Raw genomic sequence first — 230,686 nt, 5'->3', positions numbered from 1 at the left:
TATTGAAATGTATGCTGAATACGTTGCAAACTTTGGTTGAGTTGTTCACTCACTTGCCGCTGCTGATTGCTCCACAGTACGGTGGCAGCAAGCGACGCTGCGAGGAGAAGTAATAACCCCGATGCTCCTAGCGATAACGTTGATATTTTCATCAATAAAAACTCAAACAATTTCCATTGTGAGTATTTTATGGCACCAATGTTACAGTTTATCGTGTGGGGTAAGACTTATTGCTTAATAATGAGTTTCGGTTTATTTGTCTTATTTATCAGTATGTTGGTTGAGGTTTTTGTTGGTGGTGGCAAAAGCAATAAAAGGCAAAAGTGTGGTAGCTAAGTGTTAAATAGTGCAATTTGATGGTTGATAATCCATCAGATGTCATCTCTTAGTCATATACCCCATCAGCAGCATCTGGTTAACATTAATTGTCGGTGATCTTCGTGTCCATTAATGGCAACCACACTTGCGCTTTTAAGCCGCCTTGGGGGCGGTTCGACAGTTTCACTTTGCCATGGTGGCGGTCAATAATTCGCTTAATAATCGCCAGCCCTAAGCCAGAGCCGACACTGCCGCGCGCCGAATCACCTTGAGTAAAAGGTTGAAATAATTGCTCAACCTTAGTTTCGTCAATACCTGGGCCGTTATCCTCAACCGTAAAGCACACTGCATTGCTTTGATGATAAGAGCTTATTTTTATCCAGCCGTTACCGTACCGAAACGCGTTTTCGACCAGGTTGCTCAGTACACGTTTAATCGCCACGCTGTTCATGGCAATGTCGGGGCAATTGCCGAGCGACAACTCGATGGTTCCATCCCGGTGCGACTCTTGTTGGCTAATTTCTTGGATTAAGCGGTTAATTTGATCTGGCTCGCGCACACCCTCACGATCGTTACGAATATAGGCAATAAATTGGTTAATAATGGCATCCATGTCTTCAATGTCGGTGACTATGCCTTCTTTTAAATATTGGTCTTCTTCGACCATCATTTCAGATGCTAAGCGAATGCGAGTCAATGGCGTGCGTAGGTCGTGAGAGATACCAGCCATTAATAAGGCGCGGTCTTGCTCAAGCTGTTTCATGCTATGCGCCATTTGGTTAAACGCATGGGTTACTTCAACAATCTCAGTGGAGCCACTCAAGGGTAATGTGGGTGGAAAGTCGCCTTGCGATACTGCAACGGCCGCTTTTTGTAAGCGTTTTAATGGCCTGTTTTGTCTGCGGGCAAATAACCAGCCGCCGGCGACACTGAGCGCACCGATGACCAGTAAATACAAGGTTAATGGCGATAAGTCAGACTCGTTAATGCTGGTCAGTGGTACTTTAATCCATAAGCTCGGTGCTTGTGGCGGTTTTATCCACACATCAAGTTTGTCGCCCTGAGAAAAGCGTACTTCAGCTTCACCGCCCAAATACATCGACATTTGTTCAGACAAAAAACTGTAATAAGTGGCCTGACCGAGCCCGGCTTCTTGAGCTTGTTTAAGGTTGTAAACTGTCATGCCATCGTCACGCACTTTGGCATTTAAGGCATCCACCATGGTGAGATGTTCGCGGCCCACATCTACGCCATCAACAAATAATATGTTGATTTGGCGGGCAATCAGTTGGTTAATTTGCTCGTAGCTGGGTTTGATAAAGTAAACGGCAACCGACCAATACGACACTAATTGGTTAATCAGCAATAAGCTGCCAATCAGTAATACCGTTTGGCTAAATGCGCTTCGAGGTAAGAAGCGCTGCCACCATTTTAACTTAAGTTCCATCAATTACTTACGTGTGGTGCCGTCGGGTACAAACACATAACCTAAACCCCAAACCGTTTGAATATAACGTGGGTTGGCGGCATCTTTTTCAATTAAACGGCGTAGGCGAGACACTTGTACATCGATAGAGCGCTCAAGGGCAGAGTAGTCGCGGCCGCGAGCAAGATTCATTAACTTGTCGCGCGATAATGGCTCGCGTGGGTGGTTAACCAACACTTTTAATACGGCAAATTCGCCGCTAGTGAGGGCAATACTTTCGTCACCATGAAACATCTCTCGCGTGGCTAAATTCAGTGAAAACTCACCAAACTCAATCATTTCTTCTTGCTGTGCAGGCGCGCCTGGCACTTCTATGGTTTGACGACGCATTACCGCTTTAATGCGTGCTAATAACTCACGCGGATTAAACGGTTTAGGCAGGTAGTCGTCGGCACCCAGTTCAAGGCCAATAATGCGGTCTACTTCGTCGCCTTTGGCGGTGAGCATCACAATAGGAATGGGGTTTTCTTGCTGGCGTAAACGGCGACATATCGATAGGCCATCTTCACCGGGTAGCATTAAGTCGAGTACTAACAGGTGAAAATTTTCACGCTCAAGTAAGCGGTCCATTTGCTCTGCATTGGCTGCACTTCGCACTTGGAAGCCTTGCTCAATTAGGTAACGTTCTAATAATGAACGTAATCTCATGTCGTCATCGACAACGAGGATTTTAGAGGTTTCTTGGCCCATGAAATATCCTTTAACACTAAATTGATACCAGCAATGGCTCAGTATGAAGTGTAATCACTTGAATTTGAATAGCTGATTGCAGCAGAAATTGTAACTAAATAGCTGTAAAGGCCGCTTTATTGCTTAAAAAGCAGTAAATGGTTAGCTAGATTTCGCTTATCTTTGTTTAACCACAGGGCTAATTGCTGGCTATTAGGGAAATAAGCCACGCTTTGAATAATGCTAGGCAACGCAGATTTGCGTTGTGGATGACTATTAAAAAGCGGGGCTAAATGGAGTTGTTGAGCCAGCAGTTCAAATTGCCCCCATTGTAAGTGAGTAAAGTGGCCATCGGCGTGTGGGTCTTGGTGCAAGTTAATATGCACCGTGGCGTAATAACCGTTATTTAGCAGTATTAGGCTAGTCAAAGCAGGCGTCGACAATTGGTGCCACACGCCATAGACGGGGTGGGTTGTGTTGCGGTTATAACGATATTGTTTATCAGTAACGCTATCAGCATTGCTATCAACATTGAGCAGTAAGGCCGTATTGCTTTTTGTGAGTGTCATTTGGTGTGCGGGGTGGGTAATTTGATACGCCACTAAGCCCAAGTGTGGATTATTGGTATAACTGGCCATAAAGCGCACACCATTAGGCGCAATAGCGAGTCGGCCCCATTCGGCCACGCTTTGATGCGGCGTTAGGTGGTTGAGCTTGATGTATAAATAGCTCAAGTCGCGGTTTAATTGCAGTAAGGTGATGTGCTCTGGGGTGTCGATAATCCAATTGCCGAAAAATGCGTGCTGAACATTTGAGGTTAATGTTTGCGCTGTTGCGTTGACGGGCGCCGTTAGTGCTAGGTGCATGACTACGCACAATATGCAAAAGCGCAATGGTTTGCTAGCACAATTGATAAGGGCAGTAAGCAACAGTGTTGTTAATGCGGTAAACATAATATCCCTTTATGTTTTTAGAATGGGTTTAAGATCAATCCGCATGAACTAGGGTATATGCCGAACCGCATGCGGTAATTTAAATGAACTTTAACCCTAGTCAATATTGCCGATAAATCAAATAAAAAGCCCGCAGCATAGGCTTACGGGCTTGGTATCAAAACAAATAGAGGTGGCAGGTTAAGGTACTAATGTCAGCAGTGGCGCTTGAGCGGCAACCTGGAAATCTAATGCCATGGTTACGCTTAATGCGGTAATGGTAATAATAGAAAATCCAAATACCTGCCGAGCCCAAGACTGCAAATTGATGTCCTGGCGGTAACCTTTAAGTGCCATCGCTAACCACCAAAAACTGGTGGCGCAAGTGACTGCAGTAAAGGCGATGCCTGTGTATCCGGCTAATGGCAGTAATACGCTCACTAAGGCAAATACGGCAATGTATAACACAATATGCAATTTGGCTTTAGCCATGCCTTCTGCAACGGGTAACACCGGGATGTTAGCCGCGGCGTAGTCGTCAAAGCGAAAAATGGCAATTGCATACGAGTGAGGCATTTGCCATAGGCTAAACATCAGCAGCAAGATACCTGCGCCCATGTCCATTTGCCCGGTCACCGCGCAATACCCCACAACCGGTGGCACAGCACCCGAAAAACTGCCCACTAAGGTGCCGTAAACCGAGTTGCGTTTCATGTATAGGCTATACACGCCGACATAAACCCCATAGCCAATGGCAGCAAACAAGACTGCTAGGCTGTTGGTAAATATTGCCAACATAGCAAATCCAATTGCGCCAAGGCCTAACCCAAACATCAATACCGATGAAATGGACAGTTCACCTGTTACGGTAACGCGTTTACAGGTGCGCTGCATTTTTGCGTCGATGTCGCGGTCAATACAGTTATTGATTGCGCAACCCGACGCCACCACTAAAGACAAGCCTAACATGGTGGCTAGCATCAAGGTCACATCAACATTGCCCTGAGCCGCGAGTAAAAAACCGCCCGCGACAGAAATTAAATTGCCCATGATGATGCCAGGTTTAGTGACCTGAACATATCCTCGTAAGCGTGAGGTTAATTGTGCTGACATAGATTGACCTTGATTATTCATTAGCGCTTTGGGTTACATCATCAATTCGTTAGCTGCGTAGATAATCCACACAGACAACCCCACAACCATGACAATAATCAAGGCGGTGAATAAGAACGAGAATGTATTGAGCTTACCTTCTTTAGAAAAATCTAAATGGAGGAAGTATTTAAGGTGCACCACGATTTGCACTATGGCGGTTATCACCACGACCCATATCGTTGTGGCATGGTCAAACTGGTGTGTCATCACCGACCAAAACGGGATTGCGGTTAATACAACCGACAACACAAAACCGACAACATACGATTTGATACTGGCCGCAAAATCGCCAACATCATGGCTTGAATGTGCATGGCTCATTACAAGGCTCCTAACAAATAAACAACGGTAAACACACACACCCAAACGATGTCTAAGAAGTGCCAAAACAAACTTAAGCAGCTCAAACGAGTCACGCTGCGATTGGTTAAACCGGTTGTTAATACCTCAACCATCATAATCAGCATCCAAATTAAGCCAGCGGTGACATGCAAACCATGCATGCCGACTAGGGCAAAAAAGGCCGATAAAAAGGCGCTGCGATCAGGGCCATTACCGTGTTCAATTAAGTGGTGGAATTCGTACACTTCCATGCCAATAAACACACAACCTAACGCAAAGGTGATTAACAGCCAGCCTAAGGTTGCCGCTTTCTTTTGGTGTTTAGCGCAAATCATTGCTACGCCATAGGTAATACTACTGACCAATAGCGCGGCGGTTTCAATAAGTACAAAGTCGAGCTCAAAAATATCTTTACCAGACACGCCACCGTCGGTGTTCATAAACAATACGGCGTAAGTGGCAAAGACCGAGGCAAACAAAATACAGTCGGTCATTAGGTAAATCCAAAAACCGAATAAGGTGTTGCCGCTAGTGTCGTGGTGCTCATGCTCATGAGAATGAGCCATGTGTAAATCTGCTTGAATAGCAATACTCATTATCAGCCCCTTGCTAGGTTAGTGAGGTTTGCAGTGACATTATCTAGGTGTGCATTTTCAATTAATGCAACGTCTTTGGGCTGCACGTAATAGTCAACATCGCTGTCGTAAGCGCGCACCAAAAACAGCACAAATGCACTGATAAAACCGACAATAGCTAACCACCAAATATGCCAAATTGCCGCAAAGCCAACCGCCGTTATACACGCCGCCATAAAAATACCGCTGGCGGTGTTTTTAGGCATGTGGATTGGCTGATACTTTTGCGCACGTTGATACGCCTGGCCTTTTTCTTTCATGTCGGTAAAGGCATCAATGTCAGACACATGGGGTAATGTTGCGAAGTTATAAAACTGCGGTGGTGACGAGGTAGACCACTCTAAAGTATGGCCATTCCACGGGTCGCCAGTGGTGTCTAGATTTTGCTGACGGTCGCGGAAGCTCACATACAATTGCACAAACTGTAAAATGATGCCGGCCAAAATAATAAAGGCGCCCACAGCCGCAAAGTAAATCCAGAAGTTCCAAGCTGGGTTGTCTGTGTGGTTAATACGACGTGTCATACCCATAAAGCCAAGTACATACAGTGGCATAAACGCCACATAGAAACCAATTTGCCAGCACCAGAATGACGCTTTACCTAAGCGCTCATTTAAGTGGAAGCCCATGGCTTTAGGGAACCAAAATGCAAAGCCTGCCATGTACCCAAATACCGCACCACCTAAAATGGTGTTATGAAAATGAGCAATTAAAAATAGGCTGTTGTGTAATACGTAATCCGCCCCAGGTACCGCCAGTAATACGCCGGTCATGCCGCCAATAGTAAAGGTGACCATAAAGCCTAGGGTCCACAATACTGGTACGGTAATGCGTAAACGGCCACGGTAAATGGTAAATAACCAGTTAAACAGTTTTACCCCAGTCGGCACCGCAATCACCATGGTCATTACCCCAAAGAAGGCGTTAACGTTGGCGCTTGAGCCCATGGTGAAAAAGTGGTGTAACCATACAATAAAACCAAGAATAGAAATCGCGCCACTTGCCCACACCATTGAGCTGTAGCCAAATAAGCGTTTTGAGGTAAAGGTTGAGATCACTTCTGAGAAAATACCAAATGCCGGTAAAATCAGAATATACACTTCAGGATGTCCCCAAGCCCAAAACAGGTTGATGTACATCATGGCGTTGCCGCCACCATCATTAGTAAAGAAGTGGAAATCGAGGTAACGATCTAGGGTTAATAAGCCTAACACCGCGGTTAAAATGGGGAACGAGGCAACGATTAAGATATTGGCCCAGGTACAGGTCCAGGTAAAAATGGGCATTTGCATCAGCTTCATGCCTGGCGCGCGCATTTTTAATACTGTGGCAATAAAGTTCACCCCAGTTAAGGTTGTCCCTATGCCCGATATTTGCAAGGCCCAGATATAATAATCGACCCCCACCCCTGGGCTGTAAGCCAGCTCCGATAATGGCGGATAAGCCACCCAACCGGTTTTGGCAAATTCACCGAGCCCAAGTGATATGTTAATTAACACCGCACCTGATGCCGTTAGCCAAAAGCTTAAGTTGTTTAAAAACGGAAACGCCACATCGCGGGCGCCAATTTGCAAGGGTAATACCAAGTTCATTAGACCGATCATAAATGGCATGGCCATAAAGATAATCATGATCACGCCGTGGGCAGTGAAGATTTGGTCGTAATGTTCTGGTGGCAAATATCCTGCAGCACCATTGGTGGCAAGTGCTTGTTGGGTTCGCATCATAATCGCGTCTGAAAAGCCGCGAATAAGCATAATTAACGCAAGTAAAATATACATAATGCCGAGCTTTTTATGATCGACAGAGGTGATCCAGTCGTGCCACAAAATGCCCCACTTTTGATGTTTAGTAATGAGCGCTGCAATAATCAATCCAATCACGCCAACAACCGCAAGGGTGACCATAATAATGGGTTCGTGATACGGAATAGACTCGAGGGTTAATTTTCCAAGAAATGACATAATTACTCCGCCTCCCCAGAGGCAATGGATGATTGCTCAGTAGATGAGTGTGTTTGGTCTGCGTCCATGTCTTTCATATGTTGCATGTGCTGCATATGTTGAGCGTGGTCCATGCCTTTCATATCTTCCATGTTGCCCATGTCGTGCATACCTTCCATATCTTCCATACCGCTCATGCTGCCCATCGATTTCATATTCGAGTCTGGGTGCATGTATTGCATCACAATGTAATTGAACATGCCTTGTTGCACTGAGCCGTAATATTGCACAGGGTTGTTTTCGCTCTTTTTCGCTAATTGCTTGTATTGTTCAACGTTTAAAGGCGAACCTTGCTGCTTAACCTTAGCAACCCAGGCGTCAAAGTCGTCTGCTGTGGGCGTGGCGATGGCATTAAACTTCATGCCCGCAAAACCAGCACCGCTGTAATTAGCTGAAATCCCCTCAAAGGTGCCCGGTTCGTTGGCAATAAGGTGCAACTTAGTCGCCATACCTGCCATTGAGTAAATTTGGCTGCCTAGCTGCGGAATGAAAAATGAGTTCATTGCCGTGTCTGAGGTAATTTTAAAGTTAACCGGTACATTGGCCGGGAAAGCCAATTCATTAACCGATGCAATACCTTGTTCTGGATAGATAAATAACCATTTCCAGTCAAGAGATACCACCTGCACCGTAATGGGTTTTGCCTGGTGTTCAAGGGGTTTGTAGGGGTCAAGCTTGTGGGTTGAGTCCCAGGTGATCACGCCTAAAATGATGACAATAATCACTGGCACTAACCACACTACAATTTCAATGGTTTTAGAGTGGGCCCATTTAGGCGCATAAATTTCGTGATCGCGGCCGTCGCGGTATTTCCACGCAAAGTACAGCGTCATAAAAATAACCGGAATAACCACAATCAACATTAACAATGTCGACACTATGATGAGGTGTTTTTCATCCATGCCAACTTGACCTTTAGGGTCGAGCACACCACCTTCGCAACCAGCTAGCAGTAATGCAATTGCTGCCAGTGCGGCTTTACTTAATTTTCGAATGAACAAAGGAAGATTCCTCTCGCCTTAAAAGCTTACTTCGCTGCCAACCCTAGGGTTGTGCAGATTAAGAGCAACACGAAACACAAGTCACTGACCAAACGCGGCAGCTATTTGCTTTAATACCAAAGCTTTTGTGATAACGAGTTGTTGAGTTTGAGCTAAAACGAAAAGTAACGAGGTGGGGCGCGGCAGCCGTGTGCCGTGTAGTCTAACGACTTAGGAATAATAGGAGATAGAGCGCTTAGCGCATCGCTTAATTCAAGCAGATTGCCAAATTTAGAATTGAGGTGAAACAAACGCCAAAATTGTTCAAGCACCATAGGGTTTAGCACAATTAAGCTGAGTAAACTTGCGCCTAAACATTCTGCTAAAAGGCCGTCGGCGATGGCGATAAACTCGCTGATATCGATAAAGTGACCCACTGAAATCGATAAGGCATCGGCCAAAGGTTGCAGCAATAGTAATCCGAAACACAAAGTTAAATGTGCTTTACTCAGTTTGGATAATCTTGCAATGCGCCTTAGTGGCTTAACAAGATTTTGGCAAAGAGTTGGATTCAAAAAACGTTTCCGCCTGAGCGTAAAAGTTGTGATTGTCGCATTAAAAAACTGCGAGTGATTATACGGCAGGAGAATACCAAGAAGCGGCTATTAATTGAAAGTGGTTAAGGCCAGTAAAACTGCGCAAAGATTAAATAAACCTTAAAAACAACCAAAAACAAACAAATTGATAACAAAATTAACTGTATTTTTACTGTTTGTTGTCTCAATAAAGGTAAAATCGTGATCGTTAGCACATTAAGCGGTCAGTAAAAGGTGAACGAGTGTCATAAATGATTTGTTTCAGCATGATATTCTGTGCCTGTTAGAGAGGCATACAAACAGAGAGTCAGCGTGATGGAAAATGTGGACTATTTTAGTGACAGATTTTGACTTTCAACCAACTGAACTATATTCTTTGTCGCTGCTTTGAAGCGCACTGGCGTTTTTTAAAGCAAAATCTTGCAGGAACTTAGCCGCATTAGTTAAACCCTCCTTTTTTGGATTGCGACAATCCATCTGTAGTGGCTGTTTTGCTTTACCCCATATTTAATAGCATCTCGTTGCGTGACGGATCAACATCTTAGAAGCTGTAGGCGATATGTCAGTTTCGGGAAAGCACGTACTATTGAAATAAATGACTGAATTTTAAACAGAGTGAATAACATGATACAAACCATGAAAAAAGAATGGTTCTCTAACATCCGCGGCGATCTTCTAGCCGGTCTTGTGGTGGCGCTGGCGTTAATTCCAGAGGCCATTGCCTTTTCGATTATTGCCGGTGTCGACCCTAAAGTAGGGTTATATGCTTCGTTCTGTATTGCGGTGGTGATTGCATTTACCGGCGGCCGCCCTGGAATGATCTCTGCGGCAACGGGTGCAATGGCACTGCTAATGGTCACCTTAGTTAAAGAGCATGGCCTTGAATACTTACTGGCCGCCACCTTATTAACCGGTGTATTCCAAATTGTGGCAGGTTATTTAAAGCTGGGTAACTTAATGCGCTTTGTGTCACGCTCGGTGGTGACTGGCTTTGTGAACGCCTTAGCCATTTTAATCTTTATGGCGCAAGTGCCTGAGCTGATTGATGTGACTTGGCATGTATACGCCATGACCGCAACAGGCCTTGGGATTATTTACTTATTCCCGCTTATTCCGGTTATTGGTAAATCATTACCGTCACCGTTAGTGTGTATTGTTGGTTTAACCATTTTTGCGGTATTTATGGGTATTGATGTGCGCACAGTAGGCGATATGGGCCAACTGCCTGACACCTTACCTATCTTCTTGTGGCCAGAAGTGCCATTAACCCTTGAAACCCTGATGATCATTTTCCCTTATTCAGCAGGCCTTGCGGTAGTTGGTTTGTTGGAATCAATGATGACAGCCACTATTGTTGATGACTTAACCGATACCCAAAGTGACAAAAACCGTGAGTGTAAAGGCCAAGGTATTGCCAACATTGGTGCTGGTTTAATGGGCGGTATGGCTGGTTGTGCCATGATTGGTCAGTCGATTATTAACGTTAAATCGGGTGGCCGAGGCAGATTATCTACCTTTTCTGCTGGTGTGTTTTTGCTGATTTTAATCGTCTTTTTAGGTGACTGGTTAAAGCTTATTCCTATGGCGGCCTTAGTGGCGGTGATGATCATGGTGTCTATTGGGACCTTCTCATGGGATTCAATCCGTAACCTAAAGCATCACCCCATGTCGACAAACCTTGTGATGGTGGCCACGGTTGTGGTGGTTGTTGCTACCCATAACCTGGCGATTGGGGTATTTGTAGGGGTGTTATTGGCGTCATTATTTTTTGCCAATAAAGTGGGTCGATTCATGGTGGTGAAAAGTTCAGCCATTACCCCTGAAACCGGTCGCCATTATCAAATTGTGGGCCAGGTGTTTTTTGCCTCGGCAGACAAGTTTAGCCAATCATTTGATTTTAAAGAAGTGGTAGATAAAGTCACCATCGACTTATCACTGGCGCATTTTTGGGATATCACCGCAGTATCGGCACTCGATAAAGTGGTGATTAAATTCCGCCGAGACGGCACCGAGGTTGAGTTAATTGGCTTAAACGAAGCCAGTGCGACCATCGTTGATAAATTTGGTGTGCACGATAAACCTGAAGAAGTCGAAAAAATGATGTCGGGTCACTAACCTGAGCACCACCAAAGGAGAACAATAATGACAAATGTGATTGCTTGTATCGACGGTTCAAAAGCCACCTTAGCGGTATGTGATGCCAGCGTATGGGCGGCCACTCAAATGGCTGCGCCAGTGACCTTGTTACATGTGTTAGATAAATCTGTGTATCCAACACAATTGAATTTATCTGGCAGCATTGGTTTAGGCACGCGTGAACACCTACTCGACGAAATGGTTGAACTTGAAGGGCGCAGAAGCAAACTGGCACTCGAGCAAGGCAAATACATGCTCGACGATGCTAAAAACAGTATTGCAGAGCAACAAGCGAGTGTTACGGTAGACACCTTACAGCGCCATGGCGATTTAATTGAAACCCTGTTAGAGCAAGAGCCCAATGCACGCTTAGTGGTCATGGGGCGTCAAGGTGAGCAGCACCAGGACCACCCTATTGGCAGCCATATTGAGAGTGTTATTCGCACGCTTAAGCAACCCATTTTAGTGGTTATGCCTGAGTTTACTGCACCTAAGCGCTTTATCTTTGCTTATGATGGCAGTGCTACGGCGAAAAAGGCCCTAGCGCGAGTGGCCGCCAGCCCTTTGCTTAAAGGTTTAGCGTGTCACTTAGTGATGGTGTCAGACAATCAAACTCAAGCCAGTGCTGAACTTGCCGCAGCCGCCGATACCTTAAACGGTGCAGACTTTACCGTGAGCACCGCAGTGTGTCAGGGCGAAGTGCAAGCGGCATTAGAAGCCTACCAAATTGAGCATAGCATCGACTTAATGGTCATGGGCGCGTATGGCCATTCGCGTATTCGCGAGTTTTTTGTGGGTAGCAATACCACCAGAATGATCAGCAAAAGCAAAATCCCGTTATTACTATTGCGTTAGTCATAATGACTCGCTGACAGCTAAGAGCTAAGAGCTGATAGCTTAAAAGCCACTTCGGCAGTGTATGTTGGAGTGGCTTTTAGTTTACGGCATGGTTGCGGTGATTTAAGGCCTACGAGCGCTACATCGTCGTGCTTCGAAGACGCCAGAGCATGGACAAAGGTGACTTTGACTCCATTCAATTTCGTTTCATTTCACTAAATTCGACTTCATTAAACCTGTCTTCATAAAACTCGTTCGGGACGGCGATAAATTAGCTCACAAGCTTTGTCAAAAAACGAGTCAGTCTCTGGCGCAGATGAAGCACCACAACCTTAATGCCTGCAGGCTATATCTTGATGCTATTGCTGACTAAGCTTTGCTATTTAACCTGAGTTCGGGATAAGGGGTGAACTTATGCTATTTAAAATCAACATGTTACCCTTTCTCACTTTCAAGCTTGTCATTTGTTCTGCTAACAAGGCGAATTGACGCGTCAATAGCTAGCCTATTGCAAGTCGATTCAACGCAGTTAACAGGGCAAAGGACTGTTTGAAAGGCGTTTATTATCCCGATCTCAGGTTATTTACCACTGTAGCACTGACTCTTTTACGTGTTTGGCTGAGCGTGTAAACGCCGCTAATCACAACGAGTAGGCTGCCAAGTAGCGTCATGACGTCGGGTGATTCACCGAATATCAATATGCCCAACGCCAAGGCAAATAATAAACGGGTGTAACGAAAGGGTGCGATGACTGACACGTCGCCTGCGCGCATGGCAATGGTAAGGGCATGATAAGCCGCGACGCCAAAAATAATTGCGCCGATGATTTGCAGTGATGTGAGGAAGTTAAGCTGTGATGGCTCATTTTGATATAGCGCAATGGCGATCCCTGCAGGGATTAATACAAAAAAACCATATACCCCAAGTTGCATGTTCGATAACACTGGCGGCGCTGCGCGAGTGGCTAAATCGCGGCCGGCAAAGCCTAATGTGGCGATGACCGCAAGTAGTGAGTTAGCTTCAAACCCAGCAAGCCCGGGGCGGATTATCATTAATACCCCAATAAATCCCACCAGTACCGCAAGCCATCGTTTAACCCCTACGTGTTCACCAAATAATAATGCTGCGCCTATCATGGCAATCAAGGGTGTTGCTTGTAATATTGCTGATGCACTAGAGAGTGGTGTGAGCGTAATGGCCAGGGCAAAGCTAAAGCGGCCAATGACTTCACACAATGCGCGGATTAAAATCGGTGCAGTGAGTATGGCCGGATGCAGTATCTTTTGACCTTTACGCCATGCCAGCAGCATAAAAATCAGCATGCCACCGAGGCCAAATAGCGCCAGAATGTAGCCTAAAGAGGCGGTTTCGGCTGCGGATTTAATCAGCATGTCTTCAATGGCAAAAGCGGCCATGGCCACAACCATGTAGAGACTGCCTTTAGTATTGTTCAATGGTGCACCTACTGGAGCGTTCAGCGATAAAAGAGACGGTAAACGCTATTCACCTAGTTTGTATGAATGACAGCGTTTGAGTGTGTTAACTCGCTGATTATTAGCAGCTATCGATTAGGCAACATTAAATGACTTTTAGTCTTTGGTATAGGTAATTTTATTAATGTACCAGGTCTTATCGCCTTGAGGTGTGCTGACCACCGCTTCGTCGTCGACTTCTTTTTTGAGCAGCGCGCGTGCCATGGGCGAGTCGATAGAGATGTAATCTTTGCGTTCGTCGTAGATTTCTTCTGGGCCGACAATTTTAAAGGTTTTAATGTCGCCGTTGTCGTTTTCAATTTCTACTGTGGCACCAAAAAACACTTTGCCTTCTTGCTCTGGGGCGTAATAAACAATTTTTAGTTCTGGCAGCAGTTTGCGTAAATAACGAACACGACGGTCGATTTGTCTTAATAAACGTTTATTGAAAGTGTAGTCAGCGTTTTCTGAACGATCGCCAAGGCTGGCAGCCCAGGCCACAATTTTGGTCACTTCAGGGCGTTTTTCTTTCCAGAGGTAATCATGTTCAAGTCTGAGCTTGTTGTAGCCTTCTAGGGTAATTAACTTGGTTTTCACTTTTGCTACTCTTTCGCATTACATTGTTGATTAAAGCTAGGAAGCATATCACCAGCGCATAGGCGGTGCATTGCTTGTTTTTTGCCGAAGATCATAAAGCCTGTCGTACTAGCAGCCAATTAATAGTCTTTATGGTATCTTTGGCGTAATTTTATTTTAAACCATGCCGAATTCTACTGATTATGCATAATATTGCCCAGATTATCGCTCAAGAACTTAATGTCCGTGAACAACAGGTCACTGCGACCATAGCACTGTTAGATGATGGTGCAACCGTACCGTTTGTGGCGCGCTACCGTAAAGAAGCCACCGGTGGCTTAGATGATACCCAATTGCGTAACTTATTTTCTCGCCTTGGCTATTTACGAGAATTACATGACCGTCGCCAGGTGGTGTTGTCGAGCATTGAAGCCCAGGGGAAGCTGACTCCCGCATTGGCTCAAGCCATTAACGACGCTGACAGTAAAACCCGCCTTGAAGATTTATATCTGCCTTATAAACCTAAGCGCCGCACTAAAGGGCAAATAGCTATCGAAGCGGGTATCGAACCGCTGGTGGATGCCGTATTAGCCGATCGCACATTAGACATTGATAGCAAAGCAGAAGCGTTTTTAAATCCTGAAGCGGGCTTTGCCGATGCCAAAGCTGTGTTAGATGGCGCGCGTTATATTTTAATGGAGCGTTTTGCAGAAGATGCTGAACTATTACGTAAAGTGCGCCAACATCTTAGCCAACAAGCGGTACTTGAAAGCCGAGTAGTTAAAGGCAAAGAAAAAGAAGGCGCTAAGTTCCGTGATTATTTTGAACACAATGAACTGCTGAGCAAAATCCCTTCGCACCGTGCTTTAGCAATTCTGCGTGGACGTAACGAAGGTGTGCTGAGCTTATCGATGAATGCCGACCCCGATACCGAGGCCACACAAGGCAGCTATTGCGAAGTGATCATTAGCGATCATTTCAACTTAGTGTTGACTGACTCTAGCGTTGATAGCTGGCTAAAAACAGTCGTAACCTCAACTTGGCGCATTAAAGTGGCCTTGCAAATGGAAACCGAGTTTATTGCCAAAATGCGTGAAAGTGCCGAAGAAGAGGCCATTAAAGTGTTTGCCCGTAACCTAGGCGACTTATTAATGGCTGCTCCTGCGGGCGCAAAAGCGACTATGGGCCTTGACCCTGGGATCCGTACCGGGGTTAAAGTGGCTATTGTTGATAACACTGGCAAACTGGTGGCACACACAACCATATTCCCACACGCACCGCAAAATTTGTGGGACAAATCAATTCGTACGCTAAGTAACCTTGTCACTATGCACAAGGTAGAGATTATTGCCATTGGTAATGGAACTGGCTCGCGTGAAACCGATAAATTAGCCGGTGAGCTGATTGCGGCAGTAAAAGACTCGCAACCCAACTTAACCAAAGTGATGGTAAGCGAGGCAGGGGCATCTGTGTATTCAGCATCTGAATTTGCCGCTAATGAGTTTCCAGATTTAGATGTGTCTATTCGCGGTGCGGTATCGATTGCCCGCCGCCTGCAAGACCCATTAGCAGAGCTAGTGAAAATTGAGCCTAAAGCCATTGGCGTTGGCCAATATCAACATGATGTGAGTCAAAGCATGTTGTCGCAGTCGCTTGAAGCCGTTGTTGAAGATTGTGTAAATGGTGTGGGTGTCGATTTAAACATGGCGTCAGTGCCGTTGCTCACTCAAGTTGCCGGATTAAATAAAACCCTCGCAAAAAACATTGTTGATTACCGTGATGCCAATGGTCAGTTTACTAACCGTAAGCAAGTATTGAGCGTACCGCGCGTTGGCCCCAAAGCCTTTGAGCAAGCCGCAGGATTTTTGCGCATTCGCAATGGCGACAACCCGCTTGACGCCTCATCGGTTCACCCAGAGGCTTATAGTTTAGTGGAGGCGATTGCATCGGCTAAGCAACAACCAGTAGCCCAGCTTATTGGTAACACGGATCTATTGCGTAGCATTAATGCCGCTGATTTTGTAACGGACAATTTTGGTGTGCCGACCATTAACGACATTTTAGCTGAACTCGACAAACCGGGGCGTGACCCACGTGGCGAGTTTAAAACCGCCAGTTTTAAAGAGGGTGTTGAAGACTTAAATGATCTTAAGCTTGACATGATATTAGAAGGCGTTGTGACTAACGTGACTAATTTTGGCGCCTTTGTGGATATTGGTGTGCATCAAGATGGCTTAGTGCATATTTCATCGTTAACCGACAAGTTTGTGAGCGACCCTCATACTGTGGTGAAAGCCGGTGATGTGGTTAAAGTTAAGGTGATGGAGGTTGACGTTGAGCGTCGTCGTATTGCCCTAAGTATGCGCCTTGATGAAAAACCAGCAGCTGCCAAAATGGGCCAAGCTAAATCTGCCCCGCAAAAAACCTCATTTAGTGGTAAACCTAAGCAAGCTGGGCAACAAAAACAGCCTCATAAACCGGCTAAACCAGTTCAAAATGCCGCAATGGGTAATGCCTTTGCAGATGCCTTTGCCAAACTGAAGAAGTAGATGTAAGCCAGTTAATACCAACGTAATAATCAGCCCTTGCATTATCATGCCGGGGCTTTTTTACGGCCTCAGAAAACTGAATCAACCTGAATTAACACCGTCAGTAATAATTCAGTTTTTATTCAGTGGATCTTAAGTTTTTTGGGTGAATATCAACGCCAGTCGAGTTTAACGCGAGTGGTTATTGTGAAATTTTTAACCCAAACACTTTCACGTATTACCCCAAAAAGCATCAGTTATGAGGCGATGACGCTCATTATTGCTGTGTATTTTGGTTTGGTATTAAACTTCCCTATTATTCGAAAAATATATCAACTGTCGACAGACGGTCATGTCGTGTTTTCACTCTCACCCGCTATTTTACTGAGTGGTTGCTTTATGGTGATCTTCAGTATGTTTGCATTTCGATTTGTGTTTAAGCCCATTATGGTTGTGCTGTTACTAACATCGTCAGCGGCAATGTATGCGATGCTCAAGTACAACGTGATGTTTGATTACAGCATGATTGAAAATATTTTCGAGACCAACTCTGGCGAAGCTTATTCTTATATTAACGCTCATTCTATCGGTTATGTCCTGTTGTTTGGCGTGTTGCCATCGATTTGGTTATTGAGCACCAAGGTGACTGGCCAGCCTTCATTTTCAAAAGCGGTTTTTCATCGTGTTGGTTTGGTGTTATTAGGTTTGGCCATTATTGGCGCGATGGTGCTGTTTTTCTATAAAGATTACGCATCGGTGGGGCGTAACAATAAGTATCTCAATAAGATGATTGTGCCTGCCCATATCTACAATACCGCTAAGTTTGTTAAACAACGTTATTTTACCGACAAGCTGACGTTTAACCCTATAGGTGATGATGCGCAATTGTTGCCTGTGACAAATCAAAAGCCAACGTTAATGGTATTAGTGGTGGGTGAAACCGCCCGCGCTCAAAATATGGCTTATAACGGTTATCAGCGTAATACCAACCCATACACCCAAGACTTAGGCATTATTGCATTGCAAAATGTGTCGTCGTGCGGCACGGCAACGGCGCACTCTCTACCGTGTATGTTTTCTAACTTGACTCACAATAGCTACAACCGCGAAGCCGCAGAGGCGCAAAATAATGTGCTTGATGTCATTAAAGCGGCAGGCGTTGAAGTGACCTGGTTTGACAATGACGGTGGCGATAAAGCGGTGGGTGCACGGATTAACACAATTGACATATCACCTAACGAAAACAACCCATTGTGTGATGGTTTAAGTTGTTATGACGAAATTTTAGTTGAAAAGCTCACGCAAAAATTACAACAAGATGTTCAGGCTGGTGCTGTGTCGGGTACTGGGTTAACTAACCAATTCATTGCGTTACATACCATTGGCAGCCATGGGCCAACTTACTGGCAACGATACCCCGCAGACAAAGCTTCATTTACCCCTGAGTGTAGCCGCAGTGATATTGAAAATTGCAGTGACCAAGAAATCATCAACGTATACGACAATACCATTGCCTATACCGACTTTGTGTTAGCTAAAACCATTAAGGTGCTTGAGCAATACCAAGACAACTATAATGTGGCATTGGTTTACTTGTCTGATCACGGTGAATCGTTAGGTGAAAGTGGCATCTATTTACACGGCACGCCATACAGTATTGCGCCTAGCCAGCAAACACATGTGCCTTGGTTTTTGTGGTTGCCGCAAGAATACACCCAAGCCAAAGGTGTCGACCGAGAATGTATTGCTGAGCATGCCCAAACAGCAAGCTACTCACATGACAATTTGTTTCACAGTTTATTAGGCCTTTATGGCGTTAATACCTCGGTGCGTGATGCTGCATTAGACATCACCAGCAACTGTAAATTAACCTAGGACATCACCATGACATTATCAACCACAGTGAAAAACGTTAACACTAAACCGCCTAAAATAGTGGTTAAGCGTCAAGGGCTTATGCGCTTATTATTTACCTGTAAACATACCTTTAACGGCTTAAAGTGGATGTGTCGTAACGAGGCGGCTTTTCAGCAAGAGTTGATGCTATTTGTGCCATTAACCGTATTTGCGTGTGTGGCCAATATCACTGCGGTGCAATCAGCCATATTGGTGATTGCGTTACTGTTTGTATTGTTTGCCGAACTGGTTAACACTGCTATAGAGGTTGTTGTTGACCGTATTGGCCTAGAATTTAATACGTTATCAGGCTTGGCTAAAGATATTTCATCAGCATTTGTGTTTATAAGCATGCTAATGGCCGCCATTGTCTGGTGGGCAGTGTTATGGCCGTAAGCACCCTGGCAATAACAGAATACATATAAGCATCTGTCGGTTCATCGATAGAGCGTTAATAACAAAGGGCACTCAATGAAAGTGTTGTTGATTGAAGACTCAGAAGCGCTGCGCCGCGGAATAAGAGTTGGGTTAGATCATTTAGGTTATACCGTAGATGAAACCGGAGATGGTTCAGAGGGGTTGAGCATGGCGCTCACTAATCAATATGACTTTATTATTTTGGATTTAATGCTGCCTAATGTTGACGGCATTAGCTTACTGAAAAGTATTCGTAAGCTAGGCAATCAAGCTAAGGTGATTATTTTATCGGCTAAATCCCAGGCAGAAGATCGCGTTAACGGATTATTGTCTGGCGCAGATGACTATTTAACCAAGCCTTTTTCGTTTGATGAACTGCAAGCGCGATTGATTACCATGGGGCGCCGCGGCGAATTAACCCAACAGGCCAACACGATTACGATTGGCAATTTTGTGCTCGACACGGGCAATAAGTCTTTGCGAGCCAATGGCCAATATATCGACTTGACTAAAAACGAATTTAAAATCGTCGAATATTTATTTGCTAATCCTAAACAGGTGTTAAACCCTGAGCAAATCAGCGAGGCTGTGGTGGGGTCGTTTAATCATATTTCTAAAAATACCATTGAAGCGCATTTATCGTCGGTGCGCAAAAAAGCCAAGGCTGTAGGGGCGATGTTACCGATTAAAAATAAACGTGGTTTTGGCTATTTTGTGGATACGCAAGCATGAAGTCTTTAACCACTAAACTAATGAACACCATGACCTATGTGGTGACAGCCATTTTAATTATCGTGTTTTTGGCAATTGATATTAGCATTGATAATTGGGTTGATGTTGAGTTTGACAATGCGCTTACCGATAAATCTAACTATTTAAAAACGTTAGTTAAAGTTACGCCACAAGGGACCGAGTTTGATTTTGCGGGCGAATTTATGCCTGAGTTTGGAACCTCAACTAAAGCCAGCTTTTTCCAGCTATGGCAAGGCAATGCGGTATTTGAACGCTCAGAGTCGTTAAGTCATTTCCCGGGCACCGATTTACTCAAAAAAGACATACCACTTAATAGTACGGTGTTTGCTGACGTTACCTTACCTGATGGGCGCTCCGGCCGAGCTATGGTGGCCCATTTTGAACCCCAGGTACCTAGTTCGATGCGTGAGTTAGTACCACATTCTGTGGAACCCATGTGGTTAACGGTGGCAATTAGTTCTGAAGACTTAACCCAAATTTTGGTGATTATTGATTCCAGTTTAGCCATTGGTTTGTTGCTGGTGATAGTGTTGATGCGCTGGGCCGTAGTGAAGGTGATATCAAGAGGGTTAGTGCCGTTAAATGAGCTTAATAACGCGTTAAAAACGGTGGATGTGACCCAAAAATATATTCCGCTGTCGACAGCGTCTGAGCGTTATCTCGAAATTGAACCAATTCGTAACGAGTTGAATAAGTTTGTCAAAATTAGCCAGCAATATTTACAGACAGAAAAGCGAATTACTGCCGACATAGCCCATGAACTGAAAACGCCCATTAGTGAGCTGATTAATTTAAGTGAGATTTATATTCGTTATCCCAATGATCAGCGTATTGCTGCGAGTTATAAACAAGATGTGCTCAATATTAGTCTGCGGATGAAAACGATAGTGAGTAATTTATTACTGCTGCAGCAGGCATCGTCTGACAACATTCATTTAAATCGACAACCGCTAGACATCACTGAGCAAGTTAATGGCGTCATTGAGGCGTTAACATTTAAATATTCCACCATTGGACAACGCCTCAAGATGGAAAATCAGTTAAGAGGTTGCCATACCTTAGCAGATGAATTTTCGCTAAATCTTATTTTAACCAACTTACTCGATAATGCGCTTTATTACAGCCCGGTGCAGTCTGACATTGTTTTGCGTTTACATCATGACGACAACAGTATTGCCTTGAGTGTAGAAAACCAGTTACTCACAAGCTTAAAAGCTGATGATTTAGAGCGTCTGACTCAGCCTTTGTACCAAGCTGAGCAGTCGCGTACTAACACCGAGCGCCATGGTTTAGGGTTAGCCATTGTGGAAAACATCGCCAAGGTTAACGGCTTTATATTTAGTTTTGGGCTGATAGCAGAAGACAGGATCCAATTTAGTTTACATATTCCCCATGCTGAGCCAGAAAACAATATGCCTAAAACGCATGTTAGCGATTAAATCGACAGGAAATAGGTGTAGCGACCAATGTACTGCCTGAGCATAAGTTGGATTGAAAGAGGTTGACGCATTATTTGAGATGAAAAACACATAATAAGATTGAAATTAACCCAATAAGTTTTGTGTTAACGAACGAAATAAAACTTGTTGGTACTGTTAACGTTTAAGCCCACCTTAAGAATCGCTTGTGAGTCTATCCCAATAATTTTGTTGTTATTTGGGCTGACTTTTTGCGCGAAAAATTTGGCTTAGCACACAAAAGAATAATAAAAACGGAGTGTCAATGATAGCAAGTTTATGTGGTTTTTTTAATAAAAATCAATTACTAAAAAAACAAGCTGGTTCAGCTAATATCGTTAAAGCCCTTTTTGTATTTAGCCTTGTATCACTTATTGTGATGAGCTTAAGCCGAATTGGATTGTCTATCTGGCAAGCCGACCGTGTTAATGATGCTCAAGGGTGGGGTTACATTTTAGGCCAAGGCCTACGCGTAGATATTGCGTCCATTTGCTGGATTTATGGCATTGCAGCATTGGGTACAGTGGTGTTTGCCGGTGAGCATATTGTTGGCCGCGTCTGGTTAGTCATTTTACGTGTGTGGCTCACATTAGGGTTATGGATCCTGGTGTTTTTAGAAGCGTCGACGCCGTCATTTATTGCCGAATACGGCTTTAGGCCAAACCGTTTATATGTTGAATACCTGATTTACCCCAAAGAAGTCTTGTCGATGTTGTGGGCAGGGCGTAAAGCCGAGCTTATTTTGTCTTCACTTATCACAATCGGTACGTTATCAGGTGGTTGGTGGTTAAGTGGTCGTTTAACGCAAAAGATGACATACCCAACATGGTATTGGCGCCCAGTGTTAGCCGTTTTAGTCATCGTTGTGACGTTATTAGGCGCGCGTTCATCTTTAGGGCACCGCCCATTAAACCCATCTTTAGTGGCGTTTTCTAATGACCCACTTGTTAATTCATTGGTGCTTAACTCATCTTTTTCATTAATGTTTGCCATTTCACAAATGAATAACGAAGAAGATGCTTCAAAAGCCTATGGCAAGCTATCTGCCGATAAGATTATTGATATTGTGCGCCGGGAAAGCGGCCGTCCCATGGAGGCGTTTACCTCAACCGAAATACCGACGTTGTCTTTCAATCAAGCCAGCTATAGCGGTAAACCTAAAAATTTAGTGATTATTTTACAAGAGAGTTTAGGGGCGCGTTTTGTCGGCAGCTTAGGTGGGTTACCGCTAACGCCCAATATTGATGAGTTGGCGCAGCAAGGCTGGTTTTTTGAAAACCTCTACGCTACAGGCACGCGCTCTGTGCGGGGTATTGAAGCCATCACCACAGGCTTTACGCCAACGCCTGCACGTGCTGTTGTGAAATTAGGTAAGAGTCAAACAGGCTTTTTTACCATTGCTGATTTGCTCAAGCAGCATGGTTATGAAACTCAATTTATTTATGGTGGCGAAAGTCATTTCGATAATATGCGCAGTTTCTTTTTAGGTAACGGCTTTACCAATATTGTTGACCAAGGAGACTATAAAAACCCTGCATTTATTGCGTCCTGGGGCGTGTCAGATGAAGACTTGCTGATGAGAGCGGATGAAGAGTTTTCGCGGATGCATAAACAAGGTCAGCCTTTCTTTAGCTTGGTGTTTAGCTCAAGCAATCATGATCCATTTGAATTTCCTGATAATCGAATCGAGCTGTATGAACAACCGCAATACACCATGCATAACGCAGTAAAATATGCCGATTATGCGGTAGGCGAGTTTTTTAAAAAGGCAAAACAGTCTCAATACTGGCAAGATACTATTTTTTTGCTGGTGGCCGATCACGACAGTCGTGTGAGTGGCTCAGATTTAGTGCCAGTGTCTCGCTTTAGGATCCCTGGGCTGATTTTAGGTGAAGGCATTGACGCTAAACGTGACTCTCGGGTGACGAGCCAAATCGATATGGCACCAACCTTGTTGTCGCTGATGGGCATATCTGACCGCTACCCAATGCTAGGTCGCGACTTAACCCAGGTTCCAAGCGATTGGAAGGGGCGGGCGATGATGCAATATGACAAAAACTTTGGTTTGCTAGAGGGTAACCAGGTCACCATTTTACAACCGGAATTACCCGCAGAAAGCTTTACGTATGATTTTGCCAGTGAGCATCTAATCCCCAGAACACTGGATGAAAAGCAAGCTGAAACTGCCCTGGGTTGGGCATTGTGGGGCAGTTTGGCGTACAACAAAATGTTATTTAAAACAGGTGATAACACACCTGTAGCAGACAATAATGTAAAGAAAGTGTCACGCTAATATTTGTAATTGCGACTCGAGATTGGGTGCGGATTGTTGCTGATAAAACTGGCCAATTCGCATACCAAACTGTTGAGCGGTAGCACTGGACATGTTGTTATCGGTTTGGCGTTGCTTAGACTCGATTTGATTTTTTACAGGTGTAGACTGCGACTTAATTTGAATGTCTTTGCGCTGTAATGCTGGCGTGTTACTGGCCATTACACGCACGGTTTGTGGCCGAGTGGACTGTTGCAATAACGCTTTAGGGTCGACAGACTGTTGAGTTAAGTTTTGCTGTTGACGTAGTGATTGGCCTTGCTGTTGTTTTTTTTCTGCAATCACGTAGGTTTGAGCGCGTTCGTTTTGTGGATTAAACGCCCGCTCTTCATGGCCTTTGCTGGGTTCTTGCGGTGGAATAATCGGTGGTTTTTGTTGATTGTCCACTCGTGCAAGGTCCGTCGCAACATTGGATGTTGCTAGAGGCACTTGCGGATAATGAGTGGTGATAATCATCAAAGGTCGCTTCGCAATTAAACCGTGGCTAAATTATAGCCAAACTCGTTGATTAGCTAAAGTGCTATTGCTGATATTTTATGATCCAAGGCAATAAGTTGTGCAAAAATTCGTCTGGATGTGAAATAAACGGCGCATGTGAGGCTTTGTTTAGCACTATGTCAGTAATGTGTTGCGCTTGTGGCATTTGTTCAATGACACGCCGAGGCACTAATCCATCGAGTTTGCCCCACACTCGCAACCAGGGTTGTGTTATTTGGCTTAGTTGCCCACGTAAATCGACGTCTTCCAACATGGCTAATCCCTGAGAAAGTGCTTGCTTGCTTGGTAGTGGTTTACTCAGTACCAGTTGTTTTATTTGATTAATGTCGGCTTTCGCATTATCGCTTCCCATGGCCTGAATCGCTAAAAATCGTTCAACGGTGCGTGACAAGTCGCGAGTCAGTTGGGTTGAAAATTGCGTGAGTACGGCGGGCAACATTCCGGGCCAAGCCGGGCTTGTTTGGGTCGCGTCTCTGGCCATGAAGCAGGGAGATGAGGCGAGGGTCACTAACGCTGAAACGGAATCTGGAAAATCTATTGCCACTTTGCTGGCCAGTAAGCCACCTAAAGACCAACCTATCCAGATTGCATTTTTGGGTAGCTGCTGCGCCAACGCTTGCACCCACTGATTAATATTACCGTCAATATTAGGGCTTAAGCCAAAACCCGGCAGGTCAACATAATGCACTCTATACTGGTGTAGTGCGTTTTTTAATGGGCCAAATACGGCATTATTGACTCCCCAACCATGTAAAAGAATGACATCTGGCCCTTGGGTGCCAACAATGTCGATATGCAGTGCAGGAAAGCTCACATTAATCTCTCTTATTTGACTATTTAATGGAATGAATAGCCCGTGTCTAAATTAGTTTTCGCGAACAAAATATCTGACTTAGTGAAAAGCAGTAAATCACTTTATCAACATGCTAGCGTGGCGTTGTTAGGCAGTTTACCTAACCGATGTCAGCTGTGCCAGCATCGAATTGAACAGCTTGATTATCAACAGCTATTTCCACGGCAGGTATTAAGCGGAATTTGCCAGGCGTGCTTGGCTGCAAGCTTATACCAACATGAAGTGTGTTTAGGTTGCGGTTGTAGCATCCCACAATTGCAAGCTTATTGTGGAAAATGTTTAAAGCATACACCCATGTTGGTGATAGCACCTTGCAGTTACCATCAGGGGCTTGGGCCTTTAATTGCCGCGATAAAATACCAACAACAGTGCGCGCCGCTTAATGCGATTACCCAACAATTGGCCATAAGAGTGAGTCAGTTGATTGAACATAAATTGATTCGCGCGCCGCAAGTATTGATCCCTGTGCCTTTACACCCTAATCGTTTGCGTCAGCGTGGGTTTAATCAGGCGTGGCTGATTGCACATCGCCTTAGCAAGCTACTTAATATTCCGATAGATGACACCTGCTTAACTCGGGTTGTAGATACTGTGCCGCAAGCGGAATTGTCGGGTAAACAGCGCCGTGAAAACTGCCATAATGCATTTCAACTGAGCAAGGCTGTGTCGTATCAGCGAGTCGCATTAATTGATGATGTGGTTACAACCGGCACGACAGTCGATGAAATTGCGAGACTATTCAGTCAGCAATTTACTTATGTGCAAACCTGGTGTTTAGCTCGCGCAGAAGCGCCGGGATTATTAGATTAATTCGATTTGACTAATAACAATAATATTTAACAACTAAAACAATTGATTAGTTATTTGGTTGCGGTGTGCTTTCGGTGTTATGGAACGCTTAGTGGTGTCAAAAAACGTTGCTCTGGATCATTTTTTCAAGATCAAATCATCCAGAGACTACAAAGCAAATCCAAGTCAGAGTATCATGTGCTTAATTCTTACTAAATTACTCAGGTATATCTTGAGGGAGCAGGTTTTCATGATCACCATTTCCGATACAGCTCAGGCCCATTTCGTTAAATTATTGGCCGATCAGCCAGAAGGCACACACATTCGTGTTTTTGTTATCAGCCCAGGCACAGCACAAGCTGAGTGTGGTGTGTCGTACTGCCCACCAGATGCGGTAGAAGCGGACGATATTGAGCTACCATTTAATGGTTTTAGTGCCATGGTTGATGAAAAAAGCGCACCATTTTTAGATGATGCCAGTATTGACTTTGTTACTGACCAATTAGGTTCACAATTAACCCTAAAAGCACCTAACGCCAAAATGCGTAAAGTGGCAGGTGATGCGCCATTGGTTGAACGTATTGAATACGTTATTCAATCAGAAATTAACCCACAACTTGCCAGCCACGGCGGTAACATTATGTTGGTTGAAATTACCGATGCGGGTGTTGCTGTGCTGCAGTTTGGTGGTGGATGTAACGGTTGTTCGCAAGTTGATATCACCCTAAAAGATGGTATCGAAAAGCAGTTATTAGATATGTTCCCTGGTGAGCTAACGGGCGTACGTGACGTGACAGATCACCAACATGGTGAGCATTCTTACGCTTAATCGCGTTGAATGTAAGCCAATAAAAACGCGACTGTTGAGTCGCGTTTTTAGTTTAATTAATCGTCTCGGGTGAGCACTTCAAGTAATTCAATTTCAAAAAACAAATCTGAGTTAGCCGGAATACGTTCGCCAATTTGTCGCTCGCCGTAAGCAAGGTGCGCAGGTACAGATAACTGACGTTTTCCGCCCACATTCATGCCAATAATGCCCTGTTCCCAGCCTTTAATCACTCGGCCAGTGCCAATAACACATTGAAAGGCATCAGATGCATCAAACTGTGTTCCATCGGCTAAATACCCACTATAGCGGGTGGTTATGAGCGCACCTTTGACTGCGGTTTTGCCTGTGCCGACGTGAAGGTCGGTGATAACTAATTCTTGGGTCATTCTATTCTCTTATCTTGTCAACTTGAGCCTATTTTACCCCAAGATTGGCCGCCAAGAAGCGCTCTATTTCAATAAATGTGGTAAGGCGGTGCTTATTGTTACTGAGATAATGGTCGCCATTTTCTAATTCAACGTATTTAACGGATTTATGTAAATCGTTGAGTGTGTCGTACATTTCTTCGCTGTGCCGCGCACCTACAACTCTGTCTTTAGTGCCGTGTATCAGTAATACTGGTACTTTGATATTGGCAGCTTTACTGATTGGCGAGCGTTGATATAAATCGTCATAGTCATCGCCAATTTGTTTTTTAACAATTTTACTGTTGTCGTATCCGCGTGATGATTTAACTAAATATTCAAGGTCTGTCACACCTGCTACGCTAATGGCACATCGATACAAATCAGGTGTTTTAGCTACCCCCATTAATGCCGCATAGCCACCATAACTGGCACCTACAATGCACATACGTTTAGGGTCTGCAATACCTTGTTCAATAAGCCAGTGCGCACCATCTTCAACGTCATTTTGCATTTCAAGGCCCCAGTTTTTAAGCCCTGAGGTCATAAACTGATAACCGTAGCCTGCTGAGCCGCGAAAGTTCATTTGTAAGACGGCATAGCCGCGATTGGCGAAAAACTGCGCCCAATAATCAAATGAGGTCGAGTCGTAAGAGATTGGGCCACCATGCGGGAAAATAATGGTTGGGAGGTGTTTGGCTTCGGTGTTTTTGGGCGTGGTTAAAAACGCTTCGATAGCCAAACCGTCACGGGCGTTGTAATTCACTTTTTTAGGTCGAGATAAGACCTCTGGTGGCAATTGGCTATAGCGATAAGCTATTGGATAAAGCTCTCCTTTGTCCCGGTCGCCATAAAAGTAGGTGCCAGATTCAATGGGGCCTGTGCTATAAACGAGGTAACGACGCTCATCATCGCTGAGTTGATTGATGACATTATGTGACTCTAATAATACTTGGTTTAAGCCATTATTGAGCTTGATGTAGTCTTGGTCCCAAAATAAGAATTCACCTTCAATATTGGTATCAATACCGATGACTTTTTGTTTTAACGTGGAATAAATGAGCTGGCCTTCGACGTCATAATGCTCGTTTTGATATACCAATTCTTTGGTGAGATCAGGGTCGGTTAAATTGACTTTAAAAATGGCTTTTAAGCCTTGATGATAGGCGTTGACATAAAGGATGTTGGGGTCATGGTCAAAGCCGATTGGCCAAATGGCGTTTTCATCAAAAATCTCAAACTCCCATAATAAACGCATGTCACCATTGGCTTGTGGTTGTTCATAAATACGGTAGCTTGTATCGTCGCGATAAATGCCAATGCGTACCTGATGTTGCCTATCGGTTATCCAATCTTCAATGTATTTTTCTGCGTATTGCTTTAGCTTGACCCCACCACTTTTTAAGCTGACTTGAATCACGCTTTCATATTGTGATTGTGAGCTTAAGCCACTGATAGACATCAAGATGTGGTCAGGGTCGTTATCTAGGTAATCTACAATAGACGATTGTATTTGCGGCACAAATTGAAAGCGAGAAAAGGTGCGCTTAGAAAACACACTAGAGATTTTATCGTCGCTTAAACTGTATTTCATTAAGCGAGTTTCTGTTGTGGGTACGCCGCGACGGATAGCAGGGTATTTGGCTTTGATTAAGACAATATCGTTGTTTGCCCAAGTGAGCGACAAGATAACAAATTTTTGATTGTCGGTTTGTACCGGGAAGATATCTTTATTGGTGTTAATGTCGCGAATGCCCAATATTTGCCCGTCGACTTTGTCACTGCGAATCCTAATTAACGATGCGATTTTTGTACCATCAGGCGATAAGGTCACAAAGCTGACATCAGGTAGGCTGGCAAAAGCGTCAACAGGTAGGGCGTTAGCTTGGGCAATATTTGGGAGTTGCACAAACATAAAGGCGATGAGCCATAAAATCCGTTTCATTAAAAGTCCGTAAAGAATAATGTTGCCAGTATGTTATATTTATGGGGCGTCGTGTTCAATGATTATTTAGTTGTAGCCAATTTATGTTTAAGCTTATAAACATAGTGCCAGCCTAATGTTGCACTGCGGCACAACATAAAGACTGACATTGCCGCCCACAAGCTGTGATTCCCCCATGTTTGCAATAGGTACCAGCACGGAAAATACACCCCAAAAGTTGCAATAATCATACTGTTACGCATAACTTGGCCTTGTGCTGCGCCAATATAAACACCGTCAAATAGGTAACAGCAAAATGCCAAAATAGGCATGAAAATCAGCCAAGCAAGATACTGGTTTGCAGCTTGTTGCACGGTTTCTACATTGGTGAGCAATTGAATGATCCCACTACCTGCGCCCCAAAATAACAGGCTAAATAACACGGCAATGGCGGCCGACCAATAAAATGCAAGTTGCACGCTGTCGTGCAGTAATAACGGATTTTTTTGTCCAAAAGCACGGCCTACCTCGGCTTCGGCGTAATAGGCAATGCCGTCGAGGGCATACGATATCAACATTAATAAATTAAGTAATACCGCATTAGCTGCAATGATGTTGTCGCCTAATCCTGCGCCATGGAAGGTCATAAAGCTAAATGCGGCTTGCAGGCACAAACTGCGAATAAAAATATCACGATTTAACGACAATAAACGGCCGTAACCACGCAGCGTCAACTGGCTAAGACAGTGCTTTAAATTAAAGTCGCCCATTTTAGTCAGTTGGCGATTAACCATGATTAAGGCAACTGAAAATGCGCAAATATCAGCAATTACAGAGGCGAATGCAGCCCCTTGTACGTCCCATTTAAAGCCTATCACAAACACCACATCGAGAATGATATTGACACTATTGGCTAAAATAAGCTGCCACATAGCAGCTTTAGGGGCTTGGCGTCCAAGTAGCCAACCTAGTAGCACTAAATTGACCAACGCAAATGGCAGTGACCAAATACGAATATCAACATATTGACGACAGTAAAACATCACTTGTTCACTGGCATCACTGAGATCGAGTGCAAAATTTACGATGGGAGACTGCAACATAACGCAGGCAAACCCTAAGGTTAATGCTAAGATACAACCTTGTAACAATAGCTGCTGTTGCGTTATTTTATCGTTTGCACCAAAAGCTTGTGCGACGAGTCCGGTTGTCGACATGCGTAAAAAGCCGAGCAACCAAATTATCAAGGTGATCATTGTGCTACCTAGCGCAACACCGCCAAGATAATAAGCTTGACCTAAATGACCGATCACCGCGGTATCGACTAATCCTAAAAGAGGAATAGTGATATTAGACAGTATCATTGGGGTCGCTAATGCCAATAACTGACGGTGCTTATGCTGATTTAATAGTAATGCGCTAACTGACATAGGTATGAGTAATCATGGTTAAAATAATCGTTTTAGGCTTGATGGTTTTGTGTTTGAGTTGTTTTCACTCTAACGCCAATGCGGTGGTGATTTTACAGTATCATCATGTATCAGACAGCATGCCTAAAAGCACGAGTGTGACACCTGCTCAATTTTCTGAGCAGATGCAGTATTTAGCGGACAACAATTTTACCGTCATGGCGTTAACGGATGCTGTAGATGCTATCAAGAATAACACGGCAATGGCCAATAACAGTATTGTCATTACCTTTGATGATGGCTACGAAAGTATCATTGAAAATGCAGCGCCTATTTTAGCCTCTCACCAATTTCCATTTACTGTGTTTATATCACCCGCCCCTATTATTGCAGGTTATGATGGCATGATGAGTTGGGAAGAGATCAACAAGTTAGCCGAACAAGGCGCAACCATTGCAAACCACAGTTGGGGGCATGAACACCTTATTCGTCGTTTACCCAAAGAAACCAGCGCTCAATGGCTGCAGAGAGTTGAAACTAACATCTTAACGACAGAGGCTGAAATTCTGAAACAAACCGGCCAGAGTGCCAAAATGTTTGCCTACCCTTATGGCGAATACACTACAGAGCTTGAAGCAATATTGGTTAAGCACGGTTTTGTGGGGTTTGGGCAGCAATCTGGTGCGGCGGGAGAGTACTCGTCTATTACGGCATTACCACGGTTTCCGGTTGCTAATGCCTATGCCGACTTAGCTAGTTTGACGGTAAAATTTTCGAGCTTACCTATGCCTGTGTTGAAGCAAAATATTAGCGATCCTCTTTTAACGTCAGGTAAATTTAGACCTAAGCTGGTGGTAAAGTTAGACACTGCCGATTTATACCCTCATCAGCTGATGTGCTTTATCCAAGGGCAAGGCGCGAAAAAGCCAATCTGGTTAGAAGAAGATACCTTTAGTATTCAGGCTCCTGCTGATATGGCGCCAGGTCGTTCACGCTATAATTGCACTGTGCCGAGCAAGACTCGTACTGGCTATTACTGGTTTTCACAAATGTGGATCCGGCCAAAAGATGATGGTAAGTGGCCACAAGAATAAACGCCATTGCGGTCAGATAAATTTTCCTATTTTAGCGCCAGGCGCTAACAATTTTATTCACATCATTTATCAGTTCACTGTTAATAATTTGCGGCAGTTGTCCCGGTGTCGGTTTGGTTTTAAACACGGCGGTTTTCTCGCCTCGTGGTGACACCAGCACATACGATGCACTGTGGTCTACCTGATAGTCACTGTCTTCGCCTACCATGGCATAGACAAAACCTAGGTCACGACTAAACGGAAACAATGCTTTGTGATCTGCACTGACGGCTTTAAATTCTTTATTAAAAAAATTAATGTAATCGAGCCGTTTAATTTGCGTGTCTCGCTCAGGGTCGGCAGACACAAACACAATTTGAAACGTATCGGATATTGCTTGCAACTTAGGGTAAGCCGCAGCGAGTTTGTTTAAGGTTGTTGGACATACATCTGGGCACGCAGTGTAGCCAATAAAAAACAAACTCCATTTGCCTTGTAAGGATTGGTTGGTAAAAGGATTGCCGTATTGGTCTGCAAGGGTAAAAGGCGCTAATGTCCTTGGCTGTTCAAATACATAACTTGTTGCCAAGTCAAGCGTTTTACCTTGCATAGCGTTAAAGGTTACCCCGCCAGCAACGGCGAGCAGTAATAAACCAGCCACAATGAGTATTTTCAATACAATATCCTTTCTATGGGCTAACCCAAAAATAATGATCGACCAAGAGCACAATAAATAACACCATCAAATGGTAGATAGAAAAGGTAAACACCTTCATCGCTAAACCAGGATAATCATGGTATTTAAGCTGCCAGGCTTTATAAATAAATCCGCAACTGAGCATCGTTGAACCGACTAAATAGATGGGGCCACACATGCCAACTAATACCGGTAATAAGCACGCAATGGCCAATAAAATGGTGTAAAGCAAAATGCAGGTTTTAGTAAATTCTACCCCATGAGTGACGGGGAGCATAGGAATGTCGACTTTAGCGTATTCTTTACGGCGATGTATTGCTAAGGCCCAAAAGTGCGGTGGTGTCCAGGTAAAGATAATAATCACTAACAGTAATGCGTAGCCATGTAGCTCATTAGTGACGGCTGTCCAGCCAAGTAGCGGAGGCATGGCGCCGGCTAACCCGCCAATCACAATATTTTGTGACGTAGCACGTTTAAGGTAAGCGGTATAAACAAGTGCATAACCAATTAGGCTGGCAAAGGTGAGCCAGGCAGTGAGTGGATTAACTAAGATATACAATACCACAAAGCCAATTAAGCCTAGCATTACGGCAAACACTGCCGCTTTGGTGGTTGACACTTTGCCCTTAGGTAAGGGTCTGTTGTAGGTACGTGCCATTAACCCATCAATTTTACGATCGATTAAATGATTAAAAGCAGCTGCTGCGCCAGCCATCATAGCAATGCCGGCCATTCCAGCTATTAACGGTTGTAAAGGCACAACTCCAGGTACAGATAAACACATACCCACCAAAACGGTTAGCAGCATTAATGCCACGACTTTGGGTTTTGTCATTTCAAAATAGGCGCGCCAGGAGAGTGTTATTTTTTGTTGTGGTTGGCTTAGGGTAAGAGGTTTTGTCATGATCAATCCTCGTTTATGCTTTACGCCATAAGGCGTAATTAATAAAAACTACAGTGAGCAGCAATAGTGACGCTCCTGCGTTATGAGATACCGCAATGCCTAGGGGTAAATTCATTACTACATTGCTAATCCCCAGGCCGACTTGAACAATCACGAGCAGGAGTAATAAATAACCACTATTACGCATAATGTGTGAGTGTGAATAACGTAATTTTATCGCAAGCCAAATCAGCATTACTGCTGTAACTAGTGCCCAAACCCGGTGGCTGATGTGAATGGTCATTCGTGTGGGGTAGTCTAATACGCCAAATTCAAAACTAGGGTGTTCGCCTTGAAAGGGCGAAAATGCATCGGAAAAACGGAGGTTATCGACCCAGTTGCCCTCGCAAATCGGCAGTGTGGTGCAAGCCAGTGCCGCATAGTTTGCTGATGTCCAGCCGCCTAATACAATTTGAATAACCAACACCCCTAAACACACCAGTGCTAGTGGCATTAATTTACGTGCATGACTATCACCACCGGGGATCCGCAGTGGTTTAAGGCGCAAATACAGCAGTAACAATAAGGCAAATAAACTAAAGCCACCGATAAGGTGCGCCATTACCACGATTGGCATGAGCTTCATAGTGACAGTCCACATGCCAAGGGCGGCCTGAAAAATAATAAGTACGGCAATAAAGCTAGGCAATTTTTTTGGGGCATGGGTTTGCCTAACACACATGATAAGAATTGCTAACACCATCAATCCTAATGTGCCAGCAATGTAGCGGTGGATCATTTCAAGCCAGGCTTTTTCTGGCTCTATGGTCATATCTGGGAAATGCTGTTCTACCTTTGCTAGTTCATGACTTGCAGTGGGTACGGCTAAATGACCATAACATCCTGGCCAATCTGGGCAGCCTAAGCCTGCATCGGATAAGCGGGTATACGCGCCCATTAAAATCACCGCGAGGGTAAAGACTAAAGTAAATTTAATGAGTCTTTGCAATGCCATTAGCCCACCCTCGATAACTTAAGCATTTTGCGCAAATCAGCAATCATGGCTTTGCCTTGAGCGATATTGGCATCACGGCCAATCACTTGGTCATATTGCATAATTAAGCTGCCTAATGGGTCAACAATCACCAGTTGCTGTTGGGTCAATAATGCCGCAAGTGCGTTGTTGGCTGGTACTTGTTGGAAAGAAATATCCAGTTGTTTTAACGTGTTAATGTCGCTGTTACGGCTCACTAAAATGATTGGGCTGACTCGGTCGCGATCTTTTCCTAAAGCGATATAACTTTGGTGTAGCACGTACAGCCTGTCTTTGCATACTTGTTCACACGTGTCAGGCAATAAGTACAGCATTTGCCACGAATGGGGCTTGGGATTGGTCATGGCTAAATTGGAATAGTTAATGTCGTTTACGAGCAACACTCCTTGGTTTGTAGCACCTGCCTGATAGAGATCAAAACTTAATACTAGTTTAGCCACCGCGACAGGTAACACGAAAACAATCAGTAATAAAATGAGTGCTTTGTTATTTTTTTTAGGTTGGGAGTTCATTGTATCTCCTCGTCATTTTAATTGTTTTGTTGTCATTATGATTGATGTCTAAATTGCCTTAAGGCTATCCAGCCCATCAGCCCTAAAAATACCGCTGCCATAGTGAACCACTGTAAGGCGTAGCCCTGATGTTTTTGTGCCGACAGCGGAATAGGTACCCAAGGCTGTGGCAGTGAGTGCTGGGGTACGTTATCTGGCTGTAATACCACTGCGGCAATGTCATGTTGTAATAATTGGCCTAACGCAGGCATGGTTAAGTTTTGAAACCGTATCGCTTGGTCTGGACGTATTTCTGGCAGTAGTTCATCACTGAGCGGATTGGCTTGTTTTTGATAAACCCGACCCGTTAATTGATATTGCCCCGCCTGAATAGGTGTTAACGCGGGGAGTTCGCGGCGGTCGTGACCTGCACCCACAAAGCCTAATTCGACCAATATCCATGGTTGCTCTGCCGTGACTTCAAATAGTTGGTAGGCAAGGTATCCGACCTGGCCTTGATACACCTGATTATCGAGTAGTAATAATGGTTGTTTAACAGGGGTTGCGTGTATGTTCAGGCGATATCCAGTCAGTAAGTTGGTTTCATTACGAGTTGATGGCTCCGTTTTTGTAAGAGAAAGCAATTGCGGGTAGTCAAGATCGGCTTGTTGTTCACGTAATGCTAAGGTGTGTTGCCATTGTTGCTTAAATTCTGCCCGCGACAATTGCCACAGTCCTAACTTGACCAAAAGGGCAAACACGACCACAGTAATGAGTACCAATAACACACGAGACACACTCACACCGCCAAAAGGATTGCCTGTGACAACACCATTGTTTGTTAAGTTAGTTTTAGTCTCGTTGCTTGTATTCATCATTTTTAACCTAGGTAGAGCATTGTTTATTATGGTTAAAGGACAGCATCAGCAATCAATGAGTCAGTATTTAGGACGTCGTGTTTTATTTTCTGTTGTCGTGATAGTCGTGTTGCTGGTGGCTTTAGGGTTGGGCTATATTCAGCCCAACACACGGCCTTACTAATCTGCAATTACAACACGTATACAAAGATGAATAAGCATAGCCACACCACATCGACAAAGTGCCAATACCAACTCCCAGCTTGAAAGGCAAAATGCTTGTCTGGGGTAAAATGACCTTTGATGATCCTGAGTAACAAAATAATCAAAAACAGCGTCCCTATGGTGACGTGCATGCCATGAAACCCAGTGAGTAAAAAGAACGTATTTCCGTAAACACCGGAGGTTAGCGTGAGGCCCATGTCTTGGTAAGCATAGCTGTATTCTTCTACCTGTAATCCAAGAAACACCGCACCTAATATCACCGTTATACTGAGCCAAATAATTAATGGTGTACGCTTGGTTTTTTCTAAACTGATATGTGCAAAGTGTAAGGTGACTGAAGATGTCAGCAAGATAATGGTATTAATGAGTGGTAGGCCAGTCCATGGCATGGCTTCGGTGATGGTACCATCTGGAGTTTTGAGTAATGGCCATGCGGCTTCAAAGGCTGGCCATAATACTTCTTGCGTCATGGCGTTATTTGAGGCGCCACCCAACCAGGGCACTGAAATCATCCGCGCATAAAACAAGGCACCAAAAAAGGCCCCAAAAAACATAATTTCAGAAAAAATAAACCAGCTCATTCCTTGTCTAAACGACCGGTCCATTTGTGGCGAATAGAGGCCAGCCATTGACTCGTCTATTACGGCTTTAAACCAGCCAAAAATCATAAAGATAATCACTGCGATACCGGCCAGTAATATGTAGCCACCAGAGGTTTTTTCGGTGGCCAATTGCTGAATATAATTACCCGCACCAAAGGCAATTAAAAATAAACCGATGGCGCCAATAATTGGCCAACCACTTTGGGCTGGTACGTAATAGGTTTGATGCTTTGTTGTCATCTTGCTGCTCCTTGCTTTGCCGAGACCACCAGTTTGTCTGTGATGTCGTAAAGGGTATAAGAGAGAGTCAATGTATTAATGGACGCCGGTAAATCTGGGTCCACGTAAAAAATCAAAGGTAGTTCAGCGCTTGCTGCTGCTGCGAGTGGTTGTTGATTAAAGCAAAAGCATTCAGTTTTGTTAAAATATTCCGCTCCTTGGCCTGGCGAAACTGATGGGATCGCTTGGCCAATAATGTTTTTTGCCGACAGGTTTTTAACCAGAAATTTAGCGTGGGTAAGCGCTCCAGGATGAACAGTAATTTGGTTCACTTTAGGGGCAAACTCCCATGGCATCCCAGATTGCACCTGGGTCACAAATTCGATGGTGACAGTACGATTTGGGTCAACAACGACCGCGTCATAACTGCTGGCAGTATTTTGGGGTTTGCCGTTAATTCCCAAGGCGTCGCATAGCACGTCATATAGTGGTACCAAGGCAAAGCCAAACCCAAACATACCTATTGAGCCTAAGATAAGCATAATGAGTAATTTACGGTTTGATTTTGGCGTTTGGCTCATATCATTTAATCTCCGGCGGAGTCGTAAATGAATGGTAGGGTGCAGGGCTTGGTATTGACCACTCTAAGCCCTCAGCGGCTTGCCATGGATTATCTCCGGCAGGCTTGCCACCTTTAATGCACTTAAGTACCACAGCCAAAAAAATCAATTGCGATAAACCAAAGGCAAAACCACCAATGGAGACAATTTGGTTCACATCAGCAAATTGAATCGCATAATCTGGAATGCGGCGTGGCATACCGGCTAACCCCAAAAAGTGCATCGGAAAAAACAACACGTTGACCGAAATAACCGAGCACCAAAAATGCCACTTACCTAAGGTTTCGCTATACATATTGCCTGTCCATTTAGGCAGCCAGTAATACGCCGCGGCCATAATGGAGAAGATGGCACCCGTTACCAGCACATAATGGAAATGTGCCACCACAAAATAGGTGTCGTGGTATTGGAAATCCGCAGGAGTAATGGCGAGCATCAGCCCAGAAAATCCACCAATGGTGAATAAAATAATAAAGGCAACGGCAAATAGCATTGGCGTTTCAAAGGTCATTGACCCTCGCCACATGGTGGCAACCCAGTTAAATACTTTTACGCCCGTCGGTACGGCAATAAGCATGGTGCAGTACATAAAAAACAATTCGGCAAATACTGGCATACCCGTAGTAAACATATGGTGCGCCCAAACCAAAAACGACAAAATAGCGATACTGGCTGTGGCGTAAACCATAGATGAGTAGCCAAATAATGGTTTGCGGCTAAAGGTTGGAACAATCGCCGAGATGATGCCAAAAGACGGTAAAATCATGATGTACACTTCAGGGTGGCCAAAAAACCAGAAGATATGCTGGAACATTACTGGGTCGCCGCCACCTGCGGCATCAAAAAAACTGGTGCCAAAAAACTTATCGGTTAGCACCATGGTAACGACCCCAGCGAGCACAGGCATGACTGCAATTAATAAAAATGCGGTGATTAACCAGGTCCACACAAACAGCGGTAACTTCATCCATGTCATACCCGGTGCACGCATATTAACAATAGTGACCACCACGTTAATTGCTCCCATGATAGAGCTAATGCCCATAATATGAATTGAAAAAACAAACAATGCTGTAGAGTCTGGGCTATAGGTTGTCGATAACGGTGCGTAGAATGTCCAACCAAAATTGGGGCCGCCACCTTCCATAAATAACGAACCTAGCAACATGGCAAATGCAAAAGGTAAAATCCAAAAACTCCAGTTATTCATTCGGGGTAAGGCCATATCTGGCGCCCCTATCATCATAGGGATTAACCAGTTAGCGAGCCCGGTAAAGGCTGGCATTACTGCACCAAACACCATAATCAACCCATGTACAGTGGTCATTTGATTAAAAAAGTTTGGTTCAACTAACTGTAAACCTGGTTGAAAAAGTTCGGCGCGGATGACCATTGCCATGGCTCCGCCTGTTAAAAACATGATGAAACTAAACCATAAATACAAGGTGCCAATGTCTTTATGATTGGTGGTGAGAACCCAGCGCATTAGCCCTTTTGGGGCACCGTGATGATGCTCATCATGCGCAGTGTCGATAGTATCGTGCGTTGTTGTGCTCATTGGTTTTCCCCTACTGTCCTTGGCGAGCAACATCTGCCGCTTGTACTGCATCGCCAGAATTATTGCCCCACGCATTACGTTCATAAGTAATTACTGCGGCCATTTGTTGTGGGCTGAGTTGCCCACTGAAGGCCTGCATTGCAGTGCCCGGTTTACCATGCATAACCATCTCGATATGCCCGCTAACCGGCCCTGTGACTACTGGGCTGCCAATGAGTGAAGGGAAAGCGCCAGGTATTCCTGCGCCAGTGGCTTGGTGACAAGCTGCACATGTTGCGGCATAAACTTGTTCACCTTCTGCCATGAGCTGCTCCATGGTGAGTGTGGGTAAATCTTCTGGCGCCACAACTTTTGTAACGGCTTCGACAGCTTGGTTCGCCGTATCAGTTACCGTTTCAGTGCCATGATTAACGTCAGCCGTTGCAGTCTCTGTAACTTGTGCTGCGACAGTTGGCTGAGGCGTTGCAGCGTCATTACTTGTAAAATGGCCTACGTCTGCTGCTTGCACTGCATCGCCACTGTTATTACCCCATGCATTACGCTCGTAGGTGATAACAGCGGCAATTTCTTGAGCCGAAAGTTGCTTTGCAAAGGCTTGCATAGCAGTGCCGGGCTTACCGTTAATCACAATATCAAGGTGGCCTTCGACAGCGCCTTTGATGATTGGGCTGCCAATAAGCGATGGGAAAACACCTGGTAGACCTGCGCCATTAGGTTGATGGCACGCAGCGCAGCGGGCTAGATAAACTTGCTCGCCTTGTTTGTTTAAGTCTTCGAGGGATAAGGTTTGTGACATGGATGCAGCCGCGGCTGCGGCTTCGGTTTCAGCCAGTTGTTTTTGCTCTACTAGCCAGTTATCAAAATCCGCTTCAGGTAGTGCATTAACTACAATGGGCATAAAGCCATGATCTTTGCCACACAGTTCAGCGCATTGACCGCGATAAATGCCTGGTTTGTCGATGCGAGTCCAGGCTTCGTTTATAAACCCAGGGTTTGCATCTTTTTTAACCGCAAAGGCGGGTACCCACCAAGAATGGATAACATCATCTGAGGTCATCAAAAAACGTACTTTGCGATTAATCGGCAATACCAGTGGCTTGTCTACTTCAAGGAGGTAATTGTCGCCTTTGGTTTGGTCGCCATCGATTTGTTCTCTGGGGGTTGAGAGGGTGCTGTAAAACTCGATGTTTTTATCGAAATAGCTGTAATGCCATTTCCATTGCGAGCCAGTAATTTTAATGGTCAAATCCGCATTGCTGGGATCTTCCATTGCAATAAGGGTTTTTGTGGCAGGAATTGCCATCGCAATTAAGATGATAAACGGAATGACGGTCCAGGCTATTTCCACTTTGGTACTTTCGTGAAAATTGGCCGCGACAGCGCCTTTAGATTTACGGTGGTAGATCATCGAGTAAATCATGATCCCAAATACCACCAACCCAATAGCACAACAAATATACAAAATCGTCATGTGCAGGTTATAAACCTGTCCACTAATATCTGTTACGCCTTGAGTCATATTGAGGGGCATTTCTGCAGCCCCTAGTGGCAGTGCACAAAGCACCACCAATAAACAATACCACCATTGTTTCACAAGACTTCTCCTCTGCTAATTGCAAATAGCAACTACAAAGAAGAGCCACACAGTAAGTCTCTGCTCTATGCAAACTCTTCGGTACCCAAAAAAGTTTGATAACCTCAAAGTACCTCGGTGGTTGTAAACTGGCAGCCTACATTTTTGTTGTTAGCTGATGACCACGCTTGTACCTACGACTGAACTAATCAATCTATGTTGACGTGTTCCCATCGATGGCCATAGTGTCTGCCAAATCACGTCATAATTAGGATTAATATGTTTCATCCTTGTTAACAACATTACTTGTAGATCACATATTGATCAAGATCACTTTGTTGTGTAATAGGCTGAAAAAGTTTGAAAAAAAAGCCCTGAATTGAGTGCAGGGCTTGGTATTATTGAGTTTGTGCTTAATGAAATCCTGCAAAATTACTTGTTGCAGAAGGCGAGGTTGGATTAATTAGATGGTGTTTTTCAGGTGAGTGAGTATTCACATCTTCAATTACCACACCTAAAGCGCGAGCGCTTTTTGCAACGATTTCTAATCGGCGGCTGTCGCGAGCATCGAGTGAGCTAGTCCAGGTAATAACAGCGCTTGAGGTACCGCTGGTTAATGCCTTTTCCATAGCCCAAAGGGTTTCCACTTCATCTTTAGTATGCACTAATAAGATGCGATCCATTCTGACACCTGCATTGGCAAGCATGTGCTTATAACCAATGTGGGGTGGGCTAATGAGTACTATCCAGCGCCCTTGCTGGCTTAAACTGGCTAATTGGCTGCACAACTGCCCGAGTTCGGATTCACCTTGAGTGACAGTTTGTAATGTTTGAATGGTTTGGCTGCTATACATATCAGCTTCTGTTACATCTACCCATAAGCCTGGGTGGCGTGGGGCGGTGCCCATTAGTTTGTTCATAACCAATCTCCATTACGGATAACGCCAACGGCAAGCCCTTCAATAGTGAGGCTTTGGCAACTTAAGTCTACTTTAATTGGGTTATATGCTTCGTTTTCAGCATGCAGGTACACCACATTGCCTTTTTTCTCGAAACGCTTAACCGTAACATCATCTTCAACGCGGGCCACAACAACTTGGCCATTGCGTGCTTGTTGCATTTTATGAACGGCCAGTAAATCGCCTTCTAAAATGCCAATATCTTTCATACTGTCGCCACGTACCCGTAATAAAAAATCAGCGGCGGGTTTAAACATGCTCGGGTCAACTTGATAATATTGTTCTACATGTTCTTGGGCTAATATAGGCTCACCAGCAGCGACTTGGCCAATCAGTGGTAAGCCTGTTTCTTGTTCGTCTTCTTGAGGTAATCTGATCCCTCTTGAAGTGCCTGGCATGATCTCGATAAAGCCTTTTTTGGCGAGTGCTTTTAAGTGCTCCTCGGCAGCATTTGCACTTTTAAAACCAAGACGATTGGCAATTTCAGCACGAGTCGGTGGCATACCGGTTTCAGCGATATTGTTTTTAATTAGGTCTAAAATTTCTGCTTGGCGCGGCGTTAACGGTCTCATGATGATTCCTGTCTTTTTATACAGTGACTGTCATTATATACAGTGTTTTTGTTCGCGCAAGTATTAACCAACTGTTTTTTGATATTTGTTACATTGATGTTATTTATCGCTCTGTTTTATATGGTTTTTGTCTTTGTTTTTATTTAAGTTGCGCCGTTTAAGTTTGTTCACAAAGTAAAGATAAAACAGCCAGATAGTGTATCAAGGGTGGTTTCTGGTATCCTATGCAGCAATATTACAGTGGCTTATATTGCGAAAGTAACCATGTCAAAACCAAATTCAATATTTTTACGAGCATTAAAGTGGGTACAGAAATGGATGGTGCATACCATTGTTGTACCACATGACCCGTTTGATGATCTTAATTTAGATCCGACTAAACCCCTGGTTTATGTTATGAAAACAGAATCTATCAGTGATGCCGCTGCGCTAAGCGAAATCACTGAAGGTTTTGGAATGCCAAGTCCTTATGACCCGCTCATAGTTGATGGCTTAAAAGTGCCTCGTATTGTGTGTTTAGAAGGTCGTAAACCTCTTTTTGGTCAGCGTGAAAGTGGCGAAAAGTTTATCAACTGTTTCACCAGTTTATTAGCGCTTCATCGCCAGCGTCCTGATTTAGATATTCAATTAGTGCCAGTCAGTTTGTATTGGGGGCGTACCCCTGGTAAAGAAGATGACAGCATGAAAGCCGCGGTGCTTGAACGTGAAAGCCCAACCTGGTTACGCAAATGGCTAATGATTTTGTTTCTTGGTCGACATAATTTTGTACAGTTTTCTAATGCGTTATCGCTTCGGTACATGGCCGATGAGCATGGGTTTGATAAAAGTATCGCCCATAAATTAACCCGAGTCGCTCGCGTACACTTTAGCCGTCAACGTAAAGTAATGACTGGCCCACAATTACCTAATAGACAAATGTTTTTTGCTTCATTGCTTAAGTCTGATGCAATTAAAAAAGCGATCGAAGAAGAAGCCATCAACAAAAAAGTGTCTCCTGAAAAAGCCCGCGAAACGGCAATTGAATATTTAGATGAAATTGCCGCGGATTATTCTGACAGTTTAGTGCGCATTGCCGAGCGCTTTTTAACTTGGCTTTGGAACAAGTTATACAGTGGTATCAACATTAAAGGCGCTGAGCAAATTCGTCAGCTTCACCATGATGGCCATGAAATTGTGTATGTGCCTTGTCATCGTAGCCACATGGACTACTTGTTGCTGTCGTACATTTTGTATTATCAGGGTATGGTTCCGCCGCATATTGCCGCAGGCATTAACCTTAACTTCTGGCCAGCAGGCCCTATGTTCCGTCGTGGCGGTGCATTCTTTATTCGCCGTAGTTTTAACGGTAACAAGCTTTATACCGCAGTATTTCGTGAATATTTGGACCAATTGTTTGCTAAAGGTTATTCGGTTGAATACTTCACCGAAGGTGGCCGTTCGCGTACAGGGCGTTTACTTGCGCCTAAAACCGGCATGTTGGCCATGACCATTAATAGCGTATTGCGCGGGATTGAGCGTCCGGTCACTTTAGTGCCTGTGTATTTAGGGTACGACCATGTTATGGAGGTTGCGACTTATCACAAAGAACTCAGCGGTAAGAAAAAGCAAAAAGAGTCTGTGTGGCAAGTGTTTGGGGCTATTCGTAAGTTAGGCAATTTTGGCCAAGGTTATGTGAACTTTGGTGAGCCGATTAATTTGCAAACCTTTTTAAACCAGCAAGCGCCTGATTGGCGCGACGAAGTGGCCAACGATCCTGAGCAAAAACCAACCTGGTTTACACCGTCTGTTAATTTGTTGGCTAACCGTGTGATGACGAATATTAACGGGGCTGCCGCTGCAAGCTCGGTCACGTTAACCAGCTTAGTGTTGCTTGCCTCTGAGCGTAATGCATTAGAGCGCAGTTTATTAGAGCGACAATTAGATTTGTATTTAGCGATGCTAAAAACCGTGCCTTATACCAACTATGCCTCAGTTGCTGAAGGAGATGGTAAATCGATTGTTGACCATTGTTTGTCTTTGAACAAATTTGTTAGCACTAAAGATGCCATTGGCGAAATTATTTCTGTTGACGAAAAAATCGCCATTACCATGAGCTACTATCGCAATAATATCATCCACTTAATGGCAGTTCCGTCTTTAATAGCCAGTTGTTTAGTGCAGTATGATATTTGCGACCGTGAAAAAATTCATGCCATTGTGTTGGACTTTTACCCATTGCTAAAAGCTGAGTTATTTATGGGTATTGACGATGTACCACAGCACGTTGACAATATTTTAGACTTTATGGTGGCCCAAGGCTTGCTCAGTGGCGATGCACATTTTGATGTCACGCCAAAGTACACTGCCCAACTATTACTACTAGCTGAAACCATCAGCGAAACCTTACAGCGTTATGCCATTATTTTTAACTTGTTGGCGATAAAGCCTGATCTAGAGCGGTCAGATCTTGAAACAGATAGCCATTTATTAGCACAGCGCTTAGGTGCGCTACATGGTATTACGGCGCCAGAGTTTTATGACAAAAAACTGTATAACACTCTCAGTGTTAAGCTTAAAGAATTAGGCTATTTATGCAGTGTGGAGCATCGAGCTGAAGTGATTCGAATTCGCGACCATGCTAATCAATTATTGAGCTCATCTGTAAGACAAACCATTGTTGATAGTGTGCAAGCGGAGCATGGACAATAATGGCCAATCACATGAATGCAGCAAAGCACCGCCCACAAGGTAAATCTTTATTGGGTGGCGCCATGATTATTGCCGGAACCACAGTGGGGGCGGGTATGTTTTCATTGCCTGTTGTGGGCTCTGGAATGTGGTTTGGCTATTCGATAGCCATGCTATTAGGTGTTTGGTTTTGTATGCTAATGTCGGGTTTACTCCTGCTTGAAGCCAACTTGCATTTTGAGCCAGGCGCCAGTTTTGATACCTTAACCCGCGAAACATTAGGCCAATTTTGGCGAGTGATTAACGGCGTTTCCATTGCGTTTGTATTGTACATTTTAACCTACGCCTATATCAGTGGTGGCAGCTCCATTGTTAATCATAGCCTGTCGGCCATTGGGGTCACTTTACCTCAAAGTGTTGCCGGTTTGGTGTTTGCCATTGTGTTGGCCTTAATTGTATTAATTAGCACAAAAGCCGTTGATCGTATTACCACCATTATGCTCGGCGGCATGGTGATAACTTTCTTTTTGGCTATCGGTAATCTGTTGATTGAAATCGATACCACCAAGTTAATGTCGCCAGACGGCGAAAGCCGTTATTTGCCCTATTTATTTGCCGCGATCCCCTTTGGTTTAGCCAGTTTTGGTTACCATGGTAACGTGCCAAGCTTGGTGAAATACTATGGCAAAGATGCTAGTACCATCGTTAAAGCCATTGTTGTAGGGACTAGCATTGCACTGGTTATTTATGTGTGTTGGCTTATTGCCACCATGGGTAATATTCCACGTAGCCAATTTGCTGATGTGATTGCCAAGGGCGGCAACATTGGTGTGTTGGTTGAGGCGTTATCTGGCGTTATGGCCAGTCAGTGGCTCAATAGTATGTTGACGTTATTTGCTAATTTAGCGGTCGCGTCATCATTTTTAGGGGTAACCCTAGGGTTGTTTGATTATCTTGCCGACTTATTTGGGTTTGATGATTCAGGTACCGGCCGAATGAAAACCGCTGCAGTAACCTTTATTCCACCAACCATTTTGGGTTTGTTGTTTCCTAATGGTTTTATTATTGCCATTGGTTTTGCGGCATTAGCGGCAACCGTTTGGGCGGTGATAGTCCCAGCCCTGTTAGCCCATAAAGTGCGACAGCTGTACCCAAACACAAATAGCTTTAAAGTTCCTGGTGGTACACCACTGATTACTGTCGTCGTGCTGTTTGGTGTTATCACTGCGACTTGTCATTTATTGGCGATGGCCGATATTTTGCCAGTATTTAAATAACCTCGTTGACGGTAAATGAAGCAAAAAGCCTTCAATTTTTGAAGGCTTTTTGCTTTTTGGGTGATATCAACTTAACTTATACACATTACCCACCAGTCACTGCAACTACAGGACAATAATAATGAAAGTACAACAATATCAACAGGGACAGCCATGCTGGCTTGAGTTAGCAACCCACGATTGGGCCGCGGGTAAGGCGTTTTATCAGGCATTATTTGGTTGGGGAGCCGACGATATGCCAATGCCTGAAGGGCATTACACTATGCTGCAAATTGAGGGTGACGATATTGCTGCCATGTATCCTATGCCCCAAGAGATGCAAGCGTTACCGACACACTGGATGGTTTACTTTGCTGTGGATGATGTCGATGTTACCGCAGACATCGTTAAGCAGGCTGGCGGGCAGGTGGTCGCTGGGCCACATTCTGTTGGTGATGCTGGCCGTATGGCGCTTTGTACTGACCCTGAAGGTAGCCGTTTTGCGCTGTGGCAAGGCCAAGATCATATTGGTATTAAACGTACTCAAGAGCCAAATACTTTGTGCTGGGTTGAGTTGGCATGCCGTGATACCGCAGGCGCAAAACAATTTTATAGCCAAGTCTTAGGTTATCAAACCAAACTGGCGGATATGGCCGACTTTGAGTACACCGAATGGTATGTCGGTGAGCAAGCCGTGGGCGGCATGATGGCAATGACTGAAGAGTGGGGCGATGCGCCAGCACATTGGATGAACTATTTTGCCGTTGAAGATTGCGATGCCTCGGTCGTAAAAGCCAAAAATTTGGGTGCGACCGTGTGCGTACCGGCGACTGACATTCCTAATGTGGGGCGTTTTTCGGTACTCAATGATCCTCAAGGCGGATTTTTCTCGATTATTTCGCTAGTAGACCCAACTGCATAGTGATTATCCCTGTTAGGGGCACGGTTGAACTTAAAATAACCATTGATGTTACAGTGATTAACCTCAACTCTGGATAAGAGATGTATTGATAACGATATAAATCAATAGATTGACTAAAATCCACTGTCAAGCTTGTGATTTGTTTTGCTAACAAGGCGAATTAACGCGTCAATAGCTAGCCTATTGCAAGTTAATTCAACGCAGTGAGGAAGGCAAAGGACTGCTTGAAAGGCGTTTGTTATCCAGAGCTGAGGTTGATTAGCAATACGCAAGGAATACACCCAAGGATGAGTCTATGACTGAAGAAACTACTCAAGCCGCATTAGCGCGAATTAATCGCAGTATGTTGATGGTGGCTATTATCGATTTTCCCGGCACATTGTTGTTTGGTTTAGGGCTTTATGGCATTTTTGCCGGTTTTGACCAAGGCTTTTTACCTATGCTGGCTCACCCAATGATCATCAATGCAATGTTGGTTATTGGTGGCGCGATTATGGCTTGGGGAATGTTTAGGATGATGGGGTTGGCGCGTGAAAAACAAAGGATCACTCAATAATGTAAAAGCCGCTTGTATTATCAACTTTCTTATCGAGTCTGGTGTTGTTTAGTTTGCTGTTGCTAACGGCCTGTAGTGGTACCTCGCCTTATCGTTTAGGCAACGCTGGCAATGCTGACGATAATAAAAATGATACAGATTATATGATACTCAATCTGCCTCGGGCGATTGTGGCTAGCGATCCTTGTCAATATGGTCATCCTGATGACATCGCGGCATGCCGCAAGAAGAAACAAGATGAAGCTAATCAACTTAATGAGTCACTTAAGCGCAACTAACCCCAGTTCAACTTAGGTTATAAAGTGATAATAACAATCCCAAACAATGTATTGTTTGGGATTGTTTGTTTATGGCGTCAATATGAATGTATTACTGCCAATGATTATGCGGGCAGTCGACGGCCATAAATCAGCAAGTAAATCGCCGGTATCACAAATAGCGATAATAAAGGCGCGGTGACCATACCGCCCACCATAGGTGCAGCAATTTTTTGCATCACATCGTTACCCGTGCCGCTGCCCCACATGATGGGTAATAACCCGAAAAATATGGTGGCGACGGTCATGGCTTTAGGGCGTATGCGCATGACAGCGCCTTCAATCAACGCAGCGGTTAAGTCGGCTTTTGTTTGGTATCGGTCTTGTCGTTTATAGGCGGCAATGCTGTTGTTGAGGTACACCTGCATGACTACCCCAAACTCAGCGGCAACCCCTGCCAGTGCTATCATGCCAACTGACACGGCAACCGAAAAATTAAACTCGAGCGAATAGAGTAACCAAGCGCTGCCGACCAGTGAAAATGGCAAGCTGAGCATAATGACCAGTGCTTGAGTCATAGAGTTAAAGGTCATCATTAATAAGATAAAAATGACCGCAATCATGAGTGGGATCACCAGGGTCATTTTAGCTTCAACCCGCTGCATATATTCATATTGGCCAGCAAAGCTGTAGCTATAACGTGCCGGCAAACTAATTTGTTCATCGAGCGCGGTTTGAGCCTGAGCAATATACTCACCAATGGAAATATCTTTTAAGTCGACAAACACCCATGAAATAAGGCGGCCATTTTCACTGGCAAGCATGGGGGCGCCGTCACTAATACTGAGCTCTGCTAGGTAGCTTAAAGGTAAGTATTTACCGGTTTTAGTGAGCACGGGGAGGTCTTTGAGCTTTTCAATGTTATCGCGTAGTTCCCGTGGGTAACGAATGTTAATCGGATAGCGTTCCTGGCCTTGGATCGACTCGCCAAGCGACATACCGCCAATGGCAATTTGCACCACATCTTGAATGTCTTTTAGTGTCATGCCATAGCGGGCAGCGTTTTTTAAGTTAGGGGTTATATCAATATAACGGCCACCGCTGCTGCGTTGGGCAAATGCCGATAAGGTACCGGGTAATTGGCTTACTACGGCTTCGATTTCGCTGCCAATTCGTTGCAGTTCCTCAACATTTGAGCCTGATATTTTGATGCCGACAGGAGTTCTTACGCCAGTAGATAACATATCAATACGGGTTTTAATTGGTTGTACCCAGGCGTTAGTCATACCCGGTATACGCACGGTTTTTTGCAGTTGGGCAATGATGCTTTCTAAGGTCGTGCCTGCACGCCACTCGCTGCTAGGTTTAAGCATTATGGTGGTTTCGAGCATGGTTAATGGCGCAGGGTCGGTGGCGGTTTGTGCCCGGCCAACCTTACCAAATACCCGCTTAACCTCAGGCACGGTTTTAATCAGCCTATCTGTTTGCTGTAAAATCTCCGCCGCTTTGCCTGCGCTGACGCCGGGCAAGGTGGTGGGCATATACAGTAAATCACCTTCTTCGAGCGTGGGCATAAATTCAGAGCCCATTTTAGTTAATGGGTAATAGGCGCTGAGTAACGCCACAATTGCCATCATTATGGTGATTTTAGGAAAACGTAACACCCAGGTTAATAGCGGGTGATATAGCGCGATTAATATACGGCTGAGTGGGTTTTTACGCTCGTCAGGGATGTTTCCGCGAACAAAATAGCCCATTAAAACCGGAATTAAGGTGATGGCTAATATCGCCGATGCCGCCATGGCAAACGTTTTAGTAAACGCTAAAGGATGAAATAAGCGACCTTCTTGTGCTTCTAATGCAAACACAGGGATAAAGCTTAAAGTAATAATTAATAAACTAAAAAACAGCGCTGGGCCTACTTCAATAGAGGCGTCTTTTACTAGCTGCCAATGTGCTTCACCCTCTGGGGCACAGCCATGTTGTTGGCGGAAATGTTCTAAGTGTTTGTGGGTGTTTTCCACCATGACGATAGACGCATCAACGACCGCACCAATGGCGATGGCAATCCCGCCTAGGCTCATAATGTTGGCGTTGACACCGATAAAATGCATGGCGATAAAGCTAATTAAAATTGAAATGGGCAAGGTGATAATAGCCACTAATGTCGAGCGCGCATGCAGCAAGAACAATAAACAAATCAGCCCAACAACGAGCATTTCTTCAAGCACTTTATGTTTGAGGTTGTCGACAGAGCGCACAATTAACTCAGAGCGATCGTAAGTGGTGACTAACTCGACCCCGTCAGGCAGGCCATTGCTGATTTGTTCGAGCTTGAGTTTGACATTGTTAATGGTTTCAAGGGCATTTTCGCCATAGCGCATCACCACAATGCCACCCACGACTTCACCTTGGCCATCAAGCTCTGCAATACCGCGTCTTGCAGCAGGGCCAGTGCGCAACTGGGCGACGTCTTTCATTAAAATCGGCGTGCCAGTTTCAGACAAAATGCCCAATGGGATTTCGGCAAAGTCGGCAATGGTTTGGCGATAACCACTTGAGGTTATCATGTATTCGGCTTCGGCCATTTCAATCACCGAGCCGCCCGTTGAACTATTGGCATTATCGAGGGCGTTTTTAATGGTCATTAAATCAATTTGATATAACGCCAACTTGTGTGGGTCGACCACAATTTGATAGGTTTGCTCCATTCCGCCAACGGTTGCGACTTCAGATACGCCTGACACACTTTGCAGCTCTAGTTTTAAAAACCAGTCTTGCAAAGAGCGTAATTGCGCCAAATCGTATTGGCCTTTGCGGTCTACAAGTGCATATTGGAATACCCAACCAACACCTGACGCATCTGGCCCTAGGCTTGGTGTTACCCCTGCTGGTAGTAGGTCTTGTGTTTGCGAAAGGTACTCAAGCACCCGTGAACGTGCCCAGTAAATGTCGGTGCCGTCCTCAAAAATGACATACACAAACGAGTCGCCAAACATGGAGAACCCGCGTACGGTTTTTGCTCCCGGAACGGCCAACATGGCCGAAGACAATGGGTAGGTGATTTGATCTTCTACCAATTGTGGCGCTTGGCCCGGATAACTGGTTTTCACTATCACCTGTACGTCCGATAAGTCGGGCAACGCATCCAGTGGTGTGGTGCGCATGGCTTGATAACCAACCAGCGCAATGATGGCGGTAAACAACAACACCATAATGCGGTTTTTAATTGAAGCATTGATAATTTGCGCTAGCATAGCAAGGCTCCTTAGTGTTGATGTGCGTCAGTGTTGGTTTGTTTACCAACACCACTTAACCGCTGCAAGCTGCCTTGAATACTGGCTTCAGAATCCAGTAAAAACTGACCTGATACCACCACTTTGTCGTGCTCGTTTAGGCCGTCTAAGACTTCGGCTTTGCCTTGAGCCATCATGCCTATCTTGACTGGAACCGAAGCAAAACTTGTGTCGCTGCGCTGTACTACTACCCGGTTTTCTCTGCCCGTTAAAATCAATGCTTCGGTTGGCACTGTTAATACATCTTGTTTGGGTTGGCCGTATAAGGTGACATCTACTAAGGTGCCGGGCCTAAGCTTGTCCTGCATATTGTTTAGTTTAATTCTGACCCGCATAGCGCGAGTAACGGGATCGAGTTCTGGGTAGATGTAATCAATGTTTGAATCAATATCAAACAAGCCTTGTGCTGCAGCGCTCACACTGACTTTTCGGCCTTCGGTTAACCAACTTTGTTCGTTTTCAAACACGTCGGCAATAACCCATACACTGTCTAAGTTGACGATTTCAAAAAGCGTGTCACCCGGTTGAATGTACATGCCATGACGTATGGTTAACTCACTAATAAAGCCACTTTGCGGTGCATAAAACGGTACGCGGTAAATGGTTTCTCCGGTTTTTTCAAGGCGATGAATGACCTCTTCATCAACGCCTAATAATGCTAAGCGTTTACGGGCTTTGCTGAGTAAAACACGGCCTCGCTGTTTATCTTGCTTTAGGTAATCCAATGCTTGAGTGTAATCGTCTTGAGCGTTGACCAGTTCAGGCGAATATAGCTCATACAAAAGCTGGCCCTTTTTAACCTGTTGACCAACATTATGTACAGTCAGGGTTTCAATCCATCCGGTAGCACGAGTATGAACATGGCCTATGGTATTTTCGTTATACTGCACCGTGCCAATGGTATTAACTTGGCGCGATAAACTGCTTTTAGTCACTACATGGCTGCGCATTCCAAGTGCTTGCTGCATCCCGCCTGATACACCGACAACAACGTCTTGATGTGGATCGGCAACTGCCACTTTTTCTAGATTCATGCCACAAATTGGGCAATTTCCTGGCTCATCAGAGACCACATGAGGGTGCATAGGGCAAATGTACTTAGTGGTTTGCAGGGGCGTTTTACTGGTAACGCTTGGGTCAACCACTGATTCTAGTGAAGCAATAGGCTGCTCAAATATTTTTTGGGCAGCCGGAGGAATGTGTACGTCAGTATGCTGTTTATGCTCAGTTTCTGGCTCGGCAGTATCTGGTTCTTTTGTGATTAAAAACATGCCACATTTAGGGCAGCTCCCAGGTGTGGCGCTGGTGACTTCTGGGTGCATGGGGCAGTAATAATGGTGTTGATGCTCTGCTGGTTCAATCGCTGCATAAGCGGGTAACACAAAGGCATAACTTAATAGGCTTGCTGCCACAAGTAGTGCAACATAAAGAGAGTGTTTCATATTAACCTCAAACCATGGAAGAACGAAACGTACAATGCGTATTGCCATTACGTTGATAAACCATGGGTATTATTAAAATATAATCGAGTTTACGCAGTCGACTCTAGGCCGACACAATGGGGTTGAGGTTAAACAATAGGGGGGCGAAACGCTGGAGGGCTATCAATAGAAAATAATTGAGCAATGAGTAGTGTGACCGCGGTATCGGCAAGAGCAGGGCTTATTGCAACATCGGTATTGAAAACCGTACCCGTAAAAGTAATGCTAAAGCAATGGCTGCAATCATTTTTGCAATTACCTGTGTTATCACAACAATGACTTGTGCTGGTTGGCGTCGTGACTTGCTCTTGCATCATGCTATGACAGTCACTGTGATTGAGTGTGTCTTTAGGCATCATTGTCGTGTTAGCTTGCGGGGTCATATCGTTAGGCATAATCATCGTATACCCATTAGCTAATACACCTTGTCCGATTAAAGACAACAAAGTGCAAATAGCAATCAGATAATGGCGAAGAGATTTACGCATAACATCCTAAAAGTGAACCAACATTAAGAGCATTCGGATAACCGTATTTGTGCTCAGTCTCAATATAAACGTATATGCTGTGGCAAACAATGCGCCAGCACACATTTTTAGCCTTAAAAAAGTCAATAAAACGCTTATAAACACCAAACTATTTGCGTATTTAGACCGTGTATAGATGGCCAATAATCATTGAGTAGCGATCTAGCTCGCATTTTAGATATTTTTCGATAATGAATCATAAAAACAGCGACTAGAATCAATTTTATAATTTCAAAAAATCCTAAACTAAATAAACAAATATTAGAAATGTCGTTTTAGGTATTATGGAGATTGAACAATGAACTGGCGTGCACTATTTAAACCAAGCGCGAAATACTCGATTATTGCACTGATTGTGGTTGGTGTAATTGTGGGTGTCGTAGGCTATTTCGCAACACAACAAACATTACATGCAACAAGTAGCGATACTTTTTGTATGACGTGTCACCGAGATCACTCATTAAGAGATGAAGTCATGGCATCTGCTCACGGTGGTGGCAGTGCTGGTGTGACAGTGCAATGTCAAGATTGTCACTTACCTCATGGTCCAGTTGATTACTTGATCAAGAAAATCATCGTGTCTAAAGACTTGATTGGCTTAATGACTATCGATGGCTTTATGACTCAAGAATGGTTAGATGAAAACCGTAAACAGCAAGCGGACTTGGCCTTAGAATACTTCCGTAGCAATGACTCTGCTAACTGTCAGCACTGCCATACACGTATTTATGAAAACCAACCAGAAACAATGAAGAAAATGGCTGTGAGAATGCACAGCAATAACTTCAAAAAAGCACCTGAAGACAGAAAAACCTGTGTTGATTGTCATAAAGGTGTTGCTCATCCTTACCCTAAAAAGTAATTAGCACATCATGTTAAATAGGGCCTCGTTAAATTAACGGGGCTTTTTGTTAATGTGATTAACAAGTGAGGTGCGGCTTAGATCGCCTATAGCAAATATCCCCCATACTAAAATGGCTGCGTATTTTATGCAGGGTTGGTTTTGACCTTTAGGGCTAACACGAACCGCTAAAATTAATAACAGGTGCATGACTGCAGTAAATGCAGCCAAAAGCGTCAGCAAAGTGGCAACATCTTGACTAAATACAAAAAATCCATAGACAAATAATACCCACATCGACAATGTTGCGGTTTTACCGATTAATATCAGATCATTTCGTGCGGTATCGTTTAGCGCCTGCTTAAAGAGCATGATTATTGCGCCGAAGTGTCAGGCGTTTGATATTGATAAAGGCGGTAAGTCACCTGGCCTGCTTGTTTCTCTTTGAGTGGGACCCAAGAGGCGGGTACAGGCAGCGCCGTGATTTCAGACTCGGTTTCAACGTAAATTAAGGCGTTGTTGTTGAGCCAATGGTGAGTCATTAATAGATCAATGGCTTTGGCTGCGAGTTCTTTGCGAAATGGCGGGTCAATAAACACGATGTCAAAACCGTTTTGAGTGCCTTTTGCTAGCACTTGCAAGCTGTCACCATTGATAACATCAGCATGTTGGCATTGTAGGGTGGTAAGGTTTTGTTTTAACTGGTTCGCCGCATCTTTTTGCAGTTCAATCATGGTGGCAAATTCAGCATAACGCGATAATGCTTCAAGTGACAACGCACCACTGCCTGCAAAACAGTCAAGCACTCGCGCACCACGAACATCACTGGCAATCCAGTTAAATAGGGTTTCACGAACTCGGTCGGTTGTAGGGCGCAAGCCTTCTAAATCGTGGATTGGTAGCTTACGTGAGCGCCATTGACCTGAAATAATTCGCACCTGACCGCTGCTGGTGTTTTTTTTAGCCATCTCACCCTCGTGATTTTGCCTGAACAAAGAAAAAAGAAAGTGGTAGACTATGCCACAATCTGAACCGTCGTTATTTTATATCAAACTCGTGATTAAATGTGAGTATTCATCATTTTACTGCACAGAGATGCAACAAACGGCTTCAACCGAATTTTTAAACCTATAAATACTGGTAGCAAACATGGCAAAGAAAGGTTTTTTTTCCTGGTTTCGTAAAGATAAGCCCGCCCCTGAAGTTGAAGAGCAGCAACAAACTGATGCACACATTGCGCAAGATGCTGCCACCGATAGCACCGAACAATCGCAACAGGCTGAGCAACAAAAGCAAGCTGCTGAAGCGGCGCAATTAGAAACGGCACGTCTTGATGCTGAGCGCATTGCAGCAGAAGAGCAGGCAATCGCTGCCGAAAAGCTTGCAGCAGAGCAATTAGCCGCGCAGCAGGCAGCACAAGAGGCTGAGCGCTTAGCCGCTGAACGTGCAGAGCAACAGCGTATTGACAATGAACGTGCAGAGCAACAGCGTATTGACAATGAACGTGCAGAGCAGGCAATCGCTGCTGAAAAGCTTGCTGCAGAGCAATTAGCCGCGCAGCAGGCAGCACAAGAGGCTGAGCGTTTAGCCGCTGAACGTGTAGAGCAACAGCGCATTGACAATGAACGTGCAGAGCAGGCTCGTCTTGACGCTGAGCGCATTGCAGCAGAAGAGCAGGCAATCGCCGCTGAAAAGCTTGCAGCAGAGCAATTAGCCGCACAGCAGGCAGCACAAGAGGCTGAAACTCAAGCTCTTGCGGAGCAAGTTCCAATTGAATCCATTGAGCTAGAAGTCCAAGACGAGCCACAAGAGAAGCCTAAAAAAGAAGGCATGTTTGCTCGTTTAAAGCGTGGTTTAATGCGCACCAGTGAAAACATCGGTTCTGGCTTTATTGGCTTATTTAGCGGTAAAAAAATCGATGATGACTTATTTGAAGAGCTAGAAGAGCAGTTGTTAATAGCCGATGTTGGGGTGGAAACCACCACCAAATTAATTAAAAGCCTAACTGAACACGCCTCACGTAAACAGCTAAAAAATGCAGAAGCACTTTATGAGTTAATGCGTGACGAAATGCAAAAAATGCTCGAACCAGTTGCGATTCCATTGGTGCCCGATAATGCCAATGGTCCCTTTGTTATTTTGATGGTTGGTGTTAATGGTGTTGGTAAAACCACGACTATCGGAAAATTAGCAAAACAGTACCAAAATCAAGGTAAATCTGTCATGTTAGCGGCGGGTGACACCTTTCGTGCCGCAGCGGTAGAACAACTACAGGTGTGGGGTCAGCGCAACAATATCCCTGTGGTGGCTCAACACACAGGGGCAGACAGTGCCTCGGTGCTATTTGACGCCTTACAAGCCGCAAAAGCACGTAAAGTGGATGTATTAATTGCCGACACAGCTGGACGTTTACAAAACAAAAGCCACTTAATGGAAGAGCTTAAAAAAGTGGTGCGAGTGATGAAAAAGCTCGACCCAGAAACCCCGCATGAAGTGATGCTAACCCTAGATGCAAGCACCGGCCAAAATGCGATTAGTCAGGCGCAGTTATTCCAAGAAGCGGTTGGCGTGACCGGCTTAACCATCAGTAAGCTTGATGGCACGGCTAAAGGTGGGGTGGTCTTTGCCATTGCAGATAAGTTTAACATTCCTATTCGTCATATTGGCGTGGGCGAACAAATTGATGATTTACGTACCTTTAACGCAGATGACTTCATCGAAGCGTTATTCAGTCAGGAAAAAACGGACCAATAATTTATGATCCAATTTGAGCAGGTTAGTAAAATCTATCCAGGTGGCCAAAAAGCGCTGATGGATGTCAATTTTCACCTTAGACAAGGTGAAATGGCTTTTTTAACTGGCCATTCAGGTGCAGGTAAAAGTACCTTGCTCAAATTGATCACCGTCATTGAGCGTGCAACTGCAGGTAAAGTGTCTATTAATGGTCATAACATTGCCAATGTCGGCCCTAAGCATGTGCCTTATTTGCGCCGTAATATTGGTATGATTTTTCAAAACCATCATCTTTTGATGGATAAAAGTGTGTTTGACAACATTGCCTTACCATTAGTGATTGAAGGCTTTTCTCATGGCGAAATTCGCAAGCGGGTTGCGGGCGCTCTCGATATGGTGGGCTTATACGGAAAAGAGCGTCACTTACCGATAATGTTGTCTGGTGGTGAGCAGCAGCGTGTGGGTATTGCTCGGGCGATTGTTAATAAACCTCCTTTATTACTTGCCGATGAGCCAACGGGTAACTTAGATCCTAAATTGTCGATGGACATTTTACGTTTATTTGAGACCTTTAATGACTCTGGCACCAGTGTATTAATTGCAACTCACGACCTTGGATTAATTGCGCGGATGAAGTATCGCACCTTTACCTTACGTCAAGGCCGTATGTTGGGTGGTGAAAGCAGTGGCAGGGAGACAATGCGATGAGCAAGAAACCCAATATTACCCAAAGCAAACTTCCCTTAAGTGGTCGTATTGTGATGTTTTTTATTCGGCATGTGCAGCAAGGCATGTCGAGTATGGGGGAGTTGTGGCGCAGCCCTGTGTCATCGGTTATGACCATGGCCGTACTCGGGGTCAGCTTAAGTTTGCCTGCGGCGTTACAAGTATTAGTCAAAAATGCTGAAAATATTACTCAGTCGTGGAATAGCGCAGCTGAAATATCATTATTTATTAATAAAGGTCGCAGCGAGCAATCGATTCAAAGTTTATTATCGCGTATTAAAGCATTTCGTGAAGTGGAAACGGTCAGTTATATCAGCCGCGACCAAGCATTAGAAGAATTTCAGCGCCTATCAGGGTTTGGCGAAGCGTTATCTTACCTTGATGACAATCCACTGCCTGCTGTCGTGACAGTAACGCCGTCGGTTAAGTATTCAAGCCCAACGGGCGCGCGCGAATTACTGACAAAGCTGGAACGTGAGCCCGAGGTCAACTTTGGCCGACTTGATATTGAGTGGTTAGAGCGCTTGCAAGCATTACTTAAATTACTCGAAAAAACGGTCCTCGCCATTGCCGCGTTATTGGTGTTAGCTGTGGTATTGGTTATCGGTAACACTATTCGTTTAGCCATTATGAACCGTCGCACCGAAATAGAAGTGATGAAGCTGGTAGGCGCCACCGAGTCCTTTATTCAGCGCCCATTTTTATATACTGGTATCTGGTATGGCGTAATAGGGGGCATTTTAGCCTGGCTTATCATTAATGCGTTAGTGTGGTATCTCGACGGAGCATTAGCGGAACTTTTGGGATTATATGGCAGTCAATTAACCATACAATCGTTAACGTTTACTGAATTATTGAAACTAATGCTATTGGCATCATTTTTAGGTTGGTTGGGCTCATATTTATCTGTGCGACAACATTTACGTAATATTGAGCCTTCATAATTACAGGCATATAATAGTGTTATTGGGACTATTAATGAACGATTGTTCACTTGCATTCTGACTGGCCAACAGTAAAAATATCAGCAGAGTGAACGCTAATTTGACATATGTTGTCATTTAGTTGATAGTTCATCAGCTAAATCGAGTCGTGAAGTAGATGAACCTTTGGGTTTCATAAAGCGTATTTAGCAAGCAGAAGTAAATTTTTTGAATGTAGTAGGAGAGCGAATGACTTATCAAACGCAATCAATGGCACTGACTGTCCCACAAGGCAGTAGTAGTTTAGAAGCGTATATCCAGTCTGTGACCAGCATTGAGATGCTGGACGCCGATACCGAGTACGATATTGCCAAGCGTTTACAAGAAACAGGCGATCTGCAGGCTGCAAAGCAATTAATTATGTCGCACCTTCGTTTCGTCGTTCATGTTGCCAAAGGCTATTCTGGCTACGGTTTACCACAAGCTGATCTTATTCAAGAGGGTAATATCGGTTTGATGAAAGCAGTAAAACGCTTTGATCCTGACGTGGGTGTCCGCTTGGTCTCTTTTGCAGTGCATTGGATTAAAGCTGAAATTCATGAATACGTGCTTAAAAACTGGCGTATCGTTAAAGTGGCGACCACTAAAGCGCAACGTAAGTTATTTTTTAATATTCGTAAATCTAAAAAGCGCTTAGGTTGGTTCAGCGACGCTGAAGTCACGATGGTGGCAGAAAACCTAGGTGTGTCTAAAGCTGATGTGACTGAAATGGAGTCACGGATGGCGGCGCAAGATCCTGCGTTTGATCTTGCTAGTGATAATGATGACGACCAACATGACTTTGCCCCAGCATTGTATTTAGAAGACCATTCTTCTGACCTAGCTGAGCAGGTTGAAAACGATAACTGGGAAGCCGATTCGCAAGCGCGTTTGTTGTCAGCAATCAAAACCCTAGATGAACGCAGCCAACATATTCTTCGTGCCCGTTGGTTAGACGATGACAAAACTACGTTGCAAGAATTAGCCGCAACGTATCAAGTGTCAGCCGAGCGGATCAGGCAGTTAGAAAAAAATGCCATGAACAAGCTTAAAGCGTGTATGGAATAATTATCCCCTACATGTTAATGAAACAAAAAACCTGCCGCGGCAGGTTTTTTGGTATTTGGCGTTAATGCTATTCTGCTTGCGGCTGTTGCACAGCAGCAATAATCAATTTTCTCGGCGCTTTAATGCCGCTTGAGACGACCTGCTTGGGCCAACTAAAATAGTGCCTTGGGCGCATAAATCGGGCTAGCTTTTGTGCTATTAACTGGCTTAACTGGGCGTTTATGAGGTCAATGCTCGCGCTATTTAATGGCACAGCGTCATTCGCCGCAACATAGTCGATAATTGCTGCGGGTAAGTGTCCAAAAACGGGATCTGGCATGGCAAATACTATCGCTTGAGCCACGTTTGGATGTGTTATTAGCACGGCTTCAAGTTGTTCTGGATGGACATTTTCGCCGCCACAAATAAACATGTTATCTGCACGACCTAAAATCATTAGCTGACCTTTGTCATTAAGCTGACCTTTATCTTGCGTACAAAACCAACCTTGCTCATCAACTGGCAATGAAACCCCTTGGGGGGTTAAATACCCTAAAAATAAACACTCTCCTTTAACCCAAATAAGCCCGTCTACTAGCTTGAGCTGCCGTGCAGGCAAAGGGCGGCCATGATGACCAGCGAGGTTCGCTTTTGCCGTAGTGATTTGCGAGCTCATTTCAGTCATGCCATAGCTGGTATACGCTTTGATATTGAGTGCGTTTAGGCTGTCAATGAGTTGCGGCTCTATCATGCCACCGCCTAATAGTAACGCCTTCACTTGGGTTAATGCGTTAGGCTGCTGAGTTAAGATTTGCAATGCCTGTGTTGGCACTAGCGACACATGGCTAATAGTGCTTTGTTGTAATTGTGCTGCCAGGGATGTGGCCAAGTGACGTAATACAATGCGCGCGCCAGCTAGGGTACATCGATGTAATATGGCTAAACCACCAATGTGGAATAACGGCAAAGACAGTAACCAACTGTCATTGGGGCTAACGGGGATATAGCTTGCTGCACCCTGGGCGCTGGCAATATGGTTAAGTAGGCAGTGAACAGCTGCTTTAGGGGCACCACTTGAGCCAGATGTTAAGATGATGTTTGACGCGATATGAGGTGATATTTTAACGGCAGCTGGCGATGCATTGGCTTGTATACAAAGAGACAGATCCAACCCTTGTACACCATCAATATCACTGTATCGGCTTGGGTTGTCTGTCCATAGCCAGGCGACTTGGTATGTGTCAATAAGCTGATTAATTTGCTGGTTAGACAATCGTGGCGATAACGGTAAAAACACCCAACCAGAGTCGATACAGGCCCAGTATAAACAAATCATTTCGAGGTTGTTGTGCGACAAAAACCCTACAATATCACCACGTTGCAGCCCTTGTGTTTGTAGTGACATGGCCAAGTTGCTCACCATTGTGCTCAGGGTTGAGTAGCTGTATGTGTCTTGGCCATCTTCAATGGCAATGGCATCTGGTGTCGTTAAAGCGCTTTGATGTAATGGCGAAATCATCATAAAGACGTCGCTACCTTATTTGCTTCACCCGCGTGAATTATTAACGACAGTGCGCTTTGGTTAAGTTGAGGTAAAGTCGGTGTGGTGAGCTGTAATGTTTGGCTAAATGCGCTTAATGTATCTAAGCCCGGAGTTTCATTAGGTGTTAATGCTTGGCTAACAAGCCTTAAGTCATCAATGCCGATATCGGATTCTAAACTTGAACTTATAATACAACGTACGCCATAACTGTGGGCTGCTTCGATCATATCCTGTAACCTGGCAAGAGAGCCTAGCAGCATAGGTTTAACGATAAGTGCACCTATGCCGGGTTGTTGAGTGATTGCGTTAATCACATCAAATGTGGGCGAGTTAAGTGACTCATCTAAAGCGTAACGCAGTCCTAATTGTTGATAGATAATAGGGTTGTCTGCAGGGTTAATGCAGGGTTCTTCAATGTATTCTATTTTGTCCTTGGGTAAACACGCCAAAAAATCGATGGCCTGTTCTGGGGTAAAACCGCGATTGGCATCAAGGCGCAAACTCACTTGCGGTGCAAGCGCTAGCACTCGATAAATAAAGGTGACTTCTTCTGCCATTGTGGTTTGGGCCACTTTCACTTTTACGCTGTATAGCGTGCCATTTTGCAGCAGTTTGGTGTGCAGTTGCTGCTCGCTCATACCAACATAAACAAGGGGCACCGTGACCGATTGCGTATACGGAGTGTCTATGCGGCAGGGTAACTGATCATTCAATTTTGCATGCAATAAGCTCAATCCAAATGCAACAGATGCAAAAGAAGATGTCGCGGCTAAATCTAATAATACATTTGATGACTTACCAATGAGTAACTCAGCGTAATTAGACAAAGATGTTATCACATCATCGAGTGACTCCTGGCTAAAACCTTCAATGGCTAGGCCTTCAACATCAATACCTGACAGGGGCGCTATTTCAACCCAAACTTGTTGCCTATGTTGCTGCTCATTGGTTAGCGTTACGGCTAGCACAGCTCCTTTGCGGTGATCGATACGTTGCTTTGCCACAGGCAAGGTTGGCTTGAGAGTAATATGATATCGATATACTGAAACACTGCTAATGGTGTGTGCGTCGACAGCTTGCATAGCAACTCCTAAGCAGAGGTGGTGGGATTAAGTAAAGCCAATAAGGTGTCACTAAATAACCTTGGGTGCAGGCTATGGATGTTGTGCCCTGCGGCAGTTAATGGCTGTAAGGTTAATTGATCGTTTCCATATTCAGCCTGCCAGTCTTTAGCGATTTGAGCAAACTTTCTGTCGTCTTCGCCATAAAGATAGAAACAGGGGCACCTTAGTTGATGTAATACCGGTTTGCAGTCCTGCTGCAGACTAAGTGAGGTCGCAAGATAGCAGTTGCTCAGGCGCTGAGGGTCGTTATGGCGGCGTAATGTGATTAACTGCTGTTTTTGCTGTTTGCTCAGGTCGTTAAATACTGCTTGTTGATACCACAGCGACAAAAAGTCCGGCATGGCTAACTGTTGCAGCTTTTTAGCCCATAAGTTGTCGCTTTTAGCGCGTTCGTCACGTTGATGATTGTCTATTAGCCCAGGATGTGCCGACTCTAGAGTTAAGCTCAGTAGAGCGTTAGGGAAGTCTTTCGCAACATGCAATGCAATACGCCCGCCCAATGAATATCCAAGCAGATGAAACTGCTTAATACCAAGTCCGCTGACTTTATCAACAATATGCGCGGCAACCTGGCTAAATCCCGGGGAGGCTAATGCCAAGTGGTTAGCCCCATGGCCGGGTAAGTCGATACAAATACAGTGAAAGTACTGGCTTAATTTGGGCATTAAAATAGACCAGTCGTCTTTGCTGCCCAAAAAACCATGCAGCATGACGAGTGCAGGTAAATTGGGGTGGCCAAAACGACGGATGATGAGCATTAGTGTTGTTTCACCCATTGATTAATTTGTGCAATTTGATCGCTAGCCTGATTAGGGGCAACATTGACTTCAATGACCGATGCACAGTTAAACTCAAACGCTTCTTGATATGCTTGCTGGAACGACTCAATGTCATCTACCTGACGATACGCCAAGCCAAACATCGCTGCTCCGTAACCAAATTCTAGCCCATGGCTTAAGCGATAAAAGTCATTGCGCAAGTTTTCATTGGGCACAGGTAATAAGTTAAAAATATTGCCGCCATCATTATTAATAATCACCAGCACAAATGGCCGGGAAACCTGCTTTAACAGTGCCATCGAATTGAAGTCATGTAAGCAAGATAGATCGCCAATGAGTAACGTAGTAGGGGCTTTTTTGTCTGCCGCGACACCACAAGCGGTTGCTATGAGACCGTCGATGCCAGATGCGCCACGGTTGGTATAAATAGCGGGAGTATTGGTGGCGATGGGGGCATACATATCAAAGAGGCGTATGGGTAAGCTATTGCCAATAAATAAGATATGTTGCTCAGTTTGGCTTGCCGCTACAGCGCGCACCACTTGTGCCTCACCAAAGCTGGTGTTGTCAATTTGCTGCTTAAGCAGTGACTCTAATGATTCATTATAATGCAACAATTGCAGGGCCCAATTGGCGTCGGACGAGCGAGGCCAAGGTAATTGACATACTGCTTGCACACTGGCTTGCCATATGTGTTTATTTTGGTGTGTTGGGTCCAAGCGATCGCTGTGATTTAATATTTGCCAGTAGCTGTGCCAGGCCTGTTGAGCCAAATACTGGATTAAACGTTTTGACACAAAGCGGCCACCAAAGACTATTACGCGCTCTGCCTGTTCAAGCAATTTGCTGGCTTTTGGATTAAGTAATAGCTGGTCTGTATGGCCTATGACACCGGGGTGTTGACGCAATTGTGATTGCGCGTCTACTAATACTGGCCAGCCGAGTTTTTGTGCCAAGGCCACAATTAATTGAGGATTATCTGCTGGTGATAAAGTCCCGACCACAATGACGCCTTTACCATGCACAAAGCGCATTAAAGTGTCGGTTGATGGCAGTTCGGCACTGTTTAGCGCCGCGTAGCGCGTTAGCGGTTTATTATTGTCAAACCATGTATTTAATGGTGCTAAATAAGTTGCGGTTGTGACACTGGCGGTTTTTTTGACATGCGTCAGGGTAACAAGCTCTGCCGGGTACAATGGCTCACGATACATGCAGTTGATATGCACGGGCTGATGCTGGTTAGCAACGGCATGATCAATAGCACTGAGTAACGCGCTGGCAGAATAGGCAATATCGGGTGTCGGTAAATTTAATTGTTTGGCATAACCGGCAAAAATGGCGGGCTGAATAATGGCTTGGTTAGCTCCGCAGTCAATTAATTCACTTGGGCGATCGCCAGATAATACAATTAAAGGGACATGGGTTAGCCAGGCCTCAACGATTGCCGGATATAAGTTTGCTACCGCTGTCCCAGAGGTTGTGATGATAGCAACAGGGGCATTGCTTGCTTTAGCAAGTCCAAGTGCCATAAAGCCTAAGCCCCGCTCATCAAAATGAATATGCCGAGTGATTTGAGTTTGGCTAGCTGCAGCTAATGTTAATGGCGTTGAACGAGACCCCGGTGCCATGCACACATGTTTAACGCCTAAGCGCGCGAGTTCTTCAAGGATTAATTGGCCCCACAATAAATTCATATCAGCACTAGTCTGTTGTTGCATATTGGCTCATGTAGAAGATAAGTAACGCATATAAGTGTAACGCCAAGTGCGTATGATATCTAAGGTTAAACGTAGACTTTTTTAATCCAACAGATAAATACTAAGCTGATATTAATATTAATCATTTTGCGCTTTTGTAAATGTTTAATTTATGTTGTGCTAAGGTTGTAAAAATGATTTAGTTATATCTCAGCTAACTTAAGGACCCAAACCTATGCCATCAGCAGCACTATTAAAAAGAGTCGATGAATTACCGCGTTTACCCAAAGCCGTGAGTGAATTACTTGATGCTGTTAACAATGACAACACGTCGATAAAAAGTATTTCTGCTAAAGTCGCGCAGGACCCCATCATTAGCGCGAGAGTATTGCGCCTGGCCAACTCGGCGCATTTTGGCCGAAGCCGTGAAGTGGGATCGATTGAAGATGCTGTAGTCCGTTTAGGTATGCAAACATTACGAACCTTAGTGATTGCCTCTGCTGTTGTTGGAGCGATACCCAAAACAGAGGGTATTGATTTAGCAGAGTTTTGGGGAGAAACGTTTGAAATAGCCCTGTATTCTCAAGAACTGGCTAAAGTGTGCGGTGTTGCGCCTGATGAAGCCTTTACCTGTGCGATTTTGCATAACATAGGTGATTTGTTAATTGCAGTTGTTGAGCCTGCTATTGCAGCTCAAATTCGTGCAGCAGCGGCTGACGGTGGAGATAAACAGCAACTTGAATTAAGTTTGTTAGGGTTTGACTCTCCTTCTGTGGGGGCGTTATTGGCGACAAACTGGAAATTTGCCCCGTCGTTAGTGCAGGGTATAGCGTTTCAACGTGCGCCGCTTAACGCTAAACCTGCCTCGAAATTGGCTTCAGTTATGTATTTGTCTCATGCTGTGTTTTCTCACTGGGATGATCAGCGAGACGATGATTCATTTACCGCTTGGCTAGCTGATATAGCTAATCATAAAGCCGGGATCATTAAAATGGATATGTCTGGTCTGGCCGAAAAATTTATTGCATTACATGGCAAAGGTTTAGAGATGGGTAAGCAGTTAGCCTAGCTGGGGGCTGTTGATCTTGCTAGATTGTTTTTACAGCGAATTGTTGGCCCTAATTACGTGAAATGATGCCATACTCGCGCAGCAATAAGCTCTGTTATGACAGAGCTTATTTTAAACCTTTTATGCCTGATTATTAATCCACTCACTCATTACCACATGGGTTTTAATTTTCACTATATCGGCTTGAGCATCAATAAATTCGCGAATTTCATGTAAACGCTGCATTGAACTGGCATGGACATAAACCAATAGATCCATGTCACCTGTGATCCCTTGGCAGGTAATGACTTCTGGAATGGTGGTGAAAATATGAATCACTTCTGCACAGCGCGCGCAGCGATGTTGAATTTCAAAATATGCTGACACCCCAGACTTTTGCGATTCGCTGAGTAACACCTGATAACCACGAATAACGCCACTTTGTTCCAATTTTTTAATGCGCTCTGTGACTGCGCTGCGCGACAAATTCACTTGTTCGGCAATAAACGAAATACTCTGTCGAGCATTAAGGCGTAATTCGCTTATAATCGCTTTATCAAATTTATCCAATACGGTATTCCTGAGTTGTTGTTCATATTAGCGCTCCAGCATTATGATGGTAAAGCGCAATAATTCCGTCATTTTGTTGGTTTGTCTATACAACTTGCGTTAATTAACCAGCAGAATGTTAAGTCAATGCCACTTATAATATCGCAATATATCACAGCAAGAATAACAATATGAATCAAATAGCAGGAACAATAGGTCGCTGGCAAGGTGCTGGATTAATGGCCACCACATTGCTGGGCACAGGTGTGTTTATTTTGCCGCAAATGACCATAGCGGTGGCAGATTCAGGGGCACTATTAGCCTGGTTAATCTTAACCTTGGCTATTATTCCAGTGGCATTAGTCTTTGGTTTGTTGGCCAGTCGATTTCCTCATGCTGCGGGGCCTGCATATTTTGTTGAAAAAGCCTTTGGCCGCACGGCAGGGCGCACAATAGGCTTAATCTTTTTATTGGTGATCCCCATTGGTGCGCCAGCAGCGATTTTAATGACCTTCCAGTTTATGAATGCCTTAATACCGCTTTATGGTGGCTGGCAACTGGTTGCAGAATTAATTGTGGTGTTGATACTACTGGGGTTGAATATTCGTGGTATTCAGGTGTCGGCTAAGCTGCAGTTTGCGCTTACGTTAGCCATTGTTACGGTTGTTGCATTGCTATTTGGCGCCAGCGGGCTTAATTCTGAGCAGCTTGAGTCGTTTAATCAAGCGAGTCACCCGCAAGTCAGCACGGTTATGGTGGCCATGGGGATTGGGTTTTGGAGCTTTTTAGGTATTGAGGCGATGACCCATTTGGCCAGTGATTTTCGTCGCCCAGACAAAGACATGTTACCCGCCATATTGATGGGTACAGTGCTTGTTGGGGTGATTTACCTGGCCTGTACTTTTTTACTTTTAATGGTACCGACAGACAAAGCTGGTGTGGCGATGATAAGCGCGTTTGATTACCTATTCAGTGACAGCTTTTTACAGGGCTATGGTGCACAGGTGATTGGGATTTTAGGCATTGCCAGTGGTTTGGCTACTGTAAACGTGTATGCCGCCAGCGCAGCACGGTTATTGTGGAGTTTTAGTAATGAGGGCATTTTGCCCAAATATTTTGTTAAATTAAATCGTCATGGTGTGCCGTTTAGGGCGCTGTTTGGCATTCTCGGCAGTATGGCGCTTGTGATTGTGCTGACCTTTTATTCTGGTCAAGACTTAGAAAAACTGATTGCCTGGAGCAATGGTGTGTTTGTGGTTATCTACTTATTGGCGATGTTATCTGCCGCAAAGTTACTGAGTAAGCGCTATTTACCATTAGTGGCTGCAGGCTGTGTTTTTTGTATTGGGCTTGGCATTGCACTGGCAGATAATATGATTTACGTGTTGATACTAATTATAGTGATTGCGCCATTTTTATGGTGGCAAAAAAATCACTTACAACGCAAGCGGCTACAACCTCATAAACAACCGTCTAATAGTTAAGTTGATTGCTCAATCGCAATATTACGCATTTGAATTAATTCGCTGTGCTTAAGATACAACAAGTCTGCAGTGCGGCGAATAATTTGATCTTCAAACTGAGATAATTCACCATCGGCATAGGCTAAACGCCACATAGACAGTAATAAGCTTTGTTTATCTTCGAGACTAAATTGAGCATTAATCTCAGCTGTAAACTCAAACAATGAAATGGCATCGTGGCGAGCTTGCTTGGCTTCATCAATCAAACTTTTGGCTTGTTCTGGGTTAATGCTTAAGGTGTTGATGAGTATTTCAGGGAGTAAAGCGGCTTCGGCATCGGCTAAACTTTCGTCGGCATATACAACTTCTAATAGCAAGGTTGCTGCAGCTAAATTAAGATGTTGAGCTTTTTCTTCTGGGCTGCTTGATTGAGTATGAGATTGGATGAATTGTTTTAGTTTGGCGATCATATTGACTCCACTGCAGAGGTTAGCTCAATTTGATGCTAGCAAAAATGATAATCCCAAGCGAATGGCTTGGGATTAATTAATGTTAACGCAGGTTTGAATTTACAGTAATGAACCTAAACCTTTGGTTAATAAATCTACCGTGCCTTCGTTGCCGCTTTGCTCTAAATAGTTTTTAGCGATATCAACCATAGGCACAATGTATTCTTTTGAAATGCCAAGCTTTTCAAACGCATCGTAAACCATAGCGCTACCTTGCAATGATGAACCTAAATCGCCTGCTTTGGAGAGTAAACCTGATACACCACTGTTTGACGATAAAGACGGTACCGCGGCTAACAAGCTGTCTGTATTTGGAATGCTGCTGGTTAATTGACTAAAATCGTTATCGCCTAAATTAGTTTGCGCCAAGCTTAATAATGACCCTAAACCACCTTCTGCTTGCGTTTGGCTTAAACCAAGTTGAGACATCACGCTGCCTACCAGTTCGGTTGATTGCACGGCTGTGGCGGTTTCTGCCGCCGTTGTGGTGGTGGCGGCAGGTGTTTCAACGGCTTTTTTAGCCGCTTCTGTTGCTTTGTCTAACCAACCTGCTGATGCAGGTGTTGAGATAGCGAAGACAGTAAATAGTACCGGTAATGCGGATGCTAATTTCATAATGCGTGTCCTTTATAGAGTGGGAAATGGTTAAACTCGGTCGTTATTTTACCTTGATTTATCTAAATGCGACAGGTAATCAATTTTTTAGCCATTTCACTTGTGCAAATTGACGCTTTTTTGGGTATCCTAAGCGCCATATTTATTGTTAATCGATTATTGGAATTTACATGTCATTGTTTGCTATTTTGACTGAAGCATTAAACTTTTTTCGAAACCACATTCGTCAGTTGGCAGCACTGACTTTACCTCTGCTATTGATCCAAGTTGCTGTACAACTCTGGCTTGGCAATGAAATGTTAACTGCCGATCCTGAAAACCCGCAATTTGGTGTGTCTCATGCCGCGGTGATGATGTTGCTATTATTAGTTTTTTCGGTGTTGATAGCCGCACTAACGTTATTTTTAGAACTGCGCTCGCAAGGTCATGAGTTATTACCTGGCCAAATTTTAAAAGCCAGCCTACCGTTTGTGCCACCACTATTACTGGCTGGCGTATTTTCTGGGTTAGCGATTCTTGCGCCAGTGATGATTTTTGCCGCATTTGGCCCGTTGTGGTTAATAGGATTAGTGGTGAGTTTGTATTTATTTGCCCGTCTAGCTTATGTCAATTTTATGGTGGTCGTTGAGCGTTTAACGCCATTAGAAGCGATTAAAAAGAGCTTTAGCTTTAGTGCAGGCTCAATTGCATTTAAAACCATTGCTGTATTGATGTTATATGTTCCTTTGTCATTATTTGCTGGTGTGTTTACTCAATTGGCAACGCAAGTTGGATACCCTTTACAGTTAATTGTTGAAACCCTATTCGCGTTTATTGGCTTATTTGTCAATATTGCTTTGTTTAGATTGTATATGGTAAATCGTCAGCCTATTGATTTAGAAAAATAACCAGTAAACAAGGAGAAACCATTGTTAAATGATAGTGCGTTTATTGATGGTTTCTCTAAACTGTTAAGTGAAGATTATCGCTTAGCAAAAAGTTATGTTCGAGACATTCCCACTCAAGCGTTAGTGTATATCCGCAGTTTTACTCATAAATTAACGAGTGAATTAGGCGCGTTGCAAGGGCTCACATTTACCAGCCCTAATTTATATGATCGCATTGAACAATTACACAGCGCAAAGTTAATTGAGCCGCCTGCAGTGCGGGTATTGCATCGTTTACGAAGTGACGGTAACCGTGGCGCCCATCCTGAAAAATATCACTTAACCCAAGCGCAATTGGTCACAGTAGCAGAGAAGTCGATTGAGCATATTTTACGTTTGGTCGACAAACTCTACCCATTAGTGCACCAACAGCTTGCACCTGACTATATTTTTGAACCTTTTGATTCATTTGCCGGTCGTGATTTGTGTTACCGCGCGGTGATGAATAATGACGCACAAGCACAGTATTTAGTTGGGATGTCGTTAAAAGCCAAAGGTTTAATGTTACAAGAACAAGAGCAAGCATTAGCTCGCACTAGGGCAGATGTGCCAGCAGAAAATCAGCAGCCAGCCAAGGGAGAGTTCAGTACAGCGGCACAGGCATTTGCTCAGGCGGGTTATTGGTTTGAGTTAGCTTCAGTAGAGCACCAAGCTGCAGTGTTCGAGCATGGTGTGAGTTTATTACACGGCTATCGTGGGCAGCCTAATCCTGATAAGGCCGAGCAACTTATTGCACAGGCTGCAGAAAAAGGCATAGTAGATGCGCAAGCATTATTGGGCTTTTTTTATCTTGTTGGTAGCCACAGGTTTGCAGTTGATATGATGCAAGCTGAGCGCTTATTAACGCTGGCAGCTAATGCTGAACACGCTGAGGCGATGTCGAATCTTGGTGTGTTGTATTATCAAACACAGCAGTTTGAACATGCTTTTGTGTGGATTAATAAAGCGGCGCAAGCGGGTTACCCCAATGCCCAATATCATTTAGCCTTGATGTTGGCGGATGGCCTGGGCTGTATAGCTGACTTGGCCGCCAGTGAGCAATGGATGCTTGAGGCGGCAGAGCAAGGGCAAATTGATGCCATGTTGCATTGTGGTAGCCGTATTTTGCATGACGACAATGCTAGCCAATCACAGCGCGTTAATGCTGAATTCTATCTGCATCAAGCGATAAAATATGGTCACAATGTGACTGCAATGATAGAGCTTAGTGTGGCGTTAGCCGACGGTATTTTGGGGCGTATTGATGTGGTACAAGCGGCGTATTTACTGACTTTAGCTAAGGCTCACGGAAATGATCAACATTTAGAAGTGATTGAACCATTATGGCAGTCGCTAGCAATGCAAATCGACAATGTTATCGGACTTAATCCAAGTGACGATGAAATGATTGCGTTGCAACAAGCCAAGATGCTACTGACTTCATTAAATTAACCTGAGCTCGGGATAAGGGATGAACTTATACTATTTAAAATCAACATGTTACCCATTTTTACTTTCAAGCTTGTCATTTGTTCTGCTAACAAGGCGAATTGACGCGTCAATAGCTAGCCTATTGTAAGTCGATTCAACGCAGTGAGCAGGGCAAAGGACTGTTTGAAAGGCATTTATTATCCCGAGATCAGGTTAAATTAAGGTGTGATGACCATGAAAAGTGCAGACCCTCGCGAAAGCGGGTTAGTTAATTGGCTGTCTTTCTTTGTTGCCCTGTGTATTGCTCACAGTGTTTTTTGGTACTTAGCTATTGATGTTGAGATCGGCCTAAGTATTGAGTACATCGGAACGTTAGTTGTTAAAGGCAGCTTAATCGCATTGTTCTATTATTTATGCTTAAAAACCTGTTGTTGGTTGTATCGATAACCGCAGTCACGGGTTTTTAGCCCCGTAACAAGCATGGTTCTGCAGCCGTATTCGCTCAAAAAGCAAAGCCTCTGATTATGTCACAACCTTTTTCTTTAGCGCTTCGATAATGTATCACTTAGATAACTCTGCACTTTAATAAAATGGCACTTTGAACAATGGCACTTCGAAAGCCCTCAACACTGAAGCAAACAATCCATGAGCTTTTTTGCCGGGTTAATCTGCCTGGTGTTCGAATGTTCTACCTGTCCTTGAGCCCTGGCTTGTCCCTGAGTGCTTAAACATATCTGCATAAGGTGCAGCGGGTTCGCGTTGTACATTGGCGTAGTGTGGGTACGCACGTGCTTGTTCAGCTTGTTGACGACGCAGCATTTTTTTACCCAAAAATCGCAAGGTAAGAAAACTGATTAAGCCAAACAATAATAAAAACGGCAGTAAAGTAATGGCAACTAAAGTCATAGCAAACACCATGAGCAAAGCTAGAATGGGGTTCATGCTTGTCATGTGATGTTTAAAATGGGCACTGTTAAATGTTTGATTAACGTTCATGTTGGCTCCTCAATGCGGTTTACCTTGTGTCGGCGAGCGTGTTTATTCGCTCATCAATTGCACGACTCTACAGCGGCTCCGCGGCTGAAATAGGTATGATTGTTGAGCATGCAGTGTGCTATATCGAGACATAATATGTCACGTTAAACTGAGTTAATGTTTTAGGAAAGCAATAACGATGACAATGACTTTGGTAGAGGTACAGTGACTTAGTGGTTGATGGTTTTGTGATGCTGGCTGGGATTGGCTGAGCATTCTCTTTCAATATTTGGGTATTGTTGGTACCTGTCTTTATTTGGCATTGCAGTTGAACATACGCGTGATGCTGTACCTTGTTTTCCCAAATACTGACGGCTTAGTAATGTCATGCCAATAAAGCCGACCACTAAAAACAACAATATCAACGGCAGTAAAATTAGGCTACCAACAATGATCAGCAGGACGCTTAATAGGGCGGTTAGCGGGCGCATTTGGCGCAAGTGTTGAGTAATATGTCGTAAATTAAGTGAACTGAACATCGTGGTTCCTTTTTGGCAAACAAGTGTTGCTAATAGCGTATGTCATAAAGCTGACATTTTGAGTCTAGTTGGCCACAAAAGTTCACGTTTTGCTCGCGTTTTTATTGCTACAGTATTGGTGTTTGGGCAATGCGATTATTGGCTATGGCAATATCAACACTGCTAAAAATAATATTTCGCAGCCATTGGTGGCCTGGTTCTTGGTTGTTGCGCTCGTGCCATAAGAATACGTATGCCATTGGGATAAAATCGAAGGGAAGTGGGATTGACTCAAGGCCATAGAGTTTTTGTGCATGCAAAGCAAAACTTGACGGTAAAGTAAAAATGAGGTCAGTGTGGGCACATACACTAGCAGCACCGTAAAAGTCTGGCACTGTGGTTGACAAGTTGCGATGCAACCCTAAGTTAGCTAAGTGATAATCAAGCGCCCACCAGTCATTACCTTCACATCTTACCTGCACATGAGACATTGCTAAGTAGTGAGACTGCTCCCATTCTCCCGACTTGACAAGCGATAAAATAGGGTGGTTTTTGCGCACTAAGCACACTTGATGATCGTTAAACAGTGTTTGGTGTTCGATCCCTTCGGGGACGTGCTCAACTTTAAAGTCGCTTTGTGGGTGTATATCTCGACCTGCGATACCAAAATCGATTTGACCTTGCTGTAAGTCTTGCATCGATTTTTCTGTCCACACGTATGAGTCTAATTTTATGGCAGGTGCTTGTTGTAACAAAGGTCCGATAAAATAGGGGATTAATGTCTCGTAGGCACTTTCGACCATTGAAAATGTAAAATGACGCTGGCTACTTGCAGGATGGAATGTAGGCGGCTGAGTTAACTGATATAAATTTTGCAGTACCGGAGAGAGCTTTTGTCTGAGTGTTAAGGCATGGGCTGTGGGTTTTAATCCATGAGCGGTGCGTTGAAATAGTGGGTCATCTAATGTCTCGCGTAGGCGATTTAAACTTTTACTTACGGCAGATTGGCTAAGGTGCAAACGATGGGCCGCACGAGTGACGCTTTGCTCCTCAAGCAGCACCTGTAAGATAACGAGTAAGTTTAGGTCAACACGAGCTAGGTTATCTAGATTCATTAGATATTCTCAAATGGAAATTCACTTTGGATTTTATATCATTTCTGTTCATACCACCATTTGACTTATTATAGCGCTCCATTAAGGGTGACCTATGATCCGAACAATACCAAGAGAAAGAGAGTTATGCATCGTAACCTATTGCCAATATTGATGTTTATGGTTCTGCTAAGCCCGTTAGCTATCGATATCTATTTGCCATCAATGCCGACAATGGCATCAGAGTATGGTGTGTCTAACAGCGAAGTGCAGTCGACATTAGTGTTATTTTTATTTGCAATGGGAATTGGGCAGATATTAATTGGTCCGTTAGCTGACCGTTTTGGCCGCAGACCCGTCGCCTTGTTTGGTATTGTGTTATACGGCATTAGCAGTTTATTAGGTGCTTACGCCGTTGAATTTGAGTTACTGCAAATTGCTCGTGTATTTCAGGGGTTAGCTGCATGTTCTACCTCAATTGTGGTGTTTAGTGCCGTTCGCGATTGCTATGATCGTAAGCAAAGTGTGTCGATGTACAGTTACTTAAATGGGGCTATTTGTGTGGTACCTGCATTGGCACCAACCTTAGGTGGTTTATTAGCCTTGCAGTTTGGTTGGCGTTCAACCTTTATCTTTATGGCTATTTATGCGGTATTAGTGTTGTTTATCGTGGGTTTTCGTTTCCCAGAAACGCGCCCACTGAATACTGACAGTAAAGGTCCGCTATATCGCTGGGGACGCTACAAACCTGTGCTTGGCGATCCGCATTTTATGTTTTATGCCTCATGTTGCATGATCGCCATGGCTTCTATTTTATGTTACGTGTCTTATTCGCCTGTGTGGTTAATTGGCCATTTAGGTATGTCAGAGTTGATGTTTAGCGGCTTATTTGGGCTAAATGCATTGGTTAATGTCGCGGCCTGTTTTGCTGCACCAGTATTGATAAAACGCATTGGTAATCGTCCTGGTGTGGTTGTGGCGTTATCGCTAATGGTGCTTGCTGCTGTTGTTGAGGTTGCTCTGCAACTTGTTGGCCCAGATAAGGGAATTGCTGCGGGCATCGCCTTTATGGCTCCTATGATGTTGCTGTGTGTAGGCTTTGCAATTTTGCTAGGCCCTGCAACCAGTATGGCGTTATCGGCCTTTGGTGAACGCGCAGGGACTGCAACGGCAATGTTAGGCTGTATTCAAATGAGCGGCGCATCGATGTTAACCGCATTAATTCAACTAACAGACATACCCGCACCTTATGCCATTGCGATAGTGATGGGTGGTTTTTGTAGCGTGTTGCTCGCCATGATGGCAATGAACCGTTTAAGCCATTTACACCAAGAACAACTACAACACGATTAATTGCGCTTTAATTTTTCTATTAAGTTTTAGTATCACCTTTACCCGTTGAATGTTGACCACATTCTGCGGGTATTTTTTTATCGTAAAACATCGATATAATCCCAATATTATCAATTTTTGAGATGACTTTTGAAAAGAGAATATTGCTCTAATTGCCAATACCCACAGTCAGCTTGCATTTGTCATGCAGTAAAACCGACAACCGCGGTTACTGAGGTGATTATTATGCAGCATCCCTCTGAGGTGGAGCATGCTAAAAATACCGTTAGGTTACTCAAGCTGGCGTTGCCGCAAACCCAGATTTATGTCGGTGAAACCGCAGAGGATTTTGCTGAGTTGCAAGGGTATTTAGCTGCGCAAACTCGACCTGTGTTGATTGTGTACCCAAATGATCACAGCAACGCGGCGAGTGAGGTTGAAGCCGATAATAAAGCGATTATTGTGCTAATTGATGGCACCTGGCGTAAAGCGTACCGTATGTTGCAGCTCAACCCCTGGTTACTTAATTATCCGTCACTGCACCTTGAGTGTGACGATGAGTCGCAATATGTTATCCGCAAAGCCAAACGCAGTGACAGTTTATCTACCCTTGAGGCTGCGGCTTATACCTTAGCAAGCCTAGAGCCGAGCGCCGATATTGCGCCAATATTTGCAGTGTTTCACGCAATGGTGCACCATAAGTTAACCGCTATGCCTGCGGCAGTTCGTCAGCGCTATCATAGCGATAAGATTAAGGGATAGGACTCAACGATGAATACTCGCCTTGTTGGAACAGTTATTTTAATGTGTGCTGCCAGCCTGCTTACGGTCAATGCTTATGCGACAGACAAGCCGCATAAAAAAATGACTCTGGCAGAAAAGGGCGAGCAAGCGCGCATTGAGTCAGCCGAGCTTGAGCAAACTCAGTTGCAAAAAGCCCGTGATGCCGCCAATGCCACCGCGGAGCGTGAACAAAAAGTGTTAGCCAAACAAAAGGTAAATGATTGGGAAGCACAGCAGCTCGAAAAAGCGCGCGCCCAATCTGAGCAGCGCCTAAGCCGCGAGCAAAAATACTTACAGCAAGCGCAAGAAGCTGCGGCGCAAACCCGTAAAATCCCGAAAGAAACCAGCGACCCAGCGCAGTCTGAGTAGTACCATATTTGTCGTGTTTTGGAGTATTGTCTTTGTCGTCCTGCCCATTGTGTCACCAGCAAACCTTTGCTTTTCATCAAGATAAAAAACGTCAGTATGTACGTTGTCCGAGCTGTCATTTAGTGTCGGTACCCGCGCAGTTTTATTTAGATGCGACAGCTGAAAAAGCCCAATATGACTTACACGATAATGACTTTGCCGATACAGGTTACCAACGGTTTTTGTCACGAACCCTCACCCCATTACTTGCTCGCACCGGGCTTAATGCCAAAGGCTTAGATTTTGGCTGCGGCGAAGGTGCTGTGCTCAGTCAAATGGCTGCAGCGCAAGGGGTTAGTGTGGCAAATTATGATTTGTTTTATCATCCAGATACTGATGTGCTTAATCAGCGATATGATTTTGTGTGTTTAACCGAGGTAATAGAACACATTGCCGATGCCCATCAGTTAATAGAACGCTTAAGCCAACTGTTGTTACCCGGCGGCATTTTAGCCATTATGACCAAAAGAGTATTGAGTTTAGAGGCTTTTACTCATTGGCACTACAAAAGTGACCCAACCCATATTAACTTTTACTCAGTTGAGACCTTTGAATGGCTGGCGCAGCAACGGGGCTGGCAACTTGAAATCATCGACAATGACGTCGTTTTTTTACAGCTACCCTAGATGTGGATTGAGTATGTTAATAAATAGATACAATTGTCTGTAGGGTAAATCGGTAAAAGGGTTAACAAAAGGGGCGTTTCAGGGTAGTTTTGTTGCTCAAATAACAACAAAAATGGACCTTACATGCGCCTGACCTCCCTCGCTTTCATGCTTGCTAGTGTATTTACTTGCAGTGCTTACAGTTCATCTACCGTGGCCAGTGTGCCTACTGCCGCAGAATTAACCGCTCAAGTGGAGAGCAAAGTCATTGCCTGGCGCCGTGATTTACACCAACACCCTGAGCTATCAAATCGTGAATTTCGCACCAGTAAAGTCATTGAAAAACATCTTAAATCACTCGGGCTTGAGGTGCAGACCGGTATTGCACATACCGGTGTGGTGGCGATACTGAAAGGCGGCAAGCCAGGGCCATTAATAGGTTTACGCGCTGACATGGATGCATTGCCTGTGACCGAAGTGGTTGATTTACCGTTTGCCTCTAAAGCAACTGACACTTATCGTAATCAAACTGTCGGTGTGATGCATGCCTGCGGCCACGATACCCATGTGGCGATGTTGATGGGTGTGGCTGAAAACTTAGTGAAAGTAAAAGACAGCTTGGCCGGCGATGTGATGTTTATCTTCCAGCCGGCTGAAGAGGGCGCGCCAGAAGGTGAGCAAGGCGGCGCTGAGTTAATGCTTAAACAAGGCCTATTTGCTAAGCGCAAGCCTGAGCAAGTGTTTGGTATGCACGTTACCTCAAGCATGCCAACTGGGGTGATTGGTTTACGCTCTGGCCCAGCGATGGCGAGTGAAGATTCATTTAGTATTAAAGTCACCGGTAGGCAAACTCATGGCTCACGCCCTTGGGGTGGTGTCGATCCTATCGTGGCATCTGCGCAAATTATTAATAGCGTGCAAACCATTATTAGTCGTCAGGTGGATATTACTAAAGCACCTGCGGTAGTCAGCTTTGGTGCCATTAATGGTGGCATTCGCTCTAATATTATTCCTGACGAAGTTGAATTAATCGGTACCATTCGCACCTTCGATCAAGCCATGCGAGCCGATATAAAAGTTAAATTGGCTGAAATCGCATCTAATGCGGCTAAAACCCTTGGTGCCACCGCTACAACAGAAATTCAGCCGGGTTATCCGGTTACCGTAAATAACCCTGAGTTAGTCAGTAAAATGCGCCCGGTGATTGCCTCTGTGGTGGGGGACAATAAATTGATTGAACCGGGATTAATTACCGGCGCAGAAGACTTTTCTTACTATGCGTTAGAAACCCCTGGGATGTTTTTCTTTTTGGGAGTAACGCCAACAGACAAAGACCCAAGCCAGGTGGCGAGTAATCATTCGCCCGAATTTTATGTTGATGAAAGCGCGCTAAAAGTGGGCGTGCAAACCATGACTCAGGTTGCATTAACCGCACTGGGCGCGACACAATAACCCAAAATATTGGACAACAGCTCAAAGGAGCGAGATATGACACGCAAGTTAATTGCCTTGTTGATGACGCTTGGCGTATTAAGTACACCATCAGTGTCGGCTACACAAGCAGAAGATATTAATAGTTTTACCTTAGACAATGGCATGAAAATTATGGTACTTGAGGATAGCTCTATCCCTAATGCCAACATGTACATTTTTTGGAAAGTCGGTTCGCGCAACGAAGTGCCAGGCATAACGGGTATTTCGCACTTTTTTGAACACATGATGTTCAACGGCTCAAAAAAGTTTGGCCCTAAAATGTTCGACCGCACCATGGAAGCTGCTGGTGGCGCTAATAATGCCTATACCAGTGAAGACTTAACCGTGTATACCGATTGGTTTCCTGCCAGTGGTATTGAAACGATTTTTGATCTTGAATCAGACCGTATTGCCAACTTAGACATTAACCCTGAAATGGTTGAAAGTGAGCGTGGCGTTGTGCAATCAGAGCGCACAACCGGGCTTGAGAACTCTAACTGGCGCACCATTCAAGAAGCCCTTAAAAGTGTGGCGTTTTCAGCGCATCCTTATAGTTGGTCAGTTATTGGTTATGAGTCAGACATTGCCGCATGGACTCTGGAAGATTTACAGCAATACCACAAAACCTATTACGCACCTAACAATGCATTGGTGGTGATAGCCGGTGATGTAAAACTTGCTCAGGTAAAAGCCTTAGCTGAGCAATACTTTGCGCCTATTCCTGCCCAGGCACCGCCAAAAGCTGTGCGTACGGTTGAGCCTGAGCAAAAAGGTGAGCGCCGGGTATTTGTTAAAAAAGAATCGGTCAGTACCCCTAATGTAATGTTGGCTTATCACGTACCTGCCACTAGCCATGCAGACTACTATGCATTGGATTTATTAGCGTCAATGTTAAGCGAGGGCAATAGCTCGCGTTTTTATCAGGCGTTGGTTGATAAACAAGTGGCTGTGGCTGCTGACACCTATATGCCCATGTCATTTGACCCTAACCTATTTTATGTTTTAGGTGTTGCCAATCAAGGTGTCAGTGCTGACATCTTAGAGAAGGCGCTGATTGAGCAAATTAATCTTATTGCCAGTCAAGGCGTGACTCAGCAAGAGCTTGAAAAAGTGAAAAACATCAAGTTAATGGATTTTTATCGCACCATGGAAACCATTAACGGTAAAGCGAACACTCTAGGCACCTATGAGTTGTATTTTGGTGATTATACCAAGCTGTTTAATGCGCCAGAAGCCTATAACAAAGTGACTCCAGCTGACATTCAGCGCGTGGCACAAACCTATTTAATTAAAGCAAATCGCACTGTCGGTGTGCTCGCTGCGACTGAGGAGTCAGACAAATGAAAACCAGTACTCATTCAACAATGACTTTGTCGTTATCAGCCATAGCGTTAGCTTGTAGTTTAAGCCTGGCAGGTTGCGCTGCAACACCACACATCACCACAGAGCCCGTCGCGGCAGCGCCTAGTTTTGTGATGCCAAGTTATCAAAAAATCACCTTGGATAACGGGTTAACCGTTAACCTTATGGTGCAAAAAGAAGTGCCGCTAGTTACCCTCGATGCCGTAGTTCGGGCTGGTGCGGTTAACGACACGACATCAGGTTTAGCCTACTTAACTTCGCAAAGCTTAATGTTAGGTGCTGCGGGTCAATCTAAAGCCGATATTGAACAACAACTGGACTTTATTGGCGCGAGCGTGAACACCAATGCTGACGCAGAAGGCACTTACGTACGCGCAAACATGATGACCAAAGACATCGATACCGTGTTAGCCATTTTCAGTAATGTTATTCGCCAACCCGACTTTGACTCTGCCGAGTTTGATAAGCTTAAACAGCGCGAAGTTGTGGGGTTGTCGCAACAAAAAGAAAGTCCACGTGCTGTGATTAGCCGTTACTTTAACAAGTTGGTTTTTGGTCAGCACCCTTATGCCAATCCGGCTTCGGGTAGCAGTGAGTCAATCGCTACCATTAACGTTAATGAGCTGCGTGCATTTCATAAAGGTTATTATCAACCCAATAACATGACCATTAATGTGGTGGGGGATTTTGATGTTAATGGCATGAAAGCCAAGCTCAATAAAGCGTTTGGCGATTGGCAAGTGACCGAAACCGTGATGCAACCCGATCTTAGCCAAGACTTACCAACACTAACCAAGCCAAGAGTGTTGTTAGTCGACAAGCCTGACGCCATTGAAACCACATTTTTAATTGGTGGTGTTGGTATTCGATATGACAATCCTGATTATGTCGGGTTAACGGTAGTGAACACTATTTTAGGTGGCCGTTTTACCTCATGGTTAAATGATGAGTTACGTGTCAATGCAGGGTTAACCTATGGTGCTCGCTCAGGTTTTAGCCCTTATTCGCAGTCGGGGTTATTCCAAATTAGTACTTTTACTAAGTCATCGACAACCAAAGAAGCCATCGATTTAGCCTTGCTCACCTATTCGCGTTTATGGGAAAAGGGCATCGACCAGGCCACGTTAGACTCAGCCAAAGCGTATGTTAAAGGGCAGTTCCCGCCTCAGTACGAAACCAGTGGTCAGCTTGCTGGATTACTGTCTGACATGTATTTATATGGCATGAATGATGATTTTATTAACCAATTCCAGGCAAAAGTGGATGGCCTCACATTAGCTGAAACTCAACGCTTAGTGACGCAATATTTCCCACAGCAAAACCTGCAGTTTGTGTTAATTGGTAATGCTGCGGAAATTGCTGATATTGCCACACAATACGGTGAAGTGACTCAGGTGAATATTACCGATACCGGTTTTGGTCAGTAAAATAATTGACCTCAATATGAGGTAATCAATAAACTTCAAATGGCTCACTGGTTTTTAGTGGGCCATTTTTTTATCTTGAAGTTAGGTTACACTGCCATGCTAATGTAGATGGGTATTAGTAAGGGATTATGATGAAAAAACGCCTGTTGTTATTACTGGGAGTATTGTGTGTTATCCAGTCTTTGAGTGCGTTTGCTGATAAGGTTGTACTGGCTGAGTTATGCCCGTTATTGGTGGGTGAATGGCAAGGATCTGCAGCTAATCCTTCATTAGACCCAATGGCCGTGACGACCTCAGTGATGTGCTCGGCCGATCAACGTAATTTATACATTAGTGTCAGCCGTGGAAGCCGGTTTTCAAATAGCGAAACTTGGTGGTTTAGGCAGCAACAAGATAAAGTGTTATTGCTGTATGGTAATGGGGTTACTGCTGATGTAACCCAGCAGCTGACCCTGTATCGGCAGTCAGGCAGTTATTCATTTTTAGGGAAAGGGGAGATTAATCAGCGCCCGGCATTAGTGCAATTGCAATTTGACCCGATCAAGGCCACAGCAGACAAGCCACAAGGTGGTTGGCAATGGCAACAAAGTGCTCATTATCTTGATGATGATAGTGAGCAATATCAAGTAGTAAGAGCGCTAAGTTTATATCCGCAGTAACACGGGATTACGCCATCACACCATAAATGGCAAACCCAAGCCAACTTAACACTAGTAATCCTAACAACCCCCATGCAGCAGGGGTCATTTGTGAATAGGACTCGTCAGTGCTTGTGTCATTGCTATCAAGCTGATTGGCATTGTTTTTAGCTTTAATCTGCTGTTTACGCGCTTTATCTCTGTCGCGCGCTTTGGCTTTTTCACGCTTTTTATATTCGGCGATACCTTTTTCAATTCCGGCAGCAATTAGCTTGGTTTGTTCTTTTGTTTGCCCCGGTTTTTGCGTAGCTTTCGCCATAGCAAGAGCATTATGTTGAGTTTCTGGTGAAGGTGCTTGTTTCATTACTCTGCGCCTACAAACCCAAGTTGTCGCCATGCCTCGTAGCTAATAATTGCCACTGAGTTAGACAGGTTTAAGCTGCGGCTATTGGCTGTCATGGGGATACGCAAACGTTGCTCTAGAGGTGTGGCGTTAATGATGTCCATTGGCAACCCGCGGGTTTCTGGCCCAAATAGCAATACATCATCTTCTTGGAAGGCAATTTGAGTGTGAGGTCTGCTGCCTTTTGTGGTGCAGGCCATGATGCGTTTTCCAGGCATTGCCGCTAAAAAACTCGCATAGTCTTTATGGCGTGTAACGCGGGTTAAGTCTGCGTAGTCTAGACCAGCACGACGGAGTTTTTTTTCTTCTAAATCAAATCCTAATGGTTCAATTAAATGCAGTTGCGTACCATTGTTTGCGCATAAACGGATAATATTACCTGTGTTTGGGGCGATTTCGGGTTCGTAGAGTGCAATATGAAACATAGTAACCTTAAGATTGAACGAGACAGACAAACGGAAACGAATTATACCTCAGCAGCGCCTGATCGTCATCAGCAGGCTAGCGTGAGCACTATTGTCAGCTAAAAGTGATAAATGGAATAGCGCTGCTGAGTAAAATGATCGCGCAGTTGTTGTGCATTTTGACATTGAGTGTTTAACCATACCGAGATGGGAAAATGGTAAAATACCGTGGCAGAGTCTTGTAATAACATGGCTGGAAAGTTGAGTTTTTGACTAGCAAAATCGATGGCCTGTTGATCGCCATACACATAATCTACCTCTTGGTTTAGCAATAACGAAATACCTTGCTCTATTGTTTCTACAGGCGCTAGTTGAGCGCCAGAATCAACAAATGCACGTACTTTATTATCGCCTAGAGAAATAGGTAAGTGAGCAATCACTTTGTCTTTAAGTTCGTTACCAATAAATACTTGTGGTTCAGCAAGGCGAAATAATGTCAGAGGCAAGGTAATATCTGCCAATATCACTTGTAAATGTTGCTTAGTAGGAGATTGTGGCGGAATAAAGCTTAAGCACCATTTACGGTTGTTGATGTATTGTTGCGCATCACGATTATTGATAAATCTTATTTTAGGGCTAAACGCACTATAAGCAAAAGCGTGCTGCAACAATGCCACCGCTTCACCTTGGTCTGTGCTGTGTTGTGTTAAATAAGGCGGGTACTCAAACGCAATGACCTCAATGTCCTGGGCGTGACTAGTCACAAGATAACAGCTTAATAAACCAATGATGATTCGATACATATGGAGATCGTTAATGTGATGTTACTGTTAAGCATAGCATCACTTCGCGACGGTTTTTACACTAATTTGAGTTATACCATTCCGCATTAATAAGTGACCACTCAGAATGCGTCCAGCGGTTTTTGATTAAGGCGTCGCTATGTAGTAATGGTTGTTCCCTTTCAAATAGCGAGAACGCAGAGCAAAAGCCGCTGGGGCATTCCTTTCAGGCGAGTTTTAAAAGGGCTTATACTGCGTTGCATGACTTCGAAAGAGAATAACTATTCATTCAGTCATTCGCCTTGTTTAAGCCCTTTTAAATTCTCGCTGAGAGATCACTTGCTAACGCGGAATGGTATTAATTAGTTGGCAAATCAATTGTCACCATGAGCCCATGTGGTAAATCATTTTGGGCGACAATTTTACCATTGTGAGCATAAATAGCTGCTTGAGTAATGGCCAGTCCTAATCCCCAGCCACCCGATTCACGATCGCGCGCACTATCAGGGCGGTAAAATGGCGTAAAAATCGCCTCTAACTCTTCAGTTGGCAGCCCTGGGCCATCATCTTTAACCACAATACTCACTTTATGTTTAGTTTGTTGGCTTTCGATGTAGATATTTTTTTCTGCATAGCGAATTGCATTGCGCAACAAGTTTTCAATGGCACGAGACAAGGTCTTTGGTAAATGCTCAAAGCATATTGATTCATCAATGTTGATGTGTAGTTGTTTACCTTGTTGTTCAGCTTCAAATTCAGCATCGTCGAGCACTTGGCTTAAGGTTTCTGTTAGCTCGGCAGTTAAGCGTTTTTCTGTGGCGTTTAGCCTCACACGTGACAAGGTGAGTAGTTCACTAATGAGTGCTTCTTGTTGAAGAGCCTCATATTCAATGCGATCAAGCTCTGTGCTTTGTTGGCCTTTTTTACGTGCAAGTGCTAGTGACAATTGCAGGCGTGTTAGGGGAGTGCGCAGCTCATGAGATATGTCGCCCATTAACCGTTGCTGGTTATTTACCATGGTTTCAATGGCATCTGCCATGCCATTAAAGGCTACAGCAAGTTGGCCCATTTCATCACGTCGACTGGCGGTTGCGGCATCAACACGATTGGCTAAGTCACCTTTAGCTAGCGCATTGGCGCTGTGTTTTAATGAACGTAATGGTTTTCCTAAATACCAGGCCAGTAAACCACACAGTAAGCCTGATAATAAAATAGCTAAGCCCGCGGTAAGTAATTTGTTATCGGCAAAAAAGAAAAACCATGGTCTTGGATGATTGTCAGGTAAACGCCCAAATAACTGATAGTTTTTACCGTTAACGGAGAATTCAAGCGGTCCAAAAATCAATTCATCTCTAAATTGGTGGCTAATGGGCTGATTTGCTTCTTCTGCCATTAATTGAAAACGCCTAAATTCTCGAGACACTCGCTTACTGTTTAATACTTTACCTTCGTCGTCGGTTAAATATAGCCGAATAGGGCCGCCCTTGTGATTGCGGCCACGGTGAAAACGTTGCAGGTTATTACTTTCAAGTAATTGCGGTTGTGCCTGAATTCGGTCAGCAACATTTTGAAGCACCTGTTCAAGCCTTGGCGGAAGCTTTGAGCGGTCATGGTTTTGTTGTAGCAAGGGCAATAAAGAAATAAGGGCAATAATTAATGAGCTACACAGCCAAAAGCCCAGCAGTAACTTAAAAAAGAGTCGATTAAACGGGTTGTGCTTTAACATTAAGGTATCCAGATATAACCTTTACCACGTAAGGTTTTAACCCGAGGGCGACCGTCTTGGCGCTCAGGAAGTTTTTTACGTAAATTTGATAGGTGCATGTCTAGGCTACGATCAAACGGCATTAACTTTTTGCCCAGCACATTTTCACTCAATGATTCTTTGGTGACAAGCTCACCACTTTTTTCGAGTAAATGAAACAAGAGTAAAAACTCGGTGCCGGTCAAGATGATCAATTGTTCATTGCAATAGGTTTCTTGACGCGTAGGATCGAGGCGCAAATCACCAAACTGCATCATGTCGTCGACTTGGGTTTCTTGCTGACGGGTTTGAGCTCTGCGTAAAATAGCTCGAATACGCGCAACCAATTCGCGGTCGTTAAATGGTTTGGGTAAGTAATCATCGGCTCCAATTTCTAACCCGACAACACGATCGATCTCGTCACCGCGAGCGGTCAGCATAAGAACAGGGGTTTGCTTGCGTTGACGTAATGCACGCAATACTTCAAAACCATTTAATTTTGGCAGCATTACGTCAAGTAGAATTAAATCGAAGTCTTGTTGTTGCGCGAGGGATAGCCCTTGCTCGCCATCAAAGGCTTGAGTTAATGCAAAGCCTTCAAGCTCAAGCAACTGGCTGAGTAAATCCGATAAACCAACGTCATCATCTATTAATAAAATGCGATTCATAACTGTCCTCTAGCACAAGTAAAATCGGTACAAAATACCGATTTTTAATTAAAAGGGTATCTTATACTAGGGAGAATTTACATTAACATTGCATAGTTTTACATTTTAGCGCGTTGTTTTCTTACATAACGGGTTATGTTAACCACAATAAATGTCACTAAAATTGCCCCGAGGATTAAGCCAACCGAAAACACAGCATTTTGTAATGCAACAGGATTGAAGACTAGCATTCCCCCCAAGCCCAGCATCATTATGCCAGACATCAGTTTAAGGACTTCCCCTTCTTTTTCGGTGAGCTTTCGCTTACCTAATGTCATTGAGAATACAATAACAATAGCGGCTAAAGGAATGACATACACGATATTATAGGCAATTAAATACATATAGCGCTGCATGGTATCAATATCTGATAACGACAACACTGAGGTGTAAATCATTGGAAATCCTGCGGTGCACAGTAGCTCATAGGCATTGGCTAAAATAGCCAAAATCGTTGAGCCTAAAATCATGGTCGGCAATGAGCTGGCTTTAGACAACTTCCCCATACGCTTGATGAGTGAGCCGCGGTTTTCGACCGACATTGATAAACTTACATCACCACGGCCGTAAAAATAGTCTTTAATATTGACCAGTGCGGCAGTAAGTGCCAGCAAACCTGCACAGGTAATGATAATGCCACCATCGCCGCCACCGAGTAGCTGGAATAAATTGAGCCATGCACTCATAAAAATAAAGTAAATAAACCCCGAGAAAAACACGAAAATACCGCCGACTAACAGCATGCGTTTACGGCTACCCGCATTAACCATAATACTGAGTAAAAACAGCAACACGAAAAAGGCACAGGGATTAAAGGCGTCAACACCTGCTAACACTAAGGTCAGTACTGGTAACGACATCTGTTCAGGATGAACCGCACCAATTAAGGGGATCTCAACAGGTTGAATCTGAGGTTTTTGCTCAATTTGACTCGCGCTGTCAAATGACATGCCGCAACTGCCTTGTGCACTTGGATTGTCACTGGTGTCGGCACAGGTTTCAAAAAGTGGTGCATCTTTGAGTGTTACAGTACCTAAAAAGTCGTCTAATTTGTTGCCAATATCAGCCTGCCCCCCTCGGCGTTGATAACAATCAATGAGCCGGTCTAGAATATAGCGCCCGGTGACATTATGGCTGTTGTAACCAACAACGGCTTCACCACAAATGGCAAAATAGGGCACTGACTTAGGTTCTACGCCCGTTTGTTTGCCCATTTGCATCAATTTATCGACATTGCCTGGGGCGCTGATGACGTAATCGTGTAATTCAATCCATTCAACGCGTTCTCCTAGTGCATCGATAAAGGGGTGTGCTTCTCGGCAATGCGGGCAGGTTTTAGACCAAAAAAAGTGCAACTTTATAACAGGTTGCTGGTCTTTTTGGCTGTACCAAATCTCATCATCTGCAGTTGAGGATGTATTGGCGACAACGCCTGGCGCGAGCAAAAAAATACTGATCAGTAATAGGAGTGGGCCAATCAATCGGTTCATAATCTATTCCATTAAAACGCTAATAAGATGATTTTATGCCCTTATAAGTTTGCTGTAAGGATCAAGTCTATTTTTCGTTAACTGGCTCTCATTACAATGATTTTTATGTTCGAATATGCCGAGTTGATCATGAATTATTGCCCATAACATGATATGAAAATGCTCTTTACATAGGTTTACTCACTCGTCACCCTAATTGACATTGCATTGGTTAAACTGAGTATCAAATCTGCTAAGGCAGAAAACGAACACTCATTTTTACCGAGGAACTTAGCAATGAAAACATCATCGATTATCAAAACCAGTTTAGTTGCCTTAGTGGCAAGTTCGGCATTATTGGCTGGCCAGTTGTATGCTGTGGATTCGGCAGATGCAAAAGTGAAAACAGAACAGACATGCAAAAAGGGCAATAAGCGCCATGGCCCTCAAGATGGCATGCAGAGAATGTTACGCAAGTTGGATTTAACGGATGCCCAAAAGGAGCAAGTTAACGCGATTGTTGAAAAATACAAAGCCGATCGCCCTGAACGCCCAACTAAAGAGCAACGTGAAGCACAACGTGAAGCACAACGTACAGAAATGTTAGCTCTAGTGACTAGCGCCTCTTTTGACGAAGCCAAAGCAACCGAAATGGCTGAAGCACAGCATCAAAAGAAACTACAAGGTATGTTGTCACATTTAAAAATGCAAAACGAAATTTATCAATTGTTGACTCCTGAGCAACAAGTGCAATTTCAAGAAAAATTTGCCAAAGGTAAAGGTCATAAATCTCGTCGTTAACCACAGCCTTGTGCTAAATCAAAGCCGTTGCCTTGGTAACGGCTTTTTTGTTTATGCAAGTTTGCTAATGGTCACACTTTGAGTAAAGGTATCGATGTTGTCAGTAAACTTTGTCCTAATATCGTATTGAACTTGCTATAGTAACCCCAGATAACTTAGCTAATAGAATCGATAACCGTCTTATGTCTACCTCTTCTGATTATGATTTTTGGGTCAAGCTTGCAAGCCGTGCGTCGGTAGCGACCGCATTGTGTCTTATCGTGATTAAGTTATTGGCGTGGTTGTATTCAGGATCGGCCAGTATGCTGGGTTCACTAACAGACTCATTTGCAGATGCATTAGCGTCAATTGTTAACTTTATTGCCATCCGTTATGCCATAGTTCCTGCAGATAAAGATCATCGCTATGGTCATGGCAAAGCTGAACCACTGGCGTCTTTGGCTCAGGCGGCATTTATTTTAGGGTCTGCATCGCTTTTATTGCTTTATGGCGCAGAGCGGTTAATTAATCCTGTGCCGATTACAGAGGCAGGTGTGGGGATCATAGTGTCTATTATTTCGATACTGTTGACCCTTGCATTGGTTTTTGTGCAGCAGCGAGCGCTAGAAAACACCAATAGCACTGTGGTTGAGGCAGACTCTTTACATTATAAATCGGACTTGTTACTCAATGGAGCAGTATTACTGGCATTGGTATTAGCCCTGTACGGTTGGTGGTGGGCCGATGGGTTGTTTGCGGTGCTGATTGCTGTGTTTATTGGGCAACAATCACTAGATTTAGGCTACCGTTCGATACAAAGTTTACTGGATCGTGAGCTAGACGATGACACCCGCGAGCACATTAAAGCGTTGGCAAAACAGGACCCTCGTGTAAGAGGTATTCATGATTTACGCACTCGCCAAGCCGGTAAAACGACGTTTATTCAATTACACATGGAATTACCCAGAGAATTGTCGTTAGAGGTGGCGCATGATATTGCTGATAAAGCTGGGCTTGCAATTAAAGCCGCTTTTGATGATGCTGAAGTGATTATCCATCAAGACCCAGTCTAGGCAAAGACTAATTGTTCAGTGATTTGCGAACGTGCAAGCTCTAAAGCAGAGTCCGCACGTAATATTAATGTGTCTAGTTCTTCATCTTCTTGCCATTGAGCATAGCCAATACTGGTACTGAAATTGATTGGTTTTTTTGTCTCAGGGTCAACCAATTCAGTATCATTAAAGAAGTGGCGTATGTGTTCAGCAACTTGACGAGCTGCTTTGTGATTTGTTGCTTGGATCATCGCGATGAACTCATCGCCGCTCCAGCGCGAAATTAAATCCGTTTCAGCAAGCTTCTTTTTACAGTGTTTAGCAAACTGCACCAAGGCGATATCACCTACGCTATACCCATAAAGATGATTGATTTGTTTTAAGTCATCCATGCCAATAATCAAACAGTAGAAGCATTTATTTTTGGGCTGATCTTGGGGGTCAAGCTGACGTGCAAAATGCATAAATCCACGTCGATTAAGCACATTGGTTAAAAAGTCTTGATAGATTAGCTGATCGAGTTTTTCTTTTAATCGATAAGATTCTGTCATATCGAATACTGACACTTGTACCGCATCTTCACCCTGCCATGAAATCAGGCTTTCCACTAATTTTAACCGCAAGCTAGTTCCATTTTGGTGCAAACAGTGTATTTCAATCGGTTCAGGTGTGTTTTTACTCTGCAGTAAGCGGGTTGTGGCCTCGATGAGACGCTGTTGATCTTCAGTTGCAACTATCTGCAACATTGATTGTTGAGAAAGAAAAGCGTTCTGATTGGGGAAACCTAGGAGCTCACAGAGGGCTTTATTACAAAATAAAGGAGTAAAATCTCGATGGATAAAGACACCTTCAAACACATTATTAATTAGCTGTTGGTAGCGTTGTTCACTTTGTTGTAGTGAGCATTTAAGTTCATGCGATTCAGTGACATCGACAATGGTGATTTGTAATGCAGGACGACCTTGCCATTCAACAATATGTTCAATGGCCAATACATTCATCAATATACCCGAACGATTGCGGTTAACGTAATTACGCACTTGAGGTTTTTCCATTCCGCTCATTAATGCGTAGTAAGTGTGTGCTGCAACATCTTGTTGTTCAGGATCAATTAATTGCAAAATACTGTCTAAAGCTAATATCTCCTTTGCATTATGATAACCAAAAATTTTAGCGTATTTGTCATCGGCATATAAGGGAATAAAATCCTGGTGAATAACCACGCCATAATTTGCATCAAAATCCAAAATCAGTCCTTTGCTTGTGCTAAAGCGAGTATTGTTAAGTGTCCATATTTTATTCTAGCATCCTTAATCAAATTTACATGTAAAACTCATTAAGTGATTTGGGCTAGGTAATAAATTAGCCAGAGCTAAACCGGCTAGTCCATTGATAATTCTTTTAATTTACGGGTTAATGTATTTCGTCCCCAGCCTAAGCGTTTCGCGGCTTCCTGTTTGTGCCCTTGTGTGTGTTTTAATGCCGTTTTAAGTAATATACGCTCAAATTGAGGTTGCACTTCGGTTAACAAATCGTTTTCTCCAGCGGCAAGCTTTTCGTCTATCCAATCTGTTAGTGCAGTTTGCCAGTCGCTGGTACCAGCATGCTTTTGCTGGCTCTCAGTGGGCGTTTTGAGTAACTCTGGTGGTAAATCTTGTGGCAAAATCTCTTGCCCTGAAGCCATTACGGTCAACCAGCGACAGGTATTCTCAAGTTGTCTGACATTGCCAGGCCAAGGTAAGTTTGCCAGCTTTATTGCGGTCTCTTTAGTGAGTATTTTTGGCTCGACACCAATCTCTTTTGCTGCAGTCGATAAAAAATGTGTGGCTAATTGAGCAATATCTTCCCGGCGTTGTGATAACGGGGGTAAGTGCACCCTAATCACGTTTAAACGGTGGAATAAATCTTCACGGAAAGTGCCTTTTTGGACCAAAATTTCTAAATCTTGATGGGTTGCTGCAATGATCCGCACATCAACTTGTACAGATTGATGCCCGCCCACGCGATAAAATTGCCCATCTGCTAATACGCGTAATAACCGAGTTTGAACATCTAATGGCATGTCACCTATTTCGTCTAAAAATAGTGTGCCGCCATTTGCCTGTTCAAAACGACCTTGGCGCACATTAGCAGCACCCGTGAATGCGCCTTTTTCATGGCCAAACAGTTCAGACTCGATCAAGTCTTTTGGAATTGCAGCCATATTGAGTGCAATAAAGGGTTTGTCTTTTCGAGGGCTGTGTTTGTGTAATGCTCCAGCGACTAATTCTTTACCTGTACCTGACTGACCATTGATAAGCACACTGATTGATGAACGTGATAAGCGACCTATGGCACGAAACACTTCTTGCATTGCAGGAGCTTCGCCGATGATTTCTGGGGTCTTGACCGCGGTGTCGACGGCAGCGGCAGGAATTTGTTCGGTTGCATGTGTCAGTGCACGTTCAACGAGGTTGATGGCTTCGTCTATATCAAACGGTTTTGGTAAATATTCAAAAGCACCTGCCTGATAAGCACTTACCGCACTGTCTAAATCTGAATGCGCCGTCATAATGATGACAGGAATATGAGGGTAGTGCAGTTGTAACCGGTCTAATAAGGTTAATCCATCAGTGCCAGGCATACGTATGTCAGACACAATAACCTGCGGCTGTGATGACTCTAATGCTTGCCACAGCGACTCGGCGGCGGCAAAGCTTGCACTGGTCAAAGAGGCCCCTTGCAGGGCTTTCTCTAACACCCAACGAATAGAGCTATCATCATCTAGGATCCAAACTTGTTCGCTTATGTTCATGTTAAACCTCGTTGCATCATTACTGCTCACAGTAATGGCAGGTTAATAATAAATTCTGTGTGTCCCGGTACTGAAACACAATCAATTCGGCCGCCATGTAAACGGGCAATATTATGGGCGATAGATAAACCTAAACCTGACCCTTCTTCTCGGCCTGTGACCATGGGGTAAAACAGTGTGTCCACCAAATCGGGAGGGATCCCGGGGCCGTTATCGATAATAGATAGCGCTAAAACTAATTTGTAGCGTTGCGTACCAATGGTGACTTGGTGCTGAGTGCGCGTTTTTATCAAAATTTCACCACCACAAGGTTCCAGAGCTTGAATGGCATTTTGCACAATATTGAGTACAGCCTGTTGCATTTGATCTGAGTCCATTTTGATATCAGGGATAGATGGATCATAATCACGCTTGAGTTTTACATTTTCAGGTAAGGCCATTTGAACCAGTTTTAATACTTTTTGCACCACTTGATGAATATTATGCACAGTATGTTGAGTGGGGCGTTGTGGTCCTAAAAGGCGGTCGACTAAATTACGCAGCCTATCAGCCTGTTCGATAATTAAACTGGTAAATTCTTTCAAATCGGGAGAGGTTAGCTCTCTAGAAAGTAGCTGTGCTGCACCCCGCAAACCGCCGAGTGGGTTTTTGATTTCATGTGCTAGATTACGCACTAAAAATTGTGCCGCCTGTTGTTGCGCATCCATATTTAATTGTTGATGAATGCGACGTTGTTGATCGACCTGGCGTAATTCTAAGATGCTCAAATTGGTGTCATCTTCGATAGGCATTAACGTGATGTCAATCGTATGATGCTGTCCATCTAGGGTAATTAGTGCCGCTGTGTTAACGGTAAGGCCTTGGCCTGCGGTAATGGCATCGCGTAATAACTGCGGTTCAACTCCCATTAATTGGTAAAGTTCGGGTAATGTTTGCTCAAGTAGCTTGTGATTACCCACTCCAAGTAACTGTGCCGCTGCGGCATTGGCATAGCAGGGCCTTAGCTCGTTATTGATAACCAGCACTGCTGTGACTAAATGATTGAGTAGGTTATTTGTATCCATTAGCTATCCTGATGTGGGGTTGCACTAGTATGATGCACCAACTTGGTGCGCTCAGCAACCGGTTCTACACAAGCAACAGTTAGGCTAATAAAAATACTAAATAATTATAAGCTTATGATTATATTCTATTTTTATTTATTGTCTAGCTTTGTTCGCTGGACTGAATACTGAAGCTTGGTGCAGAAATATCTTTCTTGGAGAGCTAGATGCAAGTACTTTGCCGTTTTGTGTTACTACATTCACAACTAGGTTATGTTCGCCGCGATAAATACCGGTCAGTTTAAAAATCGGAGAGGTTTGTGGTTCTAGTGCCGCCACCCCATCAACAAGTAATATCATTTTTACGCCACGTGGCAGTTGCGGGCTTACACTCACATTAACGGTGAACTCGCCATTGTTGTCACGTATGGTTGCTTCTTCTTGCGGAGAGACAATGCTAATTTTGTAGCTAATTTGAGTGTCTTCTTTGGGGGCGATGGTGGCTTTAGGAGGGGTTTTTATGGCAATACTATTTTGGGTCTCTTCATTAATTTCAATTACTTCAGCATTGGCTTTGGGTTCGTCTGAATAATGTACTTTACCATTCTCATCTACCCAGCGATATACCGTTGCTAAGCAATTAGTACTCAAAATAAGTAAAGCAATCATTAAAATAGTACGCATGTTAACCCCGTTGAAAACCAATATTTTCATAGAGTAGACGCTTTTTATTAAAAAATCAGCTTAATCGCTTACGATTAAGCTGATTTTCAATGTTAGATATAATGACAGCAATATTCAGATATTTGCGTGGTGCGAATGCTAAAGCTCACATTTGGTGCAAGCTCAAATTGACTACCAGCAGGGTAGGTTGCCCATTCAGTTGTTTCGGGAAGCAACACATCAAACTCACCAGACGTGATTTGCATAATTTCACCTTCGGCAGTTGAAAACTCATATTCACCAGGTAAAACAACACCCAACGTTTGTCTGCTGCCATCGGCAAACAAAACGCTTCTGCTGGTGACTTTACCATTAAAATAGACGTTGGCCTGCTTTGCCACACTAACATTTTGCAACATACTCATAACAACTCCCAATAAATGTAAATGTTTTACTCTTTCAGAGTATTGCAGATATTCAATTTAACTTCCTAGTTAAATGTTTTCATGTTGTCACAGGCATAAAAAAGCCCAGATGTTTATCTGGGCTAATGATACTGACGTTTATGACTTAAGCGCGGTTATTACGCTTACGCTCGTTTTCAGTTAAGAACTTTTTACGAACACGGATGTTCTTAGGCGTTACTTCAACTAATTCGTCATCGTCAATGAACTCAAGCGCCTGCTCAAGTGTCATGATGATTGGCGGGGTCAGTACTTGCGCTTCATCAGTACCAGATGCGCGCATGTTGGTTAACTGTTTGCCTTTTAGACAGTTAACAGTTAAATCGTTTGAACGAGCATGAATACCAATTACTTGGCCTTCATATACTTCAACCGCATGGCCAATAAACAAACGACCACGGTCTTGTAAACCGTATAGTGCGAATGTTAATGCTTTACCCGTCGCGTTTGAAATTAATACGCCGTTAGCACGTTGACCAATGTCACCGCCTTTGTGTGGTGCATAGTGATCGAACGAGTGGTAAATCAAACCAGTGCCAGACGTTGCCGTTAAGAATTCAGTTTGGAAACCAATTAAACCACGGCTTGGGATAACAAAATCGATACGCACACGGCCTTTACCGTCAAGCTGCATGTCTTTCATTTCAGCTTTACGAGTACCTAGTTTTTCAATTACTGTGCCTTGGTGTTCTTCTTCAACGTCAACCGTTACGGTTTCGAATGGCTCACATAGTTCACCATCGATTGTTTTTAGAATAACTTCTGGACGTGATACTGCTAACTCGTAGCCTTCACGACGCATGTTTTCAATTAAGATAGATAAGTGTAATTCACCACGGCCAGATACGCGGAAACGGTCTGGACTGTCAGTTTCTTCAACACGTAATGCCACGTTGTGCACTAATTCTTGTTGTAAACGCTCAAGGATATTACGTGACGTCACGTATTTACCTTCTTTACCCGCAAACGGAGAAGTGTTTACTTGGAATGTCATGGTTAATGTTGGTTCATCAACAGACAAAGGTGGTAATGCTTCAACTTCAGTCACGGCACACACAGTATCTGAAATTTTTAGTTCGCCTAAGCCGGTAATTGCAACGATGTCGCCCGCGTTTGCTACTGCAACTTCAGTACGCTCAAGGCCCATGTAACCTAATACTTGGCCCATTTTGCCGTTACGTTTTTTACCATCAGCACCAATAACAGTCACTTGTTGGCCTGTTTTAACGCTACCGCGTTTGATACGACCAACACCGATTACACCCACATAAGAGTTGTAATCTAGCTGTGAAATTTGCATCTGGAATGCACCTTCCGCATCGGCATCAGGGAAAGATACTTTCTCAATGATGGTTTGGAAAAGTGGTGTCATGTCTTCACTTGTTTCGTCTGGATCTAGCGTCGCGAAACCGTTTAATGCAGAAGCGTAAACAATAGGGAAATCTAACTGCTCGTCAGTTGCCCCTAAGTTGTCGAACAAATCGAATACTTGGTCGATAACCCAATCAGGACGTGCGCCTGGGCGGTCAATTTTGTTGATAACAACAATCGGCTTTAAGCCTTGAGCGAATGCTTTTTTGGTTACAAAGCGAGTTTGTGGCATTGGGCCATCAACCGCGTCAACCAATAATAAAACCGAATCTACCATAGATAGAACACGCTCTACTTCACCACCGAAGTCGGCGTGACCTGGGGTGTCTACGATGTTAATACGGTAGTCATTCCACTTGATGGCAGTGTTCTTTGCCAGAATGGTGATCCCACGCTCTTTTTCAAGATCGTTAGAATCCATAACCCGCTCAGTAGCTTCTCCACGAGATGCAAGGGTTCCTGACTGCGCCAACAACTTGTCTACCAAGGTTGTTTTACCATGGTCAACGTGGGCAATAATGGCGATGTTACGTAAATTCTCTAGCACGGATAAACCTCTAAACCATCAATAAAAAAAGGGGGCTTTACAGCGTCATATCATTATAGACACTATAAAAAAGCGTGCCATTCTACTTCAGAGCGGCTTTTGTAGATAGGATTATTTTTGAACACATGGCATTTTTCATCTAGTTGTTATAAAAAATTATCAAAAGTGATCTAAAAATCGTACATTTGCTATGGTAACAAGCTTGTCATGCAAAAATGTGACAATGACCAAAATCGATGATTTAACACTCGCACCACCATGGACTTTTGCACCATACTGGAACATAGTGGCGCACTATGTTGGTGCTAAATGTCTTTTGGTACCAGTGTGAATATTTCCAAGATAAGCAAAATCAATTAGTTAACTAGTTGGCATGAATATCGCTTTGTTGATGGCAATCGGATAAATGCAAATTCGTTTTCCAGATTAACTGTCTGGCTAAAAACCAAATTATTTTAAGGGATAACCCTTTACCCTACCGGAGGCTTAAGAATGTCAGTTGAATCAGTTTTAAAGCAACTTGAAGAGTTAGAAGTTAAGTTTGTTGACTTACGTTTTACCGATACCAAAGGTAAAGAGCAGCATGTTTCTATTCCCGCTCATCAAGTAAATGAAGATTTTTTTGAAGACGGTAAAATGTTTGACGGTTCTTCAATTTCTGGCTGGAAAGGCATTAATGAATCAGACATGGTACTTATGCCTGATCCAACAACGTTTGTTTTAGATCCATTTACTGAAGAAACGACTGCACTTATCCGTTGTGATATTTTAGAGCCAGGCACCATGACGGGTTATGACCGTGACCCACGTTCAATTGCAAAAAAAGCAGAAGAATATTTAAAGTCTACTGGTATTGCTGACACAGTATTAATTGGTCCAGAGCCAGAGTTCTTCATTTTTGATGACGTCCGTTTTGGCACTGATATGTCAGGCACTTTTGTGAAAATTGATGCAAAAGAAGCGGCATGGAACTCATCTAAGAGTTATGAAGAAGGTAACACTGGTCACCGTCCAATGGTCAAAGGTGGTTATTTCCCTGTTGCACCAGTTGACTCATCACAAGACTTACGTTCTGCAATGTGTTTAGTGTTAGAAGAAATGGGCCAAGTTGTTGAAGCGCATCACCATGAAGTGGCGACTGCGGGTCAAAACGAAATCGCAACCCGCTTTAACACCCTAACTAAGAAAGCAGACGAAATCCAAATTCTTAAGTATGTTGTGCACAACATGGCACATGCTTATGGCAAAACAGCGACCTTTATGCCAAAACCAATCGTTGGCGACAACGGTAGCGGTATGCACGTTCACCAGTCTTTAGCAAAAGACGGTGTTAACTTGTTCGCGGGTGACAAGTACGCTGGTTTAAGTGAAACAGCGCTTTACTACATTGGTGGTATTATCAAGCACGCTCGTGCATTGAACGCATTCACTAACCCAAGCACTAACTCTTACAAGCGTTTAGTGCCTCACTTTGAAGCGCCTGTGATGCTAGCTTACTCAGCACGTAACCGCAGTGCGTCAATTCGTATTCCAGTGGTACCAAGCCCTAAAGGCCGCCGTATCGAAACGCGTTTCCCTGATCCACATGCAAACCCATACTTAGGTTTTGCTGCATTGTTAATGGCAGGTCTTGACGGTATTCAAAACAAGATCCACCCAGGTGAAGCAATGGATAAAGACTTGTATGATCTTCCAGCTGAAGAAGCTGCTGAGATCCCACAAGTTGCAACATCATTAGAAAATGCACTTGAATGCTTAAAAGCTGATCATGACTTCCTACTAAAAGGTGGCGTGTTCAGTAAAGACTTTATTGATTCTTACATCACTCTTAAGTCAGCTGAAGCAGAGCGTGTTGCGCGTACAACTCACCCATTAGAATTTGAGATGTACTACAGCCTGTAATGAGTCTGTCTTAACAGACAACGTTACATTGCCAAATAAAACCCTCGATAAGCAGTTATCGGGGGTTTTTATTGTGCACTTATGTTGCAAATGTAAATAGATGTGTCTAAGGTGTTGCCTTCTGGTTTTTATTTTGAATTTTAATGAATTAAGCGCTGTTGAATTTGCATTAAGCACTAGATTTAATACAAATATTTAACATTAAAAGCCGTGGTTTAAGTAACGTTTTTAAGAATTATAATTAGATGACATTATCCTTTCGCTATTTATTACTGATTGCCATGACCTTAGTGTCGCTCATACCGATTTGCATCCTGGCATTGTGGACCAGCCATAATGTGTTAGATAATGAATATCAAACGGTGCACGACAAACATTTATTACTTGCAAAAAACCTGTCGCAGGCGCTAGACCGCTATAGTGTTGACGCTTTATCAATATTTACCCATGCGACAGATTCAGTTACACGGCAACATATCTCTGCTAATTTTGTCACGCTATTACAAGATATTGATGTTGAGTCTATTGGTGAGTATGACGCTCAAGGGCAACTCGTTAATGTGTTGTTTGGCCCTGAAAAATTACAACCTCAGTCACTCACACATGGCAAAAATGTGTTTGACTTATCAGCTGTATCAATGGCTACTTTTACAGATGTACACAAAATGGGTGTACAAAAGCCAACCTTGTACATGATCCGCAAAGACTCACAACAACGCATTTGGCTAGCGGTTATGAACCCCGAATTTATTACTTTACTGCAATCGGCGGTTAAATTTGGTAAAGAAGGGCATGCTGCAATTGTTGACCGACAAGGCAATGTGTTAGCTCACCCAAATAAGCAGTGGCAAACGAGCAGTAAAAGCTTGGCGCAAGTCAGTATTGTGCAACAGATGATGGCAGGTAATACTGGCGTGATGGAGTTTTATTCACCTGCAGTAAAACAGGATATGATAGCGGCATACACTGTTGTACCAGCGACGGGTTGGGGGGTGATGATCCCGCAACCACTGGAGGAATTGTTTGCTCGAGCACAATCTGAAGTTGACTCCATTATGTTGATAGCATTCTTGTCTTTTTGTGCTTGTTTATTGCTGAGTTGGTGGGTGACAGGCTTAATTACTCGACCCATTGCTGTGTTAACCGCTCAGGTATGTGATTTAACTCAACAGCAAACGCAATTGGGCCAGTATCCTAAACAAAAATTTGAAACAAAAGAATTTGTTGCCTTGTTCGAACGTTTTCATCAAATGTCTATGCAGGTGCTTAAAAGCCAAAAAGACTTAGCTCAAAGAGTGAAAGACAAAACACTTGATTTAGCAAAAGCTCAAGCCGAAGCGTTGTATTTGGCCAATCATGATCAGGTCACGGGCCTTGCGAACCGTATGTCAATTAGAAATACTATTGAGCAAAGGATTGATGAAAAGCAGCCGTTTTCGCTATTATTTATTGATTTAGATGGCTTTAAAAATATAAATGACACTTACGGTCACGGTGTGGGAGATAGTTTACTCAGAAATATCGGCCAGCAAGTGTCGGTCAATATAGAATATAATGACATCTTTGCCCGCTATGGCGGAGATGAATTTGTGCTGTTGTTACAAAATAATCTGCAATCCAGTCATGTTAACCATAAGGCAAATCGTGTGCTGGAGTTAATTAAACAACCTTATAAAATAGGCCAACATACATTACAAGTGAGTGCTTGTATTGGTGTAGCAAGGTATGATGGAGCCTCTGCAGCTAATGTTGATAGGCTTATTCATGAGGCTGATGTGGCGATGTATCAAGCCAAAAATGCCGGTAAAGACCAAGTTGTGCTTGCAGGCTAGCTGAGTTTTTTTACGTCAATCAAGGACTCGTAACAAGTCATGAAGCGACTCGAACAGATTTCTCACTATTCAAATGTTAAACCAAATGGTTTTACACTTATTGAGTTAGTGGTGGTGATTATTATTTTAGGTGTATTGGCTGTGGTGGCGGCGCCTAAATTTATTAGCTTAAAAAACGATGCCTATGCCAGCTCAATGCAAGGTGTTGCAGCGGCAATTAATAGCGCTAAAACCATGGTGTACTCGGCTTGTGTGATCAGTACTAGTTGCGATGAAACTGCGGCTGCCGGAACGGGGAATGGTCTAGGTAACAGTATTACGGTACAAGGCCAATCGATTACACTCGCTTTTGGTTACCCACGTCACACTGATGCAGGTATTGCAAGGATGATTAATATTACCAACGGTGTGGACTTTGAAATAACCACTTATACCTCTTCAGGTCGTACTGGCTTACGAATTCGTCCTAACGCCGACTATGCTGCAAACAAGTGCGAAATTCGTTATTCGCACCCGTTAGCCGCAGGTGAGCCACCGCTTGTTGAAGTGGATATTGATGAGTGCTAATCCGCCCTTGAGAGTGATTAACATGCCATGGAGAACACTTCATGGCATTTTTGTTTGTGGTGACCAATAATACGCAATGGTATAACTTGATTTTTTTGTGATTAAGTAAAAATTGTAGAGGATTTCACTCACAAATATGATATTTTCACTGAAAATCACTCTATACAAAGCGACACGCGCAATGGATAAAAAAGATTTAAAGCTATTAGAAATATTACAGCGTAATGGCCGGATGGCAGTGTCTGAACTAGCCGATAAGGTTAATATGTCAGACACTCCTTGCCTGCGCCGCGTTAAAAAGCTAGAGCTTGATAAAGTGATTTTAGGTTACGGTGCAAGGGTTGATCCGGCAAAAGTCGGTTTAAGTGTTGTTGTGTATGCGTCGGTGCGTTTAAGCGAGCATTCGGATGATTCTACAGCATTATTTGAAAGTACCGTGGCACAACTGCCTGCAGTGACAGAGTGTTCTGTGGTTACCGGTTCGCATGATTATTTACTCAAAATCGTTGCCAAAGATTTGGTCGCTTACGAGCAATTTATCAAAAAGTCATTAGGTAATTTAAAGTACGTGTCAAATATTGAAACCACTGTGGTGCTCAAACAAATCTTTAGCCATAACGTATTGCCGGTCGATGCATCACCCATAGAGTAGTCAGTCGTGGAATATATTGGCTATGCTCAACGAGTTTACATAGCCAATACTCAAATCGATTGTTATCTCATTTCCAGTATGTGCGACTAGCCTTGTTCCATAGACGCAATAAACTTGTTCGACTCTTCTATCGACTTATTCATTTCATTAATTAAGCTTGATATGTCAGCTTGTAAGCTGGCAAATTCACCTTTAATGGCGCCAATTGCTTGGGCATTTAGATTATGCTTTAGGTAAAGCATATTATCTTTCATGGCAGTTAAAATGGGCGGCATTTTCGCTTCTGCGCGGCGCATACTTTTGACTAATGATGAGTAAGCTCGTTTGGTTTCGTTCAGTTTATTTGTGCTATTACGACGTAAGCTGGCTTTGCTTATTTCAGTGATTTCATCTTGCCATTCGGCAAAGAGGGCGTCGGCAACATCTTCTACTTTATCAATACGATTTGTCACTTCATCTGCCGCGGTTTGGGCTGACTCATATTCGTCTTTAGCTTTGTTGTAGGCATCTTCTAAATCGCCGCCGTCAAATGCCAGTAAAGCCTGCATTTCTTCTAATGCCGAGCTAAATTGCTCTTGGGCTTCTTGTTGAGATTCTTTGGCATTTTGAACACGGTCAACCATAATGTCGCGCTTATGGTAACCGACTTTTTCCATGGCACCGTAATAGGCGCTTTGACAACCGCTCAACAGTAAACTGCTACTTAAGAGTGCCAGTGATATCCATTTTTTCATCAATGTGTCTCTTTGTATGTGTGAGTTTAACCTAACCCTTAAGAGATTAAGCCTCTGGTTTGCTTAGCTGGCAGATTTAAACTTTGCAGCGTCGATAATGCTCCATAAATGAAACAAGCCACCAATAATGGCGGGGATCACCAAAACAAAAAAGAAGTAGCATGTGGCGGTGATACAGAAAAATAATAACGCAGCTAAAATGCGCCCTTGTAACAGTTGCCCAAGACCTGGGAAAAATAAACTGGCTACCGCTGCGAGGACATTACCCGCTGATCCTTGTTGAGACATCAATTTGCTCCATTTGTTTAGCATTAATATGTTATAACATTGTACGAAGTTAGTGGCTTATTACAAATGTTATCTCCACTAACGGACTATGAAATAAGGATTATTATGCCCAAGAAGTTTGATTTCAGACCCTTTATTGAGTTTTTTACTGGTATTGGCCAGTTTTTATTGCACCTTAAGCAACGCCTTGCCGACGACCAAATAAACATTCGCGCTGGTCACTTAGCCTATGTGACTTTGTTGTCGTTGGTGCCTATGGTGGCCGTGACCATGTCGATGTTATCGGCATTTCCCGTTTTTGAAGGCATTCGGGGGAAGATTGAAGGGTTTATTTATAATAATTTTATTCCGGCAGCGGGCGACACGGTGCAAGTGTATATTAATGAGTTTGTTGCTAATGCCTCTAAAGGCACCTTTGTCGGTATTATTGCGCTCGTGTTTGTGGCGATTATGCTGATATCGGCCATCGACAAAGCATTGAATAATATTTGGCGAATTACCGAAAAACGCTCTTACGTGGTGTCATTTTCAATGTACTGGATGGTGCTCACCCTTGGCCCGGTATTGATTGGGGCAAGCCTAGTCGCGACATCTTATGTGGTGTCGTTAGAAGTGGTCACAGGAACTGAATTGTCAGGCATTGTGCCCTGGATTGTTGAGCGTATACCGCTGATGTTTTCTGTAGCGTCTATATTGTTGTTATATATGGTGGTGCCTAACCAAAAGGTGCACTTTTTACATGCGCTACTGGGCGCGGTTGTTGCTGCGATACTGTTTGAGGCAGGCAAAAAAGGCTTTGCATTTTATGTGACACAATTTCCAAGCTATGAAGCCATTTACGGCGCGTTAGCGGTAATACCTATCCTATTTGTGTGGGTATATTTATCGTGGATGATCGTATTATTAGGAGCAGAAATTACCGCCGCATTGCCAGAATATTTAGATGAGTTAGCTGTGATTGCTGAAGAGATGAAAGCCGAGATTTTCACTGAAGGTGAATCATCAAGTACAGCAGATGAAGCCCCAAAGATGAATGTGCATGATCCTGTCGCGACGCCATCGCAGTCACATGCCAAACCTGCGAGCGATTCATCAATTGAAAAGTCTTAATTGATTGTTATATATAATATTATAGGTTGTTATGATTGCATTAATTCAACGCGTCAAGCGTGCTTCTGTCACGGTTGAAGGCGTAGTGGTCGGGAAAATTGATCAAGGTTTACTTGTGTTATTGGGTGTCGAGCGTGAAGACAATGCCGAAAAATTAGCTAAACTTGCTACTAAGGTCATTAACTATCGCGTGTTTAGCGATGATAACGGCAAAATGAACCTTAATTTGTCACAAGTGGGCGGTAAGTTGTTGGTTGTGTCGCAATTTACCTTAGCAGCAGATACTGCAAAAGGCTTAAGACCAAGCTTTTCGTGCGCCGCATCGCCTGAACAAGCTAAGCAGCTGTATCTTGATTTTGTGGCTTTTTGCCGTCAACAAGGCATTGAAACTCAAACCGGTCAGTTTGCTGCAGATATGCAAGTTGAACTGCTCAACGACGGCCCTGTGACCTTTAATTTGCAGGTTTAGCGTTAAGTAAGCCATAGGTGATAAGGAATCGTAATGTCACAAGACAATGTAGTGCCAATCGGTAGTAGTTTTAGCGATCTGTTATTTCAATTACAAAATACATGGCATAGTACGATTCCTTTAAGCCAGTTTATGCAGGTTAAACCACTGGGTTTTAGTGGCACTGAATTACAGGTATCTGCACCTTTATCACCAAATATCAATCTACATAACACCATGTTTGCCGGCAGCATTTACACCTTAATGACATTAACAGGTTGGGGGATGGTGTGGTTACAACAACAGCGTTTAGCGGTTCATGGAGACATTGTGTTGGCAGATGCCAATATAAAATACCTCAAGCCCATTATTGCTGATCCCGTGGCGAGAGTCATTTGGCCAAATACGGATATGTCGGGACTGACCGAGGGTAAACGAATTAAGGTTACCTTAGAGGTGGGGCTGTATTGTAACGAACAATTGTGTGCCGCATTTACCGGACATTATGTGTCATTACCCAAGGTTTTACCTCAGTGAACCTTTCTATTTTATCGAACTTTATTGCTACATTTATCCGCTATTTTTCTTTTTTATCGTTAAATATACTGATCTCATCGGTCGGATAAGTCACGACCCCATAAATAAACTTAACCAGACAGGTGAATCGGCAATGAAAAAAGTACTAATGTTAAAATCGAGCATTTTAGGTGAATACTCACAATCTTCTGCACTGATTGATTATGCTAAGCAGCAGTGGAGCAAGCAAGGTGTTGAGATAACAACGCGCGACTTAGGCCGTGATCCTGTGCCCATGTTAGATGGCGAAATTGCTGCCGGTTTACGTGGCGGCGATAATTTATCAGAGCGTCAACAAGCAGCTTTGGCATTGTCGGATGAATTAGTGGCAGAAATTAAAGCGCACGACACCATTGTGATAGCTGCGCCTATGTATAACTTTAGCATCCCGACGACCTTAAAAAGCTGGATTGACTTTATTGCTCGTGCTGGGGTGACATTTACCTATACAGATACTGGGCCTGTGGGATTAATTGAAGGTAAACGAGCCATTATTGTGACCACTCGAGGCGGTGCTCACAAAGGGGGCTCTACTGATCATGTGGTGCCTTACTTAACGACCGTTTTGGGCTTTATTGGAATTACACAGGTTGACACTGTATATGCAGAAGCGCTGAATATGGGACCGGATGCCGCGGCGGCGGGTATTGATCTTGCTAAACAGGCAATTGATGCGATTGCGTTATAATACCATTGCGCGTGAGTAAATGATCTCTTCGGGAGAATTTAAAAGGGCTTAAACAAGGCGAATGACTGAATAAATAGTTGTTCTCATTCGAAGTCATGCAGCCCTTTTAACACTCGCCAAAAAGGAATGCCCCAGCCGCTTTTACTCTGCGCTTTCGCTATTGAAAGGGCTATATAGTGACGCCTTAATCAACAACCGCTGGACGCATTTACAGTGGTCACTTATTAATCAACCTCAGCTCTGGATAACAAACGCCTTTCAAGCAGTCCTTTGCCTTCCTCACTGCGTTGAATTAACTTGCAATAGGCTAGCTATTGACACGTTAATTCGCCTTGTTAGCAAAACAAATCACAAGCTTGACAGTGGATTTTAGTCAATCTATTGATTTATATCGTTATCAATACATCTCTTATCCAGAGTTGAGGTTAATCTGCAATGGTATCACTCTCCCAAACTGTGTAAATAAATGCCCAAACCGCCAAGTTTGGGCGTTTGTTATTAATAGCATGAAACCCTACCTCTTGCGGTGATCAAATGTATTTTTGTATCGTATTACCGTGTCTGTTTACATTTCGGTGGTTTTTATGGCCGCTTTATGTATAAATAATTGGCAATAACCTAATCATGTCTATAATGATATTGTTCAATACTTTGGTAATAAAACAGTTTAAGGTGTTAACCCATGCAGTTGAAAACAGTGGTTATCGCATCTGTACTCATCGGTATTTGCCTTGGCATTGTGCCCATGTTGATGGTGTTAAACCAATGGGCTCATAACAAAGATGCTTACGGCATCGATATAAATGACCAGCGGCAATTACGTTTTACTTGGCAAGATGTTGAGCAACAGTCACACCAGTTTCCTGCGTCCGCGGGGCAATATACTTACTTATTTTTGGGATTTTTATCGTGCTCTGAAATATGCCCGATACGTGTCCAACAAATGATTCAATTGGAGCAACACATACAGCAGGATGCTTTGTTAACTGGAACTGAGGTGCAATTTATGTTTGTGACAATTGACCCCCAAAACGACACTCCAGCAGTGCGGAAAAGTGTAGTTGATGATCGATCGCCTCGCTTTGTGAGTGCATCATTATCAGATGATGAGTTACAGCGCCTCGATCGGCAATTATCTGAAAATATCAATCAAGAACTCCGTAGCATCAATCATGTCGGTAAACTATTTTTAGTGTCACCAGAGGGGCAAGTCGCACGAATATATACCGCGAAGCACCTCTCAACACAAAAAATGCAGATTGAACTTAAGCACATTATGTCATCAGAGAGTTAGGCCTATTATGAATAGTAATCAAACCACAACGCTGTTAAAAAAGCATGATTCGTACATATACAAAATTTTAATGTTGCAGGCGCCGCTGCTATTTATCAGTGGCTTTTTTGGTGCGCAAATGCAGATGTTTAGCACTATCGCGGCAATCATCATATTAGTATTAGTGCAGTTAAGTTACAGCTTGTTAAAAGGTACAGAATTATTTGCCATAGTGGGTGCGGTTATCATGATGACCGTATCGGCATTGTTGATTCAAAGCCAAATGGGCATGATTGAAATGCACTTTCATATTTTTGCCTCAATGGGTGTGTTTTTGATTTATTTGCGTTGGCAACCATTAATGGCTGCGTTGCTTACCGTTGCCGCGCATCATATTGTTTTAACGTATATTCAGTTGCAAGGTGTCAGCTTATTTGACACACAGGTAATGATTTTTGCGGGTGAATGTAACTGGATGATCATGTTTATCCATGCGCTATTTGCTGCTGCAGAAACCTTTATTCTTATTCGGATCAGTTTATTTATGCGTACAGATGCAGTGGCAAATCAGCGTATAGCTGGAGCCATTGAAACTATATCTGCCAATAAAGACTTGTCTGTTCGTTTACCGTCGGCTGATACGCCAGCAGAAATGTCGTTTAATGTCATGCTTGAGGAGTTGTCTCAGCTGTTTCACGACTACCGTGATATTGCCGCTAAAATGGCTAATACCTCAGATAACTTAATGGGCTTAAGTGACAAAGCCCAGCATTCTGTTGAGCTGCAAACGCATCAGGCTCATGTGATTGCCGATACCACACAAACAGTTATTGAGCAGTTTCAGCAAATGGCTCACGACAGTCAGTTATCTGCAGAGCAAGCTAAGGACGCGGCGAGCTCTAGTGTGAGCGATCGTCAAAGTGCGCTGAGCATCATGAAAGACATGCAACTGCTTGAAACCAATACCACAGAGGTGACCGAGTCGTTAACCGAACTGACCAAAGATGTCGGCGCAATCACTTCATTGCTACAAGCTATTCGCAGTATTTCAGAGCAAACCAATTTACTGGCGCTTAATGCTGCAATTGAAGCGGCACGAGCAGGTGAAAGTGGTCGCGGGTTTGCGGTTGTTGCTGATGAGGTCAGGGCGCTTGCGCAACGGACTAGCCATTCAACCGATGAGATTGAGAAGGTGCTAAGCCGATTAAATACTAGCATGCTAAAAACGGTCGACTCGATGGACCAAGGTAAAAAGCGCACTTCTGAAAACGTGCAACACACCAGTAATATAGCCAAGGGTTTAGAGCAGCGCGCAGCGCAAATTGGCCAGGTATCAACCTTAAGTAATAATGTAGCCAGTGGCACACAAGAGCAAGCCGATAAGCTCAATCAGATTGGTGCAGAGATTTTAGAGAATGCCCGAGCAGTTGTCTTGTTATCTGAGCAAGTGCAGAAACTGGCGGTTGGCGCTGTAGAAATGAAGCGTATTACTGAAGATTATCAAGCCAAGGCTTCAGCTTATAACGTGTAGTGAGCTTGGTAATATAAAAACAGATGTGAGTATTAACTCACATCTGTTTTTTTTATCAGTTTTTTAAAAATAGGTTTTTAAGTACTTTTTGGCGTAGCTGCGCAGTTTTTTATTGGCTGCGTTGTTCGCCATATCTTCAATGACAGCGTTAAACTTATCATTACCTGAGCTTGCTAGGGCTTTGGCTAGCCAGGCATAGGTATCAATGGCTAAACGGCTGTCGTCAAGCAGGCGAGGCTGAGTAAGTTGCTCGCTGAGCTGAGTTAGCATCACCTCACTATATTCACGCTCATGCATGATCCGCTTAGCGGCGATGCGGATTAATATCAGGTCGTTACTGCTTAGGGCATTGCTGTACGCATTTAACCGTGGCGGTAAATCGGCATGGGTGGGCGTGTGCAGTATGGGGTTCCAAATGGCGTATTGGCCAATATTGGTGATGCCCTCGTTAGCATATTTACGTAATTTTTTATGGTAATCACCCTCAACGATTTGGGTTAATGTAGCGCGATATTTCTCATTGCCAGAATAGCCTAAACCTTTCGCAAGCCAGGATGAATAATCGATAGCGTGTTTGTCTGTCGCACTGGCTAAACTCCGTTTAAGTGATGCTTCTATTGCATCATATACGGCAATATCTTGCGGCCCTGAAATAATTAAGGTCTCAATGGCTTGTATTTGTTGGGCGTGGTTGTCGCCTTGAAATACAGTTAGGTATTGCGGCTCTTGTACTACGGATTCTTGAGCGCTGACTAATGAGCTTAGTAACCCAACTGCAATCAGTAATCCACTGATTGCCACGCTTATTACATTCTTTATCATGCAATGTCCTTTTATCATGTGAGTGTCGTGTTAATTCCAGCGTTTAAAAATCAGTGAGGTATTGATGCCGCCAAAGGCAAAGTTATTGCTCATGACGTATTGCGTTTCAAGCTGGCGAATATCGCCTTTAATGTAATCAAGCTCACCGCATTCTGGGTCGACTTCATTAAGGTTTAGTGTGGGAGCAAACCAGCCTTCATTCATCATTTGGATACTGGTCCATGCTTCGAGTGAGCCACAGGCACCAAGTGTGTGGCCGGTATAGCTTTTGAGTGATGAAATTGGTGTACTGGCACCAAATACTGCTTGAGTGGCTGTGGTTTCGGCAATGTCACCGCGATCTGTCGCTGTTCCATGCGCGCTAATGTAGCCAATGTCTTGTGGCGACAGCTTGGCATCTTTTAACGCTAAGCGGATAGCTACTTCCATTGTCTCTGCATTAGGTTGGGTAACATGTTGGCCGTCTGAGTTGGTGCCAAAGCCAACAAGCTCTGCATAGATTGTTGCTCCGCGTGCCTGAGCGTGTTCTAACTCTTCTAGTATTAACGTACAGGCACCCTCGCCAATAACCAAACCGTCGCGCTGTTTGTCAAACGGTCTTGGGGTTTGCTCTGGGGTGTCATTTGTGGTGCTGGTGGCAAATAAGGTATCAAATACCACCGCTTCCGTTGGGCACAACTCTTCACCGCCACCTGCTAACATAATAGTTTGCATACCGTATTTAATGGCTTCGTAGGCATAACCTATGCCCTGGCTGGCTGAGGTGCAAGCACTGCTTGTGGTATGAATTCGGCCTTGTAAACCAAAAAATACCCCTATATTAACCGCGGTGGTGTGGGCCATCATTCTGATATAGCTGGTGGCGGTGAGTCCCGACATTTCGCCGGTTTTGAGCATGTCACCAAAACCCATAATCGGATCAGTACTGCCGGTTGATGAGCCATAGGCCACCCCAACTTGGCCAGAGCTTAGCACTGGGTCATTTAACAGCCCGGCATCTTCTAGTGCCAGCTCGCTTGCGCGAGTTGCCATCAGTGACACGCGACCCATAGAGCGGATTTTTTTACGCGAGTAATGTGATGGTATTGCAAAATCTCGTACGGGGGCGGCCAGGCGAGTATTTAAGTCTGGATAGCGGTCCCATTCATCCATGCGAATAACACAATTATGCTTGGCTAATAAACTGGCTTTAACCTGTTGCCAGTCGTGTCCCAATGCTGACACTCCGCCCATTCCTGTAATGACTACGCGCTTCATATCATGCCTCCATTGACCGAGATCACTTGGCGGGTGATGTAGGCGGCATCATCAGACAATAAAAAGTTCGCAAGGCCGGCAATTTCATTGGGTTTGCCCATGCGTTTCATGGGGACCATTTGGTTAACTAAATCGGTGGGGAAATCACTCACCATGTCGGTTTCGATTAAGCCTGGGGCAATGCAATTAACGGTAATTTTGCGTTTGGCTAACTCAAGTGACAATGCTTTTGTTGCACCAATAATACCTGCTTTAGAAGCACTGTAATTGACCTGGCCGCGATTACCGGCAATACCCGAAACCGATGCGAGGGTAATAATCCGCCCGCCCTTACGTGCCTGTACCATTGGCATAATGGTTGGGTGGATCACATTGTAAAAGCCGTCTAAATTCGTGTGGATAACACTATCCCATTCGTTTTCGGTCATGGCAGGAAAGGCGGTGTCGCGATTGATGCCGGCATTTAAAATCACCCCGTAATATGCACCATGCTCGGCAATATCAGCTTCAATGGCCTGCTTTACTGCAGCGCGGTCGCCAATATCAAATTGTAATAAAGTCACATTAACCCCAAGGGCGCTAAGTGTTTGCTGCACTTCGGTCGCGGCACTATGATTGCTGTGAAAATGCAGCGCAATATCAAAGCCGTTTTCGGCTAATTTTATGGCAATGGCTTTGCCTATTCCCCGGCTTGAGCCGGTAATTAATACTCTGTTAGTCACAAGTCTCTCCATGATGTGCTGTTTTATTATTATGGGTTGCTAGGGCCTGTTTGGGTATCGTTGATATACGCCTGGGTGTCTTGTGGTTGAAACACATTAACGTTTGCAGACGCGACTATTTGGCCTTGGTGAAATATTTGGCAATCAAACACTGCTAAACCGGATGGTTCTTGATAAAGGCGGCTTACCTTGGTGTGATAGGTTTGCCCGAGCACAAAGTGGTCTATGTGCATGTGTAATTTACGGCTGCCTAATAAAAAACCAACGCGTATTTTGTCACCCATTAACTTGGCTTCCACACCCGCTAAGGCGGCAATGCTCTGCGCCATATATTCGATGCCGACATAATTAGGCACGCCCTTGATAATACTGTCAAAGTAAGCGCTTGATTCACTAATGTGGATAGCCGTAAGCAAGGTGTCGGGGTGGTGCTCTAGAAGGTTATCAATCAAAATCATGGGCGCACGATGTGGCACAAATTCGCTGATATCTTGAGCGAGTAAAGTTGCGTCAGCTATTGGGAACGACATGGCTTTAGGCATCCTTTTTACAAAAAATAACGCTGGCGTTGCTGCCACCAAAGGCAAATGAATTACTCATAATGTAGCTGAGTGAGCTGGCTGGCTGTGAAACGTTGGCGCTCACTAAGGGAATGCTTGGATCATTATGGTCTGCATGTCCATCCCATATATGTGGCGGTAACTGTGCAAGCTGATTGTGTTGGCTAAGCAACAAGTAACAAAATGCCGCTTCAATGGCGCCAGCAGCGCCCAATGTGTGGCCTGTTAGGGGTTTGGTCGAGCTACACGCTGGCAGTGTTTGGCCAAAAACAGCTGTGATGGCGCGCGACTCCATGGCATCGTTTTTTGGGGTGGCAGTACCGTGTAAATTAACATAATCAATTTGCGCCGGCTGAATATTCGCGGCAGTTAAAGCTGCTTGCATGGCGGCAATCGCGCCTAAGCCCTCAGGGTGCGGCGCTGAAATATGATGGGCGTCGGCAGATTCACCAACGCCGGCGAGCATGACGTCGCTTTGGCCTAGGGTTAAAGTAAATAGTGCAGCGCCTTCACCAATATTAATGCCGTCGCGATGTAGACTAAATGGATTGCAACGCGCTTTAGCAACGGATTCAAGCGAGTGAAACCCATTTACGGTAAGTTGGCATAAACTGTCTACACCACCCACAATGACCATGTCACAGAGGTTTGCTTGCAGTAATCGTTGCGCACTGGCAAACACTTTGGCACTGGATGAGCACGCGGTTGATACTGTGTAACAAGGGCCGCAAAGTTCAAATAACTGCTTGAGGTAGTCGCTAGTGCTGCCCAGTTCTTGCTGTGAATAATGATAACTTGGTGGAAAATTCCCATGCTCGAGTTGGTATGCTAATGCCGCTTCACCTTTGGAAATACCCGAGGTACTGGTGCCTAACACGACGCCTATTCGGTCTGCGCCATACTGTGCTTTAGCTTGGTTCACTGCCTGTGCGATTTGCATTGCTGCGGTATGGAGTAACTGATTATTTCGACAAGCAAACAGCTGTAAATGCACGGGAATATCAAGCAGGCTGTCATCGTTTACGCTACCCACAATGGTTGGGCCGCTAAACAACAAATCATCACGGTATTGCATGGCGCTGGTGTCGCCATTCACTAAGCGCTGCAGTACGGTTTCAGGCGTGTTGCCTAATGGCGTGCAAAGTCCGATATGGGTGATTGCGATTCGGTTATTCATATTCTGTGCTCAGTCTGTGTCATTGGTTACTCGAGTGGCGTGATGTGCAACAAAATGTCGGCTGACTTTATCGTGACGCTAATCTTTGCTTGCCACGGGTTGAGCTCACTATAGTTAATACTGATTTGTTCGCCATTGGCATCGATTAACTGTTTACATAAGGCATTTTCGCATGGAGTAACCCGTAGTTGAGCACCAGTGAGGTGCTGATTTATTTGCTCCGTTGGCCAGTAGATAAGCTGCATAATGGCCATTAAATACTCGGCATTAAATGTATCGCCTAACAAGCGGCTTTGCTCACTTTGTAAAGTGTGGCCATCGTACACCAGAGTAAATAATGCCTGCCCTAATGGCGCGAGCCCCACTAAGGTCATGCGCTGTGTGGTGAGCTCTAATTGAGTCAGTAACTCGTGGTCATCTTGGCCGTGGCGCATAGTGATCATTTGGCTCAGGCTGATCTCATTATGGGTATGCAGTGCATTGATTGTTGGGGCAAGGCAATACTGAGCCTGACTACTGATTGCCATACAACTTTGCCGTGTCAATTGGTGACTACAGCTGGCCAATGTGCCCAGCAAAAACAGTACGCCAATCACTTTGATAACATGAGCACCCTTAAGCAACGTCTAACTCCCTGCATAGCTCAACAATAGTATTGAGGCGACGCTCAGACTCTTTCACAAAAGGATTGTGGGTGTCCCATGCGTAGCCTGCCAAAATAGAGCAAATCATTTGCTTAATATTATTGCTCGCTTGCTGATAAAAAATCACATCTTGAAAACGGCCGTCATACCAAGCTTGAACATAGGTTCTAAAGGTATTAACCCCCAGCATTAACGGCTGGGCGTAGTCGGCTTGCCAATCGACGACTTCGCCTTTGAGTTGTTTATTAAGACTTGCACACGCCATGGCAGCCGACTGCATAGCAATTGTGACACCAGATGAAAATACCGGATCAAGAAATTCACCCGCGTTACCCAACAAAGCAAACTTGTTGGTGGCAAGCGTGGTGACATTGGCCGAATACCCCTGTAGCGTTTGGCAAGGTTGAACGACTTTAGCATGAGCAAGTAAACGCTTTAAATCTGGCTCCTGGGCAATAATGTCCAGTAGTTGTTGCTCTAGGCTACCAGTTAAATGCGCTAATAAATGCGGCTCGCCGACCACCCCAATAGAGCAGCGGTTATTGCTAAACGGGATGAGCCAATACCAAATGTCTTTATGTTCTGGGTGAACGCTAATTAAAATTTTATTGCGGTCAAACTCACTGTCACAGATGTTGTCTTCAATATGGGTAAAAATGGCGCTGCGTGACGGTAAGCTTGATGGCCGCTCAAGGTTTAATAATCGGGGTAATACCCGCCCAAAGCCACTGGCATCGACAATAAACTTGGCATTGATTTGATAGGGCTGGCCTTGCTCGTTAGTTACTTGTAACGTGGGTTCGGCACTGATATCGACAGAATCAACCTGATGCCCAAAACGAATGTCGACGCCTTGACTGATGGCCGTATCGGCTAGCAATTTATCAAATTGGCCACGCTGAACTTGAAACGTGGTGCCCGGGCCTGGGGTAAATTTATCGGTAAAGTCGAACGTGGTGTAACGGCCTTGATGGCGGAATGCGGCGCCATTTTTAAACTGAAAACCAGCCTGATTAACCGCATCTAACATGCCGGCTTGCTCAATAAATTGCATGCAACATGGCAATAAACTCTCGCCAATAGAAAAGCGCGGGAACTGCTGTTTTTCAACGACCACCACCTTATGACCTTGCTGACGCAATAGGCTGGCGGCAATCGCGCCAGACGGGCCGGCACCAATAATGGCTACATCAACGTCCATGTGGCTAACTATGCTTGTTTGACTGCTTAACATTTACAGTGACTTCCTTGTAAAAAATGAGATAAATGGCGCTAATACAAAAGCAAAGCTAATGCCAATTAAAAGCGTCAGGCCGAAAAAGTGAATCGCATGGGTTTGGCTCAGTGCAAGTAAACCAAAGGCCAATAAGGTTGAACAGGCCGACATAAAGATGGCCATCATTACCCCATTACTGGTGTGTTTGGCCTCGGCAAAAAATAAGCTGTAATCAATGCCAATACCCAGCACTAAAATGAAGGCCAAAGCATGAAACAAGCTAATGCTTGAGCCAACTAAACCTAAACAAGCCAGCGTGAGTAACACCGCAAGCGCTGGCACGGCAACAATGGCAAGTGCCAGTTTAATGCCATATTTAACGCTAAAAGCAATGCTGGCAAGGGCAAATACCCACATTAACAGTTGAAAGGTTAGCTGGCGATACTGGCCCATTAGTGTGGATATGTCGCCTACTTTATCTATCACTGTTACTTGCCCCACAGGCCAATTTTGGTGCGAGAGTCGCTGGGTTAACGACGGCAGAGAATGAATGCCGCCCAGTAACACAATAGCGCCATACTGTGGTGTGCTGTCATCGCTTGCAACATCACCCAACCACAAGGCTGTTAAGTCATCATTGGCGTGCTTAAGCACTGTTTGAGGTGTCAGCCATGCTGTCGAAGCTTGGCTTAACTCGGCCTGTAAACTTGGTTTTATGCTGTCATCTAGACCCATTTGCTCAATGATTTCAGCTAAGTGTTGTTGATAAAGCTGTTGCTGTAGTTGGTAGTGATGTTGCTGGCGCGTCATGCTGGGCATAAAGCGGCTAAGGCTAAGCGTTTGGGCGATTTCATTGTTTGCGATAGCGGCATCTAATACGGGGGTTAGCTGCTCAAGTGTGTGCAGTAAGTCTTGCTCATTAGCGCTACTGACTAAAATAAATTGATTATCTGTGCCGCCGCTGAGTAATTGTCTTAGCAGGTTTTCTTCGCTGGTTATTGCCTCAGGGCTTTGCTGCAACTGCCTAATATCATCGTTAGAGGTGATTTGCGATAACCCCAAAAGCAGCATCACTAGCACAGCAACCGGCAGTAGCATCAGTGCGACTTTTTTGGCTGCGTGAGAGGGAGAAAATAAGCGATGTAGCCAGCGTAAATAAGCCTGGGCAACCCCCAACCCTCTAGTGTGTGTTAACGGGTGATTACCCAAAAGCGGAAACACCAACAGCAAAGTGAGATACGCACCAATTAACCCCGCCGCGCAAAATACCGCAACTTGTTGCATCCCCGGGAACGGCGTAAAACCAATGGCGATAAATGCACTAGCGCTGGTGGCTAGTGCAAGTGTTAACGCCGGAAAAATACGTTTGATGGTGTCGCTGGCATTGTCTGTCGGGTGGGCTTGTTTTTCGCAATAAAAATGAAAGCTGTAATCGATGGCCACACCTATTAAACTGGTGCCAAACACCAGAGTCAGTAAATGCAGTTCACCAAATAGGCTTAGGGTGGCGACAAAAGCAAATACCACTCCAGTGGTTAAGGTGAGGGTTGCTGCCACCAAGGGCATAACAGAGCGAAACGCCAACCACACCAGCAATACAATGCCTAGCATTGAGATTAAACCGATTTTACTGATTTCTTGTTTAGCCGACTCAGTTGCAGCAATAGCATGAAACAGTGCCCCAGCCTTAAGAAACTGGATTTGTGGGTGCTGTTGGTTTACCTGGCTAAACGCGGTTTGTAGTGCAAGCATTTGCTGTTGCTGTGCAGTAGGGCTAAACGCACTGTCGCGGCCTTTTGCCATGACGATAGCAGCCACACCATGGTCTGTGTCGGTGAGTAAAACCCCCTGCTTGCGACGAAGTTTGCTATTAGGCGATAGTGCCAACAAGTTTGCAGGAAATAACAACAGCGGGTCGCTCGCGAGCAGTTGGCTGTTAGCAAAACCAAAGGCGCTATATAACTGGTTTTGTGCCGCACTCAATAGTTCATGCCAGTTATCTGTTTCTAGCGCGCGTGCTTGTTCCTGAGTCAGTAAACTAAAGCGATGTTCAAAATACACTTTGGCTAACTGTGTTATTTGGTTGTCGGCGCCACTTCTAATGACGCTAAATGGCTGTTGTGGCTGGTGTTGTAATGATGCCATGAATTGCTGAGCGGCATCGACGGCCTGATTGTCGTTCTCTGCCAATAGGGCGATATACACCTGGTTTGCAAGCCGTTGCTCAACGGTATTTAATGCGGTTTCGGTGAGTTTATCTTGTTGTAAATGTGGCAGCATGGCCAAAATGTCAGTTTGGATCCGCGCGCCTTGTTGCCATTGCCACACGCCGCCAATTAACATGGCCAGCAGCAATATAAGCCACAGTGCAAAGCGGCTTGTAGTTGAGGTCAATACATTAAGCGGGCCGCGGGGCATTACTGGGCTAGCTCACGGTTAAGGCTAAATAATGCCAGTTCGCTGTCACTCAACGGGCCTTGTTCTGTGTCGGTAAATTGTATGTAGGTGTAGTCGCTAATATTGGCTTGCTGCTGGGTCATCACTAATGTACGAATGTGTGTGTCACCACTGAGGGTAATGTTACCCATAGCGGCATGCACTTGTGGGTCTTTTGCCTGTAAGCCGAGTTGCCACAGCGGGCCAGTTTTTTCTGTTGGCATAAATAAGGCAAAGTCAGTGCTGAGTGCGTTTATATCGCCGGCCATGATTGCTTGCAGTAAACGCGGTAGTTGCTGTGCGATGGGGTTGTTGCTAGCTGCGGCGCTAAGTTGCTGCACTTTTCCCTGACTGTTTTGCTGAATTAACTGCTGATCTTTAAGCACCATTAAGCTGTTAAAAGGCTTATGTTGTTGCCAAACCAACCCCTGTGAAGGACTGAAAATAAACCGCCCCTGGCTTTGTAACGGTTTTTTGAGTACCGCCAGATGACGTTGCTGTATGAATTGTCCGCGAGTATCGGCCTGTAAATGTAATTGCTGCGCTAATGCCTCAAGCGCTGACGAGCTAGCCGGTTGTTGGTACAAGCTGTTAATTTGTGCCCATTGAGTCTCTGTCAGTTGCGCCGTATTAGGTTGAGCATCGCCTGACATCGATGTCGGGTTTGCGCTCACCAAGGCGGTGTGTGTACTCAAGTACAGCACAACACTGGCTAATATGAGTTGTAGCCGCTTTATTGCTTGCATTAGCTTTGGCTCTTATCTAATAACGGGCGAATTTTTTGCTGAAACACTTCTGGCGTCACAAAGCATAACTCCTGAGTGGCAATCTCTACCGCGGCTTGAATGGTATAGCCTTTCGTAATGCGCGCATTGGTTTTGGCATCGACAATTTGGTAGTTAATTCGCAAACGGTTTTCCCATTCAACAATGGCTGCTATTACTTTGACTTTTTGATCAAAGGTGCAGCTTTTAACATATTTAATTTGCACATCGACAATCGGCCAGGCATAGCCTGATTCCAGCATGGTGCGATAGTTATAACCGAGTTTATCGAGCAGCAGGCAGCGCACGACTTCAAAGTAGCGCAGGTAATTACCGTGCCAAGTAATGCCCATTGAATCGACATCGTGAAACGGGATCACCATTTCCATTTCGGTACGCAGTAACCCTTTCATTTAGCACACCTCCCATTGACCGAGCTGAATTTTTTCAACGGTTTGACGCAGTACAGATTCTAAAGGACGGTCTTCGGTGAGCAGCTCACAATCTTGGCTTACCTGCTCAAGGGTTTTAGCCAGCGATGGGGTTAATGACTGCGGGTCTAACTCTTGTTGTATCACCCGCAGTTGGATCCCCTGGCTCATGGCTATCAAGGCTGCTGCTGCCACTTGTTCTGTGAGTTGTAGCACACGCATGCAATCGCGCGCGGCAATGGTGCCCATGCTGACTTTGTCTTGGTTATGACACTCAGTTGAGCGTGAAAACACACTGGCAGGCATGGTGTTTTTTAAGGCTTCTGCGGTCCAAGCCGACACACCAATTTGTACCGCTTTAAAGCCGTGGTTAATGGCACGTCGCTCGCCAGTGGCAGCAGATAAATTAGCCGGCAAACCATTATTAAATTTGGGGTCCATTACCAGTGCCATTTGGCGATCGATTAAGTCGGCGATATTGGCCACAGCATTTTTCATTGCATCCATGGCAAAGGCAATATGCCCACCATAAAAGTGGCCACCGTGCAGTATGTGTTCGCCTTCGCCATCCACAATCGGGTTATCGTTGGCGCTGTTGAGCTCGGTTTCAATAAACTGGCGCATAAACGGCAGTGCATCTTGCAACACCCCAATAATATGCGGCGCACAGCGAATGGAGTAACGGTCTTGTAGGCGGTCTGAGTTACGCGGGTGGGTGTGGTGGTTTAAGTCTTCGCGGATCCAGCTGGCAATTTGGTTTTGCCCCGGGTGAGGTTTGGCGGCAAACAAAATATCGTCAAAATGGTTGGAGTTACCTTTAAGGGTTAACGATGCCATTGCGGTGATTCGACTGGCTAAACGGCTTAGGTATTGCGATCTGTCATAGGCTAAACACGCAAGTGCGGTCATCACGGCTGTGCCGTTCATTAATGCCAGGCCTTCTTTAGGGCGCAACCTCAGGGGTACTATGCCAAGTTGTAAATATACATCTTTAGTGGCTTGGCGTTTACCTTGATACATCACTTCGCGCTCGCCCACTAACACCGCGGCAAGGTAAGACAGAGGGGTTAAATCGCCACTGGCACCAACCGAGCCTTCCTGGGGAATGATAGGCGTGATGTTATTGTTTAATAACCATTCAATACGTTGCAATAGTTGATAGCTCACGCCAGACTTACCCACTGCCAATGAGTTTAGGCGGCAGGCCATAATGGCGCGTGACTCCATTGGACTAAAAATATCACCTAGGCCACAACCATGAAAACGGGTTAAATGCAGCGGTAACTCGTGGACTAAATCTAGGCTGACATTGACGGTGCATGAGTCACCATAGCCTGTGGTCACGCCATACACTACGCCTTCTTCGTGCAATAAACTGTCAATAAAGCGAGCGCCTTTTTGAATATATTCAACGTAGTCAGCGGTGTCTTTCAGTTTAACTTGGGCGCCTTTGGCTACCGCAACCACTTGCTCTAGGCTGAGGTACTGTTGACCAAAATGCACGATGTTAGTGAAAGTGTCTGCTGAAGATGTGTGGCTCATGAGATTATCTGTCCTGAGTGGGTAATGGGGCTGCGCGCGATGGTGAGGGCGGGTGATTACGGGTAACCAGCTCGTCCTTGCGCCAAAAATCGAAAAAGTTAAACCATTGCATTGGCGCGAGTTGCGCAAAATGAGCTAAACGCTGACTATATTGAGTCATTGCATCGGTTAAGCGTGCTGTTCTGCCAGCTCGAGGGCCTTTAAGTGTGTCACTTAAGTGCTCAACATAGACTTGATAACGGCCATGTTGGCGAATACAAAATAGGGAATACACTGGGCAATCTAATAAACTGGCTAAAATAAATGGCCCTTGCGGAAATGCCGCATCTTGGCCTAAAAAAGGTAAATAGGTCACACGTCCTTGGCTGCTTGATGATGTGCGGTCTGCTGCAATAACTACAATTTCACCTTGATCAACTTTTTGTTGCAACAACATGGCGGTGCTAGGGTCTAGCTCATTGACGTGGATTAAATTCAGGCTGCTTTGTGGATTAAGTTGCTGCAGGACTTTATTAAAGTTCTCAGCGTGCTGGGTCAGCACCATCACATTCACCTTGACCTTTTGCTGGTGGCTAGATATCGCGCGGCACAGTTCCATATTGCCCAAATGTGACACAATCAATACCGCACCGCGCCCCGTGGTCACTTGATTTGCCAAAATATGCCGGTCGTTAAAGTCGACTTGGGCGAGATTAATTCTGTCGCACCAGGCATCTATTCTGTCCAGTGCCGCATTGCCAAAAGCAAAGAAGTGTTTAAGGCTGTCGCGCCAACTTACTGGGCGGTTTAGTTGTGGATGGTTAGGTTGTTGCTGTTGTACTCGGTGTAAAAAGTCTAAAGAGGCATCACGGGCGGTTTTTCCGGTAAGAAAGAAATAACAAATCACCGGATACATGACTGCACGGCATAACCAATGCCCACCAAGGCGATAGCATTGGGCTAAAAATTTAATCCCCCAAAAGCTGCCGCGCTCACTCATGGTGGACCAATGCTGGGTGGTTTGCAATGATTGATCGTTCTGATTTTGCTTAGCGATAATGCGTGGCAAGCGGCCAAGCATGCCAAAAAATAATTTAGTGTGCATCCAACTAATGAGCACGTTATCTTTTACGCCCTGAAAGTGGCTAATACCATCCTCGGGGTAAATCACGTTGGTTGGCACATGCACGATTGGTGTACCTTGCCAGTGCAGTTTCACCATGACTTCAATATCAAAATCCATGCGCTCGCCTAATGCCTGCTGGCTAAACAATTGTTCAGTCGCGGCAAGTGGATACACCCTAAAGCCACACATCGAATCTTGAATGTCAAAACTAAGGGTTTCTACCCACACCCAAAAATGGGTGATGTAACGGCCATACAGTCGGCCTTTGGGTACCGACTCATCGTATTGAGGTTGGCCTGATATTAAGGCATTAGGCTGTTGCTCGCTGGCGGATATCATTAAGGGGATGTCGGCTAAATTATGTTGGCCGTCGGCATCAACTTGCAAGGCATGGCTAAAACCGTCACGGTAGGCCTGGCGCAAGCCGCTCATTACTGCCGCCCCTTTGCCGCGATTATAAGGATGTTGAATTAACGTCACCCAGCTAAATTTATCAGCCAGTGCTTGCAGTATGTAACGTGTTTGCTCGTCACTGCCGTCGTCGACCAAATAGCAGGGCAATTGGTACTGGGCCAAATCGGTTAAGGTTTTTTCTATTGCGATATGGTGGTTGTAATTAGGGATCACTAACGCCAATGTCATGAGGCACGCTCGGTATTCATTGCGCCATTAAGCACTATGCGTCCAGATGCAAAGCGTTTGTCACCATCACGATAGCTGAATGTTAATTTTGACTTTTGCGGTTGATGTTCAATGACGAGATCAACATAGGTATTGGGCAAAATGAGCTGCTGAAATTTAAGCACTTCAAGCGTGGCGACATTGGCATTATAACCAAAGGCGTCGCAGCCTAGCTTTACTGCCCAGTCCAGTTGCGTGACACCCGGTAGTACGGCTTGCTCAGGAAAGTGGCCATCAAAAAAAGCCAACTCGCCACTGATGAACAAACGCCAATGGCATTGCTCACCTTCGGCGTGTTGATGAATAATGTTTGGTAATACTGATTTAATCATGAATAAATAAAGCTACTATATCTGCTGATGTGCGCTTGCCCTGGCTGTTAAGCGGTAAGGTTTTTGGGTAGCGCCAACGTTTAGGCAAGGTGATACGTTCGAACTGGCTCAGTAAGTGATTTTTGAGGGCAGTATTAATGGCTAACTTACCTTCGTCTTTGAGGGTTTGTCTGCCAAGTTCATTTAAGCATACGGCCGCGCCTAGCATAGTACGTGGCTGCTCTAATACCGCGACGGCAGCTTCGCTGACAAAGGGGTGAGTTTGTAACAAGTGCTCTAACTGTGCCAGTGATAAGCGTTTTTCTTCTATTTTAACGATACGATCTAAGCGGTGCAGTAAACGAAATTGGCCATTTTCTGCCAACTCGATTTTATCATCACATTTTATCCAGGTGTCTGGTTCGTCTAAGTAAATCGACTGCAACATTAATGCACCGTCATGCGGATCGGCATTAACGTTGACCTGATCAAACGGCTGCCAAGTTTGTTGAAGCAGGTATTGGCGACGATAGGCAATACCGCCCGTTTCAGTACTGCCAAACACCTCAATGGGCAATTGCTTAAAGCATTGTTTTACCGCTTGCGCTGACTCAAAACTTAATGGCCCACCTGAGCTGAAAATTAAACTTGGGATCCGCTGCTGCGCTTGGTTGTCTAGAGCATCTGGCAATCGAGTTAATTGAGCTGGACTGCTAATTAAACATAGGTTGGGCATGATGGCCAGGTAATAGCTTAGGGTTTCAGGAAAGTCGATTTGCTCGCTTAAAAAAGCACGACTTGCTGCTAACGGCCATAAAATTTTAAACAACAATCCATAAATATGTTGGTGCGATACTGTTGAGACCACTGAGCAATGCGGCAAATGTTGGGCAAAGGTGTGCTCTAAAACACTGACTTCGGCATCCAGTTGTTCAAGGGTTTTGCGAATGGCTTTAGGCTGACCACTACTGCCAGAGGTAAATAAAATCAGTTCACCTAAGGTCGTGGCTTGTGGCCAAGTTGCCGCAGGAAGGCTGAGCTCTTTTTTGAGGGCAACGTATTCGCGCACTTCGCACAATGGTTTGTCGGCGATAATGGCATCGAACTCGTGGTTTAGCTCGCTTAACGTGCCGCGCTGAGTGTTAGCGGGTAATATCACTTGTTTACCTGCGAGCAGTGCTGCGCATAAGCCTGCAGCAAATAAATCACTCTTTTGCGCGGCCAGTAACCAACGCTTTGCCTCGCTTTGGCTAAGCTGTTTGTGCAGGTGAGTGACATGGGCACAAAATAGCGAGCCCGTCATAATGTCATGATGGTCAAAGCTAATCAGCTGTTGGGCTGCAGGGCCGTTGGTTAACCAGTTAAGCAAAAGTTTAGTCATGTTTTTTCAGCCAAAACTTGCGATAAATCCATTCACCACTGAGTAGCATGCCGATTAATACATAAGCTATCAGTCCGTTGTAAAGCGTCCACATTTCGATTGTGGTGGCTATTGCAGTGTAGGCTGCCATGGCAGCATTTACGACAAATAGCCCGCACCATAATTTGGTTACGGTGCGCAAATAGTCAATTGCAGAGTCTGGTAAGTTAGGCTCTTGTACACGTGCTAGCCGCTCAATCATGCTTGGACCACGCATTAACGAATAGCTAAATAAGCTCAAAAGACTGAGGTTAATGACGAGCGGGTAATACAGTAGCCAGTCATTACGTTTAGCAATAAAACTTGCCCCAGTTAAGGCTATCCCCACCACAAGCGGCAATACCATTGCCCGCACTTGTTGCTTGGTCACTATCATACGAGTAAGCAGTAACACACACAGCAATAAAGCGATATAACCGGGCGGTAAATACTGCAGTCCAAAATACACGGCTAACGGGTACGCAACAATCACTAACGTGGTAATGATCTGCAAAAGTAAGCGCATTAGCTTTGCATAAGCCCTTCAATTGCGTTAACCACGTCATTGACGGTACGTACAGTTTTAAATTCTTCAGGTTGAATTTTCTTGCCCGTGAGCTGTTGTAATTTAATCACTAAATCCACGGCATCAATGCTGTCTAAATCTAACTCTTCATATAATGATGCGTCAGGACGGATATCTGCTGGGTCTATTTCAAACTCATCCACTAAAATGGTGCTGAGCATGGCAAGAATTTGATCACGATTTTGCATGCTGACTCCTAAACACGTTGCGATTCAATAAAACTAGCCAGGCTAGCAACACTGAAAAAATGTGCTTTGGTTGCGTCAGAATTGGCTTCAATTTTGACATCAAACTCTTTTTTAATGGCTAGTCCCAGTTCTAGCGCATCAATAGAGTCTAAACCTAGGCCTTCGCCAAATAGCGCGGCATCTGTATCTATGTCTTCAATGGTGACATCTTCTAGGTCTAAGCTGTCAATGATCAGCTGTTTAATTTGGTTGTGTAAGTTCATTTTTATGTTTCTTATCTGTAGCTATCAAGTGGACTTGATAGGTTGTTTAAATAAAACTCTTGCAGGTCTCGGGTGAGTTGTCGAGCTATTTTTGCTTCGTTACCTTGGGTAACCTTGTAGTGTTGGTACCGCATGCTGTGGCCAACTTCAACCGACATGTTGATGGTTTGCCGTGGTATTTGGTACCACGCCTGTTGTTTTGTTAACCCTGTAACATCAGTGTGTAATATGACGGGTAAAATATCGGTTTGGGTTCGTAGCGCAATATTAGCCGCGCCACGTGCAAAAGGATTAATTGCATTACCAACCAGTGTGCGGGTACCTTCAGGAAAAATCACTAAATTTGTGTCCTGCTTTAATACTTGCTTACAATCTTGTAGCAGCAGATCAGCGCTGCGATTAGGGATGTAACCCACATTCGATAGCACACCTCGTATAAATGGATTACGCCATAAGGTTTGTTTAACGATGCAACCCGCATTGGGCATAAGGCTAATTAACACAACAACATCAACTAATGTTGGATGATTAGCAACAACGATATGACCTTGAGCACGCTGTAATAAATGCAAATTTTTTGTGCTGACGTTAATCACACCTGCCGCACTTAACATGGTGACAAAACCTTTAAACATTAAACTCACGGTACGTTGCACTCGTGCTATGCGTTCCTGCTTAGACCCTGGCCAATAACGTAATACTGGCAGTATGGTTAATGAGCTGAGCAACCCGCCAAGGCCAAATACCATGTAACACATTACGCCACCTATCCACCTTGGAATATACCTAAGCCCAGTCAGTTTAGGGGCTAGGCTCTGTTGAGATGTAAAAGGAGCTGACTGCTGCGAATTAATCATGATGCTCAACAGACCAATACCAATGACATAAACACCCTTGGATGTTTTTTCCTGTGGCGATGTGGTGAATTAATTGGCTAAAACTGATGATATCTGATTTGTGGCCTGAAAGAGGGCGGTCGGATAAACCCAGAGTGATACTCGCATTGGTATTTGCATCGCTGTTGGCGGGTGCGAGGTACAAACCTAAGGCGATGGGCAGTTCAACCTCGTGGGTAAACTCACTGTAAACAGGCGGCACTGGGTCGTCGCCAAACACCATTAACACAGGTTCTGGGTTTTGTGCCAATAGCGCGTAGGTTTCAATTAACGCTTGTGGCAAGGTTTGTTCCCCAGCAGCTATAGAGCTTGAGGCTGCAGTGTTATTGGCCACAATACCAAAAATCCCACTGGCCGTATTGTGTACTGATTGGCTAAAAGCCATAGGCGATAGCGGTTGTTGCTCGGTGATATCTTTTAGTAACCCAAGGGTGCGAGTCAGCTCGCCATGTCGTGATGAAAAAATACTGCGGGTTTGCGGAGCTACTTGGCATTCGTGGGCTGCGGTTAACATCATTTTGGTTAAACGACTAAAACGGCGGCGTTGCATGGCGGGGATGTGCGATAAGGCTGGCGCGTCTTGCTTTAAAGTGGCACTGTTGTTTGGTTGTTGCCACTGGTGCCAGCTTTCAATGGTTTGAAAATCTGGAGACCATGCGCCCCATGAGAGAAGTTTGAATTGTAAGTGCACTGCTTTGCCTCTATAACCGCCTAGCTATCCTTATCTAAGTGTTAACAAATAATCATATAATTGCAGATGATTCGTTAACAATGTCAATTGTACACCTAACCGGGGCAATTTAAGAAGCCATGTAAAGTAAAAAAAGAATTGGGTACCTAAAAAACAAACAGCGTGGCTATGTTAGCCACGCTGTAGAGTGATTACGCTGTCAGACGGTTATTGAGCAGCAAAACTTGCTTGAAGTTTTTTTACCGCCGCTTTTATTTTACGGGTATTTTCTGGCCCCATACGGATCAATAACTTTTGCGCATTAGGTAATGCCTCTAAATTAGGGTCTACAAAATGGTAATTGACCGTAACAGAAGACAGCTCGATAGGGTCTTCTATAATGGGCGCATCAGCCACCATAGTAAATACGGCTTGCATTCGATTATCGAAATCAATATCGCTGTATCCTAGTTCACTAAAGGCTTCGGCAAAAAGAGGTTTTAGCTCAATATAAGTAGCAACTAATTCTTTTTCATCCAATCCAGCCACAAAGTCAGCATATAAATCATAGCGATGATAGCTGTCTGGGTTTAAAAATGTTTTGTTGGTGATTTCGCTAACAGAAAACTCAGTTTCTGGGCCTTTTAATGGGCTAGCTTTACGCACTAACTCGCCTTGCGCTAGGTTGTCGACAAACACCACAAATTGACGGGCAATGTCTTTTTTCAAGATCATTGGGGCAATTTTCATACCGTTGGCTATGGCCAGTGTTTTGCTTTCAATAAAGTCATCTGACTCGGCTAACGCAGGTAATGGCTCAACCACTTCTGGGGTTGTGTCAGTGGTGTCTGACTCATCGCCTGTTGGTACAACATCATTATCAGTCGTGGTGGTAACTTGTTGTGGCTCTTCTATCGGAGCTTGTTCAATTGGGGTTTCGGGTAAGGCTTCAGGTAGCTCAACAGGCGTCATCACTACAGGATCAAATTCTTCGCTATCGTCACTGGTAAAGTAAAAATAGCTACTGGCAGCAAGTAACGCGATAACCGCAATAGCGATAAAGGCTATATTGGTACCTGATTTCTCATCTGTTGATGGTGTAATTCTGTCTTCTTCATTAACTTGCATTTCAATTCCTTGGCTTGTTTGCTATCGATATAGATATTTAGATGGAGTCGAAAAATACTGCGTTATACCATTTTGCAATATTCAACAGTGTTGTCTAGTGGTAACTGGTGATAATCCACAATAATTCACTTTTTGATCAAACTTTATGCTTGCACATACTGCTGGCGATCACCTAACCAACGCTCAATGATGGCGTCGATGTTTTGCGGTACTTGTTGGTTGATATGCACCGCTAACTTTTGGGTGGGGGCAATGAGGTGCTGATCGCGAATTAAGTCGGCAATTTTAAGATCGGCTAAACCCGTTTGTTTTGTGCCCAGTACTTCACCGGGCCCTCTAATCTCAAGATCTTTTTGTGCAATCACAAAGCCATCATTGCTGTCTCTTAACACACCCAAGCGCTTGGTTGCCGTTTGCGATAACGGCGCTTTATAAAGCAGCACACAATGACTGGCTACTGCGCCACGACCCACACGACCCCGAAGTTGATGTAATTGAGCAAGTCCAAGCCGCTCAGGGTTCTCAATAATCATTAAACTGGCATTAGGCACATCCACGCCGACTTCTATGACGGTAGTGGCCACCAATAAGTTCAATTCACCTGACTTAAACTGCGCCATAATGGCCTGCTTTTCAGCGCTTTTCATCCGCCCATGTACTAAACCTACTTTTAACTCGGGCAGAGCAGCGCTCAGTTCTGCGGCGGTGTCTTCTGCGGCTTGGCATTCTAAGACTTCAGATTCTTCAATTAAGGTGCACACCCAGTAAGCCTGACGGTTATCGTGTAGGGCAGCATGCCTAACTCGTTCAATTATTTGTTGCCGGCGAGTATCGGCAATTGCAACCGTTGTGACAGGTGTGCGCCCAGGCGGTAACTCATCAATAATCGACGTATCGAGGTCGGCATAGGCTGTCATTGCCAGTGTGCGCGGTATTGGTGTTGCAGTCATGATCAGCTGATGGGGATGAAAGCCCTGGCTAATGCCTTTTTCACGCAGGCCCAAACGTTGGTGTACTCCAAAGCGATGTTGCTCATCAATAATGATTAAGGCCAGTTTATTAAAGACCACGGCTTGTTGAAAAATAGCATGGGTGCCAATGATCATATGTGCAGCACCGCTGGCGATGTCCTCAAGTGATTGCACTCTGGCTTTGCCTTTAAGTTTGCCAGCTAACCAGCCAACTTTGAGGCCTAAAGGTTCAAACCAGTTCGCAAAGTTAGCCGCGTGTTGTTCAGCTAATAACTCTGTGGGGGCCATCATTGCCACTTGGTAGCCATTTTCTATTGCTTGTAGGGCAGCAAGCGCCGCCACCAAAGTTTTACCTGAGCCGACATCTCCTTGCACAAGACGCATCATCGGCATGGGGTGTTGTAAATCTTGACTTATTTCGGCAACGACTCGCTGTTGCGCGCCAGTCGGTGAGAAAGGGAGCTTGAAAAGAAATGGTTGTAATAATTGTCCTGTTGTTGGCATGGCAACGGCAGCATCTTGATTACTTCGCTGACGCAGTTGCAACATACTTAAATTGTGTGCGAGCAGCTCTTCTTGTATTAGGCGTTGTTGAGCCGGATGCTGACCGTGTTCGAGCTCAAAGGGGGACACGGCACTTGAAGGGCGGTGTAACGTATGTAATGCATCGCGTAGGCTGATATTATTAGGTTGCAAATTGAGGGGGAGCAACTCAGGTAACCCGCCACTGTCTAACATGGTTAATGCTTGTTCTGTCAGCTTTATCCAGCTGGCTTGTTTAACCCCTTCTGTGGTGGGGTAAATCGGTGTTAGCGTGTCGCTGAGATTGATGGTCTCACCGGCATGGATAATTTGGTATTCTGGATGGACGATTTCTTTGTGGTGATTGCCTCGACGGATTTCACCATAAGCACGAATCACTGCGCCCTGTTCCATAGCATTGCGCTGCGCCATCGAAAAATTAAAAAAGCGTAGACTCATTACCCCGCTATGATCGCGAACATTGCATATTAGCATGCGTCGCTTGCCTTGCATGATTTGAGTTGACTGAATTTCAGCTTCGATAGTACCGTAACTGCCTGGCGGTAATGCTGCTATCGGGTGAATTTGCGTGCGGTCCTCATAGCGCATCGGTAGGTGAAACAGCACATCTTGTACTGTTTTAATCCCGAGCTTGGCCAGTTTTTCAGCCACCTTTTTAGCAACACCTTTAAGGTCTGTGATTGGAACATGATCCAGTCGAAGCAAATTTTACGCACCTACATTGATGGTTAAAATAAAAAACGATTGTAATTTCAAGCTAAAACTCACAATCACTGTAATTATATACAGATGTTTAAGGTATCTTAGCAGAGTTTACTCACAAGGCAATACGTTAGGGCCATTACAACCAGCCCTTTTGTCTGGCGATTCGAGCAGCATCAATTCGGTTACTGGCGCTGAGTTTATTGATAGCTTCAGATAAATAGTTTCGCACAGTGCCTTCGGCGATAAATAATTGATTAGCAATATCTGCGGTAGATAACCCTTCACTGGCAAGGCGTAATGCTCGGCGCTCTTTGTCGTTAAGTGGGTCAATTTCACCAATAGCGCTAAAGGCTAATTCAGGGTCGATGATTCGCTTACCAGCAATAACTTGTTTTATGGTGCTAATAAGCTCATCTGATGGTGCATCTTTGAGTAAAAAACCACTGACACCGTATTCTAGGGCGCGTTTAATATAGCCCGCTCGGCCAAACGTGGTCAGGATAATAACTTTGGTTGTGCTTGCTTGTTGTTGTAGCCATTGGCTTAACTCTAAACCTGTTTTGCCTGGCATTTCTATGTCTGTTAACAATAAATCGTAGTGCTGTTTTTTTAACATTGTGAGTGCTTTATCGCCGTCTTCTACCTCGGTAATAGTGATATTGTCTTGGGCAAGAGTCAGTAATGCAGCAAGTGCACCGCGGACCATGGCTTGGTCTTCTGCTAATAAAATATTCATGTCGGCTCTGTCAGTGGCAAGGTAATGGTGACAATAAACTGCGGGTTTAGTTGGTATTGCACATCGGCGTGTAATAACGCAGCACGCTCTTTAATACCTTTAAGGCCATTACCCTCAGTTAGGTGTTTTATTGGGCTATTTTCAATATATTGCAGTTGTAATTGGTTATCTACAGTTTGGATTGCAATTGTACAGTGGTCTGCCTGACTGTGTTTAAGGGTGTTATTGACTAACTCCGTGAGCATTAAGCACAGTTGTGATTCTGCAAGGTTAGTTAATTTGGGCCATTGGCCCTCAATGGTGACCGCAATAGATTTGTCTCGTAACATTTGGCTTAATGTGCGGGTAGTTTGGCTTAATCCATGGTGTTTGTAGTCAGTCACGGTTTGGCGAATTTGGCTTAAGCAGTCGCGGGTTATTTGGCTGACTTGATTTATTTGGAGTTGTGCTTGTTCGGTTTTACCTGCGCTAATGAGCTTGTCTGCCAGTTCAGCTTTTAATGCAATTGAGGCTAAATGATGACCCATTACATCATGCAAGTCGCGGGCTATGCGTTCGCGTTCAAGCGAGGTAGCAAGCTGAGTAATTTCATCTTTAGATTGTTGTTGCTGGCGTTTAATTCGTTGGCGATGTTGTTCAATCACCCCAAGTAAACCAACGATTAGACAAATCCCCATACCATAAAAGGTAAAGAAATAACCCGAGTAACCGACGATAATATTGATAGTGAGTAACAGTAAACTGATCGCAATATAACCAAGTATTACTGTACGTTTGGAGTAGAAAAATCCAATAAAAAAACAACAAAAGCTAAACAATGACATGGAGCCGCTAGTTAAAAAACCAGAGGTAACGGCAACAAGTAACATCAGTAAAATCGGCTTGTGGGCTTGCTCTTTGGTATTGTTATAGGCCCAAAAATAGCCAAAAACAAAAGGCACTAGCAACGCTACTGCTAGTGTGATTTTTAACCATTGTCCATCCATAAAAAACAGTGGGATAAAATAAAAACCAAGGTTAATTAAGTAAACCCAAGCCGTTTTCTGTTCAAAGCTTTTTTGCTTATTGTGTGTTAAACCCGATGTCATGAGGCCTCCTTGCGCAGTTAATCATAGAGTAACTGCGTGTTAACTCAAGCTAATACCATTGCGCGTTAGTAAGTGTTCTCTTTGCGAGAATTTAAAAGGGCTTAAACAAGGCGAATGACTGAATGAATAGTGATTCTCTTTCGACGTCATGCAACGCAGTGTAAGCCTTTTTAACACTCGCCTAAAAGGAATGCCCCAGCCGCTTTTGCTTTACGTTCTCGCTATTTGAAAGGGAACCACCATGACGACATAGCGACGCCTTAATCAAACACCGCTAGACGCATTCTATTAATGCGCAATGGTATAGTTACGTTTAGCATTATTGCTTTGCAGCTTGTTGGCTTAATAGAAATTTAGCCCAACCATATTGAGGGTCGACAGCCACTGCGCTTTGCCAATCTTGTTGTGCACCAGTAAAATTTCCTTGTTCTTGCTTTGCTAAGCCTCGCCATGTGTAGGCTTCTGCATGCCCCCAGCAAATGGTGTCACAGGGTTGGTCGTAAAGTGCGATTGCTTGGCTAGCTAAGGTGTGTGCTTTATCGACGCCACCACCAAACACACTTGGGGTATAAAATGCATTAATGGCACTGACTAAACTCACTCGCGGGTTGTTTGGCTCAAGGGCTTTTGCTTGCTGCAATAGCTGAGCTGCTTTCATGCCGTATTTAGCTCCTTTGCTACTATCAAACGCGATTTGCATACCATAAACGGCGGCGAGCAATGCTTGTGTATCGGCTGACTCTTGCTGCGAGAGTATGTTCTCAAGGGTGTGTTGCGCATGGGTTAATGACTGCTGTGCAAGCTCTTGCTTGCCAGTAATGTTGGCTGTAATCGCAAGGCGGTAGTTTGCATAAGCGTTGTTATAGTCACTGGTATTTTGGCTATATTGAGTCAGAGCATTAATGTCCATTGTGTTGGCGGCATTATCGATGTCGATGATATCGGCCAATGCATTGTGGCTGGCAAAAGTAAGGCTTGTGATCAGTAGTAATGTTTTCATGGTTATCTCCGTTAGGGTTGGTCCAATCCTGTATTGGTTGGATTAGGTCTAGTATGGAGAATCGACGATGTATTTATTAGGCACAAAGGTCATCAAATCAGGGTGACAAATGTCATATTGAAATAAAAAGGCCAACGCAGTTAAGTCGTTGGCCTAAAGTGTGTCATCTAATAGGTATTACACGACTTGCATCACAAGGTAGCTGGTATAACCTAAGTAAGCTGCAAGTAACACACCGCCTTCACGACGGCCAATGCGTAAGCCAGTCCAGGCAAATGGCAATACCATGAAAGCAAAAATGAGCATGGCAATAAAGTCGATTTCATTAAACCCAGCAGCAGACACTGGGTGAATGATTGCTGTGGCACCTAAAATACCTAAAATATTAAAAATATTTGAACCGACAACGTTACCAATTGCAATATCGCTTTGGCCTTTTAACGCTGCCATCACAGAGGTAACGAGTTCAGGCATACTGGTTCCGATCGCCACAATGGTTAAACCAATAATCACTTCACTGATGCCAAATTGTTTAGCCAGTTCTACTGCGCCGTCAACAAATAACACGCCACCACCGACTAACATGGCAATGCCTACCGCTATCAGTAGTACTGAAATGAGAGGGTTTTGCGGGTTAGTGTCGATGTCGAGATCTTCGGGGCTATTTTTTGAGCTGATATAGCTAAAGCCTAAATAGCCAAGTAGTAAGCTAAATAAAATCGCGCCATCAATAAAGCTGACATCGCCATCAAGCAAGAGAAACCACACTAAAATCGACGCCGCAATCATAATGGGAATATCACGCTTTACCATTTGAGATTGTACTGTGATAGGACGAATGAGCGCGGTGATCGCTAAAATAAGGCCGATGTTAACAATGTTAGATCCAACAACGTTTCCAAGGGCAATACCTGAGTTGCCCGCAAGAGCAGACTTGACACTGACGGCCAATTCAGGAGCACTCGTACCAAAAGCAACAATGGTTAACCCAATAATGAGAGGAGTAATACCTAAACGAAGTGCAACCGCACTAGCGCCTCGTACTAAGGCCTCTGCGCCAAAGGTTAAAATAATAAAACCGCCGATGATGGATAACGCAATTAACATGATGACTTTGCCCTGTGTTGACAGCATCGCTAAGGTAGCGTTGCCTATTTATTTGGCGTATGTTGACAGAATATGTCAAAAAAATACACGCGATAAGCGTGTATTTTTTTTTAGTCTACATGCAAAAAATGATTGCAAATTACAATTCATCTTCCCAGCGAACTTTTGCACCGCGAACACCTTCCACTTTTGTGCTAAATGCTTTTTCAAGTACGTGGCGTTTAATTTTGAGTGTGGGAGTTAATGAATCATTTTCGATGGTCCAATCGTCATTAACAACAACAATGGCATCGACATGTTCATGAGACTCCAAATGAGGATTTACGCTATCGAGTGTTTCTTTTAACGAGGTTCTCACTTCTTCACGAGGCTGTAATTTTGATCCTTCTGATAGTTGGACCAATGCTACTGGGTGAGGTAAGCCTGAGCCTATTACACAGATCAACTCGATATGAGAGTCTTGCGCCAGTTTACGTTCGATAGGTACTGGGGCAACATATTTACCCTTTGACGTTTTGAAGTTATCTTTTACCCGGCCGGTAATGTCGATATAACCTTCATCGTCAATTTCGCACAAGTCTCCAGTGTGGAAAAAACCGTCTTCGGTAAATGCCGCAGCAGTAGCTTCTTCTTGCAAATAGTAACCCGTCATTAAGCCTGGGCTTTTGACTAATAATTCCCCTTGCTCAGATTGACGCACCAAACATCCCTCAACAGGGCGGCCAACTGTGCCGATTTTTTTTGCGTTAAACGGATAATTAATAATGGAGTAAGCGCAGTTTTCTGTCATTCCCCATGCTTCGCAAATATCAATTCCAATGGTGTTATACCATTGGAGTAACGATGGCGGAATGGGAGCTGAACCTGATCCATTTAACCGAGATTGATCTAACCCCAATCCTTTTTTAATTTTACGTTTAACAATACTGCTTATGATAGGCAGTTTAAGTAAGGTATTGAGTTTTTTCTCGCCAATTTTATTGATGATATTTAATTGGAATACGGTCCATAAACGTGGCACAGAGAAAAATACCGTTGGGCGACAGCGTTGAATATCGTCAACAAATGAGTCGAGGCTTTCAACAAAACACACGGTTGCACCAGAATAAAAAGACGAGCCTTCAATGGCGACACGTTCAGTGATGTGTGCAAGCGGTAAATAAGATAACAATCTGTCAGCAGTGTTGGTTTTTAAATCGCGAATAACCGCTTCACATGCCCAACCATAGCTGGCAAAGGTTTGTATAGCGCCTTTAGGTTTGCCTGTTGATCCAGAGGTGTAAATAAGGGTCATGACTTGGTCGGTTGTTGGCAATGCCGCTTCAACTAATGGTTGGCCTAGCTTTAAAAGCTGTTCCCAATGATATTGAGCAGGCATGGTTTCGTATGGCATCGCTAAGCGGAGTATTTCGCCGCCTACAGCCGTTTCTTGTTCTGCCCAATGATCAAGTTTGCCGATAAAAATAGCTTTGGCACTGCTGTGTTCAAGCACATAACGAATTGTTTCTGCGTTGGCTGTAGGGTAGATAGGTACACTGACGTAACCGCCGTACATTAGCGCTAAATCGACAATGAACCATTCGGCACAGTTTTTAGATAGAACGGCCACTTTGTCGCCAGGTTCTAAACCAAGATGACGAAGTGAACCTGCAATTTGTTGCATTTTTTGTTGCACGTCACGCCAGGTAAAATCTACGTATTTGCCGCCAATTGGCTGGCGAAGGTAAACTTTATCGCCTTGTGTATCCACCCAATGAGATAACATCTCAACGGGAGTTTTAATTAAATTTTCCATCGACACTTCCATTTTCTTTATTGTTATTGTGGCTTTGATACTAATCAACTCAGACACTAAAACATCCCCATGTTTTAGTGCTGACAGGTACGTCAATGCAGGCATCGCGTACAGTGTTGATTGGTGTCATTATTCGCCTACTTGCTTGGTCTTGCTTAACGTTGTGCAAATTTTCAGCTTGGCTAGATGGTTAATACAATGGGTATTAATCACTTTAGTATGGCCATTTTTGTGCGCTGGCGCAAACTGTTTGCACTGTCTGCGTACAAGGTCACACTTAAGTTACGGTAGCAGAATCTGTTGAATAAACAATAGATATTGAGCATTTACTCTACGATAGAGCCTGAACAACAAAAAAGGCGCTCAAGGCGCCTTTTTAAAAATAATGTGATTTTATTCAGATTTCCATTATTCCGTCCATTTCAACCAATGACCCTTTAGGCAGCTCTTTTACGCCAATCGCTGCACGAGCTGGATAAGGTTGTTGAAAATAACGGCTCATAATTTCATTTACCGTCGCAAAATGAGATAAGTCAGTTAAGAAGATATTGAGTTTAACAATGTCGCTCATTTTTCCGCCGGCCGCTTCACATACCGCGGTTAAATTTTCGAACACTTGTACCACTTGCTCTGCAAAATCATCACTGACCATGGCCATGGTTGTTGGATCTAACGGAATTTGACCAGAAAGATAAACGGTACTGCCGACTTTTACAGCTTGAGAATAGGTGCCAATAGCTTGTGGCGCTTTGTCGGTTGCGATGATAATTTTTTCAGCCATGTTGATTTCCTTTGATTGTTATTTTATTAACGGTTACGTGACGTGCGTAAAACTTCAGGTAACACACGGATCCGGCGCATCACGTTAGCAAGGTGCACGCGGTCTTTCACTGAAATGCGTAAGTTAATCAAATACACACGGCCATCACGCTCTTCGGTACTGAGGTTGTGAATATTTGAGCCCGCAGAGGCAATAATAGAGGTGATTTTTGCCAACGCCCCCTGATGATTGACAATTTCAACGCGTAAATTTGCTTGGTATTCGACGCCTTCAACGTTATCCCAATGGACAGAAATATACTTATCTGGCTCGCCTTGATAACCGCGAATATTGGCACAGCTTTCCATGTGAACCACTAAACCTTTGCCAGGGCTTACATGAGCAATAACGGCATCCCCAGGGATGGGTCGACAACAATTGGCATAGCTAACTAGCATGCCTTCAGCACCACGGATAGGCATTTGTGGTTTTTCTTTGTTGTGTTCGTGTGAGTCAAATTGTTCACCCACTAATCGTTGTGCAATAACGATACTCATGGCATTGCCTAATCCAATGTCAGCCAGCAATGAGTCTAGTGAGTTATGTTTGGTTTCTTTGATGACTTTTTCAAGCAATTCCGCAGGTATGTTTTCAAGTTTTGTGTCGCCTAGTGCATGATTTAATAAGCGCTTACCAAGTGCAATAGCATTGGCTCCTTTTAAGCTCTTAAGCACTTGACGGATTTTACCACGCGCTTTACCCGTGACGACAAAATTTAACCATGCAGCATTAGGTCTTGCACCTTTAGCGGTAATGATCTCTACCGTTTGGCCAGAAATAAGCGGCTGACTTAGCGGATAAGCTTGGCGATTAACACGTGCGCCCACACAGGTATTGCCGACATCGGTGTGGACTTCATAGGCAAAATCGACCGCTGTTGAATTTACCGGTAATTCTAGGATGCGTCCTTCTGGGGTAAAAACGTAGATTTCTTCAGGGAATAACTCTGTTTTAACGTTTTCAACAAACTCAAATGAACTGCTGGCACTTTGTTGTAATTCGAGCAGGCTTTGCATCCATTTGTGAGCACGAACTTGAGTGGTGCTTTGTTTTGCTGCATCGGTATTATTTTTATACATCCAATGTGCAGCAACGCCCTTATCAGCCATTTGATCCATTTCTTCGGTGCGGATTTGCACTTCAACGGGCACGGCATGTGGACCAAATAAAGAGGTATGCAGAGATTGATAGCCGTTTGCCTTAGGAATGGCAATATAATCTTTAAAGCGACCAGGGCGAGGTTTGTAAAGGCCATGCATCGCACCGAGCACCCGGTAACTGGTATCGATTGAATCAACAATAATTCTAAATGCGTAGATGTCCATCACTTCTTGAAACTGAAGTTCTTTACTGCGCATCTTACGGTAAATTGAATAGAGGTTTTTCTCTCGCCCTTTGACTTTTGCAGGAATACCGGCTTCTTCGAGGCGAGATTCAATGGCCGACTCAATACTATTAATGAGCTCTTTGCGATTGCCCCTAGCGGCTTTGACCACATCGCGGATGACTCGATGCCGCATGGGGTAGTATGCCTGAAACCCTAAGTCTTCAAGTTCGATTTTGATATTATGGATACCTAATCGATTGGCAATAGGCGCATAAATTTCTAAGGTTTCACGAGCAATACGACGACGCTTGTCTGGGCGAAGCGCCCCAAGGGTTCGCATATTGTGGGTGCGATCAGCCAACTTAATGAGGATCACTCGAATATCTTGAGTCATTGCCATCATCATTTTGCGGAAGTTTTCCGCTTGGGCTTCTTTTTTATCGCGAAATTTGATTTTGTCTAGCTTAGAGACACCTTCGACAAGCTCCGCTACGGTAATACCGAAGAGTTCTGTGAGTTCTTCTTTGGTGACGGGGGTGTCTTCAATGGTGTCGTGAAGCAAGGCAGCCATAAGCGACTCATGATCGAGTCGCATATCTGCCAAGATGCGGCTAACCGCAACTGGATGGGTAATGTAAGGCTCGCCACTTGTGCGCATTTGCCCTTCGTGGGCGTCACGCGCAACCAAATAGGCCTGCTTGAGTAATTCTACTTGTTCCGGCTCTAAATAGCTGGACGCTGACTCTTTTAGACCTTCAAACAGATACAAGTGGCGCTACTCCTTAAATGACGCGGCCTTCTGCAATGGCTGCAACAGCGGCGATTTCTGCTGCTTCACGCTCACGAACAGTTTGGCGTTCGTCAGCATCTAATGTGTTTGAGGTGACTAAACCAAGTTCGATTTCGCGCAGTGCGATAACGGTTGGTTTATCGTTCATCTCCTCAACCATAGGATCTTTACCTTGCACAGCGATTTGGCGTGCGCGACGCGCTGCAACCAGGATCATATCAAAACGGTTGCCGATTTTGTTTACGGCGTCTTCTACAGTTACGCGAGCCATGTGTTGAAACTCCAGTGTTATCTATGGGAAAAAATGACGCAAAATTGTACACTATGACAATTAATCTGCCAAGAGATCAACAAGCATATCATTGTGGGTATGCTGCTGACTAGCACAGGTTAGCCTTTGGCTGCGAATAATTGCGCTTAAATCCGCCAATGCGCTGTCAAAATCATCATTTACGATAACAAATTCATATTGTGAATAATGCGACATTTCTGATACGGCTTGCGCCATGCGCGAGTCGATAACCTCTTGACTGTCTTGACCTCGGCCCGTTAGACGGCGTTCAAGCTCGGCTTTTGATGGGGGTAAAATAAACACGCCAATTGCGTAAGGCATGAGTTTTTTGACTTGCTCTGCGCCTTGCCAGTCAATGTCTAAAAAGACATCAATACCTTTTGCTAGCGTTTGTTCTATCACGGTTTTAGACGTGCCGTAATAGTTACCAAATACTTCAGCCCATTCAATAAATGCCGCTTGATCAATTAATACTTTAAATTGTTCAACACTAACAAAATGGTAATGTTGTCCGTCAATTTCGCCTGGGCGTGGTTGACGAGTGGTATGCGACACCGAAACCTGTTTGTCACTGGGTTTATCTTTCAACAGTGCCGAGATAAGTGAAGATTTACCTGCACCACTAGGGGCGGACACGATAAAAAGATTTCCACGAGTGCTCATAAATTGGTTTTCATCCGGTTATTCATTAAGAAAGCTTAATATTATACTCGTTAATAGTAAGGTTATGCTAGGGCTATAAACCGCTAGAATGATGTCTCGTGAGTGTGCCGAAGTCATCGTATTATGGGTAAGCGCTGTTAGATAGGATTTCAATAAAATAATTGCTTAAAACACGCATTGGATCTGGCTTTATAGGATAAATTCTGTAGGCTTTGCGCTATTGTGTGAAATGTCAATTTGTTGCGTCTTATTTGTCACATTTGCCCGCACTATTGCTGCTGTATTGTGATGTTTTGTATAAACCAACTCCGTAAACCAATATAGGAATGTTTGATGTTAGTAAAAACCCTGCTGTGCCGCGAAGGTCGTGACACGGGTCTAAGGTTAATGGCCATTGTATTTGCGGCTTTTTCGTTGTTGAGTGTGGCCACCTTAGTGTTTCCTGCAAGTGTCATCATTTTGATATGCACGATAATGTCATTGCCTATTGTGGGGTTGTCTGCAGTGCGCCGCTTATTTGATGCGAATAAAACCGTCAAATTGGCTTTTGTCTGTGTAATACCCGTATTGATTTTTGGTTTATCGGCCTATTTTATGGCGCCTTTTGGTGCATTAGCGGGTTTGTTTTTGTTTGGTTTAGCCTGTGGCGCCTATTTGAGTTTTTTACCGAGTAAAAATCACATTCAGTATATACAGGGGTATTACGGCCCCAACATGGTGATGGAGGCCGCCACCATATCGATGCATCGTCGCCAAGATCCGGTGCTGAAGGGCCAAGTGTTGTCAGCGTCTTTCTCAAACGATGCACCTATTAATACATTTGAACCGTCTAATACATTTGAACCGTCGCCACGTAATGATGTGGAGCGGCAACGTCATGTTGCACCAGAGTTCACTACCACGGTAAGTGCAATCACTGAAGATGACGACAACGTGGTAACAAGCACTGATACCATGCTCGGCAAGCCTTATCGCAATGATCATTTGGACGATGAACCAGACGCAGACACGCTTTTTGCTAATCGTGAACGAACTCACCAACCGTTGTATGTCGATCAAGATGCGTTAAAGTCTGGGTCGATTACGGAACTGGTTAAATCTTGGATTAATGTCGCTAAGTCGCATCAGGTTAAGCTGATTCTGGCGGGTAAAATTTTGGCTGGTATCGTCGCAACATGTTTAGTGATTTACCTTGTGATGTTAGTGGTTAATGCTTTTTCAAGTGCAGATGATGAAAGTGAGTCGCAGATGACTCAAGGAGTAATCGAGCCGATGAGCATGACACGGCAAATCGTGAAGTTGCCCGATGGATTTTGGCTTGCGCTTGAGGGTGATGTGCTGATTTTACGCTGGTTGGGCGATGCCGGTGACGCTCAAAACTTATGGCGTTTAGCGAGCGCAGTAGGGGATAAATCTTGCGCGTATCTCGAATTTAATGATGGTAGTCAATTTAGGCCCATGACAGTTGATTTAGTTGCTGATGGTGCCACCGAAGCTAGATTTACTCCGCTAGATAAAAGTGTCATGGTGAACCATGTTGCATTACGCGGTAATTTCAAATTGTGTGGTTATGAATTTAGCCTCAAAGGTAGCCAGGCCGCGTTAATGCAAAACCCACAGTTTGAGGCAATCTTAAGTCAGTAGTGTGCCGCGTTTTTGTGAGTGCTGTATTCTTTGTATGCCCATGCTTAGCATGTTAAAACCGCACGTATGAAGCTGAGCGAATAATCTATGGCAAGGCCAGATGGGGTGGGTGATTGATAGAGTATATTAGGCAAGTTGTTTTACCGCAATTTGGTATAAATGCGGCTAATGCAAGCATTAGCCGTCTAGGAAATGGGCATATTAACCACACTTTTCTGGTGGCTGATCCAACGCGTAAAATGGTTCTGCAAAGAATCAACACCTCGATTTTTACCCAGCCAGAAGTGGTCGTCAACAATGCGGCTAAAGTGAGTCAGCACTTACTTGCTAAGCAGAAAGTTAATCAGTATTTGTTGCAGGTGGTGAGCCCTGTGCTGACTGAATCTGGTGAACTTGGCCTCAACTTAGGTGAGCAAGGGTTTTGGCGGGCGATTGATTACCTAGACAACAGCCATACTGTTGAAGTGGTTACACAGGCACACCAAGCCGAGGTTGCCGCGTATGCTTTTGGTCATTTTGCCTCAGCCTTAAGTGACATGCCTGAAGATAGCATTGTGGATGTTATCCCCAACTTTTTGAATCTGCCTCAGAGATTCAGTCAACTGACTCTGGCGATGTCGGGTGATGCTCATAACAGGCTATCAAGCTGTCAACAATGGGCAGACTTTGTGTTATCGCAAACAGATGTCTTGCATCTGCTGGCTGATTTTGAAGCAAAGTTACCGAAGCGTATTTGCCACAATGACACCAAAATCAATAACATGTTATTTGATAAGCGCGATATGTCGAGTATGGCGATTATTGATTTAGATACCTGTATGTTGGGTTATTTAATGTATGACTTTGGTGATATGGTACGAGCATTTTGCTCTCCAGAGCCGGAAGATTCGATTAATCTTACGCATGTTTATGCTCGCCCAGAGATTATTGTTAGCGCCACAAATGCGTATGTAAACGCGTTAAGTTCTGTTATTACCCCATTAGAAAAGCAAAGTTTATGGTTAGGGATAAAGGTAATGGCATTAATGCTTGGTACGCGTTTTTTAACTGATTACTTAAATGGGGATGTGTATTTTACCATTGAGCATAGCCAGCATAATCTTCACCGTGCAATGAATCAGTTAACGATTTATCAAAGTTTACTTAAACAAGAGTCACAATTATTGCCTTTGTTTAGTTAACTTAATTTAGCTGCCATGGCGTAAAAAAGGTTTTTTTGGATGTCTAATTTACTTAGCAAGTATAAATGGATTTTATTTGACGCAGATGAAACGTTATTTCATTTTGATGCGTTTGCCGGATTAAAATTAATGTTCTCTCGTTTTGACATTGAATTTAATGCGGATGATTTTGCACGTTATCAGCAAGTCAATAAACCGCTTTGGGTTGAATATCAAAATGGATTAATTTCTGCCGCACATTTACAACATACACGGTTTAATGATTGGGCTCGAAGATTATCTGTTTCGCCTCAGTATTTAAACAGCCAATTTTTAACCGCGATGGCCGATATTTGTCAGCCCTTACCTGGTGCGCGTGAGTTAGTGGATTCGTTAACCGGTCGGGTTAATTTAGGTATTATTACCAATGGTTTTACGCAATTGCAAAGTATCCGTCTAAGTCGCACTGGGTTTCAAGATGCATTTAATCCAGTGGTCATATCAGAGCAATTAGGTAAAGCTAAGCCTGACATTGCGATTTTTAACCATGCATTGAATTTAATGGGCGAGCCAGAGAAGCATCAAGTGTTAATGGTTGGCGATAATCTTCATTCTGATATTTTGGGTGGGATGAATGCAGGTATCGATACCTGCTGGTTAAATCATTATGGTGCGCCACTCACCGATGATATTGCGCCAAGTTATCAAGTCAGTAATTTAACACAGTTACATCAGTTATTGCATGCAAATTAAGCAATAAAAAAGCCATTCGAGTGAATGGCTTTTTTATTAACGTACTTTTAAATAGCTTACTTACTGGAATAAATCTTCGGCGACATTGTCGATAAATATTTCCCCATTTTGTTGAGTATCAGTTACGTATTCTTTTGGTTCTGTTCCTTCAACAAAATATTCAAACTCGGTAGTGTGATCTGTTTTACGAGTTAATTTGCCAGTGGCTAAATCAATCCGCGCAGACACAATGCCTTTTGGTGGAATCACAGGATGCTCAGGGGTGCCAGCCAGTGCTTTATTCATAAAGTCATTCCAGCCTGGTCCTGCTGTTTTTGCTCCGGCTTCGCCACCTGAAATTTGATCTGGTTCACCGTTAGCCATCCAGCTCGAGCGACCTAATTGGCGACCATGATCATCAAATCCAACCCAGAATGTCGCGGTTAATGTTGGATTATATCCGGTAAACCAAGTGTCACGAGATTCGTTTGTCGTACCTGTTTTTCCGGCTATATCATGGCGTTTAATTAGTTTAGCTGCACGCCAAGCCGTGCCGTTCCAGCCTGTGCCTTTACTCCAATCTCCGCCACCCCAGATAACGCTCTTCAAGGCTTCTGTGATTAAGAATGACGTTTGTTCTGAAATAACCTGTTTAGCAAAACGTGCGTTAGGGTTACTGCATACGTTGTCTTCTGCACTCAGGGTCATTGGATCAAATTCATTATTGGTGTTGATCTCATTTGCTTGCTTTGTAACAGGTTGAGATAACTCCTCAGCCATTGCTGCAAATGGGTCATCAAGGTCAGTTATTGGTGCACTCGTATCTTGTGGTTTACTACACGCAATAGCAGGTATTGTTTGTTCAATCATATTGTCGTAACCATCAGTGATATGATCGATAAAGTACGGTTCAACTAAATATCCACCATTAGCAAATACGTTAAACGCAGTTGCTACCTGTAAAGGTGTGACAGATGGTGAGCCTAATGCCAATGATTCATTTCGCGGTAAATCGTTAGGATCAAACCCAAATTTAACCAATTCATTAATTGTGTTGTCGAGTCCAGCATGACGCATTGCACGCACCGCCATGACGTTTATCGATTGCGCTAATCCAACGCGTAAGCGTGTAGGTCCGCCATAAATATCAGGTGAGTTTTTAGGGCGCCACGCTGTACCTTGACGAATATCGGGCTTATTAATTGGCGCATTATTAATTAAGGTTGCTAAGGTGTAATCTTTTTCTAGCGCAGCCGCATAGATAAACGGCTTAATATTTGACCCTAATTGACGTTTTGCTTGTGTGACTCGGTTAAACTGGCTTTGACTAAAACTAAAGCCGCCTACTAATGTTCTGATGGCGCCATCGTGAGGGTCAAGTGATACAGTCGCACTTGATACCACGGGTATTTGCGACAATTGCCAATGCTTACCATTATGGCGGATCCACACTTGCTGTCCGGCAGTGAGTATCTCAGCGGCTTGTTTTGGTGGCAGGCCTTGACGCTTATCACTGATAAATTTGCGTGCCCATTTTAGCCCTTTCCATTCTAGGGTAATGGTGTTGCCTTCGCTGGTGAGTACTTGGGCCTGCTGCTCGCTAACGTTCATTACTGCTGCTGGGATGATGCCTTGCATCGATGGCGTGCGCTTTAAGGTATTAATGATTGCATCTTTAGCTAAAGGTGTATCTGTCCACAACTCGGCAGCAGGACCTCGATAGCCATGACGTTGGTCATAGGCAAAAACATTATCCCTTAATGATTCTTGAGCCATTAACTGTAAGTCAGATGAAATAGTGGTATAGACATTGTAACCATTGGTATACGCAGCCTCTTCACCGTACTTTTGTATCATGTAATCACGCGCCATCTCCGAAATATATGGTGCATATAAATCAATCTCAGCCCCATGATATTTAGCCGTTGATGGGCTGTTAATCGCTTCTTCATATTCGGCCTGAGTAATATTGCGTTTTTCAAGCATGCGACTTAATACCCAGTTGCGGCGTGCAACTGCGCGTTCTGGATTTCTTATCGGGTTGGCTGCTGATGGTGCTTGAGGCAGGCCAGCAATCATTGCCATTTCGGGGAGTGTGAGCTGGTGAAGTTCTTTGCCATAATACACTTGTGCTGCAGCGCCAACGCCGTAGGCTCGGTTACCCAAAAATGAGCGATTTAAATACAGTGCTAAAATTTCTTTTTTCGTTAAGGCTTTTTCAATTTTTAATGCTAAAAAAATCTCTTTAATTTTACGAATATAGGTTTTTTCGTTAGATAAAAAGAATCCACGAGCCACCTGTTGAGTAATTGTACTGGCTCCTTGGCTTTTTTTACCCGTGGTGATCAAAATCGTCGCTGCACGGATAATCCCTATAGGGTCAATACCGCGGTGCTCAAAAAAACGCGCGTCTTCGGTGTCTAGAACCGCGTTAATTAATTGTACGGGTACATCATCGTACTCAACCGGAATACGACGTTTTTCGCCAAATTGTGAAATAAGCTTCCCGTCTTTGCTGTAAATACGCAATGGGGTTTGCAATTGGACTGTTTTTAATGAATTAACGTCCGGCAAGTCGGGTAACACATAGAAGTAAGCAGCAGTAATCGCCGCAACTCCTAAAAGTGATAGGCTAAAAAAGGCGATTAATAAACGTTTAAACCATTTCACTCGATAATTCCAAGAAAAAACAAAAAAAGTAGTGATAGTATATAAGCCACAGTGTTTTTGGTGAAGTAAAACATGATCGAGTTAAAATAGTATTTGTAAAATGAAGAAACATTTTATACAAATACTAATAACGAGTTAATTATGTGCTAATCTCTTACAAAATAATAGAATTGTGATGACGGACTATGCTTTCTAAACTATGGAAGCGTCAAGCACCTCAAATGGTTGGGATTGATATTGGGTCTCATGAAATAAAAGCCATTTTGTTGAGCAAGACTGCAGATGGATATAAAATTCAAAATCATGCGTCAGTTCCTGTAAAAAAAGGAGCTGTAGTCGATCATGATATTCGCGATTCTGAAGCTGTGCTTGAGTCGTTGCGACAAATTAAGCGTATTTTGCCTAAATCGGTTAAATACGCTGCCGTTGCCGTTTCTGGTTCTGCAGTAATGACCAAAGTCATTTACATGGATGCAGCCTTAAACGAAGAAGAGATGGAAGCGCAAATCGAAATTGAAGCTGACAACTTGATCCCTTATTCTCTTGACGAAGTCAGTATTGATTTTGAGCGATTGAGTCCAAATGTGACCGATCCTACCAAAGTTGATGTGCTGTTAAGTGCTTGCCGAAGTGAAAATATTGACTCGAGAGTTGACGCGCTTGATGCTGTAGAGCTGGACGTAAAAGTTGTCGACGTTGAAGCTTATGCATTAGGGCGCTCGGCCGAATTGATTTATGGTCAGCTACCTGAAGGCGCAAAACAAAAATCGATTGCCATGATTGATATTGGCGCCAACATGACAACATTTGCTGTTGTCGAAAAAGGTGAGACGACTTTCATTAGAGAGCAAGCGTTCGGTGGTGAGTTATTTACTCAATCTATTTTGTCATTTTATGGCATGCCACATGATGAAGCTGAACGCGCAAAGGTGACAGGGCAGTTACCTCGAAACTATATGTTCGAAGTGTTATCACCCTTTCAAACCCAATTATTACAACAAATAAAGCGTACTCTCCAAATTTACTGTACAGCCAGTGGTCGAGAGAAAGTCGATTACCTTGTGTTATGTGGTGGAACTGCAAAATTAGAAGGCTTGGCCGAGTTACTCACAAACGAGTTAGGTGCGCTAGCTATGGTTGCAGACCCTTTTCAAGGCTGTTTACACGCAGACGATACAATGAAAAGCCAACTTCAGCCAAATATGAGTAAGTATATGGTGGCATGTGGTCTTGCGCTAAGGAGTTATGCTCAATGGCGAACATAAACTTATTACCATGGCGTGAAGAGGCCAGAGAAAAACAAAAGCGCGACTATATTGGTATTTTAGCGCTAGTCTTTCTGGTTACGTCGCTCGTCATTTATTTATTTTTAAGCTTTTTAGAAGTGGTCACAGATGATCAGCGTCAGAGAAACGCCTATCTGCAATCTGAAATCGCTTTATTAGATACTCAAATTGCTGAGATTAGAAAAATCACTGAGCGTAAACAAGATATTGAGCGTCGCACAGAGATTATTCTTAATTTACAACAGTCTCGTAATTTACCGACTCATGTATTAGATGAGTTAGTTCGTATTGTGCCACCCGGTATTTATCTTTCTAGTATTGAGAAGAAAGGCAGTATTTTGTGGATTGAGGGACGAAGCGAATCTAACAATAATGTTGCCAATATGATGAGAAAGGTGAAGACATCTTCATACCTGAACGATCCGAATATGCAATCAATCGTGACGCAAAACGAGGAGTTAAGGCAGCTACAAAGCTTTAAATTACGCGTAACCATTCGCGATGATTCACAGTCAACAGCTGTCGATACCAGCCAAGGAGCGAGAAAATGAATCTCGACCTAGATCAATTTAATGATATCGATTTTGAAAATATTGGTGGTTGGCCTAAATTAGTCAAAATAGTCTTTGCAGCTTTTTTATCAATTTGCGTTATTGGCGGTAGTTATTATTTATTTATTGCTGATGCTATTGATATTATGGAAGCTGAACAAGCTAAAGAAATTCAGTTGCGCGAAGATTTTGAAAATAAATATCGTTTAGCTGCAAATCTAAAATTATATCGTGAACAGCTCGTCGTCATGGAAGCCCAGTTTGCTGAACTATTAAAAATGCTGCCTTCTGAAAACGAAATGCCAGGCTTATTAGATGACCTGACTTTTGTTGCAACCGATGCAGGATTGAGAATTAACAGCCTTGATTGGGACAATGAAATTGAGCGTGATTTTTATATTGAGTTCCCGATTAAAATGGCTGTAGAAGGTGATTATCACGAAATTGGTAATATGGTCAGTGGTGTTGCAAAACTGCCTCGTATTGTCAGCTTGCATGACTTTGTGATTAAGCGAAATGACGCAGGCGAATTGTCGATGGACATATTAGCCAAAACCTATCGCTTTAAAGAAGGTGCTGAATTATCGCAAGCGAATAATAAGGGGGCACAATAATGAAATTATTACCTCTTTATGGCGTAATGTTGCTTTTATTGACCGGTTGTATTGGCGAACGCAGTGATTTAGAGCTATTTGTTACTACTACTAAGGCGCAACATGTCGCACGTATTCCGCCTTTAAAAGAAACACCTAAGTTTGAACATTTTGAATATCAAGCAGAACTTATGCGTAGTCCTTTTGTGCCGCCGTCCAGGGAGCTAACAGAAGAAGTGATTGATACGTCTAAGGACTGTTTACAACCGGACTTAAACCGTCGAAAAGGGCGTTTAGAAACATACGCACTGGACAATTTAAGAATGCGCGGAACCCTAAGTGAAGACGGGACGATTTGGGCGTTGGTTGAATCAACTGATGCCAATGTTTATCGTTTAGGGGTAGGTGAATATTTAGGGCTTTACCATGGCCGAATTGCTAAAGTAACTCCGCAATTTATCGAAATTATTGAATTAATCCCTGATGGTTCGGGTTGCTGGGCAGAAAGATCCAGTAATTTAGAACTGTCAGGAAAATAACGTGCGAAGGATGAGGGAATAATGGAATCTTCTGCCGCGATGAAAAAAGCAATAACAAACTCATCATTTTGTAGAGCGCTTATCGGTGCAATATTAATGGTTGGCATTGTGCCAAATGCATTAGCTGCTAATCGTCTAATGGACGTTAAATACCATTCTATGGTTGATCACCAATTAGAATTAGAACTTGTTTTTGAATCAGCTGTGACATCGCCTACAGTGGATCTTTCAGCAGAGCCTGCAGAAATTATGCTTAATTTTGCTGACACTATTTCTAATTTAAATAAAGGGGTAATACCGATAGAAAGTGTTGGTGTTGAAAAGCTGACTGCACAACAACAAGGCGGCGATTTACAAATTGTTGTTGCGTTAAATAACGTTAAACCATACCAAGGTAAAATTGTTGGTAACAGTTATCGGTTAACGATTAACGACGATGTCGCTGGGCCAAGCCAAGCAAGTAATCCATTTGTTAATGGCATTAAAAGTATTGATTTTCGTCGCAATAAAACCGGTGGTGGTGAAATACTGTTTAATTTAAACAATCGTTCAGTTGCAGCGAATGTGGAACAGGTGGGTTCTAAGCTCGAAATTAAACTATACAATACCGATATTGGTAATGACTTACTGTACGTCATGGACGTACAGGACTTTGCCACACCAGTAAGTAGTTTTGAAACGTTTAAAGATGACTTAACCGCACGTATTATGGTTGATATAGCGGGTAACTATGATTACAACTACCGTCAAGACGGTGATGTATTTAAAGTTAGCATTGATAAAATTGAGCGTGTATCTGTCGCAAAAGAAGCCAAAAAATACAATGGTCGTTCACTTTCTTTAAACTTTCAAAATATTTCAGTGCGCACAGTGCTGCAAATTATTGCTGATTACAATAATTTTAACTTAGTGACCAGTGATACCGTTGAAGGTGAAATTACATTACGCCTAGATGATGTGCCTTGGGACCAAGCGCTAGATTTAATCTTGCAAACCAAAGGTCTTGATAAACGAATCGAAGGAAATATTTTAATGGTTGCGCCAAGTGAAGAATTGGCCATCAGAGAAAGTAATGATCTAAAAAATCAGCAAGAAGTTAAAGAGCTAGCGCCTTTGTTTTCAGAGTACCTGCAAATTAATTATGCTAAAGCTATCGATATTGCAGAGTTACTTAAAACGACCGACTCCACCTTGCTATCTAATCGCGGCAGTGTGGCTGTAGATGAACGTACAAATACCTTACTGGTTAAAGACACTGCAGAAATTTTAGAAAATATACATCGCTTAATTGAAGTGCTCGATATACCGATTAAACAGGTATTAATTGAAGCACGCATGGTAACCGTAAAAGACGATGTGAGCGAAGATCTTGGGGTGCGTTGGGGGATAACCGATCAACAAGGCTCAGATGGCACTTCTGGTACGCTTGAGGGGGCTGCGAGCATTGCCGGTGGCACCATTCCAAGTATTGATGACAGGTTAAATGTGAACTTACCTTCAGCGGCCACATCAGCGTCTAGTATTGCTTTTCATGTTGCAAAACTGGCCGACGGTACCGTACTGGATTTTGAGCTAAGCGCATTAGAACAAGAAAACAAAGGCGAAATTATTGCCAGCCCGCGTATTACGACGTCAAATCAGAAGTCGGCATATATTGAGCAGGGTGTTGAAATCCCTTATGTTGAATCTGCTTCTAGTGGAGCAACCACGGTAAGCTTTAAAAAAGCGGTATTGTCATTACGTGTAACACCGCAAATTACACCCGATGACCGCGTTATTTTAGATCTTGAAATTACACAAGACTCACAAGGTACAACTGTGTCAACGGGTACGGGTGATGCTGTGGCAATTGATACGCAGCGTATTGGAACTCAAGTGCTTGTGAATAATGGTGAAACAATTGTATTGGGCGGGATTTATCAGCAAAACCTAATCAGTAGTGTAAGCAAAGTGCCTATTTTAGGTGACATTCCGTTAGTTGGATTTTTATTCAGAAACACTTCAGATTCCAACGAGCGCCAAGAGCTGTTAATCTTTGTTACTCCAAAAATCGTAACCGAAAAGTTATAAGTTAAATCAACAGTCTCAATATCTGTTGCGTTTAAAAAGCCAGCTGCCCGTAGCTGGTTTTTTATTGGGCGATGAGCATGTTATACGACGTTAATCAGCGACGTTTTGAGGTGTAAATTAATTAAATCAGTTTAAATCGCGACGATGGCTTGCAAGTAATAGCCCATAACTGAGATAATCCTCCGTCAAGTCTCATTAGAGCAAGGTTAAATTATAGGTCGGCTTGAGTTTAAGTCGATAAGGCATTCTTCCATATAAGATTCAGACGTATACGAAATGGCTGAAAAACGTAATATTTTTCTGGTAGGCCCTATGGGCGCAGGTAAAAGCACAATTGGTCGCCATCTGGCTCAAATGCTGCATTTAGATTTCCACGATTCAGATCACGAGATTGAACAACGTACAGGTGCAGATATTGCCTGGGTGTTCGATGTTGAAGGTGAGGAGGGGTTCCGTCGTCGTGAAGCTCAAGTCATCGCTGATCTTTCAGAAAGGCAAGGTATCGTTCTCGCAACAGGTGGTGGTTCTGTTCAGAGTAAAGATATTCGCAATTATCTTTCTGCTCGAGGTATAGTCGTTTACTTAGAAACAACGATAGACAAACAAGTTGCGCGTACTCAGCGTGATAAACGTCGTCCGTTGTTACAAGTAGATGATCCACGTGAAGTGCTCGAAAGTTTAGCTGAAATCCGCAACCCTTTGTATGAAGAAATTGCGGATGTTATTGTTAAGACTGACGAACAAAGCGCGAAGATCGTCGCAAACCAAATTATCGAGCAACTTGGCTTTTAGGTAAATATCATGCAGCAGATTCAGGTTCAATTAGGTGATAGAAGTTACCCCATTTACATTGGCCAGAATTTGATGAGTGATGGCGAGTTATTTACTCGCTACCTGCAACATAAAAAAGTGCTAATTGTTTCAAACGATACCATTGCTCCGTTGTACCTAAAACAGGTACAACAAGCGATGAGTGCTTGCACATCGATTGAAACTGTTATTTTGCCTGACGGCGAACAATACAAAGACCTGCAACACCTCGATTTAATCTTTAGTGGATTACTTGAGCATAATTTTGCTCGAGATTCTGTTTTAGTTGCGCTCGGTGGTGGTGTGGTTGGTGACATGACGGGCTTTGCTGCGGCATGTTATCAGCGAGGTATCGATTTTATCCAAGTGCCGACAACGTTACTGTCACAAGTTGATTCCTCTGTTGGCGGTAAAACGGCTGTCAATCATCCGCTTGGGAAAAACATGATCGGTGCATTTTACCAGCCTAAGTCTGTCATTATTGACACCCTGTGTTTACAGACATTGCCAGCAAAAGAGTTTGCGGCAGGTATGGCCGAGGTGATCAAATATGGCATTATTTGGGATAACGATTTTTTTCAGTGGCTTGAGCAGAATGTAGAGTCTCTGAAGGCACTAGACACAGACGCTTTAACGTATGCGATAGCAAAATGCTGTCAGATTAAGGCCGAAGTTGTAGAGCAGGATGAAACTGAGCAGGGTGTTAGGGCTTTACTCAATCTAGGTCATACATTTGGTCATGCCATTGAGGCTGAGATGGGGTATGGTGTTTGGTTGCATGGTGAGGCTGTTGCTGCTGGTACCATTATGGCCGCGAAAACCGCGCATAAGTTACATCTACTCGATGAAAGCTATGTAGAGAGAATAACACTTCTTATGCAAGCTTTTGACTTACCGATTATGCCACCAGAATCGATGGATTTTGACAGTTTTATTAAACATATGCGCCGCGATAAAAAAGTGCTTGGTGGCAAAATTCGGTTAATATTACCCACGCAAATTGGTCATGCGGATGTGTTTGGTGATGTCAGTGAAGACGTACTTAAACAGGTTATTAACCGCGCGTAAATTAGGTGTGGTGACATTTTGACAGCCCCAGGACTTTTGTTACTTCCTACTCAAGAAGCGCTCGTTCAGCGTTTACAGCATATTGCCAGTTACAGTGAGCAGTTATTGGTTTTGTGTGGTGATCAAGGGTCAGGAAAGTCTACGCTTGTAGCTGCTTTAGCCAGTGAACTGGATGAGTATAATTCTGCTTTAGTGGTTTGTCCTAAGCATGCAGACAGTGCTGAGATCCGACGTAAAATTCTGGTGCAGTTAATTTCGGCTCCTATTTTTGATGATGAGCGTCCATTAATGGACACCATTCTTAGGATCCAATCTAGTCTTGATAAACCGTTACACATTATTATTGATGATGCACATCTTCTGCCAAAAGAAATCTGGGCTGAGTGTATTTTATTAAGTCAAATTCGCTGTGCAGGTAAACCAGTTGCGGTTACCGTGACAGTAGAGCCAGGTTTTTGGCGCACTTTAACCACAGATTTGGCCGATGATACTCGCGCATTATTACTTCAAGTTCACATCGAACCGCTTCCTATCGCTGAACGTGATGGCTTATACCAAAGCTTGTTACTGCGCAGTCAAAAAACACCTTTTATTCCGCGCGAGATTATTCATAAGCAACTTGAAAAACAGTTGGGTACACCTGCAGAGGTTGTTCAATTACTCACTTTAGCATTAGAGTCTCCAGAAGAAATACAAACACCACATTTGCGCCATGTTAAGTTGGCTGGCTATTTTTTCGTGGTGTTGGGTTTAGTTGTCGGTGGATGGTTTGTTCATCAACAGCGTAGTCTTGATGACACATCAACAAAATCGCTGGAGTTAACGGCAGCTCAGGCCGTAGTTCGTAAACAAGCAAACCAATACCTGATAGCGTTTGGTGAGCAACAATTACAGACATACTTTGTGCAACGCCGTTTGGCTGAGAGTAAAGTGGTTGCAAACCAGCAAGCAGAATTATTGATTAAGCAACAGCTAGAAGCTGAAAATGCAGATCCTGTTGAGCAAGCCGTTGCGGATATTGTGCCTCTTGATAATCACACAGACGTCATTGTGAATTCATCGGTTGAGGGGCTTTCCTTTCAAGGTAAGCTGCCAAAAGCACAGCCACATGCCGTTAACCAGCCTCAACAGATCCTTGATAAAGATAAGACGCCAAATAAAATTAAAGGTTTTACGCTACAACTTGCGAGCGTGAATGATAAGTCGTCATTGTCGCCTATATTGACTAAGTTAGCCCAAGAGCCGCAAGTTTATATCATGCGTTATAAACAGCGATTCGTTATTTTTTTGGGTGATTTTGACACTTTTGCAGCAGCTGATGCCAAAGCAAAACAATTACAAACACAATATCTTTTATCTGCTCCTTGGGTGAGGAAGTGGGCAGATTTAAATGATTATCAACGAGTTGAGTAAGCCATAACCACTTATTGGTTTGCATGAATAATATGCTTAATCACCATAATTTATCGATTTTATACGATGATAATTACCATTAAACAGAGTACAATCATCAGCTTTAATTTTGCTGGCATAGTGTCTATTTATGATAAAAAAGCATAGAGCCTTTCTGAAATGGGCGGGTGGTAAATATAAACTCGTTGATGAGCTAGCAAAGCACCTTCCTGCAGGAAACCGCCTAATTGAACCTTTTGTTGGAGCGGGTTCAGTATTTTTAAATACAGATTACGACCACTATTTACTTTGCGATATCAATCAAGATTTAATTAATCTGTATAACATCATAAAACAAAACCCAGACACTTACATTGAAGCGGCAAAGGCAATGTTTGTTGATGAAATGAATAATAAACAAGCTTATTACCGAGTACGTAGCGAGTTTAATGCTACAAGTGATCCTTTTGTTCGTTCAGTATATTTTTTGTATATGAACCGCCATGGTTTTAATGGTCTTTGTCGTTATAACCGCAAAGGCGGCTTTAATGTGCCTTTTGGGTCCTATAAAAAACCATATTTTCCAGAAGCAGAAATACGTAATTTTTCAATAAAAGCGAAAAAAGCCACATTTAAATGCATTAGCTACGAGCAAGCATTTGAGCTTGCTAATGTCGGTGATGTTATTTACTGCGACCCACCGTATGCACCACTATCAACAACGGCTAGCTTTACGACCTATGCAGGCCCAGGGTTTAGTTTGGATGACCAAGCGCTTCTTGCTCGCCATTCAAGGCATATAGCCCATGAACGAAATATCCCGGTTTTAATCAGTAATCATGATATTCCGCTGACTCGCGAGTTATACCGAGGAGCGCAATTTTCAACGATTGCAGTACAGCGAAATATCAGCCAAAAAGGCAGTACACGTAATAAAGTGGATGAGATTATGGCGCTGTTTGATCATCATTATCGTAATGATGACTAGGGTCTGTTGATCTTTCAAGGTTGTTTTTGCAGCGAATTGTTGGCCATTTGTACAAGGCAGAGACTTTGAAGTGTAGTTATTCTACATAAAAAGTCGATAACGTAGTAAAAATGACCAACAAACGCTGCCCACAGGGTTCGGCTAAAAACGTTTTACTCTTTGTTGAACGATGCTTTACAAATAAAGAGTTGCTTAGGTGGCTAGGCTTCAATCCATTCGCCTCGATTAAAACGTTTTTAACTCGAACAAAATTCAACCAGCAAAGATCTACAGACCCTAGTGTGAGTTGCAGGGTTAGCTCAATACGAGGTTAACAATAAACAGCAAAGTTAAGACAAAACTGAGTGCTAAAACAATACCCATGATAATAAATGGGAGCGCAGAGCGTGATTGAAAGTCTTGGCGGCGGTTTTGATCGGTTTGTACACCGAAAAAGGCTGCAATCGTACTACCTAGTACCCGCCTAAAAGACATTAAGGCTATATCTGCTCTGAGCTATTAGAGGTGGGCATATCTTGAAGTGGTTTTTCTTTATGCCCATGAATCAGTTCTAATAAATCGATAAAGTGAAATTGGCTTGACCGACTATTACCCGTGACCCAATTACCCCAACTGACATGATTGGATTGCTCAGCACAACGATTGGCCGGATGGCTACTGGGGAGGCTCGTGTTATAGCTTTTGTTATTGTCACATACACAGGCGCTTGTGTTAGCGGAGGTGTTTTCTGTGGCCATGAGTACCTGGCTAATCAGCAACGCACAAGCTGAGGTTGCAAATACAGCATATACTGGTGTTGGCAACAATGTACCAGCACGACCAGTCAACTTATTTAATAATTGCTTAACCATAAGGTTTACCCTATCCGTGGTTTATGCGATGTGCATTCGATCAATGATAATATACCAAAGTATGAGTGCTATTGTAGCTGACTAAATATAAATCATCGATTCATTTTGTATAACGCCGATTAACCCTTTAACGCTTGGCATGTATCACAGCAATTAAGGATTACCTTGCAGAGTTCAAATCGAGTTTAACAACTCTTGTATTATAACAATATAGCTTAGTTATTGAACACTGCTTTGTGACATCGCACCGACAAATCCGACTTCTGTTCTACTTTTTGACAAATATCTGCAACTCTCCATGCTTTTTTGGCTTTTCAGCCTAGAGGCTTAGGTCTGCAAAGGGTAAAATGTCGTCACTTTGATCTGCCAATAGAGAAGATTATGCGCCCATTTTTGATAGCACCATCGATTTTGTCTGCCGATTTCGCCCGTTTAGGTGATGATGTCAAAGCGGTACTCGATGCCGGCACTGACGTGGTTCATTTTGATGTTATGGACAATCACTATGTCCCTAACTTAACAATAGGACCTATGGTTTGTACGGCTTTACGTCACTATGGGATCACTGCCGATATCGATGTGCACCTCATGGTGAAACCTGTCGATCGCATTATTCCCGATTTTGCCAAAGCCGGTGCGTCGATCATTACTTTCCATCCTGAAGCCTCAGAGCACATTGACCGTACATTACAGCTTATCAAAGAATCTGGCTGTAAAGCGGGCTTAGTATTTAACCCTGCTACGCCATTGCATTACCTTGATCATGTCATGGATAAGCTTGATGTCATTCTGTTGATGTCTGTTAATCCTGGTTTTGGTGGTCAGTCATTTATTCCAAGTACATTAGAAAAGTTGCGTCAGGTGCGAGCTCGTATTGATGCCAGTGGATTTGATATCCGCCTTGAGGTTGATGGCGGAGTAAAAGTGGACAATATTGCCGAAATTGCCGCAGCAGGTGCGGATATGTTTGTTGCCGGCTCTGCCATTTTTAATCAGCCAGATTACAAAGTTGTTGTGGATCAAATGCGAGCTGAATTAGCCAAGGTGTGATTTGCACAATAAAGTGAGGTTGCCAATGGGTCATTGGGCAAATATTAAAGCCATCGCGTTTGATTTAGACGGGACATTAATTGATAGTGTGCCCGACTTAGCTGCCGCGACAAATGCGACGCTAGTCGAGTTTAATTTACCGCCTGTGTCAGAGGATTTGGTCAGAAGCTGGGTTGGAAATGGCGCACAAATATTAATGCAACGGGCGTTAAGCTTTGTGTGTGCACAAGCACAAGACAGCCAAGAGATTCAGGTAAAGCTTGAGCAAACCATGCCAAGGTTTATGCATCATTACGGTGAACATTTACAGCAACATAGCCTTTTATATTCTGATGTTTTAGCCGTATTACAACAACTTAAACAAGCTGGTTATAAGCTGGCGGTTGTCACAAACAAGCCCTATCGTTTTACCATTCCACTATTACATTCTTTTGGCTTAGATGGGCTGTTTTCTGACGTGCTAGGTGGAGACTCTCTTGCCAAAATGAAGCCAGATCCCATGCCTTTGCAGCATTTATTGGCAAAGTGGCAAGTCAGCTCATCACAGTTTTTGATGGTGGGTGATTCAAAGAATGACATTTTAGCGGCTAAAGCGGCAAATGTGATGTCGATTGGCTTGACCTACGGCTATAACTACGGCGAAGATATCGGCTTAAGTGAACCCGATGCGGTATGCGAAAACTTTTCTGAGTTACGCCAGTACCTACTTTCGCATTAATTTGAATTTTATAAGATAAACCGGAGCAATAAAACACATGACCAAACCCATAGTTCTCAGCGGTGCACAGCCATCAGGCGAATTGACCATAGGTAATTATATGGGCGCACTACGTCAATGGGTTGCCATGCAAGACAGCCATGATTGCTTATATTGCGTTGTAGATTTACATGCCATTACTGTGCGTCAAGACCCACAAAAGCTACGCGAGGCGTGTTTAGATACGCTGGCATTGTACTTGGCATGTGGTGTCGACCCTAAAAAAAGTACCGTGTTTATTCAATCACAAGTCCCGCAACACACTCAATTGGGCTGGGCATTAAACTGTTATACCCAAATGGGTGAGCTTAACCGCATGACCCAGTTTAAAGATAAATCGCAAAAGCATGCCAATAACATTAACGTGGGCTTGTTTGGTTACCCAGTATTGATGGCGGCCGACATTTTGCTCTATCAAGCGAATGAAATCCCGGTGGGCCAGGATCAAAAGCAACATTTAGAGTTAACGCGCGATATCGCAACGCGTTTTAACAACGCGTATGGCGACACCTTTACTATTCCTGAACCGTTTATTCCAGAGCACGGTGCCAAGGTGATGTCACTGCAAGACCCATTAAAGAAAATGTCTAAGTCAGATGACAACCGCAACAATGTGATAGGGCTACTCGAAGATCCAAAGGCCATTTTAAAGAAAGTAAAAAAAGCCATGACCGACAGTGAAGAGCCACCAGTGGTACGTTTTGATGTTGAGCAAAAGCCTGGTGTATCTAATCTACTTAGCTTAATGTCTGGTTGTACAGGGCAATCAATTGCGTCGTTAGAGGCTGAGTTTGAAGGCAAGATGTATGGCCATTTGAAAGTGGCGACCGGTGAGGCTGTTGTAGGGATGCTTGAACCACTACAAGCTCGTTTTAAAGAATACCGCGCTGATGATGCATTTTTAAGACAAGTTATGGCAGACGGCGCCGAAAAAGCCCAGGCTCGCGCTGAAGTGACCATAAAGAAAGTGTATGAAAAAATTGGTTTAATTGTGTAATACCAATCAACAAAAAATGTGATCATGCTTATTGGTTAACATCGCTTATAACTTGGCTTATAACGTCGTTAGACATGTTGATGTTAGCACAACTCGCTCGCTGCAATTTTTGACTTGTGTTAAGCGATTTTTCCTACGCAATCTTTGATCATTTATTTAACCTGAGCTCGGGATAAGGGATGAAATTATACTGTTTAAAATCAATATGTTACCCATTCTCACTTTCAAGCTTGTCATTTGTTCTGCTAACAAGGCGAATTGACGCGTCAATAGCTAGCCTATTGTAAGTCGATTCAACGCAGTGAGCAGGGCAAAGGACTGTTTGAAAGGCATTTATTATCCCGAGCTCAGGTTATTTAGCCTGATTGGTATTATCCTTGTCGGGTTAATAAAAAATACGCCAGCAAGATTGCTGGCGTATTTTTTGGCACTCATTGAAAACCTGAGGTTATTAGAAGGTGATCTATTTTAGGCTGCCTCGACTACCTCACTGATAACTTTCGCTAAAAACGCAAATTCTAATGCGGATTGGTATTATTTAGCTGGTTCAGTGTATTCAAACACTTTTACCACTTTACGCACACCTGCCGTGTTGCGGGCAATCTCTACCGCTAAATCAGCTTGCTTGCGATCAATAAGCCCTAATAAAAACACTTCACCATTTTCGGTAATCACTTTAATACGTGTAATATCAAGCGACTTTTCATTTAGCATACGCCCTTTGACTTTGGTTGTGACCCAGGTGTCGTTACTTCGTGTGGTAAACGAGGTTGGCGTGCCAATTCTGATTTGATTATGTATCTTGCCGCCAATTTCTAAGTCTTGTACAACCTTAATGGCTTTATCTCGCAGCATTGAGTTTGGCGCTTGGCCAATCATCAATACATTGTTGTTCATCACTACTGCTGCAATATTGGTTTGATTATTCAGGTCATCGTACTTAGACAAGGCACTAGCGATAGTAAAATCGGCATTGGTATCGCTAATTTGAGTGCTCATACTGCGCTCATCATTAGCCATTTTGGCACCACCGACAGCGCCCACCATCACGGCACCAGCACAGCCTTGAAGCAGTATTGTTAATACTGAGATAACGAATAATCTATTCATTATGCTTGTTCATCCTGTGGGAATAATGTGCGGTCTATGTTATCGCACAAGCAATGAATAACCAGCAAATGCACTTCTTGGATGCGGGCTGTCACATTCGACGGTACACGGATTTCTACGTCACCTGCACTCATCAAACCGGCCATAGCGCCGCCGTCTTTACCGGTTAAGGCGACTATCGTCATATCACGGCTTAAAGCTGCTTCCATTGCTTTAATGATATTACCAGAGTTACCACTCGTGGAAATGGCCAGTAAAATATCACCAGGTTGCCCAAGTGCTAAAATTTGCTTTGAGAAAATCTCATCATAGCTGTAATCGTTAGCAATGGCGGTAATTGTTGACGTGTCGCAACTTAATGCAATGGCTGGCAGAGGTGGACGTTCAATTTCATAACGGTTTAATAGTTCAGCAGAAAAATGTTGTGCATCGCCCGCGCTGCCGCCATTACCGCATGATAGGATTTTATTGCCGCCAAGAAGACATTGCACCATCATCTCTGCTGCTTTTTCAATTGACTCAGGTAGTGCTTCAGCGGCATCTATTTTGGTCTGAATTGATTCGGTGAAACTATCTTTAATTCGTTCTAACATGCAACTATCCTTACGATAAATAATCTCTACCATGTGGCTGACACGCTTTGAGTTAGCAAATCAAACTACGTTGGTAATTTGGATATATGATGCCACAAAACCAAGTGATGGTAATCAGTTGTGGCTTAAAAACAGCCTTGTAGCCAGTTTATTTCATTAATATTCATCGCGATGACATCAAAGCGACAAGGCGGATTCAGTTTTTGCCGTTGTAGGTAATGATCTGCCGCCAAACGAATACGAGAAATTTGTTTGCCCGTTAAGGCGTTGATGGCGCCACCAAAGTGGTTTGACGCCCTAAATTTTACTTCAACAAACACCCATACATCCTGTTGGCGCATCACTAAGTCGATTTCACCAAAGGGGTAGCGCACGTTAGCATCTACAAATGTCAGACCTTGTTGTTCAAGATAAGTTCTGGCACGTTGTTCTGCTAACTGCCCTTTATTCATAACGGTTTGAGCTGTCCTTGGGTGTATTTACCCCATGATAACTGACGCTCAATAACGCCATTAGGCTTCACCGATAACGCACCGCTACGGCCCATAAATTGGTACCCTGGGAACGCCCGCATTTGCGCTAAACGATTGACTAATTCAAGTGAGTCAAATCCCATCACATATAAGCGTTTTTGGCTGTTATTCCAAGAGCTCCATAACTGGGACACCATTTGCGTTTCATTGCTTGGACGCATCAACCAGGGAATATCACTTATCATTAGGTTATTTAAATCTTGTGCCGCTTGGCTGGATTCGTTCTCAACTCGGCTGCGACTGCTTGTGTATAGAGCCACTGGTGTTGAAAAAACACTAAAATTAACATCTAAAAACGGTTTTAATAATGCCAAGTCTTGCGAGCCTGAAATAAGGTAAATCGCATCGATATCCTGACGAGAACGAAAATCCGACTCGAGTCGACTACCGAGTAAATCACGCATCCGACTAATACGAGCCTGACTGTCGTTGACACCGAGTGCAGCTTGCACTGTGACCTTCATTTGATCGCCAGCATCATAATAATGCACTTCGGCATTGTCGCTGGTTAAACTAAGCCAAGTTTGTTTAAAGCTTTCTGCCATGCGTTTACCAATAGGGTCATTGCTGGCAAGTAAAAGCGGTAGTTTTACCCCATCGCTAAATAATTTATGCGCCGCGTCACTGGCTTCTTGTGCAGGAGATAGCGAAAAGTAAAATTGATTCGGCTGCGGATTAAAATGTTCCGTTTGATTAAGGTATAGCTGTGGAATCGTGCTCTTTTGCTTATCGTTTAGTTTTTGTAGCTCTTCTACTTCGTTTGGCAGTAAAGGCCCAATAATGAACTCAGCACCTTGGGTGACAGCTTCATTGTAAGCAGCAATGATACCGAGTTGAGTATCGTAAAAATTAACCGCAACATTACTGTCATATTCAGATAAGTAGCTGGCGATTATACCTTGGCGAATAGGCTCTGCTACAACGGCTCTCGGGCCGGTTAACGGTAGCAATACCGCAATGTTCTGTGGTCTAAATGGCTTTGCACTTAAGGCTTTTTCTAAATCCGCAGGCAGCTTAATGGCAGCCGGGTGGTAAGGATTATTGCGTTGCCATTCTCCAAGGTAACGAACAAGTTGCGTTGGCTCAACCGCATAGTGTTTGGCAATGTAGGATAACTGTAACCAACCAGCAAAAATAGGATTAGAAGGATCGCGCATAAATGACTGCACGGTTTCTTCTTGAAGTGGTTGTAATATTGCCCAAATGGCATTGTTGACCGTGGTAGTCTCTGACTTTGGCAAATAATTGCTTAAAAGACTGAGCTGCTTAACCTGATCAATTGATTGTTGAGTATTTTTATACAACTTTGCTTTAAACTGGTGATAACTAGCCATTTGCCAGCGTGGAAGCTGCCAATGTGGTGGGTATTGTAATATTTCTAATGCGGCTTCGTTACTTGTTGTTTTTTCAGCAATACGAGCGCGCAAGTAGATATGCTCAGCTTGAACTGTTGGCACATTAACCATCGACTTTTGCATCGACGTTAAAATGTTTGTCGCCGAATTAACGTTACCATTATTAATGTAAGCATGAGCCGCCAGTAATAAATAACGGTCGCGCTTTTCTGGTAGACTGCTATTTTTGGCTTCGGTTAAGTAGATTTTAGCCGGATGTTCGGCGGCAACCAATGATGTGCTTATTTCAATGTATTCTCTTTGCTTTCGCTGTTGCTCGGTAGCACAACCTACCAATAAGACAGAGAAAATCATCGCGCACACTAATTTTGTTGTATTCAGTCTTTTTAACACTTGGCTTCACTCTGGTAAGATACTGTCATTAGTTTAACCTGCTCTGACGCTGGGCGAAAGTATCAGGTAGATTCATTATTGAGGTAATTATGGACCAAATGGTCTCGCTGTATATTGTTCCCACCCCTATTGGTAATTTAGGCGACATTAGCGCTCGTGCATTAGAGGTGCTGCAACAGGTTGACTTAATTGCTTGTGAAGACACCAGGCACAGTGGCAAGCTACTGAGTCATTTTGGTATTGAAACCCGTAAAACCGCGTTGCATGATCATAATGAACGTGATCGTGCTCAGTGGATTGTTGAGCAATTAGCCTCAGGTAAATCGATTGCACTGATCTCTGATGCCGGTACCCCTTTAATTTCAGACCCAGGGTATCATCTCGTTAACCATGTTCGCCAAGCGGGTTATCGCGTGGTGCCATTGCCCGGAGCATGTGCAGCAATTACAGCACTGAGCGCCTCGGGGTTACCATCAGACAGATTCAGTTTTGAGGGCTTTTTACCGTCAAAAGAAAAAGCCCGTATCGACAAGCTGGAAATGCTTAAAGAAGATCCCCGAACCTTAATTTTTTACGAGTCACCACATCGAATTGTATATAGTTTACGCGCGATCGCACAAGTACTTGGAGATGATAGACAAGTGGTTATGGCACGCGAAGTGACTAAAACCTTTGAAACATTTTTGACCGGAACCGCAGCAGAAGTCGTGGCCATGGTAGAAGCTGACGACAATCAGCAGAAAGGTGAAATCGTGTTAATGTGCCATGGTTTTGCGTTATCTGACGAAGAAGCCATTCCTGCTGTTGCCGTTGCCACGTTAAAGTTGTTAAGTGAAGAGTTACCGCTGAAAAAAGCCGCTGCTATTGCCGCGCAAATTCACGGATTAAAGAAAAATGCGCTATACAAATACGGTTTAGAGCTCGATTTATAAACTCGGAAGGTTTTAGCATTGGTTTGTTGGCTTGCTTAGGCTATAATCCGCGCCGAGTTGGCCAGACAGTTGCTGCGTACTTAGGTACGGGGAGGAAAGTCCGGGCTTCAAAGAGCAGGGTACCAGGTAACGCCTGGGCGGTGTGAACCGACGACAAGTGCAACAGAGAGGAGACCGCCATTTTAGCTTTGGCTAAAGTGGTAAGGGTGAAAGGGTGCGGTAAGAGCGCACCGTGCGACTAGCAATAGTTCGTAGCAAGGTAAACTCTACCCGAAGCAAGACCAAATAGGGTTCCATTACTTTAAATAGTATATGCGCTGCTCGCGTAGGAACCGGGTAGGTTGCTTGAGCCTGTGAGCGATTGCAGGCCTAGATGAATAACTGTCCACGACAGGACCCGGCTTATCGGCCAACTCACCCTCTTTATATGAAAGGCCTCGCAGCAATGCGAGGCCTTTTTTATAGGTTAAAGCTAAAGCTTGAAAAATGTTATCAGCTAATAAGGCTCCACTTCGCGCTTTACCAAGGCATGGCTGCTTATCGGCCAACTCAACCTCTTTATATGGAAGATCTCGCAGCAATGCGGGGCTTTTTGTTTTTATTTATATTTGTAAAACCATCGTAAATGCCAACATTTAAATAACAAATTAAATCAATGTAAAACAAGTAAATGAGAATGGTTGTTATTAGCGTTTATTGGTATATTGCCGCCAAATTTTAATGTTGTCGTTGAGAGTGTTATGCAATTGAAAATGGTTAATCTTGGGTTGTTCAGCCTATTGTTACCTGTAATGAGTGTTAGTGCTAATGAGCCTGTTACCACTACGGAGGCGGCAGAATCAATCGAGAAAATGACGGTAAAGGGGCGCGCGCAAACCTTTTATCGTGAGGCTTCAAGTTCCGTTGGTGCAAAAGTTGAAACCGACATGATGGATTTACCGCAATCGGTACAAGTACTAAATGAGCAATTAATTGATGACCAAGCGGCACGAGAAATTACCGATTTATACCGTTCTATTGCTGGGGTGAGCACATACAGTTATTCAGGTGTAGCCTTTCGTGGTTTTCGTGATGACAGCAATGTGTTTTACGATGGGTTGCGCGGCGATCCTTTTTCTGACTTTGGTATTCCACAATTATTTAACGTTGAACGAGTTGAAGTACTAAAAGGCCCTGCGGCTGCGTTATATGGTGGCGGAGAGCCAGGCGGCATGATTAATTATGTCACCAAAAAGCCAAGTTTCGAAAAAGAGACCGAAGTGACAATGACGGTGGGTGATTATGACCGAGTCGGTGGTTCAATTGACTCAAAAGGTGGATTAACCGACGACCTCGCTTATCGTATAGGCGCATTTTATGAGCAAAAAGACAGCTTTCGTAATAATGCCGACGCTAAAAATACTGAGTTAGCGGGTGGGTTACTATTTCAGCTTGACGATAATACCGCACTGACCACTATGGTTGATTACATTAAGCAAGATTTGGGTGGGAGTCGTTTACGTGGCGTGCCGGTAGACGATGAGGGTAACTTTTTGGTCGACCCCAGTTATAACGCCAATGAAGCGTCTGACTATCAAGATTTAGAAGCATTGGTGTTGCAAGCGCAATTAGAGCACTTTTTTACTGACAATTTTAGCGTAGAGACTAAAGTGCGCTATGTTGATAACGAACGAGTTCAAGGTTATCACGAGTCGCAAGGTTGGGTTGATGTTAATGGTGACGGTGAAGCCAACGTTGATGATGAAACGATTAAACGTGAGTACCGAAAACAATATCGCGCCAATCAAGAAGTGAGTCTAACCTCAGATTTTGTGTATCGCATAGCTAACCCAATTGAGCAAACGGTGTTGTTTGGCGTAGATTACCACCATGTAGACAGCGAATACGATTATTGGCGTGCACGTTACGAAGCCGATGGTGTCGCAAACCTGAATATATTTGATTTAAATTATGGTCAGAGTAATCCTGCTGATTACCTATTAACGGATCAGAATCGCGACGGTGAAAAAACTGAACGCACCGGGTTGTATGCTCAAGACCAAATTAGCCTAACAGACAACTGGTTGCTGCTTGTGGGTTTACGTTACGATCATTTTAACGACTTTGACAAAGAGAGTGGCTTTGAGTTTAGTGACGATCACGTGTCGCCGCGTGCAGGTGTTGTTTATAAATACTCACCCGACACCTCATTTTATGTGAACTACTCTGAAAGCTTTAACCCAACGTCTATTGGTGATCAGGAAGATGCCGATGCAGATGGCGGCTTAGATCCCGAGATCGGTGAACAAGTGGAAGTTGGGGTTAAAAACCAGTGGCTAGATGGCAGTATAATGACCACCCTAGCGGCGTACCAAATCATTAAAAAAGATGTTGCTATGACTAACCCAGAAGATACTGGGATAGATGATGGCATCGCAGCGTTAGTCAATTTAGGTGAAGTTGAAAGTAAAGGAGTTGAGTTTACCCTAGTGGGTGACATTACTGCCGATTGGACCATTATGGCCAATTACGCTTATAACGATGCGCGTGTGACGCAGGGGGATGTGGGTGACACTTATGCCGATGGCAGTAAGTTTGTCAATGCGCCGCGTCATCAGGCAGGTTTATGGACCCGTTACGATATCGACAGTTTACAGTCTGCCATTGCTTTTGGTGCAGATTATGTCAGTGAGCAGGTCAGTGCCGACGATCAAATTGTCAAGCCGTTCACTGTGTTTGACATGAGCTGGACCACCACATGGCAACAAACCCAGTTCCAGCTAAATGTAAAAAACCTATTTGATAAAGAATATGCAATCAGTGGATTTTCTGAGCGAAATGGTCATTTTCCTGGTTCGCCGAGGGAAGTTGTCTTGCAAGTATCGCATCAGTTTTAATGCTGGGCTAAACGTAAAATGGGAGTGATGTGTATCTCACTCCCTTTTTATGGCAGTTGTCACGCAGTAAGGTGGTTAATGTGCAGTGCATACTTGGCCGCAGTACACCACACCTTTGGCCTTGATTATCAAATGATACCCAATCCGACGTTAACGCTGACGGTTAAAAACGGGCTTTTACGCCAAGATTAATCGTCGTACCTAAGGATTTTGTGTTGTAGCCACCGTATGTATAGGCTTGCGATCGGGCAGAAAAGTAATCTTCATTCAGTAAATTTTCTATCCCAAGCGAAAATTGCCATTGGTTAAGCTGATAATTACTTGATACGTTAACGACATTGTAATGCTCTATTGGGCCTTGCGCCCCCACATATTGGTCATTTATTTTTTCGAAGCGATTACGATCGCCGACATAAATATAGTGAATGCCTACATTAAATGCGTCGTTGGCTTGCCAATTGACATAGCTGGTCAATTTGGGCGCCGATATCGTGCTGCCGTCAAGGTACACATCGGCTTCGGTGTCTTTCCCTTCAATCCAGCTATAACTTAAGCCTGTGCTGATATCTTCGGTTAGGTCATAGTCAAGCTGGGCTTCATACCCCCAGATTTTTTGAGGGGCTCGCACAGGCAAATATACACCTGTGGTCGCATCAAAACTGTTACTGGTACCCAGTTCGGATTCGCTACGATAGGCAGCAAACTCATAACGTAATTCCCCCATGTAACCAGAAAACCCAAGCTCGTAATTATCAACAATCGATGCCTCAGTGCGGATTAAATTAATGTCATTCACTGTAGCCGTTCTTAATAGTCTGCCTAAATCTGAAATATCGGCACCCTGGGAAAAACTCATAAACGGACTAAAAGCATCGCTTAGGTTATAACGCAGCCCAACATTGTAGGTCGTTGAGTCATAGGCTAAATCACCACCTGTGACATCAAAAGGCACTGAGCAGGTGCTCTCGGTGCGACATAGTTTTAAGGTCTGGTAGTCGTCAACGGTCAAGTCGACACTGTCTTGGCGAATACCGGCTTTGAGTATCCAATCGTCGGCAATGACAAATTTTGTTTGTAAGTAAAAGGCTAGGTTTTGCATGTCCATTTCTGGCACCCAAATACGGCCATCTTCTAGCGGTTGCGAGCTAATGTCTTCAAGTGCATCAAGTCCATAAATAAAAGTCGACTCAATATTGTCCCAATCGACTTGGGTGACAAAGTTAATTCGCATGCCCTGTTTTTCTGACTTAATTAACGACTGTCCACCCGCATAGCCTTCACTTAAATTGGCGAGTGCAGTTGAATAAAAAAACATATTTTCTATTTTTTGTGCGTAGCCATCTAAGGTGAGCTGGGTGTGGGGAAAAATGTCTTGGTCTACGTATTTCAGCATCACATTGTGATTACCACGCGGGCCTTGAGGTACGCCTTGGTTAGCAATGCCTGTAGTATTTTTGATTGCGTAGGTTTTTACGCCAGAGTTAACGCTGCCAATGACATCGATTAAATCTGCATCTTGTTGGGCTTCATAGTAGTTGTAAGTTAACTTAATCGACTTATCGTCATCAAATTGGTAACCGAGTTTGGTAAAAAAGTTGTTCGATTCGGTTTCAGATAAGCCATAAACTAAGCCAATAATGTCACCTTCGGCGTCACGTTCAACACCTGTTTTTTCTGTAATAGCACTAAATACATAACTGAAATCGTCAAGGGTGCCATCGATTGACGTATCAACTCTGTATCCTGCGCTGTCTTGCAACTTAACGGCGCTAAATTTACTCGAAACGCCCACGTTGACTCGTGCTTTATCCTCGCTAGCGTGTTTTGTGATGTAGTTGATTATTCCGCCTGATGCGCCATTACCGTAGATAGAAGTCGAGCCTTTAATCACCTCAATTCGTTCAATAACACCGGCATCGATAGAGCTAATATCCAATTGTCCGTTGCGCAGCGGTGTAGACTGTGGCACGCCGTCGATGAGGACTAATGCCGCTCGACCACGTAAATTTTGTCCAGAATTACTTGAGGTCCCTGTACTAGGCGCAAGCCCTGGCACCCGAAAAGCCAATAGATTCTGCAGTTCAGTGCTAATTAGCATGTCTTGTGCTAAAGCTTGTTGATCGATTAATGTTACTGACGAGGGAACCTCATCTATTCGTTCGGCCAAACGGCTACCTGTGACTATCATTCTTTCCATCGATGTGACGGGTTGTATCTCGTTTGCGGCAACAGAGGTGGGTAAAGCAAGTAAACACAGCGCGTAACGTGTAGCGGTTGAAACCTGGGTCAGTTTAAACATCACTTATAATCCATTAGTGTAAAAAATCCGACTAGATGATATTGGTTATCATTTGTATTTGCATCTTATTTACAAATACAATCAAATCTTTACAAAACAGATTGCAATTTAACGGATGTGATAAAGAGCAAAGTGTGTGGTTGGCTTGATCTTTATGTTGCTTATAACATTAAAAATGATCTTTCACCTGGAACCGAAACTCCCAGGCATTAATGTCATTTCCCGATGTCATTGGCATGGCTATGTCGATGTGAGCAACGTTGCCATAACTTGATTTAGATGAGTACAACCTTGCACCAATGCCGATACTGCCAATAGGACCGCTAACTTCATTTGATTCATCTGGGCCACCACTTGCTTGGCCAATGTCTGCAAACAGTGCCCAGCCTAATTCAGCTAATTGATATAAATTGATATTAGGATAGTAACGAATTTCGCCGGTGAGTAACCATTGATTATCACCATGTTGGTAATCGTTAGGGTAGCCTCTTACGCCTGTTTCATCACCTAAAGCAAAAGTTTGGTCGAGGTAGTTATTGTGCGATGTGGCAACTTTAGCCTTAGAGTAGGCTGTCCATTTAGGGTTTATTTGATGGAAATATTCTGCAGAAAGGCTCACATTATAAAAGTCTTGTTGCCCTGTTTGTATGTCAGTTTTGCCAGTTAAACTCATGAGCAGCAATTGATTTTTTTGTTGCCAGCCGCGTGTGGTCAATACATTTAAGTGGTAACCCAATGCCGCGTTATCGGCAACATCATTGGTTTCTAATCCAAGGGTGACCACATGGCGCCAACCTAAGTTAAAGTCTTCGTTATTATTGATTAAGTGGATGTTATTAAGCACTGTGTATTGGTCTTGTAAATACTCATAACTTATCCAGGGATAGATAAAATCGCGTTCAAAAGGCAAGGGTGAGTCTGGGTAAATATCAATATTATTAAACAGATGTTGTTCTTGTGTGATACCAAGGCTGAGGCGTTGCAGATAATCATTTTGCTTATCTATTAGCCAACCCATCCCAATATTGGCATAGTCGATAATATGTTCAAATTCGTAAATGTCTTTACCATTTTGCCTAATGGTATCAATGCGAGTGTCGGTTGACCAAGCAACACCATACATGTCTTTGGTATCCAGGGCGTAAAAGGGTTTATGAAACGCCAACGCAGAGGCTTGGCCGTCACTGTTGTCGTAAAAATCAACGGCGACATGACCATGTTTTACCCATCTTACTGGTGCATCAAACGCAAATTTATAACCGGTACGGTCGGCACTAGATTGGTACTTGAGTTGCGTTTTTACACCCAGCCCCAGTAAGTTGTCTTCTTTCATGCCAAATGAATATTTAGTGTCTCCACCATTTTTACTTAAACTCACCGTGGGTAATAATGACCAGTTGTCCCAGGTTTCAACAAGTACGACATCTTCAATGTTGTCTTCAGCTAATGGGTCTTTGCGGGCAATATTGATTTTGGCATCGCGAATATAAGGTTCATAACGCAAAAGACGTTGAGCTTCGTGAAGATCTTTTTCAGTGATGGCGTCGCCCACTTCAAAACTCAAGCTATTAAGAATGGTCGACTCTTTGGTGTTGATGTGTAAGTAGTTAGCCCAGCGATGTAAAAAAATGGCATCTGGTGCTGATTCATCAAAAATAGGGTGGCTAACAATGACAATATTTGCGACCTTGTCGACGTCATGTTTGTTGACGGTTAGCGATTCAGTTTTTTTAGCTACCGCGTCGTCATTAGCATTGGCAAAAGTATGAAAAAGCAAGGTGACGAAAACACTGGCTGCCAGTATCAATCTTGGCATAAATCGTCCTAATTGTTGTTTTTGTTATTTTTTATTTTTGATTACTTTTAATGTAAACACGATGTTTCTAATATGAAGGTATTGCGTTACCACGTTTGTTCATAACACACCTGAATGGCTAAATAGTCAAGTGATTATACCATTGCGCGTTAGTAAGTAATCTCTTTGCGAGAATTTAAAAGGGCTTAAACAAGGCGAATGACTGAATGAATAGTGATTCTCTTTCGAAGTCATGCAACGCAGTGTAAGCCCTTTTAAAACTCGCCACAAAGGAATGCCCCAGCCGCTTTTGCTTTACGTTCTCGCTATTTGAAAGGGAACAACCATTACTACATAACCTCAACTCTGGATAAGAGATGTATTGATAACGATATAAATCAATAGATTGACTAAAATCCACTGTCAAGCTTGTGATTTGTTTTGCTAACAAGGCGAATTAACGCGTCAATAGCTAGCCTATTGCAAGTTAATTCAACGCAGTGAGGAAGGCAAAGGACTGCTTGAAAGGCGTTTGTTATCCAGAGCTGAGGTTACATAGCGACGCCTTAATCAAAAACCGCTGGACGCATTCACAGTGGTCACTTATTAATGCGTAATGGTATTACCTAATGAACAGCGATTTTATTGCCACAGAAAACAAAAAGGCTGCAATCAATGCAGCCTTGGGTGTTGCCCTATGGAGGCTTTGTTGCCTTATAACGATTTTCGTGGAGGGACGACAACGTTTGCAAAAATTAACCCCGCAATGAGTGACATAAAAATCAGGAAAATTTGTGGGCCTAAATGTGCCTGATTCAGCATGGTTTCGCCTGAAATAAGAGTATTTAAGCCTATGTAGGTTTTACTACCGGGGACTAAAATAACAATGCCTTGCAGTAAGGCAATCGACACGGGCGCCTTCATCCAGCGGGCGTACAGATTAGAATAAATACCTACCGCCAATGCACCAACAAAAATGCCAATCGATTCGCCTAAATATATCCCACCTAACATGGCAGAAAAGAAAGCCACAATCCCAGCAAACACACCCCAAGGTGAGTCTTTAAGGCGCGCTTTAAAGATAATCACTAACGACATCGACAGCAATGGCACTGCAGACCAAATCGCCCAACGAGGCAGTGGAACAGGGTCAATATAGGTAACCTCGCCAAAAATGGCTTTACCTATGGTCATGCCCAGTACCGCACCAAAATACAATTTAAACAACTGCATAACCGCATCCATAATGCGTGCGGTACCAGAGATTAAATCACGTGCAGCAAGCTCTGCTAGGCCCAGTGTGAGTGCAAGGCCAGGCACAAAAATAATCACCCCAGATAAAATCGTGACCGGTAAATTAATACTGGGGTCAAATTGGGCAATCGCTGTGGCTAAAATCGCGCACATTACCGCCGCCATCGGTTCGAGCATTTCGGCAATTCGTTTAGAGCGTTCTGCCCAAAACACTAAGCTGTAAACCAGCAAGCCCAACATAGCGGACCAAAAAACATCATGCCAACCAGTGCCCATTAACATGGCAAACGCCCCAGCACTTGAGCCAAAAGCGAGTAAGGTGAGCTTATGGCCATAAGGGTTGGGTTTATTGGCAATGTCTTCTAAACGTTCGAGGGCTTCTTGTAATGTGCGCTGGCCTGAACTGAGCTCTTCAACCAGCTCGAATGTACGAGCCAATGACCCTAAATCCAGATCGCCAGGTTTAACACGTGCTACGTGGTTATATTCTTGTTCGGTGTCGTGTTGCAGCACAAAGGTCATGGACGTGGGCGATATTAAAAAATAGCCTTCAATACCTAAGGTGCTGCATACCGTTTGTAAGTGAGATTCTAAGCGATACGCAGGCGTGCCGAATTTATGTAGGGCTTTACCTAGTTTTATGATAAATCTACGTTTTTCTAAAAAATCCTGATTATCCACTGGGCGATAGTCACTCATAAAGTTTATTTGGGCGCGAATATTAACCGATTAGGGCGTGTGTTTATAGCCAAACTGATTCAAAATGTGTTTATAGCATTGTCATATTAAATGCTGATGTCAAAATAATAATATAGTCGACTAAAGGAATTACACATGACATTGATGGTAACGGGTTTATATGCAGGGTTAACAGCGTTATTGGTTTTAGCATTATCCTATAAAGTGGTTAAATTTCGCCGTGCCAATAAGATAGGTATCGGTGATGGTGGACACCAAGGGCTGTCTATTGCTATTAGAGCCCATGGCAACTTAATTGAAAATGCGCCCATAGTACTCATTTTGTTAGCACTAGCAGAATTGAATGGTATGCCAGCTTACCTAATCCACTGTTTAGGTACTGTTTGGATTGTGGCACGTTTATTACATGCTATAGGGCTAACCCAGGGGCAAGGTGGTACACACTTTGGTCGCTTTTGGGGAGTGCTGGCTACCTGGATTGTGCTTTTAGTGTTAGCTGTCGCTAATATTGGCTTTTTTCTCGGTTTGTAGCGGCTACGGCAGTGGTGGTATCAATATATCACCACTAGTTTTAGGGTTATTTAACAATAAAAATATTTCACTTTTGCTGCTTTTTTAGTCACACTTAATGCCTCTGTACTGCTATACTCCGCGTCCGTTAAATTAAGCCATTGGCTGATGTTATCACCGGATCAGTTAGACTGATTTTCCCCATTATATGTAGGTCATTTGCATGCAAGTTGAGTCAACGTTATTTAATTATCCCAAGTTTTGGGCGCATAGCTTCGGAACGGCACCTTTTTTACCCATGTCTCGCAAAGAGATGGATATTTTAGGCTGGGATAGTTGCGACATTATCATTGTGACAGGCGATGCGTATGTAGACCACCCAAGTTTTGGTATGGCGGTGATAGGGCGCATGCTTGAAGCTCAGGGCTACCGAGTTGGGATAATTTCGCAGCCAGACTGGTCAAGTAAAGACGCGTTTATGCAACTAGGGCGCCCAAACCTGTTTTTTGGGGTGACCGCAGGCAACATGGATTCGATGATCAACCGCTATACAGCCGATCGTAAATTGCGTCATGACGACGCCTATACCGCGGGAGATATTGGTGGTAAACGCCCAGACCGTGCAGTGACTGTGTACACCCAGCGTTGTAAAGAAGCCTTTAAAGATGTACCAGTGGTTATTGGCGGGATTGAAGCCAGCTTACGCCGTATTGCCCATTATGATTACTGGTCAGATAAAGTAAGGCGCAGTGTGATTTTTGATGCAAAAGCCGACATCTTAATTTACGGTAATGCCGAGCGCCCGCTAATGGAAGTGGCTCGTCGTATCGCTGCTGGCGAAGCCATTAACGACATCGACGATGTACGTGGCACCGCGGTTATGCGTAAAGATCCAATGCCAGGTTGGCGAGGCATGGACTCTCGTGAAATCGATCAGCTACACAAAATTGAACCCTTGCCTAACCCTTATGGCGCCGATGATGTCGGTTGCAGCAATTTATCTGGGCCAACAGACAACAAAATTTTTGATAACGACGCACCTAAACCTATCAGCGTGCAGCCACCTCGTCCGAAGCCATGGGAAAAAACCTATGTGCTGTTGCCTGCTTTTGACAAAGTGAGCGAAGACAAATATTTATATGCCCATGCATCGCGTATTTTGCACCAGGAGCAAAATCCAGGATGTGCGCGGGCGTTATTTCAGCCACACGATGCCAACCGAGGCGTATGGGTAAATCCACCGGCTTGGCCATTAAATACTGACGAAATGGACGCGGTATTTGACTTGCCGTATCAGCGTGTGCCGCACCCTGTCTATGGCAAAGAGAAAATCCCTGCTTATGACATGATCAAAACCTCAATCAACATTATGCGTGGTTGTTTTGGTGGTTGTTCATTCTGTTCGATTACCGAGCATGAAGGGCGCATTATTCAAAGTCGTTCGCAAGAGTCGATCATTAAAGAAATTAAAGACATTCAAGAAAAAGTGCCTGGTTTTACCGGGGTGATTTCTGACTTAGGTGGCCCAACTGCTAACATGTACCGTTTAGGCTGCACCAGCGAAAAGGCCGAAAAAACCTGTCGCCGTTTGTCTTGTGTGTACCCATCTATCTGCGGTCATTTAGGCACAGATCATAAACACACCATTGACTTATACCGCGCTGCTCGTGATGTTCCCGGGATTAAAAAGGTATTGATTGCCTCGGGCGTGCGTTACGACTTAGCGATTGAAGATCCAGATTACATCAAAGAGTTGGCTAAGCATCATGTGGGCGGTTACCTAAAAATTGCGCCAGAGCACACCGAAGAAGGCCCGCTCAGTAAAATGATGAAGCCGGGCATGGGGACTTACGATAAGTTTAAAGAATTGTTTGATAAGTTTTCAAAAGAAGCCGGTAAAGAGCAGTTTTTAATTCCGTACTTTATATCGGCACACCCCGGAACGACCGATGAAGACATGATAAACCTTGCCTTATGGCTAAAAGGGCAAAAGTTTAAGCTTGATCAAGTACAAAACTTTTATCCATCACCCATGGCTAATGCAACGACCATTTATCATACCGAGCTTAATTCGTTGAAAAACGTTAAGCACGATAGCGAGCAAGTTTTCGTGCCTAAGAAAGGTCGCCAACGTAAACTGCATAAGTTTTTATTACGCTATCACGATCCGGCTGGTTGGCCGATGATCCGTGAAGCGCTAGTGGCCATGGGCAAAGCGCACTTAATTGGCAATGGCCCCAATCATTTGGTGCCGCCCGAAACCCGTAATGAGCAAAACAAAGTGAAGTGGGGCCAAAAGCCTAGCGCTAAAGCGAAAGACCAAGGTGGCCAAAAAGCCATGACCCGTTTTTCTGCCGACCAGTTTGAAGACCGTAAAGGTGGGTCAAAAGCGGATAAATCCAGCGCCAAGTCTACCGGGCAAAAGCCAAAAGCAGCGGCCAAAAACACGGGGCAGCCAGCCAAAACAACTGGGGCTAAACGACCTGCAAAAAATGGTTGGGCTACCAAGTCTAAATACACAAAATAGTGACGTTTTTGCTTTTGCGATAAACAACAAACCCGCATTTATGCGGGTTTGTTGTTTGTCCTAGGCCTCAGTTGGTAAAGCGTGTAACCTAAATGGCAGAATAGTCTCAATAAGCAAAGGATCAGCATCATGGCTAAAACGAGTAGATTACCAGGTTACTTCACCAGTGCATTAGTCTGTAGTGCGGCATTAATCGCAGCTCCAAGTAACGCGGCTAATTCAGTGCAGCAACAGCAGTTTTTTGAAGCAATAGCCAATCTTTGTGGTAAAGCTTTTGCCGGTAAAATCACTGCTGGTGGCAGTGAAGATGATGGCTTTAGCGGTAAAGCGCTGATTATGCATGTACGCCAATGCAATGACACTGAGTTAAAAGTGCCTTTTCATGTAGGTGAAGATCATTCACGCACTTGGGTCATCACTCAAACCGACACGGGGTTACGGTTAAAGCACGACCATCGCCACAAAGATGGCTCTGAAGACAAAGTCACTATGTACGGTGGCGATACTCGCGATGTTGGTACCGCCAATATGCAATCGTTCCCTGTGGATGATGAGTCGATAGTCAATTTTAAACAAAATGGCCTAGATCAATCGGTCACCAATGTGTGGCAGATGATGATTGAAGCGCATACTTTTACGTATCGTTTAACACGTGAAAATCGCGATTTTAAAGTGGAGTTTGATTTAACCAAACCGGTTGCATTACCACCCGCGCCATGGGGACATGAGTAAGCTGTCGCTGAACCCATATATTGCTTCCAGTGACATAAACGCCATTAGATACGTCTTCCCGGCAATGTTTTTGAGCCGGGAACCAGGTGTTAGCTTTTGTTGTTTTGCTTATAGCCTGCGGCCACTAACGCTTAAGATCGCAAGGTTCCACCCTGCACGGGCCAAAAGGGGATCAACAGCAATCCCCTCTTGGATCACCAGTGCCGTTCCGGCAACATTTTCGCTTTTTAACCAAACAATAAAAAGAAAACCATGACACCCATTAATTGAAAAATAACTTTACTCGTTTTCATGGCTTTGGCGAGGGATACGACGATGTGCTCAACTCATCAATTTTTATCGATATGGCTAAAATATTATCGTTAAATGAGTGGGTTATTCATCATTTGCAGAATTCAACACAGCAGAAAAACTTGATAGCTATCCAGTGTTAGAAGAATTGAAATTTGATTGGGGATGATGACTTAAGCGCACAACCAGCGCTGACAATTTGCAGCGCCTTGTCGTCGTTTTCGCTCTAGATGCTCACAATATTCAGTTAATGCGGGTAATGCCCCAAATTCAGTAGTGATTTTAAGCCAATTCTCTGCGGGGATATTGAGCCTATTCAGTATGTCCTGACTGCTTGAGCTATGGCGCCACGCTTATCTTCTCGAATAATCCGACCGGTATCTTCAACCAATACTGTCTTGGTCTGGCCATCTTTAATTACCGTTTGGAAAGGATAAATAAAGCGTCGTTCAGCGCTCAATATTTAGTCAATTGGAATGGGTGGCAATGTTAGCGGCTCTTGTTTTTTACTGCGGGCAACATTTAAGTTTAACGAAAGCTCTTTTTTATTATGTGCTTATATAAAAATGACAATGAATTGAGTGCCGTGGCTTGCGTTCGTGGTGCAACGTCTTGTTTTAACACTCAGTATTTAGATAGCGTTCGACTTCATTGTCTCCCATTGAGGCGGGCGCTTATTGTTGTGCTCCCATATTCAAGAAAATGAGTGACGAGCGCACTTTCATTTTCTTAATCTCTCTAGCATCAATAAAAAAATTATAGTTAGCAATACATTACGTTATTTGTTAAAAATAGATTGATTAATACATGAGCGTGACATCGGTAGATAGATGCGCCCTTCACGCACTATAGAATTGTTAGCATTCACTAGGTAATTCCATTAATTCGGAACAAGAATACCAAGCAAAAAGATCAATATTCATGAAGGTAATACCGTCGTGTTTCGCAATATTCTTTCTTTCGGTAGTCTCAGCGTTTTTATTTGAGTCTTTCGAGTATGTTGCTTTCGTGGTCGCCTTGGCTTCAATTATCGTCGCGGTGGTAGTTCAACTGCGCATTAATAAATGTCCAAAATGTGGTAAATCTCAGTTTGGGGCTATAACCGTAAACGGCAAATTATTTCGTACCGGAGGCTGGGCATTAAATCCCACGATATGCCCTTGGTGTAATACAAAACTAAACGTGCCACATGGCCACTGCTAACAGGACCAAACACAATCGTGCAATGCAAAAAACGCATTGCACTGGACAGCCTACGCTGCGCTTCGGCTGCCTGTGTTGGCGGCGTTATGTGCCACAGGGAGTAATGCATGAATTTTAAGTTATTAGTTGTTTTATCGCTATTTATTACACCAGCAACCTTTGCTTCTGAACTGGAAAAAATGGCGGAAGAAGACCAACTTGCTAGAAGTGGAGATTATGAAAAAATTGACTGGTTAGCGGTCGCTAAAGATGATCAAATTCGGCGCAATAGAGTGAAAGAAATTCTATCTGATAATAGAGCCTTTACTGCTAAAGATTATTATAGCGCTGCGTTAATAATGCAGCATGGAAAAACTCCTGAAGACTATTTGGCCGCGTTTCAATATGCGAAAAAAGCAAAAGATATTGATCCTAAAGATGAGGGAGCCGCTTGGCTCTCTTGTGCCGCCGAAGATCGCTATTTACTAAAGGTGAATAAAAAGCAGGTATGGGGTACTCAGTTAGAGTCGAAGCTGAACAAAGTTGGTACATATGAAATTCTATATTTGATTGATTTTGACGAAACCCAAAAATCTGATGCAGAAAGAGAAGGTTGCTTCCTGCCAAGTTTAAAAGAGATGAAGCGAAGGCTTAATGCTATGTCAAAAATGAAAAATATAAATATGCAGTTTGAGCATTGGATGAGTGGCACATAACAAACGCATTAAAAGCGCTCGCGTTGCTCGCTGTGACGCCAAAACTACGCGGCAAGTTAGTGTTGTGTTTTGTCAAATTTTAAACCAAATTGCCGCTACATTTTGTCGCCCGTTATGCGGGAAGTTAACCCATAGAAATATTTATACAAAACTCACCTAATACAGCTGACCATCTAAAACGTTTTTGTCCAGAAATCATTTAGGTAGGCTCTAGTGTAGTGGGTCAGTGTTGATTGATCACTAGGCTCTATATTGTAATAAAAGTACAGGGAAAAGTTGTCGTTTTAGAGGTTTCCATAATTTGTCAGTTTAGGGTTATATTTTACGGCAGAATATGGTGGTAAATTTTAGCTAAGTAATTGAAAACGCTTATTGCTTATGTCAGGTTATGCTGCAGCGACAGTCATTGTGGCTCAACGCACACATTGACATAATATCGCCATGTTTTTTGATTTTAGGCAGCATGGTTTTGCTTGTCGCTTGCAATACATTTTAGGGTGAGGTGTTGGTATTCATCTTAAGCGCAATGTGTATCGTGAATAAAATGCTAACGCCAGTTGAGGCGTTAGCATGCAGTAGCACATTGGTTTCTTTTTATGCTTACTCTGGGAACACTTCTAACGTTAAATACAGGCTATAGTGTTTAACATCTACATCTTGTTGCTGAGGTTTATCTATATGGGTTTCAGCGATTAACAAGTAAAAGCCTGCTTGTGTGGGGGTAAAGTTTACCGCCCCATCTTTTGCAACTATTAACTGCTTTTCTTCTCGGTCATTGCGGTGACGGGTACCCGCCTGGATTAATTTAACGTCGACGTTTTCTGTCAGTGGTTTGCCGTTAAAATACAACATAAACTGTGCCGGTTCGTTGGCAAACAGATCGTTGGGGTGTGTAATACTTAGTGCTTCAATGCCTGTACCTGTGGGTTTAAGGGCTGCTTGAGTGGCATTATTTAATGTGACAAAGGTTTCGACTCGGGCTGCTGTGGTTCGGCGAACAACATTTTTGGCCCCATCTGGGATGTTGGGTGATGGCCCCCAAATACGTTCAGGTTGACCGTCTGAGTTAATGAATGTCGTCATAAATATGTCTGGTTGTACTATCCCGATACGATAAGTTCCGGGATCTGTTAAGGTTACATCTGCCACTGACATACGCGAAAATGCTGTCCATTGAGTATCGGTTGTCATTTGGCCGTCAGGTTTTATCACGGCATAATCTAAATTGGCAAAATATTCCTTAAACTCACCGACATCACGTCCAGAACCACTGTCTCCTAATGGTTGATCTGGGTGAAAAATAGCATTAGAAATACTGGCGTTAACTGTCACCGTTTGTGGTTGATCGCCAGAGAGTAAAGTGTGAGAGGGTAAAATATAGCGTTCGTGTGCTGTAGCGCTTGATACCATGAGCATACTGATGGCGGTTAGTATAACTCGTGGCCATTGTTGGTAGTTAACTGGCATATTTTTCTTCCTATTTTTACGGCTGAATGGATAAGGTTACTGTGCCTATCTCTTGTTTACCCTCAATAGTGAACACTTGCTTATTGTCACTTGGGTAGGTGAATGCTTGCTGCAGGTATTCCCGGCTACCCTGTTCACGTACTGATTCAACATGCAGTAAGTATTCTCCCGCGGGTAACATTTTTCCTGATGTTAATTTTCCATCCCATTGCAGGCTGTATACCCCTGGTTTGCGTGTTGCGCCTGCAACCGCTTGGTAGTCTGGCGACTGGTTACGACCGATTTTGCGCCACCACTGTCGCAGGTCTTTGAACCAATCTGCTTGTTGACGCCAAAAAGCAAGGGTATGGACACCTTCACGTTTTGGGGTTTCTATCCATACCGCGACATAAGGCTTGTGGTAAGGAGAGGTTTTTATGTCGGGGATTTCTACCGAAACAGTGATGGTTTGCGCATGAGTGATATTTGGTAACAGCCATAGCGCAATAAATAGCAATATAACCAATGGTAATCGCACCATATAAATTGTTTGCTCCTTTTTCAAAATGGGTTTCTCCTTTATCTTGGTACCGCGATGAGATAAATAATTAAAGGCGTGATGCTTCCCAATAAGACCACGAGCATGCCCTTGCCTCGGTGCTTGGCGTTTTGTAATAAAATAATCAGCCCTGTTAATGCAAACAGCAAAATTAACGCCGCTGATAGATCTATCACCACTGACCAAACATCACCGCTATGTCGACCTTTGTGTAAGTCGTTCAATAGCCCTAATAACCCTTGACTGCTTTTTTCGATTTCGATGATGCCGTCGTCGAGTAGTACAGTGACAAAGGCATAACCCGATGGTAGAGGGTAATCGAAGGTAATTTCTCCCATGTCGACCATCACATCTATACTGCGCGGTGAAGCCAAAGACGTTGCTTGCTCAATATGCAGTTGCAGTGCTTTGAGCGGGTATTCACCTTCATAGTGCATAAAGGTTTCAGGTAGAGATAATGTATGAGTGTTGTTTTGTGCTTTTGCGGTCCAGGTAGGGTGATTTAAAGTTATCCCCGTTAGGCTAAAAAAGACTAACAGGGAAAATAATGTGCAAGACACATAAATGTGTAGCCAACGGCAAAAGCTAAAAAAACGCTTTGCTTTTGCCGTTCGTAACCATGTACTTATCATTAGAATTGATATGACACTGTGGCTTTGATGTTTCGACCTGGTTCAAAATCCTGTAGGTACAGTTCGCCAAATCGAGGGTGGAATGACACACCGGTTCGAGATGATTGTGAAGCATAGTACTCATCAAATAGGTTATCGACACCAGCGATAATGCTAAGCCCTTCAATCGCTTGTATATCCCATCTAGCATTGATGTTATGCACGGTATAACGTTGTTTGCTGTTATCAAGGCTAGCACCGTCAAGGTCTAATCCTGCATCAACATCTCCGGCATGAAGCAATTCCCAGTTGAACGATAGGCCTATTTCTTCAAATAAGTAGCCGACTGTTGCACTGATTGTGTCACCTTGTTGTCTGTCTAGACGAGCACCATTTAAGTCACTGTATTGCTCAAATGCTTGTAGTTCGCTTTCGGCACTTGAAAATGTCACAGAGCCAGAGAAACCACCATTAAGGTAATTGATATAAGTTTCAAAACCTTCAATTTCCATGTCGCCGATATTGTCTTTCCAATAGCTCGAACCTGATGTGGCAGGGGCAGAGGCATAATCATAGATATAATCATTAATTTCGGTTTTAAATACTGTCGCGCCTAATGAAACGCTGTCATCACCAAAAGCATTAAATTGATAAGCAAAAGCTAACTCGTAGTTAGTGCCTGTTTCAGCTTTTATATCTTCATTGCTGGTATCAAATAGCCCTGCACCGACAAAGACTTCACCAATTTCGGGCCCTTTAAATAGCTCTGTTGCGCTTAGGCTAAAGAGTAAGTCATTGGTTGGCTGTACAGCTAACTCCAATGCCCAAGCCGTATTGTTAAAGTCATTGTCGACCACTTTCGAGTCTATTGAGTACTTGTCATAACGCAGGCCAGGGGTCAAGCTGACATAGTCATTAAAGGTAATCTTATTTTGTATAAACAGAGCCATATTGTTAGCCGATTCAGCTGACTCATCTGTGCTTGCGCTGTATTGTGCTGAATAATCTGTATCGTGTTTAACGTAATCAAAACCATAAGTAAGCTCATGTTCCCATAAGGCGGTTAGTCCACTTTCGCCTAACAGGTTTATCCCTTGGTTTTTGGCTTCGCCTGTAACAATCGCAGCCCATCCTGCAAAGCTAGGGTTGTCGGCGTAGCCTGTCTCATCACGCCACAGCTCGCTGGTGTTAGAATACGCAGCAGCTTTTAACAGAGTAGAATCCACACTCAACTCGTAGTTTAGCGCTAGCGTGTCTCGGGTAAATTGAGTGGGCCACAAAAGGGGGACTAGCAGTGACTCGGTGATGGCGATATCAGTCGCTAACCCCATATCGGGACGATAACTGTAGTTGCCTTCATCTTGGTATTTTTCATAGCTAAGCTGTACGCGCTGATTGTCACTTGGCTCCCAGCCAAACTTAATGAGTGCATCATCAAGTTCGCCTTTAAGGCCTCTTACTGTGCCATCGGTGCCGTCAATTTTTTCGCCAGTGGAGTCGGTAATAACGCCACCACCTACTTCATAATTATCGCGTTTGACAAAATTGTAATACCCGAGAAAATCGATGCTGTCGTTGAGTAAGCCGTAAGCGGTTGCAGAATAATTTTGTCCAGAGTTATCTCCAGCACCCACCTGTACTCGTCCACCAAATTGTTCGTCATTTTGTAATAAGTCACGGGCTTGCTTGGTTTCAAACCTCACCGAGCCACCTAATCCGCCATTAATAACTGAGTTATTACCAACATCGATGTCTACCGATTTCAAGATGTCGGCATGGATCTGTAAATTACCCATGTGGTGATACATGTAGTTATTTTGCTGGGCACCATCAATCGAAATATCTAAATCTTTGTCGTCCATACTTCGAATCGTTATGCGTTGATTAAGTGAGTGAGCTCCGCCCACATCAACCCCAGGAATACTGCGCAACAAGTCACTAATATGATCCGCTTGCTTACTGGCAATGGCTTCTTCTTTTAAATACATTGAAGAAGCATTTATCGTGGTGCTCCACACCGTCACTCTTTCAATTTCTTCAGACTCTTTAGGCTCCGCAGCGAGTAGCAATGGAGACATAAGCACTGTAACAACAGCTAAGCTTGTGGTGCTTATTTTAAAGCGCTTAGGTAACATAACGATTCCTTTTTAATGAAAAACTTCCAAACAATGGTAATGATAACTATTATCATTATGTTACCACTGTGTTATGTTGAGCGTGGCACTGATTGTTATGCGATATCGCCAACGTGTTATGTGTAATCGCCAATTGTAATGAAAGAGTGAACTGCCAATGGATACGTGTTTTTCTAAGGTTGAACTGTCTCGTAAAATTAAAGATGCTGGTTACGATGATGCATTTATTAATGTTAGCCATGCGCCGTCAAAATCGTTTATGGCGGGAGATATTTGTTTTCAGACTTTGCCTAATGGCATTGATATTCATTGCGCTAATATCACCGAAAATGTTGACGGTTATAGTTGTAGCCAACTATCTCCTGGCATCAGTATTAATGTGCTATTGCACGGTAGGGTTTGTTTTGCACTTGAGCATCAACGCTACGAGATAGAGGCTAATGAACAACCCGCGCTATTTATTAATGTGATGAATGATCAACAAGTCTTTACCCGATTTTTTAATCAGCAACAAGCGGTTAAAAAAATCAGCTTAAGCGTGAGTAAAGCATGGTTGTTAGCACGTTGCAGTAACGCAGTAGACAGACAAGATATTGAGCAGATTTTTGGTGCCTCTAACTCGGTATTTCAGTGGCCCTGCGAGGCTTCTTTACTTACATTAGTACATGATTTGTATCAAAAGACGGTAGATGAAACCTTATGTTATCAGTGGGAAGTTGAACAAATTGCACTGCAATTTTTTTGTCAATCTTTTCGCTTATTAACTTCGACAGTCACCCAGCAATCGCGAGTAGAATCTAGCACTTGCTGCATGAATGATGCTTGCGCAGCCATTGATCATGACTTTGAAGCTAAAATTGAGTCTTTATTGTATGAGTCATTGTCCCTGCCTCAATTGGCAAGCAGATTAGGGGCGAGTATCAGCACGTTACAGCGTTATTTTAAGAGCCGCCATCAACTGACGCTTAAAGAATACATGCGCAATCAAATTCTTGAACATGCAAGAAGACGGCTCATTTTTGAAGGAAAATCGATTGGAGAAGTGGCCTACTTGGCTGGGTATAATCACGTGTCGAATTTTTCATCCGCCTTTAAAAAATATTTTTCTATCACACCTGTGGAAATGCAAAATCGATATCGTGACATAAAAAATCTGAAGTGAACCTAGAAAAACACTCACTGTCGTAAGTATTGTGGCCTTTTCAACCGTTTACATTACCTCTATTAGCGGTTAACTGCCAAAGGTTTGTCTTGATTAAAAACAGAGAGTAACATCAAGCATCCCAAAACAATTCAGGCTGTCAATGGCAGCCTGAATGCGTAAGCTTTGAGTCGATCTTAGTTGAGTTATTTAACCTGAGCTCGGGATAAGGGATGAACTTATACTATTTAAAATCAACATGTTACCCATTCTCACTTTCAAGCTTGTCATTTGTTCTGCTAACAAGGCGAATTGACGCGTCAATAGCTAGCCTATTGTAAGTCGATTCAACGCAGTGAGCAGGGCAAAGGACTGTTTGAAAGGCATTTATTATCCCGAGCTCAGGTTATTTAGCATCAAAGGTAAACGACTGTCCTGCTAAGGCTGCTTCAAACATCAATCCGCCTTTGGCTGCGGTAAAAATCGCCATACCGTTAATGTATTGTGCCGCAGCGTTATGGTTACTTCCTGCTTGGCCTGCTCCTGCTGAGTTACCTGTGGTGCCGACTTGAGCATTGGCACCTAAGTTAATCGCGACAGCAGATGCTTGGGCGCTAAATTCAAAGCTGCCACTAGTAAATTCGTTATAGGCTTTGGCGTCTTTAAAAAAGATAATTTCGCTATAAGCTTGGCCGCCTAACTGAAACCCTATAGATAACTGTGTTAAGGCTGAATCACCCATGTAGGTACCGCCCTGGTATACTCGCCCGTTACCATAGGCGGCGCCAATACCAATGCCACCTTTAGCCACCGTTGGAAAAATAGCATAACCATAAGCTGTGTTAAAAAAATGTCTGCTCTCGTTGGCTTTTTTAAAATTAGTTACAGCTTCATTGTAAGCATTATCGTTAGCCAAAGTAGGCACAGAAAAAGCCAGGCTAAACAATAGGGCTAAGCTTGCAATAATTAAGTTACTTGAACGTTGCATAAATTACCTCATTGACGTCATTGTCATTGTATATGCCATAGATTACCAATAGCGCCTAAATGGTGCGAGTTAATTAAGATTTATACTTTTAATACTCGCCGTAACGTCAGGCACCAGCGGTTTTTGCTTTGCATTTTAGCGATTGGCAAGGGAGCAACCATACCTGCAGCGACGCCTAAATCAAAAACTGCGGGACGTATTCTGAGTTTTAACGCGCAAGAGGTGACTCACAAAGGCGAGATCAGACAAAGCCTATACTGATATTGCTATGATGTTTATGTGATCAATTTACGAGGTTAGCTGGTTTGTCGCTTACGCTCATGACGGTTCGAGGCGCCTTCTGGCGGTAAGCCAGGGGTAGGTTTACGCTCGGCAAGTAAGTGCTTAATAGCCATAATGGGGTGAGGTAATAACATTCTTGGCCCTGCAAAAATCATGATTTCGCGGGCTTTTTGTTTCATATGAGGTTTATAACAGTGTACTGGGCATTTGTTACAGGTTGGCTTATCTTGACCATACGGGCAGCGGTCCAGGCGGGTGTTGGCATAGCTTAAAAATGTATGGCACTGCTCGCATACATCGTGTGGCGGTTTCATTGGATGATGGGCTTTACAATAAATATTGACCATGGCTTTGATGGTGCGAAATTCAAACAATAATTTGCCTGTCAGTAATTCAGTTTCGCTCATGGCAATACCTTAGTAAATTAGTATGGTATTGACAGTGTATGCGCCTCATATTGTCTCTGACAAATTGGTATTGGCTAAGTATGAATCTGAACACAAAACCTAGGTTGAATGTGTTATTGATCGCAAAAATGGCATAAAGGCTCATTGATTTGGCGGTAATCGATAGCTTGTTACAGTTTAACGTGGATAAATACTTGATTTTAGAGCGCAGATTGAAATAATAATGGTAAGTGATTAAAAAAACATCATACATTTTCAACACTGTAGAAGTCGCTTATCACTCTTGAGTGTGAGTATTATGGAACCCGTGCGTGTTTGCGCATCATCAGCAAGGTGGACGCCTAATGCTACTAAAGATTATTTTAATTGTTATATTGGTTGCTATCGCTTGGTATTTGTATAAGCGAACGCAGGCCGTGGCAAAGCAAGAATTACATAAATCAAGCCCATCAACTCAGCCATCGCAGACAACATCTTCGGCAGATTTGCTGCCAAAGGTTGAGCCATCGCAGCCAGTGACCGCATCAACTGCAAAAGCAAGCCAGGCAGCACCGTCAGTTGATCAAGTGACAGAAACCAGCGAAACAACAGCGGAGCAGGTGAACCCTGTTGAGGTAAATGACGTTGATGCTAAAGAGGCTGATGTGACAGTGCCGAAGGTCGAAGCTGAATCGCCACCGCTTGAGCCCGAGCCACAAAAGGCTGCAACAACTGATAAAGCCGTGGCTGACACGCCTAAAGACACTCAAAGCCACTTGCTTAGCTTACCGACAGTGAAAGGGGATTGGGCTAGCGACAGCTTTGCGCAATTGGTCAACGCGGCTAACGTGGCAAACGACCCACAAAGCCAACATGATGCGCTAGCGAGTGTGATTAACCACTGCTATAAAATGCGTAAACAAAACGATTATTGTCAATACGGCGCTAAACTTGAGCTAACATACCTCGACTTATTTCGCGCTGTGTATCAACAGCAAGTGGCACATGATGGCGCATCAGATCTCAAAGCTCCTGCGTTTATGCAACTGTCTACCCTGCTCAATGATACCGGTCAGTTTGAAAAGGCCATTAGTGTGTGCCAACAGGCAATTGAATATCAATTAACTGACGGCACAGTTACTGGGTTTGAAGGCCGTATTAATCGAATTGAGAAAGCGAAAGCTAAGGCAAGTTAACTCAGTTAATACAGCGTGAAGGATATCAGGTATGATATCTAAAAAGGAAAGCGGGCCGAGGTCCGCTTTTTTGTATTTGGTATTCGTGACCGAGTATGAGTAACGGATATTGTGGGTGGATATAACAAGGTTTTTGGTGGCATTGATGACGTTTAAATTATGCAAGTTACTGCTTGCGCTAATTGGGTTAACGGTGGTGATGGGATGCACACGCACACCAAAATGGACGCTTTTTTATATTGCTGACAAAACGGTTGCACAATCTATTTCATCGGCGCCAGTTGATCTCATACAAACTGAGTTCATAGCGGGTTACTACGATTCCTTGGCCCAGTGTCAGGCAAAAGGGGCGGGAATGTTGCGTTTACAGGCTTCTTCCATGCCAGCAGCGCAGGCCTTTGTGTGTGCTCAACAATGCCAAATTGATGATAAGCAGCAATTACACTGCACACATAAGGTAATTGGAGCTGAGTTAGATGCGCTTTAAACAAGATTTTTTTGAGCAATTAGACGGCTTTTATTCGCAAGTTTACCCGCAAGGAATTAGCAACCCACATTGGCTTGGTTGGAGCGATGATGCTGCTAAATTGATTGGTTTAGATAAGCCAAACGATGCGCTATTAATGCAGTTGTCGGCAAACGCTGCTGCGCCGGGTGCAAGTTATTATGCTCAAGTTTACAGTGGTCATCAGTTTGGTGGCTATACCCCAAGATTGGGTGATGGCCGCGCCATTATTTTAGGTGAAGCGATTGGCCCTCATGGTGCCTGGGATGTGGCTTTAAAAGGTGGCGGCCCAACACCTTATTCACGTCATGGCGATGGTCGGGCGGTAATGCGTTCTGCGGTGCGTGAGTTTTTAGTGTCTGAAGCGCTTGCTGCGTTATCGGTACCCACGACTCGCGCGTTAGCGGTTATAGGTTCTGATTTGCCTGTGTGGCGCGAAAGCCAAGAAACGGCGGCAATCACAGTGCGTTTAGCTAAAAGCCATATTCGCTTTGGTCACTTTGAATACTTTTGTTATAGCGAGAAAGGTGCTCCAGGTAAACTGACTCAGTTACTTAACTTTACGATTACCCAGCATTTTCCGCATTTAACGACCGACGCAGCGGGCTATAAACAATGGTTTGTTGAAGTGGTGCAATTAACTGCAAAAATGATTGCCCATTGGCAAGCTGTGGGCTTTGCGCACGGGGTAATGAACACAGATAACATGTCTATTTTAGGCGACACATTCGACTTTGGTCCGTTTGCATTTTTAGATACGTTTAAAGAAAGCTTTATCTGTAATCACTCTGATCATGATGGCCGCTATGCTTTTGGGCAACAGCCCGGTATTGGGTTATGGAACCTAAAACGCCTAGCCCAAGCACTGACTCCGATTATTGCATCGGACGATTTAATTGCCGCATTGAATACCTATCAACCCAGTTTGGTGGCGCAATATGTCAGTCTAATGCGCGCAAAACTGGGCTTGAGCCACGACAGCGATATTGATAGCACAGCGCAAGCAGCGCGTGAAAAACAAGATTTAGCATTAATTAGCCAATTTACAGTTATGCTTGAAAACAGCCAACTCGATTACAGCAACAGTTTACGTAAAATAGGCCAAATAGACATTAGCAGCCAACACAGTCCACTGCGTGATGACATGTTGGATGTGAGTGAATTTGATCGCTGGTATCAAGCATTTCAAGCCCGAGTGGGGAATGTGGCCGATATGGCAGCGTGGCAACAGCAGCGTGATCAGCATAACCCTAAGTACATTTTGCGTAATTATCTTGCCCAAGAGGCCATTATCGATATTGAAGAAAAAGGCGATAACAGCAAGCTTTTGCAGTTACAACAGTTATTAACTCGCCCTTTTGATGAACAACCAGAAATGGATGATTTTGCCAAACGCCCACCGGATTGGGGACAAGGCTTAATTATGTCCTGCAGTAGCTAATTGATTTATTTATTTGAGCCTTTTTATGAAATTATTGTCTGCTAAATTTGATCCCGACGCATTGAGTATTATGATTCAAGCACAAGTCGACTTCGAACAATTTGAACAGTTTGCCGAACCCCTAGCGGCCGCGTTAGATTGCGATATCCGTGAGCGTCAATGGGGCGCCGATCGCCATCAATGGTTGCTGAACTTTGAGGGTTGTCCTGTGTGGTTACATTATGAATTTTATGGCGATATTTGCTGGTTATCGGTCGATAGTGCTAATGATATCGAGGTACTGGGCTTTTTAACCCACTTACTCACACCACTGATTGAGACTCCCCAAGAAGGTTTGCATGGACAATAGCAGCGCAGCGTTTCACTTTCAGGCATTAACGCCCGATCTTATTTTAGATGCTATTGAAAGTATTGGGGTATTTCCTGAAACCGGATTATTAGCATTAAATAGTTATGAAAACCGTGTCTATCAGTTTCGATGTGATCGAGGCTTACGTTATGTGGTCAAGTTTTATCGGCCTCAGCGTTGGAGTAAAGCGCAGATTCAAGAAGAGCATGACTACGCATTGGCATTAGCGGCAGAAGACATTCCTATCGCTGTGCCCACCATCATTGAAAGCACAACGTTATTTGAGTTTAAAGGTTATCAATTTGCGCTTTTTCCATCGATAGGTGGGCGGGCATTTGAAGTCGATAACGACGAGCAATTAGAGTCAGTCGGCCGCTTTATTGGGCGTATTCATCAATATGCCAGCAAGCAGAGCTTTATTCATCGTGAGCCCCTAACCCCAGAAATACTGGGGGATGATGCATACCAGTATTTACGCGACAGTGGCATAGTCGCACAGAGCATGCAAGACGCCTTTTTTACTGTGGTAGGGCAAGTGCTTGATAAAGCGAAACAGATTTGGCAACAACACTCATGTGACACCATTCGTCTACATGGAGATTTACATCCTGGTAATATTTTGTGGACACCAGATGGGCCAGGTTTTGTTGATTTAGACGATGCAAGGCAAGGCCCTGCAGTACAAGATATTTGGATGATGCTAACGGGCGATAGAGCGCAGCAACTATTGCAATTAGATCTATTAATCGAGGCTTATCAGGAGTTTTGCGATTTTGACACCAAGCAATTGGCGCTCATTGAGCCGTTAAGGGCGTTTAGAATGATCCACTACAATGCTTGGTTAGCAAAACGTTGGCAAGACCCTGCGTTTCCAATGAACTTTCCTTGGTTTGCTGATATCAAATATTGGGAACAACAAACTCTGGCCTTTAAAGAGCAGCTGGCAGCCCTAGATGAGGCGCCATTGAGCTTAGCTAGTTTCAATCGTTGATTAACATTGATTCATAATCGCTATCAGAATGTATTTAGTTACAAATACAATCATCTAGCGATTGAGTTCAAGGCTAACGCTAGACTATGATAGAACCAGTACATTGTTTATTTGCCTATTGAAAGGAAGTGAGATGAAAAAAGTATTATTGATGGCTGCAGCACTACTACTCGCGCCAATGGCGGCGATGGCAGCAGATTATAAAGAAGGTGTTCATTACACGGTGATTAATGAAGGCCCAGAGTCGGCTAAGCCTGAAATTACTGAGTTTTTCTCGTTTTATTGCCCGCATTGTTATAATTTTGCGAAAACGGTAGTGCCAAAAATTCAGGCGAATCTCCCTGAAGGTGTGACCTTTAACCAGTCGCATGTTGAGTTTATTGGCCGTGAAATGGGCGTTGAAATGTCACGTGCTTTTGCAATTGCTAAGCAACTGAATGTTGAAGAAAAGATTGAGCCTGCTTTATTTAGCGCTATCCACGATAAGCGTCAACAGTTTACTCGCGCGGATGATGTTAGAGCATTGTTTATTGCCAATGGTGTAGACGCGAAAGCCTATGATGCCGCTGCAAGCTCATTTATGGTCAATGCACAGATGTCAAAAATGAAGCGTGATACCGAAAACGCTAAAATATCTGGTGTGCCTTCATTAGTTGTTAATGGTAAATATCGTGTAGAAACTGGCTCTATCAAATCTTATGACGAGCTAATTGATATTGCATTTTACTTATCAACAATGAACAAAAAGCAATAATGGCTGATTAAGCCGGATCACTCAGTTAAGTGAGTCATTAAAAAGGAGCCGATGGCTCCTTTTTTGTTGCCTAAAGATGCGCTAACGCGACAAGGAATAGGGGAATGTCGGGCAAAAAAAAACCGTATATCTATAAAAGATAATACGGTGATGAGTCAAATGACTCTTTTTTACCCTGAGTAACGTCAAGAATACTATCATGGCGTCAAAATATTGGCAAGCGACATTATATTGTCGCGCCAATGTTTGTGTGATTTATCAGATGATTTAAATTGCGACTGTTAATGAAACTCTTACAAAAAGGTGTTGTCCAATCTTCTGCGTGGTTTCAATGTTATTAAGTAATGTTGGCCATATTGATACTCAGATTAAATAGATAACGCGTTCAAGTGCCGCCTAGCTACAGCTAATTTGCGTGATTGTATTCACAACGTGTGACTATTTAACCCGAGTTATGCATTGTGCTATCTGTATTTGCTCTAGGAGGAAACCCTATGAGAACGTTCCCTGTTTATGCACCTAAGTTAATTGCTAAGCATGCGAGGATCTTTCTAAGTGGCGTGGTTTGGGTAAAAGATATTGGTTTACTCGAATTTGATAAAGGACGATTTCGACAAACAAAAAAAAGCCTGCCGAAAGTGCGGCAGGCGATCAGCGAATTAAATGCCCTGATTGAGGCGCAATCCGCGCCGCAGCAATCAGTTTAATCAGGCTCGCTTACATTTCGTTATTTAATAAACCAACAAGGCCGTTGACCTTATCACTCCAAGAGTTAAGGTCTTGCTGCAATTGTTGGTTTTTTTGTGCCAATTCTTGTTGCTGTTGCATTAATACTTCATTCTTTTGCTTTTCTTCATCAAGCTCCATTTTTAGTAGCTCAATATTTTCAAGTGTTGCCTGGATTTTGGTTTCCAGTTGGGACAATAATTCAAGGCTCATGGGGAGTCCTATACGTTTCTGGATGGAACCCCGATTCTAGCAGTGACAAGCCCTATAGGAATAGCCTTTATAACTAAGTGGCTAAAATATATTCAATAAATCAGTCGATATTGTACTTTATCTGAGATCGCGCTATTTTCGTCGGCTTACTCACCTAATAAAAGTACTTTTTTATGACAATTACCAGACTGGACGTGGGCACTCGTATGAGCAGTATTGTTATTTATAACAATACGGTTTATTTGTGTGGTCAAGTTGCAAAAGATAAATACAGTGACATTACCACGCAAACTACCACCATGCTCGAAGAGGTCGATGACTTACTGGCTAAGGCTGGAAGCCGCCGTGAAGATATTTTATCCGCCACTATTTACCTTAAAGACATGGCCGATTACGATGCTATGAATCGGGTGTGGGATGCTTGGGTGCCAACAGGACATGCCCCGGCAAGAGCCTGTGTTGAAGCCGCTATTGCCGAGCCAGAGTATTTAGTTGAGGTGTCGATTGTGGCCGCAATCGTAAAATAAACGCCATGAGTTACCACTAACAAAGATGCACTGACAGTTTGTCTGTTGCAATATGAATAAATGTATTGATGCTTGTTACGTTCAATTGACGAATTTTGATTTAGGATTTAGGGCTGTGACTTGACATTAATCTCTAGCCTCCATAGTCTGCAAGCTCAGTTTTTAAGGTGATATGCAATGGACATAAAATATAATTTAAAATCTGCGTCAGAGCGCCGTACGCAACCGTTTAAGCCAGACGGTGATGTTGGTTTCGGTAAGCTTCGAACTGACCATATGTTTTTAATGGATTATCGTGATGGTCAGTGGTGCGATGCGCGCGTTGTCCCTTACGGCCCGTTTGAAATGGCACCTGGTGCAATGTCGTTGCACTATGGGCAATCTATTTTTGAAGGCGCAAAAGCGTTTATGCATGACGACGGAGAGATTTATACTTTTCGTTTAAATAAAAATGCTGAACGCATGAACCGCTCTGCTGATATTGTGTGTATTCCCAATATAGACGAAGCAATGCAGGTTAAAGCAATTAACGCTTTGATTGATGTGGACCGTTTATGGTTTCCACAGCAAGAAGGAGCGTGTTTGTATATTCGTCCGTTTATTTTTGCCACTGAAGATCGTTTATCGGTTAGCCCAAGCCAAAAATACACATTTTGTGTCATGCTGAGCCCATCTGGTGCCTATTATGCGTCAGGGGTGAATAATGGTATTCGCTTATTAATTAGCACCAAATATCACCGTGCGGTGTCAGGTGGAACTGGAGCGTCAAAAGCGGCGGGTAACTATGCCGCGTCATTACGTGCAGGCAAAGCCGCTGCAGAATATGGTGCTTCTCAGGTATTGTATTTAGACTCAACCAATACCCAAATCGAAGAAGCCGGCGCGATGAATCACTTCCATATTTTAAAAGATGGCACTGTGATTATCCCTAAATTTACCGATACCATTTTAAAGTCTATTACATCGCAATCTATCCTTGAGTTAGGTGAGATGTTGGGCTGTGAAGTGCGACAAGAAACGGTAATGTTGGACAAGTTTATTGCAGACATCGAGTCCGGTGAGATTATTGAGGCTGGTGGCTTTGGTACCGCAGCTGTGGTGTCGCCAGTGAATTCGTATATCTTTGAAGATGGTCGAATTGTTACTGTGGGTGACGGCAAAGTTGGGCCTAACATTAAACGTATTTATAAATTGTTTACTGATTTGCAAAAAGGTTATGTGGCAGCGCCACAAGGCTGGGTTAAACGTGTTGAGCGAGTCGCTCCCTAGAGCCTGTTAATCTTTCAAGGGTGTTTTTGCAGTCAATTGTTGGCCATTACCCATATACAAGTGCGCGGCAGAGGCTTAGCGGTGTCGTTATTGTACATAAAAAGTCGATAACGCAGTAAAAATGACCAACAAACGCTGCCCACAGGGTTCGGCTAAAAACGTTTTACTCTTTGTTGAACGATGCTTTACAAATAAAGAGTTGCTTAGGTGGCTAGGCTTCAATCCATTCGCCTCGATTAATACGTTTTTAACGCGAACAAAATTCAACCAGCAAAGATAAACACGCCCTAGCAATAGATAAATCAATAAAAGCTCCCAAGGGAGCTTTTATTTTAGGTTACGACTGCTGCTCCTGTCTGAGCAGGTCTAAGCAGTCGGTTGCGGTGAGCGGTTTGCTGAACAGAAACCCTTGCACTTGGTCACAGCCGCCATTGCGCAAAAACTCAAATTGCTCTTGCGTTTCTACCCCTTCCGCGACCACATTGAGTTCTAAACTGTGGGCTAAGGTAATGATTGCGCTGGTGATAGCGGCATCGTCTGGATCTTCGCTAATGTCGCGCACAAATTCACGGTCAATTTTTAGGGTATCAATGGGGAATCGTTTTAAATAGCTTAAGCTTGAATAGCCGGTACCAAAGTCGTCAATGGCGATGGTTAAGCCTAGTGCTTTCAGTTTTGACAACACAGTTACTGAGTCTTGTGGATTACCCATAATCATCGACTCTGTTAACTCAAGCTCGAGTGCACTTGCTGGTAAGCCTGATACCGCAAGCGCCACTTCGATGGTTGAGATAATGTCTGCTTTTAATTGTCTAGCGGACAAATTGACTGCAACAGAGATGTGTTCAAAACCCTGCTGATGCCATAGCGCTAACTGACTACAGGCTTGATTAATGGCCCAGTGGCCAATTTGGTTAATTAATCCTGTTTCTTCTGCTAACGGAATAAACTCTACTGGCGAAATAAGTCCGAGCTCAGGGCTTTCCCAGCGTAGTAAAGCCTCTAGCCCAATAATTTTGTGCGTTTTCACGTCTAATTTAGGTTGGTACACGAGATAAAACTCGTTTTCTTGCAGGGCTTTTTTCAAGCCGGCTTCTAACTGGACGTGACGTGTTGCGTATTGATTTAACTCTTTGGTATAAAACTGGAAGTTGTTTCTACCTAATGATTTTGCATGATACATCGCTGTATCGGCATACTTAATGAGTGAGGTGGTATCCTCTGCGTCTTCAGGATATAAGCTGATACCTATTGAAGGTGAGATAGTTAAGACTTTATCATCGAGTAAGAAAGGTGTTTGGAAAGCATGTAATACTTTTTCTGCGATAATCGTTGCGGCCTTAGTTTTGGTGACACCTTCTAAAATAATAGTAAATTCGTCCCCTCCTAAGCGAGCAACCGTGTCGCCTTCGCGCACGGCATTTTGTAGGCGATGTGCAACGGCTTTAAGTAATAAGTCACCAATATGATGCCCCATCGAATCATTAATGTGTTTAAAGCGGTCGAGGTCTAAAAATAGAAGGGCGACTATGCTTTCGGCGCGATGTGCTTTGGTGACGGCTTGGTTTAGCCTGTCTTGGAATAAGGTGCGATTAGGCAGTCCAGTTAGAGGATCGAAGTTAGCTAATACGCGCAGATCTTCTTCTGCTTTTTTACGTGCAGTAATATCGGTAAATACCGCCACAAAGTGACTGGTTTCGCCTTTGTTGTCGATAACTTGGTTAATTTCCAGCCAAGCCAAAATACCACGACGGTCGCGAGTTCTAATGTTGATTTCGCCAGCCCAATGTTTATGTCGTAGTAGTTGGGTTTCTACCGCATTGTAGAACTCTCGAGATTGTTTACCCATGGTTAAAAACAAAAAGTGCTTACCAACAACATCGCGATGTTTAAAGCCTGTGATACGACTAAATGCGGGATTGACCGAGCGAATTTGGTAATCTAACTCACCAACAACTACGGCTTCATTCATACTAAATAGTACTTGAGATGACAGTTTAAGCTCGTTCTCGGTTAATTTACGACTGGTGATATCTTTATGGGTACCGGCCATTCGAATGGGGAGGTTGTGACTATCTCTTTCAACAATTTGTCCACGGTCTAATAACCAAGCCCATTTGCCTGGTTCGGTTTCCACTCGATATTCTGCTTCAAAAAACTCGCTTTCACCTGCAAGGTGATCGTTGAGCAGTTTTTGCACTCTTGGGCGATCTTCTGGGTGAATATTTTTAATCAATAATTCATCTTTCAATGAAAAATTCATGGGTTCGACCATATTGGTTCGATACACTTTGTCGTCTTTAATATTCCAATCCCACATACCGTCGCCAGAGGCCCAAAGAGCGAGCTTAAGACGTTCTTCTGAGGCGCGAATACTGCTATCAAACTCTCGTTGTTTTGCGTGCCGTTTACGTGTCGCGACGATAATCCATATCATTAATAATATAGCGATGGTGAGGTAGGCGGCATAAGCCATGTTGGTCATATACAGTGGCGGAACTACCGAGACATGAACATTTAAAGTGTATTGACTGTATTCGTTAGCGCCTAATGCATGACGAATTAATAGCGTGTATTTACCCGGAGAGAGGTTGGTGTAAGAAATTTGATTTCCTTTACGCAGTTCCCGCCATTCTTTGTCAAAGCCATCAAGTTTATAGCTAAAACGACTTAATCCAGGGTAGTTAAAGTTAAGCGAACCAATTTCGAAACTAATAAGTTGCTTTTCATAGGGCATCACAATATCTGGTGCGTGGCTGAGATCGCGGATGGAGTATTGTGTTTCACCAATTGTATACTTGGTTAAGGCAAGTTTGTTTTCTGCCCGGTGGGCTGGAATCGTTGTTGGATTAAATTGGTTTAACCCTTTTATGCCGCCAAACCATAAAGTACCATCGGTATCTTTAAATCTGGCTGCGCCATTAAATTCGTTAGCTTGTAGCCCTTCAAAGGTGTTGTATGAAATAAAGCGCCTGGTAGAGGGAGTAAATCGCGAAATACCAGAGTTAGTGCTTAACCATAAATCGTGTTGCGCGTCTTCTAGTATGCCATATACCGTGTTGCTACTCTTATCGGCATTAACGTCCATACGCTCAAAGGTAAAACTGCCGTATTCCATGGTCAGTTTATCTAAGCCACCGTGTGTCGCAATCCAAAAATCGCCATTGTCGGCTAATAGGAAATCCCTTACTCGATTGTCACTGAGACTTAACGAATTGTCAGGATCATGGGTTAAGAAATCGAGCTTTTGGGCTTCTGGATTTAACTTAACCACGCCACCCATGGTACCTAACCACAAAAAACCTTGGCTAAAATGCAATTTGATAATTTGATGTTTAAAAGGCGAGTAATCTGATTGAAAGCCAAAGTTGTAGGCCATCATTTTGTGGGTATGTTCAGAAATAAAATACAGACCAAGTGAGCTGGCTATCCATAAACGGCCTTTATCATCTAGGGCAAAGTTACGAAATGAGGTGTCGGCATGAAACAGTGTATTAGCGGGCTTAACTTGTTCAAGCTTGTTATTGCTATCTAGGGTAAATAAGCCAAGATTTGTCGCAAACCACAACACATCGTGCTTGTCTTGAATAATATCGTGTACGATTAATGATAATTGCTCAACAGGAACTGAAAGCGCCTCGGCAAATAAATGGTTGATGTAATGGTATTGATTATCAAGTGGCGCTAAGTATTTTGCGCCAGCACCGTCGGTGCCTATCCATAAGCGTTGTTGTTTATCACGAAAAATGCTGCGCACCATATTTGCCATGTCTGGAACATGGGTTTGGTAGTCGTAATAGTGGGTAAAGTATTGATGACTAAGGTTGAGTTTATCTATACCAGAATAGCCTGTGCCAATCCACAATGTCCCTGTTGTGTCCAGTAATAAAGTTTGTAGGGTATTAACGCTAATTGAGTTGAGGGCCTGGGAATTATGTTGGTGTAACGTGCTGTGCCATTGGCCTGCTTTATGGTCGAGTTGATATAGGCCGGTATTGTTGACGATAGCAAAAATTTGATTAGCATTGACTACGACAAAGTCCAATATTTTGCTGTTTTCACCGTAGTTGATGTCATGCGTCCAAATTAAGTCTTTTTCGTGAGTATCAAGATTGTAACGCCATATTTGATTGTCGATTGCCAACCAAACAGAATAAATTGAGCTTGCATGGATTTGGTTAATGACCATGTTGCTAGGAATGTCGAGGCGAATAATGGTGTTGCTGTCTACCGCAAAAGAGCCATCTTGCTTTGTACCGACAATAATGTATTTGTCGTCTACATTAGCAATACTGACGATATTAGGTGTGATGTTATGGCCTAAACTGACCGGAATTATTTTTTCGGTTTTTAGCGAGAGTAAATATAAACCTGCCCGAGTCCCTATCCATAGCGTGTCACCGATAACCGCTAATTTAGTAATTTGCAGCTCGTTTAACCCTTGTGCCTGTTTGAATTGGGTAAATTCGCCTGTGTTTAAATTGAAACGATTTAAGCCATTGTCAAATGTGGCCACCCATAAATCGCCATCAGGGGATTGCAAAATATCGGTGATAAAATTGCCAGAAATGCTTTTTTTACTGTCAGCTTGTTTGAGATAAAGCTCAAAATCGACACCGTTATAGCTGTGTAGGCCGTCTTGTGTACCAATCCATAGCATTCCTGCACTGTCCATAAACAGGCGGGTAATCGAATTTTGATTGAGTTTTCCTTCAGTGTCGAAATGCTCAAAATTGACTTCGGCAAGACCATTGTAAGGCTGATTTTTCTGTGCAGAAACGGACACAGAAAAAATCAATGTCAAAAACATGATCAAGCGTGTTAAATGGGTTAGTGCATGAAAATTCAAATCTCACCTATACACGTTAAATTAGACAAATGATGCAAAAACACTCTCTTTAGCTTAACAGGAAAATATAGATTAAGCCCCGATATTTCAGTGACTAAGTTTTTGGTTACTTTGCGACTGACCCTAGGTTAATTGATATTAAAATAAACTGACAGTGCTAAGCGCAAATTCGTTATCTACAACATCATTTATGCAATGTTGATTGCTGTTGGGCAGATGACTTTTGGTGTTGTTGGAGCAGGTCATCAATCATGTGATCTTTTTCAGACCACAACTGATTTAACCAACGCTGAAAGGCGACACGAGTATCAGCATGGTTCAAATAGTCATTTGCATCGACATGAGGCACAGGCAAAACCTCAATGCACATGACCACTTTTTTGGTTCGGCCATGCATCACATTGCTTAATACTTTTTCAGATGTCTCGGGATACACTAGAGTGATATTGAGCAAGTGAGTAAATTGTTCACCCATTGCTGATAAAGTAAATGCAATACCACTCGCTTTTGGACGCAATAAATGGCGATAAGGTGAGTCTTGGCGTAGACGTTTCTCCTCGGTAAAGCGGCTACCTTCTACATAATTAATAATCGAGGTTGGCACGTCTTTAAAGCGTTCGCATGCCCGTCGTGTTGTTTCGAGGTCTTTGCCTTTGAGTTTGGGGTTTTTCTTTAGTTTTGCTGCACTTGTACGGTTCATAAAAGGCATATCAAGCGCCCAACAACCTAGACCTAAAATGGGTACATATAGCAGTTCTTTTTTTAGAAAAAACTTTAACATAGGTATATGGTTACGCAGCACATAAGTTTGTGCTGCAATATCAAACCCACTGACATGATTGCTTATTAATAAATACCATCGGTTTGGATCTAGCTTCTCAAGGCCTGAAATGTCCCATTCGATATTGGAAATCAGATACAAAATGCTGCCATTACAGGTCGCCCAAGCCCACATGAAACGGTTCATTATGTAAGTGAGTACTGTGCGAACGACTTTAAACGGTAAGAGCAATTTAATGATCCCACCTATTGTGATTAGTGACCCCCAAATGGTGGTGTTAATAATCAACAAGCTGAGGCTGAGAATAAACAGCACGGGACCAGGCAAAAATGTCAACATATCTCGTTAAGCCTTGCGTTTTGCTTCGTCAGCGAGCACTTGCAATTGCTGGTCTTTTTTCAACCACAGTTGATTGAGTTGCTCTTGAAAATCAATCTTAAACTCACGATCTTGCAGGTAGTCTCCGCGCATACTGTGTGGAATGTCACTGACATGAATGTGTACATGCACATCTTTAAGTGCGCCGCAGATGTATTGCCAATAACTAGGAACCTGCTCTGGGTAATAAATGGTGACATCGACTAATGTGTTGATGTGCTCTCCCATGGCAGAGAGTGCAAACGCCATGCCGCCGGCTTTGGGCTTAAGTAAATGTTTAAACGGCGATTGTTGTTTATGGTGTTTGGCGTTGCTAAATCGTGTGCCTTCAACAAAGTTCATGACACTGACAGGCTTTGTTTTAAACTTTTCACAGGCTTTACGCGTAATCTCAATGTCTTTGCCTTTTAACTTTGGATTTTTTCGTAATTCTGCTGAGCTGTAACGGCGCATAAAAGGGAAATCTAAAGCCCACCATGCAAGGCCAAGAATTGGCACATAAATCAATTCTTGTTTAAGAAAAAACTTTAAAAACGGGATTTTACGGTTAAAAACTCGTTGCAGTATTAAAATATCAACCCAAGACTGATGATTGGCTATCACCATGTACCATTCTTGCTCAGAAAAGGTCTGGTCGCCGGTAATGTGGATGCGGACTGGGTGAAAAATGGACTCGACCACATTGTTTACACTTATCCATGCTGTTGCGCAGTTATCAAGAATATAACTACAGATTTTTTGAACAATAGCAACCGGGATGAGCTTAACAATACTAAACACCAAAATGGGAACGGTCCAAAAAATGGTATTCAGAAAATAACAAATAAACGCTATGCAGCCTTTGATTTTCGAAAACAGCGACATTTTTCTCTCCTTTTAAACGGAGAGCTATGTTACTCGTAGTCGCTTAATTGCTCAATCAATACAATAGTTAAAAATTGAATTTATTGTTGGTTAAGCTTGGCAAGTAAACGATCCATTGCTCGATAACCAAGTGCTTGTGCAATGTGGCTGCGTTCAATGGTGACCGATTGTTGCAGGTCTGCAATGGTGCGTGATACTCGTTGAATACGATGAAAACTTCGCACCGACAAACCTAAACTGACGACACTTTGTTCTAGAAACGCTAAGTCTTGTTGACTGATTTGGCTGTCTTGTTTGAGTTGTTTCGGGCTTAGCTCACTATTTAATACACCGGCACGAGCTAGTTGGCTTTCACGTGCCAGTTTAACTCGTTTGGCTATTTCAGCGCTGGTTTCGCCGGGTTGGTGTTTTTGCGTGAGTGTGCCAGCGGGTAATTTAGGCACTTCAACGGTTAAGTCAAATCGGTCTAAAAATGGCCCCGAAAGGCGGGATAAATAGCGTTGAATTTGCTCAGGTGTTGAGCGTGCTCGTTCTGTATCGCCGCAGGGGCTAGGGTTCATCGCGGCGATTAATTGGAAGCGGCTTGAAAAAGTGAGTTTTGCTGCAGCGCGCGATATCTCAACCTGGCCGGTTTCTAAAGGTTCACGCAAGCAGTCGAGTACTTTGCGTGGAAATTCAGCTATTTCATCTAAAAATAATATTCCACGATGCGCAAGCGATATTTCGCCTGGTTTGGGATGGCTGCCCCCGCCAATTAATGCAATTGATGAACAAGTATGGTGCGGCGAGCGAAAGGGGCGATTTAGAAAATCTTGCGGTTTGATGTGTAAGCCTGCAACGGAGTGGATGGCGGCCACTTCGATAGCTTCGTCATAAGTTAATGGCGGTAACAAGGGAATAATTCGATTCGCTAACATACTTTTACCGGTACCGGGAGGGCCCAGAAAAAGCATGTTGTGATTTCCTGCAGCAGCGATTTCGAGTCCTTGTTTAGCTTGATATTGGCCAATCACATCACTCATGCATAATAAATTGTCGCTGGCGGGTGATTCGTCTATCCATTCTGGCTGTGTGTCGAGTAAAGGTAATTGTGCCTGGCCATGTAAAAATGCGGCAAGATTTTGCAAATGAGCCACAAAATAGCTGTGGTTGTACCCCACAAGCTCTGCCTCGTGGCGATTTTCTATTGGCATAAAAAAATGATGCTGATCATTGCGTGCTGCAATGATGGCTGGCAGTAAGCCTGTACAGGGTCTCACTTGTCCTGATAATGCAAGCTCCCCAACAAATTCACATTGGTTCAGGGCTTTACTGGGGACTTGATTTGATGCCGCTAAAATACCAATGGCGATGGGCAAGTCATATCGCCCGCCCTGTTTAGGTAGGTCAGCTGGCGCAAGGTTGACGGTAATGCGCCGCTGAGGAAACTCAAATCCAGCATTAATTAAGGCGCTTCTGACGCGCTCTTTTGCTTCTTTAACCGAGGCTTCTGGTAAACCGACTAAATTAAATGCGGGTAAACCATTGCTTAAATGCACCTCTACCGTGACTTTAGGTGCCTCAACACCACAACTTGCTCTTGTAAAAACACAGGCTATCGCCATTAACAAATCCTTTTGTTTGAATAATATACAAATGAAGGGATAAATACAGTCTAGCAGCCCGAGTTATTTTTGCTGATTTTATCGTGATACCGTCGGTATAACGAGGCAAAATATAACCAATTTTGTTAACTAAACCTTGGTTATCTTGGTGGGTTTTGAGTAGAATACGCGCGCTGTAAAATACGGTCATGGCCCCGAGTCAGTCGAGTGGTTCCTAAGTCAGCACAGTGGTGTGTTTTCCCCGAAAACGGCTATTTTATACAATGAGTAGCCAAGGGTGATTGCCTTTATTTTGATAGATAGCTTCGACGTAGTCTTCGCTCCTTGATGTACTCATCTGATGCAAGCACCCTAAATCATGACCTAAACCGAATATTGTCTTTTTTGCGTTAATTTGCAAAAACGCTACCCCATGATACTTAGTGCTCAGAGCCTAAGATAAAGAGAATGTATGACTATTACTGATAGTTTATTGATTATATTGTGCCTTGTAGGCATAAGTTGCTTTTTTTCTATGTCCGAAATTGCCCTTGCTGCCTCACGTAAAATTCGCCTGCAGACCATGGCAGACGAAGGTGATATTCGTGCAAAGAAAGTGCTTAAATTGCAAGACCACCCAGGTAGCTTTTTTACCGTGGTGCAGATTGGCTTAAACGCCGTTGCCATTATGGGCGGTATTGTGGGGGAGTCGGCATTTCGTCCTTACTTTGAGCAATTGCTGTTGCCGTTACTGGGTGACGAGTGGGGCTTGCAGTTAAGTTTTGTGTGCTCGTTTGTTACAGTCACCTCGTTATTTATTTTATTTGCCGACTTAATGCCTAAGCGTATTGCGATGGTTATTCCTGAACAAGTCGCCGTGACTTTTGTTATGCCGATTGTGTTTTGTATTACATTATTAAAACCCTTTGTATGGATTTTTAATGGCCTTGCGAATGTCATTTTTAAACTGTTGCAAGTGCCAACCGCTCGTAATGATCAAGTGACTCACGATGATATTTACGCCATGATGACCGCCGGAACAGAGGCCGGTGTAATGGATAAAGGTGAGCAGCAAATGATGGAAAACGTGTTTGAAATGCAGTCGGTGTCAGTGACGTCGGCCATGACAGCACGTGAAAGTTTAGTGTACTTTTTATTGCAAGACACTGAAGAAGACATCAAACAAAAAATTGCTAAAAACCCGCACAATAAATTTTTAGTGTGTGACGGTCAGTTAGACATGATCAAGGGTTTTGTTGATGCTAAGGAGTTGCTCATCCGTGTGATTAATGGTGAGCATATTACCCTTAAAGACAGCACCTTGGTGCATAACTGTTTAATTATTCCAGATACGTTAACCTTGTCTGAATCGATGGAATACTTTAAAAATAATCGTGCAGACTTTGCGGTTGTCATGAATGAATACGCTTTGGTGGTGGGCATTGTAACGACGAACGATTTACAAAGTGCGGTGATGGGGGCGTGGTCTTTACATGAAAGTGAAGAGCAAATTGTTGCCCGTGATGGTAACTCCTGGTTAGTGGATGGTGTGACACCGATTACCGACGTGATGCGTGCGTTTCAAATTGAAGCATTTCCGCATAATCAAAACTACGAAACCATTGCAGGTTTTATGATGTACATGCTGCGTAAAATCCCCAAACGGACTGATTTTGTTAATTATGCTGGCTATAAGTTTGAGGTTGTTGATATTGACTCATACAAAGTCGACCAATTATTAGTGACTCGGTTAGACAACGAAACACCACCTATGCCGTAAGTTTAGGCAGATCAAATAATCTCAAGAAACGCACTAATGATAGGGTCATTGGTGCGTTTTTCTTTGCAGCAACAACCTAACTCAAACGCTGGGATCGCCACAGGTGAGGCTAGGGTCTGAATGCGTTCTCGTACCGGACTATTATGAATAACAGCCTCAGGACTAATGCCCACTCCACAGCCTAATGCCACCATAGACACAATGGCTTCTTGGCCAGATACTTGCGCATAAATATTGGGTTTGATACCCATTTGTTTAAACCATTGATCAATGCGTTTTCTGCCAGGGCCATGGTCAGGCACGATATAGGGAAGTTTGGCCCAATCGATATTGCTTTGCGAAACCCATTGTTGTACTTGGCAATGCATTGTTGGTGCAATGACCGAAATGGGCACCTTGTCGATAGGGGTAAAATGCAACGTATCGGGAAACACCTCTGGCAAGGCAATAATGGCAATGTCAGCACGATTTTTTTGAATTTGAGAGACCGCATTTGCAGGATCGCCAGTGGTGAGTTTAATGTCCACATGGGGATGGTCGCGCCTAAATCGGTCAAGCAATGTGGGTAAGTGACTGTAAGCTGCGGTGACTGAGCAATATAAGTTGAGATTGCCACGTAAAAACTGTTGATTAGGGTCTATACGGCTGCGTAATTGGCCCCATTCCGATAACGTTTGCTCGGCAAAGCGCTTAAATTCTAATCCTGCATGGGTTATTGTCACGCTGCGATTATCACGTTCAACTAATTTACTGCCGACTTCATCTTCTAAACGCTGCAGTGCGCGGCTGAGTGTCGATGGGCTGACGTGTGATTGTTCTGCCGTTTTTGCAAAATGCAAACTGTCGCACAGGTGTAAGTATAATTTAAGCGAGCGAATATCCATAACTAACGGCCCCGTTAACCAGCTAAATAACATCACAATACCATCGTTGCATTTTTTGCAACATCACATGCCGAATATATCATTTTAAGCAATGAGATGGATAGGCTATAGTGAATTTAATCGCAAAGTTTGAGTCACTTTCAAACGTAGTTTGCGTCCCAAATTGATAAATTTTAAAGGTGGTATCAGATGGCTAACTATTTTAACTCTCTGAATTTACGTCAACAATTAGCTCAATTAGCACAATGCCGCTTTATGGAGCGTTCAGAGTTCAGTGACGGTTGCCAATACATTAAAGGTTGGAACATTGTTATTTTAGGTTGTGGTGCTCAGGGCCTTAACCAGGGTTTAAATATGCGCGACTCTGGCCTAAATATTTCGTTTGCCCTACGTCCAGAAGCCATTACAGAAAAACGTGCATCATGGCAAAAAGCAACCGACAACGGCTTTAAAGTCGGTACATTTGAAGAGCTTGTGCCTGATGCCGATTTAGTTCTAAACCTTACGCCAGACAAACAACATACCCATGTTGTGAATGCCGTAATGCCATTGATGAAACAAGGTTCTACACTCGCGTATTCGCACGGTTTCAATATTGTAGAAGAAGGCATGAAAGTGCGTTCTGATATTACTGTCATTATGGTAGCGCCTAAGTGTCCAGCGACTGAAGTTCGTGAAGAATATAAGCGTGGTTTTGGTGTGCCAACCTTGATAGCTGTACACCCAGAAAATGATCCAAAAGGCGATGGTTTAGACATTGCTAAGGCTTATGCAAGTGCAACCGGTGGTGATCGTGCTGGTGTGTTATTGTCATCGTTTGTTGCCGAAGTGAAGTCCGACTTAATGGGTGAGCAAACCATTTTATGTGGCATGTTACAAACGGGTGCGATTTTAGGTTACGAGAAAATGGTTGCCGACGGCGTAGAGCCTGGTTATGCCGCTAAGCTTATTCAGCAAGGGTGGGAGACCGTTACTGAAGCGCTTAAACATGGTGGTATCACCAACATGATGGATCGTTTATCAAACCCTGCCAAAATTAAAGCGTTTGATATGGCTGAAGAGCTAAAAGAAATCCTCAAGCCACTTTTTGAAAAGCACATGGACGATATCATTAGCGGTGAGTTTTCTCGCACTATGATGGAAGACTGGGCGAATGACGATGCTAATTTGTTACGCTGGCGAGCTGAAACTAACGAAACCGCGTTTGAAAATGCACCTGTTTCGTCAGAACACATCGATGAGCAAACGTATTTCGACAAAGGTATTTTCCTTGTTGCGATGATCAAAGCCGGTGTTGAACTTGCTTTTGATACCATGGTTGCTGCTGGGATTGTTGAAGAGTCGGCTTATTATGAGTCGTTACATGAAACGCCGTTAATTGCCAATACTATTGCACGTAAACGCTTATATGAAATGAACGTGGTTATTTCTGACACTGCAGAATACGGTTGTTATTTATTTAACCATGCAGCAGTGCCAATGCTACGTGATTATGTAAATGCAATGTCGCCAGAGTATTTAGGCGCAGGGCTTGCAGATACTTCAAATGGTGTTGATAACCAACGTTTAATTGAAGTAAATGAGCAAATTCGTCATACAGATGTTGAGTTTATCGGTGCAGAACTTCGCGGTTACATGACAGACATGAAGCGTATTGTTGAAGCGGGTTAAGTGAATCGGTTGGACTGATATTGTTCCTGTTCAGTTTTGGCTGTAAGTGCAGCCTTGTTGTCGGACAGGCATCAATCGAAACGACCCAATGTGTATTATTGGGTCGCTGAAAAAACAAATTGATAGAGTGAGTTTTAATATTTTTTAGGTTGAACTCATGCGTTAAGTTTTTGTTGTTGTTTGCATTGTCTCGGCAGGGAAGCTGAATTTTTTTTACAAAGACAATTTTTTAGTTGTGCTGGGTAAATCTTTTATGGTACTTGTTAGGTATACCGTAACGTTTATTGAACACACGCTAACGAAAAAAATTAGAAACTTAGGATACTGTCTACACATGCTAAATCACGCAGCTATGCTCATTCTCGCGATTATTACCGTAGTGATTATTAAGTCACAGCGGGGGTGGCGTTTGGCAACTAGACTGACCTAAGAGTCACAAAGATTGTAAAAACCCCCGCTCCGAATGGACCGGGGGTTTTTTAGTTTTAGGCTAAGTAAAAATTTCCAAATATTACACAGTAGAGCAAGCAGAAAACCATTGACGAAGTAGAGATAACAATATGGAAGCAGGACAGAAAATGCGCGGCGCAGATGCAGTCATCAAAGTACTAGCAGCACACGGTGTAACCACAGTATTTGGTTATCCTGGAGGGGCAATTATGCCCATTTACGATGCGCTCTATGGCAGCCCTGTTGAGCACTTACTTAGCCGTCATGAACAAGGCGCTGCGTTTGCTGCAGTAGGTTATGCAAGGGCCAGTGGTAAAACGGGAGTGTGTTTTGCAACTTCAGGTCCTGGGGCGACCAATTTAATTACCTCGTTAGCCGACGCCCTGCTTGATTCTGTGCCATTGGTTGCCATTACCGGGCAAGTATCAACGAGCGTGATTGGTACTGATGCTTTTCAAGAAATCGATGTCCTTGGTATGTCATTATCCTGTACTAAACATAGTTTTATGGTGACAGACATCAATGAGTTAATCCCAACGCTTTACCGAGCTTTTGAAATTGCAGCAGAAGGGCGGCCAGGCCCTGTATTGGTGGATATTCCTAAAGATATCCAAATTGCTGAGCTTGAATACAAAACCCCATTGCAAAGTGTCGCAGATGAATTAACGCCAACACTAACAGATTTACAGGCAGCAGCGGCGTTGCTGACTCAAGCCCAAAAACCAATACTCTATGTGGGTGGTGGTGTTGGCATGGCCGGAGCGGTTGCCCATTTGCGTGAGTTTATAGCGGTCAGTGGTATTCCCTCCGTTGCCACTTTAAAAGGCTTAGGCAGTATCGCCCATGGCACCAAAGGGTATCTTGGTATGCTAGGGATGCACGGTGGTAAAGGGGCAAATCTAGCCGTACAAGAATGCGATTTATTAGTTGTTGTCGGCGCGCGCTTTGATGACCGTGTCACAGGGCGTTTGGCCAGTTTTGCCAGTAATGCCAAGGTATTGCATCTTGATATTGATGCCGCAGAGCTAGGAAAGTTACGCCAGCCAGATGTGGCAATCGCAGCAGAACTACGCCAAGTATTACCCGCATTAACCGACGCCGTAAAAGGTAAGATGGCCATTAGCCAATGGCAGGCTGAGGTTGAAGAGCTTTCGCGCAAGCATCAATGGAATTACCAGCATCCTGGCGATTTAATTTATGCCCCAGCCATGTTACGCCGTTTGGCCAATAAGTTACCAGAAGACAGTGTCGTTGCATGCGATGTGGGTCAGCATCAAATGTGGGTTGCGCAGCATATGTGGTTTAGACGCCCTGAAGATCATTTATCGAGTGCTGGCCTTGGCACTATGGGATTTGGGTTACCAGCCGCCATTGGCGCCCAAGTGGCTCGCCCAGATGCCACCGTAGTTACCGTTTCTGGTGACGGTTCATTTATGATGAATGTTCAGGAGTTGACGACCATTAAACGTCGTAAATTACCGGTGAAAATTTTACTCATAGATAACCAGAAATTAGGTATGGTTAAACAATGGCAACAGCTGTTTTTTGAAGAGCGTTACAGTGAGACAGATTTATCTGACAACCCTAATTTTGTATTAATGGCATCGGCTTTTGATATTCCAGGCCGCACCATTAATCATGCTGATCAAGTAGAGCAAGCATTAGATGAAATGCTTAACAGCAGCGGCCCTTACATGCTGCACGTCGCAATTGATGACGCCTTTAATGTCTGGCCGTTAGTTCCACCCGGAGCCAGTAACAGTGACATGATGGATCAAATGGAGAAGCAAACATGATGCATAATCTAGAAATAACCGTTGAACAACGTCCTGAAGTGCTAGAACGTGTACTGCGTGTTACTCGCCACCGTGGATTTAAGGTCACCCAAATGCAAATGCGCATTAATGATGATGCCAGTATGGCGGTCGAATTATGGGTTGAGGCCGAACGCGCAATCGAACTGTTAAGTAACCAGCTTATTAAATTAATTGATGTCACCCAATGTAAAGTGATACCAGCCGTGTCTCTTGGGCAAGCAGCAAACAGCTAGGCTTATATTATTACCAATTTAATGCGTTACTTGTGATCACACAGGTAACCAGCACCACATTACACAAGGATATTTGCAATGCCAAAATTACGTTCAGCAACCAGTACCGAAGGCCGCAACATGGCAGGCGCCCGCGCACTATGGCGTGCCACTGGCGTAAAAGAAACCGATTTTGGTAAGCCAATTATTGCGATTGCCAACTCGTTTACTCAATTTGTGCCTGGTCATGTGCATTTAAAAGACATGGGCGCACTTGTTGCTAGCGCGATTGAAGAGGTTGGCGGTATTGCTAAAGAATTTAACACTATTGCAGTGGATGACGGCATTGCCATGGGGCATGGCGGCATGCTTTACAGCTTGCCATCGCGTGAGTTAATCGCCGACAGTGTTGAATACATGGTTAATGCACATTGTGCTGATGCATTAGTGTGTATTTCAAATTGCGACAAAATCACCCCTGGCATGCTAATGGCGGCGCTACGATTAAATATTCCCGTGGTGTTTGTTTCTGGTGGGCCAATGGAAGCGGGCAAAACTAAGCTGTCAGATAAAATTATTAAGCTTGATTTAGTCGATGCTATGGTCGCCGGAGCTGACACCAATGTCAGTGATGAAGATAGTAAGCAGATTGAACGAAGCGCTTGCCCTACCTGTGGTTCATGCTCTGGTATGTTTACCGCTAACTCAATGAACTGTTTAACGGAAGCGCTTGGGTTGTCTTTACCGGGCAATGGCTCATTGTTGGCTACACATGCAGATCGTCGTGAACTGTTTTTAGAAGCAGGTCGTCGCGTTATGACGTTGGCTGAACGTTATTACAAGTACGGTGATGAAAATGCATTACCACGTAATATTGCATCATTTAAAGCATTTGAAAATGCCACAGCTTTAGACATTGCCATGGGCGGCTCATCTAACACGGTATTGCATTTATTGGCCGCAGCCCAAGAAGCCGAAATTGACTTTAGCATGGCAGATATCGATCGCATGTCGCGTATTGTGCCGCACCTTTGTAAGGTTGCACCATCAACACCTAAATATCACATGGAGGATGTACACCGTGCTGGTGGCGTGATGGGTATTTTGGGTGAGTTAGACAGAGCAGGTTTATTGCATAACGATGTACCTCACGTGGCAGCAGATAATGGCGGCGACTTGAAATCTGTGTTAGCTAAGTACGATATTAAACAAACAAATGACCCCGCAGTTATCCGCTTTTTTAGTGCAGGTCCGGCGGGGATCCCAACTCAAAAAGCATTTAGTCAAGATTGCCGCTGGGATACTGTTGATGACGACCGTGAAAATGGCTGTATTCGTACCCGCGAATTTGCTTTTAGCCAAGAAGGTGGGTTAGCAGTGCTTGCAGGTAATGTGGCGGTTGATGGCTGCATTGTGAAAACGGCTGGGGTCGATGAGTCTAATTTGACTTTTGTGGGTAGCGCCCGTGTTTATGAGAGCCAGGACGACGCTGTGACTGGTATTTTGGGTGGAGAAGTGGTTGCAGGCGACGTGGTGGTGATTCGCTACGAAGGCCCTAAAGGCGGCCCAGGTATGCAAGAAATGCTTTATCCAACAACCTATCTTAAGTCGCGTGGTTTAGGCACTCAGTGTGCGCTGATCACTGACGGCCGTTTTTCTGGTGGTACATCTGGATTATCAATTGGGCACATTTCGCCAGAAGCGGCCTCAGGCGGCACCATTGCATTGATTGAAAATGGTGACCAAATTGCCATTGATATTCCAAAACGTCGTATTCAATTAAATGTGAGTGATGATGAGTTGGCGCGTCGTCGTCAAGCAATGGATGCCAAAGGACCATTAGGTTGGAAGCCAGTTGCCCGTGAGCGTTATGTCTCTTTAGCGTTGAAAGCCTATGCGCTGTTAGCAACGAGTGCAGATAAAGGTGCGGTTCGTGATCGCACTAAACTGGAGGGGTAATATGTTGGCTTTGGCGTCTCAAACTCAATTAGATTTAGCGCATTATTATTTGCAAAAAATATTGCTGTCATCTGTATACGATGTCGCTAAAGTGACGCCGCTGTCGAGCATGAATAAACTCTCTGCTCGCTTTGGTTGTCAGGTGTATTTAAAGCGTGAAGACATGCAGCCTGTGCATTCATTTAAATTGCGCGGTGCATATAATCGTATCGCAGCACTTACCCAAGAGGAATGCGATAAAGGCGTGGTGTGTGCCTCGGCGGGTAACCATGCCCAAGGCGTGGCTATGTCGGCGACAAGCCGTGGCATTGATGCCGTGATTGTGATGCCAAGTACCACACCAGACATCAAAATTGATGCGGTGCGTCGCCTTGGTGGCAATGTGGTGTTGCATGGTCAAGCATTTGATCAAGCTAACGATTATGCTAAAAATCTGTCTGCTACCGAAGGTCGAGTTTACATCGCGCCATTTGACGACGAAGCCGTTATCGCCGGTCAAGGTACTATTGCACAAGAAATGGTGCAGCAACAGCGTGACATTGAAGTGGTCTTTGTACCCGTGGGCGGCGGCGGCTTAATTGCAGGTATTGCTGCGTATTACAAAGCTGTAATGCCTCAAGTTAAAATTATTGGCGTTGAGCCAGAAGATGCCGCGTGTTTGAAAGCGGCATTAGAAGCCGATGAACCTGTTACGTTAGCGCAAGTGGGCTTATTTGCCGACGGCGTTGCGGTGAAGCGTATTGGCACCGAACCTTTTAGGCTAGCACGTGAATACGTAGATGAAGTTGTGACGGTCACTTCCGATGAAATTTGTGCCGCGGTGAAGGATATTTTTGAGGATACTCGCGCGATAGCTGAACCGGCAGGGGCATTATCGGTAGCAGGGCTAAAAAAATACATGGCTTTGCATGGCAACAATAGCGACGCACCTAAAAAAGCCGCAGCCATATTAAGTGGTGCTAATGTTAATTTTCATAGCTTACGTTACGTGTCTGAGCGTTGTGAGCTAGGCGAGCAAAAAGAAGCGGTATTAGCGGTTAAAGTGCCAGAGAAACCAGGCAGTTTTTTACGCTTTTGTGAGTTACTTGAAAAACGTCCAATGACCGAGTTTAACTACCGATTTAGCAGCCGGGATATGGCGGTAGTGTTTGCTGGCATTCGTTTAACTGGCGGTCAAGCAGAGCTGGCAGAGATTATTGCTAAACTGGAGTTAGAAGGTTTTGACGTTCAAGATTTGTCTCAGGATGAAACCGCTAAATTACATGTGCGCTATATGGTGGGGGGGCATCCGCTTGAACCGTTAGAAGAGCGCTTATTTAGCTTTGAATTTCCAGAGCATCCAGGGGCATTATTGAAGTTTTTAACCACATTACAAAGTAAGTGGAATATTAGTTTATTCCATTACCGCAACCACGGTGCAGCCTTTGGTCGAGTATTGGCCGGTTTTGAAGTACCAGCAAACGATGATGCGGCTTTTGCTCAGTTTTTAACTGACTTAGACTTTGTTTATCAAGAAGAAACGCATAGTCCTGCTTATAAATTATTTTTAAACAGTGCCAAAGGTTAAGGCGTAGTAAAGGTTACCTATTGCTAAATGGCAGGCATGCGTAATCAGCTATCGGTGAGTTGATTGTTATAAAAAATTATCACATTGGGGGATTTTATTTCTCAGTGTGATATTGTCAGTGCGCCTAAAACGAAAATATATTCGTAGGTGATTTCTAATACCACCAAGGTGTGATGCCGTAGTGGCGTTATATCATTGTGATGGATTGCTTATATGTAGGGTAAATTTTTCCATGCGCTTGTGCAATGCACAGGCGCATACGACCTCATTTTAAGGAGACATTGATGTTACCCGTGCCAACTATTCCAGCTTTTATGCCACCGCGCCGTACCCTAATGGGCCCCGGCCCATCTGATGTGTATCCAGAAGTGCTTGCCGCGCAATCTCGCCCAACCATTGGCCACCTAGATCCGTTATTTGTTGGCATGATGGATGAACTAAAAAGCCTGATCCAATATGCCTTTCAAACTAAAAATGAAATGACCTTAGCCGTGTCGGCACCTGGGAGTGCAGGCATGGAAACCTGCTTTGTTAACTTGGTCGAGCCCGGAGAAAAAGTAATTGTTTGCCGCAATGGGGTGTTTGGTGAACGCATGCGCCAAAATGTTGAGCGTGTAGGCGGTGTTGCCGTGGTGGTCGATAATGAATGGGGCGAGCCAGTATGCCCTGATAAAGTAGAAGCCGCCCTTGTGGCACATCCCGATGCTAAGTTTTTAGCCTTTGTGCATGCAGAAACCTCAACTGGAGCGTTATCTGACGCCAAAACCTTATGTACGCTAGCGCAGCTACATGACTGTATCAGTATTGTCGATGCGGTAACATCATTAGGTGGTGTTGAGCTGCTAGTCGATGAGTGGGGCATTGACGCGATTTATTCTGGTAGCCAAAAATGCCTTTCATGCGTGCCGGGTTTATCGCCAGTGTCTTTCTCGCCTAAAGCGGTTGCTAAGCTTAAAGCCCGTACTACGCCAGTACAAAGCTGGTTTTTAGATCAAACTCTAGTGATGGGCTATTGGGGCAATCAAAGTGGTGCTAAGCGCAGTTATCACCATACGGCACCCGTTAATGCATTATATGCATTACATGAATCACTGCGTTTGCTGGCCAATGAAGGCTTAGAAAATGCTTGGGCAAGACACCGTAAAATGCATTTGTTATTGCGTGATGGGTTAACTCAGTTAGGGCTCAAGTTTGTGGTAGATGAAGCGTCAAGGTTGCCACAATTAAATGCGGTTTATATTCCTCAAGGGGTCGACGATGCGCAAGTGCGTAAGCACTTACTAGAAGAGTATAACCTTGAGATAGGTGCAGGCTTAGGTGCGTTAGCAGGTAAAGCGTGGCGTATCGGCTTAATGGGCTTTGGTGCTCGTCGTGAAAATGTGGCTTTGTGCTTACGCGCGTTACAAGAGTCGCTTAGCTAACCGGTTTAATAAAAGCGATGTAGTAAAACAAAATGACGCCGCTTGGCGTCATTTTTTATTGAATAATGGGTCTGCTTGAGCTTGATTATTCAGCGAGCTTTTTTTCAATCTCGTTAACTTGCGCTTGCAATGCTTCTAGCTTTTCACGGGTTTTAAGTAACACATGTTGTTGTACTTCAAATTCTTCACGCGATACTACATCGAGTTTCATCAGTTGGTTTTGTAGTAACTGTTTGCTACGTTCTTCAAACTCGCCAGCAAACTGTTTTACACCGCTTGGTAAATTGTCACTGAGTTGTTTTGCAAGCTCTTCAATTTTCTTTGGATTTATCATCATGATCCCCTACTGATATATTGAGCTAATTGTAACCGAGGTGAGCGTTTTTCCAAAACCTAACTGTAATTTTTCGTTAATTGTCCTCGGTGATTCTGCTATGATCCGCCTTCGTTTACGTTTAGTAAGGTAGTGTGATTAATGAAACTCAATCCAGGGCAAAATGAAGCCGTACATTATGTCTCGGGTCCGTGCTTAGTGCTTGCGGGTGCTGGCAGCGGTAAAACGCGTGTGATCATTAATAAAATTGCTTACCTGGTCGAAAAGTGCGGTTACAAAGCTCGTAACATTGCAGCTGTGACGTTTACTAACAAAGCCGCACGGGAAATGAAAGAGCGTGTGGCGCAGTCTATGGGGCGTAAAGAAGCGCGTGGCTTGTGGATTTCAACCTTTCACACCTTAGGGTTAGAAATTATTAAGCGTGAACATAAAGTCTTAGGCCTTAAAGCGGGCTTTTCATTATTTGATGATCAGGACACTTTTGCATTATTAAAAGAGCTGACTCAAGATGAGTTAGACGAAGACAAAGACCTCATTAAAGCCTTGGCCTCGGCGATTTCAAATTGGAAAGGCGGTTTAATCATCCCTCAGCAAGCGCGCAGTATGGCAAAAGATGAACAGAGCCAATTGTTTGCTATGTTATATCAGCGTTATGCGCAGCACATGAAAGCCTACAATGCGCTTGATTTTGACGATCTCATTTTAATACCGACCTTATTACTGCGCATGAACGAGGAGGTGCGCACCCGTTGGCAAACCCGTATTCAATATTTGCTGGTGGATGAATATCAAGACACCAACACCAGCCAGTATGAGTTAGTCAAACTGTTAGTGGGCGAACGCGCTCGGTTTACCGTGGTGGGCGATGACGATCAGTCAATTTATTCGTGGCGTGGCGCTAAACCGCAAAACTTAGTGTTACTTGGTAAAGACTTTCCTAAATTAAAGCTGATTAAGCTGGAACAAAATTATCGTTCGAGCCAGCGTATTTTACGTGCTGCTAATATATTGATAGCCAATAACCCTCACGTTTATGACAAGACATTATTTAGCGAACTTGCCTATGGTGAACCACTGAGAGTGTTAATTGCCGCTAACGAGGAGCAGGAGGCTGAACGAGTGGTGGCCGAAATTATTCGCCACAAGTTTGTTGGCCGCACCCAATTTGGTGACTATGCCATTTTGTACCGGGGCAACCATCAGTCGCGTTTACTCGAACGCGCTCTAATGACCAACCGAATTCCTTACAAATTAAGTGGTGGTACATCATTTTTTGCTCGGGCAGAAATTAAAGACATTATGGCGTACTTACGCTTAGTGGTGAATCCTGACGACGATAATGCTTTTTTGCGCGTAGTGAATTTACCTAAACGCGGTATTGGCCCTGCAACCCTTGAGCGATTGGGTAATTTTGCTAATCAAAAACATATCTCATTGTTTGAGGCTATTTTTGATGTGGAGCTAAATCATCATTTAGCGCCAGCAGCGGTCAATTCCCTTTATCAATTCGGTCAATTTATTGTTGATACGGGTGAGCTTGCCACACGAGGTGAGCCGGTAGAAGCGATTAAGCAGCTTATTCGTAAAATTAATTATGAAGATTATTTATACGAAACCAGCACCAGTGCCAAAGCGGCAGAAATGCGTATGAAGAATATCTCTGAGCTGTACCGCTGGGTCACCGAAATGCTTGAGGGTGATGAGCTCGACGAAGCCATGACATTGCCTGAGGTAGTGACGCGGTTAACTCTTCGAGACATGATGGAGCGTAATAGTGAAGATGAGGGCGGCGATCAGGTGCAGTTAATGACTTTGCATGCTTCTAAAGGGCTTGAGTTTCCGTTTGTGTTTATGGTGGGGGTAGAAGAACGGATTTTGCCGCATCAATCAAGTATTGATGAAGATAACGTTGATGAGGAAAGGCGTTTAGCTTATGTAGGCATTACCCGGGCGCAGCGCGAGTTGTGGTTTGTGATATGTCGAGAGCGTCGTCAATTTGGTGAAACCATGCGCTGCGAACCAAGCCGCTTTTTACTTGAGTTACCCCAAGATGATTTAATTTGGGAAAACCGTAAACCCGCACAAACAGAGCAGCAACGTGTTGAAACCGGCAGGAGCCATATTGCTAACTTGCGTGATATGTTTAAAAAATAGTTTAGTGGTTAAGCACAGGGTTTATGGCGTTTTTTTTTTCGTTAAATAACTTACTTATCGCTCTGCCTTGGCCGCGAACATACCCGAGTTCTAAAAACTGCCGTACTTGTTGTTGTGTGTCGACTGTTGTGGCATACATGTCAAAATTAAGGGTTTGCGCGATCAGCTGGTAGGCTTTTACCAATTGTAATTGCTTGTCATTGAGTAAATGTTTACTGATGTCTATATCGAGTTTTAATGCTTTTATGGGCAAAAAGCTGAGGCAGCTTAATGAGCTGTATCCTGTTCCATAGCCATCAATACCAATTTGAACCCCTAATTGACTGATGACATCGAAACCATTGATGTGGTTTTCGGTATCTTGAACTAAGCATTTTTCGTTAAAAAACAACATTAGATGCTTGTATTCGATGTTGCTTTTTTTAATGGTGTTTTTTAGATTGCGTAACACAAACTTGTTTTTAATGTGCTGGCTACTAATCGATAAATGTAGCGTGACATCTTTATGATACTGCTGTTTTAGCCAATGATATTGATTACTTAAATGTGTGAAAATATAGCCATCTAAATTAAGCGTAAGTTGATATTGTGCCGCTAAACGTTTCATTTTTGCGTGCTCAATGATTCCTTGTCCAGGATGTTGCCATTCTACTTGGGGTTCAATGGCAATGATTTCTCCGCTGGTAAAATCGACGACTTCAACATAATGAATATCAAATTGTTGCTGTTCTAACGCCTGTTTGAAGTCGATTTCGAGTTCGTGTTGTTCTTTAGATTGGGCACTGAGGTGATCATCAAAGATGACATAGCAACCTTTACCGTTTGCCTTTGCTTGATACATGGCCGCATCAGCATCACGCAGTATTGATTCGCTGGTGACCAGTTTATTACGACCACTAAATGCAATACCGATGCTTGCACCAGAGATAAACTCTTGGTTAGCTAAGTGGTATGGCATTGATAAAGATTGTAAAATTCGTTCGCTTACGTCGACAGCATCTTGAGTTGAGCTAATTGAATCCAGCAAAATAACGAACTCATCTCCACCCATTCTTGCTAGTGTGTCATTTTCGCGTACACAAGATTTTAATCTCAGTGCGGTTTCGATTAAGAAGCGATCACCTTCTAAATGCCCAAAGGAATCGTTTATGAGTTTAAAGCGGTCTAAATCAATAAATAGCAGTGCAAATTGGTCTAAACCATGGCGACGTAAATGCTTTAACGCTTGTGACAAACGTTCCATTAAAAAACTGCGATTAGGTAAACCCGTTAGCCCATCGTGCTGTGCATCGTGTACTAGTTGATCTTCAATTTTACGGCGCTGTTGTATTTCTTGTTGTAAGTTACTATTGAGTTCGGCTAGTGCCCGAGTCCGTTCAATGACTTTATCTTCGAGTAGCTCATAACTTTTCTTTAGTGACTCAACGGCTTGTTTACGTTCAATCGCATTGGCAATGTGTTGTGAAACAAAGGTCAACAATTCTAAATCTTTTACTTGGTAGATGTGTTCATCATCAAGGCTGTAAATGGTTAATGCACCTGCTACATCACCATTGATTAACAATGGAATGCCAATCCATTGATGCATTCTTTGGGTTTTGTTTAGTTCTGGTGATTTAGAATAGATGTCGCCCATTGTGACCATGTTAGCGATATCTTTTGCTGACAATAATCGTGGCTGTTTGTGGCGTAATATGTATTCAGTTAAGCCATCTTGCATAGGGCGAGATGCCGGATATTCAGCCGCCATTTGCGAAACATAAAATGGGAAAGACAACATGTTATTGTCATCAATTAATGAAATAAAACAGTTATGTGCAGGTATTAATTGACTGAGAATTGCATGTAGTCGTGAATAAAAATGTTGCTGAGGCACATTAGAAGCTGATAAGTCTGCTATTTCAAATAAGGTTTTTTGCAGTTTTTCAGCTTTTACTCGCTCTTGTACTTCGATGCTGACTTTGTCGTATGCTTGGCTGAGTTCTTTGGTGCGTTCAATAATGGCTTGTTCTAATTGTTCATGGTGCTCAAGTCGTTCCATTACACCTGAAATGTGATGGCATATGAACCCCATGAGCTCGAGTTCTAGATCACCATAAGTGTTTGCTTCATTGTAACTTTGAACAACTAATACACCACTGACTACGTCTTGATTTTTAATGGGAACACCAAGCCATTGATGGCTAGGTGAACCTAAACTTTTGATATCGCCACTGGCGATGAGCTCGTTAAACTTATTGTCGTCACACAATAAAGGCTCACCGTTTCGTAGTACATAGCCGGTTAAACCACTATTGAGTAATGCAGATATTTCCTGGTCTGGGTACAGTTCTGTAGGGTGTGAATCTTGTTGATCGGCAAAAAATGGTAAGCTGGTTAATCCTGTTTTAAGGTCTCTTGATGCGATAAAGAAGTTTTCTGCAGGAATAAGTTGTTGAAGATGTAAGTGAACCCGTCGGTAAAAATCATCTAATGATGTCACTTGGGTCGCAATATTGGAGATCCCCAATAAGGCATTTTGAATAATTTCAGAGCGCTTATATTTTTTAGCCAACCGCTTTAATCGCGCAATCCTTTTTTGTAGGTGCTCGACTCTAGGAGATGTTGTTGAGAGACTTAAATTGGTATCCATATCCCGAGCTAGCGTTATCCTATTAAAAAAGCGAACAAATATTTTTGAACAATCATTATAATTACCATAAATACAAATGTGATCCAAGCGAAATTAATGTCAGTATAAAGTTAATAATTGGTATATTTAGATAAAAATGCGCAAATAGTTCGTACAAATGAGTCAAAAGTTAATCAGTCAGTTAAAAAAAGCAAATCAGGGCTAGACGTGAGAGTGTTTTATCCCTACTATATGCGTCGCTAACCAAGGCGAGCGCCCATAGCTCAGCTGGATAGAGCGTACCCCTCCGGAGGGTAAGGCCGAAGGTTCGAATCCTTCTGGGCGCACCATTCGGCAAGTATGGTTTCTGTCGTAGATGGTTAGTAAAATTGAATAGCAGTGGTGATTGTAGCTCAGTTGGTAGAGTCCCGGATTGTGATTCCGGTTGTCGTGGGTTCGAGCCCCATCAGTCACCCCATTCAATTTATAGATTTTCGGTGATTATCGCAGTTTGGTAGCGTATCACAGCTTTTGGAAAAGAGCGGAGCAGAGGGTGACCCTCAATAAGCCTCAAATACTAAACAAGATTTTCGGTGATTAGCGCAGTTTGGTAGCGTATCACAGCTTTTGGAAAAGAGCGGAGCAGAGGGTGACCCTCAATAAGCCTCAAATACTAAACAAGATTTTCGGTGATTAGCGCAGCCCGGTAGCGCATCTGCTTTGGGAGCAGAGGGTCAGAGGTTCGAATCCTCTATCACCGACCACTTTAAATACTAAACAAGATTTTCTGTGATTAGCGCAGTTTGGTAGCGTATCACAGCTTTTGGAAAAGAGCGGAGCAGAGGGTGACCCTCAATAAGCCTCAAATACTAAACAAGATTTACGGTGATTAGCGCAGCCCGGTAGCGCATCTGCTTTGGGAGCAGAGGGTCAGAGGTTCGAATCCTCTATCACCGACCAATTTAACAAAAAAGCCACTCAACTGAGTGGCTTTTTTGTTTTCAGGTTTTCATTTCAATGCTTGTCTTTTCATACCTATCTCCCATCGCGGTATAATACCATTTCCATTAATTATGTGACCAATCAGAGCCGCTCAGACTTTTCAGTTTGAGGCGCATTGTTGAAAGAATGGTTATTCCCTTTTAAGGCGATGCAACAAAGAAATGGAAAGTATGAGTGCCTCCTACAAGGCGGGTTTCTGTGCCTTCTATACTGCTTAATAGCATTTTGACGTACGACTGCATGGATGCAGGAGGTAGAACAACGCAGGAGCAGTTGTCGACGACTACATGGACGCAGGAGGTAGAACAACGCAGGAGCAGTTGTCGAGAGCAACTATGCCTGCAATCCTATTAATACCATTCCGCATTAATAAGTGACCACTCAGAATGCGTCCAGCGGTTTTTGATTAAGGCGTCGCTATGTAGTAATGGTTGTTCCCTTTCAAATAGCGAGAACGCAGAGCAAAAGCCGCTGGGGCATTCCTTTCAGGCGAGTTTTAAAAGGGCTTATACTGCGTTGCATGACTTCGAAAGAGAATAACTATTCATTCAGTCATTCGCCTTGTTTAAGCCCTTTTAAATTCTCGCTGAGAGATCACTTGCTAACGCGGAATGGTATAATTGCCTAGAAGACACAGAATTCCCGCTGAATGACCAGATAATTGCTGGAATTGGTATCACTCTCGTGGCTTAGTGTTTGGTGCTAATGGGGGGAGTATTATACAGTTGGTGCGAGGTTTGTTTTTCACAATAAAAAATCATACAAGCATGAATTCAAAGCGATAAAAAACCACTCCGAAGAGTGGTTTGTTGGTAGATTCTGTCGCTCGGCCTATAGCTTTACATTAACAGGCGGCGAGATAAAACCTTGGTAGGCATCGACTCTGAGTTCTGTAAAGCGGCTGAGCTGTTGTTTTTCTTGAATACCCGTCACAATCACCTGGATGTCTAAGCCTTTGGCTACGTTTACTAATGCTCGGCACAACTCACTGTTATGTTGGTTGTCTTCAATGTAAGCAAAAGATTGGTCTAGCTTGACGTAGTGTGGTCTTAAGCTTTGTAAATAAGCCATTGAGCCAAATTGGCGACCAAAGTGATCAATACCAAAGTGCGCGCCACTGTCTCGAATGACTTTACATAAGTTTTCACAGGCTTCTAAATCGCTGTATACGCTCGCTTCTGGGATTTCAAAGCAAATCCGTTCAGGATATTTATTTGCGCGTAAAAACTGCTTTAACCATGTGTGGAATTCAATATCGCTGATACTTTGATTGGTTAAGTTAATCGCGACTCTTTCGTAATTACGCTCAAGTAATCTGCATTCATTTACTGTCTCTATTAGGCACCGATCGAGCATGGTTCCCAGAGACAATAATTCAACATAAGGCATAAATTGGCCAGCATGAAGTGTAGTATTGGCGATTTTTAACTGACAATATAATTCGCGCTGGCAGACTTCATCTTTGGCGCTTAATTGAATTGGCTGCCAGCGGAACTCAAACTTTTTATTCTGAATCGCATAGCCTAAGTTTGTCCGCCACTCTTCACGTGTAAATAGTTGCTGCTGGGTATTTTCAAACCAATGGAATACTTTGGCATCTTTGATTGATTGCTGTAATGCATTATCTGCCTGTGCCATCATATCTGATACTGTCATTTGCCCTAAACGTTCGGCCACACCGATATTAAACTGCTCGTTAGGTTTGCAGCCTGCTTTTGATATTTCTTTATTTATCGTGCGTATGAGGCTTTGTAAGTACTTAGTGAGTTGGTCGTGTTCACAGTCTTCTACTAAAAACGCAAATTCATAGGCGGCTATACGGGCGATTACGGAGTGAGCAATTTCATCCTGATGATATTGCAATTTTTCTGAGAGGATACGAATGGTTTCATCTCGTACCTGGAATCCATATTTACTGTGTACGTCTTCTAACCAGTCCATTTTGACCAAATAAAGCGCACCTGTGCTGGGTTCGCTTAGCCAACCGTTAATGCGGCTGACCATGTACTGCCGGTTAGGCAGTCCTGATACTTGGTCGACAAGGTTCTTTTTCCGTAATGCAGATACTTCTTCATCTAATGAGCTAAACACCTGCTTTAGCTGAGCAGACATACTATTAAATGCGTTGACCAGTTCTTTGAGCTCTTGGGTTTTGGGCGTTGGCATATCAGGACCAAATTGGCGATCTGCAATTTGTTTTGCATGTACTGATAATGTGTTTAATGGTTTTAAAATCCAGCTTAGTCCCACTCTTGCAAATACAATTGCAATTAAGAACAAGATAGAAAATAAAATAATAATATTGGTGATAATGCGCCACAGTTCTTGGTAACCAAACCCTGGATGAGCTGTGATCTCTAGAGTGGCAATTTGAAGCCAGCCAGAAGTTATAGTGGTTTGTTTGTTGATACTTTTAAATAAGTTAAGGTTAATGAACCATTGTGGGACGTTGTTGACTTTAACAGGGTTATTCCAAACTTGTTGTTTGCCATCGACTAACCACGTGAGTTTGATTTGCTGATAATAGCCACCTTCAAAAATCACATTTACTAAAGTTTCTGCTCCGGCTGTATCTCCAGACTCTAGTACAGGTGTGAGCATTAATCCCAATGAGTTGCTGGCATTGTTAAGGTCAGACTCCATCTGTTTGGTTAAAAAGCTTTGTGTTTCTGAGAATTGAACGTAAGCGACACTTGCAATCGTTAATAAAAAAAGTGCAAAAAGTAACGCATAGATCTGCCTAAACAGTGTCATGTTGTCACTACTCCATTTTGAGTTTCGGTTGGCGTAAGCGGTCTACACCTAATCTAAGTTTAAGGTCAGTCCATTTCTCAAGGCGTGATGATGAGCCAGCTAATACACCTCGACCTTTTTCTTTGTTTAACCACAGCTGTTTACCGTTAAAGCTGTATACAGGGAGAAGATCTCTTCTTTGCGTTGCAGGTTTAATGGCTTTATCTAAATTATCTAGTACTAAGGGTATTGCGTTAGGCTGTTCATAATAGGCTAATACCATGTGATATTGGTTTAACGTGGTCGCCTTAACCATGGTTATCCGCAACTTATCTTCATTTACGCCAAGTTGCAGTAGGGTAAAGTATTTTGCGATAGAAAAATCTTCACAATCACCACCATTAACCCCAATAAACTCCATGGGTGATGCCCAATAGTTTGAGTCGCCCCAAAGTATTTTATCGTCGATAAACCTAAATAAATTAAAGAAGTTGTTCACTTTGTTTAATTTATCTATATCACTGAGTTGCTGTGCCTCATCAATAATGTTAAACCAGGCATTGGCTCTTAAAGCCGCTCTTTCGCCGTAGCGTTTCGATAATGCTGACACCACTTGTTGCTTATTGAGTTGTTGTGTCGGCGCGGCAAACAAGCATGAAACTAAAAGGGCCAATGCCACAACAATGCTGCGACAGACCCTTTTATAAAACCATGCGTTGACATAGTTGCCTTTACGACTCAATGGTCTTTATCCTGTTTAACGATTATTCATCCACATCGTCAACAGTATAGATAGTCCATCTCATCTTTGACATTGTATCTTCGCCGGTTACTGTTGCGATAACACGTCTATTACGGACTTCGCCTTCGGGAGTGCCACTGGTATCAATCGGTTTATCAAAACTATATCCAACAGCTGACATTCTGTCTTCACCAATTTCAAATGTATTTTCAAGGACATCTATTACGGCTTTGGCTCGCTTTTGAGATAGTGCTAAATTGAGTTCATAACTGCCTCTTAGGCTAGTGTGACCTTCAATAACGACTTTTGTCTCTGGGTATTTCTTTAAGATTTTTGCAACTTTTTCTATTTGACTGTAATACTCTTGTTCAATAACATCAGAGTTATTTGCAAATAAAATTTTCAGTTCTTGAGTGTTATTTATATCGCTAACTTGCCCGCAGCCATAGTTGTCAACCTCAGCGCCTAAAATGGTTCCTGCGCAATTTTCACGAGCTGTGATTACGCCGTCTTGGTCCATGTCGGTTAGGTCAAATTTTTGTTCTGTTGGTTTATCGAGCTCGACAATATCATTCATTGAACAGCCAGTGGCAGTCAACATCGCGAGTAGAATCATTAAGTATTTCATTATTGAACTCCTCCCTCATAAGTACGTTCACCACGCCATTCTTCTGGTCGTGTCACTCTGAGTGAGTCAAGTAAACTGCCGGTTGCATTTAACACTCTATAGCGTGCTGCAATTTCATCATATTCTGTTTGTAGGTAATCTTTACGTGCTTCAAATAACTCGTTTTCAGTGTCGAGTAAATCAAGCAGTGTACGTTGCCCTAAATTGAATTGTTGAACATATGCAACTTGAGTCTGTTTGGCCGCTATAACGTGCTCGCGAATATATTGCTTTTGTGGCGCTAGCATTTCAAAGGCATTCCAAGCTAACGAAATACCTTCAACCACTTGACGGTATGCACGTTGTTGAATTTCTTTTGCTTCATTGATTTTGTACGCTGTTTCTCTGTCGCGTGCTAAATCTTTTCCGCCTGAGAATAAGTTATATTTAACGCGCACCATTGCGACTAGGTCATTGCTGTGCCCACTCACATTTTGGCTGCTCAATGCGCTGTAACCGTCTTCACCATCAACGTCATTATTCCAGTTACCATTAAGTTCTAAACTTAATTGTGGGAAATAATTGGCTTTAGCTGAGTTACGCTCATTTTTTGCAGCGTTTATATCACCTTCAGCAGACTTTAAAATAGGGTGATTTTCTTTGGCTAGCATCACACCTTTATTTAGGCTTTCTGGAAGCATATCGGCGTCGGGTACTGGCAGAATGAGGTTTTCAGGTTCTGACTCAACAATTCGAATAAATGCAGCTCTGGCATCTTCGAGATTATTTTTTGCTGAAACCACATTAGCGTTTGCGCGTGCCAAACGACCAGTGATTTGCGACAAATCAGCAACTGAACCTAGCCCTGAATCTGTTCGTTCTTTGATTTGATCAAAAATCGCTTTGTGGCTTTCAAGGTTCTTTTCTGAGAGCGTTAATACTTGCTGGCTACGGATGTAGTCTAAATACACTTTAGATACTTCTAATGCCATGTCTTCTGCTGCTGCAAATAATGCCCATTGATCGGCTGTTGCTTCATAGGAATAGCGATCAACTTCGCTGCTGGTATAAAAACCATCAAACAACATTTGCTTAATACTAAAGCCAGCTTCGCCGCGATTTAAGTCGATTACGCCATCACCATCCACGTCGCCTTGACCTGCTTTACGACGAGTTGATGGGCTATCTGTCTGCTCCCAGCCATACCCTGCTGAGACATCCACTGTTGGCATGTAACCAGCGGTTGCTTGGTTAACCTGTTCTTCACGTGCTTTAAAACGGTTAAAGGCAATCCGTAAATCTGGATTTGTGTCTAGTGTGTGTGCAACCGCCTGCTCAAGCGATTGGCTTGAGGCTGCTGGTGCCATCAGCACAGACAAAGCGAGTGCAACGGCACTGATCTTTGCGTGCAGATTTATAGTCGTGCTCATTTAAAACCCTCCTGGTTCTTCTTAGCGCTCTCTAAGGGCGGTGTCTTTCGCTCTTAAAATTGGATTTAAAATGTACTCAAGTATTGATTTTTTCCCTGTGATAACGTCCACTGATGTGAGCATTCCAGGAATTATTGGCATCTCTGTGCCATCGTCTTTTAGTAAACTCGATTGTTCTGTTCTTACTTTAATAATGTAAAAACTGTTGCCTTCTTCATCTTGAGATGTATCGGCACTTATGTGTTCAACCGTTCCTTTTAATCCACCATAACGAGTAAAGTCATAAGCTGTTACTTTAACTATAGCGGGTAAACCTGGGTGTAAAAACGCAATATCTTTTGGTGTAATTTTAGTTTCTATCAGTAGTTTATCTTCTGATGGAACAATCTCAATGATTTGTTCACCTGGCTGCACAACTCCACCTAAAGTATTAAAGTAGATTTTTTTAATTGTACCCACTACAGGTGAGGTTATGACGGCTCTACTGACTTTATCAAATGCACCAATTTGGGCCTGGTTCATGCGTGACAATTTTGTTTGCAGTTCGTTTAACTGCGCACGTAAGTCGGTGGTATAAGCAAACACAGCATCACGACGTTTTAAAATTGCTTCGTCCATTGTTGCTTTCACTTTAGGTCGCAATAACCGTAATGATTGGAGTTCACCCTGTATATCATTAACTGTTCTTTCAAGTTTTAGCAATTCAACTTCGGGCACAATGCCTTTACGGGCGAGTGGGCGTGTGAGTTCAAGTTCACGGCTTACAAATTGAAAACTTGTTGTTAAAGTACTAATTTTTGATGCTAGCTCTTCTATTTCTTGCTGACGTTGTTGAATTTGTCGAACAAATATTTCGAGTTGATTGTTTAGGTTGTCTAAACGAAGCGAATACTCTTCTTTTTGGCGTTTAACGAGTTCTGGTTCTGCTTCGATTGTCTCACCCGGGAAAACTAAATCCTGCTTGGTAATTTTCACCTGTTGACGCCAGTCAGACGACATGTCAGAAATTACAATGCTGTCTAATTCAGCGCGCATACGAATAATATTGCTTTGTAAGCCAAAAACTTCTTGTTCTTGTTGGCCAAAATCAGATCTGAATCGAGTGTCATCGATGCGAGCTAATGGTTGTCCTTTGGTGACGATGACACCCTCTTGAACATAAATTTCTTGTAATATACCGCCATCTAGGCTTTGTATCACTTGCAATTGCGATGAAGGAATGACTTTGCCCATACCGGTTGTGACTTGGTCTAATTCTGAAAAGTAAGACCAAATAATAAAGCACAGTACCATGGCAGCAAGTGACCATATAATGAGCCGATGTCCTGTTGGAGCATCGGTCATGATTGCCCCGTATACGTCATCGACCATTTCTAAGTCTTCAGCGGTTAAATGTTTGCTCATGGTGTTTGCTCTCCTGCCATTGTGCCGGAGTTGAGCAGAGCAAGCACTTCATCTTTAGGGCCATCGGCCATAATATGCCCCCTATCTAATACGATGATGCGATCAACAAGATTAAGCAGATGCATTTTATGTGTTATGAGTAATAGGGTTCTGTCGCGGCTAACCAGTTGCATTGAGCGAATAAATTGTTTTTCGGCTCGTGCGTCTAAACTTGCAGTGGGTTCATCCATTAGCAAAATAGGCGGATCATTGAGTGTGGCTCTTGCTAATGCGACTGTTTGCCGTTGTCCACGGCTTAGTGATAAACCGCCTTCACCAACTTGTTGATCGAGACCTTCGGCTTCTAAGTCGGTGAACATATTAACCCCCGATAGCTGAATCGCTCTCATTAGTTGATGTTCTGTGACTTGGCGAGAACCAAATAAAATATTGTCGCGGATTGAACCATGGAACAGGGTGACGTCCTGAGGTAAGTAGCCAAAATTTCGTCTTAAATCGCTTGGATGAATTTGTCCTGAGTCTAATCCGTCATAACGTAAGCTGCCCTGGGTTGGTTTATATAAACCAATTAATAACTTGGCTAGGGTGCTTTTTCCTGAGCCATTGCGGCCAATAATGGCAATACGCTCACCAGGTTTGATGCGAAGCGAGAGCGGATGTAGGCTGGGTTTTTCACTGCCAGGAAAGCTGAAACTGATGTTGTCGGCTTCAATTTTACCCATAATTCGCTCTTTGCTTACTAGGTGTCCTTTATCTTCAAATTCGTCATCTTCTGCCATAATGGCGTCTAGTTGACGTAAAGAACTCATGGTGTAGTTAGCACGCGATATTAGTCCGGCTAGTTGCGCCATTGGCGAAATTGCTCGGCTAGACAACATGACGGCTGCAATAATCCCACCCATTGAAATTTCGTTGTCTGCTAGTCGATAAACACCAAGAATGACAACTAAAACAACTGTTGTTTGAACCATGAAATTAGCAACATGAGCCACATGGTTAGACAACTTTTTACTTTTGAGTTGCCAATTTGCAGTGTGTCCAATCATTTGTTGCCAACTTTTTTGGACTAGTCCTTCGGCGCCATTGGCTTTGATTGATTCTAGCGCTGCTAGGCTTTCGATCAAGTGTCCGTGTTTTAAGCTTGAAAACCGGTTACTTTCTTCTATTGCTTGTTTTAGTTTGGGTTGCAGATAAAGTGTGACAGCGATAATAATCACACCGCCTAGCACAGGGATAATGGCCAAATCACCCGCAACAATGTAGATAATCACGATAAATAGTAATGCAAAAGGGAGATCGACTAATGCTGTTATTGTCGCTGAAGTTAAAAATTCCCTAATACTGTCAAATTCACCTAGTTGCCTTGCCATACCACCAACGCTTGGTGAGCGTTTTGACAAGGGGATCCCAATTGCTTTGGCAAATAATTTTGATGAGACAATGATGTCGACTTTTTTGCCTGCCACATCGATTAAATAACTGCGCAGTTGACGCATAATAAAATCAAATAAATAGGCAATGCTGGCTCCAATGGCTAATACCCAAAGCGAATCGAAAGCTAAGTTTGGTACCACTTTATCGTAGACATTCATGATAAACAGTGGTGAGACTAGGGCAAATAAATTCACAAGAACTGATGCAATTAATGCATCTCGGTAAATTGGGGCCGCGTCTTTGATACTCTGCATTAACCAATGGGTACTGCTGTCGTGCAGGTGTACATCGAAGCTTTTATCGCCCCGGTAATCTTGCTTAACTAGAAACAGATAACCAACATATAACGACTCTAGCTCCTCAAGCGTGAGTGTGTCTTCACCACCTGTTTCAGGTAATTGGATAAGTGCTTTGTCATTCTCTAAATCGATTTCTCTTAATACACATGCTTTTTTATCTTTAAATAACAAAATGCACGGTAACAGTATGTCTGAGATTTGGTTTAAATCTTTACGTGATAGCTTTGCAGACAAGCCAGCTCTAGCCGCTGCCTGGGGAACTAATTCTGGGGAAATAACTGAACCAGAGAGTGGTAAGCCAGCCGCCAAAGAGTCAATAGAGCAAGGGCTACCAAAGTGTTCTGTTAGCAATACTAAGCAATCGAGTAGCGGATCAACCGTTACACGTTGTGAGGCAGAAATTGTCCACTGCTCGCTTGTTTTAGACGCAGTTATAGGCACCTAATAAGAGTCCTTAATTTTTTATTGTTAGAAATAACCATGTATGCGTCACATAATACTATGTGACGCATACAATGTGTTGTTATTAAGGAATAATATTTCCACTGTACTGATCGTATAAATCAGGTGGTGTGGTTCCTGGTGATGGTGCAGGGTTTTGGGTCGGTGTATCGACTATGAGTGCACCGTCATTTAACAACCCGTTGATAATCACACCATCGGTTGTTGCGCCATATTGCTGCGACAGGTCAACACCATCTAGTACAATGACTTGGTCAATAGTGCCATCTTTATTGGCATCGATAGAGATAGTGGTATTACCGTTACTGAACGAGAAATCTAAGTAATCATCAAGATTACCATTCTGTTCATTTTGTAATAAATCACTGATGTGAAGTGTATCGTTATTCACTTCAAAATCTTTGATTGTATCTGTTCCACTGTCGCCTTTAGACCATACAAAGGTGTCATTACCTAGACCGCCGATTAAGGTGTCATTACCTAAGCCACCGATAAGTACATCATTACCTTCGCCGCCATAGATGGTATCGTTGCCACCTTGACCAAATAAGATGTCATTACCAACACCACCGTCTAAAATGTCATTGCCATCATTTAAGTTGTTGATGTTGAATTCATTGACGTGCGTACGAATGTATTCATGTACCGCTTGAACATCAATGTCGGCAGGATTTTGGCCTGTTTTATCAGCAATGTAACTTTGCAGAGCAACGTAGCCTTGTTCAGAAGAGCCGCTAAATCTAACAATATCACCAAAGATAATATCATCGCCTTGGTTACCACTGGTATTGTCATCACCTTGAGATTGTAATGTCTCAGAGCCTGTAATCACACTGGATAAGTTTGATACATCGATTGATGCCCGTACGTAACCGTCTGTGTCATATAGTTTTAGATTGGCTTCATTTACCGTGGTATTGCCGTTAGCACTGGCTAAACTGATTGCTTCAACTTCAGACACTGCAGCAAGTAAATTAAATGCATGTAGGGCCTGAGCGGTTGTGTTTGTTCCACTGTCTGTAAAGCTTGTTACATTGTTACCGCTAAAACTGAGTTGCCCAATTTTTGCGCCAGTGTATGGTGAATACACCGCGCCGCTCGCATTAACAATAACTTGACCATCTATGCTGATAACTTTGCCTTTAGAGTAGTTATTTGCACTTAATAAGCTACTTAAGGTGAGATAGCTACCGGTGGCAACATTGTAACTCATCAATACTGTTGAAGTATTGGTGTCAACTGTTTGCGCATTTGGCGAACCATCTGTAATAAAGTAAGAAATGTTATGTCCAACATTATTGAGCACGGTACTGCTCGTAAACCAATTAATAGCTGACTCAAAACCAGCTTCATAGTTGGTTGTACCGGTAGCGCTCATTTTCGCAAGTTCTGCTAGCAATGTTTGGACTGCGTTAGGATCATCCATGTTTACAGACACGGAATAATTAGAACCCGTTGCAAAGTTAGTCAGTAATACGTTGACTTTACCGCTGTGCGAACCCGTTGCGCTATCGGCGAGTGAGTTAAACACGGCTTCGAGCTGAGTTTTAGCTTCAGCGATAACCCCAGACATACTGCCTGATGTATCAAATATAAACGCGATATTATAATTTTCGCCAGCAACAATTTGTAAGCCTTGCTGATCGCTGACAATAATATCGTTATTCACGGTTCCTTTGATGACATCATTACCTGGATTACCTGTGTATTTGTCATAAACAGTGCCAGAATCAGATTCTCCAACGATGTTAATTGTAACCGTTGCAGTATCTGTGGCGCCGTACTGGTCGGTGACAGTGTAGGTAAAGGTGTCTGTAGCAAGCTGACCAGCTGTTAACGATTCAAATGAATTATTAGTGTCATAGGAATAAGTACCATCGCTATGAATGGTTAATAATGCACCGCTTGGTAGTAAAATGACTTGCCCATCTGTCACTGCCGCACCATTTACATTGGTTAATGCAAATGTATTTCCTTGTGCATCTGAGTCGTTGTTTAATAGACCATTATTGACGTTGTTGATAGTTAACACACCATCTTCAGACACCAAGTAGGTCCCCATAATTGCTGGGCCAGCAGCAGTAATACTCGTCAAGAAGTAATCTGAAGAGTCTGATAATGCAGGTCCGCCATTGGTTTCACTAATGGTTTTAGTTGCTTCAAACACTAATTGGTCAAAGACGATATCGCCAGTATTAATAGTGAATGTCCCAGTGTCGCCAGAAAGGGTCTTAAAGGTTTCACTCGCCACCAATTGGCCATTGTAGTAAGCCTTCCAAATGCCTTGTTCACCGTCGTTTTCATTGGTAAACATATTCGAAACACTAAAGGTTGCTTGATTCACTAACCCATTAAAATCAATGACGATAGACTCTGATGTACCAGAAGCTGAATCGTATTCTATTTGGCCAATAATTTGATCAGCTGGGCGAGGTGAGCCCGCTACACCAAGTTTACCAGAGGTACTTTCAATATTAACCACACCCATAGAACCATCAGCATTACGAGCTGATATGGTCATTTTGTTTACGCCATTTGCCTGTGGAATAGCCCAGCCTGTGCTAGCACCTGTGGTAACGGTATACGATGAACCAGGGATATCGTCATTGGCATCAACGTTGTTTAAGTTGAAAGTAACTAAGGCTGTATCAGACAAACTGCCATCTGTAGTGCTAACAGTTAGTTGAATTTGACTGCCATTATCATAATCAATTTTTGTCGTGTCATTTACAGAAATAACACCTGTCTGGGCATTAATGATAAATGCACCGTCTTCACTGATTAAGCTGCTAGACCCATTTGAATGAATAAATGAGTATGTCAGCGTGTCTCCATCAATGTCTTTGTCAGTTAACGTATTGGCATCATTAACGTTATATACGGTAGTGCCGTTAGCAATAGAATCATTGATGGTATCTGTGTAATCGTTGATGACTGGGCCTTCATTGACATCGAGCTCAGTCAGTTTGACGTCGATGTTGGTGGTGTTTACGCCATCTGAGGCGCCGACCACAAGGTTATGCACGTTGGCTAAGGCTTCAAAATCGTTGGCCACTGCCGCAACGCCCGCTGGGGTCAAGGTGATGACACCGGTGTTGGCATCAATCTCAAACCAGCCTTGGTCATTGCCGCTGACGATACTGTACGTCACTGGTGTGCCTTCAGGA

204 protein-coding genes, 4 tRNA genes, 1 other RNA gene and 2 pseudogenes (1 of these 211 cut by a window edge) are annotated in these 230,686 nt (G+C 43.6%); 91 read left to right on the top strand and 120 right to left on the bottom strand.

Annotated elements, in window-relative coordinates; genetic code table 11:
• The 10 genes from L2703_RS01055 to L2703_RS01010 all read right to left on the bottom strand — a co-directional run.
• Positions 1–152, bottom strand: partial view of a methyl-accepting chemotaxis protein gene (locus tag L2703_RS01055; protein ID WP_248969300.1) — the beginning only. The gene continues 1,804 nt to the left of window position 1, outside the view; only the first 152 of its 1,956 coding nucleotides appear in the window; the start codon lies at positions 150–152; its stop codon lies beyond the left edge, outside the window.
• Between the two features lie 269 nt (positions 153–421).
• Positions 422–1,765, bottom strand: coding sequence for a two-component system sensor histidine kinase EnvZ (envZ, locus tag L2703_RS01050; protein ID WP_248969299.1), 1,344 nt, complete (start codon positions 1,763–1,765; stop codon positions 422–424).
• 3 nt (positions 1,766–1,768) lie between these two features.
• Positions 1,769–2,494: an osmolarity response regulator transcription factor OmpR gene (gene ompR, locus L2703_RS01045; RefSeq protein WP_248969298.1), complete on the bottom strand. Its 726-nt coding sequence runs from the start codon at positions 2,492–2,494 to the stop codon at positions 1,769–1,771.
• A gap of 116 nt (positions 2,495–2,610) precedes the next feature.
• Positions 2,611–3,339 carry a hypothetical protein gene (locus tag L2703_RS01040; protein ID WP_248969297.1) on the bottom strand — a complete coding sequence of 243 codons (729 nt, stop codon included), beginning with the start codon at positions 3,337–3,339 and terminating at the stop codon, positions 2,611–2,613.
• A 267-nt stretch (positions 3,340–3,606) separates the two neighbouring features.
• Positions 3,607–4,539, bottom strand: a complete 933-nt coding sequence (gene cyoE / locus L2703_RS01035) for a heme o synthase (protein WP_248969296.1) — start codon at positions 4,537–4,539, stop codon at positions 3,607–3,609.
• A gap of 12 nt (positions 4,540–4,551) precedes the next feature.
• Positions 4,552–4,881 carry a cytochrome o ubiquinol oxidase subunit IV gene (cyoD, locus tag L2703_RS01030; RefSeq protein ID WP_188957676.1) on the bottom strand — a complete coding sequence of 110 codons (330 nt, stop codon included), beginning with the start codon at positions 4,879–4,881 and terminating at the stop codon, positions 4,552–4,554.
• Positions 4,881–5,498, bottom strand: coding sequence for a cytochrome o ubiquinol oxidase subunit III (gene cyoC / locus L2703_RS01025; RefSeq protein ID WP_238104779.1), 618 nt, complete (start codon positions 5,496–5,498; stop codon positions 4,881–4,883). The genes cyoD and cyoC overlap by 1 nt, the downstream gene beginning before the upstream one ends.
• Before the next feature lie 2 nt (positions 5,499–5,500).
• Positions 5,501–7,501 (bottom strand): cytochrome o ubiquinol oxidase subunit I, encoded by a 2,001-nt coding sequence (gene cyoB, locus L2703_RS01020; RefSeq protein ID WP_248969295.1) that lies wholly within the window; start codon positions 7,499–7,501, stop codon positions 5,501–5,503.
• Positions 7,502–7,503: 2 nt separating this feature from the next.
• Entirely contained in the window at positions 7,504–8,541 is a 1,038-nt protein-coding gene (cyoA, locus tag L2703_RS01015; protein ID WP_248969294.1) for a ubiquinol oxidase subunit II, read from the bottom strand.
• Between the two features lie 152 nt (positions 8,542–8,693).
• On the bottom strand, positions 8,694–8,993 hold the full coding sequence (locus L2703_RS01010; protein ID WP_248969293.1) for a hypothetical protein: 300 nt from the start codon (positions 8,991–8,993) through the stop codon (positions 8,694–8,696).
• Positions 8,994–9,740: 747 nt separating this feature from the next.
• On the opposite strand from L2703_RS01010, the gene L2703_RS01005 reads away from it, so the two are divergent.
• Both L2703_RS01005 and L2703_RS01000 read left to right on the top strand, forming a co-directional pair.
• Positions 9,741–11,231 (top strand): SulP family inorganic anion transporter, encoded by a 1,491-nt coding sequence (locus L2703_RS01005; protein ID WP_248969292.1) that lies wholly within the window; start codon positions 9,741–9,743, stop codon positions 11,229–11,231.
• A gap of 27 nt (positions 11,232–11,258) precedes the next feature.
• Complete coding sequence (locus L2703_RS01000; RefSeq protein ID WP_248969291.1) at positions 11,259–12,107, top strand: universal stress protein; 849 nt, start codon at positions 11,259–11,261, stop codon at positions 12,105–12,107.
• A gap of 545 nt (positions 12,108–12,652) precedes the next feature.
• Here L2703_RS01000 and L2703_RS00995 read toward each other — a convergent pair.
• A complete protein-coding gene (locus L2703_RS00995) occupies positions 12,653–13,543 on the bottom strand; it encodes a DMT family transporter (protein ID WP_248969290.1) in 891 nt (296 codons plus the stop codon).
• A gap of 135 nt (positions 13,544–13,678) precedes the next feature.
• Entirely contained in the window at positions 13,679–14,158 is a 480-nt protein-coding gene (greB, locus tag L2703_RS00990) for a transcription elongation factor GreB (protein ID WP_248969289.1), read from the bottom strand.
• 182 nt (positions 14,159–14,340) lie between these two features.
• On the opposite strand from greB, the gene L2703_RS00985 reads away from it, so the two are divergent.
• The 6 genes from L2703_RS00985 to L2703_RS00960 all read left to right on the top strand — a co-directional run bounded on the left by L2703_RS00985 (position 14,341) and on the right by L2703_RS00960 (position 23,481).
• Entirely contained in the window at positions 14,341–16,686 is a 2,346-nt protein-coding gene (locus tag L2703_RS00985; protein WP_248969288.1) for a Tex family protein, read from the top strand.
• Between the two features lie 186 nt (positions 16,687–16,872).
• Positions 16,873–18,540, top strand: a complete 1,668-nt coding sequence (locus L2703_RS00980; protein WP_248969287.1) for a phosphoethanolamine transferase — start codon at positions 16,873–16,875, stop codon at positions 18,538–18,540.
• 9 nt (positions 18,541–18,549) lie between these two features.
• The gene (locus tag L2703_RS00975; RefSeq protein ID WP_248969286.1) at positions 18,550–18,957 is read left to right on the top strand and encodes a diacylglycerol kinase; all 408 of its coding nucleotides are present in this window, start codon (positions 18,550–18,552) and stop codon (positions 18,955–18,957) included.
• A 75-nt stretch (positions 18,958–19,032) separates the two neighbouring features.
• On the top strand, positions 19,033–19,710 hold the full coding sequence (locus L2703_RS00970; RefSeq protein WP_248969285.1) for a response regulator transcription factor: 678 nt from the start codon (positions 19,033–19,035) through the stop codon (positions 19,708–19,710).
• Positions 19,707–21,170 carry a sensor histidine kinase gene (locus L2703_RS00965; RefSeq protein WP_248969284.1) on the top strand — a complete coding sequence of 488 codons (1,464 nt, stop codon included), beginning with the start codon at positions 19,707–19,709 and terminating at the stop codon, positions 21,168–21,170. The genes L2703_RS00970 and L2703_RS00965 overlap by 4 nt, the downstream gene beginning before the upstream one ends.
• Before the next feature lie 283 nt (positions 21,171–21,453).
• Positions 21,454–23,481, top strand: coding sequence for an LTA synthase family protein (locus L2703_RS00960; protein WP_248969283.1), 2,028 nt, complete (start codon positions 21,454–21,456; stop codon positions 23,479–23,481).
• On the opposite strand, the gene L2703_RS00955 is transcribed toward L2703_RS00960, so the two are convergent.
• Together L2703_RS00955 and bioH are read right to left on the bottom strand one after the other, a co-directional pair.
• On the bottom strand, positions 23,473–23,976 hold the full coding sequence (locus tag L2703_RS00955) for a hypothetical protein (protein ID WP_248969282.1): 504 nt from the start codon (positions 23,974–23,976) through the stop codon (positions 23,473–23,475). The two genes, L2703_RS00960 and L2703_RS00955, sit on opposite strands and share 9 nt — an antisense overlap.
• A 64-nt stretch (positions 23,977–24,040) precedes the next feature.
• Positions 24,041–24,832 carry a pimeloyl-ACP methyl ester esterase BioH gene (gene bioH, locus L2703_RS00950; protein WP_248969281.1) on the bottom strand — a complete coding sequence of 264 codons (792 nt, stop codon included), beginning with the start codon at positions 24,830–24,832 and terminating at the stop codon, positions 24,041–24,043.
• Between the two features lie 42 nt (positions 24,833–24,874).
• Here bioH and L2703_RS00945 point away from each other — a divergent pair, with 42 nt between their 5' ends.
• Positions 24,875–25,681, top strand: coding sequence for a ComF family protein (locus tag L2703_RS00945; protein WP_248969280.1), 807 nt, complete (start codon positions 24,875–24,877; stop codon positions 25,679–25,681).
• Between the two features lie 229 nt (positions 25,682–25,910).
• The gene (nfuA, locus tag L2703_RS00940; RefSeq protein WP_188735930.1) at positions 25,911–26,489 is read left to right on the top strand and encodes a Fe-S biogenesis protein NfuA; all 579 of its coding nucleotides are present in this window, start codon (positions 25,911–25,913) and stop codon (positions 26,487–26,489) included.
• Positions 26,490–26,545: 56 nt separating this feature from the next.
• Here nfuA and L2703_RS00935 read toward each other — a convergent pair whose 3' ends face one another.
• From L2703_RS00935 to L2703_RS00925, 3 genes are all read right to left on the bottom strand, one after another.
• On the bottom strand, positions 26,546–26,875 hold the full coding sequence (locus tag L2703_RS00935; RefSeq protein ID WP_248969279.1) for an FKBP-type peptidyl-prolyl cis-trans isomerase: 330 nt from the start codon (positions 26,873–26,875) through the stop codon (positions 26,546–26,548).
• A 28-nt stretch (positions 26,876–26,903) separates the two neighbouring features.
• Positions 26,904–28,838, bottom strand: a complete 1,935-nt coding sequence (locus tag L2703_RS00930; protein ID WP_248969278.1) for an alpha/beta hydrolase family protein — start codon at positions 28,836–28,838, stop codon at positions 26,904–26,906.
• Positions 28,839–28,900: 62 nt separating this feature from the next.
• A complete protein-coding gene (locus L2703_RS00925; protein WP_248969277.1) occupies positions 28,901–30,247 on the bottom strand; it encodes an MATE family efflux transporter in 1,347 nt (448 codons plus the stop codon).
• A gap of 14 nt (positions 30,248–30,261) precedes the next feature.
• On the opposite strand from L2703_RS00925, the gene L2703_RS00920 reads away from it, so the two are divergent.
• Entirely contained in the window at positions 30,262–31,320 is a 1,059-nt protein-coding gene (locus L2703_RS00920) for a polysaccharide deacetylase family protein (RefSeq protein WP_248969276.1), read from the top strand.
• A 31-nt stretch (positions 31,321–31,351) separates the two neighbouring features.
• Here L2703_RS00920 and L2703_RS00915 read toward each other — a convergent pair whose 3' ends face one another.
• Genes L2703_RS00915 through L2703_RS00895 form a run of 5 tightly spaced genes read right to left on the bottom strand, consistent with a single transcriptional unit; the run spans position 31,352 to position 35,302 of the window.
• Positions 31,352–31,975, bottom strand: coding sequence for an SCO family protein (locus L2703_RS00915; RefSeq protein WP_248969275.1), 624 nt, complete (start codon positions 31,973–31,975; stop codon positions 31,352–31,354).
• Positions 31,976–31,988: 13 nt separating this feature from the next.
• Entirely contained in the window at positions 31,989–32,900 is a 912-nt protein-coding gene (cyoE, locus tag L2703_RS00910) for a heme o synthase (RefSeq protein WP_248969274.1), read from the bottom strand.
• A gap of 13 nt (positions 32,901–32,913) precedes the next feature.
• Positions 32,914–33,894 (bottom strand): COX15/CtaA family protein, encoded by a 981-nt coding sequence (locus tag L2703_RS00905; protein WP_248969273.1) that lies wholly within the window; start codon positions 33,892–33,894, stop codon positions 32,914–32,916.
• Positions 33,894–34,445, bottom strand: a complete 552-nt coding sequence (locus tag L2703_RS00900) for a hypothetical protein (protein ID WP_248969272.1) — start codon at positions 34,443–34,445, stop codon at positions 33,894–33,896. Before L2703_RS00900 ends, L2703_RS00905 begins: the two co-directional genes overlap by 1 nt.
• Before the next feature lie 35 nt (positions 34,446–34,480).
• On the bottom strand, positions 34,481–35,302 hold the full coding sequence (locus L2703_RS00895) for an SURF1 family protein (RefSeq protein WP_248969271.1): 822 nt from the start codon (positions 35,300–35,302) through the stop codon (positions 34,481–34,483).
• Between L2703_RS00895 and L2703_RS00890 the strand changes: the two genes are divergently transcribed.
• The gene (locus L2703_RS00890; RefSeq protein WP_248969270.1) at positions 35,286–35,465 is read left to right on the top strand and encodes a DUF2909 domain-containing protein; all 180 of its coding nucleotides are present in this window, start codon (positions 35,286–35,288) and stop codon (positions 35,463–35,465) included. The two genes, L2703_RS00895 and L2703_RS00890, sit on opposite strands and share 17 nt — an antisense overlap.
• 7 nt (positions 35,466–35,472) lie before the next feature.
• Here L2703_RS00890 and L2703_RS00885 read toward each other — a convergent pair whose 3' ends face one another.
• From L2703_RS00885 to lexA, 6 genes are all read right to left on the bottom strand, one after another.
• The gene (locus L2703_RS00885) at positions 35,473–36,348 is read right to left on the bottom strand and encodes a cytochrome c oxidase subunit 3 (protein ID WP_248969269.1); all 876 of its coding nucleotides are present in this window, start codon (positions 36,346–36,348) and stop codon (positions 35,473–35,475) included.
• Entirely contained in the window at positions 36,345–36,908 is a 564-nt protein-coding gene (locus L2703_RS00880) for a cytochrome c oxidase assembly protein (RefSeq protein WP_248969268.1), read from the bottom strand. The genes L2703_RS00885 and L2703_RS00880 overlap by 4 nt, the downstream gene beginning before the upstream one ends.
• A gap of 1 nt (position 36,909) precedes the next feature.
• Positions 36,910–38,505 carry a cytochrome c oxidase subunit I gene (ctaD, locus tag L2703_RS00875; protein WP_248969267.1) on the bottom strand — a complete coding sequence of 532 codons (1,596 nt, stop codon included), beginning with the start codon at positions 38,503–38,505 and terminating at the stop codon, positions 36,910–36,912.
• A gap of 10 nt (positions 38,506–38,515) precedes the next feature.
• Positions 38,516–40,099 (bottom strand): cytochrome c oxidase subunit II, encoded by a 1,584-nt coding sequence (coxB, locus tag L2703_RS00870; protein ID WP_248969266.1) that lies wholly within the window; start codon positions 40,097–40,099, stop codon positions 38,516–38,518.
• Positions 40,100–40,491: 392 nt separating this feature from the next.
• Positions 40,492–40,998 (bottom strand): cell division inhibitor SulA, encoded by a 507-nt coding sequence (locus L2703_RS00865; protein WP_248969265.1) that lies wholly within the window; start codon positions 40,996–40,998, stop codon positions 40,492–40,494.
• Positions 40,995–41,609, bottom strand: a complete 615-nt coding sequence (lexA, locus tag L2703_RS00860) for a transcriptional repressor LexA (RefSeq protein WP_248969264.1) — start codon at positions 41,607–41,609, stop codon at positions 40,995–40,997. Before lexA ends, L2703_RS00865 begins: the two co-directional genes overlap by 4 nt.
• A gap of 264 nt (positions 41,610–41,873) precedes the next feature.
• On the opposite strand from lexA, the gene plsB reads away from it, so the two are divergent.
• The 5 genes from plsB to L2703_RS00835 all read left to right on the top strand — a co-directional run bounded on the left by plsB (position 41,874) and on the right by L2703_RS00835 (position 47,288).
• Positions 41,874–44,297 (top strand): glycerol-3-phosphate 1-O-acyltransferase PlsB, encoded by a 2,424-nt coding sequence (plsB, locus tag L2703_RS00855; RefSeq protein ID WP_248969263.1) that lies wholly within the window; start codon positions 41,874–41,876, stop codon positions 44,295–44,297.
• A complete protein-coding gene (gene mtr / locus L2703_RS00850) occupies positions 44,297–45,553 on the top strand; it encodes a tryptophan permease (RefSeq protein ID WP_248969262.1) in 1,257 nt (418 codons plus the stop codon). The genes plsB and mtr overlap by 1 nt, the downstream gene beginning before the upstream one ends.
• 121 nt (positions 45,554–45,674) lie before the next feature.
• Entirely contained in the window at positions 45,675–46,454 is a 780-nt protein-coding gene (locus tag L2703_RS00845; protein WP_248969261.1) for a VOC family protein, read from the top strand.
• A gap of 295 nt (positions 46,455–46,749) precedes the next feature.
• Positions 46,750–47,010 (top strand): tetraspanin family protein, encoded by a 261-nt coding sequence (locus L2703_RS00840; protein WP_248969260.1) that lies wholly within the window; start codon positions 46,750–46,752, stop codon positions 47,008–47,010.
• Positions 47,011–47,054: 44 nt separating this feature from the next.
• On the top strand, positions 47,055–47,288 hold the full coding sequence (locus L2703_RS00835) for a hypothetical protein (protein WP_248969259.1): 234 nt from the start codon (positions 47,055–47,057) through the stop codon (positions 47,286–47,288).
• A 104-nt stretch (positions 47,289–47,392) separates the two neighbouring features.
• Here L2703_RS00835 and L2703_RS00830 read toward each other — a convergent pair whose 3' ends face one another.
• The 3 genes from L2703_RS00830 to L2703_RS00820 form a co-directional block, all read right to left on the bottom strand.
• Positions 47,393–50,524: an efflux RND transporter permease subunit gene (locus L2703_RS00830; RefSeq protein WP_248969258.1), complete on the bottom strand. Its 3,132-nt coding sequence runs from the start codon at positions 50,522–50,524 to the stop codon at positions 47,393–47,395.
• 11 nt (positions 50,525–50,535) lie between these two features.
• The gene (locus tag L2703_RS00825; protein WP_248969257.1) at positions 50,536–52,005 is read right to left on the bottom strand and encodes an efflux RND transporter periplasmic adaptor subunit; all 1,470 of its coding nucleotides are present in this window, start codon (positions 52,003–52,005) and stop codon (positions 50,536–50,538) included.
• Positions 52,006–52,133: 128 nt separating this feature from the next.
• On the bottom strand, positions 52,134–52,532 hold the full coding sequence (locus L2703_RS00820; protein WP_248969256.1) for a hypothetical protein: 399 nt from the start codon (positions 52,530–52,532) through the stop codon (positions 52,134–52,136).
• Positions 52,533–52,869: 337 nt separating this feature from the next.
• Between L2703_RS00820 and L2703_RS00815 the strand changes: the two genes are divergently transcribed.
• A complete protein-coding gene (locus L2703_RS00815; RefSeq protein WP_248969255.1) occupies positions 52,870–53,433 on the top strand; it encodes a NapC/NirT family cytochrome c in 564 nt (187 codons plus the stop codon).
• A gap of 33 nt (positions 53,434–53,466) precedes the next feature.
• On the opposite strand, the gene L2703_RS00810 is transcribed toward L2703_RS00815, so the two are convergent.
• Together L2703_RS00810 and rsmD are read right to left on the bottom strand one after the other, a co-directional pair.
• Positions 53,467–53,784: a DUF1145 domain-containing protein gene (locus tag L2703_RS00810; RefSeq protein WP_248969254.1), complete on the bottom strand. Its 318-nt coding sequence runs from the start codon at positions 53,782–53,784 to the stop codon at positions 53,467–53,469.
• Between the two features lie 2 nt (positions 53,785–53,786).
• Positions 53,787–54,380, bottom strand: a complete 594-nt coding sequence (gene rsmD, locus L2703_RS00805) for a 16S rRNA (guanine(966)-N(2))-methyltransferase RsmD (protein WP_248969253.1) — start codon at positions 54,378–54,380, stop codon at positions 53,787–53,789.
• 181 nt (positions 54,381–54,561) lie between these two features.
• On the opposite strand from rsmD, the gene ftsY reads away from it, so the two are divergent.
• From ftsY to rpoH, 4 genes are all read left to right on the top strand, one after another.
• Complete coding sequence (ftsY, locus tag L2703_RS00800; protein ID WP_248969252.1) at positions 54,562–56,166, top strand: signal recognition particle-docking protein FtsY; 1,605 nt, start codon at positions 54,562–54,564, stop codon at positions 56,164–56,166.
• Positions 56,167–56,169: 3 nt separating this feature from the next.
• Positions 56,170–56,853 carry a cell division ATP-binding protein FtsE gene (gene ftsE, locus L2703_RS00795; protein WP_248969251.1) on the top strand — a complete coding sequence of 228 codons (684 nt, stop codon included), beginning with the start codon at positions 56,170–56,172 and terminating at the stop codon, positions 56,851–56,853.
• Positions 56,850–57,815 (top strand): permease-like cell division protein FtsX, encoded by a 966-nt coding sequence (gene ftsX, locus L2703_RS00790; protein ID WP_248969250.1) that lies wholly within the window; start codon positions 56,850–56,852, stop codon positions 57,813–57,815. Before ftsE ends, ftsX begins: the two co-directional genes overlap by 4 nt.
• Before the next feature lie 228 nt (positions 57,816–58,043).
• Entirely contained in the window at positions 58,044–58,901 is an 858-nt protein-coding gene (rpoH, locus tag L2703_RS00785) for an RNA polymerase sigma factor RpoH (RefSeq protein WP_248969249.1), read from the top strand.
• A gap of 67 nt (positions 58,902–58,968) precedes the next feature.
• Here the strand turns inward: rpoH and menE are convergent, their stop codons facing one another.
• Genes menE through menD form a run of 4 tightly spaced genes read right to left on the bottom strand, consistent with a single transcriptional unit; the run spans position 58,969 to position 64,044 of the window.
• Positions 58,969–60,402, bottom strand: coding sequence for an o-succinylbenzoate--CoA ligase (gene menE / locus L2703_RS00780; RefSeq protein WP_248969248.1), 1,434 nt, complete (start codon positions 60,400–60,402; stop codon positions 58,969–58,971).
• Positions 60,399–61,505, bottom strand: coding sequence for an o-succinylbenzoate synthase (gene menC / locus L2703_RS00775; protein WP_248969247.1), 1,107 nt, complete (start codon positions 61,503–61,505; stop codon positions 60,399–60,401). Before menC ends, menE begins: the two co-directional genes overlap by 4 nt.
• An 8-nt stretch (positions 61,506–61,513) precedes the next feature.
• The gene (menH, locus tag L2703_RS00770; RefSeq protein ID WP_248969246.1) at positions 61,514–62,305 is read right to left on the bottom strand and encodes a 2-succinyl-6-hydroxy-2,4-cyclohexadiene-1-carboxylate synthase; all 792 of its coding nucleotides are present in this window, start codon (positions 62,303–62,305) and stop codon (positions 61,514–61,516) included.
• Positions 62,305–64,044, bottom strand: coding sequence for a 2-succinyl-5-enolpyruvyl-6-hydroxy-3-cyclohexene-1-carboxylic-acid synthase (gene menD, locus L2703_RS00765; protein WP_248969245.1), 1,740 nt, complete (start codon positions 64,042–64,044; stop codon positions 62,305–62,307). Before menD ends, menH begins: the two co-directional genes overlap by 1 nt.
• Positions 64,045–64,258: 214 nt before the next feature.
• Between menD and L2703_RS00760 the strand changes: the two genes are divergently transcribed.
• Positions 64,259–65,092 carry an HDOD domain-containing protein gene (locus L2703_RS00760; protein WP_248969244.1) on the top strand — a complete coding sequence of 278 codons (834 nt, stop codon included), beginning with the start codon at positions 64,259–64,261 and terminating at the stop codon, positions 65,090–65,092.
• A gap of 120 nt (positions 65,093–65,212) precedes the next feature.
• Here L2703_RS00760 and L2703_RS00755 read toward each other — a convergent pair whose 3' ends face one another.
• Positions 65,213–65,641: an Lrp/AsnC family transcriptional regulator gene (locus L2703_RS00755; RefSeq protein ID WP_248969243.1), complete on the bottom strand. Its 429-nt coding sequence runs from the start codon at positions 65,639–65,641 to the stop codon at positions 65,213–65,215.
• 170 nt (positions 65,642–65,811) lie between these two features.
• On the opposite strand from L2703_RS00755, the gene yjeH reads away from it, so the two are divergent.
• Positions 65,812–67,104, top strand: a complete 1,293-nt coding sequence (gene yjeH / locus L2703_RS00750) for an L-methionine/branched-chain amino acid transporter (protein ID WP_248969242.1) — start codon at positions 65,812–65,814, stop codon at positions 67,102–67,104.
• Here yjeH and L2703_RS00745 read toward each other — a convergent pair.
• Positions 67,101–67,553 carry a tellurite resistance TerB family protein gene (locus L2703_RS00745; RefSeq protein ID WP_248969241.1) on the bottom strand — a complete coding sequence of 151 codons (453 nt, stop codon included), beginning with the start codon at positions 67,551–67,553 and terminating at the stop codon, positions 67,101–67,103. The genes yjeH and L2703_RS00745 overlap by 4 nt on opposite strands.
• 99 nt (positions 67,554–67,652) lie before the next feature.
• Positions 67,653–68,207 (bottom strand): DUF2780 domain-containing protein, encoded by a 555-nt coding sequence (locus L2703_RS00740; protein WP_248969240.1) that lies wholly within the window; start codon positions 68,205–68,207, stop codon positions 67,653–67,655.
• A 170-nt stretch (positions 68,208–68,377) separates the two neighbouring features.
• On the opposite strand from L2703_RS00740, the gene L2703_RS00735 reads away from it, so the two are divergent.
• From L2703_RS00735 to L2703_RS00725, 3 genes are all read left to right on the top strand, one after another.
• Complete coding sequence (locus L2703_RS00735) at positions 68,378–69,094, top strand: hypothetical protein (protein ID WP_248969239.1); 717 nt, start codon at positions 68,378–68,380, stop codon at positions 69,092–69,094.
• A gap of 21 nt (positions 69,095–69,115) precedes the next feature.
• The gene (locus L2703_RS00730; RefSeq protein ID WP_248969238.1) at positions 69,116–70,564 is read left to right on the top strand and encodes a tetratricopeptide repeat protein; all 1,449 of its coding nucleotides are present in this window, start codon (positions 69,116–69,118) and stop codon (positions 70,562–70,564) included.
• Between the two features lie 213 nt (positions 70,565–70,777).
• Positions 70,778–70,990: a hypothetical protein gene (locus L2703_RS00725; RefSeq protein ID WP_248969237.1), complete on the top strand. Its 213-nt coding sequence runs from the start codon at positions 70,778–70,780 to the stop codon at positions 70,988–70,990.
• 216 nt (positions 70,991–71,206) lie between these two features.
• Here L2703_RS00725 and L2703_RS00720 read toward each other — a convergent pair whose 3' ends face one another.
• The 3 genes from L2703_RS00720 to L2703_RS00710 all read right to left on the bottom strand — a co-directional run bounded on the left by L2703_RS00720 (position 71,207) and on the right by L2703_RS00710 (position 73,151).
• A complete protein-coding gene (locus L2703_RS00720) occupies positions 71,207–71,539 on the bottom strand; it encodes a hypothetical protein (RefSeq protein WP_248969236.1) in 333 nt (110 codons plus the stop codon).
• A 209-nt stretch (positions 71,540–71,748) separates the two neighbouring features.
• Positions 71,749–72,057 carry a hypothetical protein gene (locus L2703_RS00715; RefSeq protein WP_248969235.1) on the bottom strand — a complete coding sequence of 103 codons (309 nt, stop codon included), beginning with the start codon at positions 72,055–72,057 and terminating at the stop codon, positions 71,749–71,751.
• 107 nt (positions 72,058–72,164) lie between these two features.
• Entirely contained in the window at positions 72,165–73,151 is a 987-nt protein-coding gene (locus L2703_RS00710; RefSeq protein ID WP_248969234.1) for a LysR family transcriptional regulator, read from the bottom strand.
• Between the two features lie 126 nt (positions 73,152–73,277).
• On the opposite strand from L2703_RS00710, the gene L2703_RS00705 reads away from it, so the two are divergent.
• From L2703_RS00705 to L2703_RS00670, 8 genes are all read left to right on the top strand, one after another.
• Entirely contained in the window at positions 73,278–74,483 is a 1,206-nt protein-coding gene (locus L2703_RS00705) for a multidrug effflux MFS transporter (protein ID WP_248969233.1), read from the top strand.
• Positions 74,484–74,612: 129 nt separating this feature from the next.
• The gene (locus L2703_RS00700; RefSeq protein WP_248969232.1) at positions 74,613–75,224 is read left to right on the top strand and encodes a tRNA-uridine aminocarboxypropyltransferase; all 612 of its coding nucleotides are present in this window, start codon (positions 74,613–74,615) and stop codon (positions 75,222–75,224) included.
• Positions 75,225–75,233: 9 nt separating this feature from the next.
• Positions 75,234–75,614 carry a hypothetical protein gene (locus L2703_RS00695; RefSeq protein WP_248969231.1) on the top strand — a complete coding sequence of 127 codons (381 nt, stop codon included), beginning with the start codon at positions 75,234–75,236 and terminating at the stop codon, positions 75,612–75,614.
• A gap of 32 nt (positions 75,615–75,646) precedes the next feature.
• The gene (locus L2703_RS00690; RefSeq protein WP_248969230.1) at positions 75,647–76,279 is read left to right on the top strand and encodes a class I SAM-dependent methyltransferase; all 633 of its coding nucleotides are present in this window, start codon (positions 75,647–75,649) and stop codon (positions 76,277–76,279) included.
• Between the two features lie 123 nt (positions 76,280–76,402).
• Entirely contained in the window at positions 76,403–77,710 is a 1,308-nt protein-coding gene (locus L2703_RS00685; RefSeq protein WP_248969229.1) for an amidohydrolase, read from the top strand.
• Positions 77,711–77,746: 36 nt separating this feature from the next.
• Positions 77,747–79,075 (top strand): M16 family metallopeptidase, encoded by a 1,329-nt coding sequence (locus L2703_RS00680; RefSeq protein WP_248969228.1) that lies wholly within the window; start codon positions 77,747–77,749, stop codon positions 79,073–79,075.
• Positions 79,072–80,520: a M16 family metallopeptidase gene (locus L2703_RS00675; RefSeq protein WP_248969227.1), complete on the top strand. Its 1,449-nt coding sequence runs from the start codon at positions 79,072–79,074 to the stop codon at positions 80,518–80,520. Before L2703_RS00680 ends, L2703_RS00675 begins: the two co-directional genes overlap by 4 nt.
• Before the next feature lie 131 nt (positions 80,521–80,651).
• A complete protein-coding gene (locus L2703_RS00670) occupies positions 80,652–81,179 on the top strand; it encodes a hypothetical protein (RefSeq protein ID WP_248969226.1) in 528 nt (175 codons plus the stop codon).
• Positions 81,180–81,186: 7 nt separating this feature from the next.
• Here L2703_RS00670 and L2703_RS00665 read toward each other — a convergent pair whose 3' ends face one another.
• From L2703_RS00665 to L2703_RS00640, 6 genes are all read right to left on the bottom strand, one after another.
• Complete coding sequence (locus L2703_RS00665) at positions 81,187–81,522, bottom strand: DUF2956 domain-containing protein (protein ID WP_248969225.1); 336 nt, start codon at positions 81,520–81,522, stop codon at positions 81,187–81,189.
• Positions 81,522–81,986: a tRNA (uridine(34)/cytosine(34)/5-carboxymethylaminomethyluridine(34)-2'-O)-methyltransferase TrmL gene (gene trmL / locus L2703_RS00660; RefSeq protein ID WP_248969224.1), complete on the bottom strand. Its 465-nt coding sequence runs from the start codon at positions 81,984–81,986 to the stop codon at positions 81,522–81,524. The genes L2703_RS00665 and trmL overlap by 1 nt, the downstream gene beginning before the upstream one ends.
• A gap of 98 nt (positions 81,987–82,084) precedes the next feature.
• Positions 82,085–82,768 (bottom strand): hypothetical protein, encoded by a 684-nt coding sequence (locus L2703_RS00655; RefSeq protein ID WP_248969223.1) that lies wholly within the window; start codon positions 82,766–82,768, stop codon positions 82,085–82,087.
• 337 nt (positions 82,769–83,105) lie between these two features.
• On the bottom strand, positions 83,106–84,473 hold the full coding sequence (locus L2703_RS00650; protein WP_248969222.1) for an ATP-binding protein: 1,368 nt from the start codon (positions 84,471–84,473) through the stop codon (positions 83,106–83,108).
• Complete coding sequence (locus tag L2703_RS00645; protein WP_248969221.1) at positions 84,473–85,159, bottom strand: response regulator; 687 nt, start codon at positions 85,157–85,159, stop codon at positions 84,473–84,475. The genes L2703_RS00650 and L2703_RS00645 overlap by 1 nt, the downstream gene beginning before the upstream one ends.
• Before the next feature lie 98 nt (positions 85,160–85,257).
• Positions 85,258–86,688, bottom strand: a complete 1,431-nt coding sequence (locus tag L2703_RS00640) for a thioredoxin family protein (protein WP_248969220.1) — start codon at positions 86,686–86,688, stop codon at positions 85,258–85,260.
• A gap of 276 nt (positions 86,689–86,964) precedes the next feature.
• Between L2703_RS00640 and L2703_RS00635 the strand changes: the two genes are divergently transcribed.
• Both L2703_RS00635 and fieF read left to right on the top strand, forming a co-directional pair.
• Positions 86,965–87,468 (top strand): Spy/CpxP family protein refolding chaperone, encoded by a 504-nt coding sequence (locus tag L2703_RS00635; protein ID WP_248969219.1) that lies wholly within the window; start codon positions 86,965–86,967, stop codon positions 87,466–87,468.
• A gap of 182 nt (positions 87,469–87,650) precedes the next feature.
• Entirely contained in the window at positions 87,651–88,520 is an 870-nt protein-coding gene (gene fieF, locus L2703_RS00630; protein ID WP_248969218.1) for a cation efflux pump FieF, read from the top strand.
• Here fieF and L2703_RS00625 read toward each other — a convergent pair.
• The 6 genes from L2703_RS00625 to typA all read right to left on the bottom strand — a co-directional run bounded on the left by L2703_RS00625 (position 88,517) and on the right by typA (position 95,381).
• Complete coding sequence (locus L2703_RS00625) at positions 88,517–89,746, bottom strand: sensor domain-containing diguanylate cyclase (RefSeq protein WP_248969217.1); 1,230 nt, start codon at positions 89,744–89,746, stop codon at positions 88,517–88,519. The two genes, fieF and L2703_RS00625, sit on opposite strands and share 4 nt — an antisense overlap.
• Before the next feature lie 134 nt (positions 89,747–89,880).
• Positions 89,881–91,293 carry a nitrogen regulation protein NR(I) gene (gene glnG / locus L2703_RS00620; RefSeq protein ID WP_248969216.1) on the bottom strand — a complete coding sequence of 471 codons (1,413 nt, stop codon included), beginning with the start codon at positions 91,291–91,293 and terminating at the stop codon, positions 89,881–89,883.
• Positions 91,294–91,319: 26 nt separating this feature from the next.
• On the bottom strand, positions 91,320–92,357 hold the full coding sequence (glnL, locus tag L2703_RS00615; RefSeq protein WP_248969215.1) for a nitrogen regulation protein NR(II): 1,038 nt from the start codon (positions 92,355–92,357) through the stop codon (positions 91,320–91,322).
• 135 nt (positions 92,358–92,492) lie between these two features.
• Positions 92,493–93,020 carry a DUF4124 domain-containing protein gene (locus L2703_RS00610; protein ID WP_248969214.1) on the bottom strand — a complete coding sequence of 176 codons (528 nt, stop codon included), beginning with the start codon at positions 93,018–93,020 and terminating at the stop codon, positions 92,493–92,495.
• 92 nt (positions 93,021–93,112) lie between these two features.
• On the bottom strand, positions 93,113–93,424 hold the full coding sequence (ppnP, locus tag L2703_RS00605; RefSeq protein ID WP_248969213.1) for a pyrimidine/purine nucleoside phosphorylase: 312 nt from the start codon (positions 93,422–93,424) through the stop codon (positions 93,113–93,115).
• 145 nt (positions 93,425–93,569) lie between these two features.
• Positions 93,570–95,381 (bottom strand): translational GTPase TypA, encoded by a 1,812-nt coding sequence (typA, locus tag L2703_RS00600; protein WP_248969212.1) that lies wholly within the window; start codon positions 95,379–95,381, stop codon positions 93,570–93,572.
• Positions 95,382–95,873: 492 nt separating this feature from the next.
• Here typA and glnA point away from each other — a divergent pair, with 492 nt between their 5' ends.
• From glnA to L2703_RS00580, 4 genes are all read left to right on the top strand, one after another.
• Positions 95,874–97,283, top strand: a complete 1,410-nt coding sequence (gene glnA, locus L2703_RS00595; RefSeq protein ID WP_248969211.1) for a glutamate--ammonia ligase — start codon at positions 95,874–95,876, stop codon at positions 97,281–97,283.
• Positions 97,284–97,528: 245 nt separating this feature from the next.
• Positions 97,529–99,115, top strand: coding sequence for a sensor domain-containing diguanylate cyclase (locus L2703_RS00590; protein ID WP_248969210.1), 1,587 nt, complete (start codon positions 97,529–97,531; stop codon positions 99,113–99,115).
• Between the two features lie 39 nt (positions 99,116–99,154).
• Positions 99,155–99,682 (top strand): type II secretion system protein, encoded by a 528-nt coding sequence (locus L2703_RS18940; RefSeq protein ID WP_283107757.1) that lies wholly within the window; start codon positions 99,155–99,157, stop codon positions 99,680–99,682.
• Between the two features lie 181 nt (positions 99,683–99,863).
• Positions 99,864–100,334: an Lrp/AsnC family transcriptional regulator gene (locus L2703_RS00580; RefSeq protein WP_248969445.1), complete on the top strand. Its 471-nt coding sequence runs from the start codon at positions 99,864–99,866 to the stop codon at positions 100,332–100,334.
• Positions 100,335–100,420: 86 nt separating this feature from the next.
• Here L2703_RS00580 and L2703_RS00575 read toward each other — a convergent pair whose 3' ends face one another.
• The gene (locus L2703_RS00575; protein WP_248969209.1) at positions 100,421–101,068 is read right to left on the bottom strand and encodes a DUF2959 domain-containing protein; all 648 of its coding nucleotides are present in this window, start codon (positions 101,066–101,068) and stop codon (positions 100,421–100,423) included.
• A 63-nt stretch (positions 101,069–101,131) separates the two neighbouring features.
• Complete coding sequence (locus tag L2703_RS00570) at positions 101,132–101,356, bottom strand: hypothetical protein (RefSeq protein ID WP_248969208.1); 225 nt, start codon at positions 101,354–101,356, stop codon at positions 101,132–101,134.
• Between the two features lie 105 nt (positions 101,357–101,461).
• Between L2703_RS00570 and L2703_RS00565 the strand changes: the two genes are divergently transcribed.
• The 6 genes from L2703_RS00565 (at position 101,462) to L2703_RS00540 (ending at position 106,982) form a co-directional block, all read left to right on the top strand.
• Positions 101,462–102,466: a virulence factor BrkB family protein gene (locus L2703_RS00565; protein ID WP_248969207.1), complete on the top strand. Its 1,005-nt coding sequence runs from the start codon at positions 101,462–101,464 to the stop codon at positions 102,464–102,466.
• A gap of 31 nt (positions 102,467–102,497) precedes the next feature.
• A complete protein-coding gene (dtd, locus tag L2703_RS00560; protein ID WP_248969206.1) occupies positions 102,498–102,935 on the top strand; it encodes a D-aminoacyl-tRNA deacylase in 438 nt (145 codons plus the stop codon).
• 33 nt (positions 102,936–102,968) lie between these two features.
• Positions 102,969–103,451 carry a thioesterase domain-containing protein gene (locus L2703_RS00555; protein WP_248969205.1) on the top strand — a complete coding sequence of 161 codons (483 nt, stop codon included), beginning with the start codon at positions 102,969–102,971 and terminating at the stop codon, positions 103,449–103,451.
• A 133-nt stretch (positions 103,452–103,584) separates the two neighbouring features.
• Positions 103,585–104,178 carry an FMN-dependent NADH-azoreductase gene (locus L2703_RS00550; RefSeq protein WP_248969204.1) on the top strand — a complete coding sequence of 198 codons (594 nt, stop codon included), beginning with the start codon at positions 103,585–103,587 and terminating at the stop codon, positions 104,176–104,178.
• Positions 104,179–104,860: 682 nt separating this feature from the next.
• Complete coding sequence (locus L2703_RS00545) at positions 104,861–105,472, top strand: SCO family protein (protein ID WP_248969203.1); 612 nt, start codon at positions 104,861–104,863, stop codon at positions 105,470–105,472.
• Between the two features lie 7 nt (positions 105,473–105,479).
• On the top strand, positions 105,480–106,982 hold the full coding sequence (locus tag L2703_RS00540; RefSeq protein ID WP_248969202.1) for a methyl-accepting chemotaxis protein: 1,503 nt from the start codon (positions 105,480–105,482) through the stop codon (positions 106,980–106,982).
• 63 nt (positions 106,983–107,045) lie between these two features.
• On the opposite strand, the gene L2703_RS00535 is transcribed toward L2703_RS00540, so the two are convergent.
• The 30 genes from L2703_RS00535 to gmk all read right to left on the bottom strand — a co-directional run bounded on the left by L2703_RS00535 (position 107,046) and on the right by gmk (position 137,617).
• A complete protein-coding gene (locus tag L2703_RS00535; RefSeq protein ID WP_248969201.1) occupies positions 107,046–107,804 on the bottom strand; it encodes a hypothetical protein in 759 nt (252 codons plus the stop codon).
• Positions 107,805–107,834: 30 nt separating this feature from the next.
• Positions 107,835–109,061, bottom strand: coding sequence for a beta-ketoacyl-ACP synthase (locus tag L2703_RS00530; protein ID WP_248969200.1), 1,227 nt, complete (start codon positions 109,059–109,061; stop codon positions 107,835–107,837).
• Positions 109,058–109,783 (bottom strand): 3-ketoacyl-ACP reductase FabG2, encoded by a 726-nt coding sequence (locus tag L2703_RS00525; RefSeq protein ID WP_248969199.1) that lies wholly within the window; start codon positions 109,781–109,783, stop codon positions 109,058–109,060. The genes L2703_RS00530 and L2703_RS00525 overlap by 4 nt, the downstream gene beginning before the upstream one ends.
• A gap of 29 nt (positions 109,784–109,812) precedes the next feature.
• On the bottom strand, positions 109,813–110,313 hold the full coding sequence (locus tag L2703_RS00520; protein WP_248969198.1) for a hotdog family protein: 501 nt from the start codon (positions 110,311–110,313) through the stop codon (positions 109,813–109,815).
• Between the two features lie 4 nt (positions 110,314–110,317).
• Positions 110,318–111,520, bottom strand: a complete 1,203-nt coding sequence (locus L2703_RS00515; protein ID WP_248969197.1) for a beta-ketoacyl-[acyl-carrier-protein] synthase family protein — start codon at positions 111,518–111,520, stop codon at positions 110,318–110,320.
• 26 nt (positions 111,521–111,546) lie between these two features.
• Positions 111,547–112,047: a DUF3261 domain-containing protein gene (locus tag L2703_RS00510; protein WP_238104595.1), complete on the bottom strand. Its 501-nt coding sequence runs from the start codon at positions 112,045–112,047 to the stop codon at positions 111,547–111,549.
• 88 nt (positions 112,048–112,135) lie between these two features.
• Complete coding sequence (locus tag L2703_RS00505; RefSeq protein WP_238104593.1) at positions 112,136–113,398, bottom strand: NAD(P)/FAD-dependent oxidoreductase; 1,263 nt, start codon at positions 113,396–113,398, stop codon at positions 112,136–112,138.
• Complete coding sequence (locus tag L2703_RS00500) at positions 113,399–115,798, bottom strand: MMPL family transporter (RefSeq protein WP_248969196.1); 2,400 nt, start codon at positions 115,796–115,798, stop codon at positions 113,399–113,401.
• On the bottom strand, positions 115,798–116,562 hold the full coding sequence (locus tag L2703_RS00495; protein ID WP_248969195.1) for an outer membrane lipoprotein carrier protein LolA: 765 nt from the start codon (positions 116,560–116,562) through the stop codon (positions 115,798–115,800). The genes L2703_RS00500 and L2703_RS00495 overlap by 1 nt, the downstream gene beginning before the upstream one ends.
• The gene (locus L2703_RS00490) at positions 116,562–116,993 is read right to left on the bottom strand and encodes an acyl-CoA thioesterase (protein ID WP_248969194.1); all 432 of its coding nucleotides are present in this window, start codon (positions 116,991–116,993) and stop codon (positions 116,562–116,564) included. Before L2703_RS00490 ends, L2703_RS00495 begins: the two co-directional genes overlap by 1 nt.
• On the bottom strand, positions 116,994–118,553 hold the full coding sequence (locus L2703_RS00485) for an HAL/PAL/TAL family ammonia-lyase (RefSeq protein ID WP_248969193.1): 1,560 nt from the start codon (positions 118,551–118,553) through the stop codon (positions 116,994–116,996).
• 4 nt (positions 118,554–118,557) lie between these two features.
• Positions 118,558–120,300, bottom strand: a complete 1,743-nt coding sequence (locus L2703_RS00480) for a glycosyltransferase family 2 protein (protein WP_248969192.1) — start codon at positions 120,298–120,300, stop codon at positions 118,558–118,560.
• Positions 120,297–120,671, bottom strand: coding sequence for an ApeI family dehydratase (locus L2703_RS00475; protein WP_248969191.1), 375 nt, complete (start codon positions 120,669–120,671; stop codon positions 120,297–120,299). Before L2703_RS00475 ends, L2703_RS00480 begins: the two co-directional genes overlap by 4 nt.
• Positions 120,664–122,031, bottom strand: coding sequence for an AMP-binding protein (locus tag L2703_RS00470; RefSeq protein ID WP_248969190.1), 1,368 nt, complete (start codon positions 122,029–122,031; stop codon positions 120,664–120,666). The genes L2703_RS00475 and L2703_RS00470 overlap by 8 nt, the downstream gene beginning before the upstream one ends.
• Positions 122,024–122,575, bottom strand: coding sequence for a COG4648 family protein (locus L2703_RS00465; RefSeq protein ID WP_248969189.1), 552 nt, complete (start codon positions 122,573–122,575; stop codon positions 122,024–122,026). The genes L2703_RS00470 and L2703_RS00465 overlap by 8 nt, the downstream gene beginning before the upstream one ends.
• Positions 122,575–122,823: an acyl carrier protein gene (locus L2703_RS00460; protein ID WP_248969188.1), complete on the bottom strand. Its 249-nt coding sequence runs from the start codon at positions 122,821–122,823 to the stop codon at positions 122,575–122,577. The genes L2703_RS00465 and L2703_RS00460 overlap by 1 nt, the downstream gene beginning before the upstream one ends.
• Positions 122,824–122,831: 8 nt before the next feature.
• The gene (locus L2703_RS00455; RefSeq protein ID WP_238104575.1) at positions 122,832–123,086 is read right to left on the bottom strand and encodes a phosphopantetheine-binding protein; all 255 of its coding nucleotides are present in this window, start codon (positions 123,084–123,086) and stop codon (positions 122,832–122,834) included.
• Between the two features lie 11 nt (positions 123,087–123,097).
• Positions 123,098–123,943, bottom strand: a complete 846-nt coding sequence (locus L2703_RS00450) for a lysophospholipid acyltransferase family protein (RefSeq protein ID WP_248969187.1) — start codon at positions 123,941–123,943, stop codon at positions 123,098–123,100.
• Positions 123,936–124,673, bottom strand: coding sequence for a beta-ketoacyl synthase chain length factor (locus L2703_RS00445; RefSeq protein ID WP_248969186.1), 738 nt, complete (start codon positions 124,671–124,673; stop codon positions 123,936–123,938). Before L2703_RS00445 ends, L2703_RS00450 begins: the two co-directional genes overlap by 8 nt.
• 207 nt (positions 124,674–124,880) lie before the next feature.
• Positions 124,881–125,780 (bottom strand): DUF3014 domain-containing protein, encoded by a 900-nt coding sequence (locus L2703_RS00440; RefSeq protein WP_248969185.1) that lies wholly within the window; start codon positions 125,778–125,780, stop codon positions 124,881–124,883.
• A 143-nt stretch (positions 125,781–125,923) separates the two neighbouring features.
• A complete protein-coding gene (gene recG, locus L2703_RS00435) occupies positions 125,924–127,999 on the bottom strand; it encodes an ATP-dependent DNA helicase RecG (RefSeq protein ID WP_248969184.1) in 2,076 nt (691 codons plus the stop codon).
• Between the two features lie 136 nt (positions 128,000–128,135).
• Positions 128,136–128,735: a response regulator transcription factor gene (locus L2703_RS00430; RefSeq protein WP_248969183.1), complete on the bottom strand. Its 600-nt coding sequence runs from the start codon at positions 128,733–128,735 to the stop codon at positions 128,136–128,138.
• Positions 128,732–129,823: a sensor histidine kinase gene (locus L2703_RS00425; RefSeq protein ID WP_248969182.1), complete on the bottom strand. Its 1,092-nt coding sequence runs from the start codon at positions 129,821–129,823 to the stop codon at positions 128,732–128,734. The genes L2703_RS00430 and L2703_RS00425 overlap by 4 nt, the downstream gene beginning before the upstream one ends.
• A gap of 319 nt (positions 129,824–130,142) precedes the next feature.
• Positions 130,143–130,823, bottom strand: coding sequence for a tetratricopeptide repeat protein (locus tag L2703_RS00420; RefSeq protein ID WP_248969181.1), 681 nt, complete (start codon positions 130,821–130,823; stop codon positions 130,143–130,145).
• 177 nt (positions 130,824–131,000) lie between these two features.
• The gene (locus L2703_RS00415; protein ID WP_248969180.1) at positions 131,001–131,930 is read right to left on the bottom strand and encodes a calcium/sodium antiporter; all 930 of its coding nucleotides are present in this window, start codon (positions 131,928–131,930) and stop codon (positions 131,001–131,003) included.
• Between the two features lie 139 nt (positions 131,931–132,069).
• Positions 132,070–133,725: an AMP-binding protein gene (locus tag L2703_RS00410; protein WP_248969179.1), complete on the bottom strand. Its 1,656-nt coding sequence runs from the start codon at positions 133,723–133,725 to the stop codon at positions 132,070–132,072.
• A 397-nt stretch (positions 133,726–134,122) separates the two neighbouring features.
• On the bottom strand, positions 134,123–134,506 hold the full coding sequence (locus L2703_RS00405) for a RidA family protein (RefSeq protein ID WP_248969178.1): 384 nt from the start codon (positions 134,504–134,506) through the stop codon (positions 134,123–134,125).
• Positions 134,507–134,532: 26 nt separating this feature from the next.
• Positions 134,533–136,641, bottom strand: a complete 2,109-nt coding sequence (gene spoT / locus L2703_RS00400; RefSeq protein WP_248969177.1) for a bifunctional GTP diphosphokinase/guanosine-3',5'-bis pyrophosphate 3'-pyrophosphohydrolase — start codon at positions 136,639–136,641, stop codon at positions 134,533–134,535.
• A gap of 13 nt (positions 136,642–136,654) precedes the next feature.
• Positions 136,655–136,933 carry a DNA-directed RNA polymerase subunit omega gene (rpoZ, locus tag L2703_RS00395; RefSeq protein ID WP_188735731.1) on the bottom strand — a complete coding sequence of 93 codons (279 nt, stop codon included), beginning with the start codon at positions 136,931–136,933 and terminating at the stop codon, positions 136,655–136,657.
• Between the two features lie 60 nt (positions 136,934–136,993).
• Positions 136,994–137,617, bottom strand: coding sequence for a guanylate kinase (gmk, locus tag L2703_RS00390; protein ID WP_248969176.1), 624 nt, complete (start codon positions 137,615–137,617; stop codon positions 136,994–136,996).
• Between the two features lie 333 nt (positions 137,618–137,950).
• Here gmk and L2703_RS00385 point away from each other — a divergent pair, with 333 nt between their 5' ends.
• From L2703_RS00385 to yjjG, 3 genes are all read left to right on the top strand, one after another.
• Positions 137,951–139,261 (top strand): DUF805 domain-containing protein, encoded by a 1,311-nt coding sequence (locus L2703_RS00385; RefSeq protein WP_248969175.1) that lies wholly within the window; start codon positions 137,951–137,953, stop codon positions 139,259–139,261.
• Between the two features lie 113 nt (positions 139,262–139,374).
• On the top strand, positions 139,375–140,442 hold the full coding sequence (locus tag L2703_RS00380) for a phosphotransferase enzyme family protein (RefSeq protein WP_248969174.1): 1,068 nt from the start codon (positions 139,375–139,377) through the stop codon (positions 140,440–140,442).
• A 39-nt stretch (positions 140,443–140,481) separates the two neighbouring features.
• Positions 140,482–141,174 carry a pyrimidine 5'-nucleotidase gene (gene yjjG, locus L2703_RS00375; protein WP_248969173.1) on the top strand — a complete coding sequence of 231 codons (693 nt, stop codon included), beginning with the start codon at positions 140,482–140,484 and terminating at the stop codon, positions 141,172–141,174.
• Positions 141,175–141,234: 60 nt separating this feature from the next.
• Here the strand turns inward: yjjG and L2703_RS00370 are convergent, their stop codons facing one another.
• Positions 141,235–143,823: a penicillin-binding protein 1A gene (locus L2703_RS00370; protein WP_248969172.1), complete on the bottom strand. Its 2,589-nt coding sequence runs from the start codon at positions 143,821–143,823 to the stop codon at positions 141,235–141,237.
• 185 nt (positions 143,824–144,008) lie between these two features.
• Here L2703_RS00370 and L2703_RS00365 point away from each other — a divergent pair, with 185 nt between their 5' ends.
• From L2703_RS00365 to L2703_RS00325, 9 genes are all read left to right on the top strand, one after another.
• Positions 144,009–145,088 carry a pilus assembly protein PilM gene (locus L2703_RS00365; protein WP_248969171.1) on the top strand — a complete coding sequence of 360 codons (1,080 nt, stop codon included), beginning with the start codon at positions 144,009–144,011 and terminating at the stop codon, positions 145,086–145,088.
• On the top strand, positions 145,076–145,660 hold the full coding sequence (locus L2703_RS00360; RefSeq protein WP_248969170.1) for a PilN domain-containing protein: 585 nt from the start codon (positions 145,076–145,078) through the stop codon (positions 145,658–145,660). The genes L2703_RS00365 and L2703_RS00360 overlap by 13 nt, the downstream gene beginning before the upstream one ends.
• The gene (locus L2703_RS00355; protein WP_248969169.1) at positions 145,657–146,274 is read left to right on the top strand and encodes a type IV pilus inner membrane component PilO; all 618 of its coding nucleotides are present in this window, start codon (positions 145,657–145,659) and stop codon (positions 146,272–146,274) included. Before L2703_RS00360 ends, L2703_RS00355 begins: the two co-directional genes overlap by 4 nt.
• Positions 146,274–146,792 (top strand): pilus assembly protein PilP, encoded by a 519-nt coding sequence (locus tag L2703_RS00350; protein ID WP_248969168.1) that lies wholly within the window; start codon positions 146,274–146,276, stop codon positions 146,790–146,792. Before L2703_RS00355 ends, L2703_RS00350 begins: the two co-directional genes overlap by 1 nt.
• A gap of 21 nt (positions 146,793–146,813) precedes the next feature.
• A complete protein-coding gene (locus tag L2703_RS00345; RefSeq protein ID WP_248969167.1) occupies positions 146,814–148,862 on the top strand; it encodes a type IV pilus secretin PilQ in 2,049 nt (682 codons plus the stop codon).
• 276 nt (positions 148,863–149,138) lie between these two features.
• Positions 149,139–149,654 carry a shikimate kinase AroK gene (aroK, locus tag L2703_RS00340; protein ID WP_160051903.1) on the top strand — a complete coding sequence of 172 codons (516 nt, stop codon included), beginning with the start codon at positions 149,139–149,141 and terminating at the stop codon, positions 149,652–149,654.
• 6 nt (positions 149,655–149,660) lie between these two features.
• On the top strand, positions 149,661–150,740 hold the full coding sequence (gene aroB / locus L2703_RS00335) for a 3-dehydroquinate synthase (protein ID WP_248969444.1): 1,080 nt from the start codon (positions 149,661–149,663) through the stop codon (positions 150,738–150,740).
• An 18-nt stretch (positions 150,741–150,758) separates the two neighbouring features.
• Positions 150,759–152,153: an AAA family ATPase gene (locus L2703_RS00330; RefSeq protein ID WP_248969166.1), complete on the top strand. Its 1,395-nt coding sequence runs from the start codon at positions 150,759–150,761 to the stop codon at positions 152,151–152,153.
• A 130-nt stretch (positions 152,154–152,283) separates the two neighbouring features.
• Entirely contained in the window at positions 152,284–153,120 is an 837-nt protein-coding gene (locus L2703_RS00325) for a Dam family site-specific DNA-(adenine-N6)-methyltransferase (protein WP_248969165.1), read from the top strand.
• Here the strand turns inward: L2703_RS00325 and L2703_RS00320 are convergent.
• From L2703_RS00320 to L2703_RS00310, 3 genes and pseudogenes are all read right to left on the bottom strand, one after another.
• Positions 153,080–153,331, bottom strand: a pseudogene (locus L2703_RS00320) (hypothetical protein). The gene L2703_RS00325 and the pseudogene L2703_RS00320 overlap by 41 nt on opposite strands.
• An 83-nt stretch (positions 153,332–153,414) precedes the next feature.
• Positions 153,415–153,594, bottom strand: a complete 180-nt coding sequence (locus tag L2703_RS00315) for a DUF2970 domain-containing protein (RefSeq protein WP_248969164.1) — start codon at positions 153,592–153,594, stop codon at positions 153,415–153,417.
• Positions 153,595–153,599: 5 nt separating this feature from the next.
• Positions 153,600–153,971: a hypothetical protein gene (locus tag L2703_RS00310; protein ID WP_248969163.1), complete on the bottom strand. Its 372-nt coding sequence runs from the start codon at positions 153,969–153,971 to the stop codon at positions 153,600–153,602.
• A gap of 381 nt (positions 153,972–154,352) precedes the next feature.
• Here L2703_RS00310 and rpe point away from each other — a divergent pair, with 381 nt between their 5' ends.
• The 3 genes from rpe to trpS are packed head-to-tail and all read left to right on the top strand — an operon-like array spanning position 154,353 to position 156,775.
• Entirely contained in the window at positions 154,353–155,021 is a 669-nt protein-coding gene (rpe, locus tag L2703_RS00305) for a ribulose-phosphate 3-epimerase (RefSeq protein WP_248969162.1), read from the top strand.
• A 25-nt stretch (positions 155,022–155,046) separates the two neighbouring features.
• A complete protein-coding gene (locus L2703_RS00300) occupies positions 155,047–155,739 on the top strand; it encodes a phosphoglycolate phosphatase (protein ID WP_248969161.1) in 693 nt (230 codons plus the stop codon).
• Positions 155,740–155,776: 37 nt separating this feature from the next.
• Positions 155,777–156,775, top strand: a complete 999-nt coding sequence (gene trpS / locus L2703_RS00295) for a tryptophan--tRNA ligase (protein ID WP_248969160.1) — start codon at positions 155,777–155,779, stop codon at positions 156,773–156,775.
• 534 nt (positions 156,776–157,309) lie between these two features.
• Here trpS and L2703_RS00290 read toward each other — a convergent pair.
• The 4 genes from L2703_RS00290 to L2703_RS00275 form a co-directional block, all read right to left on the bottom strand.
• Complete coding sequence (locus L2703_RS00290) at positions 157,310–157,885, bottom strand: BON domain-containing protein (protein WP_248969159.1); 576 nt, start codon at positions 157,883–157,885, stop codon at positions 157,310–157,312.
• Positions 157,885–158,478 carry a phosphoheptose isomerase gene (locus L2703_RS00285; RefSeq protein WP_124017505.1) on the bottom strand — a complete coding sequence of 198 codons (594 nt, stop codon included), beginning with the start codon at positions 158,476–158,478 and terminating at the stop codon, positions 157,885–157,887. Before L2703_RS00285 ends, L2703_RS00290 begins: the two co-directional genes overlap by 1 nt.
• A gap of 125 nt (positions 158,479–158,603) precedes the next feature.
• On the bottom strand, positions 158,604–158,930 hold the full coding sequence (locus tag L2703_RS00280) for a YraN family protein (protein ID WP_248969158.1): 327 nt from the start codon (positions 158,928–158,930) through the stop codon (positions 158,604–158,606).
• The gene (locus L2703_RS00275) at positions 158,927–160,759 is read right to left on the bottom strand and encodes a penicillin-binding protein activator (protein WP_248969157.1); all 1,833 of its coding nucleotides are present in this window, start codon (positions 160,757–160,759) and stop codon (positions 158,927–158,929) included. Before L2703_RS00275 ends, L2703_RS00280 begins: the two co-directional genes overlap by 4 nt.
• A gap of 89 nt (positions 160,760–160,848) precedes the next feature.
• Between L2703_RS00275 and rsmI the strand changes: the two genes are divergently transcribed.
• The 3 genes from rsmI to L2703_RS00260 all read left to right on the top strand — a co-directional run bounded on the left by rsmI (position 160,849) and on the right by L2703_RS00260 (position 164,567).
• Entirely contained in the window at positions 160,849–161,691 is an 843-nt protein-coding gene (gene rsmI / locus L2703_RS00270) for a 16S rRNA (cytidine(1402)-2'-O)-methyltransferase (RefSeq protein WP_248969156.1), read from the top strand.
• A gap of 53 nt (positions 161,692–161,744) precedes the next feature.
• An RNA gene (gene rnpB / locus L2703_RS00265) (RNase P RNA component class A) lies at positions 161,745–162,112 on the top strand.
• Between the two features lie 319 nt (positions 162,113–162,431).
• The gene (locus tag L2703_RS00260; protein WP_428848634.1) at positions 162,432–164,567 is read left to right on the top strand and encodes a TonB-dependent siderophore receptor; all 2,136 of its coding nucleotides are present in this window, start codon (positions 162,432–162,434) and stop codon (positions 164,565–164,567) included.
• 163 nt (positions 164,568–164,730) lie between these two features.
• Here L2703_RS00260 and L2703_RS00255 read toward each other — a convergent pair whose 3' ends face one another.
• The 3 genes from L2703_RS00255 to L2703_RS00245 all read right to left on the bottom strand — a co-directional run bounded on the left by L2703_RS00255 (position 164,731) and on the right by L2703_RS00245 (position 170,596).
• Positions 164,731–166,866 carry a TonB-dependent receptor gene (locus L2703_RS00255; RefSeq protein ID WP_248969155.1) on the bottom strand — a complete coding sequence of 712 codons (2,136 nt, stop codon included), beginning with the start codon at positions 166,864–166,866 and terminating at the stop codon, positions 164,731–164,733.
• A 169-nt stretch (positions 166,867–167,035) separates the two neighbouring features.
• A complete protein-coding gene (locus L2703_RS00250) occupies positions 167,036–168,682 on the bottom strand; it encodes a ShlB/FhaC/HecB family hemolysin secretion/activation protein (RefSeq protein ID WP_248969154.1) in 1,647 nt (548 codons plus the stop codon).
• A gap of 693 nt (positions 168,683–169,375) precedes the next feature.
• Positions 169,376–170,596 (bottom strand): threonine/serine exporter family protein, encoded by a 1,221-nt coding sequence (locus L2703_RS00245; RefSeq protein ID WP_248969442.1) that lies wholly within the window; start codon positions 170,594–170,596, stop codon positions 169,376–169,378.
• Between the two features lie 153 nt (positions 170,597–170,749).
• Here L2703_RS00245 and L2703_RS00240 point away from each other — a divergent pair, with 153 nt between their 5' ends.
• The 3 genes from L2703_RS00240 to L2703_RS00230 all read left to right on the top strand — a co-directional run bounded on the left by L2703_RS00240 (position 170,750) and on the right by L2703_RS00230 (position 174,383).
• A complete protein-coding gene (locus tag L2703_RS00240; RefSeq protein WP_248969153.1) occupies positions 170,750–171,145 on the top strand; it encodes an MAPEG family protein in 396 nt (131 codons plus the stop codon).
• A 202-nt stretch (positions 171,146–171,347) separates the two neighbouring features.
• A complete protein-coding gene (locus tag L2703_RS00235; RefSeq protein ID WP_248969152.1) occupies positions 171,348–173,651 on the top strand; it encodes a YgiQ family radical SAM protein in 2,304 nt (767 codons plus the stop codon).
• A 129-nt stretch (positions 173,652–173,780) separates the two neighbouring features.
• A complete protein-coding gene (locus L2703_RS00230) occupies positions 173,781–174,383 on the top strand; it encodes a hypothetical protein (protein WP_248969151.1) in 603 nt (200 codons plus the stop codon).
• A 464-nt stretch (positions 174,384–174,847) separates the two neighbouring features.
• Here the strand turns inward: L2703_RS00230 and L2703_RS00225 are convergent.
• Positions 174,848–175,065: pseudogene (locus L2703_RS00225) on the bottom strand (transposase); the annotation flags it as partial.
• A gap of 919 nt (positions 175,066–175,984) precedes the next feature.
• On the opposite strand from L2703_RS00225, the gene L2703_RS00220 reads away from it, so the two are divergent.
• Complete coding sequence (locus L2703_RS00220) at positions 175,985–176,572, top strand: hypothetical protein (protein ID WP_248969150.1); 588 nt, start codon at positions 175,985–175,987, stop codon at positions 176,570–176,572.
• A gap of 600 nt (positions 176,573–177,172) precedes the next feature.
• Here the strand turns inward: L2703_RS00220 and L2703_RS00215 are convergent.
• Genes L2703_RS00215 through L2703_RS00200 form a run of 4 tightly spaced genes read right to left on the bottom strand, consistent with a single transcriptional unit; the run spans position 177,173 to position 181,323 of the window.
• Entirely contained in the window at positions 177,173–178,039 is an 867-nt protein-coding gene (locus tag L2703_RS00215) for a DUF4198 domain-containing protein (RefSeq protein ID WP_248969149.1), read from the bottom strand.
• Between the two features lie 16 nt (positions 178,040–178,055).
• Positions 178,056–178,559, bottom strand: a complete 504-nt coding sequence (locus tag L2703_RS00210) for a DUF2271 domain-containing protein (RefSeq protein WP_248969148.1) — start codon at positions 178,557–178,559, stop codon at positions 178,056–178,058.
• A gap of 38 nt (positions 178,560–178,597) precedes the next feature.
• Positions 178,598–179,209, bottom strand: coding sequence for a PepSY-associated TM helix domain-containing protein (locus L2703_RS00205; RefSeq protein ID WP_283107753.1), 612 nt, complete (start codon positions 179,207–179,209; stop codon positions 178,598–178,600).
• Complete coding sequence (locus L2703_RS00200; RefSeq protein ID WP_248969146.1) at positions 179,209–181,323, bottom strand: TonB-dependent receptor domain-containing protein; 2,115 nt, start codon at positions 181,321–181,323, stop codon at positions 179,209–179,211. The genes L2703_RS00205 and L2703_RS00200 overlap by 1 nt, the downstream gene beginning before the upstream one ends.
• Positions 181,324–181,480: 157 nt before the next feature.
• Between L2703_RS00200 and L2703_RS00195 the strand changes: the two genes are divergently transcribed.
• Positions 181,481–182,485, top strand: a complete 1,005-nt coding sequence (locus tag L2703_RS00195; protein WP_248969145.1) for a helix-turn-helix domain-containing protein — start codon at positions 181,481–181,483, stop codon at positions 182,483–182,485.
• Between the two features lie 385 nt (positions 182,486–182,870).
• On the opposite strand, the gene L2703_RS00190 is transcribed toward L2703_RS00195, so the two are convergent.
• Together L2703_RS00190 and L2703_RS00185 are read right to left on the bottom strand one after the other, a co-directional pair.
• Positions 182,871–183,452 carry a YSC84-related protein gene (locus L2703_RS00190; RefSeq protein ID WP_248969144.1) on the bottom strand — a complete coding sequence of 194 codons (582 nt, stop codon included), beginning with the start codon at positions 183,450–183,452 and terminating at the stop codon, positions 182,871–182,873.
• 296 nt (positions 183,453–183,748) lie between these two features.
• On the bottom strand, positions 183,749–184,141 hold the full coding sequence (locus L2703_RS00185) for a nitrous oxide-stimulated promoter family protein (protein WP_248969143.1): 393 nt from the start codon (positions 184,139–184,141) through the stop codon (positions 183,749–183,751).
• 344 nt (positions 184,142–184,485) lie between these two features.
• Between L2703_RS00185 and L2703_RS00180 the strand changes: the two genes are divergently transcribed.
• The 7 genes from L2703_RS00180 (at position 184,486) to L2703_RS00150 (ending at position 190,063) form a co-directional block, all read left to right on the top strand.
• Positions 184,486–185,316 (top strand): hypothetical protein, encoded by an 831-nt coding sequence (locus L2703_RS00180; protein ID WP_248969142.1) that lies wholly within the window; start codon positions 184,486–184,488, stop codon positions 185,314–185,316.
• A 145-nt stretch (positions 185,317–185,461) separates the two neighbouring features.
• The gene (locus tag L2703_RS00175) at positions 185,462–185,803 is read left to right on the top strand and encodes a hypothetical protein (RefSeq protein ID WP_248969141.1); all 342 of its coding nucleotides are present in this window, start codon (positions 185,462–185,464) and stop codon (positions 185,801–185,803) included.
• Positions 185,793–187,262, top strand: a complete 1,470-nt coding sequence (locus L2703_RS00170) for a protein adenylyltransferase SelO (protein WP_248969140.1) — start codon at positions 185,793–185,795, stop codon at positions 187,260–187,262. The genes L2703_RS00175 and L2703_RS00170 overlap by 11 nt, the downstream gene beginning before the upstream one ends.
• 25 nt (positions 187,263–187,287) lie before the next feature.
• A complete protein-coding gene (locus L2703_RS00165; RefSeq protein WP_248969139.1) occupies positions 187,288–187,611 on the top strand; it encodes a DUF3630 family protein in 324 nt (107 codons plus the stop codon).
• The gene (locus L2703_RS00160) at positions 187,601–188,602 is read left to right on the top strand and encodes a serine/threonine protein kinase (RefSeq protein WP_248969138.1); all 1,002 of its coding nucleotides are present in this window, start codon (positions 187,601–187,603) and stop codon (positions 188,600–188,602) included. Before L2703_RS00165 ends, L2703_RS00160 begins: the two co-directional genes overlap by 11 nt.
• Positions 188,603–188,735: 133 nt before the next feature.
• Positions 188,736–189,356, top strand: a complete 621-nt coding sequence (locus tag L2703_RS00155; protein WP_248969137.1) for a thiol:disulfide interchange protein DsbA/DsbL — start codon at positions 188,736–188,738, stop codon at positions 189,354–189,356.
• A gap of 494 nt (positions 189,357–189,850) precedes the next feature.
• The gene (locus L2703_RS00150) at positions 189,851–190,063 is read left to right on the top strand and encodes a DUF1107 domain-containing protein (RefSeq protein WP_248969136.1); all 213 of its coding nucleotides are present in this window, start codon (positions 189,851–189,853) and stop codon (positions 190,061–190,063) included.
• A 10-nt stretch (positions 190,064–190,073) separates the two neighbouring features.
• On the opposite strand, the gene L2703_RS00145 is transcribed toward L2703_RS00150, so the two are convergent.
• Positions 190,074–190,295 carry a cell division protein ZapB gene (locus L2703_RS00145; protein ID WP_248969135.1) on the bottom strand — a complete coding sequence of 74 codons (222 nt, stop codon included), beginning with the start codon at positions 190,293–190,295 and terminating at the stop codon, positions 190,074–190,076.
• 173 nt (positions 190,296–190,468) lie between these two features.
• Between L2703_RS00145 and L2703_RS00140 the strand changes: the two genes are divergently transcribed.
• Positions 190,469–190,822, top strand: coding sequence for a RidA family protein (locus tag L2703_RS00140; protein WP_248969134.1), 354 nt, complete (start codon positions 190,469–190,471; stop codon positions 190,820–190,822).
• Positions 190,823–190,999: 177 nt separating this feature from the next.
• Positions 191,000–192,091 carry a branched-chain amino acid aminotransferase gene (locus L2703_RS00135; RefSeq protein WP_248969133.1) on the top strand — a complete coding sequence of 364 codons (1,092 nt, stop codon included), beginning with the start codon at positions 191,000–191,002 and terminating at the stop codon, positions 192,089–192,091.
• A 337-nt stretch (positions 192,092–192,428) separates the two neighbouring features.
• Here the strand turns inward: L2703_RS00135 and L2703_RS00130 are convergent, their stop codons facing one another.
• The 4 genes from L2703_RS00130 to L2703_RS00115 form a co-directional block, all read right to left on the bottom strand.
• Complete coding sequence (locus tag L2703_RS00130) at positions 192,429–196,877, bottom strand: EAL domain-containing protein (protein ID WP_248969132.1); 4,449 nt, start codon at positions 196,875–196,877, stop codon at positions 192,429–192,431.
• A gap of 247 nt (positions 196,878–197,124) precedes the next feature.
• Positions 197,125–198,060 carry a 1-acylglycerol-3-phosphate O-acyltransferase, YihG family gene (gene yihG, locus L2703_RS00125; protein WP_248969131.1) on the bottom strand — a complete coding sequence of 312 codons (936 nt, stop codon included), beginning with the start codon at positions 198,058–198,060 and terminating at the stop codon, positions 197,125–197,127.
• 6 nt (positions 198,061–198,066) lie between these two features.
• Positions 198,067–198,963, bottom strand: a complete 897-nt coding sequence (yihG, locus tag L2703_RS00120) for a 1-acylglycerol-3-phosphate O-acyltransferase, YihG family (protein ID WP_248969130.1) — start codon at positions 198,961–198,963, stop codon at positions 198,067–198,069.
• Positions 198,964–199,043: 80 nt separating this feature from the next.
• Complete coding sequence (locus L2703_RS00115) at positions 199,044–200,567, bottom strand: YifB family Mg chelatase-like AAA ATPase (RefSeq protein WP_248969129.1); 1,524 nt, start codon at positions 200,565–200,567, stop codon at positions 199,044–199,046.
• A 451-nt stretch (positions 200,568–201,018) separates the two neighbouring features.
• On the opposite strand from L2703_RS00115, the gene paeA reads away from it, so the two are divergent.
• The gene (paeA, locus tag L2703_RS00110) at positions 201,019–202,326 is read left to right on the top strand and encodes a polyamine export protein PaeA (protein WP_248969128.1); all 1,308 of its coding nucleotides are present in this window, start codon (positions 201,019–201,021) and stop codon (positions 202,324–202,326) included.
• Positions 202,327–202,337: 11 nt separating this feature from the next.
• Here the strand turns inward: paeA and ilvY are convergent, their stop codons facing one another.
• A complete protein-coding gene (gene ilvY / locus L2703_RS00105) occupies positions 202,338–203,210 on the bottom strand; it encodes an HTH-type transcriptional activator IlvY (protein ID WP_248969441.1) in 873 nt (290 codons plus the stop codon).
• A 189-nt stretch (positions 203,211–203,399) separates the two neighbouring features.
• On the opposite strand from ilvY, the gene ilvC reads away from it, so the two are divergent.
• The 6 genes from ilvC to L2703_RS00075 all read left to right on the top strand — a co-directional run bounded on the left by ilvC (position 203,400) and on the right by L2703_RS00075 (position 212,307).
• Positions 203,400–204,881 (top strand): ketol-acid reductoisomerase, encoded by a 1,482-nt coding sequence (gene ilvC / locus L2703_RS00100; protein WP_248969127.1) that lies wholly within the window; start codon positions 203,400–203,402, stop codon positions 204,879–204,881.
• 560 nt (positions 204,882–205,441) lie between these two features.
• Positions 205,442–207,127 (top strand): acetolactate synthase 2 catalytic subunit, encoded by a 1,686-nt coding sequence (gene ilvG / locus L2703_RS00095; RefSeq protein ID WP_248969126.1) that lies wholly within the window; start codon positions 205,442–205,444, stop codon positions 207,125–207,127.
• Complete coding sequence (gene ilvM / locus L2703_RS00090; RefSeq protein WP_248969125.1) at positions 207,124–207,381, top strand: acetolactate synthase 2 small subunit; 258 nt, start codon at positions 207,124–207,126, stop codon at positions 207,379–207,381. Before ilvG ends, ilvM begins: the two co-directional genes overlap by 4 nt.
• Before the next feature lie 78 nt (positions 207,382–207,459).
• Positions 207,460–209,319, top strand: coding sequence for a dihydroxy-acid dehydratase (gene ilvD, locus L2703_RS00085; RefSeq protein WP_248969124.1), 1,860 nt, complete (start codon positions 207,460–207,462; stop codon positions 209,317–209,319).
• Position 209,320: 1 nt separating this feature from the next.
• A complete protein-coding gene (gene ilvA, locus L2703_RS00080) occupies positions 209,321–210,886 on the top strand; it encodes a threonine ammonia-lyase, biosynthetic (RefSeq protein ID WP_248969123.1) in 1,566 nt (521 codons plus the stop codon).
• A 284-nt stretch (positions 210,887–211,170) separates the two neighbouring features.
• The gene (locus L2703_RS00075; RefSeq protein ID WP_248969122.1) at positions 211,171–212,307 is read left to right on the top strand and encodes a pyridoxal-phosphate-dependent aminotransferase family protein; all 1,137 of its coding nucleotides are present in this window, start codon (positions 211,171–211,173) and stop codon (positions 212,305–212,307) included.
• A gap of 85 nt (positions 212,308–212,392) precedes the next feature.
• Here L2703_RS00075 and ubiK read toward each other — a convergent pair whose 3' ends face one another.
• Entirely contained in the window at positions 212,393–212,641 is a 249-nt protein-coding gene (gene ubiK, locus L2703_RS00070; RefSeq protein ID WP_248969440.1) for a ubiquinone biosynthesis accessory factor UbiK, read from the bottom strand.
• 141 nt (positions 212,642–212,782) lie between these two features.
• Between ubiK and rep the strand changes: the two genes are divergently transcribed.
• On the top strand, positions 212,783–214,795 hold the full coding sequence (rep, locus tag L2703_RS00065; protein WP_248969121.1) for a DNA helicase Rep: 2,013 nt from the start codon (positions 212,783–212,785) through the stop codon (positions 214,793–214,795).
• 1 nt (position 214,796) lies between these two features.
• Here the strand turns inward: rep and L2703_RS00060 are convergent, their stop codons facing one another.
• On the bottom strand, positions 214,797–217,427 hold the full coding sequence (locus tag L2703_RS00060; RefSeq protein WP_248969120.1) for a diguanylate cyclase domain-containing protein: 2,631 nt from the start codon (positions 217,425–217,427) through the stop codon (positions 214,797–214,799).
• A 252-nt stretch (positions 217,428–217,679) separates the two neighbouring features.
• Here L2703_RS00060 and L2703_RS00055 point away from each other — a divergent pair.
• The 4 genes from L2703_RS00055 (at position 217,680) to L2703_RS00040 (ending at position 218,366) form a co-directional block, all read left to right on the top strand.
• Positions 217,680–217,756, top strand: a tRNA-Arg gene (locus L2703_RS00055).
• Positions 217,757–217,808: 52 nt separating this feature from the next.
• A tRNA-His gene (locus L2703_RS00050) sits at positions 217,809–217,884 on the top strand.
• Positions 217,885–218,093: 209 nt separating this feature from the next.
• Positions 218,094–218,170, top strand: a tRNA-Pro gene (locus L2703_RS00045).
• Between the two features lie 119 nt (positions 218,171–218,289).
• Positions 218,290–218,366, top strand: a tRNA-Pro gene (locus L2703_RS00040).
• Positions 218,367–219,239: 873 nt separating this feature from the next.
• Here the strand turns inward: L2703_RS00040 and L2703_RS00035 are convergent.
• The 7 genes from L2703_RS00035 to L2703_RS00005 all read right to left on the bottom strand — a co-directional run.
• Complete coding sequence (locus tag L2703_RS00035; RefSeq protein WP_248969119.1) at positions 219,240–221,162, bottom strand: bifunctional diguanylate cyclase/phosphodiesterase; 1,923 nt, start codon at positions 221,160–221,162, stop codon at positions 219,240–219,242.
• A 7-nt stretch (positions 221,163–221,169) separates the two neighbouring features.
• Complete coding sequence (locus L2703_RS00030) at positions 221,170–221,820, bottom strand: transglutaminase-like cysteine peptidase (RefSeq protein ID WP_418359023.1); 651 nt, start codon at positions 221,818–221,820, stop codon at positions 221,170–221,172.
• Between the two features lie 85 nt (positions 221,821–221,905).
• Positions 221,906–222,511 (bottom strand): OmpA family protein, encoded by a 606-nt coding sequence (locus tag L2703_RS00025; RefSeq protein ID WP_248969117.1) that lies wholly within the window; start codon positions 222,509–222,511, stop codon positions 221,906–221,908.
• A complete protein-coding gene (locus L2703_RS00020) occupies positions 222,511–223,857 on the bottom strand; it encodes a TolC family outer membrane protein (protein ID WP_418359022.1) in 1,347 nt (448 codons plus the stop codon). The genes L2703_RS00025 and L2703_RS00020 overlap by 1 nt, the downstream gene beginning before the upstream one ends.
• A gap of 84 nt (positions 223,858–223,941) precedes the next feature.
• Entirely contained in the window at positions 223,942–225,324 is a 1,383-nt protein-coding gene (locus L2703_RS00015; protein WP_248969115.1) for an HlyD family type I secretion periplasmic adaptor subunit, read from the bottom strand.
• Positions 225,321–227,498, bottom strand: a complete 2,178-nt coding sequence (locus L2703_RS00010; RefSeq protein ID WP_248969114.1) for a type I secretion system permease/ATPase — start codon at positions 227,496–227,498, stop codon at positions 225,321–225,323. The genes L2703_RS00015 and L2703_RS00010 overlap by 4 nt, the downstream gene beginning before the upstream one ends.
• Positions 227,499–227,583: 85 nt before the next feature.
• The coding region (locus L2703_RS00005; RefSeq protein ID WP_248969113.1) for a type I secretion C-terminal target domain-containing protein at positions 227,584–230,686 on the bottom strand (3,103 nt) is incomplete at its 5' end.

It is taken from the genome of Shewanella basaltis (assembly GCF_023283885.1).
Lineage (GTDB): Bacteria > Pseudomonadota > Gammaproteobacteria > Enterobacterales > Shewanellaceae > Shewanella > Shewanella basaltis.
The sequence above is the reverse complement of the archived record's forward strand: the minus strand, read 5'-3'. Positions and strand labels throughout refer to the sequence as shown.

Bases quoted from the DNA above. Each gene is read 5' to 3' on its own strand.
- envZ (WP_248969299.1), bottom strand. From the start codon at position 1,765: ATGGAACTTAAGTTAAAATGGTGGCAGCGCTTCTTACCTCGAAGCGCA.
- ompR (WP_248969298.1), bottom strand. From the start codon at position 2,494: ATGGGCCAAGAAACCTCTAAAATCCTCGTTGTCGATGACGACATGAGA.
- L2703_RS01040 (WP_248969297.1), bottom strand. From the start codon at position 3,339: ATGCACCTAGCACTAACGGCGCCCGTCAACGCAACAGCGCAAACATTA.
- cyoE (WP_248969296.1), bottom strand. From the start codon at position 4,539: ATGAATAATCAAGGTCAATCTATGTCAGCACAATTAACCTCACGCTTA.
- cyoD (WP_188957676.1), bottom strand. From the start codon at position 4,881: ATGAGCCATGCACATTCAAGCCATGATGTTGGCGATTTTGCGGCCAGT.
- cyoC (WP_238104779.1), bottom strand. From the start codon at position 5,498: ATGAGTATTGCTATTCAAGCAGATTTACACATGGCTCATTCTCATGAG.
- cyoB (WP_248969295.1), bottom strand. From the start codon at position 7,501: ATGTCATTTCTTGGAAAATTAACCCTCGAGTCTATTCCGTATCACGAA.
- L2703_RS01005 (WP_248969292.1), top strand. From the start codon at position 9,741: ATGATACAAACCATGAAAAAAGAATGGTTCTCTAACATCCGCGGCGAT.
- L2703_RS01000 (WP_248969291.1), top strand. From the start codon at position 11,259: ATGACAAATGTGATTGCTTGTATCGACGGTTCAAAAGCCACCTTAGCG.
- L2703_RS00985 (WP_248969288.1), top strand. From the start codon at position 14,341: ATGCATAATATTGCCCAGATTATCGCTCAAGAACTTAATGTCCGTGAA.
- L2703_RS00975 (WP_248969286.1), top strand. From the start codon at position 18,550: ATGACATTATCAACCACAGTGAAAAACGTTAACACTAAACCGCCTAAA.
- L2703_RS00970 (WP_248969285.1), top strand. From the start codon at position 19,033: ATGAAAGTGTTGTTGATTGAAGACTCAGAAGCGCTGCGCCGCGGAATA.
- L2703_RS00965 (WP_248969284.1), top strand. From the start codon at position 19,707: ATGAAGTCTTTAACCACTAAACTAATGAACACCATGACCTATGTGGTG.
- L2703_RS00960 (WP_248969283.1), top strand. From the start codon at position 21,454: ATGATAGCAAGTTTATGTGGTTTTTTTAATAAAAATCAATTACTAAAA.
- L2703_RS00955 (WP_248969282.1), bottom strand. From the start codon at position 23,976: ATGATTATCACCACTCATTATCCGCAAGTGCCTCTAGCAACATCCAAT.
- nfuA (WP_188735930.1), top strand. From the start codon at position 25,911: ATGATCACCATTTCCGATACAGCTCAGGCCCATTTCGTTAAATTATTG.
- L2703_RS00935 (WP_248969279.1), bottom strand. From the start codon at position 26,875: ATGACCCAAGAATTAGTTATCACCGACCTTCACGTCGGCACAGGCAAA.
- L2703_RS00930 (WP_248969278.1), bottom strand. From the start codon at position 28,838: ATGAAACGGATTTTATGGCTCATCGCCTTTATGTTTGTGCAACTCCCA.
- L2703_RS00925 (WP_248969277.1), bottom strand. From the start codon at position 30,247: ATGTCAGTTAGCGCATTACTATTAAATCAGCATAAGCACCGTCAGTTA.
- L2703_RS00920 (WP_248969276.1), top strand. From the start codon at position 30,262: ATGGTTAAAATAATCGTTTTAGGCTTGATGGTTTTGTGTTTGAGTTGT.
- cyoE (WP_248969274.1), bottom strand. From the start codon at position 32,900: ATGACAAAACCTCTTACCCTAAGCCAACCACAACAAAAAATAACACTC.
- L2703_RS00905 (WP_248969273.1), bottom strand. From the start codon at position 33,894: ATGGCATTGCAAAGACTCATTAAATTTACTTTAGTCTTTACCCTCGCG.
- L2703_RS00900 (WP_248969272.1), bottom strand. From the start codon at position 34,445: ATGAACTCCCAACCTAAAAAAAATAACAAAGCACTCATTTTATTACTG.
- L2703_RS00895 (WP_248969271.1), bottom strand. From the start codon at position 35,302: ATGATGAATACAAGCAACGAGACTAAAACTAACTTAACAAACAATGGT.
- L2703_RS00885 (WP_248969269.1), bottom strand. From the start codon at position 36,348: ATGACAACAAAGCATCAAACCTATTACGTACCAGCCCAAAGTGGTTGG.
- L2703_RS00880 (WP_248969268.1), bottom strand. From the start codon at position 36,908: ATGAGCCAAACGCCAAAATCAAACCGTAAATTACTCATTATGCTTATC.
- ctaD (WP_248969267.1), bottom strand. From the start codon at position 38,505: ATGAGCACAACAACGCACGATACTATCGACACTGCGCATGATGAGCAT.
- L2703_RS00865 (WP_248969265.1), bottom strand. From the start codon at position 40,998: ATGAACAAACTAATGGGCACCGCCCCACGCCACCCAGGCTTATGGGTA.
- lexA (WP_248969264.1), bottom strand. From the start codon at position 41,609: ATGAGACCGTTAACGCCGCGCCAAGCAGAAATTTTAGACCTAATTAAA.
- plsB (WP_248969263.1), top strand. From the start codon at position 41,874: ATGTCAAAACCAAATTCAATATTTTTACGAGCATTAAAGTGGGTACAG.
- mtr (WP_248969262.1), top strand. From the start codon at position 44,297: ATGGCCAATCACATGAATGCAGCAAAGCACCGCCCACAAGGTAAATCT.
- L2703_RS00845 (WP_248969261.1), top strand. From the start codon at position 45,675: ATGAAAGTACAACAATATCAACAGGGACAGCCATGCTGGCTTGAGTTA.
- L2703_RS00840 (WP_248969260.1), top strand. From the start codon at position 46,750: ATGACTGAAGAAACTACTCAAGCCGCATTAGCGCGAATTAATCGCAGT.
- L2703_RS00830 (WP_248969258.1), bottom strand. From the start codon at position 50,524: ATGCTAGCGCAAATTATCAATGCTTCAATTAAAAACCGCATTATGGTG.
- L2703_RS00825 (WP_248969257.1), bottom strand. From the start codon at position 52,005: ATGAAACACTCTCTTTATGTTGCACTACTTGTGGCAGCAAGCCTATTA.
- L2703_RS00820 (WP_248969256.1), bottom strand. From the start codon at position 52,532: ATGCGTAAATCTCTTCGCCATTATCTGATTGCTATTTGCACTTTGTTG.
- L2703_RS00815 (WP_248969255.1), top strand. From the start codon at position 52,870: ATGAACTGGCGTGCACTATTTAAACCAAGCGCGAAATACTCGATTATT.
- L2703_RS00810 (WP_248969254.1), bottom strand. From the start codon at position 53,784: ATGCTCTTTAAGCAGGCGCTAAACGATACCGCACGAAATGATCTGATA.
- rsmD (WP_248969253.1), bottom strand. From the start codon at position 54,380: ATGGCTAAAAAAAACACCAGCAGCGGTCAGGTGCGAATTATTTCAGGT.
- ftsY (WP_248969252.1), top strand. From the start codon at position 54,562: ATGGCAAAGAAAGGTTTTTTTTCCTGGTTTCGTAAAGATAAGCCCGCC.
- ftsE (WP_248969251.1), top strand. From the start codon at position 56,170: ATGATCCAATTTGAGCAGGTTAGTAAAATCTATCCAGGTGGCCAAAAA.
- ftsX (WP_248969250.1), top strand. From the start codon at position 56,850: ATGAGCAAGAAACCCAATATTACCCAAAGCAAACTTCCCTTAAGTGGT.
- rpoH (WP_248969249.1), top strand. From the start codon at position 58,044: ATGACTTATCAAACGCAATCAATGGCACTGACTGTCCCACAAGGCAGT.
- menE (WP_248969248.1), bottom strand. From the start codon at position 60,402: ATGATGATTTCGCCATTACATCAAAGCGCTTTAACGACACCAGATGCC.
- menC (WP_248969247.1), bottom strand. From the start codon at position 61,505: ATGCAAGCTGTCGACGCACACACCATTAGCAGTGTTTCAGTATATCGA.
- menH (WP_248969246.1), bottom strand. From the start codon at position 62,305: ATGCTCATCATCCGTCGTTTTGGCCACCCCAATTTACCTGCACTCGTC.
- menD (WP_248969245.1), bottom strand. From the start codon at position 64,044: ATGCAACAACAGACTAGTGCTGATATGAATTTATTGTGGGGCCAATTA.
- L2703_RS00760 (WP_248969244.1), top strand. From the start codon at position 64,259: ATGCCATCAGCAGCACTATTAAAAAGAGTCGATGAATTACCGCGTTTA.
- yjeH (WP_248969242.1), top strand. From the start codon at position 65,812: ATGAATCAAATAGCAGGAACAATAGGTCGCTGGCAAGGTGCTGGATTA.
- L2703_RS00745 (WP_248969241.1), bottom strand. From the start codon at position 67,553: ATGATCGCCAAACTAAAACAATTCATCCAATCTCATACTCAATCAAGC.
- L2703_RS00740 (WP_248969240.1), bottom strand. From the start codon at position 68,207: ATGAAATTAGCATCCGCATTACCGGTACTATTTACTGTCTTCGCTATC.
- L2703_RS00735 (WP_248969239.1), top strand. From the start codon at position 68,378: ATGTCATTGTTTGCTATTTTGACTGAAGCATTAAACTTTTTTCGAAAC.
- L2703_RS00725 (WP_248969237.1), top strand. From the start codon at position 70,778: ATGAAAAGTGCAGACCCTCGCGAAAGCGGGTTAGTTAATTGGCTGTCT.
- L2703_RS00720 (WP_248969236.1), bottom strand. From the start codon at position 71,539: ATGAACGTTAATCAAACATTTAACAGTGCCCATTTTAAACATCACATG.
- L2703_RS00715 (WP_248969235.1), bottom strand. From the start codon at position 72,057: ATGTTCAGTTCACTTAATTTACGACATATTACTCAACACTTGCGCCAA.
- L2703_RS00710 (WP_248969234.1), bottom strand. From the start codon at position 73,151: ATGAATCTAGATAACCTAGCTCGTGTTGACCTAAACTTACTCGTTATC.
- L2703_RS00705 (WP_248969233.1), top strand. From the start codon at position 73,278: ATGCATCGTAACCTATTGCCAATATTGATGTTTATGGTTCTGCTAAGC.
- L2703_RS00695 (WP_248969231.1), top strand. From the start codon at position 75,234: ATGAATACTCGCCTTGTTGGAACAGTTATTTTAATGTGTGCTGCCAGC.
- L2703_RS00685 (WP_248969229.1), top strand. From the start codon at position 76,403: ATGCGCCTGACCTCCCTCGCTTTCATGCTTGCTAGTGTATTTACTTGC.
- L2703_RS00680 (WP_248969228.1), top strand. From the start codon at position 77,747: ATGACACGCAAGTTAATTGCCTTGTTGATGACGCTTGGCGTATTAAGT.
- L2703_RS00675 (WP_248969227.1), top strand. From the start codon at position 79,072: ATGAAAACCAGTACTCATTCAACAATGACTTTGTCGTTATCAGCCATA.
- L2703_RS00670 (WP_248969226.1), top strand. From the start codon at position 80,652: ATGAAAAAACGCCTGTTGTTATTACTGGGAGTATTGTGTGTTATCCAG.
- L2703_RS00665 (WP_248969225.1), bottom strand. From the start codon at position 81,522: ATGAAACAAGCACCTTCACCAGAAACTCAACATAATGCTCTTGCTATG.
- trmL (WP_248969224.1), bottom strand. From the start codon at position 81,986: ATGTTTCATATTGCACTCTACGAACCCGAAATCGCCCCAAACACAGGT.
- L2703_RS00655 (WP_248969223.1), bottom strand. From the start codon at position 82,768: ATGTATCGAATCATCATTGGTTTATTAAGCTGTTATCTTGTGACTAGT.
- L2703_RS00650 (WP_248969222.1), bottom strand. From the start codon at position 84,473: ATGTTAAAGCACAACCCGTTTAATCGACTCTTTTTTAAGTTACTGCTG.
- L2703_RS00645 (WP_248969221.1), bottom strand. From the start codon at position 85,159: ATGAATCGCATTTTATTAATAGATGATGACGTTGGTTTATCGGATTTA.
- L2703_RS00640 (WP_248969220.1), bottom strand. From the start codon at position 86,688: ATGAACCGATTGATTGGCCCACTCCTATTACTGATCAGTATTTTTTTG.
- L2703_RS00635 (WP_248969219.1), top strand. From the start codon at position 86,965: ATGAAAACATCATCGATTATCAAAACCAGTTTAGTTGCCTTAGTGGCA.
- fieF (WP_248969218.1), top strand. From the start codon at position 87,651: ATGTCTACCTCTTCTGATTATGATTTTTGGGTCAAGCTTGCAAGCCGT.
- glnG (WP_248969216.1), bottom strand. From the start codon at position 91,293: ATGAACATAAGCGAACAAGTTTGGATCCTAGATGATGATAGCTCTATT.
- glnL (WP_248969215.1), bottom strand. From the start codon at position 92,357: ATGGATACAAATAACCTACTCAATCATTTAGTCACAGCAGTGCTGGTT.
- L2703_RS00610 (WP_248969214.1), bottom strand. From the start codon at position 93,020: ATGCGTACTATTTTAATGATTGCTTTACTTATTTTGAGTACTAATTGC.
- ppnP (WP_248969213.1), bottom strand. From the start codon at position 93,424: ATGAGTATGTTGCAAAATGTTAGTGTGGCAAAGCAGGCCAACGTCTAT.
- glnA (WP_248969211.1), top strand. From the start codon at position 95,874: ATGTCAGTTGAATCAGTTTTAAAGCAACTTGAAGAGTTAGAAGTTAAG.
- L2703_RS00590 (WP_248969210.1), top strand. From the start codon at position 97,529: ATGACATTATCCTTTCGCTATTTATTACTGATTGCCATGACCTTAGTG.
- L2703_RS18940 (WP_283107757.1), top strand. From the start codon at position 99,155: ATGAAGCGACTCGAACAGATTTCTCACTATTCAAATGTTAAACCAAAT.
- L2703_RS00580 (WP_248969445.1), top strand. From the start codon at position 99,864: ATGGATAAAAAAGATTTAAAGCTATTAGAAATATTACAGCGTAATGGC.
- L2703_RS00575 (WP_248969209.1), bottom strand. From the start codon at position 101,068: ATGAAAAAATGGATATCACTGGCACTCTTAAGTAGCAGTTTACTGTTG.
- L2703_RS00570 (WP_248969208.1), bottom strand. From the start codon at position 101,356: ATGTCTCAACAAGGATCAGCGGGTAATGTCCTCGCAGCGGTAGCCAGT.
- L2703_RS00565 (WP_248969207.1), top strand. From the start codon at position 101,462: ATGCCCAAGAAGTTTGATTTCAGACCCTTTATTGAGTTTTTTACTGGT.
- dtd (WP_248969206.1), top strand. From the start codon at position 102,498: ATGATTGCATTAATTCAACGCGTCAAGCGTGCTTCTGTCACGGTTGAA.
- L2703_RS00555 (WP_248969205.1), top strand. From the start codon at position 102,969: ATGTCACAAGACAATGTAGTGCCAATCGGTAGTAGTTTTAGCGATCTG.
- L2703_RS00550 (WP_248969204.1), top strand. From the start codon at position 103,585: ATGAAAAAAGTACTAATGTTAAAATCGAGCATTTTAGGTGAATACTCA.
- L2703_RS00545 (WP_248969203.1), top strand. From the start codon at position 104,861: ATGCAGTTGAAAACAGTGGTTATCGCATCTGTACTCATCGGTATTTGC.
- L2703_RS00540 (WP_248969202.1), top strand. From the start codon at position 105,480: ATGAATAGTAATCAAACCACAACGCTGTTAAAAAAGCATGATTCGTAC.
- L2703_RS00535 (WP_248969201.1), bottom strand. From the start codon at position 107,804: ATGATAAAGAATGTAATAAGCGTGGCAATCAGTGGATTACTGATTGCA.
- L2703_RS00530 (WP_248969200.1), bottom strand. From the start codon at position 109,061: ATGAAGCGCGTAGTCATTACAGGAATGGGCGGAGTGTCAGCATTGGGA.
- L2703_RS00520 (WP_248969198.1), bottom strand. From the start codon at position 110,313: ATGTCGTTCCCAATAGCTGACGCAACTTTACTCGCTCAAGATATCAGC.
- L2703_RS00515 (WP_248969197.1), bottom strand. From the start codon at position 111,520: ATGAATAACCGAATCGCAATCACCCATATCGGACTTTGCACGCCATTA.
- L2703_RS00510 (WP_238104595.1), bottom strand. From the start codon at position 112,047: ATGGCAATCAGTAGTCAGGCTCAGTATTGCCTTGCCCCAACAATCAAT.
- L2703_RS00505 (WP_238104593.1), bottom strand. From the start codon at position 113,398: ATGTTAAGCAGTCAAACAAGCATAGTTAGCCACATGGACGTTGATGTA.
- L2703_RS00500 (WP_248969196.1), bottom strand. From the start codon at position 115,798: ATGCCCCGCGGCCCGCTTAATGTATTGACCTCAACTACAAGCCGCTTT.
- L2703_RS00495 (WP_248969195.1), bottom strand. From the start codon at position 116,562: ATGCAAGCAATAAAGCGGCTACAACTCATATTAGCCAGTGTTGTGCTG.
- L2703_RS00490 (WP_248969194.1), bottom strand. From the start codon at position 116,993: ATGAAAGGGTTACTGCGTACCGAAATGGAAATGGTGATCCCGTTTCAC.
- L2703_RS00485 (WP_248969193.1), bottom strand. From the start codon at position 118,553: ATGAGCCACACATCTTCAGCAGACACTTTCACTAACATCGTGCATTTT.
- L2703_RS00480 (WP_248969192.1), bottom strand. From the start codon at position 120,300: ATGACATTGGCGTTAGTGATCCCTAATTACAACCACCATATCGCAATA.
- L2703_RS00475 (WP_248969191.1), bottom strand. From the start codon at position 120,671: ATGATTAAATCAGTATTACCAAACATTATTCATCAACACGCCGAAGGT.
- L2703_RS00470 (WP_248969190.1), bottom strand. From the start codon at position 122,031: ATGACTAAACTTTTGCTTAACTGGTTAACCAACGGCCCTGCAGCCCAA.
- L2703_RS00465 (WP_248969189.1), bottom strand. From the start codon at position 122,575: ATGCGCTTACTTTTGCAGATCATTACCACGTTAGTGATTGTTGCGTAC.
- L2703_RS00460 (WP_248969188.1), bottom strand. From the start codon at position 122,823: ATGCAAAATCGTGATCAAATTCTTGCCATGCTCAGCACCATTTTAGTG.
- L2703_RS00455 (WP_238104575.1), bottom strand. From the start codon at position 123,086: ATGAACTTACACAACCAAATTAAACAGCTGATCATTGACAGCTTAGAC.
- L2703_RS00450 (WP_248969187.1), bottom strand. From the start codon at position 123,943: ATGATTAATTCGCAGCAGTCAGCTCCTTTTACATCTCAACAGAGCCTA.
- L2703_RS00440 (WP_248969185.1), bottom strand. From the start codon at position 125,780: ATGCAAGTTAATGAAGAAGACAGAATTACACCATCAACAGATGAGAAA.
- L2703_RS00430 (WP_248969183.1), bottom strand. From the start codon at position 128,735: ATGAATATTTTATTAGCAGAAGACCAAGCCATGGTCCGCGGTGCACTT.
- L2703_RS00425 (WP_248969182.1), bottom strand. From the start codon at position 129,823: ATGACATCGGGTTTAACACACAATAAGCAAAAAAGCTTTGAACAGAAA.
- L2703_RS00420 (WP_248969181.1), bottom strand. From the start codon at position 130,823: ATGAAAACATTACTACTGATCACAAGCCTTACTTTTGCCAGCCACAAT.
- L2703_RS00415 (WP_248969180.1), bottom strand. From the start codon at position 131,930: ATGTTAATTGCGTTATCCATCATCGGCGGTTTTATTATTTTAACCTTT.
- L2703_RS00410 (WP_248969179.1), bottom strand. From the start codon at position 133,725: ATGGAAAATTTAATTAAAACTCCCGTTGAGATGTTATCTCATTGGGTG.
- L2703_RS00405 (WP_248969178.1), bottom strand. From the start codon at position 134,506: ATGGCTGAAAAAATTATCATCGCAACCGACAAAGCGCCACAAGCTATT.
- rpoZ (WP_188735731.1), bottom strand. From the start codon at position 136,933: ATGGCTCGCGTAACTGTAGAAGACGCCGTAAACAAAATCGGCAACCGT.
- gmk (WP_248969176.1), bottom strand. From the start codon at position 137,617: ATGAGCACTCGTGGAAATCTTTTTATCGTGTCCGCCCCTAGTGGTGCA.
- L2703_RS00385 (WP_248969175.1), top strand. From the start codon at position 137,951: ATGTTAGTAAAAACCCTGCTGTGCCGCGAAGGTCGTGACACGGGTCTA.
- yjjG (WP_248969173.1), top strand. From the start codon at position 140,482: ATGTCTAATTTACTTAGCAAGTATAAATGGATTTTATTTGACGCAGAT.
- L2703_RS00365 (WP_248969171.1), top strand. From the start codon at position 144,009: ATGCTTTCTAAACTATGGAAGCGTCAAGCACCTCAAATGGTTGGGATT.
- L2703_RS00360 (WP_248969170.1), top strand. From the start codon at position 145,076: ATGGCGAACATAAACTTATTACCATGGCGTGAAGAGGCCAGAGAAAAA.
- L2703_RS00355 (WP_248969169.1), top strand. From the start codon at position 145,657: ATGAATCTCGACCTAGATCAATTTAATGATATCGATTTTGAAAATATT.
- L2703_RS00350 (WP_248969168.1), top strand. From the start codon at position 146,274: ATGAAATTATTACCTCTTTATGGCGTAATGTTGCTTTTATTGACCGGT.
- L2703_RS00345 (WP_248969167.1), top strand. From the start codon at position 146,814: ATGGAATCTTCTGCCGCGATGAAAAAAGCAATAACAAACTCATCATTT.
- aroK (WP_160051903.1), top strand. From the start codon at position 149,139: ATGGCTGAAAAACGTAATATTTTTCTGGTAGGCCCTATGGGCGCAGGT.
- L2703_RS00325 (WP_248969165.1), top strand. From the start codon at position 152,284: ATGATAAAAAAGCATAGAGCCTTTCTGAAATGGGCGGGTGGTAAATAT.
- L2703_RS00315 (WP_248969164.1), bottom strand. From the start codon at position 153,594: ATGTCTTTTAGGCGGGTACTAGGTAGTACGATTGCAGCCTTTTTCGGT.
- L2703_RS00310 (WP_248969163.1), bottom strand. From the start codon at position 153,971: ATGGTTAAGCAATTATTAAATAAGTTGACTGGTCGTGCTGGTACATTG.
- rpe (WP_248969162.1), top strand. From the start codon at position 154,353: ATGCGCCCATTTTTGATAGCACCATCGATTTTGTCTGCCGATTTCGCC.
- L2703_RS00300 (WP_248969161.1), top strand. From the start codon at position 155,047: ATGGGTCATTGGGCAAATATTAAAGCCATCGCGTTTGATTTAGACGGG.
- trpS (WP_248969160.1), top strand. From the start codon at position 155,777: ATGACCAAACCCATAGTTCTCAGCGGTGCACAGCCATCAGGCGAATTG.
- L2703_RS00290 (WP_248969159.1), bottom strand. From the start codon at position 157,885: ATGAATAGATTATTCGTTATCTCAGTATTAACAATACTGCTTCAAGGC.
- L2703_RS00285 (WP_124017505.1), bottom strand. From the start codon at position 158,478: ATGTTAGAACGAATTAAAGATAGTTTCACCGAATCAATTCAGACCAAA.
- L2703_RS00280 (WP_248969158.1), bottom strand. From the start codon at position 158,930: ATGAATAAAGGGCAGTTAGCAGAACAACGTGCCAGAACTTATCTTGAA.
- rsmI (WP_248969156.1), top strand. From the start codon at position 160,849: ATGGACCAAATGGTCTCGCTGTATATTGTTCCCACCCCTATTGGTAAT.
- L2703_RS00260 (WP_428848634.1), top strand. From the start codon at position 162,432: ATGCAATTGAAAATGGTTAATCTTGGGTTGTTCAGCCTATTGTTACCT.
- L2703_RS00255 (WP_248969155.1), bottom strand. From the start codon at position 166,866: ATGTTTAAACTGACCCAGGTTTCAACCGCTACACGTTACGCGCTGTGT.
- L2703_RS00250 (WP_248969154.1), bottom strand. From the start codon at position 168,682: ATGCCAAGATTGATACTGGCAGCCAGTGTTTTCGTCACCTTGCTTTTT.
- L2703_RS00240 (WP_248969153.1), top strand. From the start codon at position 170,750: ATGACATTGATGGTAACGGGTTTATATGCAGGGTTAACAGCGTTATTG.
- L2703_RS00235 (WP_248969152.1), top strand. From the start codon at position 171,348: ATGCAAGTTGAGTCAACGTTATTTAATTATCCCAAGTTTTGGGCGCAT.
- L2703_RS00230 (WP_248969151.1), top strand. From the start codon at position 173,781: ATGGCTAAAACGAGTAGATTACCAGGTTACTTCACCAGTGCATTAGTC.
- L2703_RS00220 (WP_248969150.1), top strand. From the start codon at position 175,985: ATGAATTTTAAGTTATTAGTTGTTTTATCGCTATTTATTACACCAGCA.
- L2703_RS00215 (WP_248969149.1), bottom strand. From the start codon at position 178,039: ATGCCAGTTAACTACCAACAATGGCCACGAGTTATACTAACCGCCATC.
- L2703_RS00210 (WP_248969148.1), bottom strand. From the start codon at position 178,559: ATGGTGCGATTACCATTGGTTATATTGCTATTTATTGCGCTATGGCTG.
- L2703_RS00205 (WP_283107753.1), bottom strand. From the start codon at position 179,209: ATGATAAGTACATGGTTACGAACGGCAAAAGCAAAGCGTTTTTTTAGC.
- L2703_RS00200 (WP_248969146.1), bottom strand. From the start codon at position 181,323: ATGTTACCTAAGCGCTTTAAAATAAGCACCACAAGCTTAGCTGTTGTT.
- L2703_RS00195 (WP_248969145.1), top strand. From the start codon at position 181,481: ATGGATACGTGTTTTTCTAAGGTTGAACTGTCTCGTAAAATTAAAGAT.
- L2703_RS00190 (WP_248969144.1), bottom strand. From the start codon at position 183,452: ATGCAACGTTCAAGTAACTTAATTATTGCAAGCTTAGCCCTATTGTTT.
- L2703_RS00185 (WP_248969143.1), bottom strand. From the start codon at position 184,141: ATGAGCGAAACTGAATTACTGACAGGCAAATTATTGTTTGAATTTCGC.
- L2703_RS00180 (WP_248969142.1), top strand. From the start codon at position 184,486: ATGCTACTAAAGATTATTTTAATTGTTATATTGGTTGCTATCGCTTGG.
- L2703_RS00175 (WP_248969141.1), top strand. From the start codon at position 185,462: ATGACGTTTAAATTATGCAAGTTACTGCTTGCGCTAATTGGGTTAACG.
- L2703_RS00170 (WP_248969140.1), top strand. From the start codon at position 185,793: ATGCGCTTTAAACAAGATTTTTTTGAGCAATTAGACGGCTTTTATTCG.
- L2703_RS00165 (WP_248969139.1), top strand. From the start codon at position 187,288: ATGAAATTATTGTCTGCTAAATTTGATCCCGACGCATTGAGTATTATG.
- L2703_RS00160 (WP_248969138.1), top strand. From the start codon at position 187,601: ATGGACAATAGCAGCGCAGCGTTTCACTTTCAGGCATTAACGCCCGAT.
- L2703_RS00155 (WP_248969137.1), top strand. From the start codon at position 188,736: ATGAAAAAAGTATTATTGATGGCTGCAGCACTACTACTCGCGCCAATG.
- L2703_RS00150 (WP_248969136.1), top strand. From the start codon at position 189,851: ATGAGAACGTTCCCTGTTTATGCACCTAAGTTAATTGCTAAGCATGCG.
- L2703_RS00145 (WP_248969135.1), bottom strand. From the start codon at position 190,295: ATGAGCCTTGAATTATTGTCCCAACTGGAAACCAAAATCCAGGCAACA.
- L2703_RS00140 (WP_248969134.1), top strand. From the start codon at position 190,469: ATGACAATTACCAGACTGGACGTGGGCACTCGTATGAGCAGTATTGTT.
- L2703_RS00135 (WP_248969133.1), top strand. From the start codon at position 191,000: ATGGACATAAAATATAATTTAAAATCTGCGTCAGAGCGCCGTACGCAA.
- yihG (WP_248969131.1), bottom strand. From the start codon at position 198,060: ATGTTGACATTTTTGCCTGGTCCCGTGCTGTTTATTCTCAGCCTCAGC.
- yihG (WP_248969130.1), bottom strand. From the start codon at position 198,963: ATGTCGCTGTTTTCGAAAATCAAAGGCTGCATAGCGTTTATTTGTTAT.
- L2703_RS00115 (WP_248969129.1), bottom strand. From the start codon at position 200,567: ATGGCGATAGCCTGTGTTTTTACAAGAGCAAGTTGTGGTGTTGAGGCA.
- paeA (WP_248969128.1), top strand. From the start codon at position 201,019: ATGACTATTACTGATAGTTTATTGATTATATTGTGCCTTGTAGGCATA.
- ilvY (WP_248969441.1), bottom strand. From the start codon at position 203,210: ATGGATATTCGCTCGCTTAAATTATACTTACACCTGTGCGACAGTTTG.
- ilvC (WP_248969127.1), top strand. From the start codon at position 203,400: ATGGCTAACTATTTTAACTCTCTGAATTTACGTCAACAATTAGCTCAA.
- ilvG (WP_248969126.1), top strand. From the start codon at position 205,442: ATGGAAGCAGGACAGAAAATGCGCGGCGCAGATGCAGTCATCAAAGTA.
- ilvM (WP_248969125.1), top strand. From the start codon at position 207,124: ATGATGCATAATCTAGAAATAACCGTTGAACAACGTCCTGAAGTGCTA.
- ilvD (WP_248969124.1), top strand. From the start codon at position 207,460: ATGCCAAAATTACGTTCAGCAACCAGTACCGAAGGCCGCAACATGGCA.
- ilvA (WP_248969123.1), top strand. From the start codon at position 209,321: ATGTTGGCTTTGGCGTCTCAAACTCAATTAGATTTAGCGCATTATTAT.
- L2703_RS00075 (WP_248969122.1), top strand. From the start codon at position 211,171: ATGTTACCCGTGCCAACTATTCCAGCTTTTATGCCACCGCGCCGTACC.
- ubiK (WP_248969440.1), bottom strand. From the start codon at position 212,641: ATGATAAATCCAAAGAAAATTGAAGAGCTTGCAAAACAACTCAGTGAC.
- rep (WP_248969121.1), top strand. From the start codon at position 212,783: ATGAAACTCAATCCAGGGCAAAATGAAGCCGTACATTATGTCTCGGGT.
- L2703_RS00060 (WP_248969120.1), bottom strand. From the start codon at position 217,427: ATGGATACCAATTTAAGTCTCTCAACAACATCTCCTAGAGTCGAGCAC.
- L2703_RS00035 (WP_248969119.1), bottom strand. From the start codon at position 221,162: ATGACACTGTTTAGGCAGATCTATGCGTTACTTTTTGCACTTTTTTTA.
- L2703_RS00025 (WP_248969117.1), bottom strand. From the start codon at position 222,511: ATGAAATACTTAATGATTCTACTCGCGATGTTGACTGCCACTGGCTGT.
- L2703_RS00020 (WP_418359022.1), bottom strand. From the start codon at position 223,857: ATGGCACCAGCAGCCTCAAGCCAATCGCTTGAGCAGGCGGTTGCACAC.
- L2703_RS00015 (WP_248969115.1), bottom strand. From the start codon at position 225,324: ATGAGCAAACATTTAACCGCTGAAGACTTAGAAATGGTCGATGACGTA.